Origin of the sequence: Pseudomonas sp. A2 (assembly GCF_023100865.1) — a bacterium.
Taxonomy (GTDB): Bacteria; Pseudomonadota; Gammaproteobacteria; order Pseudomonadales; family Pseudomonadaceae; genus Aquipseudomonas; species Aquipseudomonas asiatica.
On the sequence record NZ_CP039127.1, the window covers coordinates 1 to 230,686 of the forward strand.

The window sequence follows — 230,686 nt, forward strand, 5'->3', positions numbered from 1 at the left end:
GTGTCAGTGGAACTTTGGCAGCAGTGCGTGGAGCTTCTGCGCGATGAACTGCCTGCCCAGCAATTCAACACCTGGATCCGTCCGCTACAGGTCGAAGCCGAAGGCGACGAGTTGCGCGTCTATGCGCCTAACCGTTTCGTTCTCGATTGGGTCAATGAAAAGTACCTGGGTCGTTTGCTCGAGCTGTTGGGCGAAAACGGCAGCGGCATTGCGCCTGCCCTTTCCTTGTTGATCGGCAGCCGTCGCAGCTCTGCGCCACGTGCCGCACCCAACGCTCCAGTAAGTGCTGCGGTGGCCGCCTCGCTGGCCCAGACCCAGGCTCAGAGCCAGACACAGAAGGCAGTGCCGGCAGCGGTCGAACCCGTCGCCGTGGCGGCGGCCGAGCCTGTGCTGGTCGATGAACTGGCCGAGCCATCCTCGCGTGATAGCTTCGATGCCATGGCCGAACCGGCTTCTGCGTCGGCTGGCAGTGCCCGGACCGAACAGCGCACCGTGCAGGTTGAAGGTGCGCTCAAACACACCAGTTACCTGAACCGCACCTTCACGTTCGACACCTTCGTCGAAGGTAAGTCGAACCAGCTGGCGCGCGCGGCTGCCTGGCAGGTGGCAGACAATCCCAAGCATGGTTACAACCCGCTCTTCCTTTATGGTGGTGTGGGCCTGGGTAAAACCCACCTCATGCATGCTGTGGGTAACCACCTGCTGAAGAAGAACCCGAACGCCAAGGTCGTGTACCTGCATTCGGAGCGCTTCGTCGCGGACATGGTCAAGGCGCTGCAGCTCAACGCCATCAACGAATTCAAGCGTTTCTACCGCTCGGTGGATGCGTTGCTGATCGACGATATCCAGTTCTTTGCCCGTAAAGAGCGCTCGCAGGAAGAGTTTTTCCACACCTTCAACGCCCTGCTCGAGGGTGGTCAGCAGGTAATCCTTACCTCTGACCGCTACCCCAAGGAGATCGAAGGCCTGGAAGAGCGTCTGAAGTCGCGCTTTGGTTGGGGCCTGACGGTGGCCGTCGAGCCACCAGAGCTGGAAACCCGCGTGGCGATCCTGATGAAGAAGGCCGACCAGGCCAAGGTCGAACTGCCGCATGACGCGGCCTTCTTCATTGCCCAGCGCATCCGTTCCAACGTCCGTGAACTGGAAGGCGCATTGAAGCGGGTGATCGCTCACTCGCACTTCATGGGCCGCGACATCACCATCGAACTGATTCGTGAGTCGCTCAAGGACCTGCTGGCGCTCCAGGACAAGCTGGTCAGTGTGGATAACATTCAGCGTACCGTCGCCGAGTACTACAAGATCAAGATCTCCGATCTGTTGTCCAAGCGTCGTTCACGTTCCGTGGCGCGTCCACGCCAGGTGGCCATGGCCCTGTCCAAGGAACTGACCAACCACAGTCTGCCGGAAATCGGCGACATGTTCGGTGGTCGCGACCATACGACCGTGCTGCACGCCTGCCGCAAGATCAACGAACTGAAGGAATCCGACGCGGACATCCGCGAGGACTACAAGAACCTGCTGCGGACGCTGACGACCTGATGGCCGTCTGCGCAGCTAATTGAAGGCAAGGGACTAGACCATGCATTTCACCATTCAACGCGAAGCCCTGTTGAAACCCCTGCAACTGGTCGCCGGTGTCGTCGAGCGCCGCCAGACCTTGCCGGTCCTGTCCAACGTATTGCTGGTCGTGCAAGGCCAGCAACTGTCGTTGACTGGTACCGACCTGGAAGTCGAACTGGTAGGCCGCGTGCAACTGGAAGAGCCGGCCGAGCCTGGCGAAATCACTGTCCCGGCACGCAAGCTGATGGACATTTGCAAAAGCCTGCCGAACGACGTCCTGATCGATATCAAGGTCGACGAGCAGAAACTGTTGGTCAAGGCCGGCCGCAGCCGCTTTACCCTGTCGACCCTGCCAGCCAATGACTTCCCGACCGTGGAAGAAGGCCCGGGCTCGCTGACCTGCAACCTGGAACAGAGCAAGCTGCGCCGCCTGATCGAGCGCACCAGTTTCGCCATGGCCCAGCAGGATGTGCGCTACTACCTCAACGGTATGCTGCTGGAGGTTTCCCGCAACACCCTGCGAGCTGTGTCCACTGACGGTCACCGGCTGGCGCTGTGCTCCATGAGCGCACCGATCGAGCAGGATGATCGCCACCAGGTCATCGTGCCACGCAAAGGTATCCTCGAACTGGCACGCCTGCTGACCGACCCGGAAGGCATGGTCAGCATCGTCCTGGGCCAGCACCACATTCGCGCCACCACCGGTGAATTCACCTTCACTTCCAAGCTGGTGGACGGCAAGTTCCCGGACTACGAGCGCGTACTGCCCAAGGGCGGTGACAAGCTGGTGGTCGGCGACCGTCAGGCGCTGCGTGAAGCCTTCAGCCGTACTGCGATTCTTTCCAACGAAAAGTACCGCGGTATCCGCCTGCAACTGGCTGCTGGCCAACTGAAAATCCAGGCCAACAACCCGGAGCAGGAAGAAGCTGAAGAAGAAATCAGCGTGGACTACGAAGGTAGCTCGCTGGAAATCGGCTTCAACGTCAGCTACCTGCTGGACGTGCTGGGCGTAATGACTACCGAGCAAGTTCGTCTGATCCTGTCCGATTCCAACAGCAGTGCCCTGCTGCAGGAAGCTGGCAATGACGATTCTTCCTACGTTGTCATGCCGATGCGTCTGTAACGTAGCAGGCGAAATGTCTCTTCGACGTATCATGGTCACCGCGGTGCGCAACTTGCACCCGGTGACACTCTCACCGTCCCCCCGCATCAACATCCTTTACGGCGCCAACGGCAGCGGCAAAACCAGCGTGCTTGAGGCCGTGCACCTGCTCGGGCTGGCGCGCTCGTTCCGCAGCACCCGCCTGAACCCGGTTATCCAGTACGAACAACCGGCCTGTACCGTGTTTGGCGAAGTGCAATTGGCCGAGGGTGGCAGCAGTAACCTGGGTGTATCCCGGGAGCGGCAGGGGGAGTTCACTATTCGCATCGATGGGCAGAATGCGCGGAGTGCGGCGCAACTGGCTGAATTGCTACCGCTTCAGCTCATCAATCCGGACAGTTTCCGCTTGTTGGAAGGCGCTCCGAAAATACGCCGCCAGTTCCTGGATTGGGGGGTGTTCCACGTGGAACCTCGTTTTCTGCCAGCCTGGCAACGGCTGCAGAAGGCACTCCGGCAGCGGAACTCATGGTTGCGGCATGGTACACTTGACCCAGCTTCGCAAGCCGCCTGGGACCGGGAATTGTGCCTGGCCAGTGCGGAAATAGATGAATACCGTCGCAACTACATCAAGGCCTTGAAGCCCGTCTTCGAGCGAACCCTGAGCGAACTGGTCGAGCTGGACGGGTTGACCCTTAGCTACTACCGAGGCTGGGACAAGGACCGGGAACTGCAAGAAGTACTCGCTTCCTCTCTCCTTCGCGATCAGCAGATGGGCCACACCCAGGCCGGTCCGCAGCGTGCTGATCTGCGTCTTCGTCTGGCTGCCAACAATGCAGCCGACATCCTGTCGCGTGGTCAGCAAAAGCTGGTGGTGTGCGCATTGCGCATTGCCCAAGGCCACCTCGTTAGTCAGGCTCGCCGCGGTCACTGTATTTATCTCGTGGATGACTTGCCGTCCGAACTGGACGACCAGCATCGCCGCGCGCTGTGTCGCTTGCTTGAAGAACTACGCTGCCAGGTGTTCATCACCTGTGTAGATCACGAATTACTGAGGGAAGGCTGGCAGACGGAAACGCCAGTTGCTTTGTTCCACGTGGAACAAGGCCGTATCACCCAGACCCACGACCATCGGGAGTGAATGCATGAGCGAAAATCAAACGTACGACTCCTCCAGCATCAAGGTGCTGAAAGGTTTGGATGCCGTGCGCAAGCGCCCCGGCATGTACATTGGCGACACCGATGATGGTAGCGGCCTGCACCACATGGTCTTCGAGGTGGTCGACAACTCGATCGACGAAGCCCTCGCCGGTCACTGCGATGACATCACCGTCATCATCCACCCGGACGAATCCATCAGTGTGCGCGACAACGGTCGCGGCATTCCGGTCGACGTGCATAAAGAAGAAGGCGTTTCCGCAGCCGAGGTCATCATGACCGTGCTGCACGCTGGCGGTAAGTTCGACGACAACTCCTACAAGGTATCCGGCGGTCTGCACGGCGTAGGTGTTTCTGTAGTGAACGCCCTGTCCGAGAAACTGGTACTGACCGTTCGCCGTAGCGGCAAGATCTGGGAACAGACCTACGTTCACGGTGTTCCACAGGCACCGATGGCGGTTGTCGGTGACAGCGAAACCACCGGTACCCACATCCACTTCAAGCCTTCGGCTGAAACCTTCAAGAACATTCACTTCAGCTGGGACATCCTGGCCAAGCGTATCCGCGAGCTGTCGTTCCTCAACTCGGGCGTTGGCATCCTGCTGAAGGATGAACGTAGCGGTAAGGAAGAGTTCTTCAAGTACGAAGGTGGCCTGCGTGCGTTCGTTGAATATCTGAACACCAACAAGACCCCGGTCAACTCCCAGGTGTTCCACTTCAACGTCCAGCGTGACGATGGCGTGGGTGTTGAAGTCGCCCTGCAGTGGAACGACAGCTTCAACGAAAACCTGTTGTGCTTCACCAACAACATTCCGCAGCGTGATGGCGGTACTCACCTGGTGGGCTTCCGTTCCTCGCTGACCCGTAGCCTGAACAGCTACATCGAACAGGAAGGCCTGGCCAAGAAGAACAAGGTGGCGACCACTGGCGACGACGCCCGTGAAGGCCTGACCGCGATCATCTCGGTGAAGGTGCCGGACCCTAAGTTCAGCTCGCAGACCAAGGACAAGCTGGTCTCCTCGGAGGTGAAAACCGCCGTGGAACAGGAGATGAACAAGTACTTCGCCGACTTCCTGCTGGAAAACCCGAACGAGGCCAAGGCCGTCGTTGGCAAGATGATCGATGCTGCCCGTGCCCGTGAAGCAGCACGTAAAGCCCGTGAAATGACTCGCCGTAAAGGCGCGCTGGATATTGCCGGCCTGCCAGGCAAACTGGCGGACTGCCAGGAAAAGGACCCTGCCCTTTCCGAACTGTACCTGGTGGAGGGTGACTCCGCGGGTGGCTCGGCGAAGCAAGGCCGCAACCGTCGTACCCAGGCGATCCTGCCGTTGAAGGGTAAAATCCTCAACGTCGAGAAAGCGCGCTTCGACAAGATGATCTCGTCCCAGGAAGTTGGCACGCTGATCACTGCACTGGGCTGTGGTATCGGTCGCGAAGAGTACAACATCGACAAGCTGCGTTATCACAACATCATCATCATGACCGATGCTGACGTTGACGGTTCGCACATCCGTACCCTGCTGCTGACCTTCTTCTTCCGTCAGCTGCCGGAGCTGGTCGAGCGCGGCTACATCTACATTGCCCAGCCACCGCTGTACAAGGTGAAGAAAGGCAAGCAGGAGCAGTACATCAAGGACGACGAGGCCATGGAAGAGTACATGACCCAGTCGGCCCTGGAAGATGCCAGCCTGCACTTGGACGAGTCGGCGCCAGCGGTTTCCGGTGTGCAGCTGGAAGCACTGGTGAATGAGTTCCGTAGTGTCATGAAGACCCTCAAGCGTCTGTCTCGCTTGTACCCGGAAGAGCTGACCGAGCACTTCATCTACCTGCCGGAAGTCAGCCTGGAACAGCTGGGTGACCATGCTGTGATGCAAGCCTGGCTGGCCAAGTTCCAGGAACGTCTGAACAACAGCCAGAAGTCCGGCCTGGTTTACAAAGCCAGCCTGCGCGAAGACAAAGAGCGCAACGTATGGTTGCCAGAAGTGGAAGTTACCTCCCACGGCCTGGCCAGCTACGTCACCTTCAACCGGGACTTCTTCGGCAGTAATGACTACCGTACCGTAGTTAACATTGGTGCCAAGCTGTCCAGCTTGTTGGGCGAAGGTGCTTATGTGCAGCGCGGTGAGCGCCGCAAGGCAATTGTCGAGTTCAAGGAAGGCCTGGATTGGCTGATGAACGAAACCACCAAGCGCCACACCATCCAGCGATACAAAGGGCTGGGCGAGATGAACCCTGAGCAGCTGTGGGAAACCACCATGGACCCAACCGTCCGCCGTATGCTCAAGGTCACCATCGAGGATGCGATCGCTGCCGACCAGATCTTCAACACCCTGATGGGTGATGCGGTCGAGCCGCGTCGTGACTTCATCGAAAGCAACGCGCTGTCGGTATCGAACCTGGACTTCTGATTCGGTGTAGGTTCACAGAAAAGCTGCACGCTTTCACAAATAGATGACCGGCCGGGCTTCAACCATGGCCCCTGTCGGTCACCATCAAGCCCGCCTTCGCGGGCTTTTTTTTGCCTGGAATTCCTGCCGGGGCGCCCTACTCCGCTCATTGGAAAATGATGCAGATGGGGGGATTTGAGGAAGTGATTTGATGGGGCGCTGGAAGTGCTGAGAGGGTCGGCGGGCGGATCTGAGCAGCAGAGAGATTGAGAGGACTTTAAAACTAATATTTGAACACCTTAATAGTTAATTAAGCGTACGTGTTAAGTATTAATTTGAACAATTTAGTATGGAAATGGAATTTGGTGGAAGTTGCCATTTTGGATTTTTTGTAGATTTCGAAGGGATGTTGGAATAAGATCTATGACCAACTTTTCCGCTTTGCACTGAAGATTTTCAGCCAAATCAGCTGTTTGAAGCGAGAGCTTCAGACCTGATCCAAATTGCTCCAGCGATCACGAAGTGGCCGTTTAGAAATAAAGAGAGCAAGCCGATTGCTTTAGATTCTGATCAGTCATGAGAGTCATGACCAATGAGAGAAAAGGAGACCTGAAAATGTAGAAAAACGCGATCAATCCCGAGAGGACTGACCGCGCTTAGCGAAGCAGACTTGCGTCCTCAGAACCCGCAATGTCTGCTTTTTCGAAGCGACTGTCAATCCTCTCCCATTTTTTCGACCTTAGCGAGGTTACTCGACGGCACAGTGTTGCCTGTCGAAAGGCCTCACTTCGCCCGCCCTGCGCCTTGATTTTTTGGCGCAGCGTCGGCGCTCGTTTCGAGATTTTCGGAGGTGTTTCATGACAGTACGAAAGGTGGTCACGCGGCGGTCCAACCATTACCGCGGCTACTTCCCATCGCTCAAAAATAAAAAGCCTGTGCCCTGGGAGTCCCAGCTCGAAGGCGCTCTTTTTCGGCTTCTTGAGCTGTCTCCTGCGGTCATCGGCTACGTCCCGCAGCCCAGTGAGGAACGTGTTCCATCGCTCCAGGGCTACTTCAAATATTACCCAGACGTACAGGTTTTCCTCGCGGATGGGCGCGAGTGGTGGTTTGAAGTGAAGCCTCACGACCGACTGAAGATTGCCAGCGTCAGGCAGCGACTGGATGCCGCTGAGCGCTACTTCAACGCCACTGCCCGTAACTTTTCGGTGATCACTGAAAAGTTAATTGAAGCTGAACCCCTGGCTACCAATCTTAGAAGGCTGATGTATCACCGGCGCGGTCCAGAGCTTTCGCATCAGGCGTTGGAGGAGGTAATGGCGACCTTCAACGAATGGCCGCCTATGACCGTTGCAGATCTGCTCTACGTGGTTGGTGAGGGGAAAGCCTGGCGCTTGTTAGGCCTTGGGGTGGTGGGCATTGACCTTGATAGGTCAATTGACACTGACTCCCCGGTCTTCCTGCAAGGGGGGCACCGTCATGCAAACCTTTTCCCTTAGGGTGAAATTGGTCGTCATCGTTCGTGGCGTACTGATGGTGCTTGAGAAGAGGCTTATTGACCGGAAGCTGCTCTTTTTCGATGAGCTTGGTGAGCCCACGAAGCTATCCGAGAAGGAGTTCTATGAGGCCTACGAGAAGCGCGAGATCGAGATCTCCGCTGATCAGCCATACCTTGGGAGGGTTCCGTATGTGCGGAACGTCCCTCCAGATATTTCATGCTTCCCCAAAAAACATGGAGATGAGGCATTGCGTCGACGCAAGTATCTGGACGACCTAACTAAGCGCGGTAAATACAAGCTACCGGGTGACGAAGACATGATCAAGAAGCTTAGAGATATCGCCAAAAAGATTGGGGATGCGTGCGCACCCTCGGTTTCCACTATTCGACGTTGGGCAGCCAAATACATTGGCCAGAACGTAGTAAAGCTTATCCCTCAGCATGCCAAAAAGGGTCGGGCTGCCGCGATACAGGGAGAGCTCGAAGTTATTCTTGAAGGGGTGATTAATAAAACCTACCTGCAGGATACGATTCCAGCGGTCAGCGTGGTCGTTTCAGAATTCGAGGATCAGATAAAAGAGAGGAACAAAAGTCGTTTGCCTTCGGATCAGCTCAAGATCCCAAGCGGAATGACTGTCCGAAGGTACATCGCCAAGCTGGATCCGTACCTTGTGGATAAGGAGAGGCTCGGAAAACACGCAGCAGACAAGAAGCACCGTGTTGCGGCGGGTGTCCTACGTGTCCATGAGATTTTGGAACGTTGGGAAATTGATCACACCTTGTTGGACGTCCAGCTTGTGGATGAAACCTCGGGGCTGTGCATTGGGCGCCCCTATCTGACGATCGTCCTCGACCGCTTCTCTCGAATGGTGATGGGATATTTGCTCCACCTGTCGGCGCCAAATACGGAAACCGTGCTTCGTGTGATCGAACGCTCAATCCGTCCAAAAGCCGAATTGCTGAAGCGCTTTCCGAAAGTGAGAAATGAATGGTGGGCACGTGGGCTGCCGGCTCGAATAGTCCCAGACAACGCAGCGGAATTTCACGCGGGCGATCTCATCATGGGATTCAACGAGTTGGGTATCGAGATCATGTATCCCGCTTCAAGGGCCCCTCAAAGGAAAGGTGCCGTCGAACGCTTTTTCAGCACACAGAACCTGGGGCTTATCCACAACCTCCCGGGTACCACCTTCTCGAATATCCAGCAGCGTGGCGATTACGACTCGGAGAAGAATGCATGTTTCACGCTCCCTCAATTGGAGGCGGTGGTAGTGAAATGGATCGTCGATGGTTACCACCAGACTCCTCATCGGGGGCTGGACAACAGAACACCGGCTCAAGTCTGGGGGACTAGCGAGGCGAACCATGTCATCAGCCTTCCCGTCGACCTGGACTCGTTGGAGTGCATTCTGGCCAAGCGGGCCTCGGTGAAGGTTCACCATTACGGCATCGAGGTTGCCAAAGTGGGCTACCACTCTACGGAACTTGCTGAGCTCCGTATGCGTTTGGCAGACGGAGAAAAGGTAAACGTCCGCTATCGAGACGAAGCCGGGCACGTTTGGGTTCACGACCGCTTCAGAAACTTGTTCTTCAAAGTGCCCGCCAAAGATGAGCGAATGGCCGGTAAGAGCAGGGAGGTGTGGAAGGCTGCCGAGAAAGCGCTGCGAGAAAAATATAATGAGCAGCCTAGCTTCGAGGCTACGCACAGGTGCTACCAGGAAATTATGGAAGATGCAGACGAGGCCCGCCGTTCGCAGACGCTCAGAAAACGACGCGCAGCTGCCATAGCGAAAATCGACAAGGAGGGTCGAGTGACCGAAAGCACGCCTCCACCCAAGGTACTCGCTGAAGTGGAATGGACCGGTGACTCTATTCCTAACATTCCGCCAGCAGCCTTCAAGGTCTCGGTTCGTCGCCCTGCTGGGAGTTCTAAGCCATGAACGCCATCAATCTGTACGAATGCTACGAGCATGGTGAATACAGCTTTACGCTCCGCGATCGTTTTATTCACAGCCCTCAAGTCGAGCGAGCGTTGACGCGACTAGGCGATATCCACGGCGATAGTCGGCGTACCAGAGCAAGTAAAGGGTTGCTGATCCAAGGTCCAAGCGGAGTGGGCAAGAGCACATTGGTCAAGGAGTACATTCGGTCATTGGAGGAATTGGAGAGCCATGACCCACAGAAGCGGACAGTTCTGTTCGTCGAGATGCCTTCGTCTCCAACCAAAAAGAACCTGGCAGCAGCCATTTTGGCAGAGCTGAAGGATCCCTTCGCAGAGGCACGAGGACATTCGGCAGAGGTTAAATTTGCGCGAGTAGTCCTGCTGCTGAAGAACCTTGGCGTGGAGATGTTGGTCCTCGATGAGGCGCAGCACCTGGTCGATTATCGTCGTAATGGTGCGTATGAGGCAGCAGACTGGATCAAGAGTCTGATGAATGAAACCAGTATCGCGTTTGTTCTGATTGGGCTGAAGCGCACCGAAAATCTCCTGCTAGCAAACGAGCAACTGCGACGCAGGTTTTCGGCCACGGTGGCATACGATCGCTTCACCTTCTCCGCTAATACGTCTCTTCATTTCGTGATGTTGTTGCAGGCAATCGAGGGCGAACTGCCTGTTCAAACCATCAGTTTTGTAGAGCCAGCGATGATTAAACGCTTCTACCTGGCTTCCTATGGATTGATCGACTACCTCATCAAGATTGTGGACAGGGCTGTTTGGTTGGTTCAAGTCCAGGACCTTGTCGGGATTGAACTTCCTGTGCTGGCCCAGGCTTTTGAAGACGAGGTTTGGAGCTACGCCACCGAGGATCGAAACCCCTTCAGTGCGAGCTTCAATTTCCAGCCTCTGTTCGGGAAGCGGGAGCCGTTTGAGACGTTCGAAGAGAGCAGTACCTGACGGCCAAGGGCCGGGCTTATCGGCCCGGCTCTACTCCCCTGATTTTTATGTCTTCGATTTCATGGATGTGTAGGAATGTTTGGTCTTTTAATCAACCCACGACCACACCAAGACGAAAGTCTTTTGGGGTACCTGCAGCGCCTGGCGAAAGCCAACGGATTACCCAGAAAGGAACTGCTCACCGCCTTTGCACGAGCCGACGAGACCGATGTTGCGGACTGGCTGCAGATGATGGAAGGACCACTGAGCTGGCCTGCGGTATCTGCTGAGTTTCGTGATCCAAGGCCCAAGGGGGTCAAGTTATGGACGACTCATCACGCTCGTTACTGTCCGATCTGTTTGGGCGAAGCCGGTTATTGGAGAGAAAGCTGGGGCTTGACCCTGGTTACGACGTGTTCTGTCCACGGCACTGAACTCCACGGGCGGTGCCCCAACTGTCTGAAGGAAACCGATCCAAGCGCAATGAGTGCGAATAGTTGCCAAGCGTGTGGCACCTCATTGAGTGGGACCAATTTTGAGATCGCGCCGGCGAGTGATACGGCCGCCTGGCTCACCTCTGGCTTTGAAGATAGGTTTTACGCCGACTCGTTGCCAGCTGACGCGGGATTGGCGGCCCTCACCTACGAACAGTTTCACGAGTTGTCATCGCGTCTCGCTGTCAGAAGTTTGCCTACGGAAAGAACCCAGCCGCTGAAGGTTGCTGATTCGGGTTCGCTAGAGATATCGCGGCTTATGGCAAACGCGGCGGGCGTGGTTCTCATGAACTGGCCTCTCGCATTCAGAGAACTGCTGAGTGGCCTCAAGGCAGTCCATTCCGATAACGAACATTGGACGCTCAGCAGATCGTTCGGCCCGATATACCACGACATCCACCGTGATCTGGATGACTCTTGTTTTGACTTTCTTCGTCGAGAGTTCGAATCATTTCTGCAGCATGCGTGGGAAGCACCGTTAGCGAAGCGAAATCGCAATTTGAGTGAGGAGACGATTGAGAGACATCGTTGGGTGTCGTTCGATTCTGCTGCTGAAGCTTGTGGTCTCGGGGTATCAGTCATAAAACGCCTTCATCAGGAGGGACAAATCGCCTATCGGGAGAAGGTCCATGAAGATCGAGTCTTTACGGTCGTGGACCTGGATCATTTGAAGGCAATCTCGCAGCATCTCCAGGGCGTGGCTGATATGAAAGAAACCTCGACTTTGCTAAGCCTCTGTCGCAATCGGGTTAGGCAGCTGCTAGCTGGTGGTACCCTCCAGTTCTTTGGTGGAGAACCGCGCCCAGGCGAAAGGTGGCTGATTGACTGCCGCTCGATCAACGAATTGATTGATGAGAAGCTGCCTACCAGCTCTGACCAGAGCCTGGTGTCGATCAACTACTTGGCCAAGCATTCTCTGCCCAAGGGGGGTGGGTTGGTCGAGTTGGTTCAGGCAATACGTGCAGGTGAACTTCGCGCTTACGGCCCAGCTGAGAATGGCTCGGTTGCGGTAGGGGCGTGGTTACTCAAGCCGCAAGATTTTGCAGCGTGGCAACAAGCCCGAGCTGAGAACAAGAGTCCGGTCTTTCCCGGCCTGTCGGTAGTCAAGGCTGCTGCGCTGTTAGGCGTCAAAGAACAATGCGCATACGCGTTCGTTCGACTGGGTCTGCTATGGAGCACTGCTGTCGAACGAGGCCGGCGTACGCAATTGATGGTTAAGCCTCAAGCCATCGACAGATTCAGGCGTGGCTATATCTTGGGACCGGAGATTGCGGTGTATTTGGGGAAGTCGACCAGGGAGGCGTTCAAGCACCTTTGGGAGGCCAGGTTTCGCCCCGTTGCGGGGCCATCCATTCCAAACGCGGCTTGCCGGCAGTACGTTTGGGTAAGAAGCAAAAAGCTGATCGATTACCTCGCAAGTGAAGCCGCCCAGATCGACGATCCTGAAGCCATCACGTTTTTATCCACACCGATCGCTCAGCCTCGTGATTGCCGATTCAGGCATGTGGGATCAAGATAGTTAGCACGCTTTCTTTCTTGATTGCTAAAATCATCGAACCCATTTTGGAGAATCTTATGTCCCGTCTCGCTGAATTCCGCCTGCTCGAACAACAGCTCGCAGCCCAACTGGCGGAGCTGGAAGCGCTGAAAAATGACTCTGCCCTGAAGCAGGAAATGGAATTTGAAACGAAGCTGCGCAGTTTGCTCAACGAGTATGGCTACGGCCTGCGCCAAGTGGTGCTGATCCTCGATCCGCAAGCGGTGGCTTCCACTGATATGGCCCCAAAAACCTCTCGGAAACCACGCGAAGTGAAGGTCTACAAGAATCCACACAGCGGAGAGGTTGTTGAGACCAAGGGTGGTAATCAGCGTACGCTTAAGGCCTGGAAAAACGAGTATGGCGCTGAGGTAGTCGAGTCTTGGCTCGCCAATTGATTGCACTGCAGGCGGCTTCTGGCACGAGATGAATCGTGGTGCGCCCCGAATGCAAATTCCCATTCTGGGGCGTGACGAAATTTTCTGCGGGTGGTGGATTTAGAGAATTAAAACTGTCGCTAGAGGGTCCCGTCTTTCGCGGCCTGCAGCCATTTGGAGAGGAAACGCAAAACTGTCGCAATCACCCAAAACGCCGGTTCAGACTGATTCGCTAGAGAATTAAAACTGTCGCAGCCTGAAACGACGCGGCTTTCACGTGTATTCAGAGCCATCATTATCGATAGCCTGCTTACAAACATGTAATTCCTGGATCACGTGGATGACAGCTCCCAGTCGGTAAGCTTCACTCATGTCTTCATGGAGTAACAGAAATGAACACCGCTAAAAGCATTGCCGCCCTCATGCTCGTAATCGCCTCCTCATCCGCTTTAGCTGAAGGAGGATCTGATCGCTTACACGGAAAGATGATTCAGGCAAATGAGCAAGCAATGCGTGCCTACGCCGCTGCCAATGGAAAAAAACCACCTGAAGTGATCCATTATCGCTACGGAATGAAACTGGATGTGGCGAGAGTTATCAGTATGACTTCGCTCAAAGGTAGCTGCGACGTGATGCCGACACAGATGAATTACGAGGACTCAACAGGTGAGTTGAAAATCCTCGAATATCGCTCTGCTGGAATTAACTGTAGAGGTCAAAACTGACCGAAGGGACAGGGTAAGTCTTGGAGTAAGCTGACCACGACCAGCGCTGCAGCTGGTCGGCTGGCCGGCAGAAGCCCTTCCCCCGGGGCATCTTGCATTACGTGTCAGGATAACTGGCAACTACTTGATCGTCCCCACTCTTGGTGAGGCCGATGACTTGATAGGCGTGTTTCATGCCATCAACCTCCATACCTGGTGAGCCAGCGGGCATGCCAGGTACCGCGACGCCTGCCAGGTCGTTGCGCTTTATGAGCTCCTGCACCTGGGCTGCGGGGACGTGACCTTCCACAAACTTGCCATCGATAACCGCGGTGTGACACGAAGCCAGCCTCGGAGCTACTCCTAGCTCTTGCTTCACCGCCCTCATGTCCGTTTCAACGTGGTCGACGACCTTGAAGCCGTTTGCCTCCAAGTGCGCTATCCATTTCTTACAGCAACCGCAATTAGCGTCCCGGTGCACATCGATAGTCAGGGGCTCCGCAGCAAAGGCGGCTGAGGCGATTAGAAGTGACGCTGCGGTACTTAAACCGAGGAAGCGGCGCTTACTTGTCATGAGTGTGCTCCTTCCCGTCTTTGTGCACATGGGTTTTGGGAGTAGAACCTGTGTGGTGGTCCGAGTGCGCCTCGCCGGACTCGTGTTCACCGTGGTGCTCCGCTACTGATGAAGACTCCGAATGCGAACTGCCATGATCATGACTTTCCTCAGCCACGCCGTTTGCTGCGGAATCATCATGATTTCCATGACCTGATTTCGCACCACCGTGTTGGCCTTCATGGTTATGCATATCGCTTTCGCCACCGCCATGTTGGTGACCACCACTGGAAGCGACCATCATCTGGTACTGCTCAGCATTGAGTTGCGGTAGCTGGTCCAGGAACGCGACGATTCCCCAGATGTACTGGTCGTCCATGCTCTTACCCCAGGCTGGCATGCCTGTCGCTTTGATACCGTGCTTGATGGTCCAAAACGCAGCAGCAGGGTCACCGCTTACACCTATCTCGGTGAGGTTTGGTGGGGATGGGTATAGGGCTTGGCTGAGTTCAGTTTTCTCCACCCCTGGCGCGAGGTGGCAACCGATACACATGGCGTTGTAGTTGCCTGCCCCTGCTTGGATGAGAGCAGGATCTTTAAGGTTTGGCACCTCAATGTCGCTTGCTCGGACTTCAATCGAGCGATCCCGCGCCATGGCCAAAAACGCATGCACAGCGGGGAAGTGTGGGTCGTCCGCACCAACGTTCACGAGACCGAAGTAAGCAGCACCTAGCACTGCTGCGCTAGTAACAGCACCTGCCGCCACCAGCGTTGTAATTGTTTTTTTCATGTTGAGTTCTCAAAACCACATCCGAATACCGGCCACAAAACGAGCTTCGTCCACGTCCCCGCCTTCATCCCGAATGAAATCGGCGGTTTTGCCGTAGGAACGGCTCCAGGTGACACCTATGTATGGCGCGAACTGGCGAACAATCTCGTACCGTAACCGCAGCCCGACTTCGGTGTTTGCCAGGCCAGAGCCGACGCCGCGTTCCGGGTCGTTCTTGCCATAAAAGTTGGCCTCAGCGGTTGGCTGAAGAATTAAACGATTGGTTAGCAAGATGTCGTACTCGCCCTCCAGACGGGCAGCGGTTTGACCGTTCTCGCCGATAAAGGCGGTGGCTTCAGCTTCGAAGTCATACAGGGCCAGGCCCTGAATACCGAACGCAGCCCAGGTCTGCGGATCCTCCGGTTTGAAATCCTGCCGGACGCCGGCGACAACATCCCACCACGGGCTTACCGAGCGGCCATAGAGGAGCTGCAGCTCAGCATCTTCAGTCACACCATTGGTTCGTTCACCTTCCGAGCGAATCCAGAGCCTATTGATATCGCCGCCCACCCAGCCGGATGCATCCCAAGCAAGCGTGCTACCTTCATCGGCATCTTGGTATTCCAGTTGGTCTAGCAAGAAAAAGCTGTTGAACCCGCTGTCATCCATTTTGTGCCCGTCAAGCGGGGGGAAGGCAGCCTGCCGGTCGGCATCAGTCAGCACCGGGATTGGCGTACGGCTGGTCGGGGTCGGCGAATCAGCGTTCCCGTTTCCCATCGTGGAATGACCCATCGCGCCATGATCCATGCCTTCCATGGACCCGTGATCCATGCCTTTCATGCTTCCATGGTCCATCTTGCTGTGGTCCATCGAGGCGGGTTTCGCTTTGGGCTGGCCATGGCCCATTTTGCTGTGATCAACGGGTGCAGGTTGCGTGGGTTGCTTGCTCGCGCCCATCTGGCTGTGGTCCATGCCCGGCATCGCAGCCTGTGATGAGGCGTGGTCCATCTGCATGGCACCGTGGCCCATTGCCGAGTGGTCCATTCCGGAATGATCCATTTCAGCGGCGAAGCTGGGCGAAACGCCCAGCACACCTAAAGAAACGGCGAATGCCAGCAGCGATGGTCGTGCAACGCTATTGGCCATTTTTCCCTGCCTTAGCTTTGTCGCTGCCATGCGATTCCATCATTTTGCTGTGATCCATTCCTTCCATGGAACCATGATCCATGCCCTCCATAGAGCCATGATCCATGCCTTTCATGGAGCCGTGATCCATGCCTTCATGGTTCATGCCCTGGGCTTGCTTGCTCTTCGAGCCGTTCGATTGCGCCGCGTTGGACGACTTTTGAGAGTGCTGATCATGGTTGTCACTGGACCAGGAAGACGGGGCGTACACCGCGAGCAGGCCAACCATCGCGGCAGAGAGGAAAAAGGCGCTTCGTTTCATTGGTTTGCTCATCTCGTATCTCCAGTTCATTCGTCCACGCGGACTTCTCGGAACATGCCCATCTCCATGTGGTACATGAGGTGACAGTGATAGGCCCAGCGCCCGAGTGCATCTGCGGTTACGCGATAGCTTCGTTTCGAGCCAGGCGGCATATCGATCGTGTGTTTTCGCACCATGAAATTGCCGTCCTCATCCTCCAGGTCACTCCACATGCCGTGCAGATGGATGGGGTGAGTCATCATGGTGTCGTTGACCAAGGTAATACGCAGGCGCTCGCCGTACTTGAGCCGCAGCGGCTCTGCGTCAGAAAACTTGATCCCATCGAAGGACCAAGCGAACTTTTCCATATGCCCGGTAAGGTGCAGTTCGATTGTCCGGCCAGGTTCCCGGCCGTCAGGGTCGATGAAGGTGCTACGCAAATCCGAATACGTGAGAACCCGACGCCCGTTATCGCGAAGCCCGATCCCCGGATCGCTCAGCTTTGGCGTAGGGGTCATGGTCTGCATATCGACCAGAGGGTTGTTTGTTTCGGAGGCGGGATGGTTCTGCATGGCACCGCTGGCGGCCATATTGCTTTGGTCCATACCGGTCATGTTGCCGTGGTCCATGCCAGCCATCTTGCTATGGTCCATACCGGCCATGCTGCCGTGGTCCATGCCAGCCATCTTGCTATGGTCCATACCGGCCATGCTGCCGTGGTCCATGCCAGCCATCTTGCTATGGTCCATACCGGCCATGCTGCCGTGGTCCATGCCAGCCATCTTGCTATGGTCCATACCGGCCATGCTGCCGTGGTCCATGCCAGCCATCTTGCTGTGGTCCATACCGGCCATGCTGCCGTGATCCATGCCACCCATGCTGCCGTGGTCCATCCCCATATCACTCATGGAGATGAGAGGCCTTGGATCTACAGCCGGCACCGGTGCCTGCAGGCCCTCACGGACAGCCAAGGTACCCCTTGAATAGCCGGTGCGATCCATGGATTGAGCAAAGATGGTGTAAGCCTGCTCGTTTTCAGGCTCGACAATGACATCGTAGGTTTCAGCAACGGCAATCCGGAATTCATCGATCGACACTGGCTTAACGTACTGACCGTCGGCTGCGACAACCGTCATTTTCAAGCCGGGGATCCGCACGTCGAAATAGGTCATCGCCGAGCCATTGATAAAGCGAAGCCGGATTTTCTCCCCTGGCTTGAAGATTCCCGTCCAGTTCCCATTTGGCGCCTGGCCGTTCATGAGGTAGGTGTAGGTGTGCCCGCTCACGTCAGCGAGATCGGTTGGGCTCATCTTCATCTCGGCCCACATCTTTCGATCGGCCACAGCAGCAGACCAACCTTTCTCGCTCACGTCGTCGACGAAGTCGCCAACGGTGCGCTTGTGGAAGTTGTAATAGTCCGACTGTTTTTTGAGCTTGGACATAACCCGCGCCGGGTCTTCGTCGGTCCAATCACTCAGCATGACGACATAGTCACGATCGTAGGTGAAAGGCTCTGGATCCTTGGCATCAATCACCAGCGCACCGTAAACACCGACCTGCTCCTGGAAGCCCGAATGGCTGTGGTACCAGTAGGTGCCGTTCTGGTGGACCTTGAACTTGTACTCGTACATGCCGTCGGGAGCGATGCCATGGAAGCTTAGACCCGGCACGCCGTCCATATTCGCCGGCAGGATGATGCCGTGCCAGTGGATGGACGTGTCCTGCTTCAAGCGGTTGCGAACCCGTAGCGTGACCGTGTCGCCTTCGCGCCAACGGAGTATTGGTCCTGGCAGCGAACCGTTGATGGCCATCGCCGTTCGAGCTGCCCCGGTAATGTTCACCGGGAGCTCCCCGATGTACAGGTCAAAATCGGTGCCGGTCAGTACGTTAGGCTGGCCAGGGCTGGTTACGGCCCAGACCGGCGCGCGCCACATGCCCAGCCCACCCAGTAGTCCGGTAGCAGCCAGGCCTTTGACGAATGAACGTCTCGTGGTTTTGCTTTGCATGCCGTTGCGTCCAATCAGGTAGATCGCTGATATCCAGACTGCGGGATCCGCAGCCATCTGGTTTCAATTGAGCTCCCCCAAGCCTCGTAGACTTTCGCCAAAGCACAAGGATTGCGGGAGGCAATACCCCGAAAGCTGACATAGTTCAGATTCCGGGGTGATTACATTTCTGTAAGCTAAGCTCAGCAGCTCTCGTGGCCGGGGTGCTTTTGGCTTTGGGCGGTAACAGGAGCCTCTGCTTTTTTCTCCTGAGCAACCTGGTAAGCCTGCATGGAAGATGCACGTGCAGCTTCCATCCTGGCGAAGGTGCGATCCGCGCCGCCTTCAGCCAGGGCGAGGCTCGCCATGCCGAAGGTGACTACCATCACAATCGCTTTGATCATGTTCATTTGCGTTTCCTCTAAGGGTCAGTTTCGCCTGATTGGCGCCGTTCACAGTGCTCAAGCTAGCTACCCGGCACTGTCAGCAAGCTGAGCCCGACATTACTTTTCCGTCAGCTTCTGGTTGGGTGCCTTTTTTGCTGCACACTGAAGGGCATCCAAGGGGGCGCAGCAGATGAAATTACTCGTAGCCGAAGATGAGCCAAAAATCGGGGCCTACCTGCAGCAAGGGCTGACGGAGGCAGGCTTTACCGTCGATCGTGTGGTCACAGGGACCGACGCGCTGCAATACGCTTTGAGCGAGGCGTATGACCTGCTGATTCTTGATGTAATGATGCCGGGGCTAGACGGCTGGGAGGTGCTGCGGATGGTACGTGCGGCAGGGAAAGAGGTCCCAGTCTTGTTTTTGACGGCCCGTGATGGCGTGGACGATCGCGTGAAAGGGTTAGAACTCGGGGCTGACGATTACCTGGTCAAACCCTTTGCATTCTCGGAACTGCTAGCGCGTGTGCGCACTTTGCTGCGAAGAGGCAGCAGTGGCTATGCTCAGACCACTATGAAGATGGCTGACCTGGAGGTAGACCTGCTTAAGCGCCGGGCCACCCGAAATGGCAAGCGGATCGACCTCACAGCCAAGGAGTTCTCCTTACTGGAACTACTCATGCGCCGACGCGGCGAGGTACTGCCGAAGTCCCTGATCGCATCGCAGGTGTGGGATATGAACTTCGACAGCGACACTAACGTGATCGAGGTTGCTGTTCGTAGGTTGCGGGCCAAGATTGATGACGATTTCGCCCCCAAGCTCATACATACAGTTCGTGGCATGGGCTATCTGATGGATGTTCCCGAGTAATGCGCGCCCAATCGTCGCTCGTTAAACGCCTTACCCTCATGTTCATGTTCGCGGTCATCGCCGTATTGGTCGTTGCCGGCGTGAGCTTCTACATGCTCAGTCAGCACCATTTCCAGATGCTGGATGAGCAAGCCCTGGCCGAGAAACTCGAATCCACCCGGCACATCCTTTCACTTTCAGCAGCACGTGATGAACTTGAGGATCAGGAGCCTCAACTGCGTGCTTTGTTGGGGGCTCATCAGGACCTTTCTGCGGAGATTCTTGATGCTGACGGTACTGTCCTGTTCTCGGACTCCAAGGCATCCCGCATCCCTGAGCGCTTTAAGCAGGCCTCTTCTGGCGCCGTTTGGGACTGGCAAATCGACTCGCGGAACTTCCGGGGGATTACCTCTCAACTGGCTATAGCGCAGGCGCAGGCGCCGGTAACAGTCATGTTGATGCTGGATGTCACCAGCCATGCCCACTTTTTCAAGACGCTGCAATGGTGGTTCGGCATTGGCTTGGTCATCAGCGCTCTGGTTAGTGCAGGATTGGGGTGGATCGTGGCCAAGAGCGGTCTTCGGCCGGTTGGGCAGATCACCAAGGTGGCGACATCCATGTCTGCCCGGTCCCTTCGCGAGCGAATTCCATTGGAGCCCGTGCCGCTTGAATTGCAGGAGCTGATCCTCTCCTTCAACGGAATGCTTGCACGCCTGGAAGACGCGTTCGTCCGGCTATCAAACTTCTCAGCCGACATCGCACATGAGCTGCGGACTCCGGTAAGTAATCTTCTGACGCATACCGAAGTCGTTCTGACCAAAAAACGCGACCTCGATGCCTACGAAGACAACCTCTACTCCAATCTTGAAGACCTCAAGCGCATGTCGCGCATGATCGATGACATGCTGTTCCTGGCAAAAGCTGATAACGGCTTGATCATCCCCGAGCAGGTTGATATCGATCTGGTCGGGCTAGTGTCCAGACTGATTGAGTACTACCAGCTTGCAGCCGAAGACCGAAGCATTCGGCTTGCCCTTCAAGGCGAAGGTACGATCCGTGGTGACCGGCTAATGATTGACCGGGCGGTTTCCAACATTCTATCCAACGCTTTGCGCTATACCCCCGAAGGCCACGATATCGCCGTCCGGATTGTCGAGGCGGCTGATCAAGTGAACCTGTCCGTCCAGAACAATGGGGCCACGATTGATCCGGAACATATCAACAAAATCTTCGACCGGTTCTATCGCGCTGACCCTGCAAGGCGGGAAGGAAGCCCAAGCAACGCCGGCTTGGGTCTGGCCATAACGCGTTCGATCATCGAGGCTCATGGTGGGCGAATTTGGTGTACCTCCGCTGACGGCGTGACGAGTTTTCACATCGCTCTGCCGCACGCCAAACTATCCACTTCCAAGCCTCAAACGGCTTAATGCTCATTTCATGCGTGTAACCTATACTCGGCCATCATGAACCGGCTCCTACGACTGTTCACCATCCTGCTTCTAATCGCATCGCTTCCTCTCAACGGCATGGCGGGAGTCGACTCAGCCATTGAACCATGCCCCATGCAAACCATGGGGATGGAGATGATGGCGGGGATGGATCACGATTGTTGCCAGGATACTGATCCAGGATCAGCTGCCGACCACTCCAAAGCCTGCAAAGTGGGCCAGGAGTGTAGAACCGCGAGCACAGTTCAGGTCGAAATAATTAACCCCACGCTCACCTATTCTGCGCCTAGGCCAGTAGATACCTATGCGGTGAGCCTCGTAAACAGGGCGCCTCCTGACCCTTGGCGGCCACCCCGCGCCTGATTACCTCTTAAATTCACCCCATCGTCCTGTTTTGCAGCCGGATGATGGCATGCGCTTGCGCGCTGATTTTTTGAGGAATCATTTCCATGACTCCCCCACGTTACCGATTAGGGATGGCATGTCTGGCCGCTCTGATCAGCCTGTTGTCGACGTTACCGGCTCAGGCTACACCGTTGTCTCTGGAGGAAGCGCTTCAACTTGCCGAACGCAATGCCCCCATCCTCCAGGCCAGGCAAGAGCAAATGACGGCCGCTCGACACGCTGTGATCCCAGCAGGCGAGCTGCCTGATCCACGTCTCAACCTAGGAGTGCAGAACCTTCCTGTTGACGGCAGTGATCGTTGGAGCATGAACCGCGATTTCATGACGATGCAGGTTGTCGGCCTCTCCCAGGAAGTACCAAACCGGGACAAGCGGGAGGCACGAGTTGAGACGGCACGAGCGAGCGTTGAGCGAGCCGATGCAGAGGCGGTGTTCGAGCGCTTAAAAGTGCGTGCTGCCACAGCCCAAGCTTGGGTCGCGGCGTACACCGTTCAACGGAAACTGCAGCAGTTTGAGGACTTCTACAAAGAAAACCGTCTGTTGGCCGCAGCAATCCGCGCACGCCTGGCCGGCGGTACCGGCGCGACGGCCGACGCACTTGCTCCTGACCAGGAAGCTGCGCAACTCGATGAGCAAAAAGATGTTCTGCTCACACAGGCCGCTCAGGCACGGGCTGCACTCAAGCGATGGATTGGAGAGGATGCTGATCCGCAAGCTCAAGCATTTCCGCGCTGGCCAGTGAGCGCGCCGGACTATCTACACGCTATACATGCACATCCAGAATTGGCGACCTACAACGCCCTTACGCGGGAAGCACAAGCTCAAGTGCACCAAGCCTTGGCAGAAAAGAAGTCGGACTGGGGGTGGCAGGTGGATTACCAGCGGCGCGGGCCTGAATTCAGCAATATGGTGAGCCTGCAGGTAAGTTTCCAACTGCCCTTGTTCGCTGGCTCACGGCAGGACCCGATGATCGCGGCACGTCGCGCACAAGTCCGGCAACTGGAGGACGAACAGGAAGCGGCATTGCGTGAGCATAAAGCGCAGCTGGAGACAGATCTTGCGGATTACCAGCGATTGCAGCGAGCAGTGCAGCGCAGCCGTGAAACATTGTTACCGCTAGCGGAGGATCGAGTCCGCCTCGCCCTTGCTGACTATCGAGCCGGTAAATCACCCTTAAGTGAGGTTCTCACCGCTCGACGTCAGCGGGTTGAAACACGACTGCAAGACATCGATCTGCAAGGACAGTTGGCCGCGACAGCTGCACGGCTGCACTTCGCGTATGGAGAGGTGCGCGCATGAGAAATTCAACTATCAGCCTTGTGGTATTGGCCGCGTTGGCTATCGGCGGTGGCGTTGGCTATCAGCTAGCAAAGCGTGGGCAGGTGTCCACTGCCTCCCCTGAAACGCTACAGAAGGTGCTGTATTGGTATGACCCGATGTACCCCCAGCAGCACTTTCCAGCACCGGGCAAGTCGCCCTTCATGGACATGCCACTGGTGCCGAAGTACCAGGAAAGCACCGCTGCTGAGGTGAGCCCCGCAGTTCAAGTTTCACAGGGGCTCCAACAAAACCTGGGGGTCCGTCTGGCTACCGTAGCGAAAGGGCAGCTTGCTCGAACCCTCCAGGTGAGCGGCGTGCTTACCTTCGATGAGCGGGATTTTAGCGTTCTGCAGGCTCGTACCGGTGGCTACGTCGAACGCACCTATGGCCGCGCTACAGGCGACGTGGTTGCCAAGGGCGCCCCATTGGCAGATGTGTTGACGCCTGAATGGGCGGGCTTGCAGGAAGAGTACCTGGCGCTTCAGCGATCTGGGGACAATGAATTGCGCGCTGCAGCTCGGCAACGACTACTGCTGGCGGGTATGCCTGCCGATCTTATCAACCGGATTGACCGTACGGGAAGGGTCCAGAATTCGGTAACGCTCTTGGCCCCAACAGCAGGCGTCCTTCAGGCTCTGGAATTGCGGCCAGGCATGACAATGACACCGGGTGCAACGTTGGCGAAGATCAATGGTATCGCGAACGTCTGGCTTGAGGCCGCAGTACCTGAAGCGCAAGCCCAAGGCCTACAGGAAGGACAGGCAGTGCAGGCGAATCTGGCAGCGTTCCCAGGCGAACCTGTTCCCGGCAAGCTGACCGCATTGCTGGCTGATGCGGATCTGCAAAGCCGCACCTTGCGGCTTCGTATAGAACTGCCCAACCCCGGCGGCCGGTTGCGCCCAGGCATGACCGCGCAGGTTTCCCTCCATCCGTCCGGGCAACAGGATGACAGCCTACTGGTGCCAGCCGAGGCGATCATTCGGACGGGGAAACGCGATCTCGTAATGGTGTCAGAAGACGGAGGTCGATTCCGGCCGGTGGAAGTAGTGCTCGGCCAGGAAAGTGCTGGCCAGGTGGTCGTGCTGCGAGGCCTTCAGGCGGGCCAGCGCGTTGTGGCGTCCGGGCAGTTTCTGCTGGACTCCGAAGCGAGCTTGAAAGGTATCGAGGCCGTTACTGCTGGCGATGCTCCACTTGCGCAACCTGTACAGCCGGCTCTACATCAGGCCAATGGGCGCATCGTTCAAATAGAAGGTAATCAGCTGACCATCGCTCATGGACCGTTCGTGACGCTGGGCATGCCTGGTATGACGATGACTTTCCCTGTGGCAGATCCCCGCTTGATTGCCGGACTCAAGGTTGGCGAACGCATCCGGTTTGGAGTGCGCGAGCGCGATGAAGGCATGGTCATCGAGCAAATAACCCAGCAGGAGAACCAGCCATGATCGCGAACCTGATTCGTTGGTCGGTTGGCAACCGCGTCCTGGTCCTGCTGGCAACACTGTTTGCCGTAGCTTGGGGCGTTTTCTCTCTGCGCAGTTTGCCGATCGACGCGTTGCCTGACCTGTCAGATGTGCAGGTGATTATCCGCACCTCCTACCCAGGGCAGGCACCGCAGATCGTGGAAAATCAGGTGACATATCCCCTGACCACCACAATGCTTTCCGTACCCGGAGCCAAGACAGTGCGGGGCTTTTCAGCATTTGGAGACAGCTTCGTATATGTGTTGTTTGAGGACGGCACAGATCTCTATTGGGCGCGGTCCAGGGTGCTCGAATACCTAAGCCAGGTTCAGTCTCGATTACCGGCGTCCGCTAAGCCAGTGCTCGGACCCGATGCCACTGGTGTAGGCTGGATCTACCAGTATGCGCTGGTGGACCGCAGTGGTACCCATGACCTGGCACAGCTGCGCAGCCTTCAGGACTGGTTCCTGCGCTTCGAGTTGAAAACTCTTCCGGACGTTGCCGAAGTGGCGACGATAGGCGGGATGGTCAAGCAGTACCAGGTAGTGCTCGATCCGCTGCGCATGGCCAGCTTGGGAATCACTCAAGTTGAGGTTTCGGACGCCATCGCCAAGGCCAATCAGGAAACCGGTGGCGGCGTGCTCGAACAAGGCGAAGCTGAGTTCATGGTAAGGGCTTCCGGCTATCTGAAGTCACTCGATGATTTCCGAGCCATTCCCCTGCGCCTGGCTGCGAAGGGTATACCCGTAACACTGGGCGATGTAGCCACTGTACAGCTGGGCCCTGAGGCACGTCGCGGCATCGGCGAGCTTGATGGACAGGGCGAAGCGGTGGGCGGCGTAGTAATTCTGCGCAGTGGCAAGAATGCGAAAGATGCCATCGCTCACGTCAAATCCAAGCTTGAATCGCTGGAAAAAAGCCTGCCTGCCGGGGTCGAGCTGGTCACTACCTACGACCGTAGCCAGTTGATCGATCGTGCTGTGGAAAATCTGAGCCAGAAGCTGATTGAAGAGTTCATCGTGGTCGCACTGGTGTGCGCTGCATTTCTTTGGCATCTGCGCTCATCGTTGGTCGCCATCGTCTCGCTTCCGGTTGGTGTCCTCATTGCCCTGATCGTCATGCGCCACCAGGGCATCAACGCCAACATCATGTCGCTTGGGGGCATAGCCATTGCAATCGGTGCGATGGTGGACGCCGCTGTGGTGATGATTGAGAACGCGCACAAACGGGTTGAGGCTTGGCATACGTGGCACCCTGGAAAGTCGTTGCGTGGCGAAGATCATTGGAAAGTGATGACTGAGGCAGCAGTCGAGGTCGGGCCTGCGCTGTTCTTCAGCCTCATGATCATTACGCTGTCCTTCATACCGGTATTCACCTTGCAGGCTCAGGAGGGAAGGCTGTTTGCGCCCCTCGCATTCACCAAGACTTATGCAATGGCAGCAGCAGCGGGCCTTTCGGTTACCCTGGTACCCGTGCTGATGGGGTACTGGATTCGGGGTCGTTTACCGGCAGAAGAGCGCAACCCACTCAATCGAACCCTGATACGGCTCTATCGCCCAGCATTGGAGATCGTTCTACGCCGGCCAAAGCTCACGTTGGCGGGTGCACTGTTGATTTTGCTCAGCAGTGTCTGGCCCCTGAGCCAGCTCGGCGGCGAATTCTTGCCGCCACTGGATGAAGGCGATTTGCTGTACATGCCGACTGCCCTGCCAGGTCTTTCGGCGCAGAAAGCCTCTGAGCTTTTGCAACGTACGGACCGGCTGATCCGAACGGTACCGGAGGTCGCCAGTGTCTTCGGTAAAGCGGGCCGGGCTGAATCAGCGACCGACCCGGCCCCGCTGGAGATGTTCGAGACGACTGTCCGACTTAAACCGAAGGATCAGTGGCGAGCAGGGATGACCACTGAGAAGCTGATCGAAGAGCTGGACCGTACCGTGCAGGTACCTGGGCTAACCAATATCTGGATCCCACCGATTCGAAACCGTATCGACATGCTCGCAACCGGTATCAAAAGCCCGATCGGCGTAAAGGTTGCCGGCAGCAATTTGAATGAGATCGACCGGGTGACTCTGGCTATCGAGAAGGTGGCCAAAACGGTTCCAGGGGTGACTTCCGCCCTCGCCGAGCGATTAACCGGTGGACGCTACATCGATCTGGATATCGACCGCCAATTCGCAGCGCGTTACGGCCTGAACATTGCTGATGTCCAAGCGATTGTTGCCGGCGCCGTTGGGGGCGAAAACATCGGCGAAACCGTAGAAGGCCTGGCGCGATATCCCATCAGTGTTCGGTACCCACGGGAGTGGCGTGACTCTGTTGATGCCCTGCGGCAGCTACCGATTTACACCAGCCAAGGGGGGCGAATCACACTGGGAACCGTGGCACGGGTGCGTATTGCGGACGGTCCACCCATGCTCAAGAGTGAAAACGCGCGCCCCTCGGGCTGGGTGTATATCGACGTGCGGAGACGGGACCTGTCCTCCGTCGTTGCCGACCTGCGCCGGCTAGTCGATCAGCAGGTGAAGCTCGATCCTGGCATAAGCTTGAGCTATTCCGGGCAGTTCGAATACCTGGAGCGCGCCAATGCGCGCTTAGCATGGGTAGTACCGGCGACGCTGGCCATTATTTTCGTCCTTCTCTACCTCACGTTTGGCCGCCTCGGTGAAGCGCTGCTGATCATGGCTACCTTGCCATTTGCGCTAACCGGCGGCGTATGGCTGCTGTACATGATGGGCTACAACCTGTCGGTGGCCACGGGTGTCGGTTTTATCGCCTTGGCTGGGGTCGCAGCAGAGTTTGGAGTCATCATGCTGATCTACCTCAACAATGCCTGGACTGAACGAAACGGCAACGGTACGCAGGGGCAACCTGCGCTTCTGGATGCTATCCGCGAAGGGGCCGTGCAGCGCATCCGCCCCAAAGCCATGACCGTAGCAGTGATCGTCGCAGGCTTGATGCCAATCCTCTGGAGTAGCGGTACCGGCAGCGAAGTCATGAGCCGGATCGCTGTACCCATGGTCGGCGGCATGCTCACCGCGCCTTTGCTCTCACTATTTGTAATCCCTGCGGCTTACTGGCTCGTCAGGCGCCGCGGACTCGCTGTACACGATAACCCCCAAACAGGAGTAACCCGATGAAGAAGCTACTGATCAGCGCTGGCCTGGTGTTCGCCGTTGCGGCGGCGGTGCAGGCCCAAGACATGTATGGCACGGATATGAAGAATATGCCCATGGAAGGCAACGAGACCCAAGGCAGCCAGGCGGCTCCGACTGCATCGGCTGAGGGAACCATCAAAGCTTTGGAACCAGGTAAAGTTACCTTGGCGCATGGACCAGTATCAGCCCTGAAATGGCCGGCAATGACCATGGGCTTCAGCGCTACCGAGCAGCAACTCAAGGGACTCAAGGTAGGCGACAAGGTCAGCTTCGATTTCCGAATGAATGGGGGCACAGCGACGATCGTAGGCATTCGCAAGCAGTGACGGATTGACTTCTAACCCTGCCTATTAGAGCTGATAGGCAGGGTCATTTAGCCAAACTTTGGAAAAAGTGCTGCCGCAATTCCTGACCGCGCCGCCTTCAGCTCTGTGCCTCGGGACGCTAGTTGGTCTTTGCGCTCTGTAGCCGGGATGCATTCAGATCAGAGTAGTAGCTGACGTTTGAGCAGAGATCTTCGTGCATCACGATCTATATGGGTCGAAAGCGGACAGGGCATCGCAAAGTCATCCAACTGCCTGAGTTATCCGAACGCCAACAAGGATTCCACCGAGCTTGTCGACAAGAAAACCCGCGACAACTCAGAGTGTTATCCGAGCAAACAGACTTTGGATACCCTATTCCCGCTAGAAACACTGCCGCTGAAACCCTCCTGGCATGTAGCTCCTTCGTCCTACGCTTCAGCCTCTATGACCCCCACCCAACCTTTCGCGCAGGTGCGGAACGAACCTAGGCGTAACGCGGGTATAAGCTTCGTAGGCAGCGCCAAACTGCTTGTGCATTTCCCGCTCTTCGGAAACCGCCAAACGCCCGTACATCACCAGCAACACCGGGAACATTGCCAGCGTCAGCAGCGTCGGCCACTGAAGGAGAAAGCCCAGAAGAATCAGCACAAATGCCACGTACTGCGGATGTCTGATCCAGCCATAGGGCCCGACCGTTGCAAGTGAACGGCGGCGTTGCGCGTGATATAGCACGTTCCAGGCGGCAGAAAGCAAATAGAAGCCGAAACCCAGGAATAGGTAACTGGCAATGTGCAAAACACTGAAGTGTGGGTTGCCCTGGTCACCGAGCAACGTCGACCACAGATGGCCGGATTCGTGGGAAAGCAGATCGAGGTTGGGGAACCTGGCCTGCAACCAGCCTGACAACAGATAGATCGTCAGGGGGAAGCCATACATTTCCACAAACAGGGCAACGATGAAGGCCGAGAATGCACCGAAGCTCCTCCAGTCTCTCGCCGTTGCCGGCTTGAAGAAACTGAAGGCAAACATGATGAAGATCGCGGAGTTGATGAAAACCAGCGACCAGAGGCCATACGCGCTTTCACCATGATTCATGATGGATCTCCCGGCTTATGGATATCAGCCTTATCGGAGGGGGCCGGTTTGCTCTGGCCCTGGTGATGGTGTCCCCCATGTCCTCGATGCATGAAGACATGCATCAGCGGACAGGCGAGCAACAACAGATAAGGCAGGGCTCCAACGACATGGGCAAGGTGCTCGGTGAGCAGGAAGTAGACGGCGATCCCACCGATTACCACCAGGCCGATTGCATAGCGTGAACGCCAGAAACTGTGTGGTGAGCCGTTTTCATCGAAGTGAGGGTTCATAGCGACTCCTGGGAAAGGAGATGGGTTACTTCGATGCAGCAGATGGCATGCGGTCCATCATCATCTGCATCATCGACTCCATCATGTCCATGCGCTTTTCCATCATCTGGTGGCGGGCGGCCATATCCCCGCCCATGCCGCCATGCATGCCCCCCATTTCAGGCATGCCACCCTCCATGGACTTCATCATGGCCATGCCATTTTTCATCAGCGCCATATGCTCGGCCATCAACGCCTGACGGGCTTCCGGCGTTTTGGCTGCAGCCATCTTTTCGTGCATGGCTTGCATGGCCTTCATTTGCTGGTCCATCGCCGCCATTTGCCCTTTGTCCATTGGCTGAGAAGGCGTCTTCTCGGTAGCCGCCGCGCTTGGCGCATCGGCCGGGTGATGTGTCGAGTGTTCATCGGTGTTTTGCGCCATGGCGCCCACGGACGCTGCGGCCAAACAAAGTCCGATCAGTAAATTTCGAACGTTGTTCATCATCATCTCCTTAGCACTGTTTTAAAGCCGGATGCCTTGGTCTGGGCGCTAGGCCTCACCTGGCACGACAAGCAAATTACTGCGCCGGCGTGAATGCTCATTTTTCGCGTCGTGCTCGGGTTGTACACCGACGGGCTATTATTGGGCACTCGGCGGCTCGAAGCTGATCCCGTTTGGCCCGGCGCCAACCTTATGGGTAGCAACGACCTTTCGGCTGCTCGTATCGATGACAGATACGGTGCCCGCTTCAATATTGCTGACAAACACATAAGCGCCGTCGCTGCTGATGGCCACACCATGGGCACCCTTGCCGGTGGTCACGGTGCCCAGGCTGCTACGCGTCTGGAGATCTACGATGGAGACTCGGTCGTCCGGATTCTGGCCACTGCCCTGATTCGCGACATAGACCTGGCGACCGTCAACGGTGGCCATCATCTGGATTGGCGTGCGGCCGACATCAACCTTGCTGATCACCTTGCGTCTGGCCGTGTCGATGATGCCAAGCTGATTTGTCGCACTGAGCGAGACGAATGCCAGGCGACCGTCAGGGGCAAAGCCGACCTGGACAGGGCCTTTGCCCACGGGAATCTGCGCGGTTTCTTTGAGTGTGACGACATCGATAAGCGATACGCTGTCGCTCTTCATGTTCGCGATATAGAGTGTCCGGCCATCAGGGCTCAAGCGCAGCCCATGGGGATAACGCCCAGTTGGAATACCGGGCAACTCGATTCGCTGCTCAAGGTCAAATACTCGCACCTGGTTGGCAGCGGAATCGGTCACAAAAGCTCGCAGCCCGGTGACGTCGGTGACCACATGAGCCGGGTGATCGCCTGCCGGGAAGCTGAACGGTGGCCTGTCCAGCGCGCTGGTACTGAACACCAGCAACTGCCCACCGGGCTTTTCACCGCTCGAATGCCCCGCATGTCCAGCCACTCCAACAACCAGAAGCAAGCTGCCGTCGGGCGAAACCTGTAGGTTGTGGGGTGCGATCGGCAAGGCGACCGTGCTCACATCACCTGTCGCAAGATTTACCTGGCTAATGGAAGCGGACCGTTCATTGGCCGTGTAGACGTTACCCGTAGGGTTTGCCATGACCAGCCCCAGAGGGATGAGCAGGGATATCCCCAAGGCCATAGAACTAAACCGCTTGGCAGTCATCATTGTGAATGAGCTCCAACGAGGGGCCGGGGTATGTGAGCCAGGCTGGCCTATACATTTACTCAAGATAAACACCAATCGCGAAGCATTTTCTTGATCAGCGTCAACGTCCACAGCTTGACTCGGCACTGGGTGATCGAAGGCCGTCCATTTCTTGGGGAGTATTGCTGGCTATCCCGACCCGGAGTCAGTCGACATCAGGCTGTATATGAAGAAACCGCGCCATGAAACATGGCACGGCGGCTTGCCATCTGAGCGGTAACGAGACTTAGCGACTGACTTTGGTTGGGTAACCAAGCGCCTGGACCAGTGCACCGACGCGTTCCGCCTCGATGTTGCTTTGGACACTCACTGTACCGGCAGCACGATCAACGATCACCTTCGCGTCGCCATCGGCAGCCTGGATGGCCTTGGTGATCTTGTTGACACAACTGCCACATCCCATACCGGAAACTTCCAAAACGAACATAGCGGGCCTCTCATGCTGGTACGGCTTTTCTCGCCGCATTTACAGCTTCAACCTTGACACGATGACAAGGTCAAGGCCCGGTCAAAGGATTTATCTTCGCCCTGAAATCTTGTCCAACTCCTCTGGCGGCGGCCCCTGCTGCATCACAATTGTCCCTTACGATCTTGGCAGAAGATGGCGGACGTCGCAGTTGCCCGATGTCCTCCATCAGGACCAGATTGGCGCCGAACTCGCGGACATACCCGCTAAGGCCAAAGCCCTAGACAGTCAGTCATATGGATCAGGCGTTGAAACGCTGATGGCGGAACTTCCTCTCATAGGTTGCGGTGTGCCCATTTCAGTCTGTGACTACGCGCTTCAGCCGCAGTGCGTTGAATACCACGGAAGCCGAACTTACGCTCATGGCCAATGCCGCAATCATCGGTGACAATAGATGGCCGGTAAGCGGGTAGAACAAACCTGCCGCCAGCGGTATGCCCATAGCGTTGTAGAAGAATGCGAAGCCCAAGTTTTGACGCATGTTCTTCACCGTGGCCACGGATAGTGTTCTGGCCCGCAGGATGCCCATCAGGTCGCCCTTGACCAGCGTCAACTGGGAGCTGTTCATGGCAACATCGGTGCCAGTTCCCATGGCGATCCCGACATCAGCCCGGGCCAGCGCAGGGGCATCGTTGATCCCATCTCCTGCCATGGCAACCCGGCGCTTATCGCCCTGCAGGAGCGCCACCAGTTGCTCCTTGTCCTCGGGTTTCACTTCTCCGTGGACTTCCTCGATGCCGAGTTGTTTCGCGACCGCACGTGCCGTAGTCAGGCCGTCGCCGGTGGCCATGATGACCTTCACATCTTCTGCCTGTAGCCGGGTTACCGCCTCCTTGGAGGTGGGTTTGACCGGATCGGACACCGCTAGCAGGCCAGCGAGCACGCCATCGACGGCCAAGTACATGATACTCATGCCTTCCAGACGCAGCTGCTCGGCGCGGTCTCGCAACGGACTGGTGTCGAGGCCAGCCTCTTCCATCAAGGTCGTGTTGCCAAGCTGCAGCCGTTTGCCGTTCACCTGGCCACGTACACCGATCCCAGAGCCCGACTCAAACGCCTCTGGCTTGGACAAGCTGTGTCCATGCGCTCGCGCATGATCGACAATCGCATGTGCCAGCGGATGCTCGCTGCCTTGGTCCAGGCTGGCGGCAAGGCGCAAGACTTCGGGTGGCATGAACTGCCCGGTACCGACCACGCTATGAAACACTGGCCGGCCCTCGGTGAGGGTCCCGGTCTTGTCGACGATCAGCGTGTCGATCTTGCAGAGGTTCTCGATAGCACTGGCGTCTCGGAAGAGCACGCCACTGCTGGCAGCCTTCCCGGTAGCGACCATGATCGACATGGGAGTGGCTAGGCCGAGCGCGCAGGGGCAGGCAATGATCAGGACCGCGACCGCATTGATCAGGCCGAAGACCCAGCCAGGCTCCGGTCCGAAAAGCCCCCAGCCGAAGAGCGTGACCAGCGCGACCAGAATCACCCCCATGACGAAATAGCCGGCCACGGTGTCCGCCATCCGCTGCATCGGGGCTTTCGAGCGCTGAGCCCGCGCGACCATCTGCACGATTTGCGAGAGCACTGTCTCGGCGCCGACCTTCTGCGCCGCCATCACAAGGCTGCCGTGGGTATTCAGCGTGGCACCGATGAGTGCATCCCCAGCTTTCTTCATCACTGGCACGGGCTCGCCTGTCAGCATGGATTCATCGATAGCACTTTCGCCTTCCAGGACCACCCCGTCGACCGGCACCTTCTCGCCAGGGCGAACGCGCAGGTGGTCGCCCGTATGCACGTGGGTGAGCGGAATATCTTCCTCCTGACCATCGGCCCCGATGCGACGGGCCGTCTTGGGGGCAAGACCCAGGAGCGACTTGATGGCGGCGGAGGTTTGTGAGCGCGCCTTGAGCTCGAGCATTTGGCCGAGCAACGTTAATGAGATGATGACTGCAGCCGCTTCGAAGTAGACACCGATGCGGCCATCCTGCATGAAAGTCGTCGGGAAAACCTGCGGGAACACTGTGGCCGCAACGCTGTATAGGTACGCCGCAGCCGTTCCCAAACCTATCAGGGTCCACATATTCGGGCTGCGATTACGAATCGATGCGACCCCACGCACGAAAAACGGCCAGCCAGCCCATAGTGTCACGGGAGTGGCCAGAATCAACTCCACCCAATTCTGTGTGGCACCATGCAGCAATTGGAGTTGGTGGGCAGTCATGGCCAACACGGTCACGATGACCGTCAGGGGCAAGGTCCACCAGAAGCGGCGGGAGAAGTCCTTGAGTTCCGGGTTCTCGTCTTCCTCAAGCTCCGGTATTACCGGCTCTAGGGCCATGCCACAGATTGGGCAACTGCCCGGCCCACGCTGGCGGATTTGGGGATGCATCGGGCAAGTGTATTCGGCGTCCGCCGCGTTGCTTGGCTGCGGGGCAGCCGAGTGGAGATGGCCCGCGTGTTCTTGGTCCTGGGGAGGGCTAAGATAATGCACAGGCGCTGCGCGGAATTTCGTCAGGCACTTTTCACTGCAGAAGCGGTATGTCCTTCCCTCGTATAGCTCGAAGTAGCGACTATCCGGTGGCACCGTCATACCGCATACCAAATCGCGCTGACTACCATCCGGTTGCTCATACGGGTGCGAGTGGTCATGGTCATGGTCATGCTGGCACGATTCGGTGTGCATGAAGTAGTTCCCTTTGTTGTCCGGTTTGGACGAGTTTTCACCCTTCTGGTGAGAATACCCGCCATGGTTGTGCCCGAAGAGTTGCGTCAGCGGACAGAGCAACAAAATTAAATAACTGTAGTGCCTGTGACAGGTGGCCATAGTGCACGAGCCACATAAAACAGGCCAAATATGGCCAGCATGATCAGTGCAATACCGCCTTTAGTCCGCCAAAAAGGTATTGCCAGATCTGTACCACGGCGATGGGCTCCATCATGATCAACTCCCAAGCTGGGTGGGAAATATCGGCCGCTGCCGTATTGTCCAGCCTAGACAACATCTCCTTGAACAGCTGTGACGCCAATCAATGCTCCTGTAAGCGTGTCGATTATTGTTGTGGTGTAGCGTCATGGCATAGATCATTTCTGGAGGTTGCTGATCCTGCTGCTGCACCAGTGGTTGCCCTTCGACAATGCGCTGGCTGCCTTGTACCCCGGCGAGGGAGTGCCCAAGCCGCTGGAGGAGTACGACGCCGGCTCCCGGTGGGGAACGCCGTCCATGCTTTCCTGCCTGGACGGCCTATACTTGCTCGACCCCTTCTACCAGGCCTGTCAGGAAGGCCTGCCCAGTGGGCTGTAACGCCTGGAGGAGATCGCTTCTGACCAGTTCCGTCAAAGCGAGTACTTCCTCAGTTACTTCCACGCCAACGCATTGGAAGACGAGGAGCAGTTCGTTCTCCAGTTGCCGGCCAAGGTAGCCTTATGCGATCTAACAGCTCAAGCCCCAGACCTGATACATGCGGTGCGGTACAGCGCTGATCGGGTCACTCTTCGCTGTTCCCCTTCCAGCTTTGCCTTTGCCCACAGCAGACGTCGGAGATGAAACTGCTCGGCGGACTCACAAACCTGCTCCAGTGCTCTCGCACAAGGCTTTGATCTGGCCATCTTTGCTTGAATGGCTGACCCGTGGCAGGGCGTTGGCCGTGTTTTCTTCGTGCGTGTTGAGCCCAAGGCGAGCGCGATCCACCATCCACAGGCCGCTACTGCCGCGCGCCAATTCTATGCCGGCACTACTCGTCAAAAAATAGGTGAGTGCTTACCCGGCAGGCAATGGGCTACTATCGAGCCCTATATCTATCCGAAAGGGTTAGCTCCGTTGCCAGGGAATTGCATGCAGGCCATCGATATTGAAAACGCGATCGTTCTTCCTTGGGGGCTTGGCTCAAGATCGCCCCATGACCTGTTTTCTGTGTGCGCAGAAATCATTAACTGCCCTGGTGACATCGTTTTAGACGCTAGCAACCTCTCGTATATCGATCCGTTAGGGATGGCCACGCTGCGAGCGTTGTTTGAAAACCAGTTGGTCCAGAAGCGAGTTTCGATGCAGTTTTTGAGCAGAGACCTGACCTCCTACCTGGCCAGGATGGATTTTTTCAAGGACATTGATGTAGAGGGTGTAGATCTATCGGGGGTAGGACGTCGAAACGACCGAAGCACCTCGTTGGTGGAAATCACCAAAATCAGCGAACACCATCAAGCAGAGGCTGCAGCCTCTCGCCTCGCTAGAGCTATTACGGGAAGGTTGACTCAATCGGACCCGGATGCCCCAGTCGACGAGCACACGGGACGGAATGAGTTTGACTCCTACCGGGGCCCTCTGGAGTATTCGCTCAAGGAGCTATTGGAAAACTCGCTTACTCACGCCCGCAGAGAGGGACGTGGTGACGCCGCCGTTTGGCTGACCTGTCAGTTTTATCCAAAATTGAACCTTGTACGCATGGCCATCGTCGATAATGGGTGTGGGTTTCTCGCGACACTGAGGAATCACCCTGAGCTTCATGACCGCACGCATTTGCACGCGATCGAGGCGGCACTCAAACCGCGAGTGAGCTGCAACCGGGGTGCGATGGCCCAGATCCTGGGTAGCGAGAACCAAGGTATCGGGTTAACAACTACCGCAAAAATTGCAGACGCGGCGGGCGGTGGTTTGATCATCGTGAGCGGCAATGGCATACATGACACAAAGCGTCGGCAGTCTCAGGAGCTGCATGATGCGCTGTGGAATGGTGTATCGATCGCGTTTAGCTGTACCCGTGAGCTGCTGCCCACCATTTCGATCAGTGACTTGCTGCCGAAGGACGATGCAGGACAGGTTGACGACGATCTCGACCTAGATCTGAATTTCCGCTAGCTCTGGCTTTTTGATAGCTCGAGGGCTAGAGTCGATCATGCAAGGAGCGGTAAATGGGAGATTCAGCGTCAACTGAAACTCTCGGGCTGCAAAAAAGGATTATGCAATACAAGGGGTTACGACATGCAAACTCAAATTCGATTAAGTAGGGATAGTTCTATCCGAACGTACGGAATGCGAGCTTCAGCGATCCCCTACCGTACCGAAATCGAACGCTCGCTCAGCAGTGGTGAGAGCGTTGTCATAGATTTCGCTGGGAACGATGTCACTCAGTCCTTCGTCGACGAGTTGATCGGGGCGCTGATTCTGAAGGAGGGTCGCCAGGTGGTATCGCGCCTTGCCTTTGAAAACTGCACCAACGATGTCAAAGGAATCATTAAATTTGTGGTCCATGATCGAGTTCGACAGCTGCAAAAAATGCCCGCGTGACGGATCCGCATTGAATTTAAGGCCCTCAATATTGAGGGCCTTTTCATTGGTGCCAGGCAAAAGATAGCCGTCTTGAGTGGCCCCCATAGCTCGCCCTGAAAAGCGAATGTCAGGGGACACACCGCAGAAAAGCGTTCTGTAGCGGAGGAATACGTGGAAAACGGAGCTTAGGTTTCCTCATTGAGATGTGTAGAAATCCATCGCGACTCACCTATGCAAAGGCTGCGAAAAGCCTGAATCTACTGGGGTATCGTGGCGTGAGATATGTGCAAAAAAATGTGCACAGCATCTGCGGATTGGAGAGCTGGCTTGGCTCCTTAAGTAAAACCATCAAGCTGCAACGGACCTGCAACTCCTGCGGCTTGAAGCAAAGCGGGTAATACCACCCCTGAGCCCTACGAGGTGGTGTTCCGGTTTTTGACCAAACGAGAGCACGCCAGGCGCGCAAATGAGCTGCACGACCAGCTGAATGAAGTGCTCGGGGTGGCCAGAAATCTCAACGATGGGCTGTACTTCGGTGGAGCAGACGTCACGGTGCTACAAGACTTTACCATGCTCGATGCGGAAGACTTCGTGCGGTACAACCTTCACGACTGGCTCAGTGTTGGGGATACCGATGAAGATGAAGAAGGTGCCGATGATGCTGACTGAGCTGCTATCGGCCTCCCCTTTAGGATCTGGGTTTGACCTTAGCTGACCGGCTGCTCTACAAACCAATTGATTTTCTCCGGAGCCGGTGTCACTGTCGCTCCAAGAATAGCCCCCACGCCTCGGGCAGGTCCCAGACCTGTACTGCGCATCAGGGGGTTAGTTGTTTCTAGGGCCCGCCCAGGTCGATCAGGCATGCTTTGGGCTGGCCTCAAACCAGTGGGTGACCACCAAAAGGGTCAGTTAGGCCTACTGCTGCCTATCCTCGCTCGTTACCATCCAGAAACCCTCTATTGATACGGTTTCAGCAAAGATGGATGTCTATAAGCTCCGCATCGAAGACACAGAAAGCAAGATCATCGACAAGGAAGGTTTCGAGGCCGAGACCTTCCGCAGAGATCCGTGGTACCAGCCTGGAAGTGCGGGCAAGCTAGCTCAGTTTGCTGTATGCCCGGCATGCGACAACCCTGTCCAGCTGGTTGGGCTGTATGAGCTACCGCCTAACGTGAAGAACCCATTCGGGAAACATGCTACTAAGAGCATTCGCGGCATCGCTCCATTTGATAGTGAGGCCCGTAACGATTGCCCGTACTTCAAGCCTCGCCAGCATAAGAAAACAGAACGAAAAACCAGGTTTGACGGCGTCCCGCGGAAGATTCTCAAGCTATTGATCGAACAGTTCGATCGCGTGGTTTACATCCTGGAGAAAGAGACCCAACTGGTCCTTTCCGAGAACGCGTTGAGAGGCATGCTGCAGCGTTACAAGGGAGAGCGTGGCTACCTCTATACCGGCGCGACGCTTCGCAATGTGCCATGGATCTTTGCTTACATGTCGGACGCCACCCGCCTGTTTGGCCAGAAGGTCAGTGGAAATGCTGAGCTGGTGAAAGCTATTGCCGCTGAGGTGCCGGGGGCGGAAATCAGCAGCACTGGTCGGCTGGAATCGAAGAAGGTGCCTGGTTCGAAGGCGGCATATTTTGATCTCAAAATGAGTTTCATCCGCCATCGAATCGTCAAAGACAGTGAAGCGTCTGGCTTGGTTGAAAGCATGGAGTTTGTAGTGTCACAGCCTCGCGGAGGTGAGCTTGAGCACATTCACAAGGAAGTCATCAAATTCGATTCGGCTTGGTTCGAATCTCTTATCCGGATGCCGGTTGATCATCCTTATCGCAGAATGGATAGAGTGAAGATGGCCCGGGAGGAACTGGGCGATCTGCTGGAGCTGACTCAGGCCTGAGGAGGCCTGCTGTAAACCACTTTTTTTCACTGTAAACCACAGTGGTTTACAGTGAAAAAAGTGGTTTACAACGTAGCTATGACACGCGCCCTGGCCACTCCCCAGGCCAGCGCGCTCCTCATTGGTTCGTTCAGCCGGACGTCGAACACCTGTGCTGCTCGGGGCCTTGCCACGCCGCGGTGTCCTATAATTCATCTTCAGCTGAGTGGAGCAAAATGTTGTGAAGCGCACATTCATTGGAATGGTCGAGGCTGGTGAGCCACTGATGAGGCAAGCGCTTGAAGCTATCCGACAGGCCCACGAAGCGGAGGCTGCTGGATTGCCAGACCTTGAGGTACAGCGTCTTCACCTATTGGCAGATTCGCTCTATCAGGCGGTCATTGATTTTCAGCTCCTCAAAGCAGGTAAACCACCGTCGACTATCCAGTGAGGACCTGCCGCTACATGACGAAAAAGATACCAGCTCTTCTCCCCGACCACCCCATGTATACCGACGCAGTGGATGCGATGAAGCAATACCACGAGGCGCAGGCTTCTGGCTCATCTGCCGAAGAGGTTGAGCGCCTGCGTCAAATCGCAGAATCACAATTTCGGGCTGTCAGCGAGTATCAGCTCAACGCTCTGGGATATCAGTCTCGTCGTCCGCACTGAAGGGATAACCGATCCGGAGGTAGCTTCAGAATCCATCAAGCCAAGCGGAAGACTCACGACGCGGTCCGATTGATCAGCGAGACGGTCGGGAGGGTTTGCACACAGCCCCAAAAAAAAAGCAGCTCCCGAGAGCTGCTTTTTTCTTACTCCCCCTTTTTGTGCTTGTGGGGTTTCAGGTCCGGATGGTCCTTCTGCTTTTCAGGGGTGACTCGCTGCCTTTTGTCCGGAGTGCCATCTTCATTGGTGCGCTTTGGGCCTGGCTTGATGCTCATGCAAAACTTCCTTTTCCGCTTGGGTTGTTGAATGCAGCTATGTAATTAGTCCAGCTTCTCTCAGCTGTCAAAGCAGGCTGGTGCAGAACCGCCTGGCCGATGATCCGGTCCACATCGAACATTCAGAGGCCAGAATAAGAGCCTCCGACAAAGGGCTTACAAGGGGCAGTGAAATCCAGCGCTGAGCGATACGAAGACGTCTGGACGTTCATCATGCCGAGCACGGTGTGGAACAGGTTGTCGTGGCTCAGCGGTGACGTGGTTTGAGCTTTCAAACAACCCACGTTGACCTTTTCGCTCTTCGCGAGCGAGTCAGACATCCAAAGTACCAACGGCACCTTTGTTTGCTCGTCAGGAGCCATCGCGTAAGGCAGCCCGTGTAGATAGAGCCCACCCTCCCCCAGCGATTCGCCGTGGTCCGAAACGTACATCAGCGCAGTGTCGAACTTGGTGTTGGCCGCCAGGATATCGATGAGATTTGCAGTCACATAATCGGTGTAGAGGATTGAGTTGTCGTAGGCATTGACCACCTCCTCCTGCTTACATTTGTCGAGCTCGTTGGTCTCGCACACCGGTGCGAATTTCTTGAATTGCGAGGGGTAGCGCTTGTAGTAGGCCGGGCCGTGACTGCCTTTGTAGTGGAGCACCAGGACAGCATCGCCTTCCTGGCGCTTGATGAAGTCTTGCATCTCCGTGAGCAGCACCCCGTCCTTACACTCCTCGCTGGTGCACAGTTGGGAATCCGCGTGAGAGGCAGCCTTGTGGTTGGGAACCCTGTCGCAGACCCCTTTGCACCCCGAGTTGTTGTCAGTCCACATGACACTGATGCCAGCGCGTTGAAGCACGTCGAGCAGCCCTTCTCGGCTCTTGGCCAAGCCATCTTTGTACTGGGCCTTACCCACGTCCAGGAACATGCATGGCAGCGAGACCGCGGTAGCGGTACCGCAGGAGCTCACGTTCGTGAAGCTAATGACATTTCGCTTTTCTAGTTCCGGATTCGTTTCACGGGAGTAGCCGTTGAGGGAGAAGTTGGCGGAGCGAGCGGTCTCTCCTACTGCCAGTACCAGCAGCCTGGGTTTACGAGCCGCACCCTGTCGATTAACTACCGCATCAGTACCAATGGCCGTCAGCGTTTTAGGTGAGGCCAGCTGACGCTTCAGGTACCCATGGCCAGCCGCAAACAAGTTGGTAGGTACCAGAATCAGCCGGATCTCCCGATTGTTGCGCAGCAAGGAGGCATACGACTGGTACTGACTCAACGCGATGCCAGATAAGGTCAACAGAGCGAGCGACAGAGCAATGAACCTGCTGACCAAAGCTTTGGCCCAAGGCTTGCGCCGGAGGGGAACCCGGGCAATCAGGTAGACGGGCAACACCCCAACCATTGCGACCCAAAGACCGAGCTTCCAATTCAGCAGCTCGGTTGCCTCAGCGACGTCGGTCTCCACAACGTTGGTGAACATTGTGTAATCGATCACGATGCCGTAGGCATTCATGAAGTAACTCGCAAAAGACGCGCTGATCAGTACCAGGCACAGTATGGGTTTGGCCAGCCGCCCCCATGACAGCAAGCTCAGAACGGTAAACACCCATGCGAATACTATGACTGGGAGGCTAGCCGCTAGCTGCCAGTTCACTTCATCGGTTTTGAATACCAGCTTCCAGAGCACGTTCCAGAGCTCAGCGTTCGCGAATAGCAGTAACCAAAAAGTCACCAGGCCGATTAGCAAATTAGTACTGATGCCTTTCTGCCGCGCATTGCGAATAGCAAAGATCCATTTGCTTAACAGGGTGTGAACAATGGATTTGGAAGGTGTCATTATCAAACTCTGGAAGCTGCTTATCCATGGCGGTAGCTATGGAGTTAGCGGGAGCTACAAGGCAAACCGTCGACAGATGCTGAGCGATTGCGCAATGTGCGGAGCGTCAGAGGCCTTAGGCCCCTAGGCGTTGGGGACGCTTAGTATGTGTGAGGCATAGGGATAAAAAGAGAAATGAATCTCGCTGAGCGCATTATTTCCGGGACCTGATAACGACACGATGACCTCGGGATTACAATGCTGACAGAAATCCAATTACTGCTGTTTTGATTGTCATTGATCACGCTATGATCAAAATTAGGGGGATACTACCCACCAAAAGCAATGCTCCGCTCAGCTAGATAAATTTAATTTCACAAACAAAACGGTTTCGTTTTGTCGTAGGCTAATTTTGAACTTTCAATTCAACTTACAAGTCTTTCTCGCGAGCAGAATATTATTTTCAACTTTTGCTCGTTAATATGTCACCCATCAATGAGGGGCGAATACCATGAGCTTTTTCAAAAACATCCTGGGCGGGCACCATGGCCGTGGAAACCACGGTGGAGGCAAGCACCACAGCGGGGGACATGGGGCCGAGCAATATGATCGCCATGGCCGGCAGCAGGGCTGCGACGGCGGTAATCAGGTGTATGACGGCGGGCGCCCTCCCACTCCTGCCCCCATCAAAGATCTGCAGGGCTGCAGGCAGTGCCGGACGGCCAACGATCCGTCAGCACGCTTTTGTCTAAACTGCGGAACACCGCTATCGAGTGGTTGCACCGCCTGCGGCTCGCTGCTGAGTGCAGGAGCAAGATTTTGCAGTCACTGTGGCCAAGCGACGCTCTAAGGCTAGGTAGACAGGAAGGCCAACGAGACCACAACCCTGCGCAAGGAGAAATACGTGGGTTCAAATCATGACCATGGCAGCGCTGCAGTACGCGAGGGGCATCAGAAGAAGCTAATCATGGCGCTCGGCTTGACTGGCAGCTTCATGATTGCAGAAGTGATCGGTGCGTGGATTACCGGCAGCCTGGCGCTGCTGTCGGACGCATCTCACATGTTCACAGATACTGCCGCCTTGGCGATCTCACTGATTGCACTTCAGATAGCCAAGCGGCCGGCGGATCAGAAAAGAACCTTCGGCTATGCGCGCCTGGAAATTCTGGCTTCGACGTTCAACGCCGTGCTGCTCTTCCTGGTGGCGATGTACATCTTGTATGAGGCCTACCAGCGCTTCTTCATGCCGGCGGAGATCGCTACCGGAGCGATGATGTGGATCGCAATCGCCGGCCTGATCATCAACCTAATTTCGATGCGCCTTCTGGCATCTGCGAGCAACGAAAGCCTCAACGTCAAAGGAGCCTACCTCGAAGTTTGGAGCGACATGCTCGGCTCGCTTGGCGTAATCATCGCGGCACTTATCATCCGCTTCACCGGCTGGACCTGGGTCGACACGATTGTCGCTGTGGCGATCGGCCTTTGGGTTCTGCCGCGGACGTGGCAGTTGCTTCGCGAAAGCCTGGGGATCCTCATGGAGGGTGTCCCGAGGGGGCTCGACGTTACGGCAATCGAGGCCACCATCCTCGGAGTAGATGGCGTGACGGACGTTCATGACTTGCACGTGTGGGCTGTCAGCAGTGGCAGTAACGTGATGACGTCGCACGTAGTGGTTCGGGATTCTGCAGATGGGGATGCTGTGTTGGCGGCCGTCGTGGATGCTGTCAGCGATGCATTCGAAATCCATCACTGCACCATCCAGATCGAGCGGGCAGCTTTCCACGAGAGCGTTCCCTCACCCTCGCACTGACCGATCGGTAAACACCATGCAAACACATCACCCTCCTGGCTGAGGGTGATGTTGCAAAAAAAATGCGGTGAGGGATGCCGTAAACGGCAGGAGCGCTTCAAGGGGGTTGGTGAATGGCTTCGCCTGCCCTCGTCAACAACCTCCAGAAGGCTCAGCGATGGCCTGGATCATCACGAAGTACCTACTCACTGCCGGTATAGTGATTCTCGTGTCAGAGCTGGCGAAACGCAGCGACAAGCTGGGCGGCTTGGTCGCCGCCCTACCCTTGGTCACGGTCGTGACGTTGGTCTGGCTCTATTTAGAGAACCAGAGCATGGAGAAGATCTCCAACCATGCTTGGTACACGTTCTGGTACGTGCTTCCGACCCTACCGATGTTTATTGCTTTTCCATTGCTGCTACCTAAGCTCGGCTTTTGGCCGACACTGATCAGCAGCATCCTCATCACAATGGCCAGCTTCGGAGGCTTCGCCATACTGCTGCGCCGGTTCGGCATTGAGCTTCTATGATCCGGTGGCCGCAGGGATCATCTTGATGAGTCTTAACGGCTATTAACACACTCGCCCTTCACCAGGTAGCGAACCATGTGCAGTTCGCCTTTCGAGTCTTCGTAGGTCATCATGCTTCTTACATTACCGCAGTACCGCACACTGGGTGATACATACACCAACTTACCAACGTCCAGGTCCATGCCATAGGCGTAGTCTTCTAGTTGAGGCATGGGCTTTTTTACGCGTTGAGCATAATCCGCTGTAGCCTCTCTAGCAGTACGCTCGATGCGTTTATTGATCTCCATACCGCTTTGGGCATTGGCTGTTAGTGATGTAAAGAGCAAAAACACGGCGATCGCTGATACAGTAGTGTTCATAAGAAGTCCCTTAATAAAAAAGCGCCCGTAGGGGGGCGCTAAAATTCACCTACCAAAGGAGCGTATGGTTTACAGGTGAATGCACTGGCGCGAACAACTGCTCGGTGCTCTTGCCAAGCTGCTTTGAAATGAGACAATTTCCAAAGCAGCGATGCCTCTTCCGCTGCCCTTAAACTAGCAAAGGAGGCTAACACCAAGATGATCGGGCAATTACAATTTGGACATGTAATAGATTGTAAGATAATTATTCGAGAGAATATCGAGCCGCCACGTGAACTAATTTGCAGAAAGGCGCTGCGGTTTGCGGCCGTGCATGGGGTCTGCCTGCGTGGCGCCCTCGATCCAAGGCCAGTACCAGTCCTTGCAAGCTAACGACCGAAATGCTGCCTGTCCTGGCCGATTCCACCTGCCAGGCGAATCTGTCATACACCGCCGCAGGCCCCAGAATCCGCTATGCTTAGGGGTGGAGCCTGCATGACTGTCAGAAATCTTGCGGCTACATTACAAATTTGTAGGATTTCGCCGCGGCCAGCTTCTTCGCGTTAAGATTCAAGCGTCCTCAGGTGACCCGGCGTATGGACAGAGGTAGCGACTACCACATGCCATACCCTCAGCCAAACTTTCGAACAGCCTGCAACCATAATCTTGGCGGATTAGGCCAACTCCTTCCTCACACCTTGAGATAAGTTATGCGCGTTCTAGTTGTGGAAGACGAAATTAAAACTGCCGAATATCTTCAGCAGGGCCTATCCGAAAGCGGGTATGTCGTAGATATCGTGCACAACGGTGTAGATGCTCTGCACTTGTTCAACACTAATGTCTATTCGTTGGTCCTCCTGGACGTGAACCTCCCGGGTATCGACGGCTGGGACCTGCTGGAAACCATCCGTAAGACCAGCCGGGTCCGCATCATCATGCTGACCGCCCGCGGACGCATCAATGACAAGCTCAAGGGCTTGGACGGCGGCGCGGATGACTACCTTGTGAAGCCATTCGAATTCCCTGAGCTGCTTGCTCGCATCCGTTCGCTGCAACGCCGTGGTGATGAGTTAGTCGAGAAGAGCTCGCTGAAAATTGCCGATCTGGAACTCGACTCCGTCCGCCATCGCGTCTTCCGCGGTGGCACACGCATCGATCTCACCACCAAGGAATTTGCGCTTCTGCACCTGCTCATGAGCCGAACGGGCGAAGCGCTGACTCGCTCTCAGATCATCTCGTTGGTCTGGGATATGAATTTCGATTGCGACACCAATGTCATCGATGTAGCCATCCGGCGCTTGCGCTCGAAGATCGATGACCCGTTTGAAACCAAGCTCATTCACACGCTTCGTGGCGTTGGGTACGTTTTTGAGGAACGCGCATGAGGCCATTCAGCCTGGCTGCAAAGCTGGGGTTAAAAGTTGGGTTGATGAGCGCAGCGTTGCTGCTTCTGTTCGCCACCTTTGGCTATCTGATGGTAGGCAAGGCTCTGGAAAGAAATGCCAGAGCAGACCTGGAAGTAAAGATGGCGGGGATGGCTCACAACCTGTCCACCATCCCGGACATCTCCGGCGTCAACGCGGATGCGCATCAGCTTGTCGATTTGGTCATGGGCCACAACAACCTGTATGTGAGCATATTCGATACCTCACAGAATCAGACTCCCCTGCTCTCGATTGGCTCGAAACAGGTCAATCTGGAGGTGCACAAGTTTCAGCCGGCGGCCCAGCCCAAAGAGCACGAATGGCGTGATACGCAGGACCGTCCTCTGCTGAGTGCTTCTCGAATCATGCGTTTGGGCGATGGAACAGAGGTCAGCGTCTATATGACCATGGACCAGTCATCCAGTGAGGCGCTGCTCGATGCGTTGCTGACCTGGGCCTTGATGATGTCCCCCGTCATCCTCGCACTGATCTTGGCCATTGGCTGGTGGACTGTGCGCAGAGGCCTGCTACCACTGACCAAGTTCCTCAAGATCGCCTCGAAAATCTCAACCGAGAGCCTTGACCATCGCCTTCCAACTGATGGGATGCCGGCAGAACTCAAAATGCTCGCCGACGGCATCAACATCATGCTGGCTCGCCTGGATGATGGGGTTCAGCAGCTCTCGCAGTTTTCTGACGACCTTGCTCACGAACTTCGAGCACCGCTTTCCAACCTGATGGGCAAGGCCCAGGTTGCCTTGACCAGAGAACGATCGCTTTCCGAGTACCGGGAGGTTCTGGAGTCGTGCACAGAAGAGCTGGACCGCATGAGCCGCATGGTTTCCGACATGCTGTTCTTGGCCCAGGTCAGTCATCCAGCATCAATGGTGGAGTTCGAATCCGTCTCCTTGGTCGACGAGGTTCAGCGAGTGTGCGAGCTCTTCAGCATTTCAGCAGAAGAAGGCGAGATTCAGCTGCAGATCTCCGGCAGTGATGACGTGGTGCGCGGGAATCGCCTGATGGTTCAACGTGCCGTCTCGAATCTGGTCTCGAACGCGATCCGTTACTGCCCTCGCGGCCGCACGGTCTACGTTAAGGTGCAGCATAGTGCGAGCGGTACGACGTTGAGTGTCGGCAACCCCGGCCGTGGTATTGCCAAGGAACACCACGCGCACTTGTTTGAGCGGTTCTACCGTGTGGACAAGAGCCGAGCACGGAGCGAAGGCGGTACCGGTCTTGGCTTGGCCATTGTGCAGTCGATCATGAGTCTGCACCAGGGATCGGCGAGCGTGGAGGTGACCGAAGAAAACTTCACCTGGTTCCACCTTCACTTTCCGGAAGCCCAGCAAATGCAGCCGGCAATGACCGCCGCTTAAATTGCGCAGACACGATTAGGCCCGTCAATCGACGGGCCTTTTGTTTGCCTCAATGCATCAGTGCCGAAGGACCACAGGGTCCATGGGCGACCGCAGAATCACCGACTTAATAATCTTCTGTTCGTCAGGATTGGCGTTTTTCCACAGGTGTGAGAAGTACTGAGCATTCACTTTCTCTTGAGCACTTACGCTGCCGGCGGCATCGATCAGGCGCATGGTCGAGTAGACACAGATCAGCGCCAGAATGAAGAACGCCGTGGCGACCACCATCACATAACGCTTGGCCAGCACCGGTGCCCGCTTGAGCTCCTGGATAGAGGCGTCCGCCGCCTTTGTCGCTGCTGTAAGCTCCGAGATCAGTGGCTGGATGGCGGTGTCGACTCCGCGGCATGCAGCTGAATACGCTGATGCAGCGGCGCGCAAGGCAACCTCCTCCGCGTTCGACCAAGCCTTCTCCGCCTTTCGCACCTCCTCCTGAATCTGCCGGCCGACAGCGTCCACCTGCTCCACCAGTTCGTTCGACCTCTCCAGAACAGCGCTGGAGGTGCGCGTCTGCGAGGTCAGCTCATCGAGCTGGACAGTGAGTTTTTCAGTGCAGCGGCGAAAGTCACCGATAGCAACTGCCCAGGGCTCTATGTCATTCATGGCTATCTCCTAGGGCGGCCAACAACGCCGCGCTGAATTAACGCGCTAGATATCAAAATTGTAATTTAAGAGAAAATTCGAAGTCGCCCTCGACAGTGCCGAGATAGACATGATCCTTCCAGATTTGAAGATTTAACGCATCCTATCTGCAGCCAAAATTACGGAATTGTAATTATTGACTCACCTTGTCGTTAGCTTCGCGTTCCTAAACTACAAACCAACAAAGGCCGCTAATCAGGTTGGCCTAGTATGAACCGAGGTTCACAATGAAATTTGTCAAATCTATCGCTATTGGCAGCCTGCTGCTGGGTCTCATGGGTACCGCTTACGCTGAAGGCGGCTTCGAGCGAACGAAACAGTTCAACGAGAACTTCCGAACCGAACAGGCTCGCCTATGGAGCGATGACTCTTCGGACCAGAACAAACAACAAGTCGCTCAAGAGCAAAAGAAAGAAAGCAAGGATGGTAAGGAACAAGCCGACAATTAATCGGCGGTTAAATAGGACTTCAAATGACGAAAGAAATCGACAAAAAAGCCAGGGTAAAACCTGGCTTTTTTGTGCTTGGAATTTAGCCTTCGTTCTTGCGAGGCGTTTCCGCATTGCTTTCTCCGGCCAGACCCTCGGCACCTTGTGCGGGGCGTTTCCAATGGCACAGCAGGAGCTGGCTGGCGTTCGCTTCGGTGATCGATGTGCAAGCTAGATCAGCGGGCAGACCATCCTTGCTGTCTCGCAAGCGCCTGGACAGATAGAACGAGCCATCCCGCGGCCACTTGGCAGGATCCTTGATGTTCTCGGACTTCCCGCTGCTGTAAAACTCCGACGAGTATGAGCGGCGGCCAGGATAGATCAGGGGAGCGGAATGAGCAGACTGCACATTGAGCCAGGCTTGAACCACATCCCGCTGATTCTGAGGGCGCTCCTCTAGTACCCCGGCGTAGATGATGCCCGCACCGATGATTGGCAACACCAATGCGCTCGCAGCGGCAGCCCAGGTGGTCTTCGGGCCAACTTCGCTGACCCGTGCAGACAGCAGCAATGCCCACGCTGGCAGCGCGGGTAGCAGGTAGGTCCACAGAATGTTGCCTGCAAATGTGAAGAAGACCGGTGTCGCCAAGGCCCACAGCCAGAGGTAGGCTTTGAAGCGCTGCATCGATCCACGCTTGCGGATCAACAGTGGTAGAAACAAGGCCCATGGCAGTAGCGACAATCCGAGCTGGATCCAGATGCTGCCGTACGGCTTGGCATGAGCACTACCATAGAGGTCCCCTGCCCAGTTACTGACGACGTAGCGGCTCCAGTGCTCACCAACGAAGAAGTACTCCATGAAGCCGGGCGTTTTCATCTCGGCCGCGACATACCATGGCACGGATATACCGAACATGAGTACAAGGCCGCTAATCCAGGGAAGCCTCAGTACCCGTCCCCATTCCTTGTAGATAACGAACCAGGCGAATGCCGGCGCCCCCATAAGCACCAGGGTCAGCGGCCCTTTGGCAAGCAAGCCCAGCCCGAGACCTGCGAACATCAGGTAGGCATCCGCCTTGCTGGCGCACTTCATCCAACGCCAGAAACCGTAGCTGGCCAGCAGAATCGAGAACGACAAAACAGGGTCAGTCAGCACAACACCGCTGGAGACCAGGCCAAGTGTGGTGCTGGAAAAAATAATGGCAGCCCAGATGCCGGCGTTACGAGAAATCTGCTGCGTGCCGAGTTTGATGATGATGAAACAGCTTGCCAGGTGGAGTAGCCACGCTGGGAAGCGCGCAGCGAACTCGTTAACGCCGAAGACCGTCATGCTCGCGGCCTGGGTCCAGAAGGACAACGGAGGCTTGCCCCAGAACGGTACCCCGTAGTCGAACATGGGCGTGATCCAGTCATTCAACTCGACCATCTTGCGAGCCATTTCAGCGTAACGGGCCTCAGATGTGTCCATCAGCGGGTAGATGCCCAGCCCCACCAAACGCAATAGCAAAATCGAACCCAGGACCCACCACAGCGTCCTCTCGTTCTTCAGGTTCAGCATTTCTTACCCTCGATCGAAGCCATCGAAGGGTGGAGTGACACGGGATCTGCCTTGTTGCTGTGCTTCAGGAAATAGAGAGGCCGGCGCTTCACTTCCGCGAGTGTCACGCCCAGGTACTCCCCCACCATGGCGACACCGACGCACATGAATGAAGCCATTCCGACGATCAGGTGATGGATGTCGAAACTGCCTGCCACAAGCGACGCAAGCATGTAGCAGATGCTGGAGACGAAAAGACCGAAACTGATGAGGCTGAAAATGCGCAGTGGTTTGCGAGAGAAGCTGACGATGCTCTCGATGGCCAGATTGAACAGGCCAGCTGCATTCCATTTGGTGCTCCCGGCATGGCGAACAGTGCGATTGTAGGGGAGTTCGATGGTACGAAAGCCTACCCAGCCGATCATGCCTTTGAGAATCCTGGAGCGTTCATCCAGGGCCCGCAGGGCTGCCAGCGGCGCAGGCCCAATCAATCGGAAATCGCTGACATCGGCCGGCATGTCCACCTTCTCCACCAGGCGCTGCATGACCCAGTAGTAAGCCCGGGCACTCATGCGCTTGAACCACGAATCACCGATTCTCAGGTTGCGCTGCATGTTCACCACGTCGTAGCCGCGTTGCCAGTAGTCCACCATGGCCGCGATGAGCTCTGGTGGATCCTGCAGGTCGACATCAATGAAGATCAGCGCACTGCCACGGGCATGGTCTATCCCGGCGCTCAGTGCAGCCTCTTTGCCGAAGTTGCGACTCAGGGACAGGCAACGTACAGATGACCCATCCTGATAGTGGCGAAGAATGTCGGCCGTCCGGTCATTACTGCCGTCGTCGACATAGAGGATTTCGCAGGAGACGGGTAAGCGCTTCACCACGCGGGTGATTCGCTGGTGGAACTCGGGGATGGTTTCCTCTTCCTGGAAGCAAGGGACCACGATGGTTAACAAGGGATCAGGGCGCTCGGGAAAGCGATGTAATGTCTGCATGATTGAATGTCCAAAAACGATGTGCAATGAATCCAAGTGCAGTGAGGCTTAAGGTCACTACGACTTGGGAGATGAGCGGTGACAGATTCGACTTGATGAGGAACCACATACCCACGCCATTGCCGAAGTTTGTGGTTAACGCGACCAGTGCAAACCTGACAGGCTGAAACTTACGAGAGCCATCTGCCACAAAACAGAGCGCCCTATTTCCAATGAAGCTCGCGATTGCGCCAACCATGCCGCCACAGATACTGGCCAGTAACGGAGTAACGAATTCTGTCGTAACCAGCAATAGGAACACCGCATAATGGACTCCCGTTGCTATGAAGCCGATCCCCAGATAACGAATCAGTAAGGTAGTAAGAGGTGGGGTTTGATTTTCCATGCCCAAAGCCTATGGAGGCAAAGGTGAAAAAATAGTGAACTAAATGTAAATGCGTAATTAGGGATTCTCCGATCAAGTCAGCACAGGCCATCTGACCTGTGCTGAAATAGCCCTCCGTCCAACTGCCTTCTACAAGTCCGCCATCCCATGAGTCAGATGAGCTTTTCCGATTTCGAGTACGCCGGCAAGCGCAAGCAAACCCGTCGCGAGCGTTTCCTGGCCGAGATGGAACAGGTGGTACCGTGGAGTGGACTGGTGGCGTTGATCGAGCCTCACTACCCAAAGGCTGGCGGTGGCCGCAAGCCTTATCCTCTGGAAACCATGCTGCGCATTCACCTGCTGCAGAATTGGTTCTCTTTGAGCGATCCCGCCATGGAAGAGGCGCTGTACGAGATCACTTCGATGCGCCAGTTCGCTCGTCTGACGCTCAGCGCTCCGATCCCCGAAGACACGACGATCATGAACTTCCGGCACCTGCTGGAGAAGCATCAGTTGGCAGCCGGCATTCTGGAAACCATCAACAATTACCTGCAAGACAAGGGCCTGTCGTTGCGCCAGGGCACCATTGTCGACGCGACCATCATCCACGCGCCCAGTTCGACCAAGAACAAGGAAGGCAAGCGCGATCCTGAAATGCATCAAACGAAGAAGGGCAACCAGTACTATTTCGGCATGAAGGCCCACATCGGCGCGGATGCTGAATCGGGTCTGGTGCATCACGTTCATGGCACCGCCGCGAACGTAGCTGACGTGACGGAGGTCGCTCAGCTATTGCATGGCGAAGAGAATGTCGTGTGTGCGGATGCGGGTTACACAGGCGTGGAAAAGCGGCCAGAACACGAGGGACGGCAGGTGATATGGCAGGTCGCTGCCCGCCGCAGCACCTACAAACACTTGAGCAAACGCAGCGTGCTCTACCAAGCCAAGCGCAAGATCGAAAAGGCCAAGGCGCAAGTGCGTGCGAAGGTGGAGCACCCGTTCCGGGTGATCAAACGCCAGTTCGGCTATGTAAAGACTCGTTTTCGCGGCTTGGCCAAGAACACGGCGCAACTGACCACGCTGTTTGCCCTGTCGAATCTGTGGATGGTGCGCCGGCAATTATTGCCTGCTGCGGGAGAGGTGCGCCCGTGAGTCCGGATAACCAAGGCTTTGCCTTGGTTATCCAATAATCAGCGACTGAAAAGCGGGCTTTTCGGCATCCCTAAGCCGCCCATTTCCGACTGATGAGCAACTTGTTCGGAGTTTCCTTAGCCGAATCTATATATGGTAAGTAACAAGTCGGCGCACTAGGCTAGCACGCTACAATATCAGAGGGATTGCCTGAAAATTACGCTTTCGAAATAAAAGCCTTCCGATAACGCATGCATGACCCGTGGATTACAATGTTGACAAGATAAGGAAACACCGGGTGGCATTGAGATAGATTCCCCGAATTAAGGGGGACCTAATGGTTACACAAAATGAAACATATACAAGCAGCGTTGTTCCTTACAGCCCTGACATATTGGATGATTTGCCAATTGATGATCAGCTGGCCGTAGAGTTTTTCGCAACAGCACGTTGTGCCAGTTTCAAACAGGCTGCCCGAGGGCTCAATGTGCCAGTGGTAGGCCTGCGGAAACGCTTGGAGAAACTGGAAGAGCACATTGGTGCTCCCGTGTTTGTCTACAAACACAACAAGCTTGCCCTGACCCGCACAGGCGAGAGGGTCAGCCATTACCTGTGCCAGCTCTTCGGCCCAGACGGCCTTGGCAAGTCCGGTGAAAAGGAAGTCCCCAGGCTTACCATCGCGATCACAGAGCCAGTGCTGAACGACATCGTAAACCGCGATCTAGTCGCCTACGTGCGTGATCATGCCGAAATGCAGCTGGAAATCCATTCAGAATGCACAACGCAGATGCTTTCTGAGTGTGAAGTCGATGTGGGTATCGCTTTGGTGAGCCCAGATGATAAAGGCGCGCTTGATCGCCATCCTACGTATAGGTTTGAAAGGCTTGGCCGGATTGGGCACGCCCTGTTCATTTCCAGCCGCTATTCAAGAAGCGTCACCCTTCCAGTGGAGAGCTTGGATTTGCACAACTTCATGCTCGTTGTCCCTTGGGATGAAGAGATCTTGGCGGGCTCACGAAAGTGGGCATCGATAATGGCTGAGCATCAGGGCGGTACCACTCGGGTCAAGAGCTACAACCTATCACGAGGCCTTGTCGTTGGCGGTGCGTGTATTGGAGTGCTGCCCGACTACAGCCGAAAACTGGAGAGAAATATCCTACCCGTGCCGGGTTTCCTGGACGACCTGGAGGAGAAAGATGTCTATCTTGTTATCAAAACGAAGCTTGTCCGCAATCCGCAGGTTTTGGAAATTCGAAGATTGATCAAGAAGAGCTTCTTTGATAAGAAGGACTGGCTTGTTCGGTAACAGTTTTGTTAGGTTTCAAACTCCTCCGTTAACACTACAGAAACACAACTGTCATATTCGCTTGCAACCTAGTCAGAGTGCTTAGAACAAAGGCATCTTGTTACAGCGGGTGACAACCGTGGCCTGCTCCCATCTGCAAGATAAATTTAGGCCGGCGCAGGGCGAAATATAACGTCGGTAGCTAAGCACTTAACATACGAGAGGCAAGCAATGATCCGTTCTTCGAACATGCGGGAAAAGCTGTTGGCTGCCGCAATAATAGGCACATTTTCCTCGCAAGCATTCTCCGGAACAGTAACCACTGACGGAGCTGACATCGTTCTGAAGACCAAGGGCGGTCTTGAAGTATCGACTTCTGACAAGGAATTCAGTTTCAAACTGGGCGGCCGAGTTCAGGCCGACTACGGCCGTTTCGATGGTGTCTTCACCAAGAATGGCGATACCGCTGACGCAGGCTACTTCCGTCGCGCCTACCTTGAGCTCGGTGGCGTGCTGTACCGCGACTGGAAGTATCAGCTCAACTACGACCTTTCCCGCAACACGGGCAACGACTCCGACGGCTACTTCGACGAAGCCAGCCTGACCTACACGGGTTTCAAGCCGGTGCAACTGCGCTTTGGCCGTTTCTACACCGACTTCGGTCTTGAGAAAGCCACCAGTTCGAAGTGGACCACCGCCATGGAGCGGAACCTCTCGTACGACCTGGCGGACTGGATCAACGACAACGCCGGCATGGGTGTTCAAGCCACCAGCACCATCGCTGACATGGCTTATGTTTCCGGTAGCGTTTTCAGCGAAACCAATAACAACTCGGATGGCGACAGCACCAAGCGCTACAACGTACGTGGCGTGTTCGCACCGCTGCACAGTGATGGCAACGTCCTGCACGTCGGTGCTCAGTACGCTTACCGCGACCTCAAAAACAGTGCGGTCGATACCCGGATTCGTTCGCGTCTGGGCGTCCGCGGTGTAGATACCAATGGCGGCGGCGATGCCGGCACCAACGGCAACCGCATGCTGTTTGGCGGTGCTGCTGCACAAGATGGCCTGTGGAAGGACGACTCGGTCTGGGGTCTCGAAGGTGCCTGGGCCACCGGCCCGTTCTCGGTTCAAGCGGAATACCTTCGCCGCAAGCTGAAAGCTGACCAGGCCAACAACGACATGAAGGCCTCCGGTTACTACGCCCAGATGGCTTACACCCTGACCGGCGAGCCGCGTATCTACAAGCTCGATGGTGCCAAGTTCGACACTATCAAACCAGAGAACAAGGAACTGGGGGCCTGGGAAGTCTTCTACCGCTTTGACGATATCAAGGTCGAAGACGGCAACCTGGTCACCGCGGCGGACCAATCGAACGAGCGCAAGGCCAAGAGCCACACGGTGGGTGTGAACTGGTACGTCAACGAGGCGGTGAAAGTCAGTGCCAACTACATCAACGTGCGCACCGACAACAACGAGAACACCGTGGGCGACGACAGCGGCAATGCCATCGTGACCCGCCTGCAATACGTCTTCTGATCCCTCTCATCAGTCTGACGTGAGAAAGCCGGAAGCGCTCAACGTGCTTCCGGCTTTCCTGTTTCTGGAGGTGATCAAGCATGGAGCGCCCTCCTCCTACCTGCTTTCGCTTACCGATGACCGCTCTTGCCAAAGCTCGGCGAATCTGATGTGATTGCCGCGTCGGGCTTTGCATGGTGGCCGTGCAAGCAAATCAAACCTGACTCCTATTCATGATTGAACCTGATTCGACGTCCAGCTTCGCGTCTAACGGCCCTACAAGCGCAGCTACCCCAACGTCGCTCATTAGGGGATAGTCATGTCTGCAAAAAAGCTGCTTCAACCTCTCGCTGCTCAGCTGCACGCCTCGTTCTCGGCTTCTGGCCGCCCGTACTCTCATCTGCACCTCCACCAGCTGTTCCACGCGGCCATCGGCTCCGTTGCACCGCAAGTTGCCATCCAAGACAAGCTGCCAATTCAGGTCTGTCGTGACAACGAGACACGGCAGTACAACCTCTACGCGGCGGTCGAGCGGGCGAAAACGTGCTTAGGATTGACCGATCTTCAAGCAGTCGGTGTGGCTGAAGAAGTCATTGAGGTGCTACGAACTGCGGGAATCGGCGTGAACCAGGTTCGCCTGCTCCTTGACCCCTCCTTCAGCTCGAAGACTCGCAAAAAGGCCTTCAAGGCTCTCTGCAAGAACCTGGATCTGAACGAGCTAGGCGATCGCTTCGTCCCCAAGACTGCCACGTTGGCCATCGCTGCTGGTATTGCGCCGCCTCCCAAAATGTCGTGGAAGGATCGCTTCGCCCTGGCTGCAAATTCCCCCATGCGGGGGCCAAGCGAGCTCATCAGCATGGTCAACCGGGATGAGTGTTATCTGTGGGTATTCCCACCGACTGACCATCATGCGACGGCTCCAGCGACGCATGACCGTTTCTTTGGTGAAAAGACCCACCCGAGCGCAGAAATGGGCATGGGGTTCAGCATCATCGATTCCGGCTGGACCCGCCCCAAGTACCCGCTATCCAGGCAGTCACAAGAGACCTTCATCCAGTATTCGCTTTCTGCGCCGATGTGGTCCTGGCGCGCACAAAGTGACACCTGGCGCCTGGGAAACATCCTGCGTTCAAGAATCCTTGACGGGGCTCCTTGGCATAACGAGCCTCTGAGTGACGTGCTTCCGAGCGGCCTTAAATCCCTGCCCCGGATCTATGGGTGCGAAACCTGCCGAACGCTGTTCATTGAGAATCACAGCGACTACCCGGATGTACCCACTCAGTGCCAATGCGGTGAGGCGAGCAGCACGGGTGACCAAAACGAGTCATCTGCTCTCAATAGCTGATTTTCCTTACGGTGGCGGGCTGAGCCCCCCGTTAGGGATTGGCTATGGGAGCGGGATTCGCTCACCCCAAACCTGAAGGCGCCGCCACCTAACCGAGCGATATGAGCTGAATGCTCGCGGAGTAGATATGCAAAAGAGTAAAAACAAACAGGACACCCTGGCGGCGATCAATGCGCTTGTCGAGATTGCGTATGATCAGGGATTTGCGGACGGACACGGAGTCGGCAATCAAGTCGGTTTCGTAGCCGGTGTCATGAGCCTCAAAGCTGCATTGGCCTGCGGCTTACGGCATGGCTCACCTGAGTGCGGAAAGGCCCTTGAAAGCCTCAAGCGCATCGGGATCGACGAGTGAGAGAAAAGTACGGGTCGTGCGCTGATCGCGCACGACCCGTACTTCTACTTCAGGTCATTTCCCTGCTTAGCTTCATGATTGAAGCTCAGGGATCAGGTGCTTCTGCGGTAGGCCAACAGGCGCAAGGCGTTGAAGACGACCAACAGTGTGGAGCCCTCATGGATCGCAACAGCGGCACCAATGCTCAAGCCCATGATGGTGGACGGAACCAGGATGGCCACAATCCCCAAGCTGACGAACAGATTCTGGTGGATGATCGATCGCGTGTGACGGCTCAGCCCCACCGCAAATGGGAGTTGCCTGATGTCGTCAGCCATAAGCGCGATATCAGCCGTTTCCAGGGCAACATCAGATCCAGCAGCCCCCATTGCGATACCAACGCTCGAACTGGCCATGGCAGGGGCATCATTGACGCCGTCACCCACCATGGCCACCTTGGCGCTAAGGCGCAGGTTTTTGATGGCCTTGACCTTGTCTTCCGGCATCAGGTCTCCCCACGCTTCATCTAAGCCAACTTGTTTGGCTACAGCCTCTGCAACGCGGTTGTGGTCTCCAGAAATCATGACCATGCGTTCGATGCCCATCTCTCTAAGCTTCTGGAGTGCCTCTTTGGCCCCCTCCCGGGGTGTGTCCAATAGCCCGATAGCGCCCAGATCCTTGTCAGCACGCCGTACCACCATGGTGGTACGGCCTGACTGACGTAGACGCTCCGCAGCCTCCAGGGCTGCCTTGCTGAGTGCGGGAATACCATTGGTACCGAACATCTCGACCTTGCCAATCCAGACGAACTGCCCATCAAGCTCAGCACGCACGCCGCGGCCAATCATGTTGCTCATGTTCTTGGCTTGGAATCGGCGCCGTGTGCCAATCATCTCTTCACCGTCACGCACAATTGCCGCAGCCAGCGGATGGTCGCTCATCGACTCCACAGCGATGGCGACGTTTAGCAGATCCTCGATCTGCGTGCCGCCTATGGGTATTACATCGGTGATACGTGGGCGCCCTTCGGTCAGGGTACCGGTCTTGTCGAATGCCATGGCATTCAATGATCCAAGCTCTTCAAGTGGCGCACCGCCCTTGATCAGCACGCCACCTCGGGCTGCCCTGGCGATGCCAGAGAGAATGGCGCTTGGTGTAGCGATCGCGAGCGCGCAGGGGCTGGCTGCAACCAGTACGGCCATCGCCCGGTAGAACGAGTCACGGAACGGCTCGTCAAGGAAAATGCCGGCAAATAGCAGCCCGACTACCAGCAGTAAAACCAACGGGACGAATATGCGTTGGAAGCGGTCCGTGAATCGCTGGGTCGGTGACTTCCTGACTTCGGCTTCACTGACCATCTTGATGACCCGCGCCAAGGTACTCTCCGTAGAGCGCCGGGTTACCTCAACCTCGATGAGCGTTTCGCCATTGATGGTACCGGCGAAGACTTTCGAGGCTGCATCCACTGCATCTGGCTTGCTGCGTGCGAGTTCGGCATCAGGAACAGGTTGCTTGTCCACGGGGACGCTCTCACCGGTTACTGGCGCCTGGTTGATACTTGAGGAGCCTACGACTACAAAACCATCGGCCGGCAGGCGGTCATTGGGGCGCACGATGACAACGTCACCGGGAACCAGCAGCTCCACGGGCATCTCCACCGTGCCATTTGCTCTGCGTACGATCGCGGTGGCTGGTGCGAGCTTGGACAGTGCCTCAATCGCTTTCTTGGCCCGCCCCATCGCGTAGCTTTCAAGGGAATGCCCCAGACTGAACAGGAACAGCAGCAGAGCCCCCTCCGCCCAGGCGCCGATGCTCGCGGCACCGACTGCGGCGAGAAGCATCAGCGAGTCGATCTCGAAGCGTTTCTGACGGATGTTGGTAACCGCTTCCTTAGTGGTGAACCATCCACCGAACACGTAGGCCGACACGTACAGAATCAGAGGCAGACGATCAATCAGGCCAAGTTTTCCTGCGAGAGCTCCGGCACCCAGGAGAGCACCACAGATCAGCGCGAAAATCAGCTCTGTGTTCATTCCAAAAATGCCGCCATGCTCATGGCTATGACCTTCATGCCCGGCTTGGTCATCAGGGCGTTCAAGCAAACTCTTCATAACTCGTCCCTTCTGGGGTCAAGGCTTCCAATTGCCCTCTGCAGTTGGGGAGCCGTCTCTGTTGGTTGGCTAAGATCTATTGCACGGTTTGCCCGAGCCCAGGCGTTAACATTTCGAAGCTATGGGGTATCGGGCGTAATAAAAAATGCCAGGCACTGCCTGGCATTTATGAATTCTCTAATTGTTCTGTTCAAATCGTTTACTACTTGTTGTTGATGCATTGCGAATACATCGAGTAACGAACAGTCTTGAGCGTGCCCTGGGAGTCCTCGAAGGTCATCAACCGTGGATAGACCTGGCAGGTACGGGGGTCCTGCGACTGACGTACGAATTTCGCAACGTCTATCTTCATGCCATATTTGTAATCCTGAATCTCTGGCATTGGCTTGCCATTTTTCTCCGCGTACTTGGCCACTGCGGTCTGGTGTTCCTTGGTGTATTGAAGCTGCTTGCTCTCGGAGAAAGTGTTGGCCTGCGAAGCCACCGAGAAAACAACAAGTGCAGCAGCGATAATTAGCTTTTTCATAAAACCCTCTCAATTTCAAAACTTCTCGGGCGTAACCTTAGCAATGCATAGGCATCACCGGCATGACGAGAAACTTACAATTTTGAAAGGTAAGTGCATCTACTTCACTTTAAACAAAAAAGCCCACAACACGTGTTGTGGGCTTCTCTTTAGCGGAGGCTGTTAGCTAACCACTTCGGCCTCGTCGCCGTCTTCATCCTTGCGGTGTGCCCAGTGATACAGGGCAGGCAGTACCAGCAAGGTCAGTGCGGTGGAGGACAGGATCCCGCCAATCACCACCGTCGCCAATGGCCGCTGAACTTCGGCACCGGTGCCGGTGGCCAAAGCCATCGGGATGAAGCCCAGGGACGCTACCAAGGCTGTCATCAGAACAGGTCGCAGACGGGTCAATGCACCTTCATCGACTGCCTGTCTGAGCGTTCGTCCCTCCTCCCTTAGCCCGCGGATGAAGGCAATCATCACCAGGCCGTTCAGTACTGCAACGCCGGACAGTGCAATGAAGCCGACACCTGCCGAGATCGACAGTGGGATGTCCCGCAGCCACAACGCCACAACACCACCGGTGAGTGCGAATGGAATACCGGTGAAGACCAGCATGCCGTCCTTCAGGTTGTTGAACATCAGGAACAACAAGGTCATGACCAGCAGCAAGGCGACTGGAACAACGATCTGCAGGCGTTTGGCAGCCGACTGCAGCTGCTCGAACTGGCCCCCCCAAGTCGTCCAGTAGCCCGCAGGGATTTGCACCTTCTTGTCCAGCGATGCGGTCGCCTCCTCAACGAAGGACCCCAGATCGCGGCCTCGAACGTTGGCGCTGACGATAACCAGACGTTTGCCGTTCTCGCGGCTGATTTGGTTCGGGCCCAGTTGCAGGTCCAGATTGGCGACCTGGGACAGCGGGATGAAGCCGATCTGATTGGCACCCTGTGCCGCATTGGCAGGTACCGGGATCAGCAAGCTGGACATACCCGCTACGTCGGTGCGAACGGTCTCTGGTAGGCGTACTACCATGTCGAACCGACGGTCGCCCTCATACAGCGTGCCGGCCTGACGGCCACCCACGGCGATAGCGATCGAGTTCTGAACATCCGCGATGTTCAGGCCGTAGCGTGCTGCTTTTTCGCGGTCAATGTTGATGGTCAGCACCGGCAGGCCGGATGTCTGCTCAACTTTCACTTCCGATGAGCCCGGGACCGCTTTGAGCGCTGCCGCGATCTTGTTGGCGGTGTTGTTGAGCACGTCCATGTCATCGCCGAAGACTTTCACAGCGACGTCACTACGCACGCCCGAAATCAGCTCGTTGAAACGCAGTTGGATTGGCTGCGACAACTCGTAGTTGCTTCCTGGAACACCCGCTGCGGCCTTCTGCACTTCAGCAATCAGCTCATCACGAGGCTTCTTCGGGTTAGGCCACTGATCCTGAGGCTTGAGCATGATGTAGGCGTCAGAGGCGTTCGGCGGCATCGGGTCAGATGCAATTTCTGCGGTACCCGAGCGTGCGAACATCCGCTCAACTTCAGGCACCTGCGCAATCACCGCTTTCTCCAGACGCTGCTGCATCTCGACAGATTGAGTGAGGCTCGTTCCAGGCACACGCATGGCCTGCATCGCAAAGTCACCCTCACTGAGGCTTGGGATGAACTCGCTACCCATACGACTTGCCAGCAAACCACTGAGCACGACCAAGGCTACTGCGGCCGAGAAAGCGATGTTCCGATGTCCCAGCACCCATTGCAGAACCGGTTCATAGCGCAGTCGAGCTGTGCGCATGACCACGCCTTCCTCTTCCTTCACCTTGCCAGTGACGAACATGGCAATAGCTGCAGGAACAAAGGTAACGGACAGGACCATTGCACCCAGCAGCGCCATCACAACGGTGAAGGCCATCGGGTGGAACATTTTGCCTTCGACGCCGGTGAGGGCGAAGATCGGCAGGTACACCACCATGATGATCAGCTGACCGAAGATCAGCGGCCGGCGAGCTTCTCGCGCCGCGGCAAAGACCTCGTGGAAGCGTTCGGTTTTGGTGAGCATGCGGCCATGCTTATGTTGCGCATGAGCCAGTCGACGGATCGCGTTTTCTACAATAACCACGGCACCGTCGACGATGATGCCGAAGTCGAGTGCCCCCAAACTCATTAAGTTGGCACTGACCTTGTTGTTGAACATGCCTGTGAAGGTGAACAGCATGGACAGCGGAATCACCATCGCGGTGATCAGAGCCGCACGGATGTTGCCGAGGAACAGGAACAGAATGGCGATAACCAGGATCGCGCCTTCCACCAGGTTCTTCTTCACCGTCGCGATGGCTTTTTCAACCAGGTTGGTACGGTCGTAAACAGTCACAGCCACCACGCCCTTTGGCAGGGTGCGGTTGATGTCCGCCAATTTGGCGGCGACAGCTTGAGATACGGTGCGGCTGTTTTCACCAATCAGCATGAACACGGTACCGAGCACGACTTCGCGGCCGTTCTCAGTAGCAGCACCTGTACGGAGCTCTTTACCGATGCTGACGTCAGCAACGCTGCTGATGCGAATCGGTGCACCATCCACACTGGTGATCACGATGTTGGCGATGTCTTCGATATTGCCTACCTGACCCGGTGCACGGATGAGCAACTGTTCACCATTACGCTCGATGTAGCCGGCACCGACGTTGGCGTTGTTACTTTCCAACGCTGCGACCAGGTCATTGAGTGTCAGCTTGTAGGTAGCCAGGCGCTTTGGATCCGGCGCAACCAGGAACTGCTTGGCATAACCGCCGATGGTATTGATCTCGGCCACACCCGGGACGTTACGCAGCTGAGGCTTGATGATCCAGTCCTGGATCACGCGCAGGTCGGTCGGGGTGTACGGCGTACCGTCCTCTTTGACCGCGCCATCTTCGGCTTCAACAGTCCACAGGAAGATCTCGCCGAGGCCGGTAGATACCGGACCCATGACGGCCTCTACACCTTCTGGCAGCTGTTCCTTCGCAACCTGCAGCCGCTCGTTGATCAACTGGCGGGCAAAGAAGATGTCAGTGCCATCCTTGAAGATCACGGTGACCTGAGACAGGCCAGAGCGAGACAGGGAACGGGTCTGCTGAAGGCCCGGGAGACCGGCCATGGCCGTTTCAACTGGAAACGTGATCCGTTGTTCGGTTTCCAAGGGCGAGTAACCAGGCGCTGCAGTGTTGATCTGCACCTGGACGTTGGTGATATCGGGTACCGCATCGATGGGCAGCTTTTGATAGCTGTAGATACCGATACCCGCCATGATCAGAACGGCGATCATTACTACGATGCGCTGCTCGATGGCGAATCTGATGATACGTTCAAACATGAGAAATCATCCTGTCAGTTCGCATCAGTGACCGTGTTCGGCAGAAGCTTTGCCGAGCTCGGACTTGAGTGTGAAGCTGCCACTGGTTGCTACCTGGGCGCCGGCTTCAATACCGTCGATGATTTCCACGTACCCATTGTCGCGGCGACCCAGTTTTACCGGGCGGGTGTCAAAGCCATCTGGGGTGCGTACGAATACCGAAGGTTTGTCTTCAACGGTCTGCACAGCGTGCTCAGGGACCGCTACGGCAACTCGATCGGTCTGGAAGGTGACCGCAATGTTTACGAACAGGCCTGGACGCCAGGCGCCGTTGGGGTTGGTCAAGGTGACGCGGACAGTAGCTGCACGGTTTTGCTCGCCCAGCAGGCTGCCGACATAACCCACCTTCCCTTCGACCTCGACGTTCATGTCAGGCGAAGAGACTTTCACTGCACGGCCAGTCGTGACCTTGCCCAGATCTGTCGGCGGAACTGCGAAGGTCGCCCAGACCTGATTCAGGTCGGAAAGGATGAAGGCGTTGGTCGCCTCGCTGACGACTTCGCCGACGGTCAGGTGTTTCTCCACTACCACGGCGTCGAAGGGAGCGCGGAGCTCGTAACGATTACCGCCAACGGAGTTAACCGAGGCACCGATTGCGCCGACCTTCTGCTTGGCGTTGGCCAAGGAGATCTCCGCTTCTTGCAGCGCTTGGCGTGCTTGGAGGTAGTCTTGCTCTGCAGAGATCTTGTCCTGCCACAGTTGCTTCTCACGTTCGAAGGTCACACGCGCCAGTTCGACGCGACGCTGTGCGGCCTGTTGTTCGCTGCGCAGGTCAGAGATCTGCTGGCTGGCGATTACCGCGAGGACTTGCCCTTTCTTGACCGTCTCGCCCAGGTTGGCCTGGACAGCCTCAACAACGCCAGGAACACGAGGAACCACGTGGGCAGTACGATCTTCGTCGAAGCGAATTTCGCCAGGGAAGCTCACGACGGTACCGAGGTCACGAGGCGCTGCAGCTTCCAGGGCAACACCAGCGGCCTTGATCTGTTCAGCGCTGAGCGTCAGCTTGCCCTCTTCTTCACCGCCCTCTTCGCTGTGGCCTTCTTCACCATGGCCCTCATCACCTTCCTCTTTGGCGGCAGATGCGGCTTTCTTTTCGTCGCCATGGCCATCGTTAGCGCCATGCTCGGCAGTACTGGCGGCCTGCTGTCCGGAACTGTTGTTCCAGGCAAGGCTGCCAAATCCGAGGGCTGCCACAGCGGCTACCGCGAGGGCGATCTTGCGTTTGTTATCCATTGCTACTCCTGCTGATCGTAGGCACCGGCTTGTTCAAGGCTGTGTGCCGAAGAAAATGTTTGGCCCGTTCAGCGAGTGCCGGCGGTTGAGCCGACTTCGCCATAAACCCTTTCCACCTGCGCACGCGCATTGGTCGCCGCTGCCAACGATTCGAGGTATTGGCCACGAGCGACGATCAAGGTGCGCTGGGCATCCAGCACTTCGATGAAACCGAATTTGCCCATCTCGAAGCCGCGGGTTGCGGTCTCTACGGCTTGTTGGGCTGAAGGCAGAATGGTCTTGTCGTAGGACTCGACCTCCTGCATGGCGGTGGACCATTGGTTCAACGCGGTTTGGGTTTCGGTGCGCAGGCGCAGCTCAACAGCATTGCGCTGGTCCCGGGCCTGATCTGCACGACGAGAAGCGGAAAGAATGTTGCCCTGGTTACGATCGAACAGCGGCAAAGGCATAGACAGGCCCACAGTGTTGACCCGCTCGCGCACAGAGCGGTCGTACTGGCTACCTACACTGACAGTAAGGTTCGGGATACGCTGAGCTTTCTCTGAGCCGAGCGAGGCATCGCTCTTGTCTATCTGCACCACGGCCTGACGCATTTCTGCTGTTTGGTCGAGCTTAGCCAGCAGATCTTCAGTGCGAGGTGGCAAGCCCGGGGAGAGGGTTGGCGATTCGAGTCGATCAAACACGGTGACTGAGCTCCCGGTAATTTGAGCGAGCTGTTGGTAAGCGGTCGCTTTTTCCGTTTCTGCACGTCGAACTTGCAGCTGGGCTTCGGCCAGTTGCACTTGAGCGCGGGTCGCCTCCACTGGGGACGACTTACCTGCGCGAACACGGCCATCGACGATGCGAAGACCGCGCTCAGTCAGTTCGAGAGATTGCTTGGCCAGGTCGAGACCTGTCTGGGCCCGCAACGCGGCGTAAAAGGCTTGGACGACATCTGCACGCAGGCCGTTAACGCGACGGTCTAACTCAAGCTGTGCGGCGGTCTGCCCGTATGTGGCGACGTCAACACGAGCCCCCCGCTTACCGCCCAGCTCAAGGGTCTGGCTGAGAGAGACAGTCGTCTGGCTGGTGTTACGACGGGTGTCTTCCACGTCATACGAGATTGTGGGGTTGGGGATAAGCCCGGCCTGCTTGCGAGCACCATCAGCGATCCCAATTTCTTGCCTGGCCGCGGCCAGGTCTGGGTTGGCATCCATGGCCGTCGAAAGCGCCTGGGGCAAGCTGATGCTTTGGGCAAGGGCTGCAGGCGCCATCAACCCAGAGATGACTGCACAGAGTGCAGCGATCTTCCAGGGCGAGACGGGGGTCTTGGGTAAGACATTGCGGTTATACCGGGGCACTTTGATGGTCCTCGTGCACAAACTTCGATAAAGCTTGGCGAGAACGCCGAAACAGCTGCCAAGCCCCACTTGATTAGGTGATGGCACTCTAATGAGCGGTAGCTATCAGAGGGGTGGCTAGAAAATTACAATTCCGTAAGAATGTCCTGTAATGCCCGAAAATACTGGGAAACCAAACCCGACACGATGATTTCGTTACAAGCAACGGAGATGGCAAACACGCGGTGCGAAGGCCCGAACAACAGGTAGATGACGAAATTGTAATTTTCCTATCACCCCCCCGTTATCTTCGGCCTGCAAATATGAGCTCGCGCTACGCTAGGCGCGCCGCCTGGTCAGAACAATTAACGACACCCGCGCCGGTAAACATAATAAAAACTGCCGTGAATCAAAGGAGCATCGGATGAAAATCAAAGTACCACTGTATTTGGCGGCAGTTTCTGCGCTGTCTGGAAGCTATGCTATTTCGGCACAAGCTGAAGACAAGCCAGAAGGCTTCATTGAAGGCAGCAGCCTTACAGTGTTGAACCGTAACTTCTACTTCAACCGTGATAACCGCGACAGCACCGCCCCCACTTACAACAGTGGCAAGGGCAATACGAACGGCTACTCCGAAGCCTGGGCGCACGCGATCATCAGCAAATTCAACTCCGGGTTTACCCAAGGTACCGTTGGCTTTGGCGTTGATGCCTTTGCCATGATCGGCCTCAAGCTCGACACCGGTGATGGGCGCAACGGCGGCCGTAGCTCCTTCGACGTGCTGCCCGTTGATAACAAGGGTGAAGCTCGCGACGAATACACCAAGGTCGGCGGCGCAGCCAAAGTCCGCTTGTTCGATACCATCGTGAAAGTGGGTGATGTCTTCCCATCGACCCCGGTCGTCGCATCGGGTGACTCTCGCCTGCTGCCAGAGAGTTTCCGCGGTGTGACCGTTGAGAACACCAGCATCCAGGGCCTTACCCTCCAGGGTGGTCGTCTGCATGCGATGAGCCAGCCGGTCTCAAGCAACCTGAACGACAACTTCGTGACGTTCTACGGCGGCCCGGTCAACTCGCCATGGATCGGTTACGGTGGCGGTGACTACTCGATCAACGACAACTGGACTGTGAGCGTCTACGCCAGCCAGCTGAAAGACGTCTGGAATCAGTACTACGCCGGCACAAGCGTGGTTTACCCGCTGAGCGACGATCTGGCGCTGATCGGTGGCTTCAACTACTACAAAGCCGTAGATGAAGGTAAGAAGCGCCTGGGTGAATTCGACAACAACATCTGGAGTGCCAAGGTCGGTGTGCGTTACGGTGCCCACACCCTGGCCCTGTCGCATCAGCGCAACAACGGCGACGACGATTTCGACTACCTGCGTCAGTCGGACTCGATTTTCGTCGACAACTCCATCCAGTACAGCGACTTCAACTCGCCGAAAGAGCGTTCCTGGATGCTGCGCTATGACCTGAACTTCACCAGCTACGGCATTCCAGGCCTGACGTTCATGACGCGCTACGCCAGAGGCTCGGGTGCGGATTACTCGAACGCTAACCAGTTCTACATGCGCACCGACGACAACGGCAACCCGCTCGACAATCAGAAGCGTTGGGAGCGTGACGTCGAAGTCAAATACGTTGTCCAAACCGGTCCGGCAAAAGATCTGTCCTTCCGGTTGCGCCAGGCAACCACGCGTGCCACTGCTTTCGAATCGGATCTGGATGAAACTCGTGTAATCATCGAGTACCCGCTTTCGATTCTGTAATTCGCTAACTGGGCCAGTTATCCATTGGCGGGTCCTGTTAGTAAAACGAGCATTACGCATTCACCTTGAGTGGCTTAAGTGCTCCTTTGGTAAAAGGTGGATATTTGGCGCCCATTGGGCGCCTTTTTTTTGCCTAAAATTCAAGTAGGCGTTCGATTGTACGCATCGCATGCCGGTGAAGTTCATGACTACACCAATGACCAGTCTCTTCAATGTGAGCGACCTCGCCGTCATCTGAGCGGAACGAAGCCAGCACAAAGAAGAAAATAACCCAATACTTCATAAGGTCAAATCACCTGCTGGAGAGAGGGCCCGCAACTGTCAAACCCAAACCGCGACAAGATATACCGCCAGACTATCAACTGTATTACCTAGAAATTACAAATCCGTCATTTGAGCCCCGGCACGCTCATTTTGATTTACCATCCCTTTCAATAATGCCGGCGCGCGTGCGCGGTTAATTGCTCAGTGATATCGAGACAAAATCCCATGCGAATTCTGGTAATTGAGGATGAAGTAAAAACTGCGGAGTATGTGCGTCAAGGTCTGACGGAATGTGGCTATGTCGTAGATTGCGTCCACACCGGGTCAGATGGATTATTCTTGGCTAAGCAGCACGAATATGAGCTGATTATCCTGGATATAAATCTGCCAGAGATGGACGGTTGGCAGGTCCTTGAGTTGTTGCGTCGTAAAAACTGCCCTTCCCGTATCATGATGCTGACGGCGAGAAGCCGGCTGGCGGATAAGGTCCGGGGGCTGGAGAACGGAGCAGATGACTACCTGATCAAGCCATTTGAGTTCCCTGAGCTGCTGGCCCGGGTTCGCGCCTTGATGCGCAGGTCAGATCACCCTGCATCCGTAGAGGTCATTCGCGTCGCTGACCTGGAGCTTGATCAGAGCCGGCACAGGGCATTCAGGGACGGTCAGCGCATTGACCTGACCACGAAAGAATTCGCGTTACTGCATTACCTGATGCGTAATACCGGTGTGGTGCTGAGCCGCACCCAAATTATTTCGCAGGTTTGGGATATGAATTTTGACTGCGACACAAACGTTGTAGAGGTGTCGATTCGAAGACTCAGAGCCAAGATAGATGACCCTTTCGAGACCAAACTGATACATACGCTTCGGGGCGTAGGGTATGTGCTTGAAAAACGATAGTTGCCAAGCTCTCTAGTACCGAAAATCCGCTACATGCTCCCGTCGCTTGCGAACTTGAGGTTTCTGTTTACGATCCGCGGCGCTGATTCCTCACTCAACAAATGAGGTAGGCTGTACATGAGGTATAGCATTGATTATCAGCAGGTTTCGCAAGGACAATCCGATGCCAGCATTGATGCCTGTCCAGCTGACATTGTCTTCAACAGCGACCATGGCCTAGCTCTTATCCCGTGCGTTGGCGATGTTATCAACCTCCCCTCTACGGCGGTCAAAGAAGGGGTTTGCGGCATCGTTAGATCAAGGATTTTCAATTATCTCAGAGGTCCTGAAGAGCTGTACTGTCACGTCAATATTCTCGTTGAGGAGGCGGACATCAATTTCGAAAGTCTCATCTCGGAATACATGCGCAATCAGTCACGTGCTCGCTCGCCTTCTTCATAAAGTCGAAGGCGGGCCAGTCCATTAATGGTTGTGTATGGGTGAGGGTTCAGCAGAGCGAGCGCCTACTGAGCACCAGAGATGAATAGTCACAGCCTAGTGGTTTAACGCGGTACTGCTGGTGTACGCAGGGCCGGACTCATTGTTTTTTGAATGGCGCATTGCAGCACATAGAAATATAAAACCCCGGAAGCAAATACGATTGCGGACAGATAAGCAAACTCAGAGTCTAAAACCCCGGAAACCATATACAATTTAATCGTGATAGAACCCATAATAATTCCGGTACAGTACATGACGCCTGTGAACTGATTGCCCAAAAAACTCAGTATGCCGCTGAAGGCATTGTTCGCACTCAACAGCATTGCTTTCAGTATCGTCCAGCCGAGAACTGGCAGAAAAGCCTTGATCATGAAGGCGAATAACATCGACGATGCAAACAGTTTTATCGGGGTTTCTGCCCACGGCTTGATGGTGCCGTCTACTTCAACGCCGGTATACAAGATGATATTCAGAATAATCGCCATAAGGGTGCATATGCCGAGGCGTATCATTTCCCGCTTAAGCGGGGCCATCATTATCACTGCGTGAATCTTGTTTCCAAAGTATCGTTTTAGTCCTTGGATCGACATTTTTCTTCCTATGCTCTCGGGTATGACGCTGTTGTAGCGTTGTATGACGGTCATGCTTTTACCCGAAGAGAGGTGACGCTTCAACGGTCCTGAATTGCGCAGGGGATCTCATGTCCTTCCCCTGGCTGGGTAGCTTGCTGAGAAATTCTCATCTACCTGCGTGGCAACGATGCGGCCACCCCGCCGCCGTCAGAGCTCTGGAGGACTGGCTGCTGTCAGCAACTCATCGAGTGACGGAACCTTAGCGTTTGCACTGAGGACGAGTGTTCTGGATCGGAGTATGGATACATCAAAGAAAGATTCGCACTCGACTCTTCCGTTTACTTCTCTCCAGTGGGTGACTTCTGGTATCAACTCATTAGGCACCGGGTATAGTGCCATAGGGTTATGGAATACCTCCACTTCAGCAGACCACGGCTCGTAGCCATATTGCGGCCAGAGCTGACCGTAGTCGCTGGACGCTACATCCAACAGAAATGGGATACCTCGTGATGCTCCCGGAGAACGGTCGAAAAACTCACCAAACCGCAAGTATCGGTACCCGTCTAGATGAGCTCCACCTGAGATCGGCACTCGGCTGAGCTTTGGCACTGTGCAGGCATTGGTGAAAATGACCGCTGAAAGATGGGCATTTTCCATTAGCGTAAATAGGCCGTTGGGGCGCCCTGATAGCAGAGATGTCTCTTCCTCCACAGTTATCAGGTGCGTACCACGATGCGCAGATGAGTGAACTGCAAAGCCATAGAGATAGCTGATGAGCGACTCCCTGCTCCACAGCATTGAACTGGGCGCATGGAAATCGGCTAAGGCCAGAATGAGCGGCTTACCCTCCACGTGCGGTAGGGATTCGTAACGCTTGTCCAATTTGTTTTGGATGGTCCTCGCAAACCTTTCTGCAGCCGCTCCTAAGAAACGCTCATGTCGGTCAGCGGGTGGGGGGACCGGCGAGGCGCCAAAATGCTCATACCGCTCTTCCGGGTTGGCTGTCACTGCTTCAACCCAGGCCTCATCTCCCAGCCTATTCTCGATGTGAAAATCGGGTGATTCTTTAGGCTGGGTGACCAAGAGTCCCTGTTCACGAAAAATCGCTAATAGGTGGGCTTCCCAGAGGCGGGTGTGAAAATTCTCAGTCTGGCAATCGGGAACCCAATTTCTGTCTGGGGATGGCAGTGCGAGATACAGTTGATTCAGCGCCCACGCCCCAATACGGCGGCTTGGATCAAATAGTGATTTGAACACCACGCTTGGTGTGCGCTTACCCATTCTGCTTAGAGGAGCACGTCGTCGTTCACCTGAAGGGAGTGGAAGCGGATGGGCTTGGGTATAGAGAAAATGGCTGATTGAGGCGCGGGCTTCGGACTCGCCAGTGGTGCACTCACCATGGCTGAGGAGCACCCACACGCTATCGACACGACGCCGCAAGGTGACAATTCCGAAGCTGCCGGAATTGATATTTCGGGTTAGAGCGGCACAAGAAATTCCGTCCTCACTAAGCCATGCCCCTACTGGCGGGCTGTCCCCAAACCCCAACCCTCGTGGAAGCGACAAAGCGATTAGATCGAACATCGGCGCAGCAATTTCTTTCATTCGCTGATCTCGGCAGCCGTCAAAATGCATTCCATCAATGCCTCGGAGCGTGCCCGCCGGCGATGGCATCGGTGGAGGTACCTATTGAAGAAGGGGGCCTTGTTCCACCAGGACATCTCGGTTGGTGAAGATGGTCTCAATGGTTGCAGCCTCGGCAGCCACATGAGTCTTTCGCGTGATCTCTTCAAGGGCCAGTTCGAGCCGGTAGTCTTGGAAATACTCGTACAGCTTTTCAGAGCTCTCGGATATCTCCTCCCCACCATTCTTCGCGAACAAGATGTGGATGATCGCTGCGAGTGGGAGAGAGATGTCGAGATCCTTCTCTTCTGCATCTGAATCCGAGTTCAAACCGTCGAAATACCTCTCCAGATGACTCTGGAGCTCCTCAAGCCAGAACTGAGATAGGTTGCTTGGAAGGGAGCTTTCAGGCCCGGTCAGAAGGACTTCATCTCTGAATAGAGCCAGCAGATTGGGGTTTGCCATGGAGGACCTCACGATTAGATTTGAGAGCAACTGGTCAGCATAGTCCACCTCAAGATGACCACCTCCTTGACGCCCATCCTGGTGCTCCTGAGCATCAGACGAGTGAATCGCCCCGAAACCTGTAGATACAAAATGACCGCTTCTCGCCGTTAGCTGCCTTTCTTGAAGGACAGCTTTGGGTCGATAGCGGCCTTCGTGGAGGTTGGTGTCTACGGGGTCGGTTTAGTCAATCTGAATCTCCGGTTTCACCTCCGTGAGGCCGGCCATCGTCATGCATCAGATCTTGATTGACACGCGTGCCGCTTTGGATAGCCTTGCAATTGAGGGCTGCAACTGCGCATTTGTCGGGCCTGGGTACCAGCATGAGCCCCCCGCAATTTTGGCAGCAGAGGAAGCTGGTTCCTCTGAAGTAGTGACGGCGGGCATTGCCAGTCGGATTCTGAACCCAAGGTCGCCAGACTAGGAGCTAAAGGATCGCTGCGACTACTCCTCATCCCTTACCGAAAAGTCACGCGTCGGTCGTAAACGGCCCTTTCCAGGCCAATCAACTTTTGTGATTGGTGAGTAGGGATTTCTCGGCTTTTCTGTGAAAAGCACCCCTTCATTTCACAAAAAAAATGGCGAAGATTCCAATTTCACGGGGTCTGGCCTATCACCTATTTTGTGAACCTACATTCGGTGTAGGTTTACAGAAAAGCTGCACGCTTTCACAGATAGATGACCGGCCGGGCCCAGATTCTGGTCCCCACCGGTCAACATCAAGCTCGCACGCGCGGGCTTTTTTTGCCTCTATTTTCTTCAGCCTCACCTGAAGGCCCCGAAGGCATTTGATGGCCGCCGTCGTAGGCTGATAGCCTACCCGTAACTAGGTTAGCAACCTGTTCAGCGACAGAGGCTTCTAAGCAGTGAGCGATTCCACGCTGGTTGCAAAATTGCGGGCAGAGAATGAGCGACTTGTAGCCTTGCTTGAGGCGCATGGCATTGAGTGGCAGCTTCCAGCTGAGTCTGTATGTATGCCGGTACTGGGTAATCAGCCGCTCACCAACCTTGATACTGATAGCAAACTCGCTCTTTTCCGTAGCTTGTTCAAAGGACGTATCGACACCTACCCATTGCGCTGGGAAAGTAGAGGCGGCAAGTCTGGGTATGCACCTGCCTGTGCCAATGAATGGCGGCCCGGAATCTGTGAAAAGCCACTTATCAAACGCGGTGATTGTGGCAAGCGTCAACTCCTACCAGTGAACGACGAGGTCATTTATCGTCACCTCTCAGGGACTATTGTGGTTGGGGTCTATCCGCTGCTTTCGGATGATACGTGTCACTTCCTAGCTGTCGATTTCGATGAAGCTGACTGGCGAGAGGATGCGCTGGCGTTTGTGCATGCTGGCCGTTCTCTCGATGTTCCTGTAATTCTGGAAATCTCGCGTTCTGGCAATGGGGCACACGCGTGGATTTTCTTCCAAGACAAAGTGCCTGCCAGTGACGCCCGCCGTTTGGGAGCCGCGATCATAAGTCATGCTTGCGAGCGCACCCGACAGCTGTCACTCAGTTCGTACGACAGGCTCTTCCCGAATCAGGACTTTATGCCCAAGGGTGGGTTCGGCAACCTGATTGCTCTGCCGCTGCAGAAGCGAGCCAGGGCAAACAATCACAGTGTTTTTGTCGACGACTCACTGGAACCGTATCCCGATCAATGGGGGTTCCTGGCTTCTGTTCGGCGGATGAGTCCAGAAAGCATCCAGCCGGTTATCAATCAAGCCATGGGCAATCGAGATCCTTTGGGTGTTGCTTTTTTTGACGAGCAGAGTGAAGCCGAACCCTGGAAACATCGTGAGCCAACTTCCCGGTCGCTGACATGCCCTTTACCAGATACCCTCAACGTTACGCTGGCTAACCTGATTTATTTTGAGAAGTCACAGCTACCCCAGCCATTGGCTAACCAGCTCATTCGGCTTGCGGCTTTTCAAAACCCTGATTTTTACAAGGCGCAGGCAATGCGGCTATCGGTTTGGAATAAACCCAGAGTCATTGGCTGCGCTCAAAATTTCCCTCTGCATATTGGGATTCCTCGCGGCTGTTGGGATGCGGTAGAGGATCTCTTAAAAGACCACAAGATCACTCCGCAACTTCAGGATGAACGCTTTGCTGGCGCTGCCCTCGAGGTCAAATTCTTGGGTGCATTACGTCCAGATCAGGACGCGGCAATCCTTGCACTGATTCCGCATGACACAGGAGTACTTTGCGCCCCAACGGCGTTTGGTAAAACAGTAACCGCCGCTGCTCTAATTGCCAGGCGTAGAGTTAACACTCTGGTACTTGTGCATCGCACGGAACTGCTTCGGCAGTGGCAAGCCCGATTACAGACCTTCTTGGGCGTAGGAAAGGAGGTAGTCGGTACGATTGGCGGTGGAAAGCCTAAGACAACCGGGCTGATTGATATCGCTGTGATGCAGTCACTTTCGCGGAAAGGTGAAATCAGTGACCTGATCAAAAATTACGGTCAGATTATTGTGGATGAGTGTCATCACCTCTCTGCGGTCTCCTTTGAAGCATTACTACGAAGCGCCCCCGCGCGCTATGTGCTTGGTCTGACTGCTACACCCATCCGCCGAGACGGACAGCAGCCAATTATTTTCATGCAGTGCGGTCCCATTCGGCATACTGCGGCACGACCAGAAAATGCCCCCCACGATTTGTCAGTCACTCCTCGGATGCTTAGTGGTCCGGTTCCTGTATCTGATGGTGCGGGAATACAAGAGGTCTTCAAAAGACTTGCCGACGACCCGGGGCGTACTGCGCAGATCGTTTCAGAGATCCGCTCAGCCTATGAGCAAGGTAGAAAAGTACTAGTGTTGACGCAACGCACGGAGCATGTGGATGCCTTAGAGCAGGCACTGAAGGCGTATATTGAAAACCTCTTTACCCTTCATGGAAGAATGCCCAAGAAGCAGCGATTATCCCGTCTTGGAGAGCTTGAATCCTTGTCTGAAGACACGCCTCGAGTCCTCCTTGCTACGGGAAAACTGATTGGTGAGGGCTTTGATCATCCTGCATTGGATACACTCGTGCTGGCTATGCCCATTTCCTGGCGGGGAATCCTCCAGCAATACACTGGTCGATTGCATCGAACGCACACCGCCAAGACTGATGTACAAGTCATCGATTTTGTTGATGAGGGCAACGTCGCATTAATGCGAATGTGGGAGAAGCGAAAAATAGTCTACAAGATGATGGGGTATCGGCTGACGGACAGTCTGGCCACTATGAAACTTCTCTAGTGCCGCCTAATCTACGCCAATTGCCGTACTTGGTGATTGTTGATAGCGGCGTAGCCCCTCAAGTGGAAGCCATCCATCGTTTGTATGGGCGCGGTCTCTCGGTGTGCCGGGAGGAGACCTTCGGCGATTTTTCAGATGACGTTGTTGAGGAACTGCGCCGAGTGGAGTGGGACCATGATAGTTGGCTTTGGGAAGCGGGTTCTTAGGCTAGTGACCTTTCCCTATTCCTCCAAGGCTTATTCGCTCTTCCACAAATAGTGTGGACAGCTGGCTTCAAGCTGTCTTCATTGGTTTGATCAGGCTTTCAGCCGGAATGCCAAACATTTCGTGCAATTTCCAAATCATTGGCAGCGTCAATGAACGCTTACGATTTAGCACTTCATAGACCCGGTTTGTCTTACCTATGGCAGGAGCCAGATCGGCAGCGGTTAGGCCGGACTGTTCCATACGAAACTTGATGGCCTCGATCGGGTCTGGCAGCTCCACCGGAAAATGCTTGCTCTCGTAAGCCTCGATCAAGGTGATCATGACTTCAAAAGCGTCTCCCTCGGGTGTGCCAGGTTCTGGCTCATTCTCGAACAGCGGAGAGATCTCCTTGAGTGCTGCCCGGTAGTCGTAGTCGGTGCGGATTGGGCGGATGTTCATTGATAGTCACTCCATCTCCACAGTGTTTGCGTCGATTTTGTCGTACTCCTCGTGCGTTCCGACAAACTTGATGTAGACCGCTCCAAAGCGGTAGGCAACGGCTACCACCAGCCTGTAATCGTTCCCTTTGATATTGAAGACGACGCGTCTGCCTTTCAGGATGCTTGCGTTACGGTACTGGCTCTTGATGGTATCAGGACTCGTCCATGTCGCTTTCCTGGCTTCGTCGACCCATGCGCGTAGTGGTTGTTCAGCGTTTGGGTAGGTTTCCCAAAAGGCTTTCAACTGGCTGATGGCGATGATCTTCATGTTTGGTAGTGTAGTCCCATGGTGGGACTGCACGCAAGGGTTGGTAGAGTCGCTCCGACAACGATTCAACGTTCCACGTGGAACAGGTATTCAGTAACCGCTGAGGACGTTGACGATCACACCACTGGCAATAGCCACCAGCACATAGTCCCCGTTCACATACAACCAACGGTGATCACGCGGTGGCGCATACAGGTGGCGTGCTTTCCAGTCGGTCACCCAGTAACGGTCGCCACGGTAATGCGGGTCAACCACATGGCCACGCTGCCACTGCTGATGCGGAACCGGCATGCCCTGTTGTGGGCGGAAGTTCGGGTCGCGGTAGGCGGGACCGCGGCCATTGTCATGTCGGCCTTGGTACTGTGGCTGACCATGCGGTGGGTTGCCCTGGTGCGATGGGCCGCCATCATGCCGGTCAGGTGGGCCTGGCTGCGCGAAACTGGCCAAGGGGGCGCTGAGCATGAGCGCGGCGCAGATCACGGTCAGGGTTTTCTTCATTTTGCGGTCCTCTGCATGTTGACGCCTGGCGGGAGCTGACTGGCTGCCAGGTTCGGTTAACTGATCAGACCACAATCATTCCCGCTAAATGTCAGGACAGAGGTAAAGGTCCGGTAAAGGTCTGAGGAGGCGCGGTGGATGGCACCGGCTTCGCTGGTGTTCGCGGGTGAACCCGCTCCCACAGGATGTGTGTTGCCCTCGGGGATACGCGTGTCCTTGTAGACCGCGTTAACCGAACGCGTCAATTCAGGCCAAGCTCCTTCAACCGGCGATACAGGGTGCGCTCGCTCAGGCCAAGGTGACGGGCCAGTTCACTGCGCGAGCCCTTGAACTGTTGCAGTGCCTGGGCCAGCTCACCCAGGTGATTGCGCCGGCCATCTGCCGTGATCGCCCCTGTCGACCCAATGTCCTCCGGCAAATGCTCGGGCCGGATAAGTCCGTCGTCCGCAAACAAACGCGCCCTTTCCAGAATGTTGCGAAGTTCGCGAATATTGCCTGGGAATGGATGCAGCACGAGTTTCTGCAAGGCCTCGTCGCTCAGCCTGGGTGTCGGCTTGCCGGCCATGCGCTGCAGCAGGCTCTGGGCGAGCAAAGGTAGGTCTTCTGCTCGTTCGCGCAACGCCGGCAGACGGATCGGGAAGCCGCTGATGCGGTAATACAGGTCTTCGCGGAAGGTGCCGTCCGCGACCATTTGCCTGAGCGGTTTATGGGTTGCCGACACCAGGCGAAAATCCGAATGCACCGTGCGCAGGCTACCCACCGGGCGGAAGCTGCCGGACTCGATCAGGCGCAGCAGCTTCACCTGCATCGCCAGCGGTACCTCGCCAATTTCATCGAGGAACAGAGTGCCGCCATGCGCCGCTTCAGCCAGGCCGATCTTGCGCTGGTTGGCGCCAGTGAACGCGCCCTTCTCGTAGCCGAACAACTCGCTCTCGAACAACGACTCGGTCAGGCCGGTACAGTCAACCACCACCAACGGGCCGTTGGCCCTGGGGCTGCCCATGTGCACCGCACGGGCGAACAGTTCCTTGCCGGTACCTGACTCACCCTGCAGCAACACCGGGATCTGCGCCGGTGCCGCACGTTGCAGGCTGGCCAGGGCCGCTTTGAACGCTGGCGCGCGGCCGACCAGCCCTTGTTCCTGAGGCTGCGCCGACGCGAGGGTGATGCTGGTCAGGCGTTCGACAAAGGCCACCACCCTGCCCTGTTCATCCAGGATCGGCCGCAGCTCTACATCCACATGCTCGGGGCCGCGTGGCGTGTGATGAATGTGCAAAACCCGCTCCGGTGCCTTGCTGTGCCACGCCTTGCGCATCGGGCAATGCTCGCCGGCCTGGTCGCAAGGCACGGCGTAGTGGTGCGAGACCTTGTGGCATTTCTCACCCAGCGGCGCCTGCTCATGGCGACCGAACTGGCGGCGATAGGCAGCGTTGGCCGCCAGGATGTTGTAGTCGGTATCTAGCACGATGGTTGGCAGGGCATCGTGCTCAAGATAGGAAACCAAAGCTAGGATGAGGGGATGGGCTTCAGGCATGACGGCACCGATTGGATGACCGGCGCAGGGTAACAAGGACTGCCAAACACTGCCATTGGCTGACAGTCGACTGCCATCTGCGCTGCCACTGTCGTCGGCAATTGTCAGCAACGGGCCGGTTTCATTGGCCCAAGCTCAGGAAAATGCCTGGCATGCATCTTGATAAACCTCCTGGCACTGCCTACGCCTGTACAAGGCTGGGCGGATAAATTGGAGAACGCGATGATCATCGGCAACAACCTGCACGTGGACGCCTTTTACGACAAGGCGACCTCCACCATCAGCTACCTGGTCATGGACGGCGAAACGCGCAAGTGTGCGTTGATCGACAGTGTCCTGGACTATGACCCCAAGTCGGGGCGTACCTGCACTGCTTCGGCGGACCAGTTGATTAACCGGGTGAAGGAGCTGCGAGCTGACGTGCAGTGGGTGCTGGAAACCCATGTGCATGCCGACCACCTTTCGGCGGCGGCCTATTTGAAGGAAAAGCTTGGCGGCCATACCGCCATCGGCGCGCAAATCACCCAAGTACAGAAAGTGTTCGGTGCGTTGTTCAACGCCGAGCCTGGCTTCGCCCGCGATGGCAGCCAGTTCGATGTGCTGTTCGAGGACGAGGAAGGTTTCCGCATTGGCAACCTGCATGCCCGTGCGTTGCACACCCCGGGGCACACACCTGCGTGCATGAGCTTCATGATCGAGGACGCCGGCGAGACAGCGGTGTTCGTCGGCGACACCCTGTTCATGCCCGACTACGGTACCGCCCGTTGCGACTTCCCTGGGGCTGATGCTCGCACCCTGTACCGCTCGATCCGTCGCCTGCTGGCTTTCCCCGACCAGACCCGGCTGTTCATGTGCCACGACTACCTGCCAGGTGGCCGTGACATGCAGTACGTCACCACCGTGGCCGAGCAGCGCGCCAACAATATTCATATCCACCAGGGCATCGATGAGGACAGCTTCGTCGCCATGCGTGAAGCCCGCGACAAGACCCTCGACATGCCCGTGCTGATCCTGCCTTCGGTGCAGGTGAACATGCGCAGCGGCCAGTTCCCCGCGCCGGAAGATAACGGTGTGAGCTACCTGAAGATACCGCTGAACAAGCTGTGACCGCCCTGCCCCATAACCAGATTTACAGGATTTACCGCCATGCCTGCCTTGTTGTCCCCTGCCAATACCGATCACCACAAAGTGGTCATCGTCGGTGCCGGCGCCGCCGGAATCGCCACCGCTTCCAGCTTGATCAGCCGTGACCCGTCGCTGGATGTGACCTTGATCGACCCCGCCGAAGTGCATTACTACCAGCCCGGCTGGACCATGGTCGGTGCCGGTGTGTTCAAGGCGCCAAGCACTGCTCGCACCATGGCCTCGACCATTCCGCGCGGCGTTCGCTGGATAAAGGCACGTGTGCAGGGGTTCGACCCGCTGGGCCAACTGGTCCTCCTCGAAGGCGGCCGCGCCATCAGTTATGAACAGTTGGTGGTCTGCCCCGGCCTCAAGCTGGATTGGGCGGCCATTGATGGCCTCAGCGAGACCTTGGGCCGCAATGGCGTCACCTCCAACTACCGCTACGACCTGGCGCCCTACACCTGGGAACTGGTGCAGAAGCTCAAGCAAGGCCGAGCCCTGTTTTGCCAGCCGCCCATGCCGATCAAGTGCGCAGGCGCCCCGCAGAAGGCGCTGTACCTGTCTTGCGACCACTGGCTGCGGCATGGTCACCTGGGGGCTGTGAAAGCCAGTTTCTTCAATGCCGGCGCAGTATTGTTCGGTGTGGCGGACTACGTACCCGCATTGATGAAGTACATCGACAAGTACGCCGTGAACCTCAATTTTTCCCACCGCCTGGTCGCCGTGGACGGGCCGAACAAGCGAGCCACCTTCGTGCGCACCTTGGCCGATGGCAGCAGCGAAACCCGTATCGAGGCCTTCGACATGCTGCACGTGGTACCGCCGCAGGTGGCACCGGACTTCATTCGTGAAAGCCCGTTGGCCGACAGCGCCGGCTGGGTCGATGTCGACCCGCACACCCTGCGCCATCGCCACTTCACCGATGTCCATGCCCTTGGGGACGTGACCAACACCAGCAATGCCAAGACCGCCGCCGCTGCACGCAAGCAGGCTCCGGTCGTGGCCAACAACGTGCTGGTGGCCTTGGGCAGGTTGCCTACCCTGGCCCAGTACGATGGTTATGGCTCGTGCCCGCTCACAGTCGAGCGCGGCAAGATCGTCCTGGCCGAGTTCACCTATGGCGGCAAGCTGGCTCCAAGCTTCCCCAACTGGTTGCTGGATGGCCGCAAGCCGACACGTCTGGCCTGGTTGCTCAAGGCGCAGGTGCTGCCACCCTTGTACTGGAAAGGCATGCTCAAGGGCCGCGAGTGGCTGGCACGGCCACAGCCGTTGGTAGCCGAGGGTCGGCAGTGATCGAACATCAAATACTGGGAGCGGGCCTGGGCGCGATCATCGGTGCCGTGCTGGCGTTGACCGGTGCCGGCGGTGGCATTCTCGCAGTGCCTTTGCTGGTGTTCGGCCTGGGGCTGTCGATGGTCGAGGCGGCACCGGTCGGCCTGCTGGCCGTAGGCATGGCGGCATCGGTGGGTGCTGTGCTGGGCTTGCGGCAGGGCCTGGTGCGCTACCGGGCGGCGCTGTTCATCGCATTGATCGGTGTGGCAGCGGCGCCGTTCGGGCTGATGCTGGCGCACCGCCTGCCGAACACGCCACTGCAGTTGGTGTTCGCCGGGGTGTTGGTGTATGCCTGCCTGCGTATCTGGCGCAAGGCGGCCAAGGAACTGCGCGGCGAAGCCAATGATGCCCATCGCTACATCGAACCCTGCGTGCTGAACCCGCTGCAGGGCCGTTTGCGCTGGACCCTGCCCTGCGCGCGCGCCCTGGCCTTTACCGGCGCATTGTCAGGGCTGCTGTCCGGCCTGCTGGGCGTGGGCGGTGGCTTTGTCATCATCCCGGCCCTTAACCGCTACACCAACCTGCGCATGGCCAGCATCGTCTCCACTTCGCTGGCGGTGATCGCGCTGGTGTCCACCGGCAGTGTGGTCAGCGCCAGCCTCGCAGGGGTAATGCACTGGCAGGTTGGCGCCCCGTTCGCCGTCGGTGCGGTGCTCGGCCTGCTGCTGGCGCGGCCATTGGCGGCCAGGCTGGCCGGACCGCGCTTGCAGCAGATGTTTGCCGTGGCCGGTTGGGCTGCGGCCCTGCTGCTGGCCGGCAAGGCGCTACTGGGCTAGCAGCTCGCTCTGTTCTGCCGCGCAAAGCGCCAGCAGGTAGTCCCACACTACCCGCAGGCGCACCGACTTGTGCAGTTCGCGGCGGGTGCAGATCCAGTAGCTGCGCTGGATGGTTTCGCCAGGCAGCACGCGCACCAGCGTCGGGTCGTTGCGGGCCATGTAGTTGGGCAGTACGGCGATGCCCAACCCGGCGCGGGCGGCGGTTTGCTGGGCGATCACGCTGGTGCTGCGAAACACCACGTTGGGGGCCCGGCAGAAGCTGTTGAGAAACAGCAGTTCCTGGCTGAACAGCAAGTCATCGACGTAGCCGATCCAGCTGTGCCGGGCCAGGTCCTCGCGGTTGCGCAGCGGGGGCGCGCGATCCAGGTAGTCCTGGCTGGCGTACAGGGCCAGGCGATAGTCGGTGAGCTTGCGGGTGATCAGCAGGTCGGCGTTGGGCCGTTCCAGGTGGATGCTGATCTCCGCCTCGCGGTTGAGGATGCTGACGAAGCGCGGCACTGCCACCAGCTCCACTTCCAGGCCGGGGTAGCGGTCGAACAGCGCATTCATCCGCGGGGTGAAGAACAGGATGCCGATGCCTTCGGTCACCCCCAGGCGAATCTTGCCCAGCGGCGTGATGGCCTGGGTGATTTCTTCCTGCGCCAGCAGGGCGACGTTTTCCATGGCTTCGGCGTGCTTGAGCAGGGCCTGGCCCGAGGGGGTCAGTTCATAGCCCTGGGCATGCTGCACGAACAGCGCGGTACCCAGGCTTTGCTCGATGCTCTCGATGTGTCGGGCCACGGTGCTGTGGGTGGTGTTGAGGCGCTTGGCGGCGGTAAGCAGGCGGCCGCTGCGCTGCAACTCGAGGAAAAACCGCAGATCGTTCCAGTCGAACATGCTTGTCCCTATGCATCCAGACCGCGCGAACCTTTGTAGGAGCGGCCTTGTGTCGCGATGGGGCGCGCAGCGGCCCTGAATTCAGCAAACTCGGTCTACCTGAAGGACCACATGTGCTGACTCAGGGCCGCTGCGCGCCCCATCGCGACACAAGGCCGCTCCTACAGGACCGCGCCGTTGCCGTGATGATCGCTGTGCTAAAACGCACAGCGGCTGCGCGAAATCTCGTGTTTCCTCCACGAAATTACTCACTAAGATGGATCGGGACAAGAATAATAATCAGGCCCGAGGTTGCACATGCCATCAGCCGATTCTGTCTTCGACTACGTGGTCGTAGGAGCCGGTCCCGCCGGTTGCCTGTTGGCCAATCGTTTGTCCGCCGACCCTTCCTGCCGCGTACTGCTGCTGGAAGCGGGTGGCCGCGACAACTATCCCTGGATCCATATCCCCGTCGGTTACCTCTATTGCATCGGCAACCCGCGCACCGACTGGTGCTTCAAGACCGAGGCGCAGCCCGGCCTGGGCGGTCGTGCGCTGGGCTATCCACGCGGCAAGGTGCTGGGTGGCTGCTCCTCGATCAACGGCATGATCTACATGCGCGGCCAGGCCGCCGACTACGACCGTTGGGCCGAGCAAGGCAACCACGGCTGGGCCTGGAAGGACGTACTGCCGCTGTTCAAGGCCAGCGAAAGCCACTTTGCCGGCGCCAGCGAGCACCACGGTGGTGATGGCGAATGGCGGGTCGAGCGCCAGCGCTATAGCTGGCCGATCCTCGATGCCTTCCGTGATGCCGCCGAGCAAAGCGGCATCGGCAAGGTCGAGGACTTCAATACCGGCGACAACCAGGGCTGTGGATATTTCCAGGTCAACCAGCGCAGCGGTGTGCGCTGGAACGCTTCCAAGGCTTTTCTACGGCCGATCAAGGATCGCCCCAACCTCACCGTGCTGACCGGCGTTCAGGTTGACCAGGTGCTGCTCAACAATACCCGTGCGCGTGCGGTAAAGGCGTTCTGGCAGGGTGCCTGGCACGAGTTTGCGGCACGTCGCGAGATCATCCTCTGTGCGGGTGCTGTGGGCTCTCCCGGTATCCTGCAGCGCTCCGGCATCGGCCCGCGGCAGTTATTGGAAAGCCTGGGCATTGGCGTGCGTCACGACATGCCCGGTGTTGGCGGCAACCTGCAGGATCACCTGCAGCTGCGCCTGATCTACCAGATCCGCAATTCCCGTACCCTGAACCAGATGGCCAACAGCCTGTGGGGCAAGATGGGCATGGGCCTGCGCTACCTCTATGACCGCAGTGGCCCGCTGGCCATGGCCCCGAGCCAGCTGGGTGCATTCGTGCGTTCAAGCCCGGAGCAGGCCACCGCCAACCTGCAGTACCACGTGCAGCCGCTGTCACTTGAGCGATTCGGCGAACCACTGCACACGTTCCCGGCCTTTACCGCCTCGGTGTGCAACCTGCGCCCGGCCAGCCGCGGGCGTATCGATATCCGCAGCAGCGACATGAACAGCACGCCGCTGATCGACCCCAACTACCTCAGCGACTCCCAGGACCTGCGCGTCGCCGCCGATGCCATTCGCCTTACCCGGCGTATCGTCCAGGCCCCTGCCCTCGCTGCGTTCGACCCAAAGGAATACCTGCCGGGCCCAGCCCTGCAAACCGAAGAAGAGCTGTTCGAAGCCGCCGGCAAGATCGGCACCACCATCTTCCACCCGGTCGGCACCTGCCGCATGGGCAATGGCGAACTGGACGTTGTGGATAACCAGTTGCGCGTACACGGCATCCCCGGCCTGCGCGTGGCGGACGCCTCGATCATGCCGCAGATCACCTCCGGCAATACCTGTTCACCCACCCTGATGATCGCCGAGAAGGCGGCGCAACTGATCCTCAAAGGAGCTGCCACCCAGACCTATTTGAACGAAGACGCGATACCGACGCCCTGACCCGGGTGCGTGCAGTACCGGCAGCTGGCGGTCAGAAGCTGCCGACAGTGGAACAACAAGAATAATCACTGTGGCCTGCGGGCCGAGGACAGCAACGATGTCGGATTACATCCAAGAGCAGGGTGCGGCGGCCAGCAGCTCCAGCCGTCGTGAAGAACGCAAGATCATCTTCGCGTCATCCCTCGGGACAGTTTTCGAGTGGTATGACTTTTTTCTCTATGGTGCGCTGGCAGCGGTCATCAGCAAGCAGTTCTTCGCTGGCGTGAACGACACCACCGCCTTCATCTTCGCCCTCATGGCCTTTGCCGCGGGCTTCCTGGTGCGTCCGTTCGGCGCGCTGGTGTTCGGCCGGCTGGGCGACATGATCGGGCGCAAGTACACCTTCCTGGTCACCATCGTGCTGATGGGCCTGTCCACCTTCGCGGTAGGGTTGTTGCCCACCTACGCCAGCATCGGCATCGCGGCACCGATCATCCTGGTGGTCCTGCGCATGCTGCAGGGGCTGGCGCTGGGGGGTGAATACGGCGGTGCGGCCACCTATGTGGCCGAGCATGCGCCGCCCGGCAAGCGCGGTTTCCACACGGGTTTCATCCAGTCCACCGCCACCCTTGGCCTGTTGTTGTCGCTGGTGGTGGTGCTGGGCAGCCGCTATATCAGTGGCGACCAGTTCGAAACCTGGGGTTGGCGCCTGCCGTTCCTGCTGTCGATCGTGCTGCTGGCGATTTCCACCTGGATCCGCATGAGCATGCACGAGTCGCCGGCCTTCGTGAAAATGAAGGCCCAGGGCAAGGTAAGCAAGTCGCCGATCCGTGAGTCGTTCACCTCGTGGCCGAACCTGAAAGTGGTGCTCACCGCCCTGTTCAGCATCAACGCCGGGCAGGCCGTGACCTTCTACACGGCGCAGTTCTACGTGCTGTTCTTCATGACCCAGATGCTGAAGATGGACCCGGCCCAGGCCAACACCCTGCTGATCATCAGCGTAGTCATTGGTGCGCCGTTCTTCGTGTTCTTCGGCTGGTTGTCCGACCGTATTGGCCGCAAGCCGATCCTGATGCTCGGCCTGCTCCTGGCCACGGTGCTGTACTTCCCGCTGTTCAAGGCGCTGAGCCACTACGCCAACCCACAGATCGACGCAGCCAGCCGCCAGGCGCCGATCGTTGTCACTGCCGACCCGCAAGGCTGCACCTTCCAGTTCGACCCGGTGGGCAAGGCGCGTTTCGACAGCCCGTGCGACAAGGTCAAGACTTTCCTGGTCAAGCAAGGCCTACCGTACAGCTCTGTGGATGTGGCCGGCAGCGATGTGGTGGTTAACATCGGTGACAAGACCATCAACGGCTTCGACGAAGCAGCCATGCGTGCGGCGGTGGAACAGGCCGGCTACCCGGCCAAGGCCGACCCTGGGCAGGTCAACCAGGTGATGGTGGTGGTGTTGATCGTGGCGATGATCCTGATCGCGACCATGACCTATGGCCCGCTGGCGGCGGTGATGGTCGAGCTGTTCCCCACTCGCATCCGCTACACCTCGATGTCACTGCCGTACCACATTGGCAACGGCTGGTTCGGTGGCTTCCTGCCAACGGTGTCGTTCGCGCTGGTGGTGTACACCGGGGATATCTTCTATGGGCTGTGGTACCCGGTGCTGGTGACCGGGATCAGCCTGGTGGTGGGGATCTTCTGCCTGAAAGAAACCAGGGATGTGGATATCGACAAGATCTGACGGCTGCAACGGGCCGTTTCTACACGCCCGCATGAGGCAATAAAAAAACCGGCTGTAAAAGCCGGTTTTCTTATGCCCCAAAAAAACTTATGCACGATTTTCAGAAAAATGTCATACACAGAAATAAACAGCTAATTCAAACACTTAGCGATCACTTCAGGCTTTTAATCCAAAAACAGTTCACAAGTTATCCACAGATGGTCAGGCCATCTGTTCCTGGGGTTTTTCCTCTGCTGGCGGCAGCGAACCCATGGCCCGCTGGGTCGCTTCGTTCCACGCCGCGGCGCGGTCGTTGAGCTCGGCAATGGCCCGTGGCCCGGTGCCGTTGGCGTACATCGGCTCGCCAATCACCACCTCGATTGTGCCCGCGCGCTTGCCCCAGCCGGTCTTCGGCCAGAACTTGCCGGCGTTATGGGCAATCGGCAGCACCGGCAGGCCGGCATTCACTGCCAGCGCGGTACCGCCACGGGAGAACTTGCCCATGGTGCCGAATGGCACGCGGGTGCCTTCCGGGAAGATCAGCACCCAGGTCTTCTGCTTGAGCAGCTCGTCACCCTTGCTGGCTACCTGGCGCAGGGCTTCCTTGGGGTTATCTCGGTTGATCGCGATCGGCCGCAGCATGGCCATGGCCCAACCGAAGAACGGCACGTACAGCAACTCGCGCTTGAGCACCTGGCTCAGCGGCGAGAAATACTGGGAAAGGAAGAAGGTTTCCCAGGTGCTCTGGTGGTTGGACAGGATCACGCAAGGCTCATCAGGCACGTTCTCGGCGCCAGTGATCTTGTAGTCGATACCCAGGATGGTGCGCACCAGGAACAACGCGCAACGGCACCAGTACACGTTGATGAACTTGTAGCGCTTGGGGAACGACAGGAACGGCGCGACGAAGAAGCTCAGCGAGCACCACAGCAGCGAACTGGTGCCCAGCAGCAGGTAAAAAAGAAAGATTCTGATCGCCTGCAGGATCGACATAGTGGCTTGTACCATTGCGGGGCATGCCCGCCTGAGAAAAATGCGCCCGAAGGCGCACTGTTTAAATTAGTTCTCTGGCGATAGCTGCCAGATCGTCGAAAATCAGTGTAGTTTCCGGGACGCCTTTTTCCAGGGTCCGCTCGCCCTTGCCGGTTTTCACCAACACGGGTTGTGCACCGACGGCCAGGGCGGCCTCCAGGTCACCTTTGCTGTCGCCAACGAACCAGACGCCTTCCAGGCCGACCTGGTAATGCTCGGCGATCGCCCGCAGCATGCCAGGCTTGGGCTTGCGGCAATCGCAGCCTTCGTCCGGCCCGTGCGGGCAATACACGATGTGGCCCACTTCGCCACCCTGCTCGGCCACCAGCGCGCGCAGGCGCGCGTGCATGGCCTCGAGGGTAGTCAGCGCATAGTAGCCACGGGCAATGCCGGACTGGTTGGTGGCCACGGCCACCGTCCAGCCCGCCTTGCTCAACTGCGCGATCGCATCGACCGAGCCAGGGATCGGCACCCACTCGTCCAGCGTCTTGATGTAGGCGTCGGAGTCGTAGTTGATTACTCCGTCACGGTCGAGAATCAGCAGTTTCAAGGCTTACCCCAGCAGCGAAATGTCGGCCACGCCCAGGAACAGGCCGCGCAGGCGGCTGAGCAGGGCATAACGGTTGGCGCGTACCTTGGCATCCTCGGCGTTGACCATCACCGCCTCGAAGAAGGCGTCGACCGGGTCACGCAGGGCCGCCAGGCGGGCCAGCGATTCGCTGTACTGGCGTGCAGCAGCCATCGGTTGCACGGCCTGGTCGGCCTGCTGGATGGCCGAGTACAGGGAGAACTCGTTGGCGTTGTCGAAGTACTTCGGCTCGACGTGATCGGCGATGGCGCCTTCGGCCTTGCTCAGCAGGTTCGACACGCGCTTGTTCACCGCGGCCAGGGCCTCGGCTTCCGGCAGCTTGCGGAAGGCTTGTACAGCCTGCACGCGCTGGTCGAAGTCCAAGGCAGAACCTGGCTGCAGGGCACGGACCGACAGGTAGGTGGCCACGTCGATGCCTTCGTCTTCGTAACGCGCACGCAGGCGGTCGAAGATGAACTCCAGCACCTGTTCGGCCAGGCCGGCGGCCTTGACCTTGGCGCCGAACTGCTTGACCGCGAACTCGACCGCACCGGTCAGGTCCAGGTCCAGCTGTTTCTCGATCAGGATACGCAGCACGCCCAAGGCGGCACGGCGCAGGGCGTACGGGTCCTTGCTGCCGGTAGGCAGCATGCCGATGCCGAAGATGCCGACCAGGGTGTCGAGCTTGTCGGCGATGGCCACCGCAGCACCGGTGAGGGTCTGCGGCAGCTCGGCGCCAGCACCGCGCGGCATGTACTGCTCGTTCAGGGCCAGGGCCACGTCTTCCGGCTCACCGTCGTTGAGCGCGTAGTAGTAACCGGCAACACCCTGCATTTCAGGGAATTCGCCGACCATCTCGGTGGCCAGGTCGCACTTCGACAGCAGGCCGGCGCGGCCGGCGCGCTGGGCGTCGCCGCCGATCAGCGGGGCGATGAAGGCGGCCAGCTTGGAGACGCGCTCGGCCTTGTCGTACACGGTACCCAGCTGAGCCTGGAACACCACGTTCTTCAGGCGCTCGTTGAAGGTTTCCAGCGGCTGCTTCTTGTCCTGCTTGAAGAAGAACTCGGCGTCGGTCAGGCGTGGGCGTACGACCTTCTCGTTGCCTTGCACGATCTGCTTCGGGTCGCGGCTCTCGACGTTGGCCACGGTGATGAAGCGCGGCAGCAGCTTGCCTTCGCTGTCCAGCAGGCAGAAGTACTTCTGGTTGTCCTGCATGGTGGTGATCAGGGCTTCCTGTGGCACTTCGAGGAAACGCTCCTCGAACGAGCACACCAGCGGCACTGGCCACTCGACCAGGGCGGTCACTTCGTCCAGCAGCGCCGGCGGCACGATGGCGCTGCCTTCCTGCTGCATGGCCAGCTCGGCGGTACGCTTGCTGATCAGCTCGCGGCGCTCGGCGAAGTCGGCCAGCACGTACGCTTTGCGCAGGTCTTCGACGTAGTTGGCCGGGGTGGTGATGACCACGTTTTCCGGGTGGTGGAAGCGGTGGCCACGGGATTCACGGCCTGCCTTCTGCGACAGGATGGTGCAGTCGACCACCTGGTCGCCCAGCAGCATCACCAGCCATTGGGTCGGGCGCACGAACTCTTCACGGCTGGCCGCCCAGCGCATGCGCTTGGGGATCGGCAGGTCGTTGAGCGAGTCTTCGACGATGGTCGGCAGCAGGCCGGTGGTGGCCTTGCCCGGGATGTGCTGGGAGAAGCGCAGCTTGGGGCCGCTCTGGTCGATTTCCGACAGCTCCACACCGCATTTCTTGGCAAAGCCCAAGGCAGCCTGGGTCGGCTCGCCGTCTTTGAAAGCAGCCTGCAGGGGCGGGCCGTCGATATTGATGCTGCGGTCAGGCTGCTGCACGTCCAGCTGGCGGATCAGCACGGCCAGGCGGCGCGGCGCGGCGTAAACCTGCTTGCCGCTGTAGTTCAGGCCAGCGGCCTGCAGGCCCTTCTCGATACCCGCCAGGAAGGCTTCGCCAAGGCTGGCGAGGGCCTTCGGTGGCAGCTCCTCGGTGCCCAGTTCTACCAGGAAATCTTGAGCACTCATTGTGCAGCCTCCAGCTTAGCCAACACTTCGTCACGCAGTTCAGGGGTGGCCATCGGGAAGCCCAGGCGTGCGCGGGCTTGCAGATAGCTTTGCGCCACGTCCCGGGCCAGGGTACGTACACGCAGGATGTAGCGCTGGCGCTCGGTTACCGAGATGGCGCGGCGGGCGTCCAGCAGGTTGAAGGTGTGCGAGGCCTTCAGGACCATTTCATAGGTCGGCAGCGGCAGCTCAAGCTTGATCAGGCGGTTGGCTTCGCTTTCGTAGAAGTCGAACAGCTCGAACAGCTTGTCGACATTGGCGTGCTCGAAGTTGTAGGTCGACTGCTCCACCTCGTTTTGGTGGAACACGTCGCCGTAGGTGACCTTGCCGAACGGGCCGTCGGCCCACACCAGGTCGTACACCGAGTCGACGCCCTGGATGTACATGGCCAGGCGCTCCAGGCCGTAGGTGATTTCACCAGTGACTGGGTAGCACTCGATGCCGCCTACCTGCTGGAAGTAGGTGAACTGGGTGACTTCCATGCCGTTGAGCCAGATTTCCCAGCCCAGGCCCCAGGCGCCGAGGGTCGGCGATTCCCAGTTGTCTTCGACGAAGCGAATGTCGTGGACCAGCGGGTCCAGGCCGATGGCTTTCAGCGAGCCGAGGTACAGCTCCTGGAAGTTGGCCGGGTTGGGCTTCAGTACCACCTGGAACTGGTAGTAGTGCTGCAGGCGGTTGGGGTTTTCGCCATACCGCCCGTCGGCAGGGCGACGGCTAGGCTGCACATAGGCGGCGTTCCAGGTTTCTGGACCCACGGCGCGCAGGAATGTAGCGGTGTGGAAAGTGCCGGCGCCTACTTCCATATCGTAGGGCTGAAGCACCACACAACCTTGCTCGGCCCAGTAGTTCTGCAGGGCGAGGATCAGGTCTTGGAAGGTACGCACGGCTGGCGTAGGCTGGCTCACGAAATTCACCTGTATCTGGGGATGCGGATGTAAAGAGCGGGAGTATAACCTGATTCGCCTCGCCCTCTACTCATTGGAGCCTTATGCCACGCTGCTTTTGGTGTACCGACGATCCGTTGTACCAGGCCTACCACGACCAGGAATGGGGAACGCCCCAGCGTGACCCGGCGTTGCTGTTCGAGATGCTTTTGCTCGAAGGGTTCCAGGCGGGGCTTTCGTGGATCACCGTATTGCGTAAACGCGAGCGTTATCGCGAGGTGATGCACGGCTTCGATCCGGTGAAACTCGCCGTCATGAGCGACGAACGCATCGAGGAGCTGATGCAGGATGCCGGCATCATCCGCAACCGCCTCAAGCTCAAGGCTGCCAGGCGTAATGCCCAGGCCTGGCTGGCTGTGGACAACCCCGCCGACTGGCTCTGGTCATTCGTCGGTGGTGCGCCGAAGATCAACCACTTCACTGGCCGCAGCGAGGTGCCAGCGGTTACCGATGAAGCCAAGGCGATGAGCAAAGCCCTGCAGAAAGCCGGCTTCACGTTCGTTGGCCCGACCATCTGCTATGCCTTCATGCAGGCCACCGGCATGGTCATGGACCACACCACCGATTGCGATCGCTACGCCGCCTTGTTGCGCTGAGGGGTTACAATGCGCGCCTTGCTGAAATAAGGAATTCGCCTGTGGAAAAGTTCAAGGGCGCCCTGATGGTCGGGGTGCTGCGCCTGTTTGCCAAGCTGCCCTGGGGCGCTGTGCAGCGCGTCGGCGCCGGTATCGGCTGGCTGATGTGGAAGATCCCCAACGGCTCGCGCAATGTCGTGCGCATCAACCTCGCCAAGTGCTTCCCGGAGATGGACCCGGCCGAGCGCGAGCAGCTGGTGGGCCGCGCGTTGAAGGATATCGGTAAATCCTTCGTCGAAAGTGCCTGTGCCTGGATCTGGCCGCCGCAGCGCTCGCTGGAGCTGGTCAAGGAAGTGCACGGCCTGGAAGTGCTGGAGCAGGCCCTGGCCTCGGGCAAGGGCGTGGTCGGCATCACCAGCCACCTGGGTAACTGGGAAGTGCTGAACCACTTCTACTGCAACCAGTGCAAACCGATCATCTTCTATCGCCCGCCGAAGCTGAAGGCGGTGGATGACCTGCTGCGCGAGCAGCGGGTGCAGATGGGCAACCGCGTGGCGCCTTCGACCAAGGAAGGCATCCTCAGCGTGATCAAAGAAGTGCGCCGTGGTGGCCAGGTGGGTATTCCTGCCGACCCGGAGCCGGCGGAGTCGGCCGGGGTGTTCGTGCCGTTCCTGGGTACCCAGGCGCTGACCAGCAAGTTCGTTCCGAACATGCTGGCCGGTGGCAAGGCGGTTGGGGTGTTCCTGCATGCCCTGCGGTTGCCTGACGGCTCGGGCTTCAAGGTGTTCCTGGAGGCGGCGCCGGAAGAGATGTACAGCACCGACGTGACCGTGTCGGCGGCGGCGATGAGCAAGGTGGTCGAGCGCTATGTGCGCGAGTACCCGAGCCAGTACATGTGGAGCATGAAGCGCTTCAAGAAGCGCCCGGCTGGCGAGCCACGCTGGTACTGAGATTTTCACTGTCCCCAGTGGGAGCGGGTTTACCCGCGAATGCGTCGGTGAATCCAACATCGCATTCGCGGGTGAACCCGCTCCCACAGGGACCGCGTTAACCTGATGTCTTGTTGAGTTTCTTCAGAAACACGGTCATCTCTTTCTCGGCCTGCTTGTCCCCATGGGCCTGCGCGGCCACGATCCCCTCCTCCCAGGCCTTGCGCGCCGCCGCCAGGTCACCCTGCAGCTGATGCGCCTTGCCCAGCAGCTTCCACGCCGCCGAGTACTTCGGGTCCTGTTCCACGCACCGTGCCAGATGCACCGCCGCTTCAGCACCATTGCCTTCATCCAGCCAGGCCTTGCCCAGGCCGAACCTCAACAAAGGGTTATCCACACCCTTGGCCAGCATCTTCTCCAGCGATTCGCGCATGCCCTGTGCTCCTAGAAGAAACTCAAGCCGACGTGGAACAGCTTCTCCACATCCCGAATATGCTTTTTATCCACAACGAACAGGATCACATGGTCGCCCGATTCGATCATGGTGTCGTCGTGGGCAATCATCACCTCTTCGTCACGAATGATCGCGCCGATGGTAGTGCCCGGCGGCAGGGCAATGTCTTCGATCGCCTTGCCGACCACCTTGCTCGACTTCGAATCCCCGTGCGCCACCGCTTCGATCGCCTCTGCCGCGCCACGGCGCAGCGAGTGCACGCTGACGATGTCGCCCCGGCGCACGTGCGCCAGCAAGGTGCCGATGGTGGCCAGCTGCGGGCTGATGGCGATGTCGATGTCGCCACCCTGCACCAGGTCGACATAGGCCGGGTTGTTGATGATGGTCATCACCTTGCGCGCACCCAGGCGCTTGGCCAGCAGCGACGACATGATGTTGGCCTCGTCGTCGTTGGTCAGGGCCAGGAAGATGTCGGCGTCGGCGATGTTCTCCTCCAGCATCAGGTCCTTGTCCGAGGCGCTGCCCTGCAGCACCACGGTGCTTTCCAGGGTGTCGGAGAGGTGTCGGCAACGGGCCGGACTCATCTCGATGATCTTCACCTGGTAGCGGCTTTCGATGGCCTCGGCCAGGCGTTCGCCGATTTGCCCGCCACCGGCGATGACCACACGCTTGTTGGTTTCGTCGATACGGCGCAGCTCACCCATCACCGCGCGGATGTCCTTCTTCGCGGCGATGAAGAACACTTCGTCGTCTGCTTCGATCACCGTGTCGCCCCGCGGGGTGATCGGGCGGTCGCGGCGGAAGATGGCCGCCACGCGGGTGTCGACGTTGGGCATGTGCGCGCGGATCTGGCGCAGTTGCTGGCCTACCAGCGGGCCACCGTAGTACGCCTTCACTGCCACCAGCTGGGCCTTGCCTTCTGCGAAGTCGATCACCTGCAGCGAGCCTGGGTGCTCGATCAGGCGCTTGATGTAGTTGGTCACCACCTGCTCGGGGCTGATCAGTACGTCGACCGGGATATGGTCGTTGTCGAACAGCTCTTCGCGGGTCAGGTAGGCCGACTCGCGCACCCGGGCAATCTTGGTCGGGGTGTGGAAAAGCGAATAGGCCACCTGGCAGGCGACCATGTTGGTTTCGTCGCTGTTGGTTACCGCCACCAGCATGTCGGCGTCGTCGGCACCGGCCTGGCGCAGCACCGTAGGCAGCGAGCCGCGGCCTTGCACGGTGCGGATGTCCAGGCGGTCGCCCAGGTCGCGCAGGCGGTCGCCGTCAGTGTCGACCACGGTGATGTCGTTGGCTTCGCTGGCCAGGTGCTCCGCCAGCGTACCGCCTACCTGTCCTGCGCCGAGGATGATGATCTTCATCCGCTACTCCCTACCTTTTGTTTTTATCCGCGCGAGGCGGCGATCTTGATCAGCTTGGCATAGTAGAAACCGTCGTGGCCGCCTTCCTGTGCCAACAACTGGCGGCCGTGGGGCTGGCGCAGGCCGGCTTCGGTGGCCAGGTCCAGCTCACGGGCGCCCGGGGTGCGGGCAAGGAAGGCATCGATCACTTCGGTGTTCTCGGTCGGCAGGCTGGAGCAGGTGGCGTATAGCAGCATGCCGCCCACTTCCAGGGTCGGCCACAGGGCATCGAGCAGCTCACCTTGCAGCGTGGCCAGGGCCGGGATGTCGTCGGCCTGACGGGTCAGCTTGATGTCAGGGTGGCGGCGGATCACGCCGGTGGCCGAACAGGGGGCATCGAGCAGAATGCGCTGGAACGGCTTGCCGTCCCACCAGCTGGCGGTGTCGCGGGCATCGCAGGCGATCAGCTCGGCGTCCAGTTGCAGGCGGTCGAGGTTCTCGCGCACGCGGGTCAGGCGCTTGGCTTCGAGGTCGATGGCCACCACGTGGGCCAGGCCGGTTTCGGCTTCCAGCAGGTGGCAGGTCTTGCCACCCGGTGCACAGCAGGCGTCGAGCACGCGCTGGCCGGGGGCCAGTTCCAGCAGGTCGGCGGACAGCTGCGCGGCTTCGTCCTGCACGCTCACCCAGCCTTCGGCAAAGCCTGGTAGGCCGCGCACGTCGCAGGCTTCGGCCAACACGATACCGTCACGGCTGTACTGGCAGGCGCTGGCGCCAACACCTGCCTCGGCCAGCAGTGCCAGGTAGGCATCGCGGCTGTGGTGGCGACGGTTGACCCGCAGGATCATCGGCGGGTGGGCGTTGTTGGCGGCGCAGATGGCCTCCCACTGCTCCGGCCAGAAGGCCTTGAGCGACTTCTGCAGCCAGCGCGGGTGGGCAGTGCGTACCACCGGGTCGCGCTCCATGCCGGCCAGCAATTCTTCGCCTTCGCGTTGGGCGCGGCGCAGCACGGCATTGAGCAGGCCCTTGGCCCACGGCTTCTTCAGCTTGTCGGCACAGCCAACGGTCTCGCCAATGGCCGCGTGGGCCGGGATACGGCTGTAGAACAGCTGGTACAGGCCGACCAGCAGCAACGCCTGCACATCGGCATCGGCGGCCTTGAACGGCTTCTGCAGCAGCTGCGCCGCCAGCAGGTCCAGGCGTGGCTGCCAGCGTGCGGTACCGAACGCCAGGTCCTGGGTCAGGCCGCGGTCGCGCTCATCGACCTTGTCCAGTTGCGCTGGCAGCGAACTGTTCAGCGAGGCCTTGCCACTGAGTACAGCGGCAAGGGCACGGGCGGCGGCGAGGCGTGGGTTCATTGGCCCAGCACCTTGCCGCTGGCGAATTTCTCACGACGGCTGTTGAACAGGTCGCTGAAGTTCAGTGCCTTGCCGCCGGGCAGTTGCAGGCGGGTCAGGCTCAGTGCCTGGTCACCGCAGGCGACAACCAGGCCGTCCTTGCTGGCGGAGAGGATCTCACCCGGGGTGCCTGTCGCTGTGGTCAAGTTGGCGCCCAGCACTTTCACGCTTTCGCCATCGAGGGTGCTGTGGCACACCGGCCATGGGTTGAAGGCACGGATCAGGCGTTCCAGCTCGACGGCCGGGCGGCTCCAGTCGATGCGCGCTTCGTCCTTGTTCAGCTTGTGCGCGTAGGTGGCCAGGGCATCGTCCTGCACTTCACCGTGCAGCGAACCATCGGCCAGGCCGGCGATGGCCTGGACGACTGCGGGCGGGCCCATCTCGGCCAAGCGGTCGTGCAGGCTGCCGCCGGTGTCTTCGGCGCTGATCGGGGTGACCACCTTGAGCAGCATCAGGCCGGTGTCCAGGCCCGCTTCCATACGCATCACGGTCACACCGCTCTCGGCGTCGCCGGCTTCCACGGCGCGCTGGATCGGTGCGGCACCGCGCCAGCGTGGCAGCAGGGAGGCATGGCTGTTGATGCAGCCCAGGCGCGGGATATCCAGCACCACCTGCGGCAGGATCAGGCCATAGGCGACCACCACCATCAGGTCCGGCTTCAGCGCAGCCAGTTCGGCCTGGGCTTCGGGGTTGCGCAGGGTCGGCGGCTGGAACACCGGGATGTCATGGGCCACAGCCAGTTGCTTGACCGGGCTCGGCATCAGCTTCTGGCCACGGCCAGCGGGGCGGTCGGGCTGGGTGTAGACGGCCACGATCTCGTACGGTCTGTCGAGCAGGGCCTTGAGGTGTTCGGCGGCAAACTCTGGAGTGCCTGCAAAGACGATGCGCATGGAGTTCTCGCTTCAAAAAAGAAAAAGGCTTGCCGGAGCAAGCCTTCTGGAAGGTGGGGATCAGGCTTGCTGGCGGTGCTGCTTTTCCAGCTTCTTCTTGATCCGGTCGCGCTTGAGCTGCGACAGGTAGTCGACGAACAGCTTGCCGTTGAGGTGATCGAATTCATGCTGCACGCACACCGCCAGCAGGCCTTCGCACTCCAGCTCGTAAGGCTTGCCGTCGCGGTCCTGGGCCTTGACCCGCACACGCAGCGGGCGGTCGACGTTCTCGTAGAAGCCAGGTACCGACAGGCAGCCTTCCTGGTACTGGCCCATGTCGTGGGTCAGCTCTTCGACCGTGGGGTTGATGAAGACGCGCGGCTCGCTGCGGTCTTCACTGAGGTCCATGACCACGACCTGCTGGTGCACGTTGACCTGAGTAGCGGCGAGGCCGATGCCAGGGGCTTCGTACATGGTTTCAAACATGTCGTCGATCAGCTGACGCAGGGCGTCGTCGAACACCGTCACCGGCTTGGCGATGGTGCGCAGGCGCGGGTCCGGGAATTCGAGAATGTTCAAGATGGCCATAAGGTCAGGCAGTCACTGTGCGTTCGGTTGAAAACTGAGCACACATAATAAAGGGAAACGGGGATTTCAGCACCTGTGAAAGCTCGTCTAGGGTTTTCAAGGCCAGCTTATTGCCCATTCGATGGACAGGTTGTCAAAGCGTTATCAACAAAGTTATCCACAGTTTGTGCCACGTCGATGGCCCCGATTCGATCAAGGATGATCCCCATGCAGACCTACCATTCGTCGCCTCTTCCGCCTGCCGAACTGGAGGCGAGATTACGCCTGCACCGGCTGCCGGAAACGGGATTGCGTCGCTTTAACAGCTTGCTGGAGGCCTTTGGCAGTGCCTCGTCGGCACTGTGCGCACCGGCTGGCGCCTGGCGCGCATTGGGCATACCCCAGGCCACCATCGATGCCCGGCGCAGTGCCGAAGTTCGTGAGGGTGCACTGGCCGCAATGGCCTGGCTAGAGCGTCAGGGCCAGCATTTGCTGATGTGGGACGGCCCTGGCTACCCGCCACTATTGGCGGAAATCGACGATGCCCCTCCACTGCTTTTCGTAGCTGGAGACCCGGCCTTGCTCGAGCGCCCACAACTGGCAATTGTGGGCAGCAGGCGTGCTTCACCACCGGCGCTCGACACCGCTGCGGCATTTTCCCGCTACTTGGCGCAGGCCGGTTTCACCATTACCAGCGGCTTGGCCGTGGGCATCGACGGTGCCGCTCATCGGGCCGCAATGCAGGCTGGCGGGAGCACGATTGGCGTGCTCGGTACGGGGTTGCAAAAACTTTATCCACAGCGCCACACTTCGCTTGCGCAAGCGATGATCGACAACGGTAGCGCGCTGGTTTCCGAGTACCCGCTGGACGCTGGGCCGCTACCTGGCAACTTCCCGCGGCGCAATCGCATCATCAGTGGCCTGTCGCTGGGCGTGCTGGTGGTCGAGGCAAGCCTGGCCAGTGGTTCGCTGATCACCGCACGCCTGGCTGCCGAGCAAGGCCGCGAGGTGTATGCCATACCGGGATCCATTCACCATCCTGGGGCCAAGGGCTGCCACCAGTTGATCCGTGACGGCGCGCTGCTGGTGGAGAGCGTGGAGCAGATACTGGAAAGCCTGCAGGGTTGGCAGAACCTGCCACCTGCGGTTGAGGATAAATTTGACCATCCACTGCTTGCCCTGCTGCATGCCGCGCCACAGACCAGTGAAAGCTTGGCCCACTGCAGCGAGCTGCCGCTTGCCGACGTGCTGGCGCAGCTGACCGAACTGGAGCTGGAAGGCCGGGTCAGCAATGAAGCCGGGCGTTGGTTTGCCCGCGCGGGCTAAGTACACTGCTCACAAGCAAGGTATATAGGCGGAGTAACAGAAATGGTGAGCAGTTTTCGTGTGCAACAAGCCGCACGTGAGATCCGGGCGGGTGCAGTGATCGCCTACCCGACGGAAGCGGTCTGGGGCCTGGGCTGCGACCCGTGGAACGAGGACGCGGTGTATCGCCTGCTGGCGCTGAAGTCGCGGCCTGTGGATAAAGGCCTGATCCTGGTAGCCGACAACATCCGCCAGTTCGACTTCTTGTTCGAGGACTTCCCCGAAGACTGGATCGACCGCATGGGCAGCACCTGGCCGGGGCCGAACACCTGGCTGGTGCCGCACCAGGACCTGTTGCCCGAATGGGTTACCGGGCAACATGACACCGTGGCACTGCGGGTCAGTGACCACCCGGTGGTACGTGAGCTGTGTGCGTTGGTGGGGCCGTTGATTTCCACCTCGTGCAATCCGGGCGGGCGCCCGGCGGCGAAGACCCGGTTGCGGGTGGAGCAGTACTTCCATGGTCAGCTGGATCTGGTGCTGGGTGGGGCGTTGGGTGGAAGGAAGAACCCGAGTGTGATTCGTGACCTGGTGACTGGCGAAGTCGTTCGTCCGGGCTGACACATATCCACAGGCCTGGCCGGGACCTCCTGTGGGAGCGGGCGAGCCCGCGAAGAATCCAACGCGGTGCCTGGCACGGGCTTCGCCCGTATTCGCGGGCATGCCCGCTCCCACAGGTCAGGGCCAAGCCCCCCCAGATTTTTCTGATTTTGTCCCGAATGGCTGTCCGGTTTGAGGATTGAGAAATATCCTACGAGCCGCGTCCCCTGCCATCACCTTCTCAGTGGGAACCTCTGCCCTTAGTCTTCAGCCGTCGCCGAATAACTTGGCGATCGGGTGTGGTAACCCGGGTTCTGGGTGATCTTGGCAGTCCATGGCGGCTGTTCGCAGGAGGCTTCGTGCCTGCTGGGTTTTAGATCTCCCACCCGGTTTACCACCCTGCGTACAGCTGCCACCTATTCGTGTGGTAACGACTGGGTGGTGCCATGAAGCGAGATCTAGTGATGAAGAAGATTGTCCCCGATCCACCCCTACCCTGCACATCCACCCGCCCCTTCGGCCGCTGCGATGCCGGCCACGAACCGCTGTTCACCGTAAACCCGAACATTTCCGCCGAGGACGCCTTGGTTCATGTAGCTCTGTATCTGCGAGGCGCCTACGAGACCGGCTACAAAGCCCTTGATTACATGCGCGAAGAAGGCCGTGGCATGTTCTGGTCAAACCTGCATGCGATTGAAGTGGCACAGGGTGTGGTGGAGGCGATACTCGATGGCATCGAGTCGACACCGCCGCCGAGGAAGTAAGCCAGAGATGAAGAGGCAAGCTGGTCAGACACCTCATCTAGATGAGACCGTGCACTTGCTTGCAGGTCAAACAAATGCAAGCCGGCTTCGCGCGTCTATCGAGCAGCTCAATTCTATTGGTAACCAGATGCTGTGGGAGCTGTCCGTTGAATCTTCAATGCCTGTACTGACGCAATCGCCGGCAAGCCGGCTCCCACAGGGATAGCACTGTACTTAAGGCAGACGCAGTTCTTGTGGGAGCGGGTTCACCCGCGAACACCGGCAAAGCCGGTGCCATGCACCGCGGTGTCTTCTTCGCGGGTAAACCCGCTCCCACAGGTAAAGTGATTGGCCCCAGTACTGGGAACCTGTGGGAGTGGGCTCAGGGGATCAGTACAGTCGACCCCACAGTCCTGCGCGCCGACAGCTCCGCCTGTGCCTTGGCCGCCTCACTCAGCGGATACCGCTGCTGGATATCCACAACCAGCTTGCCGCTACCAATCATCGCAAACAGGTCATCGGCCATGGCCTGGGTATTCTCGGCATTGTTGGCATAGGTCGCCAACGTGGGCCGGGTAACATACAGCGAGCCCTTCTGCGCCAGGATACCCAGGTTCACTCCGCTCACTGCCCCCGAGGCATTGCCAAAGCTCACCATCAACCCGCGCGGCTGCAGGCAATCCAGCGAGGTCAGCCAGGTGTCGGCACCCACACCGTCATACACCACCGGGCATTTCTTGCCGTCGGTCAGCTCCAACACCCGCTTGGCCAAGTCTTCACGGCTGTAGTCGATGGTCGCCCAAGCCCCCAGCGCCTTGGCCCGCTCGGCCTTCTCGGCAGAACTCACGGTACCGATCAGCTTGGCGCCCAGCGCCTTGGCCCACTGGCACGCCAACGAACCCACGCCGCCAGCTGCTGCGTGGAACAGGATCACGTCACCCGCCTTCACCTCATAGGTCTGCTTCAGCAGGTACTGCACGGTCAAACCCTTGAGCATCACCGCCGCTGCCTGCTCGAAGCTGATGTTGTCGGGCAGCTTCACCAAGTTGGCTTCCGGCAGCGTATGCACCTCGCTATACGCGCCCAACGGGCCGCCGGCATGGGCCACGCGGTCACCCACTTTCAGCCGGGTCACACCCTCGCCCACGGCCTCGACCACGCCAGCCGCTTCAGTGCCCAGCCCTGAAGGCAGGGATGGCGGTGCATACAGACCGCTGCGGAAGTAGGTATCGATGAAGTTCAGGCCGATCGCATGGTTACGTACACGCACCTGCTGTGGCCCTGGCGGGGCTGGTTCGAATTCCACAAACTGCAGCACTTCCGGGCCGCCATGCTGGCTGAACTGGATACGCTTGGCCATCTCGCACTCCTGTCGTATGGGTCGGGAAAGACCTTCTATCGGACGCCTTTGCTTGATCGCCGTCAACTGCGGCGCGCGGGCTGGGGGTGGTATGCTACGCGGCGAATTCTTCCCTGCCCGTTCCTGGTGACCCGATGACTAGCCGCACCGAGGCCGTGAAAGCCTACCTGCTCGACCTGCAAGACCGCATCTGCTCTGCCCTCGAAGCTGAAGACGGCGGCGCCCGCTTCGTCGAGGACGCATGGGTGCGCGAAGCCGGTGGCGGGGGCCGCACGCGGGTGATCGGCGATGGCAAGGTGATCGAGAAAGGGGGGGTCAACTTCTCCCACGTGTTCGGCGCCGGTCTGCCGCCGTCGGCCAGTGCCCACCGCCCCGAGCTGGCGGGCCGTGGCTTCGAGGCCTTGGGCGTGTCGCTGGTGATCCACCCGCACAACCCGCATGTGCCCACCTCCCACGCCAACGTGCGCTTCTTCATCGCCGAAAAGGAAGGTGAAGAGGCTGTCTGGTGGTTCGGCGGCGGCTTCGACCTGACTCCGTACTACGGCAATGAAGAAGACTGCATCCACTGGCACCGTGTGGCCGAGCAGGCCTGCGCGCCGTTCGGCGCCGACGTGTACCCGCGCTACAAGGCCTGGTGCGACCGCTACTTCCACCTCAAGCACCGTGGCGAGCCACGCGGCATTGGTGGGTTGTTCTTCGATGACCTGAACGAGTGGGACTTCGACACCTGCTTCGCCTTCATCCGCGCCATTGGCGACGCCTACGTCAACGCCTACCTGCCGATCGTCCAGCGCCGCAAGGGCACGCCCTACACCCCGCAGCAGCGTGAGTTCCAGGAATACCGCCGTGGCCGCTACGTGGAGTTCAACCTGGTCTACGACCGTGGCACCTTGTTCGGCCTGCAGTCCGGCGGCCGCACCGAGTCCATCCTCATGTCGCTGCCGCCGCAGGTGCGCTGGGGCTACGACTGGAAGGCCGCGCCCGGCAGCGAAGAAGCACGCCTGACCGAGTACTTCCTGCAGGACCGCGACTGGCTCGGCCAGTAAGCCTGTGGATAACCTAGGAGCCGTCATGGACCAGTACGTCGTTTTTGGTAACCCCATCGGCCACAGCAAGTCGCCGCTGATCCATCGCCTGTTCGCCGAACAGACCGGCCAGGACCTTGAATACGCCACCCTGCTGGCGCCGCTGGACGAGTTCAGCGACTGCGCGCGCGGCTTCTTCAAGCAAGGCCGCGGCGGCAACGTCACCGTGCCGTTCAAGGAAGAGGCCTACCGCCTGTGCGACAGCCTGACCCCGCGTGCCCGGCGCGCTGGCGCAGTGAACACGCTGAGCAAGCTGGCCGATGGCAGCCTGCAGGGCGACAACACCGATGGCGCTGGCCTGGTGCGCGACCTGACGGTGAATGCCGGGGTCGAGCTGGCAGGCAAACGCATTCTGATCCTGGGTGCTGGTGGCGCGGTGCGTGGCGTGCTGGAGCCGATCCTGGCGCACAAGCCGCAGTCGTTGGTGATTGCCAACCGTACCGTGGAAAAGGCCGAGCAACTGGCGCGTGAGTTCGATGAGCTGGGGCCGGTGGTAGCCAGCGGATTTGCCTGGTTGCAGGAACCGGTGGATGTGATCATCAATGCCACCTCGGCGAGCCTGGCCGGTGAGTTGCCGCCGATCGCCGACAGCCTGGTCGAGGCGGGGCGCACGGTTTGCTACGACATGATGTATGGCAAGGAGCCTACGCCGTTTTGCCAGTGGGCCGAGAAGCTGGGGGCGGCCAAGGTGCTGGATGGGCTGGGGATGCTGGCTGAGCAGGCGGCTGAGGCGTTCTTTATCTGGCGTGGGGTGCGGCCGGATACGGCGCCAGTGTTGGCTGAGTTGCGCCGGCAGCTGGCTCGCGGCTGAGATTGTCGGGGACCGCTTTGCGGTCCCATCGCAGGCAAGCCAGCTCCTACAGGGACAGCGCCGGCCTCAGGCCTTCTGATATCCCTGTAGGAGCTGGCTTGCCTGCGATGGGCTGCAAAGCAGCCTCCATATCTCAGCCTCACTCCTCAAACCGGATTGGGCACAACTCCACCCCTTCCAGCTTCTGCAACTCCTCGATCACCTGCGGCCTGGCCCGGTGCAGGGTCAGACTCCCCCCTGCCCGCCGCAACCGCCGCGCCTCGCGGTGCAACATATCCACACCCGAGTAATCGATGAAGTTCACCTGCCGCGCATCGATAACAACATGCGGCCCCTGGCAGCGCTGCAAGCGCACCTGCAGGTAATGCGCCGCGCCAAAGAAGATCGACCCGCCCACCCGCAGCACATCTGCTTCCCCTTCACGGCTCTGCTGCACCCGTGGCCGCGAGGTGCGCTTCAGATAGAAGAACAGCGACGCCAGCACTCCGGCATAGATCGCCGTCTGCAGCTCCAGCAACAAGGTCGCTGCCGCCGTCAGCGCCATTACCAGAAACTCCGAGCGGCTGACCCGGAACAGCGCACGAATCCCCCGGTGGTCCACCAACCCCCAGCAGATCAGCAGGATGCTGCCGGCCATGGCCGGAATCGGCAGGTGCGCGATCAGCCCAGCTCCGGCAACGGCGAACACGGCCACCCACAGCGCCGAGAATACCCCGGCCATGGGCGAGCGGGCGCCGGCGTCGTAGCTCAGCCCGGAACGGGTGAAGGAGCCGGAAGACAGGTAACCGGAGAAAAATGCACCAACGATGTTCGACAGGCCTTGTGCGCGTATTTCCTGGTCTGCGTCGATCAACTGCTCCGAACGTGCCGACAATGAGCGGGCAATTGACAGGCTGGTGACCAGCCCGAGCATGCCCACTGCCACAGCGCTGGGCAGCAGGCGCAGGATCAGTTCCACATCCAGCAACGGCAGCGGGCTGAAGGGTGGTAGCTGGCCGGTGAATGCCGGCACACGCGGCACATGGCCAAAGAACCCGGGCAGCAGCCAGGCCAGCAGGCTTACCAAAATCAGGCTTATCAACAGGCTGGGCCAGCGCGGGCGCCAGAGCTTGAAGCCTACGCCGATCACCACTGTGGCCAGGCCCAGAATCAAGGAAGGCAGGTCGACCTCGCCGGCATGGCTGGCCAGGTCCTGCACGGTCTTCAGCGCCGTGGCCTGGCTTGGCAGGTCCATGCCCAGCAGGTTGGGCAACTGGCCCAGGGCAATGACGACAGCGGCGCCCAGGGTGAAGCCGAGCACCACGGAATGGGAGACGAAATTGACCAGTGCGCCGAAGCGCAAAAGCCCCAGCAGTAACTGAAAGATGCCGCCGAGGAACGTCAGCAGCAGCACCAGGGTGACATAGTCGGCGCTGCCGGCAACGGCCAGCGGGCTGATGCTGGCGTAGAGGACGATGGAGATGGCAGCGGTCGGGCCGCAGATCAGGTGCCAGGAAGAGCCCCACAGGCAGGCGATCAGCACTGGCGCGATGGCGGCGTACAGCCCGTATTCGGCCGGCAGGCCGGCGATCAGGGCATAGGCGATGGATTGCGGCAGGGCGAGGATTGCACCGCTCAGGCCCACCAGCAGGTCCTGGCGCAGGCTGCGGCCCGATTGGCGGGGGAGCCATGAGAGGAAGGGCAGCAGGTGAGTGAGGCGATGCATGGGTTATCCACATTCCTTACTGTTTCGCCAACCCTGTGGGAGCGGGCATGCCCGCTCCCACAGGGATAGAGGTTTTGCTTGTGAGGTTACAGTTTGGCTTTGACGGCCTCCAGCGCATTGCCATCGGCCTTGGTCGTCACCCCGGCCAACCACCCTTCCAGCAACTCGGGGTGCGCCTTCAACCAAGCCTTGGCCGCATCATCGAAGCTGATCTTCTTGTCCACAACTTCGGCCATGATGGTGTTTTCCATGTCCAGCGTGAACTTCAGGTTACCCAGCAGCTTGGCCGCATTCGGGCAGGCTTGTGGATAACCCTTACGGGTCAGGGTATACACCTCGCCCTTGCTGCCAAACCACTTCTCCCCGCCGCTCAGGTAATGCATCTTCAGCTTCACGTTCATCGGGTGCGGGGTCCAGCCGAGGAAGGTGATGAACTGTTGTTTCTTCACCGCCCGGTCGACCTGTGCCAGCATCGCCTGCTCGCTGGACTCCACCAGTTTCCACTGGCCGAGGTTGAACTCATTCTTGTCGATGATTTCCTTCAACGACAGGTTGGCCGGTGCCCCGGAACCGATCCCGTACAGCTTCTTGTCGAACTGGTCGGCGTGTTTCTGCAAGTCGGCGAAATCCTTCACCCCGGCATTCCACACATAGTCGGGCACTGCCAAGGTGAACTCGGTTCCTTCCAGGTTGCGCGAAAGCTGTTGCACATCGCCATTGGCGATGAACTTGTCATGAAAGCCCTGCTGCGCCGGCATCCAGTTGCCGAGGAAGGCATCGACGCGGCCATCCTTGAGGCCGCCGTAGATGATCGGCACGGCCAGGCTGTCGATTTTCACCTGGTAACCCAGGCTTTCCAGAAGCAGGCGGGCCAAGGCGTTGGTCGTTGCGATGTCGCTCCAGCCGGGGTCGGCCATCTTCACGGTGGTGCATTGCGCGTCGCTGTCGGCGGCGTGGGCCGTGGCGGTACCCAGGCTCAGGGCCAGGGCGAACACGGCGGCGGAGAACTTGTGCATGGCGGCCTCTCTTCTCAATCCAGGGGGGCGGGCTGTGGATAACGTGCCTTGCGCTCGAGGTCGTCGAGATCGATGTGGTTGCGCATGTACTGTTGGCTGGCGTCCACCAGCGGTTGGTGGTCCCAGCTTTTCAGCTTGCCGACGGCCAGCGCCTCGGCCACCAGGCGGCGGCGCCGCTGGCTGGCAAGAACCTGCTGGCGCAGGCTGGGAATATCCCAACGCTGCTGTGCTTCATCGACAAATGCCTGCAGCAGCGCCTGGTGTTCCGGGCTGCGGGTGAGGTTCTCCCGCTCGTGCGGGTCGCGGCTCAGGTCATAGAGTAGGCATGGGTCGTCTTCGCTGTACACGAACTTGTACGGCCCCCGGCGGATCATCATCAGCGGGCCGACGGTGCCTTCGGCCATGTATTCGCCGATCACTTCGTCATGGCCGCCCTGCCCTTGCAGGTGGCCGACCAGCGAGCGGCCATCCAGGTGCAGGTGGTTATCCACAGCGCCGCCAGCCAGCTCGACCAGAGTCGGCAGTAGGTCGCAGGTAGACACCGAGGCGCTGACCCGAGCTGGTGCGAAGCGCTTCGGCGCGTGCACCAGCAGAGGCACCCGCGCCGACATCTCGAACCAGTGCATCTTGTACCAGAGGCCGCGCTCGCCGAGCATGTCACCGTGGTCGCCGGAGAACACGATCAGGGTGTCGTCAGCCAGGTTGCATTCCTCCAGGGTCTGCAGCAGCAGGCCGATGTTGTCGTCGATATAGCTGCAGGCGCCGAAGTAGGCACGGCGGGCGTCACGGATCTTGTCCACAGGCAGCGGCTTGTTCCACAGGTCGTAGACCTTCAGCAGGCGTTGCGAGTGCGGGTCGAGTTCTGCCTGGTCGAATTCGGCGCGGGGCATGGGGATATCCACACCCTCGTAGCGATCCCAATAGCGCCGGGGGATGGTGTAGGGGTCGTGCGGGTGGGTCATCGACACGGTCAGGCAGAACGGCCGGCCATCGTTTTCGCGTACATGGTCGTACAGGTACTGACGCGCCTTGAACACCACTTCCTCGTCGAAATCCAGCTGGTTGGTGCGCACGCACGGGCCGGCCTGCAGTACCGAGGACATGTTGTGATACCAGGTCGGGCGCACGTCGGGCTCATCCCAGTTCACCGCCCAGCCGTAGTCGGCAGGGTAGATATCGCTGGTCAGGCGTTCTTCGTAGCCATGCAGTTGGTCCGGCCCGCAGAAGTGCATCTTGCCCGACAGCGCGGTGCGGTAACCCAGACGGCGCAGGTAATGGGAATAGGTCGGTACATCGGCAGGGAAGTCGGCGGCATTGTCGTAGGCACCGATGCGGCTGGGCAGTTGGCCGCTAACCAGAGTGAAGCGCGACGGTGCGCACAACGGGCTGTTGCAGTAAGCCGAGTCGAACACCACCGCCTGTTCGGCAAGGCGGCTCAGGTGCGGCATCTGGATCGGCGAAGAGACGTAGATCGGCAGCAAGGGCGCGGCCATCTGGTCGGCCATGATGAACAGGATATTCGGGCGCGTCATGGTGGCTTCCATCGTTGAGGGTTATGCGAACTGCTTGCCTATCAAGATGCGACTGTGGATAACATGGGTAAAGCCCATGGCGGGCAATGACTGGGATTAGCCCTGCTTATGTTTGACCACCTTGCCAAATTGTCGCTGGATACACTGCGCGTGTTCGAGGCTGCCGCACGGTTGCGTGGTTTTACCGCTGCGGCACTGGAGCTGGGCACCACGCAGCCGGCGGTGAGCCAGCAAGTCAAACGGCTGGAGGCACAGCTGGGCACGCGGTTGTTCGACCGCATTTACCGGGGTATCGAGCTGACCGAGGCCGGCCAGGTGCTGTTCGAACAGGTGCACCAGGGCCTGCAGGCCATGGAGGACGGCATTGCCCAGGCCAGTGGGCGCGGCCAGAGGGAAGTGCTGCAGGTGGCTACCGACTTCGCCTTTGCGGCGTTCTGGCTGATGCCACGGCTGCAGCGTTTTCACGAGGCTTATCCACAGGTGGACGTGAGCCTGGTGACCGGTGAGCGCAGCCAGGGCATGTTGCGACCGGACATCGATGTGGCGGTGCTGTTTGGTGACGGGCGCTTCCACCAGGGCGAGAGCCGTTGGCTGTTCGATGAGGAGGTTTTTCCGGTGTGCAGCCCCCGGCTGATTCATGGCAAACCCTTGTCAGCCGTGGCTTTGCAACGATTGCCCTTGCTGCATTTGAAGGGAGAGCAGGCTAGCCGCTGGTTTGATTGGGCGGGGGTGTTTCGCGGGTTTGGCGTGGCCAGCCCGCCGCCGGCCGGGCAGTTGCGGTTTGATAACTACACTTTGCTGATCCAGGCCGCGATTGCCGGGCAAGGGGTGGCGATTGGCTGGGGGCACCTGGTGGATGGGCTGGTGGAGCAAGGGTTGCTATGCCGGCCGTTGGAGGGGAGTTTGCGCTCGGCGCGCGGGTATTACGCGGTGCTGCCACCACGCAAGCGGCGTGGGGCTTTGATCGAGCGGTTCGTGGATTGGCTGGAGCGCGAGCGCAGCCTGTGACATCCCCGGGGCCGCTTTGGCGGCCCATCGCCGGCAATCTAGACCACGAAGTTCAGATGCTCGCCTCGGTGCAAATCCAGCTCCAGCATATCCACCATGCCCGCAGCGACCCTGGCCAGGTGCCGCAACGGCTCGGCCAACCCCGGCTCCAGCGTACCTTCGGTGCTGCGAAAATGCTCAATCCCCAACCCGGCCAGTTCCTGTGGGGCATTGATCAGCGTCCAGTGCAAGGCACTGCGCTGTAACCCGTCCACCACCTGGTCCACACACTCCCGCTCCGCCTCGCTGTACTTGCCCGGCTCATCCAGTACATCGAAATCGCCCACCAGCAACAGCCGGCGTATAGTCGTACGCTTCAACCCCGCCACCAGCGCCTCGCTCATGCGGGCTTGCCCGGGCAGATCGCCCGGCGCCAGCGTCGACAACAGGGCAATTACTGCCGACCCGCCTGCCGCGCCCTGCTCCGCCTGGTCGGCATCGCCAAGCCCGCCTATCTTGAAATGCAGGCCGGGGCGCGGCGCATGGCGATTAAGATCGTCGACCACGGCGGTGACTTCGTGCTGGCGCGACAGCAGCTCTACCATCAGGGCGTTGCCCAGGCTGCTTTCTGGCCCGAACAGGACTAGTTTGAACACTGGGGTTTCGGCGTTTTTCACTGCATCACTCCCTTTGCAGGTGGTGATGTTTGGACCGCAATCAGGAGTTATCGTGCAGAGGATCAAGGGTTACCACGCCCACGTTTACTACGACGCAGCGACCATGGACCAGGCCCGTGAGCTGTGTGAGGAAGCGGCGCGGCTGTTTCCCGTGACCATGGGGCGCATGCACCAGAAACCGGTGGGGCCGCACCCGGACTGGAGCTGCCAGCTGGCCTTCGAGCCGGAGTTTGTGGGGGTGGTGCTGCCGTGGTTGGCACTGTATCGGAAGGGGTTGGTGGTGTTCATGCACCCGCTGACCGGTGATGAGCTGTCGGACCACCGTGACCATGCGATCTGGATGGGGGCGGTGCGGCCGCTGGATCTGTCGATTTTCGGGGGATAGGCCTCTATAGCCTGTGCTGGCCTCTTCGCGGGCAAGCCCGCTCCTACAGGTCCTCCACAGCTTTCAGCATCTGTGTTGTCCCTGTGGGGAGCGGGCGTGCCCGCGAAGCAGGCGACGCGGTTCACCGGCGGGCGCCGCGTACCCCTTCAGCCAGCGCCGAGCACAGGCTCAATACATCGTTGACTGCCTGCTCGGCACTCTTGGCCTGGGCAATCTTGTCGACCAGCGCCGAGCCCACCACTACGCCGTCCGACAGGCGGGCAATGGCCGCAGCCTGCTCCGGCGTACGAATGCCGAAACCTACGCTGATTGGCAGATCGGTATGCCGACGCAGGCGGGCGATGGCTTCGGTCACGTGCTCGGTGGTCGCCGAGCCGGCGCCGGTCACACCGGCCACCGACACGTAGTAGACGAACCCGGAGCTGCGCTCCAGTACGCGCGGCAGGCGCGCGTCGTCGGTGGTCGGGGTAGTCAGGCGGATGAAGTCGATACCCGCTGCCTGGGCCGGGGTTGCCAGTTCGGCGTCATGCTCTGGCGGCAGGTCGACGATGATCAGGCCATCTACACCCGCTTGCTTGGCTTCGGCCACGAACTTTTCCACGCCAAAGCGGTGGATCGGGTTGTAGTAGCCCATCAACACGATCGGTGTGGTCTGGTTATCCACACGGAATTCGCGAACCATCTGCAGGGTCTTGGCCAGGGTCTGGCCGGCTTCCAGGGCACGCAGGGTGGCCAGCTGGATGGCCACGCCGTCGGCCATCGGGTCGGTGAACGGCATGCCCAGTTCGATCACGTCGGCACCGGCTGCCGGCAGGCCCTTGAGGATCTGCAGCGAGGCGTCATAGCCCGGGTCGCCCGCGGTGACAAAGGTGACCAGTGCCGAGCGGCCTTCGGCCTTCAGCTCGGCGAAGCGTTTTTCAAGACGGCTCATGCCTGTTTCTCCTGGGCGGCCATGTGGTTCATGACGGTTTGCATGTCTTTGTCGCCGCGGCCCGACAGGCACACGACCATCAGGTGGTCCTTGGGCAGCTTCGGTGCGCGCTTGATCGCCTCGGCCAAGGCGTGGGAGCTTTCCAGGGCCGGGATGATGCCTTCCAGGCGGCAGGTGGCGTGGAATGCATCCAGCGCTTCGTCGTCGGTGATGCTGACGTACTCGACACGCTTCACTTCGTGCAGGTAGGCGTGCTCCGGGCCGATGCCCGGGTAGTCCAGGCCGGCGGAAATCGAGTGGGCGTCGGTGATCTGACCGTCTTCGTCCTGCAGCAGGTAGGTGCGGTTGCCGTGCAGTACGCCCGGTACGCCGCCGTTCAGGCTGGCGGCGTGCTTGTCGGTGTGCACGCCGTGGCCACCGGCTTCGACGCCGATGATCTGCACGCTTGGCTCTTCGAGAAACTCATGGAACAGGCCCATGGCGTTGGAGCCACCACCGACGCAGGCAACCAGGCTGTCTGGCAGACGGCCTTCCTTCTCTTGCAACTGGGCGCGGGTTTCCTTGCCGATGATCGACTGGAAGTCCCGGACCATGGCCGGGTACGGGTGCGGGCCAGCCACGGTGCCGATCAGGTAGAAGGTGTCTTCGACGTTGGTGACCCAGTCGCGCAGGGCCTCGTTCATGGCGTCCTTCAGGGTGCCGGTGCCGGCAGTGACCGGGACGATTTCGGCGCCAAGCAGCTTCATGCGGAACACGTTGGCCTGCTGGCGCTCGATGTCGGTGGCGCCCATGTAGATCACGCAAGGCAGGCCGAAGCGGGCAGCGACGGTGGCGGTGGCCACGCCGTGCATGCCGGCGCCGGTTTCTGCGATCAGGCGCTTCTTGCCCATGCGCTTGGCCAGCAGCACCTGGCCGATGCAGTTGTTCACCTTGTGCGCGCCGGTGTGGTTGAGCTCTTCACGCTTGAAGAAGATTTTGGCGCCGCCGCAGTGCTCGGTCAGGCGCTCGGCGAAGTACAGCGGGTTGGGGCGGCCGATGTAGTCGCGCTGGAAGTAGGCCAGCTCTTCGAGGAACTTGGGGTCTGCCTTGGCCGCTTCGTATTCGCGGGCCAGGTCCAGCACCAGTGGCATCAGGGTTTCGGCCACGTAGCGGCCGCCGAACGAGCCGAACAGGCCATTGGCGTCGGGGCCGGGGCGGTATTGGGACTGGGTCATGGGGGCGCTCCAGGGCGTAATGAATGAGTGATGGGCTTTACTCTAACCACGGCAAGCCCAGCTGAAAACCGATAAGATTGCGCAAACTTGTCAGAAAAACTCACAGGTAAAATGGCCCACGATCTCCCACCCCTCAACGCCCTGCGGGCTTTCGAGGCTACCGCACGGCTCAACAGCGTCAGCCAGGCGGCCGAAGCGCTGCACGTCACCCATGGCGCCGTCAGCCGGCAGATCAAGGTACTTGAAGAGCACCTGGGGGTAGCGCTGTTCGTGAAGGACGGGCGTGGCATCAAACTCACAGATGCCGGCGTACGTCTGCGCGATGCAAGTGGCGAAGCTTTCGATCGCCTGCGCAGCGTGTGCGCCGAGCTCAGCCACAACGTCAGCGAGGCGCCGTTCGTGCTGGGCTGCTCGGGCAGCCTGCTGGCGCGCTGGTTCATCCCGCGATTGGGGCGGCTGCAGGCGGATTTACCTGAACTGCGTCTGCACCTTTCGGCCGGTGAAGGCGACCTGGACCCACGGCGGCCAGGGTTGGATGCGCTGCTGGTTTACGCCGAGCCGCCGTGGCCGACGGACATGCAGGTGCATGTACTGGCCGAGGAGCGCATCGGGCCGGTGCTCAGCCCGCATTTCGCCGGTTTCGAGCGCTTGCATGGCGCGCCGGCCAAGGCCTTGCTGGGCGAAGCCTTGCTGCACACCACCTCGCGCCCGCAGGCTTGGCCGACCTGGGCGCTGGAACAAGGTTTGGAGCCGGCGGCCCTCCACTATGGCCAGGCCTTCGAGCACCTGTATTACTTGCTGGAGGCTGCCGTGGCCGGGCTGGGTGTGGCGATTGCGCCGCAGCCGTTAGTCGCTGACGACCTGCGAGCTGGCCGTTTGAGTGCGCCGTGGGGCTTTTCACCTACCCCTGCCGCATTGGCGCTGTGGGTGCCCAGGCGCGCCGCAGACGGGCGCGCCGAGCAGTTGGCGCAGTGGCTAAGGGCGGAACTGGCGCGACAGGGCGCTTAGTTGCGTTTGCACATCAGGTACGCCGCCAGCAAGCCTAGCGCGCCAATGGCAACGCCGGCAGTTGTGTACGGGTGTTCCTGGGCATAGTCGCGGGTGGCGATGCCGGTCTGGCGGGTGCGGTGCTTCACTTCCTCGTAGGCATCGCTCAACAGGTGGCGCGAATGACGCAGGGCACTCTCGGCGTTGCTGCGGATTGCCTTCACCGATTTCTGGGACTCCTCCGACGCATCATGCTTGAGGTTTTCCAGGCTTTTCAGAAGGCTCTCGATCTCCGCTTCCATGCTTTCCAGGGACGTTCTACGCAGCGAATTGCGGTGCATGTTGACTCTCCTTTGCAGTATGGACTGTAAGAATTGCGACCTTGGGCACGCGGGAAAGTGCGATCGAACTTTCGCCAATGGTGACCGCTCGCAGGTAAACCAGGCCTGCGCTGCTAGGCTCAATCTCACCATCATCCGAGGAGAGCGCTCATGACCGATCATCACACCTACAAGAAGATCGAGCTGGTGGGGTCTTCGACCACCAGCATCGAAGAGGCGATCAACAATGCCCTGGCCGAAGCCGGCAAGAGCATAAAGCACCTAGAGTGGTTCGAAGTGATAGATACCCGTGGCCATATCCGTGATAACAAGGCGGCGCACTTCCAGGTCACGCTGAAGGTCGGCTTCCGTATCGCCAATAGCTGAAACACTGCCGGGCTGGATGAGCCCGGCATGATGGGGTATTTAGGGAGGGGGCGCCTTGTCGGGCGCCTTTTCTGATTTCATCTGCACAAGGAAAGCGAGTGATGAACAAACTGATTCTGGCGCTGGGCCTGATGACCCTGGCCGGTGGTGCGCTGGCGGCGGGCAAGCCGTGCGAGGAGCTCAAGGCAGAGATTGCGGCCAAGCTGGATGCCAAGGGGGTCACCGGCTACAAGCTTGAGATCGTCGACAAGGGCGACCCGGCCGGCAAGGTGATTGGTAGCTGCGAGGCTGGTACCAAGGAGATTGTGTACCGCCGCGGCTAATATGCTGGCCTCTTCGCGGGCTCGCCCGCTCCCACAGGCATATCACAGGCCTGAGAGCGACGCTGTACCTGTGGGAGCGGGCAAGCCCGCGAAGAAAATCACGCGGTCTTGAGAGCCTGCGCCATCAGTTCATAGGACCGAATCCGGTCCGCATGCTCATACAAATCACAGGTGAAGATCAGCTCATCTGCCCCGGTCTGCTCCAGCAGCACTTCCACCTTGGCCCGCACCTTCTGCGGGCTGCCAATCATCGCCAGGCCGAGGAAGCTACCCACCGCGTCCCGTTCATGGGGCAGCCACAGCCCATCCATGCTTTCCACAGGCGGCTTCTGCATCAGGCTCTGCCCACGAATCAGCGCGAGGATGCGCTGGTACACCGAAGTGGCCAGGTACTCGGCCTTTTCGTCGGTTTCCGCCACCACCATGGGGATGCCCAGCATCACATACGGCTTGTCCAATGTGGTCGAGGGCTTGAAGTGGTTGCGGTACACGCGGATCGCCTCGTGCACGTAGCGCGGCGCAAAGTGCGAGGCGAAGGCGTAGGGCATGCCGCGCATGCCCGCCAGTTGAGCGCTGAACAGGCTAGAGCCGAGGAGCCACATCGGCACCTCGGTATCGTGCCCTGGCACGGCGATCACTTTTTGATCATCGGTACGCGGGCCGAGGTAGCGTGACAGTTCCTCGACATCGTCCGGGAAGTCATCCGGGCCGCCGGCGCGGTCGCGGCGCAGGGCGTAGGCGGTCATCTGGTCGGAACCCGGTGCGCGGCCCAACCCCAGATCGATGCGTCCCGGGTACAGGCTGGCCAGGGTACCGAACTGCTCGGCGATCACCAGCGGCGCATGGTTGGGCAGCATGACCCCGCCAGAGCCCACGCGAATGCTCGAGGTCCCCCCGGCCAGGTAGCCGATCAGCACCGAAGTCGCCGAGCTGGCGATGCCGTCCATGTTGTGGTGCTCGGCTACCCAGAAGCGGTTGTAGCCAAAGCGCTCGACATGCTGCGCCAGGTCCAGCGAGTTGCGCAGCGACTGCGCCGGGCCGGCGTCGGCGCGTACCGGCACCAGGTCGAGGGTGGAAATCTTCAGGTCACGCAGCTGCGTCATGGAGCCTCCGCAAAGGTGTTTGGCCACAGGCCTTTTCAACTCTGTATGGGCACATTCGACGGATTCAATGCTTGCCGTGCGATTGCTCTGAACTTGCCGTAGGCGGCTGACCTCTGAAGCCATAAGCACGTAACCCGAGACCAGGAGGCATCATGAAAAAGACAGCATCGGCGATCTGGCAAGGTGGCCTGAAGGACGGCAAAGGCCTGCTTTCTACCGAAAGTGGCGCGCTCAAGCAGAACCCCTACGGCTTCAACACCCGTTTCGAGGGCTCGCCCGGTACCAACCCGGAGGAGCTGATTGGTGCGGCGCATGCCGGCTGTTTCTCGATGGCGCTGTCGATGATGTTGGGCGAAGCGGGGTTCACCCCGGACAGGATCGACACCGCTGCCGAAGTGACACTCGACAAGCAAGCTGATGGCTTTGCCATTACCGCAGTGCATCTGGTGCTCAGGGCCAAGGTGCCTGGGGCGAGTGAAGCGCAGTTCTTGCAGATCGCCGACAAGGCCAAGGCCGGGTGCCCTGTGTCCAAGGTGTTGAACGCGAAGATCAGCCTGGATGCGGCGCTGGTGGGTTGAAGCAGTGCAATGAGGGCGGTTTGCTGTAGTCTAAACAGCGTCGGCAGCACGCTGCCCTTTCAGGAGCCGTTTCATGATTCGCGTAGCAATCGCCGTGTTGGCTTCCCTGGTCGCCACATCTGCGCTGGCGGCGGTCAAGCCGTGCGAGGAACTCAAAGCCGAGATCGAGGCCAAGATCCAGGCCCAGGGGGTTTCGTCCTATACCCTGGAGATCGTGCCCAACAGCGAGGTCAAGGACCAGAACATGGTCGTCGGGACCTGCGATGGCGGGACCAAGAAGATCATTTATCAGAAGAATGATCGGTAGATTCCAGAGCCTGGGGTTGCGAAGCAGCCCCATATCAAGGAATGCAGAACACCTCGCTAGGCTCGTTCACCACCACCTTGCGGCTGCCGTCATACAGTAGCACTTGCGGCTCCATTACCGGCGCCCGTGCCTCCAGGCGATAGCGCTCACCGGCCTTGAAGTTGTCAAAGCGCACAGTCAGGTAGCAGGTACGATCCCGGGGCTGGGTCATGAGGCCGCCCCCGTAGATCTCGTAATCGAAGCGCACTACCAGTTCGTGCTTGCCCGGCGTCACCTGGAAGTAACGGCCATCTTCCAGGCGCTTGCCGTCGAGGCGGTCGGCCATGATCACCCTGCCGGGAGTCATGGTGTACAGATCGACCCAGGCCTGCTTGGGGTCGACGGGCGGCAAGGGGCTGGCGCATGCCCCCAGTGCACTGAGGGCGATCAGCATCATGGGCTGGCGCATGGCAAGACTCCCACTTGCGACTTATAGGCTACAAGCATAGCGCCGTTTGTGCGTTTCAGGTGCGCTGGCAGCCTGCAGGCGAGCCCTGGCCAACCAGCTTTTGCTGACGGTCATAGAGTTTGATCCAGGGGCGGAAGCCGATGCTGCCAGCCTGCAACTGGTAGCGCTGACCGGCACTGAAATCCTTGAAGGTCAGCTTGACCTGGCAATCCCGCCACAAAGGCTCCTCGACCGGGCCGATATTGCTGGGGGTAACCGGAAACTGGTAGCGCACGGTCAGCTCGTGGCTGCCGGGCTGTACTTCGAAGTAACGGCTATCGGCCCAGTCGCGTTCATCTACCTGCACAGCGTGCAGCGAGGTGTTGTCGTAGGGCGTGAGGTCGATCCAGGCCTGGTTCGGGTCCGGGTCTGGCAAGGTCGAACAGGCGGATAGCAGCAGCAATGAGCCGGTGACCAACAGTGCACGCATGGCGAAACGCCCCCTTGGCGAGATAGTCTTGGAGTGAATCGGCCTTGAGCGAGTCAGACAGTTCCGGATGCTTCGACTTATTCTTATGCAGCGCTCAGGCCCTGGGCCACTCGACCTTGTTTTCACCCGTTTGGTTCCCCTGCTGGCGGTGCTCCTGCTGAACGGTTGCAGCAGCGCCGCCTACTATGGGCAGTTGGCCGAGGGCCAGTGGCAGCTGCTACGCGCACGGCAGCCGGTGGAGCAGGTATTGGCCAATCCGGCCACTTCGGCGCAATTGCGCGCGCGCCTGGAACACGCCAGGCAGGCGCGGGTATTTGCCAGCCAGCAGCTGAAGCTGCCGGACAACCGCAGCTACCGGGTGTATGCAGACCTTGGCCGGCCCTACGTGGTGTGGAATGTGTTCGCTACCCCCGAGCTGTCGTTGCAGCCAGTGACGCACTGCTTCCCGATCGCGGGGTGTGTGGCCTATCGCGGTTATTATCAGCAAGGCGCGGCACGTGGGGCGGCGGCGTTGATGCGCCAGGACGGCATGGATGTGTACGTGGGCGGCGTGGAGGCCTATTCGACTCTGGGCTGGTTCGACGACCCTATCCTGTCGTCGATGGTGGGCTGGAGCGACGAGCGCCTGGCCACGCTGATCTTCCATGAACTGGCCCACCAGCGCTTCTATGTGCAGGACGACACCGAGTTCAACGAGTCGTTTGCCTCCTTCGTCGAGCAGGAAGGCACGCGGCAATGGCGTGTGGCGCGGGGCCTGGCTGCCTCTGGCGGGGAGCAGGGGCAGCAGCGTGAGCAATTCATCCGTTTGGTGCTGGCCAGCCGCGAGCGGTTGCAGGCGATTTATGCCGGGCCTCTGGATGATGTGCAGAAGCGGGCGGCCAAGCAGGCGGAGTTCGAGCGGCTTAGGCGGGAATACCGGCAAGTGCGTGATGCCCAGTGGGGTGGTGACAAGCGTTATGACGCCTGGATGTATGGGCCGATGAGCAATGCCAAGTTGCTGCCGTTCGGGCTGTATGACCAGTGGGTACCTGCGTTTGCGGCGGTGTTCCGTGAGGTGGGTGGGGACTGGGCGCGGTTTTATCAGCGGGTCGAGCAACTGGGGCGGTTGCCGATTGAAGAGAGGAAAGTGGCGTTGCAGCGGTTGATGGTGAACCTGTGAGAATTGGGGCCGCTTTGCGGCCCATCGCGACACAAGGCCGCTCCTACAGAAGATACGCGATCGCCTGTAGGAGCGGCCTTGTGTCGCGATGGGCTGCAAAGCAGCCCCCAGGGCCATCAAGCCTTGAGGAAAGCCTGATGCATCTCGGCCAAGGTAGCAAAGTGGTAGGCCGGCTCTTCCGCCACCAGTTCTTCCTGGCTACCAAACCCGTACCCCACCGCCACCGCCTGCAAGCCATTGCTGCGCGCACCGATCAGGTCATGCTTGCGGTCGCCGATCATCAGCGTCTTCGCCGGGTCCAGCCCTTCTTCATCAAGCAGGTGGCGAATCAGCTCTACCTTGTTGGTGCGTGTGCCATCCAGCTCACTGCCGTAGATCACCTTGAAGTGGTGGTCGAAGGCGAAGTGCCGGGCGATTTCACGGGCGAACTTCCACGGCTTGGAGGTGGCGATGTACAGCGTGCGACCCTGGCCGTTCAGGGCCTCGAGCAGCTCCGGTACACCTTCGAACACCAGGTTTTCGTACAGGCCGGTGACGCTGAAGCGTTCCCGATAGAAGTTCACCGCATCCCAGGCCTTGGCTTCGTCGAAGCTGTAGAACTGCATGAAGGCCTGCAGCAGGGGTGGGCCGATGAAGTGCTCGAGGCGGGTCAGGTCTGGCTCGTCGATGCCCAGTTTGGCCAGGGCATACTGGATCGAGCGGGTGATGCCCTGGCGCGGGTCGGTCAGGGTGCCGTCCAGGTCGAAGAGGATGTTTTGCTGGTGCATTTGCGGGTTCCACTTTGAATGCTGCGTGGTCTTCTTCGCGGGTAAACCCGCTCCCACAGGGATATCACAGGGCCTGAGGTCGGCGCCGTACCTGTGAGCGGGTTTACCCGCGAATGCGGTCATTCCGGTTGGTCGTAGCCTTCGGCCAGGTGCTGGTCCTTGAGCTTCACGTAGTTACTGGCGCTGTAGGCGAAAAATGCGTGTTCCTGGTCGTTCAGCAACCGGGCCTGCTTCACCGGGCTGCCCATGTACAGGTACCCACTGACCAGGCGCTTGCCCGGCGGCACCAGGCTGCCGGCGCCGATGATCACTTCGTCCTCCACGATGGCACCGTCCATGATAGTGCTGCCCATGCCGACCAGGATGCGGTTGCCCAGGGTGCAGCCATGCAACATGACCTTGTGGCCGATGGTCACTTCGTCACCGATGATCAGCGGGAAGCCGTCCGGGTTGAACGGGCCTGCATGGGTAATGTGCAGCACGCTGCCGTCCTGCACGCTGGTACGCGCGCCGATGCGGATGCGGTGCATGTCGCCGCGTATCACAGTCAAAGGCCATACGGAGCTGTCTTCACCGATTTCCACGTCGCCCAGCACTACCGCCGATCGGTCGACGAAGGCCCTGGGCCCAACTTTCGGAGTGTGTTGCTGGAAGCTTCGGATGGCCATGATAGCGTCTCTCATCTGTGCCGATAGGCAGGCTGCCTGCTGCGGTCGGCGTCGATTGTAATTAAGATGGGGCAGTGTTTCTTCTGCCAAGGTATCCAAACCGTGAGTGCGAACAACCCGCTTCTGCAGTCCTACGATCTGCCGCCCTTCTCGCAAATCCGTGCCGAACACGTGTTGCCGGCGATCGAAGCGATCCTGGCCGACAACCGTAAAGCCATTGCCGAGATCCTCGAAAAGCAGGGCAAGAACCCTACCTGGGCTGGCCTGGTGCTGGCCATGGACGAACTGAATGACCGCCTGGGCGCCGCCTGGAGCCCGGTCAGCCACCTCAATGCGGTGTGCAACAGCGCGGAGCTGCGCGAAGCCTACGAGTCTTGCCTGCCGGCGCTTAGCGCCTACTCTACCGAACTGGGCCAGAACCGTGCGCTGTTCGAAGCCTACCAGGCGTTGATCGACAGCCCCGAAGCCGCCGGCTTCGATGTGGCGCAAAAGACTATCCTCAAGCACGCCCTGCGGGACTTCCGCCTGTCGGGTATCGACCTGCCGGCGGATAAACAGCAGCGCTACGCCGAAGTGCAGAGCAAGCTCAGCGAGCTTGGCAGCCGTTTCTCCAACCAGCTGCTCGACGCCACACAGGCCTGGACCAAGCATGTTACCGACGAAGCCGCGCTGGCCGGCCTGACCGATTCGGCCAAGGCGCAGATGGCCGCCGCCGCCCAGGCCAAGGGCCTCGACGGCTGGCTGATCACCCTGGAATTCCCCAGCTACTACGCGGTGATGACCTACGCCAGCGACCGCGCCCTGCGCGAAGAGCTATACGCGGCCTACTGCACCCGCGCCTCGGACCAGGGCCCGAATGCCGGCCAGTTCGACAACGGCCCGGTGATGCAGGAAATCCTTGACCTGCGCCAGGAGCTGGCCGAACTGCTGGGCTACAAGAACTACGCGGAGCTTAGCCTGGCCACCAAGATGGCCGAGTCCAGTGACCAGGTGCTGAGCTTCCTGCGTGACCTGGCCAAGCGGTCCAAGCCGTTCGCCGCCCAGGACCTGGAGCAGCTCAAGGCTTATGCCGCTGAGCAGGGCTGCCCTGAGCTGGCCAGCTGGGACGCCGGGTACTTCGGCGAGAAGCTGCGCGAGCAGCGCTACAGCGTGTCGCAGGAAGCCCTGCGCGCCTACTTCCCGATCGACAAGGTGCTGGGTGGCCTGTTCAGCATCGTGCAGCGCCTTTACGGTATCGAGATTGCCGAGCTCAAGGGCTTCGACAGCTGGCACCCGGATGTGCGCCTGTTCGAGATCAAGGAAAACGGCCAGCACGTCGGCCGCTTCTTCTTCGACCTCTACGCGCGCGCCAACAAGCGTGGCGGCGCCTGGATGGATGGCGCGCGTGACCGTCGCCGCACAGCCGCTGGCCAGTTGCAGAGCCCCGTGGCCAACCTGGTGTGCAACTTCACCCCGGCCGCGCCCGGCAAGCCGGCTCTTTTGACCCACGATGAAGTCACCACCTTGTTCCACGAGTTCGGCCACGGCCTGCACCACATGCTGACCCGCATCGAGCATCCCGGTGTATCCGGCATCAACGGCGTGGCCTGGGACGCGGTCGAACTGCCGAGCCAGTTCATGGAAAACTGGTGCTGGGAGCCGGAAGGCCTCGCACTGATCTCCTCCCACTACGAAACTGGCGCCCCCCTGCCCCAGGACCTGCTGGACAAGATGCTGGCGGCAAAGAACTTCCAGTCGGGCATGATGATGGTGCGCCAGTTGGAGTTCTCGCTGTTCGACTTCGAGCTGCATGCAACCCATGGCGACGGCCGCAGCGTGCTGCAGGTGCTCGAAGGCGTGCGCGACGAGGTGTCCGTCATGCGCCCACCGGCGTACAACCGCTTCCCCAACAGCTTTGCGCACATCTTTGCTGGTGGTTATGCGGCGGGCTACTACAGCTACAAGTGGGCCGAGGTGCTGTCGGCAGACGCCTTCTCGCGCTTTGAGGAAGAAGGCGTGCTGAATGCCGAAACCGGCCGAGCCTTCCGCGAGGCGATCCTGGCACGTGGTGGTTCGCGCGAGCCGATGGAGCTGTTCGTCGACTTCCGTGGCCGTGAGCCCTCCATCGATGCCTTGCTGCGCCATAGTGGCCTGAGCGAGGACGCTGCAGCATGAGCGAGGTAGCCGTGAACAAGACCAAGAAACGCTTCATTGCCGGGGCGGTATGCCCGGCGTGCAGCGAGACCGACAAGCTGATGATGTGGAACGAAGACGGTGTACCGCACCGCGAGTGCGTGGCCTGCGGCTTTACTGACACCCTCAACGAGCAGGGCTTGTCGGTGCCGAAGGAGCTCGGCACCCGGGTCAACCATCTGGAACCGAAAGCCGCGCCGGCCAAGGTACAGACGGTGCAGTTCTTCCCCAACCCGAAGCTGAAGAAACCGGCTGAATAAAGCCGTCGTGCCGCCCGGGTTCGTGCCCGGGCGGGCATGCCCCGGGTGGTAGATAGTCAGGCCACCTGCTGCACGCTGGCCATGCAAGCTCGCCTGCTCTTCTCTACGAGCAAGGTGTTGCACCATGGATAACCCCCTTCTGCAAAATAGCCGTATCCCCGTCGATTATCCGTCGATCACGCTTCAAAACATGCAGTTTGCCTTCGACCACGTGCTGTTGGCGCACGAGCAAGGCATCGAGCGCATCATTCGCGAACAGCAGGAACTGCCAACCTGGGATGACATGGTGCTGGCGGTGGACGGGCTGGATAGTCAGCTGCTGACGGTGTTGTATGCCGCCTCGCCATTGGTTGGTCGGGATCAAGCCTGGGCCGGTGCCATCTTCGACTTCTTCGCCAAGGCCACGGAGCGGTTCGAACAGAAATTCGCCAACTCAGCACTGCAGGCCCTGTATGAGCGCTTGGCCAACAGCGACATCGGCAAGCAGCTGGATGCCCAGCAACGCGCCACGCTGCGCTGGCATCTGCACAAGTTCACCTCCAGTGGTGCATCGCTCGACCCCGCAGGCAAGGTACGCCTGGCCGAACTGCTGAAACGGATTGGCGCTGCGCGCGAGGCGTTTCGCGGCAACATCAACCGGCCAGGGCTGAGCATTACGGATGAGTCCGAACTGAGCGGTGTACCTCAACGCATCCGTGACGAGCTGGCTACCAGGGCACAGGAGGCGGGTGAGCCGGGTTGGTTGATTGCATGTGAAAGCGTGACTACCGACGCCGTGCTCAAGCATGCCGACAACAGGCAGCTGCGTGAGCGCGTATACCGGGCTTACAACACCCGAGGCGTCGGCCTTGGCCAACAGCAGGATAATCGCTCGCACCTGGAGCAACTGGCGAGGCTGCTGGAAGAAAAGGCCCACTTGCTCGGCTTTGCCAGCCATCTGGAGCAGAGCCTGCATTCGAAGAGCGCGGGTTCGGTTGCCCAGGTGCGCGGCTTTCTTCATGACCTTGCCGACCATGTGCGGCCGGCCGTGCTGCAGTGGCGTGCAGATATGCAGCATCAGGCCGCAGCCAAAGGTCTGGGGAATGTCCAGCCCTGGGACATTGCCTATCTGCAGGCCTCGTCGCGCGAGGTGCTTTCCACCGAAGCCTTGCGCGAACACTTCCCGCTGAATGCCGTGGTCAGCGCATTGCAGCAGTTGGCGGAAAAACTGTTTGGCGTAACGCTGCTGGCCAAGCCGCTGGCAACCTGGGATGACAGCGTGCAACCGTTCGAGGTGTGGCAGGACAACGCCTTGATCGGTTTCCTGTACCTGGACGCGGTACAGCATGCCGGCAAGCAACCTGACTCGGTGTTCACCACCTACATTCGCAACCGCCGGGTCGATGCCGAGGGCATCTTCCAGGCGGCCTCGGTGGTGGTCTACAGCGACGTGCCTGCAGCGCTGCCGGGTAGCCAGCCGTTACTGGACCATCTATCACTGCGCAAGCTGTTCCATGAATTTGGCCATGCCTTGCACCATTTGCTGGTGCGCACGACCAACCACGTGATGTCCAACGTCACCGAACTCGGTACCGATGGCGTGGAACTGTTCGGCAAGCTGTTTGAGCGCTGGGTCTGGGACGCGGATTACCTGGTGGCGATCTCTTCGCCACTTCAGGATGGCAGCAAGCTTTCCCGGGCCCGGGTCGATGAATGCCTGCGCCGCTTGCGGCAGCAAGGTGTGGAGGAAACCGCGCGCGACCTGAGCATGGCGCTGTTCGATCTGGACCTGCATGGCACGCCGAACGATGGCCGGTCCCTCGAGCAGCGCCTGGGCGATGCTCGTGAGCGTTGTGGCTACTGGCCCTTGGCCGATTTCGAGCACCCGGCGCATGCCTTCGACCATCTGGTAAACGGCTACGATGCCGGTTATTACGCCTATCTGTGGTCGGACGTGCACGCATTCGACCTGTTCACCCGCTTCGAGGCCCAAGGCCTGCTGGACCGGGCCACAGGCCGGGCGCTGCAGGAAACATTGCTTGCCCCTGGGGCATCGCGACCTTTACGTGACGGCATTGAGGCGTTTCTCGGCCGGCAGTCAAGCCAACTGCCCTTCCTGCAGTGGCATGGCCTGAAGTGAGAGTGGGCTGACCGGAGGTGCTGGAAAGAATCAGGCATGCGCGATACTGTACATGAATACAGTATTCGGGGTAGGCCATGATTCCTCCAGCACCGCAAAAGGGCCGTGGCACGGCGCACAATCCGCACAACCGCTTTGCCCCCAGCCATTCGATGGCGGAGGATGACGGCTGGTATCAGGAGGTGCCGCAAACCCAGGGCACCGAGGTACGGGTAGAGACGGCCAAATCGGTGATCAGCCGCAATACCTCGCCCGACCTGCCCTTCGACCGTTCCATCAACCCATACCGTGGCTGCGAGCACGGTTGCATCTACTGCTATGCCCGCCCTTCCCACGCTTACTGGGACCTTTCCCCCGGCCTGGATTTCGAGACAAAGCTGATTGCCAAGACCAACGCCGCCGAGGTGCTTGCGCAACAATTGAGCAAACCGGGTTACGTGTGCGCGCCGATCAACCTGGGTTCCAATACCGACCCGTACCAGCCGATCGAACGTGAACAACTGCTGACCCGGCGCCTGCTTGAAGTGCTACTGCGTTTTCGCCACCCGGTGACCATCGTCACCAAGGGGTCGCTGGTGCTGCGCGACCTCGACCTGCTGGCCGAGATGGCTCGCCAGCGCCTGGTGCGGGTGATGATCAGCCTGACCACGCTGGACGATGACTTGAAACGGGTGCTGGAACCGCGTGCGGCGTCACCCAAGGCGCGCTTGCGGGCGATCCGCGTGTTGCGCGAGGCGGGAGTGCCGGTGGGCGTGTTGTGTTCGCCGATGATTCCGATGATCAACGACAGTGAACTGGAACGGCTGCTGGAGGCGGCGAGGGAGGCAGGTGCACAGAGCGCAGCCTACATGATGTTGCGCCTGCCGCTGGAAGTGGCACCGTTGTTCGAGCAATGGCTGCAGGACCATTACCCGCAGCGGGCGGCGCATGTATTGAGCCTGATCCGCCAGAGCCGCGGCGGCGAACTGTATGACAGCCGCTTTGGTGCGCGCATGCGCGGTGAAGGCGTGTTTGCCGAATTGCTGGCGCAGCGTTTTGCCAAGGCCATGAATCGGCTGGAGTTCGAAGGGCGAGAAGCGCAGGCGCTGGATTGTTCGGCGTTTTGCCCGCCGGGTGGGCAGATGGCGTTGTTCTGATGCTTGAGCAGAGTACGGTCTTTGTGGGAGCGGGCGCGCCCGCGAACACCGGCACAGCCGGTGCCATGTACCGAGCTGCCTCCTTCGCGGGCACGCCCACTCCCACAGGTTCTGCGCAGGTTCCGGGTGCCCGAATGTGGCGCATTGCCAGCCCTCAATGCAACTAATTCAAGTTGATAATTGCAGTAATGGCTCTTGGCAGTTGATGTTTTTTTGCTATTATCCAATACCCGCCTTTCCTATCTGGAACACCTGTTCTAGAGCCTTCGAATTAAGTTTCAGTTAAGTTTTCCCCGCTAGCGTAGGAAATCAGTCTTCACCGACTGTGATCTATGGCCCGTGCGTGTCATCTAAATCCCTGCATAGCCAGAATCTTTCACCGGTAAAATGGATTTACCTACACACCGTCAAGAGGATGAATCATGCCCGTCAAGGACCCATCCAAGGTCGTACCGCAGGTCCCCGCGGAGAGCGCCGATGCCGCCCTGAAGCACATCGTCGACGGCTTCCTGCGTTTTCACCATGACGTTTTCCCCGAGCAGCAAGAGCTGTTCAAGAAGCTCGCCACCGCGCAAACCCCGCGAGCCATGTTCATCACCTGCGCCGACTCGCGCATCGTTCCCGAGCTGATCACCCAGAGTTCACCTGGCGACCTGTTCGTGACCCGTAACGTCGGTAACGTGGTACCGCCGTATGGCCAGATGAACGGCGGCGTTTCCAGCGCCATCGAATACGCCGTACTGGCGTTGAAAGTGCATCACATCATCGTCTGCGGCCACTCCGACTGCGGCGCCATGCGTGCCGTACTCAACCCGCAATCGCTGACCAAGATGCCGACCGTGTCCGCCTGGTTGCGCCACGCCGAAGTGGCCCGGACCGTGGTCGAGAACAACTGCTCGTGCGGCAGCGAACACGAAACCATGCAGGTGCTGACCAAAGAAAACGTCATCGCCCAGCTGCATCACCTGCGCACCCACCCTTCGGTGGCCTCGCGCCTGGCAGCCGGTGAGCTGTACATCCATGGCTGGGTCTACGACATCGAGACCAGCAAGATCGAAGCCTACGACGCTGCCAGCGATACCTTCCTGCCCTTGGCTGCTGGCGAGCCGGTCCCCTGCGCTACTCCGAGAGGCCGCTACTAAGCGACCCATCCACCCGCTGGAACCTTGATAGCCGGCTGCACCCCGTAGGGGTGTGGCACGGCCTTCGGCTGCCTTGAATTCCCTGACTGCCTTGCCGGCACGCCCGCTGGCGGCCCGCGCCTGCGCGCTCGTCAGGGGCAAACGTGCCCACGGCCAGGGGAATGGCTGTGTGACAAAGAAAGGAGAAACACGGTGAACATTACACAGTTGAAAGCGGCCCTGCCGCGTGAATTGCTAGCGTCGGTGGTGGTCTTCCTGGTGGCACTGCCGTTGTGCATGGGCATTGCGATCGCCTCTGGCATGCCGCCGGCCAAAGGCCTGATTACCGGCATTATCGGCGGTATTGTCGTTGGTTTCCTCGCCGGTTCGCCGCTGCAGGTCAGTGGCCCGGCCGCCGGTCTGGCGGTATTGGTATTCGAGCTGGTACGCCAGCACGGCATGGCCATGCTCGGGCCGATCCTGCTGCTGGCCGGCTTGCTGCAGTTACTGGCCGGGCGCCTGCGCCTGGGCTGCTGGTTCCGGGTTACCGCTCCGGCGGTGGTGTACGGCATGTTGGCGGGGATTGGCGTGCTGATCGTGCTTTCGCAGGTGCATGTGATGTTCGACACCGCGCCGCAGCCATCCGGCATGCAGAACCTGCTGGAGTTCCCGGCGACCGTGGCCGCCGCCCTGCCGCAGGAAAGCGCCGGCTCTGGTTGGATGGCCGGTGCGCTGGGCCTGGGCACCATCGCCATCATGTGGAGCTGGGAGCGGCTGCGACCGCAGCGGCTGCGCTTCGTCCCGGGTGCCCTGCTGGGTGTGTCGGCCATGACGGCCATCAGCATCTGGCTGGCTTTGCCGGTGAACCGCGTACAGGTGCCGGCCGACCTGTCCGAGGCCATCGACTGGATCCGCCCTGGTGACCTGATGCAACTGGCCGACCCTACCTTGTTGGTCGCCGCTTTTGCCCTGGCCTTCATCGCCAGTGCCGAAACCTTGTTGTCGGCTGCAGCGGTTGACCGCATGCACAGCGGCCAGCGTTCGGACTTTGATCGTGAGCTGTCGGCCCAGGGCATCGGCAACATGCTGTGCGGGGTGCTCGGTGCGTTGCCGATGACCGGGGTGATCGTGCGTAGCTCGGCCAACGTGCAGGCAGGTGCGCAGACCCGGGCTTCGGCGATCTTCCATGGCCTGTGGCTGCTGGCGTTCGTTGTGGCGTTGAGCAGCGTGCTGCAGCAGATCCCGGTGGCGAGCCTGGCGGGTGTGCTGGTGTTCACCGGGGTCAAGCTGGTGGATTTCAAGGCGTTTCGTGGGCTGGGCCGCTATGGCCGCATGCCGATGTTCACCTACGCGGCGACGGCGCTGGCGATCATCTTTACCGACCTGCTGACCGGTGTATTGCTGGGCTTTGCCCTGACCTTGCTGAAGCTGGCACTGAAGGCGGCGCGGTTGAAGATCAACCTGGTCAGCCTGGAAAAGGCTGGACACATGGAGCTGCGGTTGAGTGGCGCGGCTACCTTCCTCAAGGTGCCGGCGCTGACCCAGGTGCTGGATAGCGTGCCGGCGGGGACCACGCTGCATGTGCCGCTGGGTAACCTCAGCTATATCGACCACTCGTGCCTTGAGCTGCTTGAGGATTGGGGGCGCAGTAATTCGGCCAATGGGTCGCGGTTGCTGATCGAGCAGCGGCGCTTGAAGCGGCGGATCGAGGGGCGGATGCGGACTACGGCGGGGGTTGGGGCCTGAAGCTGAAAGTCTGTATCGCCTGAACTGGCCTCTTCGCGGGTAAACCCGCTCCCACAGGTACTGCACAGGCCATGAACCCTGTGGAGTACCTGTGGGAGCGGGTTTACCCGCGAAGAGGCCGGGACAGGAACTTCAGGCCGGTTGGCCCAGCTCCACCCCTAACTGCCGTGACAGGCACGGCCAGCGCTTCCAGGCCGCGCCCGTTTCCGGGCTGCTCAATTTCTCGCGGTAGGCCTCCACCGACTCCACCGCGAAGCTTTCGTCGTTCAACATTTCATCCACCGAGTGGTGCACCACTTCATCCAGCTGGTTGGCAAACGTCTCGCCAATCAACTGGTGGGCAATCAGGTTGGCGACGGTGGTGTCGACCGGGATCAACGGTTGCTGGAAGTGACGGATGTACAGGTCGTTCACCTCTTCCACCAGGCGGTGCGCCAGGTAGGCCTCATCCAGCAGGCAGTCCAGGCCCACATGCCCTTGCATCAGGCTGGGCGGCTGCAGGAAGTAGGCTTCGGCGATTTTCAGTACAGGTTTGATCTGCGATTCGATCCCGGCCTCGCGGGCGACCTCATGGGCGGCCTCCAGCAGTTCCGGAACCTGGTCGATGTAGGCGCTGACGAAGCGCGCCAAAGTACCCTGGGCGTCCTGCTCAGGCAGTTGGATCGAGGGGTGCAGGTGGGGCAGTTGCAGCTCGAGACGCTTTTTCAGTTGGCCGGTCTGGCCTTCGTGTTGATGGGCTTGGCTTACCTGCTCGCGTACAGCAGCGATGTTCATGACAACTCCAGGGACATTACGTTTCAAACGGAAGACACTAAATTAGCTCGGTATACAGAATACCTAAGACGCATTTGTTATAAGTTCGCGCAAACGTGTGCATGCTCAGGCATATCGAAAAGCCATTATTGTGCCATGCCGTGTCAAGCGCGCGGTTTTCAGGCCATTCAGCCATTTCATGAAGTTCATTTCACGGGCTTCGTTGCGTGCCGTTGGTCGCTGTCTATACTCCCGGTGAACGTGATTCGTTGATGAGGCCCGACTGCTTTTAGCAGGGGCTCGGTCGTCGAAGCCAGGTAGTCTTGACCACCGTTCCCTCTTGCCGCAGGCCACGCCTCCGGGACTACAAGAACGAGAAGGGGAACCCGCAATGATGCGACATCCACATGTCTGGATGGGCCTCCTGTTGTGGTCGGTTTTTGGTCAGGCCAACGCCGCCTGGACCGTGAACATGCACCCAGGCGCGACGGAAGTCTCCAACGCCGTCTTCGACCTGCACATGACCATCTTCTGGATCTGCGTGATCATCGGCATCGTTGTCTTTGGCGCGATGTTCTGGTCCATGGTCATCCACCGCCGTTCCACCGGCCAGCAGGCTGCGCATTTCCACGAGCACACCTGGGTGGAAATCCTCTGGACCGTGGTCCCCTTCCTGATCCTGGTAGCCATGGCCATCCCGGCCACCAAGACTCTGATCGACATCTACGATGCCAGCGAGTCGGACATCGATATCCAGGTTACCGGCTACCAGTGGAAGTGGCACTACAAATACCTGGGCCAGGACGTGGAATTCTTCAGCAACCTGGCCACCCCCACCGAGCAGATCCACAACAAGGCACCCAAGGACGAGCACTACCTGCTCGAAGTCGACCAGCCGCTGGTGCTGCCGGTGGGTGCCAAGGTGCGCTTCCTGGTAACCGCTGCCGATGTCATCCACTCCTGGTGGGTGCCGGCCTTCGCGGTCAAGCGTGATGCCATCCCCGGCTTCGTCAACGAAGCCTGGACCCGTATCGAGAAGCCCGGCATCTACCGCGGCCAGTGCACCGAGCTGTGCGGCAAGGACCACGGTTTCATGCCGGTGGTGGTCGAGGTCAAGTCCAAGGCTGACTACGACACCTGGCTGGGCGAGCGCAAGGCTGAAGCTGCCAAGCTCAAGGAGCTGACCAGCAAGGAATGGACCCTGGAAGAACTGGTGGAACGTGGTGACAAGGTCTACCACACCACCTGCGTGGCCTGTCACCAGGCCGAAGGCCAGGGCCTGCCGCCGATGTTCCCTGCGCTCAAGGGCTCGAAGATCGCCACCGGGCCGAAGGAAGCCCACCTGGGCATCGTCTTCCACGGCAAGCCCGGCACTGCCATGGCCGCGTTCGGCAAGCAGCTCTCGGAAGTCGACATCGCCGCCGTGGTCACCTACGAGCGCAACGCCTGGGGGAACAACAAGGGTGACATGGTCACGCCGAAGGACGTGCTGGCGCTGAAGCAGGCTGAAGCGCAATGAACCGGGTTACTCGCGGCAATCAATGGATTGCAGGAGACAGGACATGAGTGCAGTGATCGACGACCACGCCCACGGCCATGACCATGCGCACGGCCCGGCCAAGGGCCTGATGCGCTGGGTGCTGACCACCAACCACAAGGACATCGGCACGATGTACCTGTGGTTCAGCTTCATGATGTTCCTGCTCGGCGGCTCGTTCGCCATGGTGATCCGCGCCGAGCTGTTCCAGCCTGGCCTGCAGATCGTCCAGCCGGAGTTCTTCAACCAGATGACCACCATGCACGGCCTGATCATGGTGTTCGGTGCGGTGATGCCGGCCTTCGTCGGCCTGGCCAACTGGATGATCCCGCTGATGATCGGCGCGCCCGACATGGCTTTGCCGCGGATGAACAACTTCAGCTTCTGGCTGCTGCCGGCAGCTTTCCTGCTACTGGTCTCGACCCTGTTCAGCCCGGGCGGCGGGCCCAACTTTGGCTGGACCTTCTACGCCCCGCTGTCCACCACCTACGCGCCGGCCAGCGTCACCTTCTTCATTTTTGCCATCCACCTGATGGGCATCAGCTCGATCATGGGCGCGATCAACGTGATCGCCACCATCCTCAACCTGCGTGCCCCAGGCATGACCCTGATGAAGATGCCACTGTTCGTCTGGACCTGGCTGATTACCGCATTCCTGCTGATTGCGGTGATGCCGGTGCTGGCCGGCGTCGTGACCATGATGCTGATGGACATCCACTTCGGTACAAGCTTCTTCAGTGCCGCCGGCGGTGGTGACCCGGTGCTGTTCCAGCACGTGTTCTGGTTCTTCGGCCACCCCGAGGTGTACATCATGATCCTGCCGGCCTTCGGCGCGGTCAGCTCGATAATCCCGGCGTTCTCGCGCAAGCCGCTGTTCGGCTACACCTCGATGGTATACGCCACCGGCGCCATCGCCTTCCTGTCGTTCATCGTCTGGGCCCACCACATGTTCGTGGTCGGTATTCCCGTGGTCGGCGAGCTGTTCTTCATGTACGCCACCATGCTGATCGCCGTGCCTACCGGGGTGAAGGTGTTCAACTGGGTCAGCACCATGTGGGAAGGCTCGCTGACCTTCGAAACGCCGATGCTGTTCGCCATCGCCTTTGTCATCCTGTTCACCATCGGCGGATTCAGCGGGCTGATGCTTGCCATCGCTCCAGCGGACTTCCAGTACCACGACACCTACTTCGTGGTGGCGCACTTCCATTATGTGCTGGTGCCTGGGGCTATCTTCGGCATCTTCGCCTCGGCCTACTACTGGCTGCCGAAATGGACTGGCCACATGTATGACGAAACCCTGGGCAAGCTGCACTTCTGGCTATCGTTCATCGGCATGAACATGGCCTTCTTCCCCATGCACTTCGTGGGGCTGGCCGGCATGCCACGGCGAATCCCCGACTACAACCTGCAGTTCGCCGACTTCAACATGGTGTCGTCGATCGGCGCGTTCATGTTCGGTGCCACGCAGATCTTCTTCCTGTTCATCGTCATCAAGTGCATCCGCGGCGGCGCGCCGGCACCGGCCAAGCCATGGGATGGCGCCGAGGGCCTGGAGTGGTCGATCCCTTCGCCTGCGCCTTATCACACCTTCCAGACGCCACCGGAAGTGAAATAGGAACCGTGCCATGAGCGGCCTTTCGCTGAAACGCCTGGTGTTGCGCCTGCTGATGCTGACGGTGGTGATGTTCGCCTTCGGCTTCGCCCTGGTGCCCATCTATGACGTGATGTGCAAGGCCTTCGGCATCAACGGCAAGACCGGTGGGCAGTATGAAGGCAGCCAGGTCAGCGATCCGACGCGTTCGGTGCGGGTGCAGTTCATGTCGACCAATGCCAGCGACATGGTCTGGGACTTCTATTCCACCGCAGACCAGCTGGAGGTCAACCCGGGTGCGGTGAACCAGATGATTTTCATCGCCCACAACCCGACCGATCGGCCGATGAGTGCGCAAGCCATCCCCAGCATCACCCCGGCCGAGGCTGCGGCGTACTTCCACAAGACCGAGTGCTTCTGCTTCACCCAGCAGGTGCTGCAGCCCGGCGAACGCATCGAGATGCCGGTGCGCTTCATTGTCGACCGCGACCTGCCGGCCAGCGTGAAGCACCTGACACTGGCCTACACCTTGTTCGACATCACCGCTCGCCACCCGCCGGTCGCGCATGTCGCGGTTCAGGACGTCCAGGGCGCCCGTTAAGGGAAGGAGAACAGCAATGGCAAGTCATGAGCACTATTACGTTCCGGCGCAGAGCAAGTGGCCGATCATCGCCACCATCGGCATGTTCATCACGGTGTTCGGCCTGGGTACCTGGTTCAACGACATGAAGGCCGGTCACCCCGAGTCGCACGGGCCGCTGATCTTCTTCATCGGCGCGTTGTTCCTGGCCTACATGCTGTTCGGCTGGTTCGGTTCGGTGGTGCGGGAGAGCCGCGCGGGGCTGTACAGCCCGCAACTGGACCGCTCGTTCCGCTGGGGCATGAGCTGGTTCATCTTCTCCGAGGTGATGTTTTTCCTGGCCTTCTTCGGTGCGCTGTTCTACGTGCGCGTGCTGGCCGGGCCGTGGCTGGGCGGTGAAGGGGCCAAGGGTGTTGCGCACATGTTGTGGCCGACCTTCGAATTCACCTGGCCGCTGCTGCACACGCCCGACCCGAAACTGTTCCCGCCGCCCAAGGAAGTGATCGACCCGTGGCACCTGCCGCTGATCAACACCATCTTGCTGGTCAGCTCCAGCGTGACCATCACCATCGCCCACCATGCCCTGCGTCGCGGCCACCGTGGCCCGCTGAAATTCTGGATGGCGCTGACCATCGTCCTGGGCGCCAGCTTCATCGCGTTGCAGGCCTACGAGTACCACGAGGCCTATACCAAGCTGGGGCTGACGCTGGGGTCGGGTATCTACGGCGCGACGTTCTTCATGCTCACCGGCTTCCACGGCGCCCACGTGACATTGGGCACGATCATCCTGATCGTGATGTTCGTGCGCATCTTGCGCGGGCATTTCAACCCGGAGAAACACTTTGGTTTCGAGGCGGCCAGTTGGTACTGGCACTTCGTCGATGTGGTGTGGGTGGGGTTGTTCATCTTTGTCTATGTGTTGTGAATAGAGAACCCTGTGGGAGCGGGCGCGCCCGCGAATGCGTCGGTACATTCAACATCGCATTCGCGGGGATGCCCGCTCCCACAGGGTCAGGTGAAAACTTCAGAAGGGGGCGTGTGAGACCAGCTGACCGCTGATGAAGCCCCAGGCCACCAGGCCGATGGTGAGGGCCGCCAGGGTCACCCGCACGGTCAGTGCCTTCAGCAAACGGGTCGAGTTTTCATCGTCCTTGACCAGAAACACCAGGCCGCTGAACAGGCTGGCAATCGTGGCCAACAGCATCAGGACAATCGCGGCCTTGAGCATGGCGATACTCCGGGGGGATGCGGTGATGTGGATAAGTATAGCGATCGGCCCGACGAGGCTCCGATGAGGCCGTTTCGTCCGGGCTGGGTACCAACCCTGGTGGTGCTTGCGCTGCTGCCGGGGCTGATCGCGCTCGGCTGCTGGCAACTCGGCCGTGCCGAGGAAAAGCGCGTGCTGCTGGCCGCCTATGCCGAGCGGCGGGTCGAAGCGCCCGTGGCCACGGCCCAGCTGACAGCGAAACAGGACAATGCCTTCCGCCGCGTGCATCTCTATGGCCGCTTCGACGCCGAGCACAGCTTGCTTCTGGACAACCGCATGCGTGACGGCCAGGCCGGTGTCGAACTGCTGCAACCCTTCCATGACCAGGCCAGCGGCGTGTGGCTGCTGGTCAACCGCGGCTGGCTGCCTTGGCCGGACCGCCGCGTGCCGGTGCATTTCGATACCCCTGCCCAGGCGTTGGCGCTGGACGCTTCGGTGTATGTCGCGCCTGGTAGCACGTTCCAGCTGCACCCCGACCCTGCAGGCGGCCAGTGGCCGCACCTGCTGACTGCCGTGGATGCCGCGCAGCTATGGCAACAGCTCGATCGCGATGGCTTCGCCCATGAGCTGCGCCTGGAACCCGGCCCGGCGACCTATCGCCTGGACTGGCCGGTCGTTGCCATGGGCCCGGAAAAACACCTGGGTTACGCCGTGCAATGGTTTGCCCTGGCAACCACTTTGGTACTGCTCTACCTCTACTTCGGCTGGCACCACAACAAGGAGAAACGTCATGGCCACCGCCACTCCACTGGAAGTGCCTGAACGCAGCAAACCCAGAGCCCGCGGGCGTTTGCAGCTGCTGCTGATTCTGCTGGTGGTGCTCGGGCCGATGGTTCTGGCCACCAGCATGTACAAGCTCAAGTTCTGGGTGCCGGACGGCCGCAGCTACCACGGCGTGATGATCGGCAACGGTGAGAGCCTTTCCGATCTCGGCGTGGCGGGCCAGGACGAGCGCTGGCAGCTGCTGGTGAGCACACCCACAGCCTGTGCCGAGGATTGCCAGCGGCTGGTGTACCTGGCCCGGCAGATCCAGGTCGGCCTGGGCCGTGATGCCAGCCGTGCCAGCCATGCCCTGGCGGCCGCCCAGCCGGCAAGTGCCGATTACCAGGCGTTGCTCGGCCGCGAATACCCACAGTTGCAGCGTTACCCGCTGGATGCGCAACGCTACCTGCAAAAGGTCGGCGAGACCGGCCCGCAGCTGTGGATCGTCGACCCACACGGCAACCTGGTGCTGCGCTACGACGCCAAGGTCAACGGCAAGCATGTGCTGGACGACCTGCGCCACCTGCTCAAGCTGTCCAACATCGGCTAGGAGCCTGCCATGGCCAGACCCGGATTCCGCCTTGCTGTGTTCGCCACCTTGCTGGCACTGCTGGTCGTCCTGCTCGGTGCCTATACCCGCCTGACCCACGCCGGCCTCGGCTGCCCGGACTGGCCGGGTTGCTACGGCTTCATCAGCGTGCCCAAGAGCGAAGCGCAGCTGGCTCATGCCGAGCTGCATTTCCCCGAACATCCGGTGGAAGCCGCCAAGGGCTGGGCCGAGATGGTCCACCGCTACTTCGCCGGCACCCTGGCGATGGTGATCGCCCTGCTCGCCTTGCAGGCGCTGCGCCGGCATGCCCGCGATGGCCAGCCTTACCGCCTGCCCTTGCTGCTGCTGGGCGTGGTGCTGGCCCAGGCAGCCTTCGGCATGTGGACGGTCACCCTCAAGCTGTGGCCGCAGGTGGTCACCGCGCATCTACTCGGCGGCTTCACTACCCTGAGTTTGTTGTTCCTGTTGTCCCTGCGTCTGTCCCGGGCCTTTGCGCCTTTGCCAAAGCTGCCATTGAGCCTGCGCCGGATCGCCGCGCTGGCCTTGCTGGTGGTGATCGGCCAGATCGCCCTGGGCGGCTGGGTCAGTGCCAACTACGCGGCCGTCGCCTGCATCGACCTGCCCACCTGCCACGGCCAGTGGTGGCCGGCGGCGGACTTCAGCAACGGGTTCCATCTGACCCAGCACGTCGGGCCCAACTACCTGGGTGGGCAACTGGACAGTGATGCGCGCACGGCCATCCACATCAGCCACCGCCTGGGTGCACTGCTGGTGACCTGCGTGCTGCTGATGCTCAGCTGGAAGCTGCACCGCTGCGGCCTCCCTGGCCTGGCGCGGCTGGTGCTGCTGGCGCTGGTGGTGCAAGTCGGCCTGGGCATCAGCAATGTGCTGCTGCACCTGCCGCTGGCCGTGGCCGTGGCGCACAACGCTGGTGGGGCGCTGTTGCTGCTGAGCATGGTGCTGGTGAACTACCGCATCCGCGTGGTCGACAAGGTTCGCGTGGGTGTCGGCCATGGCTGGCGCCTGCGGCCTGTGGCTGGCGTGGGCATCTCCCACCACATGAGGAATGATTCGTGGCGACGCTTCTGAGCGCACAGAGGGCCAGTTGGCGTGACTACCTGGAGCTGACCAAGCCCAAGGTGGTGGTGCTGATGCTGATCACCTCGCTGGCGGGCATGTTCCTTGCCACCCGTGCGGGTGTCAGCTGGAGCGTGCTGCTGTTCGGCAACTTGGGCATCGGCTTTTGTGCAGGCGGCGCGGCGGTGGTCAATCATGTGGTGGACCGACGCATCGACGCTCTGATGGCGCGTACCCACAAACGGCCGCTTGCCCAGGGCCGGGTCGAGCCGCTGCCGGCGCTGCTGTTCGCCCTGGCGCTGGCGCTACTTGGCATGGCCCTGCTGCTGGTGTTCACCAACGCCCTCACCGCCTGGCTGACACTGGCTTCCCTGCTCGGTTATGCGGTGCTCTACACCGGTTTTCTCAAGCGCGCTACGCCACAGAATATCGTCATCGGCGGCTTGGCTGGCGCCGCCCCGCCGTTGCTGGGCTGGGTGGCGGTCAGTGGGCATGTCAGCGCCGAGCCCCTGCTGCTGGTGCTGATCATCTTCGCGTGGACCCCACCACACTTCTGGGCCTTGGCCATCCACCGCAAGGAGGAATACGCCAAGGCCGATATACCGATGCTGCCGGTGACCCACGGCGAGCGCTACACCAAGCTGCATATCCTGCTGTACACCCTGGTATTGCTGGCGGTGAGCCTGCTGCCGTACGCCATCCACATGAGCGGCCCGCTGTACCTGGCCTGTGCCCTTGTACTGGGCCTGCGCTTCCTGCAATGGGCATGGGTGTTGTACCGTGGCAGCCGGCCGCACGCAGCGATCGGCACCTTCAAGTACTCTATCGGCTACCTGTTCGCGCTGTTCATCGCGTTGCTCCTCGACCACTACCTGTTGCTGAACCTATGACCCGAACCCAGAAAACCGTCTTCATCCTCGTTGCCCTGGTCGCGTTGATCCTGGGCCTGACCGTCAACAAGGTGCTCAATGGCCGCGACCAGCCCAACCCCACCGAGCTGATCGATGCCGGCATCATCCTGCTGCCGCAGAGCCGTACCGTGGCCGACGTGACCATGACCAACCAGGACGGCCAGCCGGTGCAACTGGATGACCTGAAGGGCAAATGGTCGTTGCTGTTCTTCGGCTACACCTACTGCCCGGACATCTGCCCGACCACCCTGGCCCAGCTGCGCCAGGTGAAGAGCGAGCTGCCCAAGGAGGCCGTCGACCGGCTGCAGGTGGTGCTGGTGAGCGTTGACCCGAACCGCGACACGCCGAACCAGCTGAAGCAGTACCTGGGTTATTTCGACAAGGATTTCGTCGGGGTGGCGGGGTCGATCGAGGATACCCAGAAGCTGGCCAATGCCTTGAGCATTCCGTTCATTCCGGCCGACACCAGCAAGCCGGGGTATACCGTGGATCACAGCGGCAACCTGGCGGTTGTGGGGCCGGATGGGCGTCAGCGCGGGTTCATTCGGGCGCCGTTCAACAACCAGAAGCTGGTGGCGCAGTTGCCTGGGCTCGTGAAGCGGGATTGAGTTAGCCCCAAAAGCTTCGCGGGTAAACCCGCTCCCACAGGTACAGCGTAGGCCGTGAGCCTTGCGCTATCCCTGTGGGAGCGGGTTTACCCGCGAAGAGTCCAGCGCGATGTGACGGCTTAGAACGCCGGAACCACAGCGCCTTTGTACTTCTCGTTGATGAACTGCTTCACCTCAGGCGAGTGCAGCGCAGCAGCCAGCTTTTTCATGGCGTCCGAGTCCTTGTTGTCCGGGCGGGCAACCAGGATGTTCACGTAAGGCGAGTCGCTGCCTTCGATTACCAGGGCGTCTTTTTCCGGGTTCAGCTTGGCTTCCAGCGCGTAGTTGGTGTTGATCAGGGCAGCATCGACCTGGGTCAGCACGCGCGGGATGGTGGCCGCTTCCAGCTCACGGAACTTCAGGCTTTTCGGGTTCTCGGCAACATCCTTCACGGTGGACAGGATGTTCTTGTTGTCCTTCAGCTTGATCACACCGGCCTTGTCCAGCAGCAGCAGCGCGCGGCCGCCGTTGGTGGCGTCGTTGGGGATGACCACGGTGGCGCCGGAGGACAGCTCGTCCAGCTTCTTGATCTTGGTCGAGTACACGCCCAGCGGCTCGATGTGCACGCCGGCAACGCTCACCAGGTTGGTACCCTTGGCCTTGTTGAACTCATCCAGGTACGGCTGGTGCTGGAAGAAGTTGGCGTCCAGGCGCTTTTCCGCCACCTGCACGTTCGGCTGGATGTAGTCGGTGAATTCCTTGACCTTCAGCTCCACGCCCTCTTTCGCCAGAACAGGTTTGACGAAGTTGAGGATCTCGGCGTGCGGAACCGGGGTAGCGGCAACGGTCAGGGACTCGGCGTGGGCCGAGAAGGCCGCGACAGCGGCGACAACAGCAAGCAGCTTCTTCATTGATCACTCCTTGTGAGGGCCGCGACGGCCCCCGAACGGGTCGGCCGGGCCGACCCCATTGGGGTTACTTACGGGAAAAATGCACGACCAGTTTGTCGCCCACGCTCTGCAGGACTTGAACCAGTACCAGCAACAGCACCACTGTGACGACCATCACGTCGGTCTGGAAACGCTGGTAGCCGAAGCGGATGGCCAGGTCGCCCAGGCCGCCGGCACCGACCACACCAGCCATGGCAGTGTACGAAACCAGGGTGATGGCGGTTACGGTAATGGCGGCGAAGATGCCCGGGCGAGCTTCCGGCAGCAGTGCGCTGGTGATGATCTGGCGGGTGGTGGCGCCCATCGACTGGGTGGCCTCGATGATGCCGCGGTCCACTTCACGCAGGGCGGTTTCCACCAGGCGCGCGAAGAACGGCGTAGCACCCACCACCAGCGGCGGAATGGCGCCGGCTACGCCCAGGGAAGTGCCGGTGATCAGCACAGTGATCGGGATCATAACGATCAGCAGGATGATGAACGGCAGCGAGCGCAGGATGTTGACGATCAGCGACAGCAGCGCATACACACCCTTCTGTTCGAACATCTGCTTTGGCCCGCAGAGGAACAGCAGCACGCCCAGCGGCAGGCCGAGCAGCACGGTGAAGAACAGCGAGCCGAACAGCATGATCATGGTGTCGACGCTGGCCAGCCAGATTTCGGCCCAGTCGACGTTGGCAAAGAAATTCAGGGCGTCCATCAACGCAGTACCTCCATATGTACGTCAGCTGCCTTGAAGCGGGCGAACGCCGCTTCCATGTCACCGCCGATCAGGGCGAGGGTGAGCTGGCCATAGGGGACATCCTTGATGCGGTCGATACGCCCGGCGAGGATGCTGTAGTCCACGCCGGTTTCGCGGGCCACGGTGCCCAGCAGCGGCGCATAGGTGGCGTCGCCCTGGAAGGTCAGGCGCACGATACGGCCCGGCACGTGCGCGAAGTCGTCACGCTGCTCGCCTTCGTCAACCTGCTCGTCTTCCTGGACGAAGCGCTTGGTGGTGGGGTGCTGCGGGTGCAGGAACACCTCGGCCACCGAGCCCTGCTCGACGATCTGGCCGGCGTCCATCACTGCCACGCGGTCGCAGACCCGGCGGATCACGTCCATTTCGTGCGTGATCAGCACAATGGTCAGCTTCAGCTCACGGTTGATTTCGGCCAGCAATTGCAGGACCGAGGCGGTGGTTTGCGGGTCGAGGGCGCTGGTGGCCTCGTCGCACAGCAGGATCTTCGGGTTGGTGGACAGGGCGCGGGCGATGCCGACGCGCTGCTTCTGGCCACCGGACAGCTGCGCCGGGTACTTTCTGGCGTGGTCGGAAAGGCCGACGCGGGCCAGCAGCTCGGTCACGCGCTTGTCGATTTCGCTGCGCGACAGCTCGCCGGCCAGGGTCAGTGGCAAGGCGACGTTGTCGGCGACAGTCTTGGAGGCCAGCAGGTTGAAGTGCTGGAAAATCATCCCGACCTGCTGACGGAAACCGCGCAGCTGGCTCGCGTTGAACGCGGTAACGTCTTCGCCGTCGACGATGATCTTGCCGCCGGAAGGCTCTTCCAGGCGGTTGATCAGGCGCAGCATGGTGCTCTTGCCGGCGCCGGAATGGCCGATCAGGCCGAACACCTGGCCATCTTCGATGGTCAGGCTGGTCGGATTCAGTGCGGGGATTTCCCTACCGGCGACGCGGTAGGTCTTGTGTACCTGTTGGAACTCGATCACGTAGCGAACCTTGTGGGGCGCATGGAATTTGGGTCAGCGGTTAGCTGGGGTCGCGCATTTTAGCCTTTTCCCATAGCTGTTCTTAGCATTTATTTCGTAATGCACCAATCCTTCGGGCATATCGCGACAACCGGTAATCCTGATTGAACGCTCGGCAAAGCCTCCCGGTCACTACTTGCACACAGCCCGAAACGGGTATGCCTTAAGACTGACGAGGAGAGCCGATCATGCCCAGCAAGAACACGGACGCGCCAAAGCACAGCGAGGCCGCTGGCACCCAGACCCCGGACCGGGCCAATACCAACGCCAAGTTGCAGAGCCTGGAGGCTGACCGAAGCGATGCCACAGGCAGTGCGTTGCGTACCAACCAGGGGGTGCGCATCGCTGACAACCAGAACACGCTCAAGGTGGGTGATAGAGGCCCCTCGTTGCTCGAAGATTTCATCATGCGCGAAAAGATCACGCACTTTGACCACGAGCGCATTCCTGAGCGCATCGTGCATGCGCGAGGAACAGGGGCGCATGGCTATTTCCAGAGCTATGGCAACCACGCCGAGCTGACCAAAGCCGGCTTCCTGCAGGACCCGGAGAAAGTCACGCCCGTCTTCGTGCGATTTTCCACGGTACAAGGCCCGCGCGGCTCAGCCGACACCGTGCGTGACGTGAGGGGCTTTGCTGTGAAGTTCTACACCGACGAGGGCAACTTCGACCTGGTGGGTAACAACATGCCGGTGTTCTTCATCCAGGATGCGATCAAATTCCCGGATTTCGTCCACGCCGTAAAGCCGGAGCCGCACAACGAGATCCCGACCGGCGCTTCGGCCCATGACACCTTTTGGGATTTCGTCTCGCTGGTACCGGAGTCGGCCCATATGGTCATGTGGGCGATGTCGGACCGCGCTATCCCGCGCAGCTTGCGGATGATGGAAGGGTTCGGGGTGCATACGTTCCGCCTGATCAACGCCCAGGGCGTAGCCAGTTTCGTCAAATTCCACTGGAAACCGCGCCAGGGTGTGCACTCCTTGCTATGGGACGAAGCGCAGAAGCTGGCAGGCAAGGATGCTGATTTCCAGCGTCGCGACCTGTGGGAGGCTATCGAGACGGGTGATTACCCTGAATGGGAACTGGGTGTGCAGATCGTGCCGGAAGCCGACGAGCACAAATTCGATTTCGACCTGCTGGACCCGACCAAGATAATCCCGGAAGAACTGGTGCCGGTTACACCTTTGGGCAAGATGGTCCTGAATCGCAACCCGGACAACTTCTTTGCCGAAGTGGAGCAGGTGGCATTCTGCCCGGCTCATATCGTGCCTGGCATCGACTTTACCAACGACCCTTTGTTGCAGGGACGGCTGTTCTCCTACACCGACACGCAGCTTAGCCGCCTCGGCGGGCCCAACTTCCACCAGATCCCGATCAACCGCCCCGTCGCTCCTAACCACAACAACCAGCGTGACGCCTTGCATCAGCATCTGGTGCACAAGGGTCGCGCATCCTACGAGCCCAATTCCATCGACGGTGGCTGGCCGAAGGAAACGCCACCAGCCGCGCAGGATGGCGGCTTCGAGAGCTACCAGGAGCGTATCGATGCGCACAAGATCCGCCAGCGCAGCGATTCGTTCAGCGACCATTTCTCGCAGGCGCGGTTGTTCTTCCAGAGCATGAGCCCGACCGAGCAGCAGCACATCATCAAGGCTTACAGCTTTGAGCTGGGCAAGGTGGAGCGGGAGACGATCCGTGCTCGGGAAGTGAATGAGATTCTCGCCAATATCGACCTGAAGCTGGCGGCTGCGGTTGCTGCCAACCTCGGTTTGCCTGCACCGAGCGCAGGCACTGTGCAAGTGAAGGGAAGCCAGCTTGCGCAGTCGCCTGCCCTGAGCCAGATGAACCACCCGGGCTCGGTTGGCATCAAGGGGCGCAAGATTGCCGTGCTGGTGGCAGATGGCGTAGACGCTGCCAGCGTGGACAAGCTGGTCAAGGCTCTGGAGGCGCACAGTGCCCGGCCGATGCTGCTTGGGCCGACCTCGGCACCGGTGACTGCCGCGGACGGTAAGCAACTGCCGGTGGATGCCTCCATGGAAGGGATGCCCTCGATCATGTTTGACGGGATTGTCGTGCCAGCGGGCAAGGCCTCGACCGATGCGCTGGCAGGCAGTGGTTTGGCCAAGCACTTCCTGCTGGAGGGCTACAAACACCTGAAGGCGATGGTGTTGACCAAAGAGCTTTTGGCCTGCTTGGGGCTGAAAGAAGACAAGGGGTTGCTGCTGGGGGACGAGCAGAAGACCGTGGATGCCTTCGTCAAAGCGGTAGAGGGGCATCGGGTGTGGGAGCGGGAGGCGGCTGCGGAGGCTGTGCCTGCCTAAGGGGCTGCTTTGCAGCCCATCGCGACACAAGGCCGCTCCTACAGGAGATCGCATTCCCTTGTAGGAGCGGCCTTGTGTCGCGAAAGGGGCGCGCAGCGCCCCCAGATTCTTAACGCTGATGCGGAACCAGAACCACCTGCGCCGGCAATGACCGCTGAATCTCGTGCTTCTGCTTCAGCTCGAACCCGCTGTCGATCTTGCGCACGCGTTTCTCCAGCAAGGTCTTCAGCCAAGGCGCATCTTCGGTACGCGGCACCTGGAACACCACCTCGCATTGATAGCTCACCACATCGGCGGCAATGTCATCCAGCTGGCGACGCATGGCGCGGCTGTCGGTGGTCTTCAAGGCCACCACGGTGCTCGGTGCAGCCGGGTCGATGATGCGCGCCTTGGGCTTGGCCTCGGCCGCTTTCAACGCCGCTTCAGCTTTCTCCAGCTCGGCCTTGCGCGCCTGGGTCACGGCGTCGCCACCGGTAACCGCCGGGGCCTGCGGCATCAGCGCGCGGGCACGGGCCAAGGCTGTGGCGGCAGCGTTCACATCACCCTTTTGCAGGAAGATCTGGCTGCGTTGCAGGTAGGCTTCGGCAAGCTGGCGCTGGTATTGCTCCAGGCGCGCGTCATCCGGCGCCTGGGCCTGCAGGGCTGCCAGCTGGTCTTCGGCGGTGGCCAGCTCGTTGCTGGCGATGTTCTGTTGCAATTGCTGCCAGGCATCTGCTTGGGCAGGTGCGGTGGCCTGCTCGACCGGCGCGTTTGAACACGCAGCCAGGAACAGGGAAAACGCGGCAACAAGCAGATAACGGGAGGCGAACGGCTTCATTCCTGCGACTCTCTATTTGCGCAAAAAGCGAGCAAGTCTACACCCAGGTGCGCACGCTCGAAAACAAGTCTTACAGACCCTTTACGTGCGGAAAGGTTGCAGGGCGCGCCTTCACACGCCCTGTTTTTCAGCGTTTTGGCAGGGCCAGGCTCAGCAAGAATAGCACCGCCGCGCAGACCACGATCGATGGGCCGGCAGGGGTGTCCTTGAACCAGGACAGAGCCAGGCCGCCGCATACCGCGGTCACGCCCAGCAGGCTGGCGCCCAAGGCCATCTGTTCGGGAGAACGGGCGTGACGTTGCGCCGCAGCGGCAGGAATGATCAGCAGCGACGTGATCAGCAGCACCCCGACGATCTTCATGGCAACGGCAATCACCACCGCGATCAGCAGCATCAGCGCCATGCGCAGCCCGGCCACCGGCAGGCCCTCGACCATGGCCAGCTCCTCGTGCACGGTGACTGCAAGCAACGGCCGCCACAGTGCAGCGAGCAGCAGCAGGACCAGCGCGCTGCCACCGAGGATCCAGGCAAGATCGGTGGTGCTGATGGCCAGCAGGTCGCCGAACAGATAGGCCATCAGGTCGATGCGGACATCATGCATGAAGCTCAGCACCACCAGGCCCAGCGACAAGGTGCTGGGGGCGAGGATGCCAAGCAGTGTATCGGAGGCCAGCGGTTGGCGTTGCTGCAAGGTAACCAGCAAGATCGCCAGCAACAGGCAGCCCACGGTTACCGCCAGCGCCGGGCTGACGTCCAGGGCAAAGCCCAGGGCCACGCCGAGCAGGGCGGCGTGGGACAGGGTGTCGCCAAAATAGGCCATGCGCCGCCACACCACGAAGGAGCCCAGTGGGCCGGCCACCAGCGCCAGGGACAAACCGGCAAGCAGGGCGTAGAGAAGAAAATCAGCCATGCTTGCAGTGCGCTCCGTGAACATGGGTGCCAGGGGCGACCACCGAGCCGTGCAGGTCGTGGCTGTGGTCGTGATGGTGGTGGTAGATGGCCAGGCTGGGGGCGGCGGTCTTGCCGAACAGCTCGACGAATGCCGGGTCGCCGCTGACCTGCTCCGGGTGGCCCGAGCAGCACACGTGGCGGTTCAGGCATACCACCTGGTCAGTGGCGCTCATCACCAGGTGCAGGTCGTGGGACACCATAAGCACGCCGCAACCGTGGCGGTCGCGCAGGCGGGTAATGAGGTTGTACAGTTCTGTCTGGCCGACCACATCTACGCCCTGCACTGGCTCGTCGAGCACCAGCAGCTGGGGTTCGCGCAGCAGGGCGCGGGCCAGCAGCACGCGCTGCATCTCGCCACCGGAAATGGTCTGGATAGGGCTGTCGATGACCTGCTCGGCGCCCACTTCCTGTAACGCCGACAAGGCTGCCGCGCGGTCTACACCGGGCACCAGGCGCAAGAAGCGCAGTACCGACAGCGGTAGGGTTGCATCGACCTGGATCTTTTGCGGCATGTAGCCAATACGCAGTTTCGGCTTGCGCCATACCTTGCCGCGGTGCGGCTTGAGCAGGCCGAGCACGGCGCGCACCAGGGTGGTCTTGCCCGCGCCGTTCGGGCCGATCAGGGTGACGATCTGGCCAGGTGCGACCGACAGGTCGATGCTGTCGAGCACCGCCTCGCCACCGAAGGTGACGCCGACCTGCTCCAGGCGGATCAGTGCATCGCTCATGCCGCGCTCCGGCAATTGCTGCACAGGCCGACCACTTCCACCGTCTGGGTCTCGACCGTGAAGCCCACGCCCTTGGCGCTGCTGATGATGGCGTCGCTGATGCTGTCCTGTTCCAGTTCGATGGCCACATGGCAGGCCCGGCAGATCAGGAACTGGCCCTGGTGCAGGTGTTCGGGGTGGCTGCAGCCGATAAAGGCGTTGAGCGAGGCGATGCGGTGCACCAGGCCGTTTTCCAGCAGGAAGTCCAGCGCACGGTACACCGTGGGCGGCGCGGCTCGGCGGCCGTCCTGCTCACTGAGCACGGCGAGGATATCGTAGGCGCCCAGCGGCTTGTGGCTTTGCCAAACCAGTTCCAGCACTCGACGGCGCAGAGCGGTCAGGCGCAGGCCTTGGCGGGTGCACAAGGCGTCGGCTTCAGCCAGTGCGCTGTGTACGCAATGGGAATGATCGTGAGGACGGTTGGCCAGCGGCGTGATGGACATGGGCAGCGACGGTTTTGGATGGAGACGTTATTATGTTACCTGTTTCTGACGACTCGAGTATTCACCGTGTCCCGATTCCTAGTCCTTTTTGTCGCTTTCATCGCATTTTCCGCCCAGGCCGACGTGCGCGTGCTGACCAGTATCAAACCCCTGCAGCAGATTGCCGCTGCCGTGCAGGACGGTGTTGGCAGCCCTGAGGTATTGCTGCCTCCGGGGGCTTCGCCACACCACTACGCGCTGCGCCCGTCCGACGTACGGCGGGTAGGCGATGCCGACCTGCTTTACTGGATTGGCCCGGACATGGAAGGCTTCCTGCCGCGGGTACTGGGCAATCGCAGCAAGCCCACTGTGGCCGTGCAGGCGCTACCGGGCATGAAGCTGCGGCATTTTGGCGAGGACAGCCATTCCCACGAGGAAGAAGAACACGACGACCATGATCATGATCACCGCCCGGGCAGCCTGGACGCGCACCTTTGGCTATCGTCGGTCAACGCGCGGGTGATTGCAGCGAAAATGGCGGCTGACCTGGCGCAGATCGATCCGGCCAATGCGGCGCGCTATCAGAGCAACCTCAAGGCCTTCGACGAACGCCTGGACGCATTGGATGGGCGGATCAAGGCGCGGGTGGCCGGGATTGCCGGCAAGCCGTACTTCGTGTTCCACGAAGCGTTCGACTATTTCGAGGCCGAGTATGGCCTGAAGCACGCCGGGGTATTCAGCGTGGCATCCGAGGTGCAGCCGGGTGCGCAGCACGTGGCTGCCATGCGCAAGCGCCTGCAGGAAGTGGGCAAGACCTGTGTGTTCAGCGAACCGCCGCTGCGGCCGCGGTTGGCCGAGACCTTGACCGCCGGGCTGCCGGTACGCCTGGCCGAGCTGGATGCCCTGGGCGGTACCGACCCGGTGGATGGCAAGGGCTATGAGCGCTTGCTGGAGAAGCTGGGTGGCGACTTGGTTGGGTGCCTGGAACAGTTGTAAGCCTGTACCGGCCTCTTCGCGGGTAAACCCGCTCCCACAGGAATAGCGCCAGCCTCACGCCTGTGTGGGAGCGGGTTTACCCGCGAAGAAGCAGACACGCTCTAGAGGGCGAACGGCAGGTGCAAAGCCACCTGCTGACGCTGCGCCAAACGCACTTCGAACTCGCTCGGGTCGTGGATCATCACATCCATCCCGGCAAACGATTCCGCTGCAATCAGGCGCGACAGCCAGAAGCGCACGCAGCCTACCCGCAACATCTCCGGCCACAGCTCGGCTTCGGCGGCGGTGAACGGCCGCAGCGCCGCATAGGCCGCCAGCAATGCCTGGGCGCGTGGCACATCGATCGCGCCGTGTTCATCCAGACACCAGTCGTTCACGGTGATGGCGATGTCATACAGCATCGGCCCTGAACAAGCGTTGTAGAAGTCGATCACACCGGTCAGGTGGGTGCCTTCGAACATCACGTTGTCGCGGAACAGGTCGGCATGCAGGTTGGCCCGTGGCAGGGCCAGGATCTGTGCCTTGTGCGCGCTGATTTCATCCAGCGCCGGTTGCAGCAGCGCGGCTTGCTCGGCGGTAAGGCGCGGCAGCAGCTCGGCACCCGAAGCCAGCATCCAGTCCAGGCCGCGGTCGGTACGACGCTCGATGATGTGCTCGCGGGTAGCCAGGTGAATGTGCGCCAGCAGCTCGCCGACCTGGGCGCAGTGCTGGGCGTTCGGTGCCTTGATGTGCTTGCCCGACAGCCGTGGCTGCAGCAGCGCCGGCTTGCCGCACAGCTCGCGCAGGCCATTGCCGTCGCGGTCGCGTATGGCATAGGGCACCGGCATGTCGGCTGCGTGCAGGGTGTCCAGCAGCTCGATGAAGAACGGCATGTCCTCGCTGGGCCCGCGCTCGATCAGCGTCAGGACGAACTCCCCCTGTTCGAGGCTGACGAAGAAATTGCTGTTCTCGGTGCCGGCGGCGATGCCCTGGAAATCGAGCAGACGACCCAGCGCGTACGGCGCCAGAAAGGTTTCCAGCTCAGGCCGGGTCACGGGGGTGAAGACTGACATGATGAAAATTTGCCCATACGGGCACTTCCGCCGGGAAGTGCCGGGTTGATGTGAACGGTGCGCGTCAGATTACCACTCGAAGATCTTCCAGGACGGAATCAGCATGTCCGGCTGGTCGGAACGAATGAAATTGCCATCAGAGCCATCGGCGCGTACCAGGAAATAAGGCTTGCCGTTTTTCGGCGTGATCTTGATCGCATACAGGAACCCGTTCTGTCGGTACTCCTGGATGGTTTTGTCGCCTTCCGTGCGAATGGTCACCTCGGGATCGGCCGAGGGGGCGTCTTCCGCCGCCAGGGTGACGACAGGCATGGTGGCCAACAGACCGAGCAGTAACAGGCGATTGAGTGTACGCATGATAACCTTGTCCCTTTGTCGTCAATGATTCTGGCTATTCTAGCGCCGGACCCGTCGAAAAGGTTGATTCTGCTCATGAGCCAAGCGCCCCTCGTCCTGGTGGACGGTTCCTCCTACCTGTACCGCGCCTTCCACGCGCTGCCGCCGTTGACTACCTCCAAGGGCATGCCGACCGGCGCGGTGAAGGGGGTGCTGAACATGCTCAAGAGCCTGCGCAAGCAATACCCCGACAGCTTGTTCGCGGTGGTGTTCGACGCCAAGGGTGGCACCTTCCGCGATGCCATGTTCGCTGAATACAAGGCAAACCGCCCGAGCATGCCTGACGACCTGCGGGTACAGATCGAGCCGCTGCACGCCAGCGTCAAGGCGCTGGGCTACCCGCTGCTGTGCGTCGAGGGGGTCGAGGCCGACGACGTGATCGGCACCCTGGCGCGCAGCAGCGCCGCGTTGGACCGCCCGGTGATCATCTCGACCGGTGACAAGGACATGGCGCAGCTGGTGGACGGGCACATTACCTTGGTCAACACCATGACCGGAAGCGTGCTGGACGTGGCTGGCGTGCACGAGAAATTTGGCGTCGGCCCGGAACATATCATCGACTTTTTGGCGCTGATGGGCGACAAGGTCGACAACATCCCCGGTGTGCCGGGCGTGGGCGAAAAAACCGCGGTGGGCCTGCTGACCGGTATCGGCGGCGGTCTCAGCGACCTGTACGCTAACCTGGACAAGGTCCCGACGCTGGCCATTCGCGGCGCCAAGACCCTGCCGGCCAAGCTGGAAGAGCACCGCGACGCGGCGTTCCTGTCCTATGAGCTGGCTACCATCAAGGTCGATGTGCCGCTGGATATCGAAGTAGATGCCCTGGTGTGCGGCGAACCTGATCGCGACGCGTTGCTGGCGTTATACACCGAGATGGAGTTCAAGAGCTGGATCGCCGAGGTGCAGCGTGACGCTGCCAAGGCCGGTGACGAAATCGCGCCGGTCGCGGAGCAGGTGGCCAAGGTCGAGCCCAGGTACGAAACCATTCTCGACCAGGCCCGTTTCGACTTCTGGCTGGAGAAGCTGCGCCAGGCGCCATTGTTCGCTTTCGACACCGAGACCACCGGCCTGGACGCTCAGCAGGCCCAGCTGGTCGGCCTGTCGTTCGCCGTTGAACCGCACGAAGCGGCCTATGTGCCGCTGGCCCACGACTATGAAGGCGCGCCGGCCCAGTTGGACCGCACTGCCGTGCTGCTGGCGCTGAAGCCACTGCTGGAAGACCCGGCCAAGGCCAAGGTCGGGCAGAACGCCAAGTACGATATCAACATCCTTGCCAATGGCTCGCCCGCCATCGAAATGCGCGGCGTTGCCTACGACACCATGCTCGAGTCGTACGTGCTGAACTCCACCGCCACCCGTCACGACATGGACAGCCTGGCGCAGAAGTACCTCGACCATACCACCATTGCCTTCGAGGATATCGCCGGCAAGGGCGCCAAGCAGCTGACCTTCAACCAGATCCACCTGGACAAGGCCGGCCCCTACGCTGCCGAAGATGCCGACATCACCCTGCGCCTGCACCAGGCGCTGCAGGCGCGCCTGGCACAGACGCCAAGCGTGCAGCCGGTGCTGATGGACATCGAGATGCCGCTGGTGCCGGTGCTGGCCAAGATCGAGCGCCAGGGGGCGCTGGTCGATGCCGCGTTGCTGCAGGTGCAGAGCGGTGAGCTGGGGTTAAAGATGGCCGAGCTCGAGCAGCGCGCCTATGAGCTGGCCGGTGAGGAGTTCAACCTCGGCTCGCCCAAGCAACTGGGCGCGATCCTCTACGACAAGCTGGGCATGCCGGTGCTGAGCAAGACCACCAAGGGCCAGCCATCCACGGCAGAAGCGGTGCTCGACGAACTGGCCGAGCAAGGCTACCCGCTGCCGGAGGTACTGATGCAGTACCGCAGCCTGAGCAAGCTCAAGAGCACCTACACCGACAAGCTGCCGGGGCAGATCAACCCGCGCACCGGGCGTATCCACACCTCATACCAGCAGGCGGTGGCGGCCACCGGTCGACTGTCGTCCAGCGACCCGAACCTGCAGAACATCCCGATCCGTACTGCCGAAGGCCGGCGCATCCGCCAGGCTTTCGTTGCCAGCCCTGGTTACAAGTTGCTGGCGGCGGACTACTCGCAGATCGAGTTGCGCATCATGGCCCACCTGGCCAAGGACGAAGGCTTGCTGCATGCCTTCCGCAACAACCTGGACGTGCACCGCGCCACGGCGGCGGAAGTATTCGGCGTAGCCCTGGAAGACGTCTCCACCGATCAGCGCCGCAGTGCCAAGGCCATCAACTTCGGCCTGATCTACGGCATGAGCGCCTTTGGCCTGGCCAAGCAGATCGGCGTTGACCGCAAGCAGTCGCAGGATTACATCGACCGCTACTTCGCCCGCTATCCGGGCGTGTTGGCGTACATGGAGCGCACCCGCGCCCAGGCGGCGGAGCAAGGCTTTGTAGAAACCCTGTTCGGCCGCCGCCTGTACCTGCCGGATATCAATGCCAAGAACCCAGCCCTGCGCAAAGGCGCCGAGCGCACGGCGATCAACGCCCCGATGCAGGGCACTGCGGCCGACATCATCAAGCGGGCCATGGTCAATGTGGATAACTGGCTGAGCGAGAGCGGGCTGGATGCCCGGGTGATCCTGCAGGTGCACGACGAACTGGTGCTGGAAGTGCGCGAGGACCTGGTGGAGCTGGTGAAAGAAGAAATTCGCCAGCACATGAGCAAGGCCGCGAAACTGGATGTGCCGCTGCTGGTCGAGGCAGGAATTGGTGCGAATTGGGACGAAGCTCACTGATCGGGTGGGGAAAGCTGTATAGGATCCGCGTTGTAGCGATGCGGATCCGGCACTGCTCAGTGCCAGCGGTGCTGAAGTTTCATGAAACTATCGCAAATAGTTTTCAGGGCTTTGGAACTAAACCGGTGAAACGGAACTCAGAGTAACTGAATGGCTGGTGAAGCCTTTCGATGCTCCTATGTTGTGTTAAGTGTTGGCAGATATCTGGACCCCGCCCTAGCGGTCCGGACTTGGACCCCGAACTTCCCCCTCCCCATACGAAGTCCGGGGTTTTTTTTGCCCGGAATTTGACCTGATGGCTCAGCTACCCCTGTAGGAGCAGCCTTGTGCTGCGAAAGGGCCGGTACAGCCAACAGACCTATACAGCCTGTCATGGCCTCTTCGCAGCACAAGGCTGCTCCTACAACGAGCGGTGCAGGCCTCAGGCTACTGGCTTGTCTTCCAGCTCCATCCAGTCCGCCAGCACTCGGTATGCCTCTTCCACGCCCAGGCGCTTGGGCGCCGAGAACAGCTGGATGGTCACGCCATCGCCCCAACCCTTGCGGATTTCCGACTGCACCTTGAGCAGAGTGTTCTTGCCCGCGCCGTGGGTCAGCTTGTCGGCCTTGGTCAGCAGGATGTGCATCGGCATGCTGCTGGCCTTGGCCCAGTCGAGCATCATCTTGTCGAAGTCGGTCATCGGATGGCGCACGTCCATCATCAGGATCACGCCACGCAGGCACTCCCGGCTACCCAGGTAGGCTTCCAGGTGTTTCTGCCAGTGCTGCTTGAGCGGAATCGGGACTTTTGCATAACCGTAGCCTGGCAGGTCGACCAAACGCCGTTCATCGTCCAGACTGAAGAAATTCAACAGCTGGGTGCGCCCGGGGGTTTTCGAGGTGCGTGCCAGGCTGGCATGGGTCAGGGTGTTGAGGGCGCTGGATTTGCCGGCGTTGGAGCGGCCGGCGAAAGCCACCTCGTAACCCTGGTCGTCCGGGCATTGTTCGACCTTGGCAGCGCTGAGGGCGAATTTGGCTTTCTGGCAGAGGCCGAGGATGGGGTTCTTGACTTGCATGGGATATCCGATGTGGGTGTTGCCTGACTCTATAGGCCCGAGCCTGGCAAGCGGTGTCGTTTCCGTTTGGATGGCGGAAGTATATAATGCCCCAGTTTTTGTGTGCTCATTCTCCCGGCGAAGGAGAACGGGCATGGGGTGTCGAACAATAGCTCGCGCAACAGAACGCAGCGCGGCCCCCAACCCTGAAGGTCGTTCCGCATGGCGAAATGGCTGCTTGCTGTCGGTATGTTCCTGCCGTTTTTCAGCGCACAGGCTACACAGGATCCCGAGGTGTTGTACAACCGCACGTGTGCGGCCTGTCACACCGGGCAGTTGCCACAGGCACCCAGGCAGGGTGACCGGGCAGCATGGGAGCCAAGGCTGGCGCAAGGCATGGATGTACTGGTGAAGCACGTGACCCAGGGTTTCAAGGCTATGCCGCCGCGTGGATTGTGCATGGACTGCAGTGCCGAGGACTACCGTTTGGTCATCCTTTGGATGAGTGGCAGTCCCGATACATAACATTTCACCCTTAGCCGTGTTGGATTAGCTGATGAACAAACTAGTCGTGAGTCTGCTGTTGACCCTGGGTGTCGCAGGTGCGGCCACTGCTGCGCAACCCGTCAAAGGCGATGCCGCCGCCGGCCAGGCCAAGACGGCCGTCTGTGGCGCCTGCCACAACCCCGACGGCAACAGCCTGGCACCGAACTTCCCGAAACTGGCCGGCCAAGGCCAGCGCTACCTTGAAAAACAATTGCACGATATCAAGTCGGGCAAGCGTACCGTGCTGGAGATGACCGGCATGCTGGCCGCGTTCAGCGACCAGGACCTGGCCGATATCGCCGCCTACTTCTCCAGCCAGAAAGGCAGCGTGGGCGCCGCCGATCCCAAGTTGGTCGAACGTGGCCGGGCGCTGTTCAACGGTGGAGACCTGGAAAAGGGCATGCCAGCCTGCACCGGCTGCCACTCGCCGAACGGCGCGGGTATCGCCTTGGCCGGCTTCCCGCACCTGGGCGGGCAGCACGCGCAGTACGTGACCAAGCAGCTCACCGACTTCCGCGAAGGCAACCGCACCAACGATGGCGATGCCATGACCATGCGCACAATCGCCGGCAAGCTGAGCAACCACGACATAGAGGCGCTGGCCAGTTACATCCAGGGCCTGCACTGAGGCCATTACAGGCGGCGCATTAACTTTCAGTTAATGTTGTAGGCCAATGATGAAAGGGCGGCCGGACCGCCCTTTTTTCCGTCCGCAGCCGTTACACTACAGAACTCGGCCCGTTCCCGGCCTGTCTCAGTGCAGGTCGCGTCGTGGCGACCAATGACTGCCCAGGAGTAAAGCATGCGTAAACTGATTCTCAGCGCCGCGCTGGTCGCTGCCAGCGTATTCGGTATGACTGCCGTCCAGGCCGCCGAGCCTGTTGCTGGCAAGGAATACCTCGAGCTGAGCAACCCTGTTCCGGTTTCCGTACCTGGCAAGATCGAAGTGGTCGAGCTGTTCTGGTACGGCTGCCCCCACTGCTATCACTTCGAGCCGACCATCAACCCGTGGGTCGATAAACTGCCCAAGGACGTCAACTTCAAGCGCGTACCAGCCATGTTCGGTGGCGCGTGGGACGCCCATGGCCAGATGTTCCTGACCCTCGAAGCCATGGGCGTCGAGCAGAAGGTACACGCCGCGGTGTTCGATGCCATCCAGAACCAGCGCAAGCGCCTGACCGACCCGCAGGACATGGCCGACTTCCTTGCCACCCAGGGCGTGGACAAGGACAAGTTCCTCGCCACCTTCAATTCGTTCGCCATCAAGGGCCAGGTCAACCAGGCCAAGGAACTGGCGAAGAAGTACGAGATCACCGGCGTACCGAGCATGGTGGTCAACGGCAAGTACCGCTTCGACCTGGGTACCGCCGGCGGGCCGGAAGGCGTACTGAACGTTGCCGACCAGCTGATCGCCAAGGAGCGCGCCGCTAAGTAAGCGGCGTAACCCATGCGCCGCTTCAGAACCGCGCGTGGCATTGGCCTGCACCAGCCGCAGGTCAACGAGCATCACTTGCATGCCCCTGGTCTGCCCGAGGATGGTCGTCTGCGGCTGCTCAGTTTCAACATCCAGGTGGGCATCAGCACCGAGCGCTACCGGCATTACGTGACTCGCAGCTGGCAGCACCTGCTGCCGCACAACGGGCGTGCCGGCAACCTGCAGAAGATTGGCCAACTGCTGGGCGACTTCGACCTGGTAGCCTTGCAGGAGGCCGATGGCGGCAGCCTGCGCTCGGGCTATGTCAACCAGGTCGAGCACCTTGCCCACCTGGGCGCCTTCCCCTACTGGTACCAGCAACTCAACCGCAACCTTGGGCGTTTTGCCCAGCACAGCAATGGCGTGCTCAGCCGCTTGAAGCCACAACTGCTCGAGGATCACCCATTGCCTGGCCCGGCTGGGCGTGGTGCGATCCTGGTGCGCTTTGGCGAGGGCGAAGATGCGCTGATTGTGGTGATGATGCACCTGGCCCTCGGCGCCAAGACCCGCGCCCTGCAACTGGGTTACATCCGCGAGCTGATTGGCGGCTACCGCCATCAGGTGCTGATGGGCGACATGAATACCCATGCCACCGACCTGCTGGAGCACTCGCCGTTGCGCGACCTGGGCCTGATAGCCCCGCAAGTCGAGGCCACTTTCCCCAGCTGGCGTCCACAGCGTTGCCTGGACCATATCCTGCTCAGCCCAAGCCTCACGCTGGAGCGTGTCGAGGTGCTGGCGCAGCCAATTTCCGACCACCTTCCCGTTGCTGTAGAGATTCGATTGCCTGATGCATTGACTGTGGATACGCTGCCGGTCCTGAGCTAATTGCCATCACCGTTTGCGGACCCGGGCATGACTGAAGACGCTGAGCGCTGGAAAGAAAAATACCTGAAAAGCATCGAGCAGCAGGAAAAGCTCGAGCGCCGTTGGGACGCCCGTCTCGACCTGCTGCGTCGTGGCTTGGTACGCAGCACCCTGGCTGCCGAAGGCAGCGACAAGGTGGTGGACCAGTGCATGAAGGAAATGCGCGAGGTCATCCGCAGCGACAACATGGACGCCGGCCTTGCCGGGTTGATTCCTCGTCTTGAGAAGGCGGTGTTGGACTCCGAACAGCGTCGGGAAGCCCGCATGAACCAGGTCAGCGATGCGCTGACAGCGCTGGTCGACCAGCTGCAAGGCCTGCCATTGCCGAACGATGTGTCGCGTCCGTTGAAAAAGCTGGCGAAGAAGCTCGATGGCGGAGTGGCCCAGTCACGCGACCTGCCACCGTTGCTGGGCGAGTTGAGCGGCTTGCAGGGCCGCGCGCTGTCAGCCTTGGGCAAGTCGGCGGCGGAGGCCCGTCCCGGCTTCTTGCAGCGCTTGTTCGGCGGCCGCGAGGATGGCGTACAAGGCGAGCCAGCGCTTGTGCCTCTGGCGCTGCCGGTTGCCGAGGCGCAGCCTTTGGCGGCACCTGCCGATGCCCCGCAGCCCGACGACATGGACGCGCTACAGCCCCTGCCAGCCTCCTCAGCTTCTGTTGTCGAAGCCCTCGTAATATCGGAGCCCGAGCTGGAGGCACCAGGCCCGGCGCTTATCGAAACGGCCGAACTGTCACCAGCCCCGCTGCCGCTGCCGCTCCCGGACGATGTACCGGCACCGGTAGCTATTGCCAGCGAGCCGCCGGTTGAAGCAGGACCGGCGCAAACACTCGAAGAAACCTTTGGCGAAGATGGCCCCTACGCCCTGCCCTACGCGGTGGAGCCGCCCTACAGCCAGGTTGCCGAGCACATCGAGCATACTCTGATCGGCTTGCTCGATGACCTCAGCCTGCCGGAGCGACACAAGGCCCAGGCGCTAGAGATGCGTGAACGCGTCGCCCGCGGCTTGAACTGGTATGAGCTGATACCGGTGCTGGATGACCTGGCTGTGCTCATGCTGGCGATCACCGACAGCGGCCAGCACGAATTCGAAACCTACCTGCAGCAGCTCAACGAACGCCTGGAAGGTTTCCAGAGCCACCTGCACGAGGCTAGCGCCGGCCATGCCGACAACAGCTCGGCCGCTCGCGAGCTGGATACCCAGCTGCGTGAGCACGTCGACGGGCTGCAGAGCAGTGTGCAAGGTGCCGCTGACGTCGACAGCCTCAAGCACATTCTGGAAAACCGCCTGGAAGGTCTGTTGGTGACCATGGATGAGCACAAGCATGAGCGTGATCGCCGCGAACAGGAGCTGGCTGGACGCCTGCAAGGGCTGTCGGAGCGGGTGGCGAACATGGAGCAAGAGGCGCTCGGCTACCGTGAACACTTGGAAGAGCAGCGCCAGAAGGCCTTGCTCGATCCCCTCACCGGCCTGCCCAACCGTGCGGCCTGGAGCGAGCGGGTCGAGCGCGAAATGCTCGAATGGCAGGCACACGGCGGCCATCTGGCGATGGCGATCCTCGACCTGGACCATTTCAAGCGTATCAACGACAGCTATGGGCACCTGGCTGGGGACAAGGTCTTGAAGATCGTCGCCGACCAGTTGCGCAAGCGCCTGCGCAGCCATGACTTCATCGCCCGGTTTGGCGGCGAGGAGTTTGTCCTGCTGCTGCCGCAGACCTCGCCGGCTGCCGCTGCCCAGATAGCCGAGGTGCTGAGGGCCACGGTCGAGGCGTGCCCGTTCCACTTCAAGGGCGAACGGGTGGTGATCACCACGTCCATCGGCCTGGGTGCATTCCGTCCCGGCGAGCGCGGCGATCAGGTGCTCAAGCGCGCCGATGCGGCGCTTTACCGGGCCAAGGAATCGGGACGCAACCGTGTCGAGCTGGCATAGCCGGTAGCTGCTGACTCGCGGCACGCACGGCCCTTGGGGAGCACGTTATACTGTAGCGCTCATACGCTGAGGCCACTGACGTGCTTTCCACGCTTAAAAAAACCCTGATTTCCTTCCTGCTGTTGTCTGTCGCCGGTTGCTCGACCGGCCTGCGCATCGACCGTAGCCACCCTTCGATCAACCAGGACAACCGCATCCAGTTCGTTGTCCTGCACTACACCAATGCTTCGCTGGAGCGTTCCCTGGCGTTGCTGACCCATGGGGAAGTCAGCAGCCACTATCTGATTGGTGACGGCCCGGCGACGGTGTACCAGCTGGTGGATGAAAGCCGCCGCGCCTGGCATGCCGGTGATAGCCAGTGGCAGGGGCGGACCTGGCTGAACTCCTCGTCCATCGGTATCGAAATCGTCAACCCGGGCTTCACCGACACGCCAAATGGGCGGGTCTGGCACCCTTACAGCGAAGCGCAGGTCCAGTCGCTGATCGCGCTGCTCAAGGACATCGTCAAGCGTAACAACATCGAGCCACGGCACATCATTGGCCACAGCGATATCGCGCCGCTGCGCAAGCTTGACCCGGGGCCGCTATTTCCGTGGAAACGCCTGGCCGACGCCGGGCTGGGGGTCTGGCCGGATGCAACTGCCGTGGCACGGCAGCAAGCCTATTTCAGCGTCAACCCGCCGAGCGTTGGCTGGTACCAGCAGGAGCTGGCGCGGTTTGGCTATGCGATCGAGCAGACTGGGGTACTGGATGTTGCCACCCGCCATGTGATCGCCGCGTTCCAGATGCGTTTCCGCCCGCAGCGCTTCGATGGCATGCCGGATGCGCAGACGGCGGCGATGCTGCAGGTGCTCAACCGGATGCGTTGAGCTGCCAAGGTGAGACGGGCTCTTGTTTAGGAGCGGCCTTCGGCGCTTGTAGCGAAGCGCCAAACGGCAAAGGTGATTCCTGATTCAGTTGCTATACCTTAGTTATCAACTGGATGCCCTCGATGCCAGCCCTCATCGCCTTGCTGCGCCAAATTTTTTACCGTCCCTGGATGCTGGCCACGTTGGCAGCACTGGCCAGCGCGGCACTGTTGCTTTCTGCAAGCATCGGCATTGCCCTGCAACAGATGAAGCAAAGCGAGAGTGCACAGATGAACGCCCAGGGCGAACGCTTTCTGGAGCGCCTCGAGCAGGTGTTCGGCCAGTTGCGCGAAGGGGTCGACCTGCTGCAGGCGCAACCCTTGCGCGGCTGCAGCCCGGCGATGCTGACGGCATTGCAGCAGGTAGGCCTGAGTTCCCGCTTCATTTATGAAGCGGCGTACGTGGATGGAGATGTGGCCTGCTCAAACCGCGGTGACGAGCGGGCGTTCGAACCCTTGCGCGCCCCCGACATACAAGGGCCGACCTACAGCTACTGGCTGAATACCACGACCGAGCCGAACGAGAACCTGGCCGCGCTGATGCTTGGGAGGGGCAAGTTCGTGGTATCCACCTCTCGTGGGCACCTGACCGATGTGGTCGACCTGCCCCCGGGCGGCAGCCTGGTGGTGGTGTTGGACAACGGTGCCCGGGCCATCCCCGTGCTGGGCCCACCGCAGGTATGGCCGCCTCCTTCGGCCTGGTCAACCAGCCACAAGTCGCTGCTTGAACTCAGCGATCGACTGATCTACCGAATGCCGACCAAGTCACCGGACTACCAGTTGGTGCTGATCGCCCCGCGGGCGAGCCTGCCGTTGAGGATGAACGGCATGCTCTGGCTTCTGTTCCCCGGCAGTGTACTGGCGGCCTGTTGCATCGGCTGGCTGGTACTGCAACTGATCCTGCAGCGGCGGTCGATGAGCTCGGAATTGCAGAATGCCTTGCGTCGCGGCGAACTGCAGGTGCTCTACCAGCCGATCTTCGAGCTCGACAGCCGACGCTGTGTCGGGGCCGAGGCTCTGGTGCGCTGGCGCCGCCCGGACGGTACCCTGACCAGCCCGGACCTGTTCATCCCTTTGGCGGAAAACACCGGGCAGATTCGCCAGATCACGGACTTTGTCCTGCAGCGTGTGCTGGAACAGCTAGGGCAACTGCTGCGCTCGCATCCCAACTTGTACATTTCGGTGAATCTGGCGGCCTGTGATGTGATGGTGCCGCGCATCGGCCGGGTGGCGGCACGCTTGCTGGCCTTGCACCGTGTGTCGGCCAGCCAGATCGCCTTCGAGGTGACCGAGCGCGGCCTGATCGACGTGGTTGTGGCCCGCGACAACCTCCAGGCGCTGCGCGCAGTGGGGCATCAAGTGCTGATCGACGATTTTGGGACTGGCTATTGCAGCCTGGCGTACTTGCAAACCCTGCCAGTGGACTGCCTGAAGATCGACAAGGCGTTTATCGATGCCTTGGGGCACGACGCCGCCAGTAGCGGTGTTGCCCCGCATATCATTCGCATGGCCCACGATCTGCACCTGCGGGTGATTGCCGAAGGAATCGAGTGTGAAGACCAAGCGGTGCTGCTGAACAGCGAAGGGGTCAATTATGGCCAGGGCTGGCTTTTTGCCCGGCCACTGAATGCCCGGCAGTTTGCCGAACTGGTGACTCGAGGTCGGCTGCCGCGGCGGGTTGAGCATTGACTGATCCGGCACCGAAGATGGGGCCGGGGCAGGGTACATTCAGACCGGTAGTGCCATGTAGAACTGGGTTCCCTGCCCCGGTCGGGAAAACACGCCCATGCGCCCGCCATGCAGCTGCACGATCTCTTTGCACAGCGCCAACCCCAGCCCCGCGCCGCCTTTCTTGCGCCCTACCTGCACGAAGGGCTCGAAGATGCGCCCCTGTTGCCCATAGGCAATGCCTTCGCCGTTGTCCTCGACACTGATGATCACCCGCTCCGCATGCCGTCGTGCATGCAGGCGGATACGACCGCCGCTGGCGGTATGGCGGACGGCATTGTGCAACAGGTTGTCCAGCACCCGGTCGAGTTGGGCAACATCGGCCTGGATGCGCGGTAGCGGCGGCTCCAGCTCCGTGATCAACTCGATCTGCTTGTTCGCCGCCGGCTCGGCAAAGCGATGTTGTGCACGTTCCAGCAGTTCGTCTATGGCGCAGGGAGCCAGCTCGAGCTTCTGCATCCCGCTCTGGTAGCGGCTGAAGTTGAGCAGGTCGTTGATCAACTGGGTCAGGCGCTGCATTTCCTCGCCAATGGTCTCCAGCAGGTCATGCTCGCGCGCCTCTGGCGGGAACTTGAGCCGCTCGCGCAACAGACCGAAGGCCATGTGCATGCCAGTCACCGGAGTGCGCAGCTCGTGGGAAGCGCGCAGCACGAACTCGCTGCGCACGCGTTCGAAGGCGCGCTGCTCGGTTACATCATGCAACACCATCACTGCGCCAAGTATCGGCCCTTGCGGGTGGCTGACCGGGGTCAGGCTGTAGGCGAGCAGGCGCGTTTCGTCATCGACGTCCATGTTCAGGTCGTCTGGCTGGCGGTCGAGGTTGCCGCCGCGCAGTACCTGGCGTAGCTGCTGTTCCAGTTCCGGGCGCTGCAGGGCTTCGGCCAGGCTGCTGCCGGCGCGGCTGTCGGTCCAGCCCAGCTGGCGCTGCGCCACCGGGTTGAGGTGTTCCAGGCGGCCCTGGCGATCGATTATCAGCAGGCCATCGTCGATGCTGTCCAGCACGGCCTGCAAGCGTTGCTGGCCAGCCAGCAGTTCATCGACGTTGGTGGCCTGGTGCTTGCGCAAGGCATCGGCCATCAGGCCGAAGCGGCGGGTGAGCTGGTTCAGTTCGGTGGCCTGTGTGACCGGCAGGGTGACGTCGAAATCGCCTTTGCCGAGTTGGTCGGCCGCTTTGGCCAATGCTTCGATCGGCTGGCCGAAGCGCCGGGCGATGTTGTGCGCGGTGATGAAGCCCAGTACCAGTACCACCAAACCCATCAGGCCAAGTACGCCGCTGACCAGCAGGGCGTGGTCGCGGGTGTGCTCCTCGCTGCGGGTGATGTGCTCCAGGGCCTGCTTGTGGGAATCGATCAGATCGGTGCGGACCTGGTTGAACGCGGCCCCGAGTGGTTGGTCAACGCCCATGCTGCGGGAGGGCGCCGGGCTGGCGCGGTAGGCCTGGAGGAAGGCCTGATAGTTGCTGCTGGCCTTGCTGAAGCCGGTGCGCTCGCCACCTTGGTCCAGCCCTTGGTTCAGCAGGGTCTGGAAGTTGTCTTGCAGCAGCCGCAGATTTTCCGGGGCGGTCTCGTCATCGAGGATCAGGGTCAACTGTTCGCCAAGGTTCTGGCGCAACTTCAGCCCTATTTCCAAGGTGTGGGTGGTATCGCGCACCAGTCGCTGCTGCACCGTGGCCATCTGCAGCACGCTGACCAGGCCCAGCAGCAGCCCTAGCAGGGCCACGGTGACCAGCGCCGAAATGCTGAGGAAAAGCCGCGTGCGCAGCTTCATGGGCGGCCATTTCATAGGTTGTACTGCTTGCGCTTGCGGTACAGGGTGGATGCGTCGATCCCCAGGGTCTTGGCGGCCTGGTCAAGGGTGTCACTGGCGGCCAACACCGCGCCAATGTGGGCGCGCTCCAGCTCATCAAGGCTCAGTGCGGCGCCTATGCGAGGGGCGTTACCAGCGGGCTGCTCGCCCATGCCCAGGTGGCTGATTTCCACGCGTTCCTGTGGGCAGATGATACTGGCCCGCTCCACCACGTTACGCAGTTCGCGAATGTTGCCGGGCCAGCGGTAGTTGAGCAGGGCTGTGCGGGCTTCGTCACTGAAGCCGCGCGCAGGCCGAGAGTATTCCTTGACGAAGCGGGCGAGAAAGCGGTCGGCCAAGGTCAGGATGTCTTCACTGCGCTCGCGCAGCGGCGGCAGGTGCAAAGTGATGACGTTCAGGCGATACAGCAGGTCTTCGCGGAAACGGCTCTCACGCACCATCTCTTCGAGGTTGAGGTTGGTGGCGGCGAGTATGCGCACATCGGCGCGACGGGTTACCGGGTCGCCGACGCGCTCGTATTCCTTGTCCTGGATGAAGCGCAGCAGTTTGGGCTGCAAGGTCAGCGGGAAATCGCCGATCTCGTCGAGGAACAGCGTGCCCCCATCTGCCTGGTTGACTCGCCCCAGGGTGCTTTCGCTGGCGCCGGTGAAGGCGCCGCGGGTGTGGCCGAACAACTCGCTTTCCATCAGCTCGGCGTTCAGTGACGGGCAGTTGATGGTTACGCAGGATTTGCGCGCGCGCTTGCTCCAGCCGTGAATGGCCCGGGCCAGTTCACCTTTACCTGTGCCCGACTCGCCAAGGATGAGGATGTTGGCGTCGGTGGTAGCGACCTGGCGGGCGGTTTCCAGTACCGCCATCATGGCCGGGCTGTGCGAGTCGAGGCCGTCCTTGGGTTTGCGCACTTCACCTTCCAGGGCCTCCAGTCGCGCGGAAAGCTGGCGCACTTCCAACTGTTTGGCGGTAGCCAGGCGCAGCTGGTCGGGGCTGCACGGCTTGACCAGGTAATCGGCGGCGCCGGCCTGGATCGCGTCTACCGCCGTATCGATCGCTGAGTGCGCGGTGACGATCACCACCCGCATCCAGGGGGCCTGGATACGCATCTGCGCCAGCACATCGAGGCCGTTGTCCTCGCCCAGGCGCAAATCAAGGAAGCACAGGTCGAATACTTGGCGCTGCAGCAAGGCTTCGGCCTGGGCGGCGCTGTTGGCCGTTGCCACATTGTAGCCCTCGTCCTCCAGGCAGTAGCGGAAGGTGCGCAGGATCGCGGACTCGTCATCCACCAGCAGAATGCGGCCTTGGTTGTCCTGGGCTGACTCCATGTGCTGCGCTCCTTTAGGAAAGATCTTCATTTAGTGTGGGAAAAATCGGGCAAGTTGCATGGTCCATTGTGAAGGAACCTGTCCTTTGCATGCTAGCCACTGGCCAATCAGCGCGTGGAGGCCGCGCTATCCAGATGATTTTCTTAGAGGCGCACGGTGGCACATTGGTTGCGAGGATTTTCAGTTTTTGCCTACAAAAGGAGGCACTGCCATGCCCTTTTCCATCCGAGCCGCCATGTTGGCAGCCACACTGCTACCGGTGTTCACGCCGGTATTCGCCGATCCGGTGCAAGACGCCCGCCTGGAGGGGGCCTTGCAAACTGCCCTGTCGCTGAACCGCATGCTCGACCCGTTCCGTATTCAGGTCGAGGTGGATGGCAAGCAGGCGCGCCTTTCCGGTGAGGTGGAGAACGACGTCGAGCGCCAGCTGGCAGAGCATGTGGCTCTGGCTACCCGTGGCATCGAGCAAGTTGACAACCAACTGCGGGTCAATGCCCAGCTGGTGGAGCGCCCGCTGGCGTTGCGTGCCTACGCCCAGCGCCTGGAGGATGCCACCCTGGCCGCGGTGATCCGTGCTCGGCTGCTATGGAGCCGCATAACCGAGAAGGCACCTATAGATGTACAGAGCAGCGAAGGTGTGGTGACCCTGCGCGGCAAGGTCGACAGTGCCGAGGCCAAGGAGCTGGCCGGCGTGGTGGCGCGCACCACGGAGGGCGTGCACCTGGTCAACAACCTGGTCAGCCTCGATACCGCCGCCATGGCCAAGGCCCGGGAAGCTCCGATTGGGCTGCCGACCGGGCCGCAGCCGAGTGACAGCTGGATCATCGACAAGATCCAGAACAGCTACCGCTTCAGCCGCAACCTTGATGGCCTGAACCTGAAAGTGGCCAGCGAAGAGGGGCTGGTTCGGCTTTCAGGCGAAGTGGTCAGCAGCGAGCAGAAAACCATCGCCGTGGAAATCGCTAGGCAGATCATCGGCGTGCGCGGGGTGGACGCGGACCTGCTCAAGGTAGCGACCAAGGTCGAAGGTTGATCGTGCAATTCGCACGACCCCACGGACGGCATCGTGCAGGATACGTCCCTGTCGATTATTGTCCTACTGTATAAATACTTGATTTTAAAGGATTTTATTTGAATCAAAAGGCTGGCATGCAGGCTGCAATTACTTATTCAGGTTTGAACAAGAATTACAGCAGGAGGAGCCGGCATGAACTGCCAATCCGTCAACCGCTTGCAGAGCGCCGCACTGCCCCTGCGCCAGGTGTTGTCACTCACCCTGGCGCTGGTACTGACTTTGGCCGCTGGCCTCTTCTATTACAGCTGGCAGACCGCACGCCTGGCCGAGCAAGTGGCGGCGCAGACCGCCCTGTTGACGCAGATTCAGGCAACCCGTGCCAACACCCTGGTCAAGGCCGCCGACCCGCTGCCAACCGGCCAGGCCACTGCGTCACCGGCCACCTTGGAAAATGTCGTACCCCAGGACCGCTGGGTGTTCTGACCGCCGGCTGAACCGATTCCGAAAAAGAAAGGAGAACCACCATGCTGAGTTGGGCTATCACTTTCCTCATCATCGCCATTGTCGCCGCCGTACTGGGCTTCGGTGGTATCGCGGGCGCTGCCACGGGTATCGCGAAGATTCTGTTCATTGTCTTCCTGGTGCTGTTCGTAGCCTCCTTCTTCTTTGGACGTGGACGAGGTTGAAGATGGGCAGGAAGCGTTGGACAGCCCTGGCTGCCGCCCTGTTACTGGGTGGCAGTGCAGCGGCGATGGCGGCCAATGACGGCCAGGTCCGGGTCGACCAGTTGCTCGGCTCGGACCCGGAGTACAGGGAAACCTGGCAGGAGACGATCAAAGGCGAGGAACGCCTGCCTGACTGGGTGGTCAATCTGACCGGCAGTTCCCAGCAGCAGATGTCTGCAGTTACCGAGGACGGCGACAAATACCTGGTCGGCCCGTTGTGCGAAGGCAAGGAAAACTGCACCTACAAGCGCCTGATCGTGGCGTTCAGCTGGGACAAGGATGATGCCTACGGGATGCTCGTGGAGGTGCCCGAAGGTCTGCCGAACGACAAGTCGCCCACCCGTCACGCACAGTACCGCTGGCTGGGTGAGCCGGACGACGGCATGAAAGCGATGCTGCAGGAGCAGCTCAAGCGTGACCCGAACTGGTACTGAGCGTTTGTACCCGGTACGGATGAAAGGTCATGCACTGTCACGTAATAGAAGCTGAACCTTTCTATATTTCAGCCTTCTATGATGCGCCGCCCCGAGGAGGGGCTGCACATGACCAAGGGGTCGGGCTGTTCTGATTGTTGCAGGATCGGAGTGGCCTAGGGGTACAGGGAGTGCCTCCAGCAATGGGCCGGGTCAGGAAAGGCGGAATCGGAAGTTTCAGGTCGGCGGTGCCATAGGGGCATCTGACCAGACCTGACTTCCGAGGAGCCATGTAGGAAACGTCTCTTCCTGCGCGATTTCTTCTTCGAGACACATTTTGTCTCGACCGCACGTCAATTTTTTTCGATCAGCTCGGCGCTTGTTCAAGTGGCATTTCGGCCATTCGGATTGTCGAACAAGCCATCGCCCCTGTCCTTTTTACCCTGCCAAATCTGCCTAAAAATGGCGGTTTGGTCTTGTTCGGGATTCCGAACGTTGGAAATCAAGCACTTGCGAACCTCCCGTTTTGGTCAGAAACGTTATGCATAAACGGCATGGGTCATGCGCTTCAGGCATTAGATTTCCCCCTTTGCCATCGCAATAGTTGCCGCCTTTTTCGCCGGCCGAGCGCCCCTGTCGCTCGCCTGCGGTGTCCTTACATGAAGTCGCCGGACGGAAGCAGCTGCTGCCCGTGACCTAGCCAACGGCTCTGTTACGCGCGTTTCCGTTGGGTGCCCATGACCACTAGAACAAAGGGTAAAGACATGAAGAAGGCAAAACTGAGCCTCGCCTGGCAGATCGTCATCGGTCTGGTCCTGGGTGTTGCAATCGGCGCTCTACTGAATCATTTCAGTGCAGAAAAGGCATGGTGGATCAGCAATGTCCTCCAGCCCGCTGGTGACATCTTCATTCGCCTGATCAAGATGATCGTCGTCCCGATCGTGATTTCGTCGCTGATCGTGGGTATCGCCGGGGTTGGCGACGCGAAGAAACTGGGCAGCATCGGCCTGAAGACCATCATCTACTTCGAAGTGGTGACCACCATCGCCATCGTCGTCGGCCTGGTGTTGGCCAACCTGTTCCACCCGGGCGCCGGCATCGACATGAGCACCCTGGGTACAGTGGACATCTCCAAGTACCAGGCTACCGCGGCCGAAGTGCAGCACGAGCATGCGTTCATCGAAACCCTGCTGAACCTGATCCCGTCGAACATTTTCGCAGCGCTGATGCGTGGCGAAATGCTGCCGATCATCTTCTTCTCGGTGATGTTCGGCCTGGGTCTGTCGAGCCTGCAGGCAGAGCTGCGCGACCCGTTGGTGCGTACTTTCCAGGCGGTTTCCGAGACCATGTTCAAGGTCACCCACATGATCATGAACTACGCCCCTATCGGCGTGTTCGCCCTGATCGCAGTGACCGTGGCCAACTTCGGGTTCAGCTCGCTGCTGCCGCTGGCCAAGCTGGTGGTACTGGTGTACTTCGCCATCGCCTTCTTCGCCTTCATGGTGCTGGGCCTGGTTGCCCGCCTGTTCGGCTTCTCGGTGATCAAGATCATGCGCATCATGAAAGATGAGCTGATTCTCGCCTACTCCACCTCCAGCTCGGAAACCGTGCTGCCGCGCGTGATCGAGAAGATGGAGAAGTACGGTGCGCCGAAGTCGATCTGCTCGTTTGTGGTACCGACCGGCTACTCGTTCAACCTCGACGGTTCGACCCTGTACCAGAGCATCGCGGCCATCTTCATTGCCCAGCTGTACGGTATCGACCTGTCGTGGAGCCAGCAGCTGCTGCTGGTGCTGACCCTGATGGTCACCTCCAAGGGTATCGCTGGCGTACCGGGTGTTTCCTTCGTGGTGCTGCTGGCCACCCTTGGCAGCGTGGGTATCCCGCTGGAAGGCCTGGCCTTCATCGCCGGTGTCGACCGCATCATGGACATGGCCCGTACCGCCTTGAACGTTGTGGGCAACGCCCTGGCAGCCTTGGTCATCGCGCGCTGGGAAGGCATGTACGACGCGGCCAAGGGCGAGAAGTACTACGCCTCGCTGATGGCCGGCAAGCAGGAAGCGGCCATGGTTGGCGAAGCTGCCAAGCGCTGAGCCTGATGAGCTGAACAAGAAGCCCCGACCTGTCGGGGCTTTTTGTTGCCTGTGAGATCTTGCGGCCCTTTCGCGACGCAAGGCCGCGGCCCTCGCCTGCGGTCTCCAGCCTTACGCCCCGATACGCTATCATTCGGGCATTTTTCAGGGGGAACACACGGATGCTCAACGGCCTTTGGCTTGGCTTTTTCCTGGTGGCGGCAGTGTCCGCCCTGGCCCAATGGCTAATAGGCGGCAACGCCGGCATCTTCGCGGCGATGGTCGAGAGCATATTCGCCATGGCCAAGTTGTCGGTCGAGGTGATGGTGCTGTTGTTCGGCACGCTGACCCTTTGGCTGGGCTTTCTCAAGATCGCCGAGAAGGCTGGCATCGTCGAGTGGCTGGCCAAGGTGCTCGGCCCGTTGTTTGCCCGGCTGATGCCGGAAGTTCCGCCCGGCCACCCGGCCCTGGGCCTGATCACCATGAACTTCGCCGCCAACGGCCTGGGGCTGGACAACGCCGCCACGCCGATCGGCCTGAAGGCCATGCGCGCACTGCAGGAGCTGAACCCCAGCAGTACCACGGCGAGCAACGCACAGATCCTGTTCCTGGTGCTCAACGCATCGTCGTTGACCCTGCTGCCTGTGACCATCTTCATGTATCGGGCCCAGCAAGGTGCGGCGGACCCGACCATGGTGTTCCTGCCAATCCTGCTGGCCACCAGCGTCTCCACCTTGGTCGGCCTGCTGTCGGTGGCATTGATGCAGCGCCTGCGCCTGTGGGACCCGGTAGTGCTTGCCTACCTGATTCCCGGTGCCTTGCTGTTGGGCGGCTTCATGGCCTTTCTCGGCACCCTTTCGGCGGCCGCGCTGGCCAGCCTGTCGTCGATCCTGGGCAACCTCACGTTGTTTGGTGTGATCACCCTGTTCCTGGTGATCGGCGCCTTGAAGCGGGTGAAGGTGTATGAAGCCTTTGTCGAAGGCGCCAAGGAAGGTTTCGATGTGGCCAAGGGCCTGTTGCCTTACCTGGTGGCGATGCTGGTGGCGGTGGGTGTATTGCGGGCCTCAGGCGCCCTGGAGCTGGCCTTGGACGGTATTCGTCATGCGGTGACTGGGCTGGGTCTGGACACCCGCTTCGTCGAGGGCTTGCCCACGGCGCTGGTCAAACCGTTCTCCGGCAGTGCGGCGCGGGCGATGCTGATCGAGACCATGCAGACCCACGGTGTGGACAGCTTCCCGGCGCTGGTGGCGGCGACGATTCAGGGGAGTACCGAAACCACCTTCTACGTGCTGGCGGTTTACTTTGGTGCGGTGGGTATCCAGCGCGTGCGCCATGCCGTCGGCTGCGCCTTGCTGGCGGAGTTTTCCGGTGTGATCGCGGCGATATTCGTCTGCTACTGGTTCTTCGCCTGACGCGGACCGTTGTGGGAGCGGCCTTGCGTCGCGAAAGGGCCGCACAGCGGCCCCAGGATTTCGGCGCTCATGCAAGAATGCCGGGGCCGCTTCGCGGCCCTTTCGCGACACAAGGCCGCTCCCACAAAAAGCAGGCAGGGGTTTAGTGAGCGCGAACGCTTGCTGCTTGCGCAATGGTCCAACTCACCACCTGCCCGGTCAGCTGGTCGCAGGCCTTCCCGAAGCCGGCAACCACCGCTGACACCTGCTTGTCGGCCAGCGGCTGGCGGATTTCGAAGCGTTTGCTGGCCAGAATGCGCTGGTTGCGGCCTTGGACCAGGCGTGCGTCATAGCGGATCACCACCTCCACCGCCCCGCCCGCGCTGTATTCGGTCTGGAACGCCTGCAGCTCGCCAGCCAGCTCGTAGTCGGCCTGCAGGTTGCTGTCGTCGGCACTCAGGCGCTGTACCTGGCCGTCACGCTGGAAACCGTCGAGCAGGCGGTTGCGCAGCAGCACCGGCACTGCGTCGCTCCAGCGCGCGCCCTTGTAGCTGCTGACCACATCGCCCTGGGGAATCACTGCAATCCGTGGCCCGGCCAGCACTTCGCTGGCCAGCGGCTTGTTCAGGCGCAATGACCAGTCCAGCGCCGGCGCCGTCCGGCCGGGCTGGTTCACCGGCAGACGGTACAGGTCGACGGGCTCGCTCTGCGGCAGGATCGAGCAGGCACTGGCCAGGCTCAGTGCGGCCGCCAGGGCCAGCAGGCGCAGCGACGGTTTCATGGTTGGAACTCCTTGTTGTTGTCGCGGCCGAGCAGGTAGCCGCTAGGGTCGGCCTCCAGTTGCCGGGAAATGCCTTTGAGTGCGTTTAGGGTTTCGCGTAGCTCGCGAATCGCCGGGGTCAGCTGGTTCAGGCCCTGGGCACCGTCGCCGATGGCTTCGCGGTTGTCCTCGAGCAGGCGGTTGATGGTGGCGGTGCTCTCGGCCAGTGACTGCATGGCCTGCTCGGCGCTGCCGATTGCCTGCTTGCCTTCGCTGCCCAGCAGGCCGTTGGCATTGCGCATCAGTGCCTGGGTTTCGGCCAGGGTGGCGCTGGCCTGCTTGCCCACCTGCACCAGTTGCTCGATGGCCTGGGTGATGCTGCCGTGCTGGCCAGCGAAGGCGCCGGTGGTCTTGTCGAGGTTGGACAGGGTGTTGCTGAGGTGGCCGATGTTGTCCTCGGAAAACATCTGGTTGGCGTTATGCAGCAGCAGGTTGATGTTGGTCACCAGGTCGCTGCTGTCATTGAGCAGGCGCGAGATTGGCGAGGGCGATGCGATGATCACCGGCAGCTTGCCGTCCTTGCCTTTCAACTCGGGGCTTTGCGGGGTGCCCCCGCTGAGCTGGATGAACGAGTTGCCGGTCACGCCGGCCAGGGTCAGCTTGGCCTGGGTGTCTTCCTTCACCGGGGTGTCGGCGCTCAGGCGCACCCGTGCCAGTACCCGGCGCGGGTCTTTCGGGTCCAGGCGCAGGGTGGACACATCGCCTACCTTGATGCCGTTGTACTGCACCGGGCTGCCGCGGGACAGGCCGGAGACGGCTTCGTTGAACACCACTTCGTAGTCCTTGAAGGCGTCGTCGACACTCGACTTGGCCAGCCACATGCCGAACAGCATGGCGCCGGCCACCACCAGGACGGTGACCAGGCCGATAAGAACGTGATGGGCTCGGGTTTCCATTGCTCAGCGCTCCTGCCCGGCACGGGTGGCGGCCTGCTCGGCTGCGCGCCCGCGTGGGCCATGAAAGTATTCTTGAATCCAGGCGTCGTCGGTCTGCTCGACCTCGGCCAGCGGGCCGGCCACCAGGACCTTCTTCTGCGACAGCACGGCGATGCGGTCGGTAATGGTGTACAAGGTGTCGAGGTCGTGGGTGATGAGGAATACCGACAGGCCCAGGGCGTCACGCAGGGTAAGGATCAACTGGTCGAAGGCGGCGGCACCGATCGGGTCCAGGCCGGCGGTGGGTTCGTCGAGGAACAGGATGTCAGGGTCCAGTGCCAGTGCCCGGGCCAGCGCGGCGCGCTTGATCATGCCCCCGGACAGCGAGGCCGGGTATTTGTCGGCGGCCGAGATTGGCAGCCCGGCCAGGGCCAGTTTCACCCCGGCCAGGTGCTCGGCATCGGCGCGGGACAGCCCGGCGTGCTCGATCAGCGGCAATGCCACGTTTTCGGTGACAGTCAGCGAAGAGAACAGCGCGCCCTTCTGAAACAGCACGCCGAAGCGCCGCTCGACCAGTGAGCGCTGCTCTTCGCGCAGGCCGGACAGGTCCTGGCCGAACACCTTGATCTGCCCTTCGTTGGGCCGCCGCAGGCCAATAATGCTGCGTAATAGCACCGACTTGCCGCTGCCCGAGCCGCCGACCACGGCGAGTATCTCGCCGCGATACAGGTCGAGGTCGAGGTCTTCGTGCACGCTCTGACGGCCGAAGCGGTTACAGATGCCGCGGGCCTCGATCACACGTTCCTGGCCATTCACCAGCCCATCTCCATGAAGAACAGCGCAGCCACCGCATCCAGCACGATGACCACGAATATCGACTGCACGACCGCCGAGGTGGTGTGCGCGCCAACCGATTCGGCGCTGCCGCTGACCTTGAAGCCTTCCAGGCAGCCGATCGCGGCGATCAGGAAGGCGAAGAACGGTGCCTTTGCCAGGCCGACCAGGAAGTGCTGCACGCCGATGTCGCTTTGCAGCAGCGACAGGAACATGGCTGGCGAGATGTCCAGTGTCAGCGCGCACACCACCGCGCCGCCGACGATGCCGCAGATCATCGCGATGAAGGTCAGCAAGGGCAGCGAAATCAACAGCGCCAGTACGCGCGGCACCACCAGCATCTCCATGGGGTTCAGGCCCAGGGTGCGGATGGCGTCGATTTCTTCGTTGGCCTTCATCGAGCCGATCTGCGCGGTGAACGCGCTGGCGGTTCGGCCGGCCATGAGGATGGCGGTCAGCAGCACGGCGAACTCTCGCAGGAACGAGAATGCCACCAGGTCGACGGTGAAGATGGTCGCGCCGAAATCGGCCAACACCGTGGCGCCGAGGAAGGCCACCACCGCGCCCACCAGGAAGGTCAGCAGGGCGACGATGGGCGCGGCGTCCAGACCGGTCTGTTCGATGTGCGCCACGACCGGGGTGAAGCGCCAGCGATGTGGTTGCAGCGCTCGGCGCAGCAGGGTTTCGAGGATCAGGCCAACGAAACCGAGCACTTGCATGGTGTCTTGCCACAAGGTACCGACGGCGCAGCCGATGCGTTCCAGCAGCAACAGCAGCACGTTACGCTCTGGCTCCTTGACCGGGATGCAGTAGTCCTGCACCGAGCAATAGACGTTCTTGAGCAGGGCGCGGCTGGCTTCGGGCAGGCCATGGGTGCAGCGCGACAGGCGTTCGGAGCCGAGCAGTTCGGCCAGCAGCGAGGCACCGGCAGTATCCAGGCGTCCCAGTTGGCTGAGGTCGGCGACGGTATCGGCAGCATATTGCGCCCGCAGGCGCTCGCTCTCACGCTTGAGGCTGGCGTAGTGCGCCAGGGTCCAGTCACCGGTAATGCGCAGGCAGGCCGGTTGGCTACTGGTGTCCAGGGTGGCGCTGGGGGTGGTCATCGGCTCCATGCTACTGACTCGGCGCTAAGGCTTAGGGCCTGATCATAGCGCAGCGAGCATGGGCTGTTTGGTGATTATGTGCTGTCTTCACTGACCTTGAGGGCCGCAAAGCGGCCCCCTTTCACTCACCCCGCGGGTGCGTCATCGACCACCTTGAAGCGCAGCACACCGATGACCTGCCCATCCTCTGTCAGTACCCTCACCTGCCACTTGCCCACCGGGTTCGGCGGGAAGTTCTGCTTGTGGGTCCAGGCCCGGTAGCCTTCCTTGCGCCCGCCATGGATGTCCAGGGCAATGCGATCAACTTCCTGGCCGTCCTTTTGCCACACGTGATAGATCCGCTCGTTCAGGCCGCGTGGCGCGTTGATCGCGGTGTAGGCGTACAGGCCGCTGCTACGGATGCGGCTGGCGGCAATTTCGTGCAGCGAATCGCCCGGCTGGCGGTTCAGCACTTCGGTACTGACCGCCACTTCGGTCATCCACAAGGTTGCTGGTGGCACCCAGGAGCGCAGAAGCCAGCCCCCGCCGCCAACCGACAGGGTGACCAGCACTAGGGCCACGGCACGGCGCCAGTTGTTGATCGGGAAGCTGCTGGCAAGGCTGGGAAACGACAGGGCCATGGCTGCGATGAGGGCCAGCTTGAAGCTTTGCGCGGTGGTCAGGTGCAGGATGATCGGCAGCGCGGTCAGCAGGGCGGCGAACAGGGTCAGGGTATGCAGCGCCAGGAACAGCCAGCGCCTCGGTGCAAGCCACTTGTAGTACAGCGGATCGGTGATCGAAATCAGCCCGGCGGCACCAAGCAGGCCGGTGAACACCAACTGGCCGCTGTTCCAGGTGGTGGTGATGAAGAAGAACGGCAGTACGAAGAACAGCGATTCCTGGTGGATCATCTGTGTCGCATAGCGCAGCAATGGCTGCGGTATTTCGCGGTTGAAGGTGCGCGCGAACAGGCCGGTGAGGGTGTTTTCCAGCATCAGCCAGAGCCAGCTGACCAGCATGAGCACAGCTACCCAGCTGGCAAGGCCAGCCTGGCGGTCGACTAGTATGAAACTGCCGATGCCGGAGAGGAAACCGCCGAGCGCGATGATGCCGGGGTAGCGTTTGAGCAGTTCGATGATGCGCTGGACGATGTGGGGGATTTGGGGCATTGGGGGCTACAACAGAATGGGTGAGGTGACTGTGCTGGCCTCTTCGCGGGCGCGCCCGCGAAGAGGCCGGTACTGGCAAAAGGATACCGTCGTTTCACTGCTCGCGTGTAGCACCGCTCGGTTTTTCCGGACCATGCCGACGCCAGCGCAACAGCCCCGCTGCCAGGATCAGCCCCAACAGCAAGGCAACCAGCCCATAGAGTTCATCATAGCCAAGCAACGGCTTTTCGATACGCACATAGCCATCTTCCTTGAGCAGTTCCTTCAGCGCCTCGTTGGCCTGCGCCAGGCTGACCTGCCGCAGCTTGCGCACCGGGTTGGCGAAGCGTCCGTCGCTATAGTCGTTCAGCGCGCCCCAATAGTAGTCGGCCAAGGCACTGTTGCCCTGGGTGCTCCAGCTTTCCTTGGCGACGCTGGCGTACTTGATGCGCTCGAAGGTGTCCGGGTCGAGGCCTTCCTTGCGCAGGTGATCGAACAATTTCTGCATCACCTCGACCGCCTGGTCGACGTCCTCGCGCTCCAGGTCGGCATTGAGGCTCAGCAGGCCAGTGTCGCCGAAGCTCTCGCGTTGTGCCGAAGGGCCGTAGGACAACCCGTTGCGCAAGCGCAGCTGGTCATACAGCGCCCAATCCAGATAGTGCGACAGCAGGTCGAGGGTGGCCTGATGGTCGTTGTCTAGCACCGGCTCGACGAACAGCCAGTGCAGCTTGACGCTGTCGCCCAGCCAGCCGCGGGTCAGGTCGCGGCGCTGTTCAGCTTGCTGGCCGATGCTTTCCAGGGTGCGGCGCTCCTCCGGCTCGGTGGCGGGCAATTCGCCAAAGGTGCGCTCCAGGTAGGCCGGCAGCAGGCGGTCGAGGCCGCCGACCACGATCAGGGTCATGTTGTTGGCCGCGTACCAGCGGTCACGCAAGGTGTTCACCTGCTCCAGGGTCATGTCGTCGAGGTTGGAGCGCTCCGGGCATTTCAGGCCTAGCTCGGTGGCCAACTGGTCGCTGGCGGGGTGGCCGATGTCCTGGCGGTCGAGCCAGCGCTGCAGGTGGCCATAATGGCCGCCATCTTCACGCTCGATGATGCGCTTGGCGGTGGCCAGGGCCTTGGCATCTATGCGGGTTTCGTGGATCACCGCCAGTAGCAGGTCGAGGACTTTGCGCTGGTTGCGCGCCGGGGCTTCGATGACGAAGGTGGTGTCGGCGCTGCTGGTGTAGGCGTTCCACTCGCCGCCCAGCGATTGCAGGCGCTCTTCCAGGCCACCCTCGCCGGTTGCGTCGATGCCGCTGAACAGCAGGTGCTCGAGCAGGTGCGGCAGCTCTTTCTGCTCGCAACTGAAGTCATCCAGGCCGACGCCGACCACCAGGCGAATCGCCACATGGTCACGTTCATAACCGTTTTTCAGGATGACCTGCAGGCCGTTGGGCAACAGGTAACCTTCAACCCGCGAGCGGTCGAGGGCGAATGAGGGCAGGCTGCAGATCAGCAGGCAAACGAACATCAGGCAACGCATGGGCGAGCTTGGGTCCTCAGGTAGGCGAAATCACGGCAGACGGGCTTCGTCCGGCACGCTGTCGAGCATCAGCCCGCCCGTGTCCGAGCCGCCCAGTACCACATAGGCACTGCTACAGAACAAAGAGTTCAACCGTTTCATGTCGGCGATCAGCTCCAAGTGTAGCGAACTGGTCTCGATACTTTGCACTACCTTGCGCTGCAAGCGGCTGACATGGGCGTGGGCAAGGCGCCGTTCCTGGGCGCGAAAACGGCGTTTTTCCCGCAGCAGCAAGCGGGCGCTTTCCGGGTCGGCACTGAGGAACACCGACAAGCCCAGGCGCAGGTTGGCCAGCAGCTGTTCCTGCAAGCCGGTCAGCTCTTCCAGGCCCACCTGGGAAAACTCCCGGCGCTGGCTGGTTTTCTGCTGTTGGACCTTGCGCAGCATACGCTCGATCAGGTCGCAGGCCAGCTTGAGGTTGATCGCCAGTTCGATGATTTCTGCCCAGCGGCGGTTGTCCTGTTCGCTGAGGCCTTCACGTGAAATCTGCGCCAGGTACAGCTTGATCGCGCTGTACAAGGCTTCGGCGTCCTCGCCCAGGGCGCGGACCTGCTGCGGCAAGGCGGCCTGGGTACCGCGCAGGGCACCGAGCATGGCTTCGAGCAGGCTGTCGACGATATCGCCCAGGCGCAGGGTTTCGCGGGAGGCGTTGGCCAGGGCCAGGCTGGGTGTTTCCAGCGCCGAGGTGTCGAGATGGCGCGGGCGAATCTGGCCGTTGCCGTTTTCCCGTTCGGGCAGCAGGCTGTTGCACAGCCTGCCCATGGGTTTGACCGTGGGCAGCATGATCAGGCAACGCAGCGTGTTGTAGAGCAGGTGGAAGCCGATGACCAGCTCCTGTGGGCTGAAGCTCAGTGAGTCCATCCAACCCACCAGCGGGTGCAGCACTGGGATGATCAGCAGCAAGCCGATCAGCTTGTACAGCAGGCTGCCCAGGGCCACACGGCGTCCAGCGGCGTTCTGCATGCTGGTGCTGATGAAGGCCAGCAATCCGCTGCCGATGTTGGCGCCCACCACCAGGCCGATGGCCACTGGCAGGCTGATCACTTCGGCGCCGGCCAGTGTCGCGGTGAGCAGCACGGCGGCCAGGCTGGAATAGGAAATCATGGCGAACAGTGCGCCGACCAGGGCGTCGAGCATGATGTCGCCGGTGAGCGAAGCGAACAGCACCTTCACGCCTTGGGCGTGGGTAATCGGTGTAGCTGCCTGCACGATCAGCTCAAGTGCCAGGATGATCAGGCCAAGCCCGATCCCTACCCTGCCCAGCTGGCCCGCCCGCGTCTGCTTGCGCGAGAGGAAGAAGATCACACCCAGGAAGATCAGCAGCGGCGACAGCCAGGACAGGTCCAGGGTCAGCACCCGGGCCATCAGCGCGGTACCCACGTCGGCGCCGAGCATGATTGCCAAGGCCGGGGTCATGGCCATCAGGCCTTGGCCGACGAACGAGGTGACCAACATGGCTGTGGCGTTGCTGCTTTGCACCAGGGCTGTGACCAGAATGCCTGCGACGAACGCAAGCGGGCGTTTGCTCATGTTCTGGCTGATGATGCGCCGCAGGCTTGAGCCGAATACCCGGAGTATGCCGGTACGCACGATGTGGGTGCCCCAGACCAGAAGCGTAACGGCCGAGAGCAGGTTGAGCAGGGTCAGCATGGCGACGGCCCCCTGTTGCATTGGCCCAGAGGGCCAAGAGACGAAGCGTGAGCGTTTGAAGAATTTTCAGTGCTCACTCAAAGCTTTAGTTGTTTTGCGGAGCTGTCGCCAGCTTCGCATGGCTGTTATTTGTTTGAAATATGGCGGAAATGAAAAAAGGGCCCGAAGGGCCCTTTGTCCTGCACTTCCTGATCTTATTGACCCGGAATGTCCTTGCGCAGTTTCACTGGCTCGTGCTCTTTGCCGTTCTTGCGGGCCAAGGCAGTTCGCATGCGGATGTTGATGGCTTCCACCGCCAGCGAGAACGCCATGGCGAAGTAGACATAGCCTTTAGGCACATGTACGTCGAAAGATTCGGCGATCAGCACGGTACCGACCACGATCAGGAACGATAGTGCGAGCATCTTCAACGACGGATGTTTGTCGATGAAGTCGCTGATGGTGCCGGCGCACAGCATCATCACCAGCACGGCGACGATGATCGCGGCGATCATCACCGGTACGTGGGACACCATGCCCACCGCAGTGATCACCGAGTCCAGCGAGAACACGATGTCGATGATGGCTATCTGGATGATGGTGTAGAAGAACTTGCCACCCGCGCCTTTCGGTTCTTCCGGGTTTTCGTCCTCGCCTTCCAGGCCGTGATAGATCTCTTGCGAGCTTTTCCACAGCAGGAACAGGCCACCAAAGAACAGGATCAGGTCCCGCCCGGAGATGCCCTGGCCCAGGACCACGAACAGGTCGGCGGTAAGGCGCATGACCCAGGTGATCGACAGCAGCAGCATGATACGAGTGACCATTGCCAGGGCCAGCCCGAAGATCCGGGTGCGCGGCTGCATGTGCTTGGGCATGCGGCTGACCAGAATCGAGATCATGATGATGTTATCGATACCGAGGACGATCTCAAGCGCGGTAAGGGTAAAAAAGGCAACCCAGATTTCCGGGCTGGTCAGCCATTCCATGTGTCTTCCTTCGAACGGTAAAGGCGACGCGCCCGGATCCGGGCGCGTCGCGTTAGGGAAATACGTGTTTATTAAAGACTACTGAACAGCGGAAAAATCCCCATCAGCAGCGCGGCGAGCATTATGCACAGGCACACCAGCACTGCCCACTTCAAGGTGAAGCGCTGATGATCGCCGAACTCGATCCCGGCCAGGGCCACCAGCAGGTAGGTGGAGGGTACCAGGGGGCTTAGCAGGTGTACCGGCTGCCCGACGATCGACGCACGGGCCATTTCCACCGGGCTGATGCCGTAGTGGCTGGCAGCTTCGGCCAGCACCGGCAGCACGCCATAGTAGAATGCGTCGTTGGACATGAAGAAGGTGAACGGCATGCTCACGATCGCGGTTATCACCGCGAGGTATGGGCCCAACGCCTCGGGGATGACCGACAGCAGGCTCTTGGACATGGCGTCGACCATGCCGGTGCCCGACAGGATGCCGGTGAAGATGCCGGCGGCAAAGATCAGCCCGGTGACCGCCAGCACGCTGCCGGCGTGGGCGGCGATGCGGTCTTTCTGCTGCTGCAGGCACGGGTAGTTGACGATCATGGCGATGCTGAAGGCGATCATGAACAGCACGGGCAGCGGCAACACGCCGGCAACCAGCGCGACCATCAGGGCAGCGGTCAGGGCACCGTTGAAGTACAGCAATTTTGGCCGGCGCGCGTCCGGGTACTGCGAAACGGTAATTTGGCTGTGGTCGATGTCGTCGGTGGGCAGGTGCAACTCGCCCAGGCGGGCACGTTCGCGCTTGCCGTACATGTAGGCGATGGCCAGGATCGCCAGCACGCCGAACAGCATGGCCGGGATCATCGGTACGAAGATGTCCGACGGGTCCACGTGCAGGGCGCTGGCGGCGCGGGCGGTCGGGCCACCCCAGGGGGTCATGTTCATTACCCCGCCGGCGAGAATGATCAGGCCGGCCATGATCCGCGGGCTCATGCCCAGGCGACTGTACATTGGCAGCATGGCGGCGCAGCAGATCATGTAGGTGGTGGCGCCGTCACCGTCGAGCGAGACCACCAGGGCCAGTACCGCGGTGCCGACGGACACTTTCAGCGGATCGCCCTTGACCAGCTTGAGGATCTTGCGCACGGCCGGGTCGAACAGGCCGGAATCGATCATCAGGGCGAAATAGAGGATGGCGAACATCAGCATCACGCCGGTAGGTGCGAGCTTGCTGATGCCCTCGAGCATCATCGGGCCGATCTTGGCGGAAAAACCGCCGAACAGGGCGAACAGGATCGGTACCAGGATCAGCGCGATCAAGGCCGACAGGCGCTTGGTCATGATCAGGTACATGAAGGTGATGACCATGGCAAAGCCGAGGAAGGTCAGCATGGCAATACTCCAGGCGTGGCGCGGCGAAAGGAACGTCGATTCGGGCGGATCAGCGCGCTTGGCGCTGTGCAGGGAGCATGCGGAGGGGGGCTACGGAAAGTCGGGCACAGGAATACATCTGAATCACCATTGTTGTTGTTGATTGGGCCGGGCGCGGTGGTTACCGGGTGCCCTGGCTGACCGGTCTTGTGCCGGTAGTGGGGGCTATCCTATGAGGGCAAGCTTTCAGCCAGCTTTCGCCGAAGCAAAGGTGACGAGAGGTAGGTGATGCAGGATGTGACCGAGGGTGGCTGCCATTGTGGCGCCTTGCGTTATCGGTTGGAGGGCGACCTGACGGACATTGCCCATTGCCATTGTTCGATCTGCCGGCGGGTCAGTGGCGGGCTGGTGGTGACCTGGCTCACCCTGCCCCGCTCGGGGTTCCGGTGGGTGGCGGGCGAGCCGAACTGCTATGTGGCGCCGGCCAGTTGCAGCCGGTACTTTTGTGGGCATTGCGGGGCGCATATGGCGTTGGTGACTACACATAGCCCGGAGACGGTGGATGTGACGGTGGCGACGCTGGACCACCCGGAACGGGTCAAGGCCAACCGGCATATCTGGGTGGGTAGCCGGTTGCCTTGGTTGCATCTGGATGAGGATTTGCCTTCGGAGGCCGAGGAGAACCTGTAGGCTTTGTGCTGTCTGTGCCGGCCCTTTCGCGGGTAAACCCGCTCCCCACAGTGACGGCGCAGATCTCAGGTGTTGTACAGATCCTGTGGGAGCGGGCATGCCCGCGAAGAGGCCGGCACAGTGGACGTTACAATTGCAGGCCACCGGCGGCCTTGTGCAGCGCCCGCAGATGTTCGCCCACCTGCTTCACATTGGCTTCCACCGCCGCAATTTCCTTGGCCCGCGACGGCTCCAGCAGCGCCCTCACCTCTTTGTCCAGGCTTGTGCTCAAGCGCAGCAACTGCGCTTGCCGCTCACTGCTGACCTGTTCCAGGTGCTTGCGCTCCTGCGGCTGCGGCAGCCCGTAGCCTTTGCTGTCGAGCAACTCTGCCGGGCGGCTGAGGAAGCCACTGTTGGCGAGCATTTGTCTGAGGGTCGCATCGGCCTTGCTGACGCTGCCATCCTTCAGCGCGGCGGCGTTCAGGTAACGCTGCTTGACCTCGTCCTGGGCCAGCAGCAGTTGCCGGCGCAAGCTGGCCTGTTCAAGCAGCAGCAAGGCGGCGCTGGTGCGCAGGTCGGCCTGGGCGAACCAGCCCCGGCGTTGCTCGGCGTCAAGGGCCAGCCAGTCTTCGACCTTGTCCTGCTTTATTGGCAACTGCTTCTTCAACACCTCGAACATGGCCTGGTAACGGTCACGGTAGGAGTCGAAGCGATAACCCAGGCGCAACGCTTCGCGGGGGTCGTCTAGTACGCTGGTGTCGGCCAGCCCCCTGCCCTTGAGCACAGCCAGCAAGCCATTGGGCATGATGCTGTCGAGGTCGTTCAGGCGTGGGTTGGCGGTGCCGCTGCGCAGCAGCTTCAACGACTCTACTGCGCAGTTGTTGGACAGGAACCAGTAGTTGCCATCGTAGCTCCAGTGCATTTCGGCGGCCTGACGCACCAGGTTCTCGATCTCGTCGCGGTCGAGCCGCAAGGGCACCGAGGCCAGGCTGCGCAGTTCGGTCTTGGTGTACTCGTCGATCACCTGGCCCAGCGGCAGCACGAACAGACGCGAGGGGTAGGCACCGACCAGGCCGTCCCAGCTGGAAAGCTGTACATCGTTGACGAAGGCGCGGTACGACAGCACCAGGCTCTGGTCGAGGTCCAGGCGGCAGTCCGGCCCGCGTGGGCGGCCCGGCTTGCAGATCACCAGGCGCAGCATGCTGTGGCCCCAGCGGCTGACCAGGTTCTGGTTGGCTTCGGCCAGCAGGTAGTCCACCTCATAGACCCGCTCGGGGTCGATTTCGCCCAGCGGCTGGCGGCCGAAGTCGCTGCCGGCATTGATGAACGGCAGGCCCTTGGCGCAGCTGTCCTGCTGTGGTGCCCAGCCGAAGTGTTCGCGCAGGTACTGGTTCAGCGCCGGACGGCGGCAGCCGTAGCTCGGGTCGAGTAGGAAGTACTCCATGTTGACCGCGATGTACTCCTTGGGGCTGCTCAGTTCATAGCTGTCGGGGCTGCGCACGAACTGGCCGTTGTGCTGCTCGCGCTCGCCGCGTCGGCCCACGTACTGCTGCCAGCCGGCCAGGTCGAGCAGGCGTGGGTCGTCGCTGAGGGTGAAGCGGCGCTCGGCCTGGCCACGGCATGCTTCGGGCAGGCCGACCTTGCCCAACGTACCTTGCTGGCGCTTGCAACGGGCGATCAGCGCGTTCTCGGCGCTGGGCCACAGCCGGGCACGGTCATAGATATGGGTGAGTTCGTGCAGCACGGTGGCCAGCAGTTCTTCTCGCACCGTGCCATGCGGGCGGTTGGTGCGTTCGGTGGCCGCACTGCCATCGGTGAGGCTGGGCAGCAGGCGGCGATTTAGTTCGAGGGTAGAGACCAGCGATGCCTGGCCATAGGCGTCGGCAGGCATGTTGTCGCTCCAGCTGACACGTACGCGGCGGTTCAGCTGTTGCTTGAAGCTGGGGGGCAGCTTGCCCATGGCTTCGTCGAGCAGAGCCTGAGTGGCCAGGGCCTGCTGTGAGTCAAGGCCGGACGCCTGCAGCTCGAGCTGCAGGTCGGCCAGGGCGGGCGTGCCGAGCAGCGTCAGGGCGCAGCCGAGCAGCCAGGCGCGCACGCGGTTCACAGCGCGAGGATGGCTTCAGCCAGTACCTGGTCGCTGGCGTCACGCGCTTGCGGCACGCGCTCGCGCAGGGTGTTGAAGGCGGCCTCGAGCTGGGCGCCGCGGATGTCACCGTTGCTGGCGACAAAGCTGGCGGCGTCGTCATGGGCTTCGCGCACCACTTTTGAATCGCGGATCGAGGTGGTGGTGTCAGAGGTGAAATCGATCGAACGGCCAAAGGCGCGCACGATGATATTGCTGGTGGCCACCAGGGTCTGTGCCTGGGCCAGGTCGGCCAGCAGCAGCATGCCGAGGGTAGCGGCAATCAGCGGTTTACGCATGGAGCATCTCCGAAAAATACAGGGAGTCAGATTTAATTATTGGACGAGAATTGCTTGCGCCAGTTCCAGATCGCCGACGGTATGCCGTGCGCAATTGTGGCGTAATGATTCCAGCGCTGCCTCCAGCCGTGCACCGCGGATCTGGCCGTCGCTGGCGACGAAGGCAGCGGCATCGTCCTGGGCCTGGCGGACAAGTTTGCGGTCGAACGGTGCGCTGGTGACCTGGCTGGTTACATAGCCGGTAATGACCAGGTTTTGCGTAGTGGTATCCATGGCATGGGCGCTGGCCATGCCAACAACGGAGAACAGCAACGGCAACAGATAACGCATGGGCTCTACAACAACTGGAAACGTGGGCGGCAAAGGTGGGTATGGCTGTGCTGGTGGTGACCAGCACAGCTGAATGGCTCAGCCGGGGTCAGAGCGCCAGGATGGCCTGCGCCAGTTGCGCGTCGCTGGCCTGCAGGGTTGGCATCTGCGAGCGGATGTGCAGGAAAGCGCTTTCCAGCTTGGCACCGCGGATGTCGCCCTGGCTGCCAACGAAGCTGGCGGCGTCGTCACGGGCGGCCTGGACGATCTTGTCGTCACGGAACGAGGAGGAAATATCGGAAGTGGCATCGGTGGACGCGGCCACTGCGCCAACGACGGCGTCGGTGGTTACAACGAAGCTGGTGGCGTTTGCGGTGCCGGCCAGGCTCAGCATCAGGGCGGCGCCAATCAGGTATTTACGGGACATGATCGTGGACTCCTGGACTAGGGTCGGGTGGTTCTGCTTTATCGGACGCTCGCACAGCTCGTCGCGGTACTTTTCAACAGTGCGTTCTACCAGACTGTTACGCCAAGCGTATCACGCGCCGGTGTTTCTGGATGTTAATGAACAGCGCACCAATAAACTGTTCTGGTCTGATTTATGTTTTTCAAAACTGTACAGGTTCGCTGGGAAAAGGCTCTGGCATGCCGCCTGCAAACAAAAAACCCGTCGCAGTCACCTGCAACGGGTTTCGGGAATTCGCGGTGCCGGCCGAAGCCGGCAAGCCGGAGCTTAGCGCCAGAATGGCTTGCTCAGCTCTTCGTAACGCTGCGACTCGCTGATACCGGCGTCGGCCAGCAGGCGGGCGTCCAGGCGAGCCAGTTGACGGCGGCTGGCCATGCGGCGCTGCCACAGCAGCAAGGTGGACAGAGCGCGCAGCGGCAGCGAAGCGTTGGATTGTTGGGCGTTGCTTTCAAAAACCAGACCGGAACTGAGGGTACGTTCCATGATGTTTCATCCTTCCGCTTATGGCGGGATTAGGTAGTGATTTAACTGATGCCAATGATCCTCCTCTGTCGTCCATAACAGTAGATACAGTTCAGTTGAAAGACGATGGTCCAGTTAACTGTGTAACCCTACTGTTGCACTCGAAACTGGCGTAACTGTACTGGTCTGCCCTTATTTGGTGCATTTTCATTAAACCAAAGGTATTTGGCTGCCAGGAAGGCGTGAAATTACCAGTACAGTAGTACAGATTAATTGGGTAACGGCGACCAGGTATCTTGATAGACGGGTTGGACTGTTATGGCCCATTCGCTAGCGAGCATGCGAAGAAGCCGGAACAGCGGGAGCAGGGCCGCCGTTCCGTACCACATCTGTATCAGCTAGCCAGCATGCGCCCGGTTTCTTCCAAGTTCTCGTGCCAACTCAGGGCTTCACGCAGGATGTGCGGGGTATGGCCGCCACGCTGGCAGGCGCGATCGAAGTAGTCGCTCAGTGCTGCGCGGTAGTCCGGGTGCACACAGTTGTCGATGATCGCCCTGGCGCGCTCGCGTGGCGCCAGGCCGCGCAGGTCGGCCAAGCCTTGCTCGGTGACAAGGATGTCCACATCGTGCTCGGTATGGTCGACATGGCTGACCATCGGCACCACGCTGGAAATCGCCCCACCCTTGGCAATCGACTTGGTGACGAACACGGCCAGATGGGCGTTACGGGCGAAGTCACCCGAGCCGCCGATGCCGTTCATCATCTTGGTACCGCTGACGTGTGTGGAATTGACGTTACCGTAGATATCGAACTCAAGCGCGGTGTTGATACCGATGATGCCCAGGCGACGGACCACCTCCGGGTGGTTGGAGATTTCTTGCGGGCGCAGTACCAGCTTGTCCTTGTAACGCTCCAGGTTGCCGAACACGTCGGCGTTGCGGCGGGTCGACAAGGTGATCGAGCTGCCCGAGGCGAAGCTCAGCTTGCCGGCGTCGATCAGGTCGAAGGTGGAGTCCTGCAGTACTTCGGAGTACATGGTCAGGTCTTCGAACGGCGACTCGATCAGGCCGCACATCACTGCGTTGGCAATGCTGCCGATACCGGCCTGCAGCGGGCCAAGCTTGTTGGTCATGCGGCCGGCCTCGACTTCTTTCTTGAAGAAGTTGATCAGGTGGTCGGCGATGCCCTGGGTTTCGTCATCCGGCGGCAATACGGTGGACGGCGAGTCCGGCTGGTCGCTGATGACGATGCCGACGATCTTGGCCGGGTCGATCGGGATGGCGGTGCTGCCGATACGGTCGTCGACCTTGACCAGCGGGATTGGCGTGCGGGTCGGGCGGTAGGTCGGGATATAGATGTCGTGCAGGCCTTCGAGGTTGGTGTTGTGCGAGAGGTTGATCTCGACAATCACCTGCTTGGCGAAGATCGCGAAGCTGGCCGAGTTGCCCACCGAGGTAGTTGGCACGATATGGCCTTGCTCGGTGATGGCCACGGCTTCGATGACCGCGATGTCCGGCAGCTTCAGCTGCTGGTTGCGCAGCTGCTCGACGGTTTCCGACAGGTGCTGGTCGATGAACATCACCTGGCCGTCGTTGATGGCCTTGCGCAGGGTGCTGTCGACCTGGAACGGCATGCGGCGAGCCAGCACGCCGGCCTCGGTCAGTTGCTTGTCCAGGTCGTTGCCCAGGCTGGCGCCGGTCATCAGGCTGATTTTCAGTGGCGACTGCTTGGCACGTTCGGCCAGTGCATGTGGTACGGCCTTGGCTTCGCCGGCGCGGGTGAAACCGCTCATGCCGACGGTCATGCCGTCCTCGATCAGACCAGCGGCATCAGCCGCACTCATTACCTTGCTGTGCAGGGAGGACAAGCGGATACGATCACGGTACATGGATTGTTATCTCGGGCTACTGAAACTACTGCAGCGCAGTCTAGAGACTTCGCCCCTTGCCGTCCCACGACCATGGTCGTATGAGAAGCCTTGGAATAGAGCCGTTGATCCGGATCAATAAAAGAAAAGCCCCGGCAGATTCTGACCGGGGCTTCCTTTATATCAACTGGTTTGCAGCGGGCGTTGTCACTCCACCGCCTTGACCATGTCTTCGATGACTTTCTTGGCGTCGCCGAACACCATCATGGTCTTGTCGAGGTAGAACAGTTCGTTGTCCAGGCCGGCATAGCCGCTGGCCATGGAGCGCTTGTTGACGATGATGGTCTTGGCCTTGAACGCTTCGAGGATCGGCATGCCGGCGATCGGCGACTTGGGGTCGTTCTTCGCCGCAGGGTTGACCACGTCGTTGGCGCCCAGCACCAGCACCACATCGGCCTGGCCGAACTCGGCGTTGATGTCTTCCATCTCGAACACTTGGTCGTACGGCACTTCGGCCTCCGCCAGCAGCACGTTCATGTGCCCGGGCATACGGCCGGCCACCGGGTGGATCGCGTACTTCACGGTCACACCGTTGTGGCTCAGCTTCTCGGTCAGTTCCTTGAGCGCGTGCTGGGCGCGAGCCACCGCCAGGCCGTAGCCAGGGACGATGATCACGCTGTCGGCGTTGCTGAGCAGGAAGGTGGCATCGTCGGCCGAGCCAGACTTCACCGGGCGCTGCTCTTTGGAGCCTTGCGCCGCGCCAGCATCGGTATCACCACCGAAGCCACCGAGGATGACGTTGAAGAACGAACGGTTCATCGCCTTGCACATGATGTACGAAAGGATGGCACCGGACGAGCCGACCAGAGAGCCTGCGATGATCAGCATCGAGTTGTTCAGCGAGAAGCCGATACCGGCCGCTGCCCAGCCCGAATAGCTGTTAAGCATCGACACCACCACCGGCATGTCGGCGCCCCCGATCGGAATAATGATCAGCACGCCCATGATGAAGGCCAATACCAGCATCAGGGTGAAGGCACTGTAGTGGCCAGTGAAGGTGAACAGCAGGCCCAGGGCGATGGTGGTCAGGCCGAGGATCAGGTTCAGCTTGTGCTGGCCGGTGAACTGTACCGGTGCGCCCTGGAACAGGCGGAACTTGTACTTGCCCGACAGCTTGCCGAAGGCGATCACCGAGCCGGAGAAGGTAATGGCACCGATGGCTGCGCCGAGGAACAGCTCCAGACGGTTGCCGGTGGGGATCGGGTCGCTCATGGCGGCAACGATGCCCATCGATTGCGGTTCCAGCACCGCGGCGATGGCGATGAACACCGCTGCCAGGCCGATCATGCTGTGCATGAAGGCGACCAGTTCCGGCATTTTGGTCATCTCGACGCGCTTGGCCATGATCGAACCGGCGGTGCCGCCGACCAGCAAGCCAACGAGGACGTAGCCGATGCCGGCGGTGGCAAGCTCGGCCCCGAGCTTATAAATGAGGCCGACCGTAGTGACGATGGCGATACCCATGCCGATCATGCCGAACAGGTTGCCGCGCCGCGAGGTAGTCGGGTGCGACAGGCCCTTGAGCGCCTGGATGAAGCACACCGAGGCGACGAGGTAGAGGAGCGTTACCAGATTCATGCTCATGCTTACTTCTGCGCCTCGTTCTTGGTTTTCTTCTTGAACATCTCAAGCATGCGACGGGTGACCAGGAAGCCACCGAACACGTTGACTGCGGCCAGGGCTACCGCAAGGGTGCCCATCAGCTTGCCGGCCGGGGTCACGGTCAGGGCGGCGGCCAGCATGGCGCCGACGATGACGATCGCGGAGATGGCGTTGGTCACGGCCATCAGCGGTGTGTGCAGCGCCGGGGTGACGTTCCACACCACGTGGTAGCCCACATAGATGGCCAGCACGAAGATGATCAGGTTGTAGATGCCATGGGAAATCAGCATGTCTTCCATTGTCGTGCTCCTTAGCCGTTCTTGCGGACGACCTGACCATCACGGCACATCAAGCAGGCCGCGACGATGTCGTCTTCGAGGTTGATGACCAGCGCGCCGTCCTTGTCGAACAGCAGCTTCATGAAGTCCAGCAGGTTGCGTGCATACAGTGCCGAGGCATCGGCGCCCACCTGGGCCGGCAGGTTGGTCGGGCCAACGATGATCACGCCGTTCTCCTGTACCACCTGGTCGGCGACAGTCAGTGGGCAGTTGCCGCCTTGGGCTGCTGCGAGGTCGATGACCACCGAGCCGGGCTTCATCTGCGCGACGGTTTCGGCGCTGAGCAGGGTCGGCGCCTTGCGCCCCGGGATCAGCGCAGTGGTAATGACGATATCCGCCTGCTTGGCGCGCTCGTGCACGGCCTGGGCCTGGCGTTGCATCCAGCTTGCCGGCATTGGACGGGCATAACCGCCGACACCTTCGGCGCACTCGCGCTCTTCATCGGTTTCGTAGGGTACGTCGATGAACTTGGCGCCCAGCGACTCGATCTGCTCCTTCACGGCCGGGCGTACGTCGGATGCCTCGATCACTGCGCCCAGGCGCTTGGCCGTGGCAATGGCCTGCAGGCCGGCAACGCCCGCGCCCAGGATCAGCACGCGCGCGGCCTTGACGGTACCGGCGGCGGTCATGAGCATGGGCATGAAGCGTGGGTAGTGATGGGCAGCCAGCAACACCGCCTTGTAACCGGCGATGTTGGCCTGCGACGACAGCACGTCCAGGCTCTGCGCCCGCGAGGTGCGCGGCGCGGCTTCCAGGGCGAACGCGGTAATGCCGCGCTCGGCCATCTTGCCGATCAGCTCGCTGTTGAAGGGGTTGAGCATGCCCACCAGGAGGCTGCCACTGTTGATCAGGGCCAGTTCCTGGTCGTTGGGGGCGACCACTTTGAGCACCAATTGGGCGCCGTAGGCATCGGCTGCACTCCCCAGGGAAGCACCCACGGCCTCATAGGCACTGTCCGGAATGCTGGCATTGAGCCCTGCCCCCCGTTGGACGGTGACCTGATGGCCCTGGCCAATCAGTTTCTTGATGGTTTCCGGGGTCGCAGCGACCCTTGTCTCACCGGTCTGCGTCTCGAGAGGAACACCAATGTGCACGACTATTTCTCCTGCGGTGACCTTTTGTCTTTTTAAAAGCCAGCGCACTTCGGATGGTGCGCTGGGGCGGCTGTGGAGCGCCGACCCGCCGAATCCCGGGCGGGCGAAGCATTTTGCAGACGAAGCCAGAGGCCTTCAACCGGTTCTGGAGCGAAACGAAGTCAAAACTACAAGTCACCCTGTGACCGTATGTCGCAACGGTCAGGCTGCAGCCTGTCAAACATAGGCTATTGGCAGATTAGGAGAAAAAAACAAAAAATTTGCGGTTGATTCGCTTACGGCTTGGTGAATGTCGCAAAATAACCCGCGAAGCCGCGCCGTAAGCAGGGTTAAAGCGGATTTTTGCTCCTGCATAACAGTTTATGTATATGCGACAAATACATATATCTGTAGGTGTTAAAAATAATTGACTACGGAGTCAATTTATCGTGCCTGCTCACGTCTTGGCCGTGTACGCCTGGGCCTGGCTTACCAGCCAGTCACGGAAGGCGCGTAGCGAAGCCGACTCCACTTTGCGCTCCGGAATCATCAGATAGTAGGCCTTGTCACTACTCAGGGCATGCCTGTTAGCGACCACCAACCTACCCTCCTCCAACTCGCGCTGGATCAGGAACGGTGGAATCAGGGCGATGCCCATCTCATGCATGGCCGCCTGGGCGAGCATCGAGAATAGTTCATAGCGCGGGCCTGTCATGTCGCGTTCCACATTCATGCCGACGCTGCCGAACCATTGCCGCCAGGCATAGGGGCGCGTGCTCTGCTGCAGCAGGGGCAGTTGGGCAATACGCTGAGCGTCGAGTATGCCCTGCCCGCCCAGCAGCGCCGGGCTGCACACCGGTACCGGGTTTTCCCCCATCAGCCGGTGCGACTGGGTGCCGGACCAGTCGGCATCGCCGAAGTAGATAGCGGCATCGAAGGTGGTGTCGGCAAACAGGAATGGCCGGGTGCGGTTGGTGAGGTTGACCGTGACCTCAGGGTGGCGCTGCTGGAAGTCCTTTAGCCGTGGTAGCAGCCATTGGGTACCAAAGGTGGGTACCACGGCCAGCTCGATCACGTTTGCGCCCTGCTGGCGCATTACCGACAAGGTGTCGCGCTCTACCGCGTCCAGTTGGGCGGCCACCTGGCGGCTGTAGGAAAGGCCGGCTTCGGTCAGCTTCACGCCGCGGCGCGAGCGGCGGAACAGTTCCACATTGAGGAAGGCTTCCAGGCCGCCTATCTGTCGACAGACGGCACCCTGGGTCAGGGCGAGTTCCTGGGCGGCCTTGGTAAAGCTCTCGTGGCGCGCCGCCGCCTCGAAGCAAACCAGAGCGGCGGTACTGGGGATCTTGCGGCGCATGTACGTCAACCTCACTCGTAAGGCTGTCAATATGGCGTTTTGCCGATTTACGAAGTGACAAATTATCACTAATTGGTGCGCAATCCTCGTTTGTCCCGGCGGCCGATCAGGCCTAGGCTCAAAGGCACAAGAAACTGCCCCCTATTTCGAGGATTTCGCTCATGGCCGGTAAAGCAAGCTTCAACTGGATCGACCCGCTGCTGCTCGATCAGCAGCTCACTGAAGAAGAGCGCATGGTGCGTGACAGCGCTTATCAGTTCGCCCAGGACAAGCTGGCCCCGCGTGTGCTCGAGGCCTTCCGTCATGAACAGACCGACCCGGCGATCTTCCGTGAAATGGGTGAGGTCGGGTTGCTGGGCGCCACGATTCCCGAGCAGTACGGTGGCAGTGGCCTGAACTACGTGTGCTATGGCCTGATTGCTCGCGAGGTAGAGCGCATCGACTCGGGTTATCGTTCGATGATGAGTGTGCAGTCGTCGCTGGTGATGGTGCCAATCAACGAGTTCGGTACCGAGGCACAAAAGCAGAAGTACCTACCCAAACTGGCCAGCGGCGAGTGGATCGGTTGCTTCGGCCTGACCGAGCCCAACCACGGCTCCGACCCGGGTTCGATGATTACTCGTGCCCGGAAGGTCGACGGCGGCTACCGCCTGACTGGCAGCAAGATGTGGATCACCAACAGCCCGATCGCCGACGTATTCGTGGTCTGGGCCAAGGACGATGCGGGTGATATCCGCGGCTTTGTTCTGGAAAAGGGTTGGCAAGGTCTCAGCGCGCCGGCGATTCACGGCAAGGTCGGCCTGCGCGCCTCCATCACTGGCGAAATCGTCATGGATAACGTATTCGTGCCGGAGGAAAACATCTTCCCGGATGTACGCGGCCTCAAAGGCCCGTTCACCTGCCTGAACTCCGCCCGCTATGGCATCTCGTGGGGTGCGCTGGGCGCTGCGGAAGCCTGCTGGCACACCGCGCGTCAGTACACCCTGGACCGTCAGCAATTCGGTCGCCCGTTGGCTGCCAACCAGTTGATCCAGAAGAAGCTGGCCGACATGCAGACGGAAATCACCCTGGCACTGCAGGGCTGCCTGCGTCTGGGGCGGATGAAGGACGAAGGCACAGCTGCAGTGGAGATCACGTCGATCATGAAGCGCAACTCCTGTGGCAAGGCGCTGGATATTGCTCGCATGGCGCGTGACATGCTGGGTGGCAATGGCATTTCCGATGAGTTCGGCGTGGCTCGTCACCTGGTCAACCTGGAGGTGGTCAACACCTATGAAGGTACTCACGATGTGCATGCACTGATCCTGGGGCGTGCGCAGACCGGCATCCAGGCCTTCTATTGATAAGGAGCCAGCCCATGGGCGCGCTATCACATCTGCGGGTGCTGGACCTTTCTCGCGTGTTGGCCGGCCCATGGTCTGGCCAGATTCTCGCTGACCTTGGTGCCGATGTGATCAAAGTCGAGCGCCCTGGCAGTGGTGACGATACCCGCTCATGGGGGCCGCCCTTCCTCAAGGATGCCGAGGGTGAGAACACCAGTGAGGCGGCCTATTACCTGTCGGCCAACCGCAACAAGCGCTCGGTTACCATCGACTTCACACAGGCCGAGGGGCAGCGCCTGGTGCGTGAGTTGGCGGCGAAGTCCGATATCGTCATCGAGAACTTCAAGGTTGGTGGGTTGGCTGCCTACGGTCTGGACTACCAGAGCCTGAAGGCGATCAACCCGCAGCTTATCTATTGTTCCATCACCGGGTTCGGGCAGACCGGGCCTTATGCAAGGCGCGCGGGTTATGACTTCATGATCCAGGGGTTGGGCGGGCTGATGAGCCTGACCGGCCGCCCGGAAGGTGAGGAAGGTGCGGGGCCGGTCAAGGTAGGGGTGGCGCTGACCGACATCCTTACCGGGTTGTATTCCACGGTGGCGATCCTCGCTGCCCTCGCCCATCGCGAGCAGACCGGGGTGGGTCAGCATGTCGACATGGCGTTGCTCGATGTGCAGGTGGCCTGCCTGGCGAACCAGGCGATGAACTACCTGACCACGGGCAACCCGCCTCGTCGCCTGGGTAATGCGCACCCCAATATCGTGCCTTATCAGGATTTTCCGACGGCGGATGGCGACTTCATCCTTACCGTGGGCAACGATAGCCAGTTCCGCAAGTTCGCCGAGGTGGCCGGGCAGCCGCAGTGGGCGGACGACCCGCGTTTCGTTACCAACAAGCTGCGGGTTGCCAACCGGGCCGAGCTGATTCCTCTGATTCGCCAGGCCACGGTGTTCAAGACCACGGCGGAATGGGTGAGCCAACTGGAGGCTGCAGGTGTGCCGTGCGGGCCTATCAATGACCTGGCGCAGATGTTCCAGGACCCGCAGGTGCTGGCGCGCGGATTGGCGGTAAGCATTCCGCATCCGTTGGCGGGGAGTGTGCCGCAGGTGGCGAGCCCGATACGGCTGTCGGATACGCCGGTGGAGTACCGTCGGGCGCCGCCGCTGCTGGGTGAGCATACCGAGGTGGTGCTGGAGGATGTATTGGGGCTGGATGCCGGTGAGGTGCAGCGGCTGCGCAGTGCCGGTGTGCTTTAAGGACGTTTGGCCTTGGTGAAAAGCGGGGTGGCCGTCAGGCCTCCCCGCTTTGCTTTTCAGCGATATCAAGGTTTCTTGAAATTAAGGGTTGACGCGGTTTCGAATCCCCTTATAATGCGCCCCACTTCTGACGTAGTCGAAGCGTAAAACTTCTTGTAAATCAATTAGTTAGGCGATTCAGGTAGTGTCAGGAGCGCTTCGATCGAATGATCGGCAGCGGTTGAGATGGTGGTTGACAGCGCTTCTAAACGCTGTATGATTCGCCTCCCGCTACGAGAGATCGCAGCGAGTCAAGTGTTTGAAGCTAAACGAGTTTCTCGCAAAAAACTTCAAAATAAACGCTTGACAGTAAATGAGGAAAGCGTAGAATGCGCGCCTCGGTTGAGACGAAACGCTCTTAACCAAACGCTCTTTAACAAATCGAATCAAGCAATTCGTGTGGGTGCTTGTGAGTACGGACTGATAGTCAAAAAGATTATCAGCATCACAAGTGGCCATGCGAGAAATCACATAGTCATTTGAGATTGCTGAGCCAAGTTTAGGGTTTCTTAAAAACCCAAGCAGTATTGAACTGAAGAGTTTGATCATGGCTCAGATTGAACGCTGGCGGCAGGCCTAACACATGCAAGTCGAGCGGATGACGGGAGCTTGCTCCTTGATTCAGCGGCGGACGGGTGAGTAATGCCTAGGAATCTGCCTGGTAGTGGGGGACAACGTTTCGAAAGGAACGCTAATACCGCATACGTCCTACGGGAGAAAGCAGGGGACCTTCGGGCCTTGCGCTATCAGATGAGCCTAGGTCGGATTAGCTAGTTGGTGAGGTAATGGCTCACCAAGGCGACGATCCGTAACTGGTCTGAGAGGATGATCAGTCACACTGGAACTGAGACACGGTCCAGACTCCTACGGGAGGCAGCAGTGGGGAATATTGGACAATGGGCGAAAGCCTGATCCAGCCATGCCGCGTGTGTGAAGAAGGTCTTCGGATTGTAAAGCACTTTAAGTTGGGAGGAAGGGCAGTAAGCTAATACCTTGCTGTTTTGACGTTACCGACAGAATAAGCACCGGCTAACTCTGTGCCAGCAGCCGCGGTAATACAGAGGGTGCAAGCGTTAATCGGAATTACTGGGCGTAAAGCGCGCGTAGGTGGTTCGTTAAGTTGGATGTGAAAGCCCCGGGCTCAACCTGGGAACTGCATCCAAAACTGGCGAGCTAGAGTACGGTAGAGGGTGGTGGAATTTCCTGTGTAGCGGTGAAATGCGTAGATATAGGAAGGAACACCAGTGGCGAAGGCGACCACCTGGACTGATACTGACACTGAGGTGCGAAAGCGTGGGGAGCAAACAGGATTAGATACCCTGGTAGTCCACGCCGTAAACGATGTCAACTAGCCGTTGGAATCCTTGAGATTTTAGTGGCGCAGCTAACGCATTAAGTTGACCGCCTGGGGAGTACGGCCGCAAGGTTAAAACTCAAATGAATTGACGGGGGCCCGCACAAGCGGTGGAGCATGTGGTTTAATTCGAAGCAACGCGAAGAACCTTACCAGGCCTTGACATGCAGAGAACTTTCCAGAGATGGATTGGTGCCTTCGGGAGCTCTGACACAGGTGCTGCATGGCTGTCGTCAGCTCGTGTCGTGAGATGTTGGGTTAAGTCCCGTAACGAGCGCAACCCTTGTCCTTAGTTACCAGCACGTTATGGTGGGCACTCTAAGGAGACTGCCGGTGACAAACCGGAGGAAGGTGGGGATGACGTCAAGTCATCATGGCCCTTACGGCCTGGGCTACACACGTGCTACAATGGTCGGTACAGAGGGTTGCCAAGCCGCGAGGTGGAGCTAATCTCACAAAACCGATCGTAGTCCGGATCGCAGTCTGCAACTCGACTGCGTGAAGTCGGAATCGCTAGTAATCGCGAATCAGAATGTCGCGGTGAATACGTTCCCGGGCCTTGTACACACCGCCCGTCACACCATGGGAGTGGGTTGCACCAGAAGTAGCTAGTCTAACCTTCGGGAGGACGGTTACCACGGTGTGATTCATGACTGGGGTGAAGTCGTAACAAGGTAGCCGTAGGGGAACCTGCGGCTGGATCACCTCCTTAATCGACGACATCAGCCTGCTGATGAGCTCCCACACGAATTGCTTGATTCATTGTAAAAGACGATGCTGTAACGCGACCCTGTTATAGGTCTGTAGCTCAGTTGGTTAGAGCGCACCCCTGATAAGGGTGAGGTCGGCAGTTCAAATCTGCCCAGACCTACCATTACATGGTTCAGCCGTAGAATACGGGGCCATAGCTCAGCTGGGAGAGCGCCTGCCTTGCACGCAGGAGGTCAGCGGTTCGATCCCGCTTGGCTCCACCACTTTCGCCGTAGGCAGTAGCTTGTCAGAACTTAGAAATGAACATTCAGTTCGAATGTTGATTTCTGACTTTTGTCAGATCGTTCTTTAAAAATTCAGATATGTGATAGATATAGACTGATGACCAGTTTCACTGCTGGTTAATCAGGCTAAGGTAAAATTTGTGAGTTCTGCTCGAAAGAGCAACATGCGAATTTTCGGCGAATGTCGTCTTCACAGTATAACCAGATTGCTTGGGGTTATATGGTCAAGTGAAGAAGCGCATACGGTGGATGCCTTGGCAGTCAGAGGCGATGAAAGACGTGGTAGCCTGCGATAAGCTTTGGGGAGTCGGCAAACAGACTGTGATCCAGAGATCTCTGAATGGGGGAACCCACTCAGCACAAGCTGAGTATCTTGTACTGAATACATAGGTGCAAGAGGCGAACCAGGGGAACTGAAACATCTAAGTACCCTGAGGAAAAGAAATCAACCGAGATTCCCTTAGTAGTGGCGAGCGAACGGGGACCAGCCCTTAAGTTGATTTGAGATTAGTGGAACGCTCTGGAAAGTGCGGCCATAGTGGGTGATAGCCCCGTACACGAAAATCTCTTGTCAATGAAATCGAGTAGGACGGAGCACGAGAAACTTTGTCTGAATATGGGGGGACCATCCTCCAAGGCTAAATACTACTGACTGACCGATAGTGAACCAGTACCGTGAGGGAAAGGCGAAAAGAACCCCGGAGAGGGGAGTGAAATAGAACCTGAAACCGTATGCGTACAAGCAGTGGGAGCCTACTTTGTTAGGTGACTGCGTACCTTTTGTATAATGGGTCAGCGACTTATATTCAGTGGCGAGCTTAACCGAATAGGGGAGGCGTAGCGAAAGCGAGTCTTAATAGGGCGTTTAGTCGCTGGGTATAGACCCGAAACCGGGCGATCTATCCATGGGCAGGTTGAAGGTTAGGTAACACTGACTGGAGGACCGAACCGACTACCGTTGAAAAGTTAGCGGATGACCTGTGGATCGGAGTGAAAGGCTAATCAAGCTCGGAGATAGCTGGTTCTCCTCGAAAGCTATTTAGGTAGCGCCTCATGTATCACTCCAGGGGGTAGAGCACTGTTTCGGCTAGGGGGTCATCCCGACTTACCAAACCGATGCAAACTCCGAATACCTGGAAGTGCCGAGCATGGGAGACACACGGCGGGTGCTAACGTCCGTCGTGAAAAGGGAAACAACCCAGACCGTCAGCTAAGGTCCCAAAGTCATGGTTAAGTGGGAAACGATGTGGGAAGGCTTAGACAGCTAGGAGGTTGGCTTAGAAGCAGCCACCCTTTAAAGAAAGCGTAATAGCTCACTAGTCGAGTCGGCCTGCGCGGAAGATGTAACGGGGCTCAAACCATGCACCGAAGCTACGGGTGTCATCTTTGATGACGCGGTAGAGGAGCGTTCTGTAAGCCTGTGAAGGTGAGTTGAGAAGCTTGCTGGAGGTATCAGAAGTGCGAATGCTGACATGAGTAACGACAATGCGAGTGAAAAACTCGCACGCCGAAAGACCAAGGTTTCCTGCGCAACGTTAATCGACGCAGGGTTAGTCGGTCCCTAAGGCGAGGCTGAAAAGCGTAGTCGATGGAAAACAGGTTAATATTCCTGTACTTCCAGTTATTGCGATGGAGGGACGGAGAAGGTTAGGCCAGCCTGGCGTTGGTTGTCCAGGTTTAAGGTGGTAGGCTGAAATCTTAGGCAAATCCGGGATTTCAAGGCCGAGAGCTGATGACGAGTTGCCTTCAGGCGACGAAGTGGTTGATACCATGCTTCCAAGAAAAGCTCCTAAGCTTCAGATAACTGGGAACCGTACCCCAAACCGACACAGGTGGTTAGGTAGAGAATACCAAGGCGCTTGAGAGAACTCGGGTGAAGGAACTAGGCAAAATGGCACCGTAACTTCGGGAGAAGGTGCGCCGGCGAGGGTGAAGGACTTGCTCCGTAAGCCCATGCCGGTCGAAGATACCAGGCCGCTGCGACTGTTTATTAAAAACACAGCACTCTGCAAACACGAAAGTGGACGTATAGGGTGTGACGCCTGCCCGGTGCCGGAAGGTTAATTGATGGGGTTAGCGCAAGCGAAGCTCTTGATCGAAGCCCCGGTAAACGGCGGCCGTAACTATAACGGTCCTAAGGTAGCGAAATTCCTTGTCGGGTAAGTTCCGACCTGCACGAATGGCGTAACGATGGCGGCGCTGTCTCCACCCGAGACTCAGTGAAATTGAAATCGCTGTGAAGATGCAGTGTATCCGCGGCTAGACGGAAAGACCCCGTGAACCTTTACTATAGCTTTGCACTGGACTTTGAATTTGCTTGTGTAGGATAGGTGGGAGGCTTTGAAGTGGGGACGCCAGTTCTCATGGAGCCATCCTTGAAATACCACCCTGGCAACTTTGAGGTTCTAACTCAGGTCCGTTATCCGGATCGAGGACAGTGTATGGTGGGTAGTTTGACTGGGGCGGTCTCCTCCCAAAGAGTAACGGAGGAGTACGAAGGTGCGCTCAGACCGGTCGGAAATCGGTCGTAGAGTATAAAGGCAAAAGCGCGCTTGACTGCGAGACAAACACGTCGAGCAGGTACGAAAGTAGGTCTTAGTGATCCGGTGGTTCTGTATGGAAGGGCCATCGCTCAACGGATAAAAGGTACTCCGGGGATAACAGGCTGATACCGCCCAAGAGTTCATATCGACGGCGGTGTTTGGCACCTCGATGTCGGCTCATCACATCCTGGGGCTGAAGCCGGTCCCAAGGGTATGGCTGTTCGCCATTTAAAGTGGTACGCGAGCTGGGTTTAGAACGTCGTGAGACAGTTCGGTCCCTATCTGCCGTGGACGTTTGAGATTTGAGAGGGGCTGCTCCTAGTACGAGAGGACCGGAGTGGACGAACCTCTGGTGTTCCGGTTGTCACGCCAGTGGCATTGCCGGGTAGCTATGTTCGGAAGAGATAACCGCTGAAAGCATCTAAGCGGGAAACTTGCCTCAAGATGAGATCTCACTGGGATCTTGAATCCCCTAAAGGGCCGTCGAAGACTACGACGTTGATAGGTTGGGTGTGTAAGCGCTGTGAGGCGTTGAGCTAACCAATACTAATTGCCCGTGAGGCTTGACCATATAACACCCAAGCAATTTGCTAGCGCAGATTGCGGTGGTGAAGACGAAACAACCGAAAGTTCGCAACATCACAAATATCGCATATCCGAATTCGCTGGGCTGTCCATCTGGACATTCTGGCAACAGAATTTCTTGACGACCATAGAGCATTGGAACCACCTGATCCCATCCCGAACTCAGCAGTGAAACGATGCATCGCCGATGGTAGTGTGGGGTTTCCCCATGTGAGAGTAGGTCATCGTCAAGATTCATTTCGCAAAACCCCTATCTGCGCATGCAGGTAGGGGTTTTGTCTTTAAGTAGAAGCTATCGCTTCTCCTGGTAGGCTGAAGGCCAGCCGGTGGTGGTAAAAAGGTGGTTGACAGCGTTTCTGAGTGCTGTATTATTCACCTCCCGCGACGAGAGATCGAAGCGAGTTAAGTGTCTGAAGTTAAACGAGTTTCTCGCAAAAAACTTCAAAATAAACGCTTGACAGCAAATGAGGAAAGCGTAGAATGCGCGCCTCGGTTGAGACGAAACGCTCTTAACCAAACGCTCTTTAACAAATCGAATCAAGCAATTCGTGTGGGTGCTTGTGAGTACGGACTGATAGTCACAAAGATTATCAGCATCACAAGTGGCCATGCGAGAAATCACATAGTCATTTGAGATTGCTGAGCCAAGTTTAGGGTTTCTTAAAAACCCAAGCAGTATTGAACTGAAGAGTTTGATCATGGCTCAGATTGAACGCTGGCGGCAGGCCTAACACATGCAAGTCGAGCGGATGACGGGAGCTTGCTCCTTGATTCAGCGGCGGACGGGTGAGTAATGCCTAGGAATCTGCCTGGTAGTGGGGGACAACGTTTCGAAAGGAACGCTAATACCGCATACGTCCTACGGGAGAAAGCAGGGGACCTTCGGGCCTTGCGCTATCAGATGAGCCTAGGTCGGATTAGCTAGTTGGTGAGGTAATGGCTCACCAAGGCGACGATCCGTAACTGGTCTGAGAGGATGATCAGTCACACTGGAACTGAGACACGGTCCAGACTCCTACGGGAGGCAGCAGTGGGGAATATTGGACAATGGGCGAAAGCCTGATCCAGCCATGCCGCGTGTGTGAAGAAGGTCTTCGGATTGTAAAGCACTTTAAGTTGGGAGGAAGGGCAGTAAGCTAATACCTTGCTGTTTTGACGTTACCGACAGAATAAGCACCGGCTAACTCTGTGCCAGCAGCCGCGGTAATACAGAGGGTGCAAGCGTTAATCGGAATTACTGGGCGTAAAGCGCGCGTAGGTGGTTCGTTAAGTTGGATGTGAAAGCCCCGGGCTCAACCTGGGAACTGCATCCAAAACTGGCGAGCTAGAGTACGGTAGAGGGTGGTGGAATTTCCTGTGTAGCGGTGAAATGCGTAGATATAGGAAGGAACACCAGTGGCGAAGGCGACCACCTGGACTGATACTGACACTGAGGTGCGAAAGCGTGGGGAGCAAACAGGATTAGATACCCTGGTAGTCCACGCCGTAAACGATGTCAACTAGCCGTTGGAATCCTTGAGATTTTAGTGGCGCAGCTAACGCATTAAGTTGACCGCCTGGGGAGTACGGCCGCAAGGTTAAAACTCAAATGAATTGACGGGGGCCCGCACAAGCGGTGGAGCATGTGGTTTAATTCGAAGCAACGCGAAGAACCTTACCAGGCCTTGACATGCAGAGAACTTTCCAGAGATGGATTGGTGCCTTCGGGAACTCTGACACAGGTGCTGCATGGCTGTCGTCAGCTCGTGTCGTGAGATGTTGGGTTAAGTCCCGTAACGAGCGCAACCCTTGTCCTTAGTTACCAGCACGTTATGGTGGGCACTCTAAGGAGACTGCCGGTGACAAACCGGAGGAAGGTGGGGATGACGTCAAGTCATCATGGCCCTTACGGCCTGGGCTACACACGTGCTACAATGGTCGGTACAGAGGGTTGCCAAGCCGCGAGGTGGAGCTAATCTCACAAAACCGATCGTAGTCCGGATCGCAGTCTGCAACTCGACTGCGTGAAGTCGGAATCGCTAGTAATCGCGAATCAGAATGTCGCGGTGAATACGTTCCCGGGCCTTGTACACACCGCCCGTCACACCATGGGAGTGGGTTGCACCAGAAGTAGCTAGTCTAACCTTCGGGAGGACGGTTACCACGGTGTGATTCATGACTGGGGTGAAGTCGTAACAAGGTAGCCGTAGGGGAACCTGCGGCTGGATCACCTCCTTAATCGACGACATCAGCCTGCTGATGAGCTCCCACACGAATTGCTTGATTCATGGTTGAAGACGATCAAGACCCAAAGTTTTACCCTTAGGTCTGTAGCTCAGTTGGTTAGAGCGCACCCCTGATAAGGGTGAGGTCGGCAGTTCAAATCTGCCCAGACCTACCAATATGCGGGGCCATAGCTCAGCTGGGAGAGCGCCTGCCTTGCACGCAGGAGGTCAGCGGTTCGATCCCGCTTGGCTCCACCACTTGTTTTACTTGATCAAACTCAGAAATGAGCATTCGCATCGAATGTTGATTTCTGACTTTTGTCAGATCGTTCTTTAAAAATTCGGATATGTGATAGATATAGACTGATAGCCAGTTTCACTGCTGGTTAATCAGGCTAAGGTAAAATTTGTGAGTTCTGCTCGAAAGAGCAACATGCGAATTTTCGGCGAATGTCGTCTTCACAGTATAACCAGATTGCTTGGGGTTATATGGTCAAGTGAAGAAGCGCATACGGTGGATGCCTTGGCAGTCAGAGGCGATGAAAGACGTGGTAGCCTGCGATAAGCTTTGGGGAGTCGGCAAACAGACTGTGATCCAGAGATCTCTGAATGGGGGAACCCACTCAGCACAAGCTGAGTATCTTGTACTGAATACATAGGTGCAAGAGGCGAACCAGGGGAACTGAAACATCTAAGTACCCTGAGGAAAAGAAATCAACCGAGATTCCCTTAGTAGTGGCGAGCGAACGGGGACCAGCCCTTAAGTTGATTTGAGATTAGTGGAACGCTCTGGAAAGTGCGGCCATAGTGGGTGATAGCCCCGTACACGAAAATCTCTTGTCAATGAAATCGAGTAGGACGGAGCACGAGAAACTTTGTCTGAATATGGGGGGACCATCCTCCAAGGCTAAATACTACTGACTGACCGATAGTGAACCAGTACCGTGAGGGAAAGGCGAAAAGAACCCCGGAGAGGGGAGTGAAATAGAACCTGAAACCGTATGCGTACAAGCAGTGGGAGCCTACTTTGTTAGGTGACTGCGTACCTTTTGTATAATGGGTCAGCGACTTATATTCAGTGGCGAGCTTAACCGAATAGGGGAGGCGTAGCGAAAGCGAGTCTTAATAGGGCGTTTAGTCGCTGGGTATAGACCCGAAACCGGGCGATCTATCCATGGGCAGGTTGAAGGTTAGGTAACACTGACTGGAGGACCGAACCGACTACCGTTGAAAAGTTAGCGGATGACCTGTGGATCGGAGTGAAAGGCTAATCAAGCTCGGAGATAGCTGGTTCTCCTCGAAAGCTATTTAGGTAGCGCCTCATGTATCACTCCAGGGGGTAGAGCACTGTTTCGGCTAGGGGGTCATCCCGACTTACCAAACCGATGCAAACTCCGAATACCTGGAAGTGCCGAGCATGGGAGACACACGGCGGGTGCTAACGTCCGTCGTGAAAAGGGAAACAACCCAGACCGTCAGCTAAGGTCCCAAAGTCATGGTTAAGTGGGAAACGATGTGGGAAGGCTTAGACAGCTAGGAGGTTGGCTTAGAAGCAGCCACCCTTTAAAGAAAGCGTAATAGCTCACTAGTCGAGTCGGCCTGCGCGGAAGATGTAACGGGGCTCAAACCATGCACCGAAGCTACGGGTGTCATCTTTGATGACGCGGTAGAGGAGCGTTCTGTAAGCCTGTGAAGGTGAGTTGAGAAGCTTGCTGGAGGTATCAGAAGTGCGAATGCTGACATGAGTAACGACAATGCGAGTGAAAAACTCGCACGCCGAAAGACCAAGGTTTCCTGCGCAACGTTAATCGACGCAGGGTTAGTCGGTCCCTAAGGCGAGGCTGAAAAGCGTAGTCGATGGAAAACAGGTTAATATTCCTGTACTTCCAGTTATTGCGATGGAGGGACGGAGAAGGTTAGGCCAGCCTGGCGTTGGTTGTCCAGGTTTAAGGTGGTAGGCTGAAATCTTAGGCAAATCCGGGATTTCAAGGCCGAGAGCTGATGACGAGTTGCCTTCAGGCGACGAAGTGGTTGATACCATGCTTCCAAGAAAAGCTCCTAAGCTTCAGATAACTGGGAACCGTACCCCAAACCGACACAGGTGGTTAGGTAGAGAATACCAAGGCGCTTGAGAGAACTCGGGTGAAGGAACTAGGCAAAATGGCACCGTAACTTCGGGAGAAGGTGCGCCGGCGAGGGTGAAGGACTTGCTCCGTAAGCCCATGCCGGTCGAAGATACCAGGCCGCTGCGACTGTTTATTAAAAACACAGCACTCTGCAAACACGAAAGTGGACGTATAGGGTGTGACGCCTGCCCGGTGCCGGAAGGTTAATTGATGGGGTTAGCGCAAGCGAAGCTCTTGATCGAAGCCCCGGTAAACGGCGGCCGTAACTATAACGGTCCTAAGGTAGCGAAATTCCTTGTCGGGTAAGTTCCGACCTGCACGAATGGCGTAACGATGGCGGCGCTGTCTCCACCCGAGACTCAGTGAAATTGAAATCGCTGTGAAGATGCAGTGTATCCGCGGCTAGACGGAAAGACCCCGTGAACCTTTACTATAGCTTTGCACTGGACTTTGAATTTGCTTGTGTAGGATAGGTGGGAGGCTTTGAAGTGGGGACGCCAGTTCTCATGGAGCCATCCTTGAAATACCACCCTGGCAACTTTGAGGTTCTAACTCAGGTCCGTTATCCGGATCGAGGACAGTGTATGGTGGGTAGTTTGACTGGGGCGGTCTCCTCCCAAAGAGTAACGGAGGAGTACGAAGGTGCGCTCAGACCGGTCGGAAATCGGTCGTAGAGTATAAAGGCAAAAGCGCGCTTGACTGCGAGACAAACACGTCGAGCAGGTACGAAAGTAGGTCTTAGTGATCCGGTGGTTCTGTATGGAAGGGCCATCGCTCAACGGATAAAAGGTACTCCGGGGATAACAGGCTGATACCGCCCAAGAGTTCATATCGACGGCGGTGTTTGGCACCTCGATGTCGGCTCATCACATCCTGGGGCTGAAGCCGGTCCCAAGGGTATGGCTGTTCGCCATTTAAAGTGGTACGCGAGCTGGGTTTAGAACGTCGTGAGACAGTTCGGTCCCTATCTGCCGTGGACGTTTGAGATTTGAGAGGGGCTGCTCCTAGTACGAGAGGACCGGAGTGGACGAACCTCTGGTGTTCCGGTTGTCACGCCAGTGGCATTGCCGGGTAGCTATGTTCGGAAGAGATAACCGCTGAAAGCATCTAAGCGGGAAACTTGCCTCAAGATGAGATCTCACTGGGATCTTGAATCCCCTGAAGGGCCGTCGAAGACTACGACGTTGATAGGTTGGGTGTGTAAGCGCTGTGAGGCGTTGAGCTAACCAATACTAATTGCCCGTGAGGCTTGACCATATAACACCCAAGCAATTTGCTAGCGCAGATTGCGGTGGTGAAGACGAAACAACCGAAAGTTCGCAACATCACAAATATCGCATATCCGAATTCGCTGGGCTGTCCATCTGGACATTCTGGCAACAGAATTTCTTGACGACCATAGAGCATTGGAACCACCTGATCCCATCCCGAACTCAGCAGTGAAACGATGCATCGCCGATGGTAGTGTGGGGTTTCCCCATGTGAGAGTAGGTCATCGTCAAGATTCATTTCGCAAAACCCCTATCTGCGCATGCAGGTAGGGGTTTTGTCTTTAAGTAGGAACTACAGAGATTCGCAGGTACGTCCGAGGGACGGGCCAGCACACAGAATTTCTTGACGACCATAGAGCATTGGAACCACCTGATCCCATCCCGAACTCAGCAGTGAAACGATGCATCGCCGATGGTAGTGTGGGGCTTCCCCATGTGAGAGTAGGTCATCGTCAAGATTCAAATCCAAAGCCCCTGTCTGCGATGCAGACAGGGGCTTTGTCTTTCAGGGCCGAAAAAAACCAGGGCTTGTGTGCGTCGCAATCAGGTCAGAACTGATAGCTGACCGTGGCACTGACATTGCGCTCTTCACCCATGTAGCAGTAGTTCAAGCTGGCACACGAAGTGATGTAGCTTTCATTGGTAAGGTTGTTGGCGTTCAAGCGCACATCCATCCCCCGCAGCCCGACCTTGCCCAGGTCATAGCCGATCGAGGCGTCGAACAGGGTATAGGAGGGCACCTTCATACTGTTTTCCGCATCCACCCAGCTGTACCCCACATACCGCACCCCACCACCCAAGCGCAGGCCATCCAGGGCCCCCTGGTGGAAGTTGTAGTCAGCCCAAAGCGAGAACATCTGTTTCGGTGCCTGGGTTGGCGAATTGCCCTTGTTATCCAGGTTGCCGGACACCAGGCTGGGCATCGACTTTGCGTACTCGATATCGGTAAAGGTATAGCCGCCCAGCAGCTTCAAGCTGTCGGTCAGTTGCACATGGGCCTCCAGTTCAAGCCCCTGTGAGCGAACTTGCCCTACAGGGCGATAGAAGTCCTCGTCAGGCTGCTTCGAGGCCAGGTTCTCTTGCTCGATGCGGAACACCGATGCGGTGAACAGATTGTCGCTACCCGGCGGCTGATACTTGATGCCAGCCTCCCATTGAGTGCCTTCGGTCGGTGCCAGAGGGCGTCCTTCCTGGTCGGACACGGTATTGGGGTTGAACGACTCCGAGTAGCTGAAATAGGGAGCAATGCCGTTCTCGAACAGGTAAAGCACTCCTGCGCGGGTAGTGAACCTGGAGCGCTGGTCACTGACCTTTGTGTTGCTGTCGCGATTCTCCTCGGACACTTTCACCCAGTCCTGGCGCAGCCCCAACGAGAAGCGCCATTGGTCCAGCTCCACCAGGTCCTGCAGGTAAACGCCCGTTTGCTGCAAGCGCCGCTGGTAGCGGTTCTCGCCCAGCACCTGAAGGTTGCCGTTGCCGTACTGCGGGTTGCCTGCATCCAACGGATCGACTGTGCCATAACGCCAGGCCACGTCAGCCTTGCGTCGCTGGTAGTCGGTGCCCAGCAGCAAGGTGTGTTTGGCGGCCCCGGTGAAGAATTCCGCCTGCAGCATGTTGTCGATGATGTACGAATGCAGGCGTTCGTCGCCGCCGGTATAGGCGCGGTTGAGGATATTGCTGTCGGCATCCGCCCAGCCAGCGGAATACACCTGGTCCATCGACACGTCGGAATCCTGATAGCGGAAGTTCTGGCGTGCCGTGAACACATCGTTGAAGCGATGCTCGAACTGATAGCTGAAGGACTGTTGGGTACGCTCGTAGTTGTCGATACCCGGCTCGCCTTCGAAGAAATGGTCCGAAAGGCGCAAGCCGTTGCGCTTGTGCAGCATGCCATCTGCGGGGTTACCGCCGTGATAGCCGCCGTTGGGGTCATGTTGCAGGTAGGCCTGCATGGTCAGCGAAGTGTCTTCGCTGAAGTCGATGCTGACGGCCGGCGCGATGGCGTAGCGTTCTTCCTTGTTGTGGTCGAACTGCGTGTCGGAAGCATCCGCCAGGCCTGTCAGGCGATAAGCGATACGCTTGTCGTCATCCACGGGGCCGCTGAAATCGAAACCCATGCCGCGCTGGCCTTGGGTACCGAGGGTGGCCTGGACTTGATGGTAGGGGGTGAACAGCGGCTTCTTGGTGGTCAGTGCCACCAGGCCTCCTGGCGAGCTACGGCCATACAGTACCGAAGACGGTCCCTTGAGGATATCGATGCGCTCCAGGAAGTACGGGTCCACCTGCATGGTGCTGTAGGTGCCGTTGTCTCCCATCGACTTGAGCCCGTCGACGTAGATGTTGTCTACCGAGCCGTCGTTGAAGCCACGCATGGCCACATAGTCATAACGATGGGTCGCCCCGTAGGGGTTGGTCAGTACCCCAGGTGTGTAGCGCATGGCTTGGGCAACCGTTTGTGAGCCTTGGTCGTCCATCTGCTGTCGGGTAACCACCGAGACCGATTGTGATGTCTCTACCAGCGGCATGCTGGTCTTGGTCGCCACGTGACTGTGGGTAGCGTTGTAACCCTCCATGCTGCCCAATGCATTGCCAAGTGTGAAGCTACGGACATCGGTGTCTGGCAATGACAATGCAGCGCCTTGGGGTTGTACCTGCAGCACGTAGCTGCGGCCGTTCTGGTTAACGGCTCCCAGGCCGCTGCCATTTAGCAACTGGCGCAGTGCCTGATCGGTAGAGTACTGCCCCTGCAGGCCATTCGACTGCAAGCCTTGGGTGAGCTAGGGTGTGCTCGACAGGGTGATGCCAGCCTGGCGGGCGAACTGGTTGAGCACCTCATCCAACTGGCCGGCCGGGATCGCGTAGTGGTGGCTTACCTGGGCCGTTTCTGCTGCTATGGACAGTGGTGTGACGGCTGTCAGGCCCAAGGAGGTGCCAAACAGGGCAGCCCGGACTGCTTTGCGTAAATATACTGAGTGCAAGACAGATCGAAAATCATTCGCGGTAAACATGCGCATATGCGCGGGAGCGGTAGGCATGAGGGGGTCCGTTGAAGTGTGAGGGCAGGAGGTGTCGCTTACTGTCCTAGCCGGACCGGCATTCAAAACCCGTCAAAAAAGTTGTTGGGGTCGCTACGCGCCCCATCGCCGGCAAGCCAGCTCCCACAGGGATCGCATAGCCCTCAGGCCTTGTGCGATCCCTGTGGGAGCTGGCTTGCCGGCGATGGGCTGCATGCATAGCAGCCCTGAACGCAACAGCCCCCGTCAGATCAGGCCAACCCCTCCACGCGAACCCACCAGCGTGTACGTTGGCGAAGCCGCACGGGCAGCGTCCGTGGCAGCAGTTGCAGCAGTTGCTCCGGGTCTTCGAGGCGGAATACACCCGACAGGCGCAAATCGGCAATATCGTCGCTGCAGCCCAGGTAACCATGGCGATAACGGCTGACCTGAGAGAGGAAGTCGAACAGGCGCATGTCCCGGGTGACGATCAGGCCCTCGGTCCAGGCCATCGCATCCATGTCCACCTGCTCGAGCCAGTGTGTACCTTGCGCATCCAAGCACCAGTTCTGGCCGCTTTCGATCCATTGCAGCTGGCCATTGTCAGGCCGGTGTATCGCCACCCTGCCATGGCTGACACTGACCTGCGTGCAGTCGCTGTCCTGACGCGCCACAAAGCGTCCTTCGAACCCTTCCAGTAACGCGTCACGAGTTTCTACAAGCAAGGAACGCTGCGGGTTGCAGGCAATCATCAATTCCCCCTGCTTCAGGCGGACCAGGCGCTGCTGGTCATTGAAGGCCAGGTCGACGGTACTGCGGGTGTTGAGCTGCATCTGCGAGCCATCGGGAAGCGCAAAGCTGCGTCGTTCGCCCGTGCCGGTGGCGTAGTCTGATGTCCAGGCGTTGACCGCATCGAGGTCTTTTCCCAGCCATGCCGCCGTCCCTACCATGGCAACGCCGCCAAGCAGTTTCAGCGCCTGCCGACGATGCAGGCGGCGCTGGCTGGTCTCCAGGGTTTGCAAAGCCAGCCCGGCAACGGGTATGGCACGCAGGTCGAGGTCCTGATGCAGGTGAATTACTCGTTGCCAAGCCTGCTCGTGTTCGTGGTGGGCAGTGCGCCATTGCCTGCACTCTTGTTGCAGGGCAGGGGCATGCCCGCTCTCGCGCAGCCTCAGCATCAACTGGATGGCCTGCTTGACTGCTGTAGCGCCGGGCTGTGAAGCGGTCATTGCGTCAACACTCGTCGGCGTAGCGCAGCAAGTAGCAATGGTAGAGCGCGTCGGCGATATAGCGCTCCACGGTACGCACCGAGATCCCCATCTGGTCGGCGATCGCCTGGTGCTTCAGCCCCTCGCATTGGGCAAGCAGGAATGCACGACGTACTTTGGGCTTGAGGCCTTCGAGCATGCGCGCGATGCGCTCCAGCAATTCCAGCAGCAGCTCACGGGTTTCGGCCGAAGGGGCCTGCGCTTCCGGCAACTGTGCCAGCGCCTCGAGATAGGCCCTGTGCAGTTCCTCGCGCCGCCAGTGGTCGATCACGAGCCCACGCGCAACCGTTCTCAGGAAAGCCCGGGGTGTGTTCAGTTGCAGATGTTCGCGACGTTGCAACAGGCGTACGAAGGTGTCCTGAGCCAGGTCTGCGGCATCGGCGGCGTTGCCCAGCTTGCTGCGTAGCCAGGCATGCAACCAACCGTGGTGGTCACTGTAGAGCGTTTGCACGGAATCGTTGCTGGGCATGGGAGGGCGCTGCCACCAATGGACATGAATGATAATTAGTCTCATTGTTGACAAGGGCAGATCAATTTGCAACCTATTCGACCGCACCTTGATGCAGTCACTGCTCGCTAGCGGCTCCGTTGTGTATCCAGGTACTTGCGGATTACCCGCGATGCGTTATTCAGGTGCCGTTCCAGCACCGTTACTGCTTCATCCACCAGCTTGTCGCCAGCCGCATCCGCCAGTGCGTTGTGATCGTCCTGGGTGAGCTTGCCCAGGCCCATGGACGAAAGATGAAACCGCAGGAAGCGCTCTTCCTCGTTCAATTCGTCCTCGATCAGGCGCAGCAGCTTCTTGTTCGGCGCCTTGCTGTACAGCGACATGTGGAACAGTCGATTGAGGCGGCCGATTTCGGCGTGACGGGTTTCGTTTTCCAGTTGCTGGATATACCCGCGGGCACTGGCGATGTCGTTGGCATTGAGCAGCGGAATGGACTGGCGCAGTGCCTCGGTCTCAAGCAGCACGCGCAGGGCATAGGTGTCCACCGCATCCTCGCCGATCAGCGGTGCAACAACCGCGCCCTTGTGCATTTCCACTTTCAGCAGTGATTGCGCTTCGAGCTGGCGCAGGGCTTCGCGAACGGGCATGCGGCTTACACCGAACAAGGTAGCGAGCTCTTGTTGGCGGATGGCAGTACCAGGGGGCAAACGGCCATCAAGAATGGCACTACGCAGGCGTTCTTCGATCACGCCACGGGCCTGGTGCGGCAACAGCTGCTCGCTGGCCAGCACATTGCTCAATTTGATTTTCTCGGCCACGCGACGTCTGCCTCAACGATGACTAAAGTTGGATCCAATGAAGCTAGTAACAGCTCTTGGGGGTGTCAAACCTGTATACCTAATGGAGCAGGCGCCCCCAAAAGCGCGGCTATGGTGGATGAAGTCGAAGGGCAAAGGAAGCAGCCCACACAAGGTTATAACCAGAAAGTGTAGGTCGACTGACCGGCGGGTGCATGATCGCAGGATGCCATTGTCTTTTGCCGTTGCAGGCCGCACCATCGCTGCTTTCGACTGGCCTGAACAGGGCTTGGCAGTGGCGATATCCTGGATGCTCAAAACCGTTGTGCAACGTGTCGGCCTTGCTGCGCTGCTGGGCAGCCTGCTGCTGGGCGGGCTGCACGCGGATTGGGACTTTTCCCAGATCAGCCGCAAGTCGCAGGCCCTGTATGGCCCCTTGGGCCCCGGGCAGGGCCGTATCGATGCCTGGCAGAGCCTGATGGCTACGCAGAAGCAGGGTACGGAGCTTGAGCGATTGCAGGTGGTCAACCGCTTCTTCAACCAGCAATTGCGCTATGTAGAGGACATCGACCTGTGGCACGAGGTCGACTATTGGGCCACGCCGGTGCAGGCGCTGATCAAGGGTGCAGGAGACTGCGAGGACTACGCCATCGCCAAGTATTTCAGCCTGCGGCGCATGGGTATTCCCAGTGAAAAGCTGCGCATTACCTACGTAAAGGCGCTGCGGCAGAACCGGGCGCACATGGTCCTGACCTATTATTCAAGCCCACAGGCTCAACCATTGGTACTCGACAGCCTAATGGATGCCATCAAGCCGGCAAGCCAGCGTACCGACCTGCTGCCGGTGTACGCCTTCAATGGTGAGGGTTTGTGGCTGACGGGCGCCGCAGGCAACAAGAAGGTCGGCGATACCAAGCGGCTGTCACGCTGGCAGGATTTGCTGAAGAAAATGCAGGCCGAAGGGTTCCCGGCCGAGCCGGTTTACTGAAGGAGCACAGATGTCACTGTTCAAACAATTGCTGTTGGCCATTTGCCTGTTCCTGGTGGTCGCCTTCAGTGGCAGTTTCATGGTCAGCCTGGAAAGCTCGCGCAGCCAGTACGTCAACCAGTTGCGCTCGCACGCCCAGGATGCGGCGACAGCGCTGGCGCTGTCGCTGACGCCGAATATTGATGATCCGGCGATGGTCGAGCTGATGGTCAGTTCGATCTTCGACAGTGGTTACTACTCAAGCATCAAGGTTGTCGACCTAGGCTCCAATGCCGTGCTGGTAGAGCGCCACGCCGAGCCGGACCCCGGCGGTGTACCGCGCTGGTTCGTGGGCCTGATCGGCCTGGAAGCTGCCGGCGGCGACGCCATCGTCAGCCGTGGCTGGCAGCAGGCTGCGCGTGTTGAGGTGATCAGCCACCCGATGTTCGCCATTGCCAAGCTCTGGCAAAGCGCCCTGGGCAGCCTGGGTTGGCTGCTGCTGTGTGGCGCGGCCAGCGCCGTACTCGGCGCCTTGCTCCTGCGTCGCCAGTTACGGCCGCTGGATTACATGGTCGAGCAGTCCCACGCCATTGCCCGCCGCGAATTCCTCAGCCTGCCTGAGTTGCCGCGCACACCGGAGCTGCGTCGGGTAGTGCAGGCGATGAACCAGATGGTCGAGAAGCTCAAGGCACTGTTCACCGAGCAGGCCGAGCGCAGTGAGCGGCTGCGTGCCGAGTCCTACCAGGACAGCCTGACCGGGCTCTCCAACCGCCGTTATTTCGAGATGCAGTTGAACACCCGGGTGAGCAACCTGGAAGAAGCGCGCGCCGGCTACCTGCTGTTGCTGCGGGTCCAGGGGCTGGCGGGGTTGAACGCCCGTCTTGGCGGCCAGCGTACCGACCAGTTGCTCCAGGCTGTGGGTGAGCAGTTGCGTCGCACCTGTGCCAGCTACCCGGAAACCAACGACCTGATTTCCCGCAGCCGCGGGGGCGAGTTCGCCGTGTTGGCGCCGGGCATGGTGCATGAAGAGGCGGTACAGCTTGCCCAGGCCTTGGAAGCAACGCTGCACAGCCTGCACGAAACAGGCGCTAGTGATGTAGACCCGGTGGCCTGTATCGGCCTGGCGCCGTTCAGCCCCGGTGATTCACCACAGGCATTGCTGAAGCTTGCCGACGAGGCGCTGGCACGCGCCGAGAACCAGCCAACACCGGGTTGGGTATGCCTTGAACAAGGTGTGGCCGCAGTTGCTGCGGATAGTCAGCATGTCTGGCATGAGCGGCTGGACCAGGCATTCAATAATGGGCAATTCGAACTGTTCTTCCAGCCAGTCGTAGATTGCGCTTCTGTACAACGGGTACTGCACCACAAGGTGATTTCGCGTTTGCAGGATGGCCAGGGCGAGGCGCTGCCGGCAGGCCGCTTCCTGCCCTGGCTGGAGCGCTTCGGCTGGATGCCGCGGCTTGATGTGCTGGTGTTGGAGAAGGTGCTGGCGCACCTTCGAGGGCATGAACAGGTGTTGGCGCTGAACCTGTCCGCCGCCACCCTGGCCGACCCCAAGGCCCTCCAGCGTGTCTTCGAGCTTCTGGGCCAGAACACGGCGCTTGGCCCGCGGCTGGTTTTCGAAATTGGCGAGGAACAGTTGCCTGAGCAGGCGGTTCTGGAACAACTCACCCGGCGCCTGCACGCGCTTGGCTTCGGCTTGGCGCTGCAACGCTTTGGTGGGCGTTTCAGCATGATCGGCAACCTGGCGCACCTGGGCCTGGCATACCTGAAGATCGATGGCAGCTACATCCGCAACATTGACCAAGAGCAGCACAAGCGGCTGTTCATCGAAGCGGTCCAGCGTGCCGCACACAGTATCGACCTGCCGCTGATTGCCGAGCGGGTCGAGACGGAAGGTGAGCGGTTGGTGTTGCGGGAGATGGGTGTAGGCGGGATTCAGGGGCAGTTGGTTGGTGAGCCTGCACCCTGGCGCTGACCGGTTTTCGTGTTAGCCGGTTGATCAGCTTTCCGGAGCCTGGCGCTGTACATGTGGGAGCGGTCTTGCGTCGCGAAAGGGCTGCGCAGCAGCCCCCGGTGATTGCAGTGCTACTGCTGCCTGGGGCCGCGTTGCGGCCCTTTCGCGACACAAGGCCGCTCCCACAGTGTGGGTCGCGGCGATGAGTGTGCTTTTTAACGCTCGCGCAACGCCTCCGAACGCGCCTTCATGATCGGCTTGAGCAGGTAGCTCATGATGGTCTTCTTGCCAGTCATGATATCGACCGTCGCCACCATCCCCGGAATGATCAGCAGCGGCTTCTCGTCAGTGCCCAGGTGGCTGCGGTCGGTGCGCAGCTTTATCAGGTAATAGGTGGTCTTCTTGTCTTCATCGGTGATGGTGTCGGCACCGATCTGCTCCAGCTTGGCCTTCAGCCCACCGTAGATGGTGTAGTCATAGGCCGTGAACTTGACCGTCGCTTCCTGACCAGGGTGCAGGAAGGCGATGTCCTTGGGCAGGATCTTCGCCTCGATGACCAGTGAGTCGTCCAGCGGCACGATTTCTATGATATCGCTGCCCGGCTGGATCACCCCGCCAATGGTATTCACCAGCAGTTGCTTGACGATACCGCGTACCGGCGAAGTAACCATGGTGCGGTGCACGCGATCATCCAGCGCCTTGCTGGTCGCCGTGGCTTTGTTCAGCTCTGTGCGCGCTTCGTTCAGCTGGGTCAGCGCTTCGCTGCGGAATTTGCCACGGGTCTCTTCGATCTTGCTTTGCACCTCGCGAATGGCCGCCTCGGCACGCGGGATAGCCAGCGCTGTGGAGTCCAGCTGACCGCGGTTCTCCACCTCGGCACGACGCAGGCGCAGCACTTCAACCTGCGAGATTGCGCCGGTTGCCACCAGTGGCTCGGACATGCTGATCTCTTTACGCAACAGTTCCAGGCTGTTGGCATACTGGGCGCGCTTTGAACTGAACTCGCGCAGTTCCTGCTGGCGCTGGACCAGTTGTTGCTGCAAGCCACCAATCTCGTCCTGCAGTTGCTGGCGCCGGCTCTGGTACAGCGACTCTTCGCTTGCTGCCTGGCTTGGCGCGGCCTTGCGCAGTTCCTCATCGATCTTCAACGGGGTATCGCCCACTTCGGCACTCAAGCGCTCGACGCGCAAAGCCATGGCCAGGCGGTCGGCCTCGGTTTCACCCACGTTGGAGGCGAATCGGGTTTCATCCAGGCGCAGCAATGGCTGGCCCACTTCGACGATCTGCCCTTCCTTGGCGAAGATCTCGGCGACGATGCCCCCCTCCAGGTTCTGAATCTTCTGCACCTTGGACGACGGAATGGCCTTGCCTTCACCCCGCGTAACTTCGTCGATGGGCGCGACGCTGGCCCACACGATCAGGAACACGAAGAACAGGATCACGCCCCAGATGGTCAGCCGCACGACTCGCGGCGCATCCTCGATCAGGGCCTTGTTGACCTCTGGCAGCGGCTGCCCGCCCAGTGAATCGGACCCTTTGAAATAGCGCCGCAGGCCTTCCTTGAATTGCCCTACATCCAGCTTATGCAACACTGATCTGCCCCTTCTTCAGCGCATCCATGACCGCGGCTTTCGGGCCGTCGGCGACAATCTGCCCGCGATCGATCACGATCAGTCGGTCCACCAGTGACAGCAGCGAGGCACGGTGAGTTACCAGTAGCATCGTCTTGCCTTCCACTACCGCCTGCAGCCGCTGCTTGAGGCGTTCTTCGCCGGTGTTGTCCATGGCGCTGGTCGGTTCGTCCAGCAGCAGGATCTGCGGGTTGAGCAACAGCGCACGGCCCAGGGCGACGTTCTGTCGCTGGCCGCCGGACAGGTTCTGCCCGCGCTCACCCACCTGCAGCTCGTAGCCGTCCGGGTGCAACCGGGCGAATTCATGTACGCCTGCCAGTTCAGCAGCCTGCAGGATCAACTCATCCTCGATGTAGCGGGCCCCGCTGACCAGGTTATCGCGCAGGGTACCGGCCAGCAGCTGAATGTCTTGCGGCACGTAGCCGATGTTGTGGCGCAGTTCGCTGACGTCGATCTGGCGAATGTCCACGCCGTCGACCAGCAGCGAGCCGCCGTCGGCTTCGTACAGGCCGACGATGAGCTTGGCCAACGAGCTCTTGCCCGAGCCACTGCGGCCGATAATGCCCACCTTCTCGCCGGGGCGGATGGTGAGGTTGATGTTCTTCAGGGCCTGGTTCTGTTGGTTCGGATAGGTGAAATCGACCCCGCGGAACTCGACGCTGCCCTGCAGCACCTTGCGGCTCAGCGGGCGTTCTTCGAAGTTGCGCTCTTGCGGTAGTTCCATCATGTGGTCGGTGGAGACCATGGTCACCTTGGCTTGCTGATAGCGGGCGAGCAGGCCGTTGAGCTGGCCCAGCGGCCCGAGGGCGCGGCCGCTGAGCATGTAGCAGGCTACCAGGCCGCCCATGCTCAGGTTGCCGTCGATGATCAGGTATACGCCGACGCAGATCATTGCCACGCCTGCCAGTTGCTGGATCAGCAGGGTGATGTTCATCGCCAGACTCGACAGCACTTTCACCCGCAGTTCCAGGCGGCTGAGGGTACCGAGGGTCTGCTCCCACATGTACTGGCGTTCGCTTTCGGCGTTGTTGACCTTTACCGCATCCAGGCCGGCAAGGGTCTCGATCAGGCTGGACTGGCGCTCCGAAGCCAAGGCCATGGTCCGTTCCATGGTCGCCATCAGTGGTCGTTGCAGTGCGTAGCCGATGCCCAAGGCCAGTGGGAAGGCGATGATCGGGATCCACACCAGGTGCCCGCCAATGATGGCGATGACAATCAGAATAAGGACGGTGAACGGCAGGTCGATCAGGCTGGTCAAGGTCAGCGAAGCGAGGAAGTCACGCAGGCCCTGGAACTCATGAATGTTCTGGGCAAAGCTGCCGACCCTCGCAGGGCGGTACTTCATCGACATGCCGACGATACGTTCGAACAGCGTTGCCGAAATGATCAGGTCGGTCTTTTTGCCAGCCAGGTCCAGGCACAAGCCGCGCAGGCCCTTGAGGATCAGGTCGAAGATGTAGGCGCCGGCGATACCGACGGCCAGTACCCAGAGGGTCGAGGTGGCCTGGTTGGGTACCACCCGATCATATACGTTCATCACGAACAGGGGCGCGGCCAGGGCGATCAGGTTGATCACCAGGCTGGCGGCGATGGCGTCGATATACAGCCACTTGCTGCGCAGCAAGGTATCGCGGAACCACGACTTCGCCCGGGGGATGAGGTTGCCGTGGTTGACGTCGAACTTGTGCTGCGGCTGGGCAAAGAATACCCGACCACTGTAATCGCTCTGCAGGGCTTCGCGGCTGACATGCACCTCGCCGCCATCGCTCTCGCTGAGCAACAGGCGTGCGGTGTCTTCGTTCTCCCAGCCCAGCAGGACGGCGCTGCGGCCTTCCTTGAGCAGCAACATGGCTGGCATGGCGATGCTCGGGATCTGCTCCAGCTTACGCTGCAGCAGGCGCCCCTGCAGACCGGCCCTGGCGGCAGCGCGGGGTAGCAACTCGGGGCTCAGGCGCTGGGCCGGCAACGGCAGGCCGGTGGTCAGCATGACCCGGCTTGCAGGTTTCTGGTGCAGGACACACAGGCTCAACAGACTATCCAGCAGGGGATCGTCATGCTGACTGCGTGGATCGTGGCTGAGTTGGACTCGACTGACTTCGGATTCCACGCGGCGCTCTCTTCATCCTTGTGGTGGGTGGGGTGGGTGTGCCGCCGTTCAGGCTGGCTCACCCGTGCTGCCAGGCAGTGGTCATGAGGCTACGGCACCCTGGCGCTTGGGCAACCGGCTAATGGTCGCCTTGAATCGGTATTGAGTAAACAGTTCTGCGGTCTTCATTCCTGGCAGACGGTGCTGGGTGGTGGATGTTTCATTTTTGATCCAGTCAGCATCTAGGTCGAATCAGTTTTCAGCATAGCCTGCCATCCAGCTGGCGACAGAAGTGTCGCGGTATCGCTCTGCACCATTGTCAAGAAACAGGCGCTGATTTGTTGACGAACTTGCGCGACTAATTAGGCAAAATTCATCTATTAGAAAAGCGTTCTCTGACATGCCTGGTCTATACAAGCGGTGATGCTTTCTCGTATTAGGGCTGGCAGTATTTACGCTGTGGTTCGCTATCTCTTTGATCTGCGGCAAATTGGCACCCTTACTGTGCAACTGTACTAGCTACCGAGAGCCGCGAACGGTCACAAGGCCCAGGTTCTGCGCGGTCTCCAGTCACCGTCGGCCCCCCTTTAGGCAAGGTTTGTGCTTCTGACAAAGCTATTATTTGAGCGAGCTGAAGGTGACTTGTAAATTGACGCTCGAATTTTGACAATTGCCGATGAAAGGGTGTCCTGACCCATCCGATACCATCACCTAAGCGCCGAGAAAGATGCTCTGATATGTCGCGTTGCCTGCCTTTAGGTGATGTATGACACTTGTCCCCAGAAAGCACATGGTTAATATGCGAATATCAATGTGACATTACATTGGCGATTGTTTAGGATGGCAGAATGCAGGTCAATAGTTTGGCATTTAATCAATTCCAATAAGTCATAGACGGAATATTGACGCCGATAAGCGTCGAAAGATCATCAACATAGTTCCGCCTGAAGTGGTCTGCGAGTGCCGCTCTGGCAGGGAAGTACCTATCGGGTCACACGGAGAGTCCAATGAGCAGCGTTGTAGCCATCGTCAAAAGTATTGTTGGCCAGGTTATTGCGGTATCCCCAGAGGGCATTCGGCGTGTTCTGATTGAAGGGGACCGCCTGCTGGCCGGTGAAGAAGTGCTCACCGGTCCAGGCGGTGCAGTTACTTTGGAGCTGGCCGACGGCCGTTTGCTTGACCTGGGTCGAGACAGCCAGTGGAGCGCTGATGCGCCTGACAGCAGCACCGACCTGAGTCAGGCTACCGCGCAGGCCGCGCCGTCGGTGGAAGAGTTGCAACAGGCGATCGCCGCCGGTGTCGACCCGACTACCGAGCTTGAAGCAACTGCGGCTGGCCCGTCGTCGGCGGGCGGTGGTGGTGCACTTGGCGGTGGCCACAGCTTTGTCATGCTCGAAGAAACCGCAGGCCGGGTCGACCCTACCGTCGGCTTTCCGACTGATGGGCTGGGCTTTGCTGCCGTGCTCGATGGCGAAGAGGTTGGCCAGCTGGATACCACCAGCAACAACCAGGTGACTACTCCGACGACCGATACCAATGTTGCTACCGACCTGGTACTGGGCGCTACCTCTTCCATCAGTGAAGCGGGTGGCGTAATCGTTTATACCGCTACGGTTGGCCAGGCGCCGACCACAAACCTGGTGGTCACCCTGTCCAACGGTGCCGTGATTGTCATTCCGGCCGGGCAGACCACTGGGAGTGTAAACGTCGTGGTCCCCGCGAACGATACCCCGTATATCGACGGCGGCCAGATTTCGGCGACCGTAACGGGCACCACCGGGGGCGGCGGGCTGATAGTGACTGTGCCGCAAACACCAGCGGTTACTCAGGTTACCGATACCGTTGACACCACCACCGCGACCTTGACCGCTTCGCCAAGCGTCACCGAAGGCGGGGTGATTACCTACACCGTGACCCTGAGCAACCCGGCTCAGACCCCGGTGACCGTAACCTTGTCCAGCGGCCAGACCATCACCGTGGAAGCCGGCAAGACCCAGGGCAGCGTCGACTTCGAGACCCCGGCGAACGACGTCTATAACAACGGCTCGACTGTCAGCACCACGATTACCGGTACGACCGGCGGCAACTTCGAGCAACTGACGCCGAACCCGACCCCGGCGCAGACCACGATCAGCGACTCGGTCGACACCACCACTGCGACCCTGACGGCCACTCCGTCGGTGACCGAAGGCGGGGTGATCACCTACACCGTAACCCTGAGCAACCCGGCCCAGACTCCGGTGACCGTGACCCTGTCCAACGGCCAGACCATCACCGTGGAAGCCGGCAAGACCCAGGGCAGCGTCGACTTCGAGACCCCGGCGAACGACGTCTACAACAACGGCTCGACTGTCAGCACCACGATTACCGGTGCGACCGGCGGCAACTTCGAGCAACTGACGCCGAACCCGACCCCGGCGCAGACCACGATCAACGACTCGGTCGACACCACCACTGCGACCCTGACGGCCACTCCGTCGGTGACCGAAGGCGGGGTGATCACCTACACCGTAACCCTGAGCAACCCGGCCCAGACCCCGGTGACCGTGACCCTGTCCAACGGCCAGACCATCACCGTCGAAGCCGGCAAGACCCAGGGCAGCGTCGACTTCGAGACCCCGGCGAACGACGTCTACAACAACGGCTCGACCGTTAGCGTGACCATCGAGAGCGCCACCGGCGGCAACTTCGAACAGCTGACGCCGAACCCGACCCCGGCCCAGACCACGATCAACGACTCGGTCGATAACACCACCGCGACCCTGACGGCGACCCCGTCGGTGACCGAAGGCGGCGTGATTACCTACACCGTGACCCTGAGCAACCCGGCTCAGACCCCGGTGACCGTAACCTTGTCCAACGGCCAGACCATAACCGTGGAAGCTGGCAAGACCCAGGGCAGCGTTGACTTCGAAACCCCGGTCAACGACGTCTACAACAACGGCTCGACCGTTAGCGTGACCATCGAAAGCGCCACCGGCGGCAACTTCGAGCAACTGACGCCGAACCCGGCCCCGGCCCAGACCACGATCAACGACTCGGTCGACACCACCACCGCGACCCTGACGGCCACTCCGTCGGTGACCGAAGGCGGGGTGATCACCTACACCGTGACCCTGAGCAACCCGGCTCAGACCCCGGTGACCGTGACCTTGTCCAACGGCCAGACCATCACCGTGGAAGCCGGCAAGACCCAGGGCAGCGTCGACTTCGAGACCCCGGCGAACGACGTCTACAACAACGGCTCGACTGTCAGCACCACGATTACCGGTGCGACCGGCGGCAACTTCGAACAGCTGACGCCGAACCCGGCCCCGGCCCAGACCACGATCAACGACTCGGTCGATACCACCACCGCGACCCTGACGGCGACCCCGTCGGTGACCGAAGGCGGCGTGATCACCTACACCGTAACCCTGAGCAACCCGGCCCAGACTCCGGTGACCGTGACCCTGTCCAACGGCCAGACCATCACCGTGGAAGCTGGCAAGACCCAGGGCAGCGTCGACTTCGAGACCCCGGCGAACGACGTCTACAACAACGGCTCGACTGTCAGCACCACGATTACCGGTGCGACCGGCGGCAACTTCGAGCAACTGACGCCGAACCCGACCCCGGCCCAGACCACGATCAACGACTCGGTCGACACCACCACCGCGACCCTGACGGCCACTCCGTCGGTGACCGAAGGCGGGGTGATCACCTACACCGTGACCCTGAGCAACCCGGCTCAGACCCCGGTGACCGTGACCCTGTCCAACGGCCAGACCATCACCGTCGAAGCCGGCAAGACCCAGGGCAGCGTCGACTTCGAGACCCCGGCGAACGACGTCTACAACAACGGCTCGACTGTCAGCACCACGATTACCGGTGCGACCGGCGGCAACTTCGAACAGCTGACGCCGAACCCGGCCCCGGCCCAGACCACGATCAACGACTCGGTCGATAACACCACCGCGACCCTGACGGCGACCCCGTCGGTGACCGAAGGCGGCGTGATCACCTACACCGTAACCCTGAGCAACCCGGCCCAGACTCCGGTGACCGTGACCCTGTCCAACGGCCAGACCATCACCGTGGAAGCTGGCAAGACCCAGGGCAGCGTCGACTTCGAGACCCCGGCGAACGACGTCTACAACAACGGCTCGACTGTCAGCACCACGATTACCGGTGCGACCGGCGGCAACTTCGAGCAACTGACGCCGAACCCGACCCCGGCGCAGACCACGATCAGCGACTCGGTCGACACCACCACTGCGACCCTGACGGCCACTCCGTCGGTGACCGAAGGCGGGGTGATCACCTACACCGTAACCCTGAGCAACCCGGCCCAGACTCCGGTGACCGTGACCCTGTCCAACGGCCAGACCATCACCGTGGAAGCTGGCAAGACCCAGGGCAGCGTCGACTTCGAGACCCCGGCGAACGACGTCTACAACAACGGCTCGACTGTCAGCACCACGATTACCGGTGCGACCGGCGGCAACTTCGAACAGCTGACGCCGAACCCGACCCCGGCGCAGACCACGATCAACGACTCGGTCGATACCACCACTGCGACCCTGACGGCCACTCCGTCGGTGACCGAAGGCGGGGTGATCACCTACACCGTAACCCTGAGCAACCCGGCTCAGACCCCGGTGACCGTAACCTTGTCCAACGGCCAGACCATCACCGTGGAAGCTGGCAAGACCCAGGGCAGCGTTGACTTCGAAACCCCGGCCAACGACGTCTACAACAACGGCTCGACCGTTAGCGTGACCATCGAAAGCGCCACCGGCGGCAACTTCGAGCAACTGACGCCAAACCCGGCCCCGGCCCAGACCACGATCAACGACTCGGTCGACACCACCACCGCGACCCTGACGGCCACTCCGTCGGTGACCGAAGGCGGGGTGATCACCTACACCGTAACCCTGAGCAACCCGGCTCAGACCCCGGTGACCGTAACCTTGTCCAACGGCCAGACCATCACCGTGGAAGCTGGCAAGACCCAGGGCAGCGTTGACTTCGAAACCCCGGCCAACGACGTCTACAACAACGGCTCGACCGTTAGCGTGACCATCGAAAGCGCCACCGGCGGCAACTTCGAGCAACTGACGCCGAACCCGGCCCCGGCCCAGACCACGATCAACGACTCGGTCGACACCACCACCGCGACCCTGACGGCCACTCCGTCGGTGACCGAAGGCGGGGTGATCACCTACACCGTGACCCTGAGCAACCCGGCTCAGACCCCGGTGACCGTGACCCTGTCCAACGGCCAGACCATCACCGTCGAAGCCGGCAAGACCCAGGGCAGCGTCGACTTCGAGACCCCGGCGAACGACGTCTACAACAACGGCTCGACTGTCAGCACCACGATTACCGGTGCGACCGGCGGCAACTTCGAACAGCTGACGCCGAACCCGGCCCCGGCCCAGACCACGATCAACGACTCGGTCGATAACACCACCGCGACCCTGACGGCGACCCCGTCGGTGACCGAAGGCGGCGTGATCACCTACACCGTAACCCTGAGCAACCCGGCTCAGACCCCGGTGACCGTGACTCTGTCCAACGGCCAGACCATCACCGTGGAAGCCGGCAAGACCCAGGGCAGCGTCGACTTCGAGACCCCGGCCAACGACGTCTATAACAACGGCTCGACTGTCAGCACCACGATTACCGGTGCGACCGGCGGCAACTTCGAGCAACTGACGCCGAACCCGACCCCGGCGCAGACCACGATCAACGACTCGGTCGATACCACCACCGCGACCCTGACGGCGACCCCGTCGGTGACCGAAGGCGGCGTGATCACCTACACCGTGACCCTGAGCAACCCGGCTCAGACCCCGGTGACCGTGACCCTGTCCAACGGCCAGACCATCACCGTCGAAGCCGGCAAGACCCAGGGCAGCGTCGACTTCGAAACCCCGGCGAACGACGTCTACAACAACGGCTCGACTGTCAGCACCACGATTACCGGTGCGACCGGCGGCAACTTCGAACAGCTGACGCCGAATCCGACCCCGGCGCAGACCACGATCAACGACTCGGTCGATACCACCACTGCGACCCTGACGGCCACTCCGTCGGTGACCGAAGGCGGGGTGATCACCTACACCGTAACCCTGAGCAACCCGGCCCAGACTCCGGTGACCGTGACCCTGTCCAACGGCCAGACCATCACCGTGGAAGCCGGCAAGACCCAGGGCAGCGTCGACTTCGAGACCCCGGCGAACGACGTCTACAACAACGGCTCGACTGTCAGCACCACGATTACCGGTGCGACCGGCGGCAACTTCGAACAGCTGACGCCGAATCCGACCCCGGCGCAGACCACGATCAACGACTCGGTCGACACCACCACCGCGACCCTGACGGCGACCCCGTCGGTGACCGAAGGCGGCGTGATCACCTACACCGTAACCCTGAGCAACCCGGCTCAGACCCCGGTGACCGTGACCCTGTCCAACGGCCAGACCATCACCGTGGAAGCTGGCAAGACCCAGGGCAGCGTCGACTTCGAAACCCCGGCCAACGACGTCTACAACAACGGCTCGACCGTTAGCGTGACCATCGAAAGCGCCACCGGTGGCAACTTCGAACAGCTGACGCCGAACCCGACCCCGGCGCAGACCACGATCAACGACTCGCTCGACACCACCACCGCGACCCTGACGGCCACTCCGTCGGTGACCGAAGGTGGGGTGATCACCTACACCGTGACCCTGAGCAACCCGGCCCAGACTCCGGTGACCGTGACCCTGTCCAACGGCCAGACCATCACCGTCGAAGCCGGCAAGACCCAGGGCAGTGTCGACTTCGAGACCCCGGCGAACGACGTCTATAACAACGGCTCGACTGTCAGCGTGACCATCGAAAGCGCCACCGGTGGCAACTTCGAACAGCTGACGCCGAACCCGACCCCGGCCCAAACCACGATCAACGACTCGGTCGATAACACCACCGCGACCCTGACGGCGACCCCGTCGGTGACCGAAGGCGGCGTGATTACCTACACCGTGACCCTGAGCAACCCGGCTCAGACCCCGGTGACCGTGACCTTGTCCAACGGCCAGACCATCACCGTGGAAGCCGGCAAGACCCAGGGCAGCGTCGACTTCGAGACCCCGGCGAACGACGTCTATAACAACGGCTCGACTGTCAGCACCACGATTACCGGTGCGACCGGCGGCAACTTCGAACAGCTGACGCCGAATCCGACCCCGGCGCAGACCACGATCAACGACTCGGTCGATACCACCACCGCGACCCTGACGGCGACCCCGTCGGTGACCGAAGGCGGCGTGATCACCTACACCGTGACCCTGAGCAACCCGGCTCAGACCCCGGTGACCGTGACCCTGTCCAACGGCCAGACCATCACCGTCGAAGCCGGCAAGACCCAGGGCAGCGTCGACTTCGAAACCCCGGCCAACGACGTCTACAACAACGGCTCGACTGTCAGCACCACGATTACCGGTGCGACCGGTGGCAACTTCGAACAGCTGACGCCAGACCCGACGCCTGCATCGACTGTCATCAATGACAGTATCGATACCGTCACCGTAAGCATCGTCAGTAATGGCAACGTGACAGAGGACCAGCAGCCGTCCTTTACTGTGAAGGTAAGCCAGGCACTGGACCGTCCGTTGACAGTTACTCTGTCGAACGGCGACACCGTGACCATTGAGGCCGGCAAGACCGAAGTGGAATACAAGACCGCAGCCCAAGGCGATGATGTCATCCAGGATGCCGGCTCCGTCACGCTCAGCGTGACAGATGCCACCGTCTCGGGTGCCACCTTCGAGAAGCTGGCGTTCGGAGGCCCGGCCACCGTTGAGATCTCGGACACCATCAGTGAAGTCGTCGCCAAACTGACCGCTACCGAGTCCGTAACCGAAGGTGGCGAAATTACCTACACCGTCACGCTGACCAGCAAGGATGGACTGCCGCTCAACATCCAGTCGCCGCTGTATTTCACTCTCAGCGATGGCAAGACCGTTATTGAGGTACCGGCCAACAGTACAACCGGTTCGATAACCGTTGCCGCGCCGGACAACGTCTACATGGGCGCCAATCCACCGGTAGTCAATGCGATCGATTCGGTCAGCGGTGCTGATGTATGGAAGTTCGAGAAACTGACCTTGGACAAAACCGAGGTCACTACCACCGTGACTGATGAATCCGGCACCCCAGGCTCTGGTGGTGACCTTGTGTGGGTTAGCATCGAGGCCGACCAGGTATCGGTCCTCGAGAACCAGAACCCGACCTTTACCGTGAAGGTCAACACCGTGCTGGCGCACGATCTTGTCGTGACCTTGAGCAACGATGCCCAGGTCACGATCAAGGCGGGAGAAACCAGTGCGCAGTACACCCATGCCGTACAGGGCGACGACGTTTACCAGGACGCCGGCACTATCAGTGTCGGCCTCAAGTCGGCGACCGATACCGCAGGCAGCACCTTCGAGAATCTGCAATTTGGCGGAGCCGCGTCGGTGGGAGTGACTGACACCATCAACGAAGTGGTGGCCAAGCTGACGGCTACCGATTCCGTCACCGAGGGTGGCGAAATTACCTATACCGTCACGCTGACCAGCCAAGACGGCCTGCCGATCAACAACCACTCGCCGCTGTACTTCACCCTCAGCGACGGCAAGACCGTTGTTGTGGTGCCGGCCAACAGCAACACCGGCTCGATCACCGTTACCGCGCCTAATGATGTCTATGTAGGTGCTCAGCCTGTAGTAAATGCGATCGACTCGGTCAGCGGTGCAGATGCCTGGAAGTTTGAAAAGCTGACCCTGGACAAATCGGAAGTCAGTACAACGGTTACTGATGGCCCAGGCTCAGAGGATATTACCTGCCTGACGCTTTCTGCCACACCGACAGTGGCCGAAGGTGGCACGATCACCTACACCGCCACCTTGACCAACAAGGCCGGCACTGACTTGGTCATCAAACTGAGCAACGGCGAAACCATCACCATCGCGGCAGGCCAGAAGGAAGCTTCGATCATCGTCGACGCCCCAGGCGACGATGTGTACATCGATGCCAAAGACCTCAGCGTGACCATCGCCGATGCCAAGGGTGGCAATTTCGAGAAGCTGGATGTCAGCAGCAAGGCGGCCGTGACCAAAGTCACCGATACCATCGACACTACCACCGTGACCTTGACGGCCACGCAAAGCGTGGTCGAGGGTGGTGTGGTGACCTACACCGCGTCGGTCAACCACAAGGTCACCGGTTCTGACCTGGTGGTGAAATTGGCCAACGGTCAGACCATTACCATTCCGGTGGGTGAGTCGTCGGCGTCGGTGCCCTTCACCGCGCCAGACAATGCCTACAACACTAATCTGGACCTGACCAACAAGATCACCGACATCTCGGGCGGCAATTACGAGAAGACCGTAGCCGTTGGCGAGCCGGTGACGACCGTGACCGACGGACCAGGCACCAAGGACATTACCCACCTTACCCTGAGTGCGACACCGACGGTTGCCGAGGGTGGCAAGATCACTTATACCGCGACCTTGACCAACAAGGCCGGCACCGATCTGGTGATCAAGCTGAGCAACGGTGAAACCATCACCATTGCCGCCGGCTCGAAGGAGGCTTCGGTCATCGTCGACGCCCCAAGCGATGATGTCTACATTGATGCTGAAGTACTGCAGGTCAAAGTGACCGAAACCACGGGTGGTGACTTCGAGAAGCTGAATGTAAACAGCGGCGCAGCCGTGACCAAGGTCACCGATACCATCGACACCACTACCGTGACCCTGACCGCGACCTCGACCGTCGCTGAAGGTGGTGTGGTGACCTACACCGCATCGGTCAATCACAAAGTTACCGGTTCGGACCTGGTGGTAAAACTGGCCAACGGCCAGACCATCACCATTCCGGTGGGTGAGTCGTCGGCGTCGGTGCCGTTCACCGCGCCGAACAACGTCCATAACACCAACCTGGACCTGACCAACAAGATCACCGACATCTCGGGTGGTAACTACGAGAAGACCGTGGCCGTTGGCGAGCCAGTGACCTCTGTCACCGATAATCCGGCGACTCCGGACGTCACCACACTCACGCTGACCGCGACGGATACCGTGGCCGAAGGCGGCAAGATCACCTACACCGCAACGCTGTCCAACCCGGCGGGTACTGCGCTGACCGTCAAGCTGAGCAACGGCGAGACCATCACCATCGCGGCGGGTCAGAAAGAAGGTTCGATCACCATCGACGCGCCGAGCGACGATGTGTACATCGATGCGGGTACCGTTCAGGCCAATATCGATAGCACCAACGGCGGCGACTTCGAGAAGCTGGACGTCAGCAGCACTGCGGCTGTGACCAAGGTCACCGATACCATCGACACCACTACCGTGACCCTGACCGCCACGCAAAGTGTGGTCGAGGGCGGCGTAGTGACCTACACCGCGTCGGTCAACCACAAGGTCACCGGTTCGGACCTGGTGGTAAAACTGGCCAACGGCCAGACCATCACCATTCCGGTGGGTGAGTCGTCGGCGTCGGTGCCGTTCACCGCGCCGAACAACGTCCATAACACCAACCTGGACCTGACCAACAAGATCACCGACATCTCGGGTGGTAACTACGAGAAGACCGTGGCTGTTGGCGAGCCAGTGACCACTGTCACCGACAACCCGGCGACCCCGGACGTCACCACACTCACGCTGACCGCGACAGATACCGTGGCCGAAGGCGACAAGATCACCTACACCGCAACGTTGTCCAACCCGACGGGTACTGCGCTGACCGTCAAGCTGAGCAACGGCGAAGCCATCACCATCGCCGCCGGTTCGAAGGAAGCCTCGATCACGATCGACGCGCCGAGCGACGATGTGTATGTCGATGCCGAAGACCTGAGCGTGACCGTTACCGGTACCACCGGTGGTGATTTCGAGAAGCTGGACGTCAGCAGCACTGCGGCTGTGACCAAGGTCACCGATACCATCGACACCACTACCGTGACCCTGACCGCGACCTCGACCGTCGCTGAAGGTGGTGTGGTGACCTACACCGCATCGGTCAATCACAAAGTTACCGGTTCGGACCTGGTGGTAAAACTGGCCAACGGCCAGACCATCACCATTCCGGTGGGCGAGTCGTCGGCGTCGGTGCCGTTCACCGCGCCGAACAACGTCCATAACACCAACCTGGACCTGACCAACAAGATCACCGACATCTCGGGTGGTAACTACGAGAAGACCGTGGCCGTTGGCGAGCCAGTGACTACTGTCACCGACAACCCGGCGACCCCGGACGTCACCACGCTCACGCTGACTGCGACAGATACCGTGGCCGAAGGCGGCAAGATCACTTACACCGCAACGTTGTCCAACCCGGCGGGTACTGCGCTGACCGTCAAGCTGAGCAACGGCGAAGCCATCACCATCGCGGCGGGTCAGAAAGAAGGTTCGATCACCATCGACGCGCCGAGCGACGATGTGTACATCGATGCGGGTACCGTTCAGGCCAAGATCGATAGCACCAACGGCGGCGACTTCGAGAAGCTGGATGTCAGCAGCACTGCGGCTGTGACCAAGGTCACCGATACCATCGACACCACTACCGTGACCCTGACCGCGACCTCGACCGTCGCTGAAGGTGGTGTGGTGACCTACACCGCATCGGTCAATCACAAAGTTACCGGTTCGGACCTGGTGGTAAAACTGGCCAACGGCCAGACCATCACCATTCCGGTGGGCGAGTCGTCGGCGTCGGTGCCGTTCACCGCGCCGAACAACGTCCATAACACCAACCTGGACCTGACCAACAAGATCACCGACATCTCGGGTGGTAACTACGAGAAGACCGTGGCCGTTGGCGAGCCAGTGACCACTGTCACCGACAACCCGGCGACCCCGGACGTCACCACGCTCACGCTGATCGCGACAGATACCGTGGCCGAAGGCGGCAAGATTACCTACACCGCTACGCTGTCCAACCCGGCGGGTACTGCGCTGACCGTCAAGCTGAGCAACGGCGAGACCATCACCATCGCCGCCGGTTCGAAGGAAGCCTCGATCACCATCGACGCGCCGAGCGACGATGTGTATGTCGATGCCGAAGACCTGAGCGTGACCGTTACCGGTACCACCGGTGGTGACTTCGAGAAGCTGGACGTCAGCAGCACTGCGGCTGTGACCAAGGTCACCGATACCATCGACACCACTACCGTGACCCTGACCGCCACGCAAAGTGTGGTCGAGGGCGGCGTAGTGACCTACACCGCGTCGGTCAACCACAAGGTCACCGGTTCGGACCTGGTGGTGAAACTGGCCAACGGCCAGACCATCACCATTCCGGTGGGTGAGTCGTCGGCGTCGGTGCCCTTCACCGCGCCGAACAACGTCCATAACACCAACCTGGACCTGACCAACAAGATCACCGACATCTCGGGTGGTAACTACGAGAAGACCGTGGCTGTTGGCGAGCCAGTGACCACTGTCACCGACAACCCGGCGACCCCGGACGTCACCACACTCACGCTGACCGCGACAGATACCGTGGCCGAAGGCGGCAAGATCACCTACACCGCAACGCTGTCCAACCCGGCGGGTACCGCGCTGAACGTCAAGCTGAGCAACGGCGAGACCATCACCATCGCGGCGGGTCAGAAAGAAGGTTCGATCACCATCGATGCGCCGAGCGACGATGTGTACATCGATGCCGGTACCGTTCAGGCCAAGATCGATGGCACCACTGGCGGCGACTTCGAGCTGCTGGCTACCAGTGGAGCCTATGCGGTAACCAAGGTCAGCGACACCATCGACCACACTGGCCTTAGCCTCAGCGCCACGCCAACCGTCGCAGAAGGTGGCCAGATCACCTACACCGCCACCCTGACCAACAAGGCTGGCACCGACATGACCATCAAGCTGAGCAACGGCGCTGTGATCAGCATCGATGCGGGCAAGCTCTCCGGCTCCGTGACCGTTCCGGCGCCAGCCGATGACGTCTATATCGATGCAGGCAACGTTTCGGCGAAGATCACCGAAACCAGCGGTGGCAACTTCGAGAAATTGAACGTCAGCGATACGGCGGCGGTCACTGCGGTCACGGATACCATCCAGACCACCACCCTGAGCATCAGCGGCACCGCCGCGGTCGCCGAAGGTGGTAATGCCACGTACGTCCTGAACCTGACCAACAAGGCCGAGACCGACGTCACCGTCAAACTGACCTACACCGGCACCGCGGCCGATGGCACGGACTACACCGGCGTGGCTACCGTAGTGATCAAGGCCAACAGCTCGCAGGCAACGTTCACCGTCCCGACCTTCAAGGACAACGCCACCGAGGGTACCGAGCACTTCACGGTCAAGATCGATTCGGCCACTGGCGGTAACTTCGAGAAGCTCGACATCAGCTCCAGCGCCGGCAGCGTGACCACCCAGATATTCGAGCCAGCTCCGGTTCTGGACCTGGATGGCAACGACTCCAGCGGCAAGACCGGAGCCGACTACCAGACCACCTTCACCGAGAACCAGCCAGGCAGTGGTGTGTCGATCGGCGATGTGGACGTCACTATCACCGACTTCGACAGCTCGCAGCTGACGGGCGCAACGGTCACCCTGACCAACCGCCAGCCGGGTGATGCGCTGAACCTGGGCAACAGTGTCAACGGCATCACGATCAACGCCAACAGCACAGACGGCAAGGTAGTCCTGACCCTGAGCGGCGCTGCGTCGCTGGCCGACTATATCCAGGCGATCAAGAACATCACCTTCATCAACAGCAGCGAGAACCCGAGCACCACGCCTCGCATCATCACCGTGACGGTGACCGACGGCGTCAATACCTCGAACACCGCCACGACCACGGTGAATGTGATCGCTGTCAACGACGCACCGGTCGCCACTGGCGGCGCCGTCACTGGCGTCGAAGACACGCCGCTGGTGCTGACCTGGAACGACTTCAACATTTCCGATGTCGACAGCGCCCTGTCGAGCCTGGGTGTGACCTTCACCCAGCTGCCAGCGGGTTCCCTGCAGCTCTTCAACGGCACCGCCTGGGTCAACGTCGCCCAGAACCAGACCGTCAGCCAGGCTGACATCGCTGCCGGCAACCTGCGGTTCGTGCCAAAACCCAACGAGTCGGGTATCGACGGATATGGCGGAACGGGCGTCGGCAACAAGCAGGCCGACTATGCCCAGATCAAGTACAAGCCTACCGACGGTGCCGCTGCTGGTGGCGAGGCCACGCTGAAGGTCGATATTGCACCTGTAGCCGACAAGCCTGGCCTGAACATCGGCAGCAACACCCCCGAATCGCTTGGCCTGACCAAGGAAACCTGGAACAGCCTCACGGGCCTGGGCACCAACGGCAACGGCATCAGCGGTACTGCGCTGAAGAACGTGTTCGCCAACTCTGGCAGTGCCAGCAAGACCGAGCAGGTTACCAGCGCCGATTCGGGCGGCAGCGTTGCCGCCGGTACGGGCTCCAAGACCTCCGGCCTGATCTACCTGGAAGCCGGCCAGACCTACACCTTCAGCGGCACCGCCGATGACAGCCTGCAGGTCTACATCGGCAAAACCAGCGTGGTCGGCGCCACCTGGGGGGCGGGCGGTACGATCTCCGGCAGCTTCTCGCCGCCTGTCAGCGGCTACTACACCCTGGAGATCTACCACGCCAACCAGTCCGGCCCGGGCAGCCTGGATATCAACGTCAAGGTCGGTAACGGCCCGGTGACCGACCTGAGCAGCTCGGCCATCCCGATGTACCCGAACGTTGCGGCGATGGGTAACGCCGGGCTTTCCGTGTCCGATTTCCATGGCAGTGATGGCCAAGGCTACTACGACGGCTACAAGCTCAACGAAGGGCCGGAGAACGGCACCGTCAAGCTGGTTGGCATTTCCACCAACCTGACCGACACCGACGGCTCCGAGAGCCTGAGCGTCAAGCTGGACGGCATTCCGGCAGGTTCGGTGCTCAGCGATGGCGCTGGTCATACCGTAACCGTCGGCGCCACTTCGGTTGACGTCACCGGCTGGAGCCTCAACGGCCTGAGCATCAAGCCGCCGGCGTACTACCAGGGCAGTTTCGATGTGAAGGTCACCTCGACCGCTACCGAAAGCGTGGGCGGCAGCAAAGCCTCCACCGAAGGCACGATCAAGGTAACTGTCTATCCGGACACCTACACCGCCAGCAACCTGACTACCGACAGCGACAGTTTCACCGGCACCACCACCAGTGACATCATCGTTGCCGACATCAGTGGCCTGCATGTGACGCCGGGTCAGGACTACAACATTGCGTTCATCGTCGATACCTCAGGCAGCATGGGCAGCGCGGTCGATGCCGCGCGTAACTCGCTGAAGTCGGTGTTCGATACCTTGGCCAACAGCGTCAAGGGCGCGCAGTCCGGTACAGTGAACATCCTGCTGGTGGACTTCTCCACTCAGGTGAACAGTACGGTTTCGGTCAACCTGGGCGACAAGAACGCGCTGAGCTCGCTCTACAGTGCGCTCAATACACTCTATTCCAGCGGCTCGACCAACTACGAGGATGCGTTCAAAACCACCGCCAACTGGTTCAAGCAATTGATGGATGCGGGCAACACCGGCAGCCGCCAGACGTTCTTCATCACCGACGGCCAGCCGAACGTGTACCAGGCTGGCGAACGTGAGGGCACCTTCAGGAACATCGACACCACGGTGGATTCCGTGCTCAAGTCGATCGGCTACAAGTTGGGCGACGTGGTCACCAACAAGATGGTGGGCAGCGACAACCGCTTCAGCATCGATGCCAAAGGCAACATGACCGCCGAATACTGGGGCAAAAAGGGCTGGACCAACGACAATGGTGCGTCTGGACAGCTGCATGCCCAAGGTGATGGCACCTTTGAGTTCTCCTACGCTGAAAGCGGTTACTACTATGTGGACTACAACTCGCAACAAAGCTTCCTGTTGCTGTCCAACCTGTCTGGCGTGGAAGCCATCGGCCTGAACAGCGCGGTCAATGTCAACGACCTGAAGCCTTACGACACCGATAGCAAGCCGCAGACCAACATCGACCCGAGCAAACTGGCGGAAGCGATCCTGGGCCACACCGAAGCCACCGTGCCGGGCAATGACACCGTCAACGGTGGTGATGGCAACGACATCATCTTCGGTGACCTGGTGAGCTTTGGTTCGGTCGCCGGCAACGGTGTCGAAGCCATACAGGGATATGTCGCAGGCCAGCTGGGTGTGGCCCTGGGTGATGTCGACGGTCGCGTGCTGCACAAGTACATCGTCGAGCACGTCAGCGAATTCGATGTCTCGCGCAGCAACGATGGCAATGACATTCTCAACGGTGGGGCGGGCAATGACCTCCTGTTCGGCCAAGGCGGAGACGATACCCTCGACGGTGGCAAGGGCAATGACATACTGATCGGTGGCCTGGGCAAGGACACTTTGCTCGGTGGTGAAGGCAATGACATCCTGCTTGGTGGCAAGGGCGATGACACCATGACCGGTGGCAGCGGTGCCGACACCTTCGTATGGAAGGCTGGCGATTCCGGCAAAGACGTGATCAAGGATTTCAAGGTGGCCGAAGGCGACCGCATCGACCTGAAGGACCTGCTCCAGGGCGAGAAGGGCAGCACCATCGACAACTACCTGAAGCTCACCACGGTGGAAGGCACGACGACGCTGCAGGTCAGCAGCGAAGGCAAGCTCAATGCCGCCGGTGGTATCGCCAACGCCGACGTGACCATCAAGCTGGAAGGGGTGAACTGGTCCAACACCACGATCAACTCGTTGATCAGCGGTGCTGACCCGACAATCATCATCCACAACAAGGACAGTTGATTACTGATGCGCTAGCGGGCTGCACTGCAGCCCGATCGCCAGCAAGCCAGCTCCCACAGGAATTGTGCAGCTCTGGAGAGGTGTGGTTCTTGTGGGAGCTGGCTTGCCGGCGATTGGCCGCTCAGGGCACTTTCCTGGCATCCTGCGACAGCGCATACTCTGGCGCCGGGCCTGCGTGCCCGGTGATCTTTGCCTATGCTGCTGTCTACCACCCAGGAACCAATGTGACGAGGGACACCGCCATGTTCTACGTGCAACGCGATGCCGCTGGCCAGTTGCAGCGGGTCGAAGCAGCCGCTTTTGACCAGTTCACCGAAATGCTCCCCGCCGACCATGCCGATATCCAGGAATGGTTTGCCGATGACGTCGTGGAAAACAGCCTCAACCAGCTCAAGCAAAGCGATCTCGACATGATCCGCGTGCTCGAGGACTTGATCGATGTGCTGACCGCCAAGGGTGTGTTCAAGATCACCGACCTGCCCCCCGGTGCACAGGCCAAGCTGCTCAACCGTTCTACAGCGCGCAAGGCGCTCAGCAGCCTGAACAACCTCATCGATGAGGAAGAGCAGGGCGGATTGATCTGATTGCGCACCGCCTCTGACAGCCGTGCTATGGTTATTCTTTATCGGTATTTAAAATAAAACTCTTATGACTTTATAGTCGCTTCCACTGCGTACCCGTCGACCAATCGATGCGCCGCACGACTTGAACCCACACGGGAAATCCCCGTGCGTTTCTGATCGTTGCGCGCCATTGAAGTCGCGCACTGCGTGGGAGTGAAAAATGTCAGCCGCCTCGAACGCCTTGTCGATCATCGACAGCGCACTGCCGCAACGCTTCGAAATCCGCCCTTTTTCCGGTGCTGTAGGTGCCGAAATCATCGGCCTGGACTTGGCCAGGCCGGTCAACGCCGTGGATTTTGCCCGTATCCATCGCGCCCACCTCGACCACCATGTGCTGGTGTTTCGCGACCAACGCATCAGCCCTGACCAGCAGATCGCCTTCAGCCGCCGTTTTGGTCCATTGCAGATCCATGTGCTCAAGCAGTTCCTGCTCGCCG

At 59.7% G+C, this 230,686-nt stretch carries 189 protein-coding genes, 4 tRNA genes, 7 rRNA genes and 4 pseudogenes (1 of these 204 cut by a window edge); 108 read left to right on the forward strand and 96 right to left on the reverse strand.

Annotation, left to right across the window (positions count from 1 at the left end; translation table 11 throughout):
* The 10 genes from dnaA to E5221_RS00050 all read left to right on the forward strand — a co-directional run bounded on the left by dnaA (window position 1) and on the right by E5221_RS00050 (window position 13,707).
* Window positions 1-1,539 carry a chromosomal replication initiator protein DnaA gene (dnaA, locus tag E5221_RS00005; RefSeq protein ID WP_025337171.1) on the forward strand — a complete coding sequence of 513 codons (1,539 nt, stop codon included), beginning with the start codon at window positions 1-3 and terminating at the stop codon, window positions 1,537-1,539.
* A gap of 40 nt (window positions 1,540-1,579) precedes the next feature.
* Window positions 1,580-2,683 carry a DNA polymerase III subunit beta gene (gene dnaN, locus E5221_RS00010; RefSeq protein ID WP_015268408.1) on the forward strand — a complete coding sequence of 368 codons (1,104 nt, stop codon included), beginning with the start codon at window positions 1,580-1,582 and terminating at the stop codon, window positions 2,681-2,683.
* A gap of 13 nt (window positions 2,684-2,696) precedes the next feature.
* Window positions 2,697-3,800, forward strand: a complete 1,104-nt coding sequence (recF, locus tag E5221_RS00015; protein WP_003260018.1) for a DNA replication/repair protein RecF — start codon at window positions 2,697-2,699, stop codon at window positions 3,798-3,800.
* 4 nt (window positions 3,801-3,804) lie between these two features.
* On the forward strand, window positions 3,805-6,225 hold the full coding sequence (gene gyrB, locus E5221_RS00020; RefSeq protein ID WP_061550205.1) for a DNA topoisomerase (ATP-hydrolyzing) subunit B: 2,421 nt from the start codon (window positions 3,805-3,807) through the stop codon (window positions 6,223-6,225).
* Between the two features lie 836 nt (window positions 6,226-7,061).
* Window positions 7,062-7,700, forward strand: a complete 639-nt coding sequence (locus E5221_RS00025) for a TnsA endonuclease N-terminal domain-containing protein (protein WP_011953077.1) — start codon at window positions 7,062-7,064, stop codon at window positions 7,698-7,700.
* Window positions 7,681-9,639: a DDE-type integrase/transposase/recombinase gene (locus E5221_RS00030; protein ID WP_011953078.1), complete on the forward strand. Its 1,959-nt coding sequence runs from the start codon at window positions 7,681-7,683 to the stop codon at window positions 9,637-9,639. Before E5221_RS00025 ends, E5221_RS00030 begins: the two co-directional genes overlap by 20 nt.
* A complete protein-coding gene (locus E5221_RS00035; RefSeq protein ID WP_010951429.1) occupies window positions 9,636-10,595 on the forward strand; it encodes a TniB family NTP-binding protein in 960 nt (319 codons plus the stop codon). The genes E5221_RS00030 and E5221_RS00035 overlap by 4 nt, the downstream gene beginning before the upstream one ends.
* 75 nt (window positions 10,596-10,670) lie before the next feature.
* Window positions 10,671-12,587, forward strand: a complete 1,917-nt coding sequence (locus E5221_RS00040) for a TniQ family protein (protein WP_010951430.1) — start codon at window positions 10,671-10,673, stop codon at window positions 12,585-12,587.
* Between the two features lie 56 nt (window positions 12,588-12,643).
* Complete coding sequence (locus E5221_RS00045) at window positions 12,644-13,003, forward strand: histone-like nucleoid-structuring protein, MvaT/MvaU family (protein ID WP_010951431.1); 360 nt, start codon at window positions 12,644-12,646, stop codon at window positions 13,001-13,003.
* 371 nt (window positions 13,004-13,374) lie between these two features.
* A complete protein-coding gene (locus tag E5221_RS00050; RefSeq protein ID WP_011953079.1) occupies window positions 13,375-13,707 on the forward strand; it encodes a DUF2790 domain-containing protein in 333 nt (110 codons plus the stop codon).
* A 97-nt stretch (window positions 13,708-13,804) separates the two neighbouring features.
* On the opposite strand, the gene E5221_RS00055 is transcribed toward E5221_RS00050, so the two are convergent.
* The 6 genes from E5221_RS00055 to E5221_RS00080 form a co-directional block, all read right to left on the reverse strand.
* Window positions 13,805-14,260, reverse strand: a complete 456-nt coding sequence (locus E5221_RS00055; protein WP_011953080.1) for a DUF411 domain-containing protein — start codon at window positions 14,258-14,260, stop codon at window positions 13,805-13,807.
* Window positions 14,250-15,029: a cytochrome c gene (locus E5221_RS00060; protein WP_011953081.1), complete on the reverse strand. Its 780-nt coding sequence runs from the start codon at window positions 15,027-15,029 to the stop codon at window positions 14,250-14,252. The genes E5221_RS00055 and E5221_RS00060 overlap by 11 nt, the downstream gene beginning before the upstream one ends.
* 9 nt (window positions 15,030-15,038) lie before the next feature.
* Entirely contained in the window at window positions 15,039-16,154 is a 1,116-nt protein-coding gene (locus tag E5221_RS00065) for a copper resistance protein B (RefSeq protein WP_011953082.1), read from the reverse strand.
* The gene (locus E5221_RS00070; RefSeq protein ID WP_012269845.1) at window positions 16,144-16,467 is read right to left on the reverse strand and encodes a hypothetical protein; all 324 of its coding nucleotides are present in this window, start codon (window positions 16,465-16,467) and stop codon (window positions 16,144-16,146) included. The genes E5221_RS00065 and E5221_RS00070 overlap by 11 nt, the downstream gene beginning before the upstream one ends.
* A gap of 14 nt (window positions 16,468-16,481) precedes the next feature.
* On the reverse strand, window positions 16,482-18,440 hold the full coding sequence (locus tag E5221_RS00075) for a copper resistance system multicopper oxidase (RefSeq protein ID WP_012269846.1): 1,959 nt from the start codon (window positions 18,438-18,440) through the stop codon (window positions 16,482-16,484).
* 182 nt (window positions 18,441-18,622) lie between these two features.
* Entirely contained in the window at window positions 18,623-18,829 is a 207-nt protein-coding gene (locus E5221_RS00080) for a co-regulatory protein PtrA N-terminal domain-containing protein (protein ID WP_011953085.1), read from the reverse strand.
* A gap of 166 nt (window positions 18,830-18,995) precedes the next feature.
* Between E5221_RS00080 and E5221_RS00085 the strand changes: the two genes are divergently transcribed.
* From E5221_RS00085 to E5221_RS00120, 7 genes and pseudogenes are all read left to right on the forward strand, one after another.
* On the forward strand, window positions 18,996-19,673 hold the full coding sequence (locus tag E5221_RS00085) for a heavy metal response regulator transcription factor (protein ID WP_011953086.1): 678 nt from the start codon (window positions 18,996-18,998) through the stop codon (window positions 19,671-19,673).
* Window positions 19,673-21,079, forward strand: a complete 1,407-nt coding sequence (locus E5221_RS00090) for a heavy metal sensor histidine kinase (RefSeq protein ID WP_247846745.1) — start codon at window positions 19,673-19,675, stop codon at window positions 21,077-21,079. Before E5221_RS00085 ends, E5221_RS00090 begins: the two co-directional genes overlap by 1 nt.
* 470 nt (window positions 21,080-21,549) lie before the next feature.
* Window positions 21,550-22,803 carry a TolC family protein gene (locus E5221_RS00100; RefSeq protein ID WP_011953089.1) on the forward strand — a complete coding sequence of 418 codons (1,254 nt, stop codon included), beginning with the start codon at window positions 21,550-21,552 and terminating at the stop codon, window positions 22,801-22,803.
* Window positions 22,800-24,266: an efflux RND transporter periplasmic adaptor subunit gene (locus E5221_RS00105; protein WP_011953090.1), complete on the forward strand. Its 1,467-nt coding sequence runs from the start codon at window positions 22,800-22,802 to the stop codon at window positions 24,264-24,266. The genes E5221_RS00100 and E5221_RS00105 overlap by 4 nt, the downstream gene beginning before the upstream one ends.
* A complete protein-coding gene (locus E5221_RS00110) occupies window positions 24,263-27,421 on the forward strand; it encodes an efflux RND transporter permease subunit (protein ID WP_011953091.1) in 3,159 nt (1,052 codons plus the stop codon). Before E5221_RS00105 ends, E5221_RS00110 begins: the two co-directional genes overlap by 4 nt.
* Complete coding sequence (locus E5221_RS00115; protein WP_011953092.1) at window positions 27,418-27,765, forward strand: copper-binding protein; 348 nt, start codon at window positions 27,418-27,420, stop codon at window positions 27,763-27,765. Before E5221_RS00110 ends, E5221_RS00115 begins: the two co-directional genes overlap by 4 nt.
* Before the next feature lie 231 nt (window positions 27,766-27,996).
* Window positions 27,997-28,146: pseudogene (locus E5221_RS00120) on the forward strand (polyamine ABC transporter substrate-binding protein); the annotation flags it as partial.
* 33 nt (window positions 28,147-28,179) lie between these two features.
* On the opposite strand, the gene E5221_RS00125 reads toward E5221_RS00120, so the two are convergent.
* The 8 genes and pseudogenes from E5221_RS00125 to E5221_RS00160 all read right to left on the reverse strand — a co-directional run bounded on the left by E5221_RS00125 (window position 28,180) and on the right by E5221_RS00160 (window position 34,275).
* Window positions 28,180-28,839, reverse strand: coding sequence for an isoprenylcysteine carboxylmethyltransferase family protein (locus tag E5221_RS00125; RefSeq protein ID WP_011953093.1), 660 nt, complete (start codon window positions 28,837-28,839; stop codon window positions 28,180-28,182).
* Window positions 28,836-29,111, reverse strand: coding sequence for a DUF2933 domain-containing protein (locus E5221_RS00130; RefSeq protein ID WP_011953094.1), 276 nt, complete (start codon window positions 29,109-29,111; stop codon window positions 28,836-28,838). Before E5221_RS00130 ends, E5221_RS00125 begins: the two co-directional genes overlap by 4 nt.
* A 25-nt stretch (window positions 29,112-29,136) precedes the next feature.
* A complete protein-coding gene (locus tag E5221_RS00135; RefSeq protein WP_011953095.1) occupies window positions 29,137-29,592 on the reverse strand; it encodes a hypothetical protein in 456 nt (151 codons plus the stop codon).
* 138 nt (window positions 29,593-29,730) lie between these two features.
* Entirely contained in the window at window positions 29,731-30,753 is a 1,023-nt protein-coding gene (locus E5221_RS00140; protein WP_011953096.1) for a cytochrome D1 domain-containing protein, read from the reverse strand.
* Between the two features lie 265 nt (window positions 30,754-31,018).
* Window positions 31,019-31,219, reverse strand: coding sequence for a heavy-metal-associated domain-containing protein (locus E5221_RS00145; protein WP_004575963.1), 201 nt, complete (start codon window positions 31,217-31,219; stop codon window positions 31,019-31,021).
* 337 nt (window positions 31,220-31,556) lie between these two features.
* A complete protein-coding gene (locus E5221_RS00150; protein ID WP_011953097.1) occupies window positions 31,557-33,932 on the reverse strand; it encodes a heavy metal translocating P-type ATPase in 2,376 nt (791 codons plus the stop codon).
* Window positions 33,933-33,980: 48 nt separating this feature from the next.
* A pseudogene (locus E5221_RS00155) lies at window positions 33,981-34,114 on the reverse strand (DUF2933 domain-containing protein); the annotation flags it as partial.
* Window positions 34,115-34,116: 2 nt separating this feature from the next.
* A complete protein-coding gene (locus E5221_RS00160) occupies window positions 34,117-34,275 on the reverse strand; it encodes a hypothetical protein (RefSeq protein ID WP_011953098.1) in 159 nt (52 codons plus the stop codon).
* Between the two features lie 47 nt (window positions 34,276-34,322).
* Here E5221_RS00160 and E5221_RS00165 point away from each other — a divergent pair.
* Together E5221_RS00165 and E5221_RS00170 are read left to right on the forward strand one after the other, a co-directional pair.
* A pseudogene (locus E5221_RS00165) lies at window positions 34,323-34,658 on the forward strand (helix-turn-helix transcriptional regulator); the annotation flags it as partial.
* Window positions 34,659-35,081: 423 nt separating this feature from the next.
* The gene (locus E5221_RS00170; RefSeq protein WP_015268415.1) at window positions 35,082-36,101 is read left to right on the forward strand and encodes an ATP-binding protein; all 1,020 of its coding nucleotides are present in this window, start codon (window positions 35,082-35,084) and stop codon (window positions 36,099-36,101) included.
* Window positions 36,102-36,284: 183 nt separating this feature from the next.
* Here E5221_RS00170 and E5221_RS00175 read toward each other — a convergent pair whose 3' ends face one another.
* Window positions 36,285-36,617, reverse strand: coding sequence for a hypothetical protein (locus tag E5221_RS00175; protein WP_012269851.1), 333 nt, complete (start codon window positions 36,615-36,617; stop codon window positions 36,285-36,287).
* Between the two features lie 330 nt (window positions 36,618-36,947).
* Here E5221_RS00175 and E5221_RS00180 point away from each other — a divergent pair, with 330 nt between their 5' ends.
* From E5221_RS00180 to E5221_RS00195, 4 genes are all read left to right on the forward strand, one after another.
* Window positions 36,948-37,181 carry a hypothetical protein gene (locus E5221_RS00180; protein WP_156867445.1) on the forward strand — a complete coding sequence of 78 codons (234 nt, stop codon included), beginning with the start codon at window positions 36,948-36,950 and terminating at the stop codon, window positions 37,179-37,181.
* Between the two features lie 310 nt (window positions 37,182-37,491).
* Window positions 37,492-38,415: a hypothetical protein gene (locus E5221_RS00185; RefSeq protein ID WP_011953102.1), complete on the forward strand. Its 924-nt coding sequence runs from the start codon at window positions 37,492-37,494 to the stop codon at window positions 38,413-38,415.
* A gap of 220 nt (window positions 38,416-38,635) precedes the next feature.
* Window positions 38,636-38,845, forward strand: a complete 210-nt coding sequence (locus E5221_RS00190; RefSeq protein ID WP_015268418.1) for a hypothetical protein — start codon at window positions 38,636-38,638, stop codon at window positions 38,843-38,845.
* Between the two features lie 14 nt (window positions 38,846-38,859).
* Window positions 38,860-39,066 (forward strand): hypothetical protein, encoded by a 207-nt coding sequence (locus E5221_RS00195; protein ID WP_011953104.1) that lies wholly within the window; start codon window positions 38,860-38,862, stop codon window positions 39,064-39,066.
* A gap of 143 nt (window positions 39,067-39,209) precedes the next feature.
* Here E5221_RS00195 and E5221_RS28790 read toward each other — a convergent pair whose 3' ends face one another.
* Together E5221_RS28790 and E5221_RS00200 are read right to left on the reverse strand one after the other, a co-directional pair.
* Entirely contained in the window at window positions 39,210-39,338 is a 129-nt protein-coding gene (locus E5221_RS28790; protein WP_003253468.1) for a hypothetical protein, read from the reverse strand.
* Window positions 39,339-39,460: 122 nt separating this feature from the next.
* Window positions 39,461-41,158: a phosphoethanolamine--lipid A transferase gene (locus tag E5221_RS00200; protein ID WP_003298414.1), complete on the reverse strand. Its 1,698-nt coding sequence runs from the start codon at window positions 41,156-41,158 to the stop codon at window positions 39,461-39,463.
* 490 nt (window positions 41,159-41,648) lie between these two features.
* Here E5221_RS00200 and E5221_RS00205 point away from each other — a divergent pair, with 490 nt between their 5' ends.
* From E5221_RS00205 to E5221_RS00215, 3 genes are all read left to right on the forward strand, one after another.
* The gene (locus E5221_RS00205) at window positions 41,649-41,987 is read left to right on the forward strand and encodes a zinc ribbon domain-containing protein (RefSeq protein ID WP_071890582.1); all 339 of its coding nucleotides are present in this window, start codon (window positions 41,649-41,651) and stop codon (window positions 41,985-41,987) included.
* Window positions 41,988-42,041: 54 nt separating this feature from the next.
* Window positions 42,042-42,947 (forward strand): cation diffusion facilitator family transporter, encoded by a 906-nt coding sequence (locus E5221_RS00210; protein ID WP_010951438.1) that lies wholly within the window; start codon window positions 42,042-42,044, stop codon window positions 42,945-42,947.
* Window positions 42,948-43,104: 157 nt separating this feature from the next.
* On the forward strand, window positions 43,105-43,455 hold the full coding sequence (locus E5221_RS00215; RefSeq protein WP_011953105.1) for a DUF3147 family protein: 351 nt from the start codon (window positions 43,105-43,107) through the stop codon (window positions 43,453-43,455).
* 32 nt (window positions 43,456-43,487) lie between these two features.
* On the opposite strand, the gene E5221_RS00220 is transcribed toward E5221_RS00215, so the two are convergent.
* Entirely contained in the window at window positions 43,488-43,814 is a 327-nt protein-coding gene (locus tag E5221_RS00220; RefSeq protein ID WP_011953106.1) for a DUF2790 domain-containing protein, read from the reverse strand.
* Window positions 43,815-44,503: 689 nt separating this feature from the next.
* Between E5221_RS00220 and E5221_RS00225 the strand changes: the two genes are divergently transcribed.
* Together E5221_RS00225 and E5221_RS00230 are read left to right on the forward strand one after the other, a co-directional pair.
* Window positions 44,504-45,178 (forward strand): heavy metal response regulator transcription factor, encoded by a 675-nt coding sequence (locus E5221_RS00225; RefSeq protein ID WP_003253457.1) that lies wholly within the window; start codon window positions 44,504-44,506, stop codon window positions 45,176-45,178.
* On the forward strand, window positions 45,175-46,593 hold the full coding sequence (locus tag E5221_RS00230) for a heavy metal sensor histidine kinase (protein ID WP_011953107.1): 1,419 nt from the start codon (window positions 45,175-45,177) through the stop codon (window positions 46,591-46,593). The genes E5221_RS00225 and E5221_RS00230 overlap by 4 nt, the downstream gene beginning before the upstream one ends.
* 57 nt (window positions 46,594-46,650) lie before the next feature.
* Here the strand turns inward: E5221_RS00230 and E5221_RS00235 are convergent, their stop codons facing one another.
* The gene (locus E5221_RS00235; protein ID WP_010951442.1) at window positions 46,651-47,238 is read right to left on the reverse strand and encodes a hypothetical protein; all 588 of its coding nucleotides are present in this window, start codon (window positions 47,236-47,238) and stop codon (window positions 46,651-46,653) included.
* 266 nt (window positions 47,239-47,504) lie between these two features.
* Here E5221_RS00235 and E5221_RS00240 point away from each other — a divergent pair, with 266 nt between their 5' ends.
* The gene (locus E5221_RS00240; protein ID WP_010951443.1) at window positions 47,505-47,726 is read left to right on the forward strand and encodes a hypothetical protein; all 222 of its coding nucleotides are present in this window, start codon (window positions 47,505-47,507) and stop codon (window positions 47,724-47,726) included.
* A gap of 82 nt (window positions 47,727-47,808) precedes the next feature.
* On the opposite strand, the gene E5221_RS00245 is transcribed toward E5221_RS00240, so the two are convergent.
* From E5221_RS00245 to E5221_RS00255, 3 genes are read right to left on the reverse strand one after another with little or no spacing between them, the layout of a single operon-like run.
* Window positions 47,809-49,263 carry a phospholipid carrier-dependent glycosyltransferase gene (locus E5221_RS00245; RefSeq protein ID WP_010951444.1) on the reverse strand — a complete coding sequence of 485 codons (1,455 nt, stop codon included), beginning with the start codon at window positions 49,261-49,263 and terminating at the stop codon, window positions 47,809-47,811.
* Window positions 49,257-50,240: a glycosyltransferase family 2 protein gene (locus E5221_RS00250; RefSeq protein WP_010951445.1), complete on the reverse strand. Its 984-nt coding sequence runs from the start codon at window positions 50,238-50,240 to the stop codon at window positions 49,257-49,259. The genes E5221_RS00245 and E5221_RS00250 overlap by 7 nt, the downstream gene beginning before the upstream one ends.
* The gene (locus tag E5221_RS00255; RefSeq protein ID WP_010951446.1) at window positions 50,206-50,625 is read right to left on the reverse strand and encodes a GtrA family protein; all 420 of its coding nucleotides are present in this window, start codon (window positions 50,623-50,625) and stop codon (window positions 50,206-50,208) included. Before E5221_RS00255 ends, E5221_RS00250 begins: the two co-directional genes overlap by 35 nt.
* Before the next feature lie 147 nt (window positions 50,626-50,772).
* Here E5221_RS00255 and E5221_RS00260 point away from each other — a divergent pair, with 147 nt between their 5' ends.
* The 5 genes from E5221_RS00260 (at window position 50,773) to E5221_RS00280 (ending at window position 56,235) form a co-directional block, all read left to right on the forward strand.
* The gene (locus E5221_RS00260; protein WP_013973047.1) at window positions 50,773-51,756 is read left to right on the forward strand and encodes an IS5-like element IS2000 family transposase; all 984 of its coding nucleotides are present in this window, start codon (window positions 50,773-50,775) and stop codon (window positions 51,754-51,756) included.
* A gap of 316 nt (window positions 51,757-52,072) precedes the next feature.
* Window positions 52,073-53,041 (forward strand): LysR family transcriptional regulator, encoded by a 969-nt coding sequence (locus E5221_RS00265; RefSeq protein WP_011953108.1) that lies wholly within the window; start codon window positions 52,073-52,075, stop codon window positions 53,039-53,041.
* A 210-nt stretch (window positions 53,042-53,251) separates the two neighbouring features.
* Window positions 53,252-54,559: an OprO/OprP family phosphate-selective porin gene (locus E5221_RS00270; protein WP_009395904.1), complete on the forward strand. Its 1,308-nt coding sequence runs from the start codon at window positions 53,252-53,254 to the stop codon at window positions 54,557-54,559.
* A gap of 298 nt (window positions 54,560-54,857) precedes the next feature.
* On the forward strand, window positions 54,858-55,883 hold the full coding sequence (locus E5221_RS00275) for a hypothetical protein (protein WP_011953109.1): 1,026 nt from the start codon (window positions 54,858-54,860) through the stop codon (window positions 55,881-55,883).
* 127 nt (window positions 55,884-56,010) lie between these two features.
* A complete protein-coding gene (locus tag E5221_RS00280; RefSeq protein ID WP_010951451.1) occupies window positions 56,011-56,235 on the forward strand; it encodes a hypothetical protein in 225 nt (74 codons plus the stop codon).
* Between the two features lie 92 nt (window positions 56,236-56,327).
* Here E5221_RS00280 and E5221_RS00285 read toward each other — a convergent pair whose 3' ends face one another.
* The 5 genes from E5221_RS00285 to E5221_RS00305 form a co-directional block, all read right to left on the reverse strand.
* A complete protein-coding gene (locus E5221_RS00285) occupies window positions 56,328-58,325 on the reverse strand; it encodes a heavy metal translocating P-type ATPase (protein WP_010951452.1) in 1,998 nt (665 codons plus the stop codon).
* Between the two features lie 202 nt (window positions 58,326-58,527).
* Complete coding sequence (locus E5221_RS00290; protein WP_003253432.1) at window positions 58,528-58,851, reverse strand: DUF2790 domain-containing protein; 324 nt, start codon at window positions 58,849-58,851, stop codon at window positions 58,528-58,530.
* Between the two features lie 162 nt (window positions 58,852-59,013).
* Entirely contained in the window at window positions 59,014-62,175 is a 3,162-nt protein-coding gene (locus E5221_RS00295) for a CusA/CzcA family heavy metal efflux RND transporter (RefSeq protein ID WP_010951454.1), read from the reverse strand.
* Between the two features lie 24 nt (window positions 62,176-62,199).
* Window positions 62,200-63,450 carry an efflux RND transporter periplasmic adaptor subunit gene (locus E5221_RS00300; protein WP_012269854.1) on the reverse strand — a complete coding sequence of 417 codons (1,251 nt, stop codon included), beginning with the start codon at window positions 63,448-63,450 and terminating at the stop codon, window positions 62,200-62,202.
* A gap of 68 nt (window positions 63,451-63,518) precedes the next feature.
* Window positions 63,519-64,790, reverse strand: coding sequence for a TolC family protein (locus tag E5221_RS00305; protein WP_010951456.1), 1,272 nt, complete (start codon window positions 64,788-64,790; stop codon window positions 63,519-63,521).
* A 403-nt stretch (window positions 64,791-65,193) separates the two neighbouring features.
* Here E5221_RS00305 and E5221_RS00310 point away from each other — a divergent pair, with 403 nt between their 5' ends.
* The 3 genes from E5221_RS00310 (at window position 65,194) to E5221_RS00320 (ending at window position 68,142) form a co-directional block, all read left to right on the forward strand.
* On the forward strand, window positions 65,194-66,537 hold the full coding sequence (locus tag E5221_RS00310) for an OprD family porin (protein WP_003253422.1): 1,344 nt from the start codon (window positions 65,194-65,196) through the stop codon (window positions 66,535-66,537).
* A gap of 489 nt (window positions 66,538-67,026) precedes the next feature.
* Complete coding sequence (locus tag E5221_RS00315; protein WP_003253420.1) at window positions 67,027-67,701, forward strand: heavy metal response regulator transcription factor; 675 nt, start codon at window positions 67,027-67,029, stop codon at window positions 67,699-67,701.
* A gap of 117 nt (window positions 67,702-67,818) precedes the next feature.
* Window positions 67,819-68,142, forward strand: coding sequence for a hypothetical protein (locus E5221_RS00320; protein WP_010951457.1), 324 nt, complete (start codon window positions 67,819-67,821; stop codon window positions 68,140-68,142).
* Window positions 68,143-68,243: 101 nt separating this feature from the next.
* Here E5221_RS00320 and E5221_RS00325 read toward each other — a convergent pair whose 3' ends face one another.
* The 3 genes from E5221_RS00325 to E5221_RS00335 all read right to left on the reverse strand — a co-directional run bounded on the left by E5221_RS00325 (window position 68,244) and on the right by E5221_RS00335 (window position 70,841).
* A complete protein-coding gene (locus E5221_RS00325) occupies window positions 68,244-68,771 on the reverse strand; it encodes a hypothetical protein (RefSeq protein WP_012269855.1) in 528 nt (175 codons plus the stop codon).
* 189 nt (window positions 68,772-68,960) lie between these two features.
* Window positions 68,961-70,358 carry a hypothetical protein gene (locus tag E5221_RS00330; protein ID WP_223296393.1) on the reverse strand — a complete coding sequence of 466 codons (1,398 nt, stop codon included), beginning with the start codon at window positions 70,356-70,358 and terminating at the stop codon, window positions 68,961-68,963.
* Between the two features lie 81 nt (window positions 70,359-70,439).
* Entirely contained in the window at window positions 70,440-70,841 is a 402-nt protein-coding gene (locus tag E5221_RS00335) for a hypothetical protein (protein WP_012269857.1), read from the reverse strand.
* 905 nt (window positions 70,842-71,746) lie between these two features.
* Here E5221_RS00335 and E5221_RS00340 point away from each other — a divergent pair.
* Window positions 71,747-74,119, forward strand: coding sequence for a DEAD/DEAH box helicase (locus E5221_RS00340; protein WP_247846746.1), 2,373 nt, complete (start codon window positions 71,747-71,749; stop codon window positions 74,117-74,119).
* 273 nt (window positions 74,120-74,392) lie between these two features.
* Here E5221_RS00340 and E5221_RS00345 read toward each other — a convergent pair whose 3' ends face one another.
* From E5221_RS00345 to E5221_RS00360, 4 genes are all read right to left on the reverse strand, one after another.
* Window positions 74,393-74,764, reverse strand: coding sequence for a transcriptional regulator (locus E5221_RS00345; RefSeq protein WP_015268425.1), 372 nt, complete (start codon window positions 74,762-74,764; stop codon window positions 74,393-74,395).
* Window positions 74,765-74,770: 6 nt separating this feature from the next.
* Window positions 74,771-75,073, reverse strand: coding sequence for a type II toxin-antitoxin system HigB family toxin (locus tag E5221_RS00350; RefSeq protein ID WP_015268426.1), 303 nt, complete (start codon window positions 75,071-75,073; stop codon window positions 74,771-74,773).
* Between the two features lie 90 nt (window positions 75,074-75,163).
* Complete coding sequence (locus tag E5221_RS00355) at window positions 75,164-75,571, reverse strand: RcnB family protein (RefSeq protein ID WP_015268427.1); 408 nt, start codon at window positions 75,569-75,571, stop codon at window positions 75,164-75,166.
* A gap of 241 nt (window positions 75,572-75,812) precedes the next feature.
* Window positions 75,813-77,105 carry a sigma 54-interacting transcriptional regulator gene (locus tag E5221_RS00360; protein ID WP_247846747.1) on the reverse strand — a complete coding sequence of 431 codons (1,293 nt, stop codon included), beginning with the start codon at window positions 77,103-77,105 and terminating at the stop codon, window positions 75,813-75,815.
* Window positions 77,106-77,327: 222 nt separating this feature from the next.
* Between E5221_RS00360 and E5221_RS00365 the strand changes: the two genes are divergently transcribed.
* Genes E5221_RS00365 through E5221_RS00375 form a run of 3 tightly spaced genes read left to right on the forward strand, consistent with a single transcriptional unit; the run spans window position 77,328 to window position 80,338 of the window.
* The gene (locus tag E5221_RS00365) at window positions 77,328-78,212 is read left to right on the forward strand and encodes an MBL fold metallo-hydrolase (RefSeq protein WP_182329945.1); all 885 of its coding nucleotides are present in this window, start codon (window positions 77,328-77,330) and stop codon (window positions 78,210-78,212) included.
* 39 nt (window positions 78,213-78,251) lie between these two features.
* Window positions 78,252-79,523 carry an FAD/NAD(P)-binding oxidoreductase gene (locus E5221_RS00370; RefSeq protein WP_247846748.1) on the forward strand — a complete coding sequence of 424 codons (1,272 nt, stop codon included), beginning with the start codon at window positions 78,252-78,254 and terminating at the stop codon, window positions 79,521-79,523.
* Window positions 79,520-80,338, forward strand: a complete 819-nt coding sequence (locus tag E5221_RS00375; RefSeq protein WP_247846749.1) for a sulfite exporter TauE/SafE family protein — start codon at window positions 79,520-79,522, stop codon at window positions 80,336-80,338. The genes E5221_RS00370 and E5221_RS00375 overlap by 4 nt, the downstream gene beginning before the upstream one ends.
* Here E5221_RS00375 and E5221_RS00380 read toward each other — a convergent pair.
* Window positions 80,327-81,214, reverse strand: a complete 888-nt coding sequence (locus E5221_RS00380) for a LysR family transcriptional regulator (RefSeq protein WP_247846750.1) — start codon at window positions 81,212-81,214, stop codon at window positions 80,327-80,329. The genes E5221_RS00375 and E5221_RS00380 overlap by 12 nt on opposite strands.
* Before the next feature lie 297 nt (window positions 81,215-81,511).
* Here E5221_RS00380 and E5221_RS00385 point away from each other — a divergent pair, with 297 nt between their 5' ends.
* Together E5221_RS00385 and E5221_RS00390 are read left to right on the forward strand one after the other, a co-directional pair.
* Entirely contained in the window at window positions 81,512-83,158 is a 1,647-nt protein-coding gene (locus tag E5221_RS00385) for a GMC family oxidoreductase N-terminal domain-containing protein (RefSeq protein ID WP_247846751.1), read from the forward strand.
* 97 nt (window positions 83,159-83,255) lie between these two features.
* The gene (locus E5221_RS00390) at window positions 83,256-84,875 is read left to right on the forward strand and encodes an MFS transporter (RefSeq protein ID WP_247846752.1); all 1,620 of its coding nucleotides are present in this window, start codon (window positions 83,256-83,258) and stop codon (window positions 84,873-84,875) included.
* Between the two features lie 201 nt (window positions 84,876-85,076).
* On the opposite strand, the gene E5221_RS00395 is transcribed toward E5221_RS00390, so the two are convergent.
* Genes E5221_RS00395 through glyQ form a run of 4 tightly spaced genes read right to left on the reverse strand, consistent with a single transcriptional unit; the run spans window position 85,077 to window position 89,435 of the window.
* The gene (locus E5221_RS00395) at window positions 85,077-85,862 is read right to left on the reverse strand and encodes a lysophospholipid acyltransferase family protein (protein WP_025337179.1); all 786 of its coding nucleotides are present in this window, start codon (window positions 85,860-85,862) and stop codon (window positions 85,077-85,079) included.
* A 46-nt stretch (window positions 85,863-85,908) separates the two neighbouring features.
* Window positions 85,909-86,436, reverse strand: coding sequence for a D-glycero-beta-D-manno-heptose 1,7-bisphosphate 7-phosphatase (gmhB, locus tag E5221_RS00400; protein WP_015268435.1), 528 nt, complete (start codon window positions 86,434-86,436; stop codon window positions 85,909-85,911).
* Window positions 86,437-86,439: 3 nt separating this feature from the next.
* Entirely contained in the window at window positions 86,440-88,491 is a 2,052-nt protein-coding gene (gene glyS / locus E5221_RS00405; RefSeq protein ID WP_061550196.1) for a glycine--tRNA ligase subunit beta, read from the reverse strand.
* A complete protein-coding gene (gene glyQ / locus E5221_RS00410) occupies window positions 88,488-89,435 on the reverse strand; it encodes a glycine--tRNA ligase subunit alpha (RefSeq protein ID WP_013970261.1) in 948 nt (315 codons plus the stop codon). Before glyQ ends, glyS begins: the two co-directional genes overlap by 4 nt.
* 83 nt (window positions 89,436-89,518) lie before the next feature.
* On the opposite strand from glyQ, the gene E5221_RS00415 reads away from it, so the two are divergent.
* Entirely contained in the window at window positions 89,519-90,070 is a 552-nt protein-coding gene (locus E5221_RS00415; RefSeq protein ID WP_003260004.1) for a DNA-3-methyladenine glycosylase I, read from the forward strand.
* 41 nt (window positions 90,071-90,111) lie between these two features.
* A complete protein-coding gene (locus tag E5221_RS00420; RefSeq protein ID WP_003260003.1) occupies window positions 90,112-90,999 on the forward strand; it encodes a lysophospholipid acyltransferase in 888 nt (295 codons plus the stop codon).
* Between the two features lie 97 nt (window positions 91,000-91,096).
* On the opposite strand, the gene E5221_RS00425 is transcribed toward E5221_RS00420, so the two are convergent.
* The 5 genes from E5221_RS00425 to def are packed head-to-tail and all read right to left on the reverse strand — an operon-like array spanning window position 91,097 to window position 95,626.
* Window positions 91,097-91,411, reverse strand: a complete 315-nt coding sequence (locus E5221_RS00425) for a tetratricopeptide repeat protein (protein WP_061550195.1) — start codon at window positions 91,409-91,411, stop codon at window positions 91,097-91,099.
* A gap of 11 nt (window positions 91,412-91,422) precedes the next feature.
* The gene (gene trkA / locus E5221_RS00430) at window positions 91,423-92,796 is read right to left on the reverse strand and encodes a Trk system potassium transporter TrkA (RefSeq protein WP_013970264.1); all 1,374 of its coding nucleotides are present in this window, start codon (window positions 92,794-92,796) and stop codon (window positions 91,423-91,425) included.
* A 23-nt stretch (window positions 92,797-92,819) separates the two neighbouring features.
* A complete protein-coding gene (rsmB, locus tag E5221_RS00435; RefSeq protein WP_061550194.1) occupies window positions 92,820-94,130 on the reverse strand; it encodes a 16S rRNA (cytosine(967)-C(5))-methyltransferase RsmB in 1,311 nt (436 codons plus the stop codon).
* Complete coding sequence (gene fmt / locus E5221_RS00440) at window positions 94,127-95,059, reverse strand: methionyl-tRNA formyltransferase (RefSeq protein WP_247846753.1); 933 nt, start codon at window positions 95,057-95,059, stop codon at window positions 94,127-94,129. The genes rsmB and fmt overlap by 4 nt, the downstream gene beginning before the upstream one ends.
* A 60-nt stretch (window positions 95,060-95,119) precedes the next feature.
* Window positions 95,120-95,626 (reverse strand): peptide deformylase, encoded by a 507-nt coding sequence (gene def, locus E5221_RS00445; RefSeq protein WP_003260000.1) that lies wholly within the window; start codon window positions 95,624-95,626, stop codon window positions 95,120-95,122.
* A 207-nt stretch (window positions 95,627-95,833) separates the two neighbouring features.
* On the opposite strand from def, the gene dprA reads away from it, so the two are divergent.
* From dprA to E5221_RS00460, 3 genes are all read left to right on the forward strand, one after another.
* Window positions 95,834-96,931 (forward strand): DNA-processing protein DprA, encoded by a 1,098-nt coding sequence (gene dprA, locus E5221_RS00450; RefSeq protein ID WP_061550192.1) that lies wholly within the window; start codon window positions 95,834-95,836, stop codon window positions 96,929-96,931.
* A 42-nt stretch (window positions 96,932-96,973) separates the two neighbouring features.
* Window positions 96,974-97,531: an L-threonylcarbamoyladenylate synthase gene (locus tag E5221_RS00455; protein WP_024087945.1), complete on the forward strand. Its 558-nt coding sequence runs from the start codon at window positions 96,974-96,976 to the stop codon at window positions 97,529-97,531.
* 443 nt (window positions 97,532-97,974) lie between these two features.
* Window positions 97,975-98,274, forward strand: coding sequence for a hypothetical protein (locus E5221_RS00460; RefSeq protein WP_170977534.1), 300 nt, complete (start codon window positions 97,975-97,977; stop codon window positions 98,272-98,274).
* A 361-nt stretch (window positions 98,275-98,635) separates the two neighbouring features.
* Here the strand turns inward: E5221_RS00460 and E5221_RS00465 are convergent, their stop codons facing one another.
* Complete coding sequence (locus E5221_RS00465; RefSeq protein ID WP_102083806.1) at window positions 98,636-99,613, reverse strand: NADPH:quinone reductase; 978 nt, start codon at window positions 99,611-99,613, stop codon at window positions 98,636-98,638.
* 134 nt (window positions 99,614-99,747) lie between these two features.
* On the opposite strand from E5221_RS00465, the gene hemF reads away from it, so the two are divergent.
* Window positions 99,748-100,659: an oxygen-dependent coproporphyrinogen oxidase gene (hemF, locus tag E5221_RS00470; RefSeq protein WP_013970271.1), complete on the forward strand. Its 912-nt coding sequence runs from the start codon at window positions 99,748-99,750 to the stop codon at window positions 100,657-100,659.
* 25 nt (window positions 100,660-100,684) lie between these two features.
* Window positions 100,685-101,509 (forward strand): shikimate dehydrogenase, encoded by an 825-nt coding sequence (aroE, locus tag E5221_RS00475; RefSeq protein ID WP_013970272.1) that lies wholly within the window; start codon window positions 100,685-100,687, stop codon window positions 101,507-101,509.
* A 139-nt stretch (window positions 101,510-101,648) separates the two neighbouring features.
* Here aroE and E5221_RS00480 read toward each other — a convergent pair whose 3' ends face one another.
* The 3 genes from E5221_RS00480 to betC form a co-directional block, all read right to left on the reverse strand.
* The gene (locus tag E5221_RS00480; RefSeq protein ID WP_061550190.1) at window positions 101,649-103,214 is read right to left on the reverse strand and encodes a SulP family inorganic anion transporter; all 1,566 of its coding nucleotides are present in this window, start codon (window positions 103,212-103,214) and stop codon (window positions 101,649-101,651) included.
* A gap of 86 nt (window positions 103,215-103,300) precedes the next feature.
* Window positions 103,301-104,230 (reverse strand): choline ABC transporter substrate-binding protein, encoded by a 930-nt coding sequence (choX, locus tag E5221_RS00485; protein ID WP_013970274.1) that lies wholly within the window; start codon window positions 104,228-104,230, stop codon window positions 103,301-103,303.
* A 14-nt stretch (window positions 104,231-104,244) separates the two neighbouring features.
* A complete protein-coding gene (gene betC / locus E5221_RS00490; protein ID WP_061550189.1) occupies window positions 104,245-105,762 on the reverse strand; it encodes a choline-sulfatase in 1,518 nt (505 codons plus the stop codon).
* A gap of 108 nt (window positions 105,763-105,870) precedes the next feature.
* Here betC and E5221_RS00495 point away from each other — a divergent pair, with 108 nt between their 5' ends.
* Window positions 105,871-106,770: a LysR family transcriptional regulator gene (locus E5221_RS00495; RefSeq protein WP_137137813.1), complete on the forward strand. Its 900-nt coding sequence runs from the start codon at window positions 105,871-105,873 to the stop codon at window positions 106,768-106,770.
* Window positions 106,771-106,808: 38 nt separating this feature from the next.
* On the opposite strand, the gene E5221_RS00500 is transcribed toward E5221_RS00495, so the two are convergent.
* The gene (locus E5221_RS00500) at window positions 106,809-107,426 is read right to left on the reverse strand and encodes an NAD(P)H-binding protein (protein ID WP_102083810.1); all 618 of its coding nucleotides are present in this window, start codon (window positions 107,424-107,426) and stop codon (window positions 106,809-106,811) included.
* Window positions 107,427-107,478: 52 nt separating this feature from the next.
* Here E5221_RS00500 and E5221_RS00505 point away from each other — a divergent pair, with 52 nt between their 5' ends.
* Window positions 107,479-107,811: a DOPA 4,5-dioxygenase family protein gene (locus E5221_RS00505; RefSeq protein WP_247846754.1), complete on the forward strand. Its 333-nt coding sequence runs from the start codon at window positions 107,479-107,481 to the stop codon at window positions 107,809-107,811.
* Between the two features lie 121 nt (window positions 107,812-107,932).
* Here the strand turns inward: E5221_RS00505 and trpA are convergent, their stop codons facing one another.
* Together trpA and trpB are read right to left on the reverse strand one after the other, a co-directional pair.
* Entirely contained in the window at window positions 107,933-108,742 is an 810-nt protein-coding gene (trpA, locus tag E5221_RS00510; RefSeq protein ID WP_013970279.1) for a tryptophan synthase subunit alpha, read from the reverse strand.
* Window positions 108,739-109,956 carry a tryptophan synthase subunit beta gene (gene trpB / locus E5221_RS00515; protein ID WP_015268451.1) on the reverse strand — a complete coding sequence of 406 codons (1,218 nt, stop codon included), beginning with the start codon at window positions 109,954-109,956 and terminating at the stop codon, window positions 108,739-108,741. Before trpB ends, trpA begins: the two co-directional genes overlap by 4 nt.
* A gap of 111 nt (window positions 109,957-110,067) precedes the next feature.
* On the opposite strand from trpB, the gene E5221_RS00520 reads away from it, so the two are divergent.
* A complete protein-coding gene (locus E5221_RS00520) occupies window positions 110,068-110,964 on the forward strand; it encodes a LysR family transcriptional regulator (RefSeq protein ID WP_247846755.1) in 897 nt (298 codons plus the stop codon).
* Here the strand turns inward: E5221_RS00520 and E5221_RS00525 are convergent.
* Entirely contained in the window at window positions 110,961-111,284 is a 324-nt protein-coding gene (locus E5221_RS00525; protein ID WP_003261039.1) for a DUF883 family protein, read from the reverse strand. The genes E5221_RS00520 and E5221_RS00525 overlap by 4 nt on opposite strands.
* Window positions 111,285-111,434: 150 nt before the next feature.
* On the opposite strand from E5221_RS00525, the gene E5221_RS00530 reads away from it, so the two are divergent.
* Window positions 111,435-111,650 carry a dodecin gene (locus tag E5221_RS00530; protein ID WP_013970282.1) on the forward strand — a complete coding sequence of 72 codons (216 nt, stop codon included), beginning with the start codon at window positions 111,435-111,437 and terminating at the stop codon, window positions 111,648-111,650.
* 101 nt (window positions 111,651-111,751) lie between these two features.
* A complete protein-coding gene (locus tag E5221_RS00535; protein WP_003261041.1) occupies window positions 111,752-111,973 on the forward strand; it encodes a DUF1161 domain-containing protein in 222 nt (73 codons plus the stop codon).
* 98 nt (window positions 111,974-112,071) lie between these two features.
* Here E5221_RS00535 and E5221_RS00540 read toward each other — a convergent pair whose 3' ends face one another.
* The gene (locus E5221_RS00540; protein WP_247846756.1) at window positions 112,072-113,076 is read right to left on the reverse strand and encodes an LLM class flavin-dependent oxidoreductase; all 1,005 of its coding nucleotides are present in this window, start codon (window positions 113,074-113,076) and stop codon (window positions 112,072-112,074) included.
* 152 nt (window positions 113,077-113,228) lie between these two features.
* Here E5221_RS00540 and E5221_RS00545 point away from each other — a divergent pair, with 152 nt between their 5' ends.
* Window positions 113,229-113,654, forward strand: a complete 426-nt coding sequence (locus E5221_RS00545; protein WP_013970285.1) for an OsmC family protein — start codon at window positions 113,229-113,231, stop codon at window positions 113,652-113,654.
* Between the two features lie 73 nt (window positions 113,655-113,727).
* Entirely contained in the window at window positions 113,728-113,961 is a 234-nt protein-coding gene (locus tag E5221_RS00550) for a DUF1161 domain-containing protein (RefSeq protein WP_020191563.1), read from the forward strand.
* A 34-nt stretch (window positions 113,962-113,995) separates the two neighbouring features.
* Here E5221_RS00550 and E5221_RS00555 read toward each other — a convergent pair whose 3' ends face one another.
* Window positions 113,996-114,409: a hypothetical protein gene (locus E5221_RS00555; protein WP_013970286.1), complete on the reverse strand. Its 414-nt coding sequence runs from the start codon at window positions 114,407-114,409 to the stop codon at window positions 113,996-113,998.
* Between the two features lie 55 nt (window positions 114,410-114,464).
* Window positions 114,465-114,878: a hypothetical protein gene (locus E5221_RS00560; RefSeq protein WP_247846757.1), complete on the reverse strand. Its 414-nt coding sequence runs from the start codon at window positions 114,876-114,878 to the stop codon at window positions 114,465-114,467.
* Between the two features lie 85 nt (window positions 114,879-114,963).
* Here E5221_RS00560 and E5221_RS00565 point away from each other — a divergent pair, with 85 nt between their 5' ends.
* Entirely contained in the window at window positions 114,964-116,037 is a 1,074-nt protein-coding gene (locus E5221_RS00565) for an aminopeptidase (protein WP_247846758.1), read from the forward strand.
* Between the two features lie 116 nt (window positions 116,038-116,153).
* On the opposite strand, the gene E5221_RS00570 is transcribed toward E5221_RS00565, so the two are convergent.
* The gene (locus tag E5221_RS00570) at window positions 116,154-116,804 is read right to left on the reverse strand and encodes an HAD family hydrolase (protein WP_247846759.1); all 651 of its coding nucleotides are present in this window, start codon (window positions 116,802-116,804) and stop codon (window positions 116,154-116,156) included.
* 119 nt (window positions 116,805-116,923) lie between these two features.
* Entirely contained in the window at window positions 116,924-117,472 is a 549-nt protein-coding gene (locus E5221_RS00575; protein ID WP_003261048.1) for a gamma carbonic anhydrase family protein, read from the reverse strand.
* A gap of 66 nt (window positions 117,473-117,538) precedes the next feature.
* On the opposite strand from E5221_RS00575, the gene prlC reads away from it, so the two are divergent.
* The 6 genes from prlC (at window position 117,539) to E5221_RS00605 (ending at window position 126,026) form a co-directional block, all read left to right on the forward strand.
* On the forward strand, window positions 117,539-119,626 hold the full coding sequence (gene prlC / locus E5221_RS00580; RefSeq protein WP_061550181.1) for an oligopeptidase A: 2,088 nt from the start codon (window positions 117,539-117,541) through the stop codon (window positions 119,624-119,626).
* Window positions 119,623-119,904, forward strand: a complete 282-nt coding sequence (locus E5221_RS00585; protein WP_013970292.1) for a YheV family putative zinc ribbon protein — start codon at window positions 119,623-119,625, stop codon at window positions 119,902-119,904. Before prlC ends, E5221_RS00585 begins: the two co-directional genes overlap by 4 nt.
* A gap of 124 nt (window positions 119,905-120,028) precedes the next feature.
* Window positions 120,029-122,023, forward strand: a complete 1,995-nt coding sequence (locus E5221_RS00590; protein WP_061550180.1) for a M3 family metallopeptidase — start codon at window positions 120,029-120,031, stop codon at window positions 122,021-122,023.
* Window positions 122,024-122,100: 77 nt separating this feature from the next.
* Window positions 122,101-123,159, forward strand: a complete 1,059-nt coding sequence (locus tag E5221_RS00595) for a PA0069 family radical SAM protein (RefSeq protein WP_247846760.1) — start codon at window positions 122,101-122,103, stop codon at window positions 123,157-123,159.
* Window positions 123,160-123,581: 422 nt separating this feature from the next.
* Window positions 123,582-124,301, forward strand: coding sequence for a carbonic anhydrase (locus E5221_RS00600; RefSeq protein WP_013970295.1), 720 nt, complete (start codon window positions 123,582-123,584; stop codon window positions 124,299-124,301).
* Window positions 124,302-124,493: 192 nt separating this feature from the next.
* Complete coding sequence (locus E5221_RS00605) at window positions 124,494-126,026, forward strand: SulP family inorganic anion transporter (protein WP_013970296.1); 1,533 nt, start codon at window positions 124,494-124,496, stop codon at window positions 126,024-126,026.
* A 132-nt stretch (window positions 126,027-126,158) separates the two neighbouring features.
* On the opposite strand, the gene E5221_RS00610 is transcribed toward E5221_RS00605, so the two are convergent.
* Window positions 126,159-126,800 (reverse strand): hypothetical protein, encoded by a 642-nt coding sequence (locus E5221_RS00610; protein WP_061550177.1) that lies wholly within the window; start codon window positions 126,798-126,800, stop codon window positions 126,159-126,161.
* Window positions 126,801-127,170: 370 nt separating this feature from the next.
* Between E5221_RS00610 and coxB the strand changes: the two genes are divergently transcribed.
* From coxB to E5221_RS00630, 4 genes are read left to right on the forward strand one after another with little or no spacing between them, the layout of a single operon-like run.
* A complete protein-coding gene (gene coxB / locus E5221_RS00615; RefSeq protein ID WP_015268462.1) occupies window positions 127,171-128,298 on the forward strand; it encodes a cytochrome c oxidase subunit II in 1,128 nt (375 codons plus the stop codon).
* Between the two features lie 43 nt (window positions 128,299-128,341).
* Window positions 128,342-129,931: a cytochrome c oxidase subunit I gene (ctaD, locus tag E5221_RS00620; RefSeq protein ID WP_102083813.1), complete on the forward strand. Its 1,590-nt coding sequence runs from the start codon at window positions 128,342-128,344 to the stop codon at window positions 129,929-129,931.
* 10 nt (window positions 129,932-129,941) lie between these two features.
* Window positions 129,942-130,508, forward strand: coding sequence for a cytochrome c oxidase assembly protein (locus E5221_RS00625; protein ID WP_039612408.1), 567 nt, complete (start codon window positions 129,942-129,944; stop codon window positions 130,506-130,508).
* A 16-nt stretch (window positions 130,509-130,524) separates the two neighbouring features.
* Window positions 130,525-131,412: a cytochrome c oxidase subunit 3 gene (locus tag E5221_RS00630; RefSeq protein ID WP_003258926.1), complete on the forward strand. Its 888-nt coding sequence runs from the start codon at window positions 130,525-130,527 to the stop codon at window positions 131,410-131,412.
* Window positions 131,413-131,511: 99 nt separating this feature from the next.
* On the opposite strand, the gene E5221_RS00635 is transcribed toward E5221_RS00630, so the two are convergent.
* A complete protein-coding gene (locus tag E5221_RS00635; protein WP_003258925.1) occupies window positions 131,512-131,715 on the reverse strand; it encodes a twin transmembrane helix small protein in 204 nt (67 codons plus the stop codon).
* Window positions 131,716-131,778: 63 nt separating this feature from the next.
* Here E5221_RS00635 and E5221_RS00640 point away from each other — a divergent pair, with 63 nt between their 5' ends.
* The 5 genes from E5221_RS00640 to E5221_RS00660 are packed head-to-tail and all read left to right on the forward strand — an operon-like array spanning window position 131,779 to window position 135,662.
* Window positions 131,779-132,516 (forward strand): SURF1 family protein, encoded by a 738-nt coding sequence (locus E5221_RS00640; RefSeq protein WP_247846761.1) that lies wholly within the window; start codon window positions 131,779-131,781, stop codon window positions 132,514-132,516.
* Window positions 132,485-133,066 carry a hypothetical protein gene (locus E5221_RS00645; protein ID WP_023660931.1) on the forward strand — a complete coding sequence of 194 codons (582 nt, stop codon included), beginning with the start codon at window positions 132,485-132,487 and terminating at the stop codon, window positions 133,064-133,066. Before E5221_RS00640 ends, E5221_RS00645 begins: the two co-directional genes overlap by 32 nt.
* A 9-nt stretch (window positions 133,067-133,075) precedes the next feature.
* A complete protein-coding gene (locus E5221_RS00650; RefSeq protein ID WP_015268468.1) occupies window positions 133,076-134,155 on the forward strand; it encodes a COX15/CtaA family protein in 1,080 nt (359 codons plus the stop codon).
* Window positions 134,140-135,033, forward strand: coding sequence for a heme o synthase (gene cyoE, locus E5221_RS00655; RefSeq protein WP_013970304.1), 894 nt, complete (start codon window positions 134,140-134,142; stop codon window positions 135,031-135,033). Before E5221_RS00650 ends, cyoE begins: the two co-directional genes overlap by 16 nt.
* Window positions 135,030-135,662, forward strand: a complete 633-nt coding sequence (locus E5221_RS00660; protein ID WP_013970305.1) for an SCO family protein — start codon at window positions 135,030-135,032, stop codon at window positions 135,660-135,662. Before cyoE ends, E5221_RS00660 begins: the two co-directional genes overlap by 4 nt.
* Before the next feature lie 119 nt (window positions 135,663-135,781).
* Here E5221_RS00660 and E5221_RS00665 read toward each other — a convergent pair whose 3' ends face one another.
* The 3 genes from E5221_RS00665 to E5221_RS00675 all read right to left on the reverse strand — a co-directional run bounded on the left by E5221_RS00665 (window position 135,782) and on the right by E5221_RS00675 (window position 138,295).
* On the reverse strand, window positions 135,782-136,552 hold the full coding sequence (locus E5221_RS00665) for a MetQ/NlpA family ABC transporter substrate-binding protein (RefSeq protein ID WP_013970306.1): 771 nt from the start codon (window positions 136,550-136,552) through the stop codon (window positions 135,782-135,784).
* Between the two features lie 64 nt (window positions 136,553-136,616).
* The gene (locus tag E5221_RS00670) at window positions 136,617-137,288 is read right to left on the reverse strand and encodes a methionine ABC transporter permease (protein ID WP_013970307.1); all 672 of its coding nucleotides are present in this window, start codon (window positions 137,286-137,288) and stop codon (window positions 136,617-136,619) included.
* A complete protein-coding gene (locus E5221_RS00675; protein WP_003256960.1) occupies window positions 137,288-138,295 on the reverse strand; it encodes a methionine ABC transporter ATP-binding protein in 1,008 nt (335 codons plus the stop codon). Before E5221_RS00675 ends, E5221_RS00670 begins: the two co-directional genes overlap by 1 nt.
* 227 nt (window positions 138,296-138,522) lie before the next feature.
* On the opposite strand from E5221_RS00675, the gene katE reads away from it, so the two are divergent.
* Window positions 138,523-140,658 carry a catalase HPII gene (gene katE / locus E5221_RS00680; protein WP_247846762.1) on the forward strand — a complete coding sequence of 712 codons (2,136 nt, stop codon included), beginning with the start codon at window positions 138,523-138,525 and terminating at the stop codon, window positions 140,656-140,658.
* A 109-nt stretch (window positions 140,659-140,767) separates the two neighbouring features.
* On the opposite strand, the gene E5221_RS00685 is transcribed toward katE, so the two are convergent.
* The 4 genes from E5221_RS00685 to zur form a co-directional block, all read right to left on the reverse strand.
* Window positions 140,768-141,475 (reverse strand): PA5502 family lipoprotein, encoded by a 708-nt coding sequence (locus tag E5221_RS00685; RefSeq protein ID WP_247846763.1) that lies wholly within the window; start codon window positions 141,473-141,475, stop codon window positions 140,768-140,770.
* 127 nt (window positions 141,476-141,602) lie between these two features.
* Window positions 141,603-142,385 (reverse strand): zinc ABC transporter permease subunit ZnuB, encoded by a 783-nt coding sequence (znuB, locus tag E5221_RS00690; RefSeq protein ID WP_003256958.1) that lies wholly within the window; start codon window positions 142,383-142,385, stop codon window positions 141,603-141,605.
* The gene (gene znuC / locus E5221_RS00695) at window positions 142,378-143,154 is read right to left on the reverse strand and encodes a zinc ABC transporter ATP-binding protein ZnuC (RefSeq protein WP_015268472.1); all 777 of its coding nucleotides are present in this window, start codon (window positions 143,152-143,154) and stop codon (window positions 142,378-142,380) included. Before znuC ends, znuB begins: the two co-directional genes overlap by 8 nt.
* Entirely contained in the window at window positions 143,151-143,636 is a 486-nt protein-coding gene (zur, locus tag E5221_RS00700) for a zinc uptake transcriptional repressor Zur (protein WP_025337220.1), read from the reverse strand. Before zur ends, znuC begins: the two co-directional genes overlap by 4 nt.
* Before the next feature lie 18 nt (window positions 143,637-143,654).
* Here zur and E5221_RS00705 point away from each other — a divergent pair, with 18 nt between their 5' ends.
* On the forward strand, window positions 143,655-144,611 hold the full coding sequence (locus E5221_RS00705; protein ID WP_247846764.1) for a zinc ABC transporter substrate-binding protein: 957 nt from the start codon (window positions 143,655-143,657) through the stop codon (window positions 144,609-144,611).
* 101 nt (window positions 144,612-144,712) lie between these two features.
* Here E5221_RS00705 and E5221_RS00710 read toward each other — a convergent pair whose 3' ends face one another.
* On the reverse strand, window positions 144,713-145,663 hold the full coding sequence (locus E5221_RS00710; protein ID WP_024087954.1) for a homoserine kinase: 951 nt from the start codon (window positions 145,661-145,663) through the stop codon (window positions 144,713-144,715).
* 69 nt (window positions 145,664-145,732) lie between these two features.
* The gene (locus tag E5221_RS00715) at window positions 145,733-146,020 is read right to left on the reverse strand and encodes a DUF2782 domain-containing protein (protein WP_015268476.1); all 288 of its coding nucleotides are present in this window, start codon (window positions 146,018-146,020) and stop codon (window positions 145,733-145,735) included.
* A 75-nt stretch (window positions 146,021-146,095) separates the two neighbouring features.
* On the opposite strand from E5221_RS00715, the gene polA reads away from it, so the two are divergent.
* On the forward strand, window positions 146,096-148,843 hold the full coding sequence (gene polA, locus E5221_RS00720) for a DNA polymerase I (RefSeq protein WP_102083816.1): 2,748 nt from the start codon (window positions 146,096-146,098) through the stop codon (window positions 148,841-148,843).
* A gap of 421 nt (window positions 148,844-149,264) precedes the next feature.
* On the opposite strand, the gene yihA is transcribed toward polA, so the two are convergent.
* Window positions 149,265-149,897: a ribosome biogenesis GTP-binding protein YihA/YsxC gene (yihA, locus tag E5221_RS00725; RefSeq protein ID WP_015268478.1), complete on the reverse strand. Its 633-nt coding sequence runs from the start codon at window positions 149,895-149,897 to the stop codon at window positions 149,265-149,267.
* Between the two features lie 201 nt (window positions 149,898-150,098).
* Between yihA and E5221_RS00730 the strand changes: the two genes are divergently transcribed.
* The 7 genes from E5221_RS00730 to E5221_RS00760 all read left to right on the forward strand — a co-directional run bounded on the left by E5221_RS00730 (window position 150,099) and on the right by E5221_RS00760 (window position 157,285).
* Complete coding sequence (locus tag E5221_RS00730; RefSeq protein ID WP_015268479.1) at window positions 150,099-150,401, forward strand: c-type cytochrome; 303 nt, start codon at window positions 150,099-150,101, stop codon at window positions 150,399-150,401.
* Between the two features lie 31 nt (window positions 150,402-150,432).
* Window positions 150,433-151,050 (forward strand): c-type cytochrome, encoded by a 618-nt coding sequence (locus E5221_RS00735; RefSeq protein ID WP_003256951.1) that lies wholly within the window; start codon window positions 150,433-150,435, stop codon window positions 151,048-151,050.
* A gap of 174 nt (window positions 151,051-151,224) precedes the next feature.
* Window positions 151,225-151,857, forward strand: coding sequence for a thiol:disulfide interchange protein DsbA (gene dsbA / locus E5221_RS00740; RefSeq protein WP_003256950.1), 633 nt, complete (start codon window positions 151,225-151,227; stop codon window positions 151,855-151,857).
* A 12-nt stretch (window positions 151,858-151,869) separates the two neighbouring features.
* Window positions 151,870-152,724, forward strand: a complete 855-nt coding sequence (locus E5221_RS00745) for an endonuclease/exonuclease/phosphatase family protein (RefSeq protein ID WP_003256949.1) — start codon at window positions 151,870-151,872, stop codon at window positions 152,722-152,724.
* 27 nt (window positions 152,725-152,751) lie between these two features.
* The gene (locus E5221_RS00750) at window positions 152,752-154,689 is read left to right on the forward strand and encodes a GGDEF domain-containing protein (RefSeq protein ID WP_102083818.1); all 1,938 of its coding nucleotides are present in this window, start codon (window positions 152,752-152,754) and stop codon (window positions 154,687-154,689) included.
* 80 nt (window positions 154,690-154,769) lie between these two features.
* Complete coding sequence (locus E5221_RS00755) at window positions 154,770-155,558, forward strand: N-acetylmuramoyl-L-alanine amidase (RefSeq protein WP_013970322.1); 789 nt, start codon at window positions 154,770-154,772, stop codon at window positions 155,556-155,558.
* Between the two features lie 122 nt (window positions 155,559-155,680).
* A complete protein-coding gene (locus E5221_RS00760) occupies window positions 155,681-157,285 on the forward strand; it encodes an EAL domain-containing protein (protein WP_061550168.1) in 1,605 nt (534 codons plus the stop codon).
* A gap of 39 nt (window positions 157,286-157,324) precedes the next feature.
* On the opposite strand, the gene E5221_RS00765 is transcribed toward E5221_RS00760, so the two are convergent.
* Window positions 157,325-159,106: a KinB sensor domain-containing domain gene (locus E5221_RS00765; protein WP_061550167.1), complete on the reverse strand. Its 1,782-nt coding sequence runs from the start codon at window positions 159,104-159,106 to the stop codon at window positions 157,325-157,327.
* Window positions 159,103-160,449 (reverse strand): sigma-54-dependent response regulator transcription factor AlgB, encoded by a 1,347-nt coding sequence (gene algB / locus E5221_RS00770; protein WP_015268485.1) that lies wholly within the window; start codon window positions 160,447-160,449, stop codon window positions 159,103-159,105. Before algB ends, E5221_RS00765 begins: the two co-directional genes overlap by 4 nt.
* A 211-nt stretch (window positions 160,450-160,660) precedes the next feature.
* Between algB and E5221_RS00775 the strand changes: the two genes are divergently transcribed.
* The 6 genes from E5221_RS00775 to E5221_RS00800 all read left to right on the forward strand — a co-directional run bounded on the left by E5221_RS00775 (window position 160,661) and on the right by E5221_RS00800 (window position 166,086).
* Entirely contained in the window at window positions 160,661-161,482 is an 822-nt protein-coding gene (locus E5221_RS00775; protein WP_023661565.1) for a BON domain-containing protein, read from the forward strand.
* 174 nt (window positions 161,483-161,656) lie between these two features.
* Window positions 161,657-161,947 carry a hypothetical protein gene (locus E5221_RS00780; RefSeq protein WP_061550164.1) on the forward strand — a complete coding sequence of 97 codons (291 nt, stop codon included), beginning with the start codon at window positions 161,657-161,659 and terminating at the stop codon, window positions 161,945-161,947.
* A 41-nt stretch (window positions 161,948-161,988) separates the two neighbouring features.
* Window positions 161,989-162,150 (forward strand): DUF1328 domain-containing protein, encoded by a 162-nt coding sequence (locus E5221_RS00785; protein WP_003252966.1) that lies wholly within the window; start codon window positions 161,989-161,991, stop codon window positions 162,148-162,150.
* Between the two features lie 2 nt (window positions 162,151-162,152).
* Window positions 162,153-162,623, forward strand: a complete 471-nt coding sequence (locus E5221_RS00790) for an inhibitor of vertebrate lysozyme family protein (protein ID WP_247846765.1) — start codon at window positions 162,153-162,155, stop codon at window positions 162,621-162,623.
* Between the two features lie 743 nt (window positions 162,624-163,366).
* Window positions 163,367-164,695, forward strand: a complete 1,329-nt coding sequence (gene gltP, locus E5221_RS00795; protein ID WP_003256981.1) for a glutamate/aspartate:proton symporter GltP — start codon at window positions 163,367-163,369, stop codon at window positions 164,693-164,695.
* 161 nt (window positions 164,696-164,856) lie between these two features.
* Window positions 164,857-166,086 carry a spore maturation protein gene (locus tag E5221_RS00800; RefSeq protein ID WP_247846766.1) on the forward strand — a complete coding sequence of 410 codons (1,230 nt, stop codon included), beginning with the start codon at window positions 164,857-164,859 and terminating at the stop codon, window positions 166,084-166,086.
* A gap of 142 nt (window positions 166,087-166,228) precedes the next feature.
* Here E5221_RS00800 and E5221_RS00805 read toward each other — a convergent pair whose 3' ends face one another.
* From E5221_RS00805 to E5221_RS00845, 9 genes are all read right to left on the reverse strand, one after another.
* Window positions 166,229-166,846 (reverse strand): ABC-type transport auxiliary lipoprotein family protein, encoded by a 618-nt coding sequence (locus E5221_RS00805; RefSeq protein ID WP_247846767.1) that lies wholly within the window; start codon window positions 166,844-166,846, stop codon window positions 166,229-166,231.
* Window positions 166,843-167,781, reverse strand: a complete 939-nt coding sequence (locus tag E5221_RS00810) for an MlaD family protein (RefSeq protein WP_003256978.1) — start codon at window positions 167,779-167,781, stop codon at window positions 166,843-166,845. The genes E5221_RS00805 and E5221_RS00810 overlap by 4 nt, the downstream gene beginning before the upstream one ends.
* Before the next feature lie 3 nt (window positions 167,782-167,784).
* Window positions 167,785-168,576, reverse strand: a complete 792-nt coding sequence (locus tag E5221_RS00815; RefSeq protein ID WP_039612423.1) for an ATP-binding cassette domain-containing protein — start codon at window positions 168,574-168,576, stop codon at window positions 167,785-167,787.
* Window positions 168,573-169,706 carry an MlaE family lipid ABC transporter permease subunit gene (locus E5221_RS00820; RefSeq protein WP_182329908.1) on the reverse strand — a complete coding sequence of 378 codons (1,134 nt, stop codon included), beginning with the start codon at window positions 169,704-169,706 and terminating at the stop codon, window positions 168,573-168,575. Before E5221_RS00820 ends, E5221_RS00815 begins: the two co-directional genes overlap by 4 nt.
* Window positions 169,707-169,822: 116 nt before the next feature.
* Window positions 169,823-170,845, reverse strand: coding sequence for a DUF5924 family protein (locus E5221_RS00825; RefSeq protein WP_247846768.1), 1,023 nt, complete (start codon window positions 170,843-170,845; stop codon window positions 169,823-169,825).
* Between the two features lie 94 nt (window positions 170,846-170,939).
* On the reverse strand, window positions 170,940-172,346 hold the full coding sequence (locus tag E5221_RS00830; RefSeq protein WP_247846769.1) for a pitrilysin family protein: 1,407 nt from the start codon (window positions 172,344-172,346) through the stop codon (window positions 170,940-170,942).
* Window positions 172,347-172,376: 30 nt separating this feature from the next.
* Window positions 172,377-174,035 (reverse strand): Na/Pi cotransporter family protein, encoded by a 1,659-nt coding sequence (locus E5221_RS00835; protein ID WP_023661571.1) that lies wholly within the window; start codon window positions 174,033-174,035, stop codon window positions 172,377-172,379.
* Between the two features lie 194 nt (window positions 174,036-174,229).
* Window positions 174,230-175,000: a TerC family protein gene (locus E5221_RS00840; protein WP_003256974.1), complete on the reverse strand. Its 771-nt coding sequence runs from the start codon at window positions 174,998-175,000 to the stop codon at window positions 174,230-174,232.
* 71 nt (window positions 175,001-175,071) lie between these two features.
* Window positions 175,072-176,379, reverse strand: a complete 1,308-nt coding sequence (locus tag E5221_RS00845; RefSeq protein WP_039612426.1) for a CitMHS family transporter — start codon at window positions 176,377-176,379, stop codon at window positions 175,072-175,074.
* A gap of 267 nt (window positions 176,380-176,646) precedes the next feature.
* Between E5221_RS00845 and E5221_RS00850 the strand changes: the two genes are divergently transcribed.
* The gene (locus E5221_RS00850; RefSeq protein WP_061550160.1) at window positions 176,647-177,048 is read left to right on the forward strand and encodes a GFA family protein; all 402 of its coding nucleotides are present in this window, start codon (window positions 176,647-176,649) and stop codon (window positions 177,046-177,048) included.
* 127 nt (window positions 177,049-177,175) lie between these two features.
* Here E5221_RS00850 and E5221_RS00855 read toward each other — a convergent pair whose 3' ends face one another.
* The 10 genes from E5221_RS00855 to E5221_RS00900 all read right to left on the reverse strand — a co-directional run bounded on the left by E5221_RS00855 (window position 177,176) and on the right by E5221_RS00900 (window position 186,982).
* Window positions 177,176-179,131, reverse strand: coding sequence for a DUF4105 domain-containing protein (locus E5221_RS00855; protein WP_247846770.1), 1,956 nt, complete (start codon window positions 179,129-179,131; stop codon window positions 177,176-177,178).
* Complete coding sequence (locus E5221_RS00860; RefSeq protein WP_003256970.1) at window positions 179,128-179,448, reverse strand: DUF2388 domain-containing protein; 321 nt, start codon at window positions 179,446-179,448, stop codon at window positions 179,128-179,130. Before E5221_RS00860 ends, E5221_RS00855 begins: the two co-directional genes overlap by 4 nt.
* Window positions 179,449-179,484: 36 nt before the next feature.
* Window positions 179,485-179,778: a DUF2388 domain-containing protein gene (locus tag E5221_RS00865; protein WP_061550158.1), complete on the reverse strand. Its 294-nt coding sequence runs from the start codon at window positions 179,776-179,778 to the stop codon at window positions 179,485-179,487.
* Window positions 179,779-179,866: 88 nt separating this feature from the next.
* Window positions 179,867-180,184, reverse strand: coding sequence for a DUF2388 domain-containing protein (locus E5221_RS00870; RefSeq protein ID WP_015268503.1), 318 nt, complete (start codon window positions 180,182-180,184; stop codon window positions 179,867-179,869).
* A 306-nt stretch (window positions 180,185-180,490) separates the two neighbouring features.
* Window positions 180,491-180,706, reverse strand: coding sequence for a DUF1127 domain-containing protein (locus E5221_RS00875; RefSeq protein ID WP_003256968.1), 216 nt, complete (start codon window positions 180,704-180,706; stop codon window positions 180,491-180,493).
* A gap of 373 nt (window positions 180,707-181,079) precedes the next feature.
* A complete protein-coding gene (locus E5221_RS00880; protein ID WP_247846771.1) occupies window positions 181,080-182,573 on the reverse strand; it encodes an acetyl-CoA hydrolase/transferase family protein in 1,494 nt (497 codons plus the stop codon).
* Between the two features lie 186 nt (window positions 182,574-182,759).
* Window positions 182,760-184,196 carry an NAD(P)(+) transhydrogenase (Re/Si-specific) subunit beta gene (locus E5221_RS00885; protein WP_024087962.1) on the reverse strand — a complete coding sequence of 479 codons (1,437 nt, stop codon included), beginning with the start codon at window positions 184,194-184,196 and terminating at the stop codon, window positions 182,760-182,762.
* A gap of 2 nt (window positions 184,197-184,198) precedes the next feature.
* Entirely contained in the window at window positions 184,199-184,513 is a 315-nt protein-coding gene (locus tag E5221_RS00890) for an NAD(P) transhydrogenase subunit alpha (protein ID WP_003256966.1), read from the reverse strand.
* 11 nt (window positions 184,514-184,524) lie between these two features.
* Window positions 184,525-185,646, reverse strand: a complete 1,122-nt coding sequence (locus E5221_RS00895) for a Re/Si-specific NAD(P)(+) transhydrogenase subunit alpha (RefSeq protein ID WP_015268506.1) — start codon at window positions 185,644-185,646, stop codon at window positions 184,525-184,527.
* A 436-nt stretch (window positions 185,647-186,082) separates the two neighbouring features.
* Window positions 186,083-186,982, reverse strand: a complete 900-nt coding sequence (locus E5221_RS00900) for a LysR family transcriptional regulator (protein WP_061550156.1) — start codon at window positions 186,980-186,982, stop codon at window positions 186,083-186,085.
* Between the two features lie 161 nt (window positions 186,983-187,143).
* On the opposite strand from E5221_RS00900, the gene E5221_RS00905 reads away from it, so the two are divergent.
* From E5221_RS00905 to rrf (E5221_RS00965), 13 genes are all read left to right on the forward strand, one after another.
* A complete protein-coding gene (locus tag E5221_RS00905) occupies window positions 187,144-188,325 on the forward strand; it encodes an acyl-CoA dehydrogenase (protein ID WP_003252907.1) in 1,182 nt (393 codons plus the stop codon).
* Window positions 188,326-188,339: 14 nt separating this feature from the next.
* A complete protein-coding gene (locus tag E5221_RS00910) occupies window positions 188,340-189,560 on the forward strand; it encodes a CaiB/BaiF CoA-transferase family protein (protein WP_039612431.1) in 1,221 nt (406 codons plus the stop codon).
* 568 nt (window positions 189,561-190,128) lie between these two features.
* Window positions 190,129-191,665, forward strand: a 16S ribosomal RNA gene (locus E5221_RS00915).
* A gap of 85 nt (window positions 191,666-191,750) precedes the next feature.
* Window positions 191,751-191,827: transfer RNA gene (locus E5221_RS00920), tRNA-Ile, on the forward strand.
* Between the two features lie 24 nt (window positions 191,828-191,851).
* A tRNA-Ala gene (locus E5221_RS00925) sits at window positions 191,852-191,927 on the forward strand.
* A 243-nt stretch (window positions 191,928-192,170) separates the two neighbouring features.
* A 23S ribosomal RNA gene (locus E5221_RS00930) occupies window positions 192,171-195,062 on the forward strand.
* Between the two features lie 131 nt (window positions 195,063-195,193).
* Window positions 195,194-195,309: ribosomal RNA gene (gene rrf, locus E5221_RS00935) — 5S ribosomal RNA — on the forward strand.
* A 447-nt stretch (window positions 195,310-195,756) separates the two neighbouring features.
* Window positions 195,757-197,293 (forward strand): 16S ribosomal RNA (locus E5221_RS00940).
* Between the two features lie 86 nt (window positions 197,294-197,379).
* Window positions 197,380-197,456, forward strand: a tRNA-Ile gene (locus tag E5221_RS00945).
* A gap of 6 nt (window positions 197,457-197,462) precedes the next feature.
* Window positions 197,463-197,538 (forward strand) — tRNA-Ala (locus E5221_RS00950).
* 233 nt (window positions 197,539-197,771) lie between these two features.
* Window positions 197,772-200,663 (forward strand): 23S ribosomal RNA (locus E5221_RS00955).
* A gap of 131 nt (window positions 200,664-200,794) precedes the next feature.
* Window positions 200,795-200,910: ribosomal RNA gene (rrf, locus tag E5221_RS00960) — 5S ribosomal RNA — on the forward strand.
* A 109-nt stretch (window positions 200,911-201,019) separates the two neighbouring features.
* Window positions 201,020-201,135, forward strand: a 5S ribosomal RNA gene (gene rrf, locus E5221_RS00965).
* Together the 16S, 23S and 5S rRNA genes with 4 tRNA genes alongside form the textbook arrangement of a ribosomal RNA operon.
* A gap of 90 nt (window positions 201,136-201,225) precedes the next feature.
* Here the strand turns inward: rrf (E5221_RS00965) and E5221_RS00970 are convergent.
* From E5221_RS00970 to E5221_RS00985, 4 genes and pseudogenes are all read right to left on the reverse strand, one after another.
* Window positions 201,226-203,685: pseudogene (locus E5221_RS00970) on the reverse strand (TonB-dependent siderophore receptor).
* Between the two features lie 257 nt (window positions 203,686-203,942).
* Window positions 203,943-204,899, reverse strand: a complete 957-nt coding sequence (locus E5221_RS00975) for a FecR family protein (protein ID WP_061552268.1) — start codon at window positions 204,897-204,899, stop codon at window positions 203,943-203,945.
* Window positions 204,900-204,903: 4 nt separating this feature from the next.
* Window positions 204,904-205,407 carry a sigma-70 family RNA polymerase sigma factor gene (locus E5221_RS00980; protein WP_015268511.1) on the reverse strand — a complete coding sequence of 168 codons (504 nt, stop codon included), beginning with the start codon at window positions 205,405-205,407 and terminating at the stop codon, window positions 204,904-204,906.
* Window positions 205,408-205,514: 107 nt separating this feature from the next.
* A complete protein-coding gene (locus tag E5221_RS00985) occupies window positions 205,515-206,204 on the reverse strand; it encodes a GntR family transcriptional regulator (protein ID WP_061552267.1) in 690 nt (229 codons plus the stop codon).
* Window positions 206,205-206,409: 205 nt separating this feature from the next.
* On the opposite strand from E5221_RS00985, the gene lapG reads away from it, so the two are divergent.
* Complete coding sequence (lapG, locus tag E5221_RS00990) at window positions 206,410-207,171, forward strand: cysteine protease LapG (protein WP_247846772.1); 762 nt, start codon at window positions 206,410-206,412, stop codon at window positions 207,169-207,171.
* A gap of 10 nt (window positions 207,172-207,181) precedes the next feature.
* On the forward strand, window positions 207,182-209,128 hold the full coding sequence (gene lapD / locus E5221_RS00995; RefSeq protein ID WP_061552266.1) for a cyclic di-GMP receptor LapD: 1,947 nt from the start codon (window positions 207,182-207,184) through the stop codon (window positions 209,126-209,128).
* Window positions 209,129-209,322: 194 nt separating this feature from the next.
* Here the strand turns inward: lapD and E5221_RS01000 are convergent, their stop codons facing one another.
* The gene (locus E5221_RS01000; RefSeq protein WP_015268515.1) at window positions 209,323-210,699 is read right to left on the reverse strand and encodes an HlyD family type I secretion periplasmic adaptor subunit; all 1,377 of its coding nucleotides are present in this window, start codon (window positions 210,697-210,699) and stop codon (window positions 209,323-209,325) included.
* Window positions 210,689-212,845, reverse strand: a complete 2,157-nt coding sequence (locus E5221_RS01005; protein ID WP_039615366.1) for a type I secretion system permease/ATPase — start codon at window positions 212,843-212,845, stop codon at window positions 210,689-210,691. The genes E5221_RS01000 and E5221_RS01005 overlap by 11 nt, the downstream gene beginning before the upstream one ends.
* Before the next feature lie 986 nt (window positions 212,846-213,831).
* Between E5221_RS01005 and E5221_RS01010 the strand changes: the two genes are divergently transcribed.
* The 3 genes from E5221_RS01010 to E5221_RS01020 form a co-directional block, all read left to right on the forward strand.
* Entirely contained in the window at window positions 213,832-229,626 is a 15,795-nt protein-coding gene (locus E5221_RS01010; protein ID WP_247846773.1) for a LapA family giant adhesin, read from the forward strand.
* 242 nt (window positions 229,627-229,868) lie between these two features.
* Complete coding sequence (locus tag E5221_RS01015) at window positions 229,869-230,210, forward strand: hypothetical protein (RefSeq protein ID WP_015268518.1); 342 nt, start codon at window positions 229,869-229,871, stop codon at window positions 230,208-230,210.
* Window positions 230,211-230,409: 199 nt separating this feature from the next.
* Window positions 230,410-230,686: the 5' portion of a TauD/TfdA family dioxygenase gene (locus tag E5221_RS01020; RefSeq protein WP_247846774.1), read on the forward strand. It continues 623 nt past the right edge of the window; only the first 277 of its 900 coding nucleotides appear in the window; it begins with the start codon at window positions 230,410-230,412; its stop codon lies beyond the right edge, outside the window.

Coding starts and splice junctions, on each gene's coding strand:
- E5221_RS00540 (WP_247846756.1), bottom strand. CDS start 113,076: ATGACGCAGCTGCGTGACCTGAAGATTTCCACCCTCGACCTGGTGCCG.
- E5221_RS00665 (WP_013970306.1), bottom strand. CDS start 136,552: ATGAAGAAGCTGCTTGCTGTTGTCGCCGCTGTCGCGGCCTTCTCGGCC.
- lapG (WP_247846772.1), top strand. CDS start 206,410: ATGCCATTGTCTTTTGCCGTTGCAGGCCGCACCATCGCTGCTTTCGAC.
- fmt (WP_247846753.1), bottom strand. CDS start 95,059: ATGCGCATCGTCTTTGCAGGCACTCCAGAGTTTGCCGCCGAACACCTC.
- E5221_RS00125 (WP_011953093.1), bottom strand. CDS start 28,839: ATGAATCATGGTGAAAGCGCGTATGGCCTCTGGTCGCTGGTTTTCATC.
- coxB (WP_015268462.1), top strand. CDS start 127,171: ATGATGCGACATCCACATGTCTGGATGGGCCTCCTGTTGTGGTCGGTT.
- E5221_RS00205 (WP_071890582.1), top strand. CDS start 41,649: ATGAGCTTTTTCAAAAACATCCTGGGCGGGCACCATGGCCGTGGAAAC.
- E5221_RS00330 (WP_223296393.1), bottom strand. CDS start 70,358: ATGAAAGAAATTGCTGCGCCGATGTTCGATCTAATCGCTTTGTCGCTT.
- E5221_RS00610 (WP_061550177.1), bottom strand. CDS start 126,800: ATGAACATCGCTGCTGTACGCGAGCAGGTAAGCCAAGCCCATCAACAC.
- E5221_RS00035 (WP_010951429.1), top strand. CDS start 9,636: ATGAACGCCATCAATCTGTACGAATGCTACGAGCATGGTGAATACAGC.
- katE (WP_247846762.1), top strand. CDS start 138,523: ATGCCCAGCAAGAACACGGACGCGCCAAAGCACAGCGAGGCCGCTGGC.
- E5221_RS00310 (WP_003253422.1), top strand. CDS start 65,194: ATGAAAATCAAAGTACCACTGTATTTGGCGGCAGTTTCTGCGCTGTCT.
- E5221_RS00555 (WP_013970286.1), bottom strand. CDS start 114,409: ATGCGCCAGCCCATGATGCTGATCGCCCTCAGTGCACTGGGGGCATGC.
- dnaN (WP_015268408.1), top strand. CDS start 1,580: ATGCATTTCACCATTCAACGCGAAGCCCTGTTGAAACCCCTGCAACTG.
- E5221_RS00250 (WP_010951445.1), bottom strand. CDS start 50,240: ATGCAGACATTACATCGCTTTCCCGAGCGCCCTGATCCCTTGTTAACC.
- E5221_RS00025 (WP_011953077.1), top strand. CDS start 7,062: ATGACAGTACGAAAGGTGGTCACGCGGCGGTCCAACCATTACCGCGGC.
- E5221_RS00495 (WP_137137813.1), top strand. CDS start 105,871: ATGTTTGACCACCTTGCCAAATTGTCGCTGGATACACTGCGCGTGTTC.
- E5221_RS00140 (WP_011953096.1), bottom strand. CDS start 30,753: ATGATGACTGCCAAGCGGTTTAGTTCTATGGCCTTGGGGATATCCCTG.
- E5221_RS00070 (WP_012269845.1), bottom strand. CDS start 16,467: ATGAGCAAACCAATGAAACGAAGCGCCTTTTTCCTCTCTGCCGCGATG.
- E5221_RS00215 (WP_011953105.1), top strand. CDS start 43,105: ATGGCCTGGATCATCACGAAGTACCTACTCACTGCCGGTATAGTGATT.
- E5221_RS00730 (WP_015268479.1), top strand. CDS start 150,099: ATGGCGAAATGGCTGCTTGCTGTCGGTATGTTCCTGCCGTTTTTCAGC.
- E5221_RS00200 (WP_003298414.1), bottom strand. CDS start 41,158: ATGACACCTTCCAAATCCATTGTTCACACCCTGTTAAGCAAATGGATC.
- E5221_RS00110 (WP_011953091.1), top strand. CDS start 24,263: ATGATCGCGAACCTGATTCGTTGGTCGGTTGGCAACCGCGTCCTGGTC.
- E5221_RS00635 (WP_003258925.1), bottom strand. CDS start 131,715: ATGCTCAAGGCCGCGATTGTCCTGATGCTGTTGGCCACGATTGCCAGC.
- E5221_RS00135 (WP_011953095.1), bottom strand. CDS start 29,592: ATGAACAACGTTCGAAATTTACTGATCGGACTTTGTTTGGCCGCAGCG.
- E5221_RS00745 (WP_003256949.1), top strand. CDS start 151,870: ATGCGCCGCTTCAGAACCGCGCGTGGCATTGGCCTGCACCAGCCGCAG.
- E5221_RS00260 (WP_013973047.1), top strand. CDS start 50,773: ATGAGTCAGATGAGCTTTTCCGATTTCGAGTACGCCGGCAAGCGCAAG.
- E5221_RS00575 (WP_003261048.1), bottom strand. CDS start 117,472: ATGGCCATCCGAAGCTTCCAGCAACACACTCCGAAAGTTGGGCCCAGG.
- E5221_RS00875 (WP_003256968.1), bottom strand. CDS start 180,706: ATGGAACGTACCCTCAGTTCCGGTCTGGTTTTTGAAAGCAACGCCCAA.
- E5221_RS00760 (WP_061550168.1), top strand. CDS start 155,681: ATGCCAGCCCTCATCGCCTTGCTGCGCCAAATTTTTTACCGTCCCTGG.
- E5221_RS00480 (WP_061550190.1), bottom strand. CDS start 103,214: ATGCATCGCCTCACTCACCTGCTGCCCTTCCTCTCATGGCTCCCCCGC.
- E5221_RS00660 (WP_013970305.1), top strand. CDS start 135,030: ATGACCCGAACCCAGAAAACCGTCTTCATCCTCGTTGCCCTGGTCGCG.
- E5221_RS00080 (WP_011953085.1), bottom strand. CDS start 18,829: ATGAACATGATCAAAGCGATTGTGATGGTAGTCACCTTCGGCATGGCG.
- E5221_RS00075 (WP_012269846.1), bottom strand. CDS start 18,440: ATGCAAAGCAAAACCACGAGACGTTCATTCGTCAAAGGCCTGGCTGCT.
- ctaD (WP_102083813.1), top strand. CDS start 128,342: ATGAGTGCAGTGATCGACGACCACGCCCACGGCCATGACCATGCGCAC.
- E5221_RS00235 (WP_010951442.1), bottom strand. CDS start 47,238: ATGAATGACATAGAGCCCTGGGCAGTTGCTATCGGTGACTTTCGCCGC.
- E5221_RS00545 (WP_013970285.1), top strand. CDS start 113,229: ATGAAAAAGACAGCATCGGCGATCTGGCAAGGTGGCCTGAAGGACGGC.
- E5221_RS00245 (WP_010951444.1), bottom strand. CDS start 49,263: ATGCTGAACCTGAAGAACGAGAGGACGCTGTGGTGGGTCCTGGGTTCG.
- E5221_RS00810 (WP_003256978.1), bottom strand. CDS start 167,781: ATGGAAACCCGAGCCCATCACGTTCTTATCGGCCTGGTCACCGTCCTG.
- E5221_RS00380 (WP_247846750.1), bottom strand. CDS start 81,214: ATGTTCGACTGGAACGATCTGCGGTTTTTCCTCGAGTTGCAGCGCAGC.
- E5221_RS00885 (WP_024087962.1), bottom strand. CDS start 184,196: ATGAGCATGAATCTGGTAACGCTCCTCTACCTCGTCGCCTCGGTGTGC.
- E5221_RS00350 (WP_015268426.1), bottom strand. CDS start 75,073: ATGAAGATCATCGCCATCAGCCAGTTGAAAGCCTTTTGGGAAACCTAC.
- zur (WP_025337220.1), bottom strand. CDS start 143,636: ATGTCCATCACGCCGCTGGCCAACCGTCCTCACGATCATTCCCATTGC.
- E5221_RS00290 (WP_003253432.1), bottom strand. CDS start 58,851: ATGAAAAAGCTAATTATCGCTGCTGCACTTGTTGTTTTCTCGGTGGCT.
- E5221_RS00040 (WP_010951430.1), top strand. CDS start 10,671: ATGTTTGGTCTTTTAATCAACCCACGACCACACCAAGACGAAAGTCTT.
- algB (WP_015268485.1), bottom strand. CDS start 160,449: ATGGAGTCAGCCCAGGACAACCAAGGCCGCATTCTGCTGGTGGATGAC.
- E5221_RS00240 (WP_010951443.1), top strand. CDS start 47,505: ATGAAATTTGTCAAATCTATCGCTATTGGCAGCCTGCTGCTGGGTCTC.
- E5221_RS00385 (WP_247846751.1), top strand. CDS start 81,512: ATGCCATCAGCCGATTCTGTCTTCGACTACGTGGTCGTAGGAGCCGGT.
- E5221_RS00175 (WP_012269851.1), bottom strand. CDS start 36,617: ATGGGGGCCACTCAAGACGGCTATCTTTTGCCTGGCACCAATGAAAAG.
- E5221_RS00360 (WP_247846747.1), bottom strand. CDS start 77,105: ATGCCTGAAGCCCATCCCCTCATCCTAGCTTTGGTTTCCTATCTTGAG.
- E5221_RS00845 (WP_039612426.1), bottom strand. CDS start 176,379: ATGCTGACCTTCCTCGGCTTTGCCATGGTCATCACCTTCATGTACCTG.
- E5221_RS00905 (WP_003252907.1), top strand. CDS start 187,144: ATGGCCGGTAAAGCAAGCTTCAACTGGATCGACCCGCTGCTGCTCGAT.
- E5221_RS00560 (WP_247846757.1), bottom strand. CDS start 114,878: ATGCGTGCACTGTTGGTCACCGGCTCATTGCTGCTGCTATCCGCCTGT.
- gyrB (WP_061550205.1), top strand. CDS start 3,805: ATGAGCGAAAATCAAACGTACGACTCCTCCAGCATCAAGGTGCTGAAA.
- E5221_RS00170 (WP_015268415.1), top strand. CDS start 35,082: ATGCAGGCCATCGATATTGAAAACGCGATCGTTCTTCCTTGGGGGCTT.
- E5221_RS00710 (WP_024087954.1), bottom strand. CDS start 145,663: ATGTCAGTCTTCACCCCCGTGACCCGGCCTGAGCTGGAAACCTTTCTG.
- E5221_RS00640 (WP_247846761.1), top strand. CDS start 131,779: ATGAGGCCGTTTCGTCCGGGCTGGGTACCAACCCTGGTGGTGCTTGCG.
- E5221_RS01010 (WP_247846773.1), top strand. CDS start 213,832: ATGAGCAGCGTTGTAGCCATCGTCAAAAGTATTGTTGGCCAGGTTATT.
- E5221_RS00195 (WP_011953104.1), top strand. CDS start 38,860: ATGACGAAAAAGATACCAGCTCTTCTCCCCGACCACCCCATGTATACC.
- E5221_RS00900 (WP_061550156.1), bottom strand. CDS start 186,982: ATGCGCCGCAAGATCCCCAGTACCGCCGCTCTGGTTTGCTTCGAGGCG.
- E5221_RS00870 (WP_015268503.1), bottom strand. CDS start 180,184: ATGTCCCGTAAATACCTGATTGGCGCCGCCCTGATGCTGAGCCTGGCC.
- E5221_RS00840 (WP_003256974.1), bottom strand. CDS start 175,000: ATGGAATGGCTGACCAGCCCGGAAATCTGGGTTGCCTTTTTTACCCTT.
- E5221_RS00460 (WP_170977534.1), top strand. CDS start 97,975: ATGAAGAAGATTGTCCCCGATCCACCCCTACCCTGCACATCCACCCGC.
- E5221_RS00775 (WP_023661565.1), top strand. CDS start 160,661: ATGCCCTTTTCCATCCGAGCCGCCATGTTGGCAGCCACACTGCTACCG.
- E5221_RS00030 (WP_011953078.1), top strand. CDS start 7,681: ATGCAAACCTTTTCCCTTAGGGTGAAATTGGTCGTCATCGTTCGTGGC.
- E5221_RS00645 (WP_023660931.1), top strand. CDS start 132,485: ATGGCCACCGCCACTCCACTGGAAGTGCCTGAACGCAGCAAACCCAGA.
- E5221_RS00085 (WP_011953086.1), top strand. CDS start 18,996: ATGAAATTACTCGTAGCCGAAGATGAGCCAAAAATCGGGGCCTACCTG.
- E5221_RS00390 (WP_247846752.1), top strand. CDS start 83,256: ATGTCGGATTACATCCAAGAGCAGGGTGCGGCGGCCAGCAGCTCCAGC.
- E5221_RS00705 (WP_247846764.1), top strand. CDS start 143,655: ATGGAGACGTTATTATGTTACCTGTTTCTGACGACTCGAGTATTCACC.
- E5221_RS00530 (WP_013970282.1), top strand. CDS start 111,435: ATGACCGATCATCACACCTACAAGAAGATCGAGCTGGTGGGGTCTTCG.
- znuB (WP_003256958.1), bottom strand. CDS start 142,385: ATGGCTGATTTTCTTCTCTACGCCCTGCTTGCCGGTTTGTCCCTGGCG.
- E5221_RS00285 (WP_010951452.1), bottom strand. CDS start 58,325: ATGAAGAGTTTGCTTGAACGCCCTGATGACCAAGCCGGGCATGAAGGT.
- E5221_RS00595 (WP_247846760.1), top strand. CDS start 122,101: ATGATTCCTCCAGCACCGCAAAAGGGCCGTGGCACGGCGCACAATCCG.
- E5221_RS00910 (WP_039612431.1), top strand. CDS start 188,340: ATGGGCGCGCTATCACATCTGCGGGTGCTGGACCTTTCTCGCGTGTTG.
- E5221_RS00060 (WP_011953081.1), bottom strand. CDS start 15,029: ATGAAAAAAACAATTACAACGCTGGTGGCGGCAGGTGCTGTTACTAGC.
- E5221_RS00590 (WP_061550180.1), top strand. CDS start 120,029: ATGGATAACCCCCTTCTGCAAAATAGCCGTATCCCCGTCGATTATCCG.
- E5221_RS00890 (WP_003256966.1), bottom strand. CDS start 184,513: ATGGAAGACATGCTGATTTCCCATGGCATCTACAACCTGATCATCTTC.
- E5221_RS00570 (WP_247846759.1), bottom strand. CDS start 116,804: ATGCACCAGCAAAACATCCTCTTCGACCTGGACGGCACCCTGACCGAC.
- dsbA (WP_003256950.1), top strand. CDS start 151,225: ATGCGTAAACTGATTCTCAGCGCCGCGCTGGTCGCTGCCAGCGTATTC.
- E5221_RS00275 (WP_011953109.1), top strand. CDS start 54,858: ATGTCTGCAAAAAAGCTGCTTCAACCTCTCGCTGCTCAGCTGCACGCC.
- E5221_RS00820 (WP_182329908.1), bottom strand. CDS start 169,706: ATGGAGCCGATGACCACCCCCAGCGCCACCCTGGACACCAGTAGCCAA.
- E5221_RS00270 (WP_009395904.1), top strand. CDS start 53,252: ATGATCCGTTCTTCGAACATGCGGGAAAAGCTGTTGGCTGCCGCAATA.
- E5221_RS00325 (WP_012269855.1), bottom strand. CDS start 68,771: ATGTCGATCCAAGGACTAAAACGATACTTTGGAAACAAGATTCACGCA.
- E5221_RS00850 (WP_061550160.1), top strand. CDS start 176,647: ATGCAGGATGTGACCGAGGGTGGCTGCCATTGTGGCGCCTTGCGTTAT.
- E5221_RS00265 (WP_011953108.1), top strand. CDS start 52,073: ATGGTTACACAAAATGAAACATATACAAGCAGCGTTGTTCCTTACAGC.
- E5221_RS00520 (WP_247846755.1), top strand. CDS start 110,068: ATGGCCCACGATCTCCCACCCCTCAACGCCCTGCGGGCTTTCGAGGCT.
- E5221_RS00065 (WP_011953082.1), bottom strand. CDS start 16,154: ATGGCCAATAGCGTTGCACGACCATCGCTGCTGGCATTCGCCGTTTCT.
- E5221_RS00585 (WP_013970292.1), top strand. CDS start 119,623: ATGAGCGAGGTAGCCGTGAACAAGACCAAGAAACGCTTCATTGCCGGG.
- choX (WP_013970274.1), bottom strand. CDS start 104,230: ATGCACAAGTTCTCCGCCGCCGTGTTCGCCCTGGCCCTGAGCCTGGGT.
- E5221_RS00465 (WP_102083806.1), bottom strand. CDS start 99,613: ATGGCCAAGCGTATCCAGTTCAGCCAGCATGGCGGCCCGGAAGTGCTG.
- E5221_RS00045 (WP_010951431.1), top strand. CDS start 12,644: ATGTCCCGTCTCGCTGAATTCCGCCTGCTCGAACAACAGCTCGCAGCC.
- trpA (WP_013970279.1), bottom strand. CDS start 108,742: ATGAGCCGTCTTGAAAAACGCTTCGCCGAGCTGAAGGCCGAAGGCCGC.
- E5221_RS00055 (WP_011953080.1), bottom strand. CDS start 14,260: ATGACAAGTAAGCGCCGCTTCCTCGGTTTAAGTACCGCAGCGTCACTT.
- E5221_RS00865 (WP_061550158.1), bottom strand. CDS start 179,778: ATGCGTTATCTGTTGCCGTTGCTGTTCTCCGTTGTTGGCATGGCCAGC.
- E5221_RS00370 (WP_247846748.1), top strand. CDS start 78,252: ATGCCTGCCTTGTTGTCCCCTGCCAATACCGATCACCACAAAGTGGTC.
- E5221_RS00670 (WP_013970307.1), bottom strand. CDS start 137,288: ATGGACGCCCTGAATTTCTTTGCCAACGTCGACTGGGCCGAAATCTGG.
- rsmB (WP_061550194.1), bottom strand. CDS start 94,130: ATGAACCCACGCCTCGCCGCCGCCCGTGCCCTTGCCGCTGTACTCAGT.
- E5221_RS00735 (WP_003256951.1), top strand. CDS start 150,433: ATGAACAAACTAGTCGTGAGTCTGCTGTTGACCCTGGGTGTCGCAGGT.
- E5221_RS00455 (WP_024087945.1), top strand. CDS start 96,974: ATGGTGAGCAGTTTTCGTGTGCAACAAGCCGCACGTGAGATCCGGGCG.
- E5221_RS00805 (WP_247846767.1), bottom strand. CDS start 166,846: ATGAAACCGTCGCTGCGCCTGCTGGCCCTGGCGGCCGCACTGAGCCTG.
- E5221_RS00355 (WP_015268427.1), bottom strand. CDS start 75,571: ATGAAGAAAACCCTGACCGTGATCTGCGCCGCGCTCATGCTCAGCGCC.
- polA (WP_102083816.1), top strand. CDS start 146,096: ATGAGCCAAGCGCCCCTCGTCCTGGTGGACGGTTCCTCCTACCTGTAC.
- E5221_RS00255 (WP_010951446.1), bottom strand. CDS start 50,625: ATGGAAAATCAAACCCCACCTCTTACTACCTTACTGATTCGTTATCTG.
- E5221_RS00830 (WP_247846769.1), bottom strand. CDS start 172,346: ATGCGTTGCCTGATGTTCGTTTGCCTGCTGATCTGCAGCCTGCCCTCA.
- E5221_RS01015 (WP_015268518.1), top strand. CDS start 229,869: ATGTTCTACGTGCAACGCGATGCCGCTGGCCAGTTGCAGCGGGTCGAA.
- E5221_RS00220 (WP_011953106.1), bottom strand. CDS start 43,814: ATGAACACTACTGTATCAGCGATCGCCGTGTTTTTGCTCTTTACATCA.
- hemF (WP_013970271.1), top strand. CDS start 99,748: ATGACTAGCCGCACCGAGGCCGTGAAAGCCTACCTGCTCGACCTGCAA.
- E5221_RS00825 (WP_247846768.1), bottom strand. CDS start 170,845: ATGCCCCAAATCCCCCACATCGTCCAGCGCATCATCGAACTGCTCAAA.
- E5221_RS00980 (WP_015268511.1), bottom strand. CDS start 205,407: ATGCCCAGCAACGATTCCGTGCAAACGCTCTACAGTGACCACCACGGT.
- E5221_RS00145 (WP_004575963.1), bottom strand. CDS start 31,219: ATGTTCGTTTTGGAAGTTTCCGGTATGGGATGTGGCAGTTGTGTCAAC.
- E5221_RS00105 (WP_011953090.1), top strand. CDS start 22,800: ATGAGAAATTCAACTATCAGCCTTGTGGTATTGGCCGCGTTGGCTATC.
- E5221_RS00295 (WP_010951454.1), bottom strand. CDS start 62,175: ATGTTTGAACGTATCATCAGATTCGCCATCGAGCAGCGCATCGTAGTA.
- E5221_RS00650 (WP_015268468.1), top strand. CDS start 133,076: ATGGCCAGACCCGGATTCCGCCTTGCTGTGTTCGCCACCTTGCTGGCA.
- E5221_RS00150 (WP_011953097.1), bottom strand. CDS start 33,932: ATGCACACCGAATCGTGCCAGCATGACCATGACCATGACCACTCGCAC.
- yihA (WP_015268478.1), bottom strand. CDS start 149,897: ATGCAAGTCAAGAACCCCATCCTCGGCCTCTGCCAGAAAGCCAAATTC.
- E5221_RS00790 (WP_247846765.1), top strand. CDS start 162,153: ATGGGCAGGAAGCGTTGGACAGCCCTGGCTGCCGCCCTGTTACTGGGT.
- trkA (WP_013970264.1), bottom strand. CDS start 92,796: ATGAAGATCATCATCCTCGGCGCAGGACAGGTAGGCGGTACGCTGGCG.
- E5221_RS00715 (WP_015268476.1), bottom strand. CDS start 146,020: ATGCGTACACTCAATCGCCTGTTACTGCTCGGTCTGTTGGCCACCATG.
- E5221_RS00535 (WP_003261041.1), top strand. CDS start 111,752: ATGAACAAACTGATTCTGGCGCTGGGCCTGATGACCCTGGCCGGTGGT.
- E5221_RS28790 (WP_003253468.1), bottom strand. CDS start 39,338: ATGAGCATCAAGCCAGGCCCAAAGCGCACCAATGAAGATGGCACTCCG.
- E5221_RS00300 (WP_012269854.1), bottom strand. CDS start 63,450: ATGGATAACAAACGCAAGATCGCCCTCGCGGTAGCCGCTGTGGCAGCC.
- E5221_RS00550 (WP_020191563.1), top strand. CDS start 113,728: ATGATTCGCGTAGCAATCGCCGTGTTGGCTTCCCTGGTCGCCACATCT.
- E5221_RS00835 (WP_023661571.1), bottom strand. CDS start 174,035: ATGCTGACCCTGCTCAACCTGCTCTCGGCCGTTACGCTTCTGGTCTGG.
- E5221_RS00780 (WP_061550164.1), top strand. CDS start 161,657: ATGAACTGCCAATCCGTCAACCGCTTGCAGAGCGCCGCACTGCCCCTG.
- E5221_RS00860 (WP_003256970.1), bottom strand. CDS start 179,448: ATGCGTAAACCGCTGATTGCCGCTACCCTCGGCATGCTGCTGCTGGCC.
- E5221_RS00685 (WP_247846763.1), bottom strand. CDS start 141,475: ATGAAGCCGTTCGCCTCCCGTTATCTGCTTGTTGCCGCGTTTTCCCTG.
- E5221_RS00090 (WP_247846745.1), top strand. CDS start 19,673: ATGCGCGCCCAATCGTCGCTCGTTAAACGCCTTACCCTCATGTTCATG.
- E5221_RS00750 (WP_102083818.1), top strand. CDS start 152,752: ATGACTGAAGACGCTGAGCGCTGGAAAGAAAAATACCTGAAAAGCATC.
- E5221_RS00800 (WP_247846766.1), top strand. CDS start 164,857: ATGCTCAACGGCCTTTGGCTTGGCTTTTTCCTGGTGGCGGCAGTGTCC.
- E5221_RS00320 (WP_010951457.1), top strand. CDS start 67,819: ATGAGGTATAGCATTGATTATCAGCAGGTTTCGCAAGGACAATCCGAT.
- E5221_RS00525 (WP_003261039.1), bottom strand. CDS start 111,284: ATGCACCGCAATTCGCTGCGTAGAACGTCCCTGGAAAGCATGGAAGCG.
- E5221_RS00345 (WP_015268425.1), bottom strand. CDS start 74,764: ATGAACATCCGCCCAATCCGCACCGACTACGACTACCGGGCAGCACTC.
- E5221_RS00050 (WP_011953079.1), top strand. CDS start 13,375: ATGAACACCGCTAAAAGCATTGCCGCCCTCATGCTCGTAATCGCCTCC.
- E5221_RS00315 (WP_003253420.1), top strand. CDS start 67,027: ATGCGAATTCTGGTAATTGAGGATGAAGTAAAAACTGCGGAGTATGTG.
- E5221_RS00185 (WP_011953102.1), top strand. CDS start 37,492: ATGGATGTCTATAAGCTCCGCATCGAAGACACAGAAAGCAAGATCATC.
- E5221_RS00280 (WP_010951451.1), top strand. CDS start 56,011: ATGCAAAAGAGTAAAAACAAACAGGACACCCTGGCGGCGATCAATGCG.
- E5221_RS00975 (WP_061552268.1), bottom strand. CDS start 204,899: ATGACCGCTTCACAGCCCGGCGCTACAGCAGTCAAGCAGGCCATCCAG.
- lapD (WP_061552266.1), top strand. CDS start 207,182: ATGTCACTGTTCAAACAATTGCTGTTGGCCATTTGCCTGTTCCTGGTG.
- E5221_RS00765 (WP_061550167.1), bottom strand. CDS start 159,106: ATGAAATGGCCGCCCATGAAGCTGCGCACGCGGCTTTTCCTCAGCATT.
- E5221_RS00425 (WP_061550195.1), bottom strand. CDS start 91,411: ATGCGCGAATCGCTGGAGAAGATGCTGGCCAAGGGTGTGGATAACCCT.
- E5221_RS00130 (WP_011953094.1), bottom strand. CDS start 29,111: ATGAACCCTCACTTCGATGAAAACGGCTCACCACACAGTTTCTGGCGT.
- dprA (WP_061550192.1), top strand. CDS start 95,834: ATGCAGACCTACCATTCGTCGCCTCTTCCGCCTGCCGAACTGGAGGCG.
- E5221_RS00230 (WP_011953107.1), top strand. CDS start 45,175: ATGAGGCCATTCAGCCTGGCTGCAAAGCTGGGGTTAAAAGTTGGGTTG.
- E5221_RS00785 (WP_003252966.1), top strand. CDS start 161,989: ATGCTGAGTTGGGCTATCACTTTCCTCATCATCGCCATTGTCGCCGCC.
- E5221_RS00565 (WP_247846758.1), top strand. CDS start 114,964: ATGCAGCGCTCAGGCCCTGGGCCACTCGACCTTGTTTTCACCCGTTTG.
- E5221_RS00415 (WP_003260004.1), top strand. CDS start 89,519: ATGCCACGCTGCTTTTGGTGTACCGACGATCCGTTGTACCAGGCCTAC.
- E5221_RS00365 (WP_182329945.1), top strand. CDS start 77,328: ATGATCATCGGCAACAACCTGCACGTGGACGCCTTTTACGACAAGGCG.
- trpB (WP_015268451.1), bottom strand. CDS start 109,956: ATGACCCAGTCCCAATACCGCCCCGGCCCCGACGCCAATGGCCTGTTC.
- E5221_RS00100 (WP_011953089.1), top strand. CDS start 21,550: ATGACTCCCCCACGTTACCGATTAGGGATGGCATGTCTGGCCGCTCTG.
- E5221_RS00625 (WP_039612408.1), top strand. CDS start 129,942: ATGAGCGGCCTTTCGCTGAAACGCCTGGTGTTGCGCCTGCTGATGCTG.
- recF (WP_003260018.1), top strand. CDS start 2,697: ATGTCTCTTCGACGTATCATGGTCACCGCGGTGCGCAACTTGCACCCG.
- aroE (WP_013970272.1), top strand. CDS start 100,685: ATGGACCAGTACGTCGTTTTTGGTAACCCCATCGGCCACAGCAAGTCG.
- def (WP_003260000.1), bottom strand. CDS start 95,626: ATGGCCATCTTGAACATTCTCGAATTCCCGGACCCGCGCCTGCGCACC.
- prlC (WP_061550181.1), top strand. CDS start 117,539: ATGGGGCAGTGTTTCTTCTGCCAAGGTATCCAAACCGTGAGTGCGAAC.
- znuC (WP_015268472.1), bottom strand. CDS start 143,154: ATGAGCGATGCACTGATCCGCCTGGAGCAGGTCGGCGTCACCTTCGGT.
- E5221_RS00225 (WP_003253457.1), top strand. CDS start 44,504: ATGCGCGTTCTAGTTGTGGAAGACGAAATTAAAACTGCCGAATATCTT.
- E5221_RS00395 (WP_025337179.1), bottom strand. CDS start 85,862: ATGGTACAAGCCACTATGTCGATCCTGCAGGCGATCAGAATCTTTCTT.
- E5221_RS00600 (WP_013970295.1), top strand. CDS start 123,582: ATGCCCGTCAAGGACCCATCCAAGGTCGTACCGCAGGTCCCCGCGGAG.
- glyS (WP_061550196.1), bottom strand. CDS start 88,491: ATGAGTGCTCAAGATTTCCTGGTAGAACTGGGCACCGAGGAGCTGCCA.
- betC (WP_061550189.1), bottom strand. CDS start 105,762: ATGACGCGCCCGAATATCCTGTTCATCATGGCCGACCAGATGGCCGCG.
- gltP (WP_003256981.1), top strand. CDS start 163,367: ATGAAGAAGGCAAAACTGAGCCTCGCCTGGCAGATCGTCATCGGTCTG.
- E5221_RS00880 (WP_247846771.1), bottom strand. CDS start 182,573: ATGTACCGTGATCGTATCCGCTTGTCCTCCCTGCACAGCAAGGTAATG.
- E5221_RS00630 (WP_003258926.1), top strand. CDS start 130,525: ATGGCAAGTCATGAGCACTATTACGTTCCGGCGCAGAGCAAGTGGCCG.
- E5221_RS00115 (WP_011953092.1), top strand. CDS start 27,418: ATGAAGAAGCTACTGATCAGCGCTGGCCTGGTGTTCGCCGTTGCGGCG.
- E5221_RS00335 (WP_012269857.1), bottom strand. CDS start 70,841: ATGGCAAACCCCAATCTGCTGGCTCTATTCAGAGATGAAGTCCTTCTG.